170 protein-coding genes, 4 tRNA genes and 4 pseudogenes (1 of these 178 cut by a window edge) are annotated in these 230,686 nt (G+C 73.0%); 92 read left to right on the plus strand and 86 right to left on the minus strand.

Features of this window, described 5'->3' with window-relative positions; translation table 11 throughout:
* A partial coding sequence (locus ACF061_RS03585) for an FG-GAP-like repeat-containing protein (protein WP_392265119.1) occupies positions 1–401 on the plus strand: 401 nt, incomplete at its 5' end.
* Between the two features lie 282 nt (positions 402–683).
* Here ACF061_RS03585 and galE read toward each other — a convergent pair.
* Positions 684–1,655 carry a UDP-glucose 4-epimerase GalE gene (galE, locus tag ACF061_RS03590; protein WP_392265120.1) on the minus strand — a complete coding sequence of 324 codons (972 nt, stop codon included), beginning with the start codon at positions 1,653–1,655 and terminating at the stop codon, positions 684–686.
* Positions 1,656–1,996: 341 nt separating this feature from the next.
* On the opposite strand from galE, the gene ACF061_RS03595 reads away from it, so the two are divergent.
* Together ACF061_RS03595 and ACF061_RS03600 are read left to right on the plus strand one after the other, a co-directional pair.
* Positions 1,997–4,228: a CDP-glycerol glycerophosphotransferase family protein gene (locus ACF061_RS03595; RefSeq protein ID WP_392265121.1), complete on the plus strand. Its 2,232-nt coding sequence runs from the start codon at positions 1,997–1,999 to the stop codon at positions 4,226–4,228.
* Positions 4,229–4,255: 27 nt separating this feature from the next.
* Positions 4,256–7,819 (plus strand): CDP-glycerol glycerophosphotransferase family protein, encoded by a 3,564-nt coding sequence (locus ACF061_RS03600; protein WP_392265122.1) that lies wholly within the window; start codon positions 4,256–4,258, stop codon positions 7,817–7,819.
* Positions 7,820–7,901: 82 nt separating this feature from the next.
* On the opposite strand, the gene ACF061_RS03605 is transcribed toward ACF061_RS03600, so the two are convergent.
* The 16 genes from ACF061_RS03605 to ACF061_RS03680 all read right to left on the minus strand — a co-directional run bounded on the left by ACF061_RS03605 (position 7,902) and on the right by ACF061_RS03680 (position 32,871).
* Entirely contained in the window at positions 7,902–9,956 is a 2,055-nt protein-coding gene (locus tag ACF061_RS03605; RefSeq protein ID WP_392265123.1) for a glycosyltransferase, read from the minus strand.
* A gap of 264 nt (positions 9,957–10,220) precedes the next feature.
* Positions 10,221–11,657: a GTPase ObgE gene (gene obgE, locus ACF061_RS03610; protein ID WP_392265124.1), complete on the minus strand. Its 1,437-nt coding sequence runs from the start codon at positions 11,655–11,657 to the stop codon at positions 10,221–10,223.
* 147 nt (positions 11,658–11,804) lie between these two features.
* The gene (gene rpmA / locus ACF061_RS03615; protein ID WP_061922958.1) at positions 11,805–12,059 is read right to left on the minus strand and encodes a 50S ribosomal protein L27; all 255 of its coding nucleotides are present in this window, start codon (positions 12,057–12,059) and stop codon (positions 11,805–11,807) included.
* A 14-nt stretch (positions 12,060–12,073) separates the two neighbouring features.
* Positions 12,074–12,394, minus strand: a complete 321-nt coding sequence (gene rplU, locus ACF061_RS03620; protein ID WP_009188585.1) for a 50S ribosomal protein L21 — start codon at positions 12,392–12,394, stop codon at positions 12,074–12,076.
* A 279-nt stretch (positions 12,395–12,673) separates the two neighbouring features.
* Entirely contained in the window at positions 12,674–16,954 is a 4,281-nt protein-coding gene (locus ACF061_RS03625; protein ID WP_392265125.1) for a ribonuclease E/G, read from the minus strand.
* A 276-nt stretch (positions 16,955–17,230) separates the two neighbouring features.
* Entirely contained in the window at positions 17,231–18,016 is a 786-nt protein-coding gene (locus ACF061_RS03630) for a TIGR03936 family radical SAM-associated protein (protein ID WP_392265126.1), read from the minus strand.
* 581 nt (positions 18,017–18,597) lie between these two features.
* Entirely contained in the window at positions 18,598–20,565 is a 1,968-nt protein-coding gene (locus tag ACF061_RS03635) for a TIGR03960 family B12-binding radical SAM protein (RefSeq protein WP_392265127.1), read from the minus strand.
* Between the two features lie 247 nt (positions 20,566–20,812).
* Positions 20,813–22,012, minus strand: coding sequence for a rod shape-determining protein RodA (gene rodA, locus ACF061_RS03640; RefSeq protein WP_392265128.1), 1,200 nt, complete (start codon positions 22,010–22,012; stop codon positions 20,813–20,815).
* The gene (mrdA, locus tag ACF061_RS03645; protein WP_392265129.1) at positions 22,009–24,276 is read right to left on the minus strand and encodes a penicillin-binding protein 2; all 2,268 of its coding nucleotides are present in this window, start codon (positions 24,274–24,276) and stop codon (positions 22,009–22,011) included. The genes rodA and mrdA overlap by 4 nt, the downstream gene beginning before the upstream one ends.
* Before the next feature lie 187 nt (positions 24,277–24,463).
* Positions 24,464–25,144 (minus strand): rod shape-determining protein MreD, encoded by a 681-nt coding sequence (gene mreD, locus ACF061_RS03650; protein WP_392265130.1) that lies wholly within the window; start codon positions 25,142–25,144, stop codon positions 24,464–24,466.
* A gap of 14 nt (positions 25,145–25,158) precedes the next feature.
* Positions 25,159–26,112 (minus strand): rod shape-determining protein MreC, encoded by a 954-nt coding sequence (gene mreC / locus ACF061_RS03655; protein ID WP_392265131.1) that lies wholly within the window; start codon positions 26,110–26,112, stop codon positions 25,159–25,161.
* A gap of 163 nt (positions 26,113–26,275) precedes the next feature.
* The gene (locus ACF061_RS03660) at positions 26,276–27,295 is read right to left on the minus strand and encodes a rod shape-determining protein (protein WP_392265132.1); all 1,020 of its coding nucleotides are present in this window, start codon (positions 27,293–27,295) and stop codon (positions 26,276–26,278) included.
* A 377-nt stretch (positions 27,296–27,672) separates the two neighbouring features.
* Positions 27,673–28,086: a nucleoside-diphosphate kinase gene (gene ndk / locus ACF061_RS03665; protein WP_392265133.1), complete on the minus strand. Its 414-nt coding sequence runs from the start codon at positions 28,084–28,086 to the stop codon at positions 27,673–27,675.
* A gap of 55 nt (positions 28,087–28,141) precedes the next feature.
* Entirely contained in the window at positions 28,142–28,507 is a 366-nt protein-coding gene (locus tag ACF061_RS03670; RefSeq protein ID WP_392265134.1) for a DUF4233 domain-containing protein, read from the minus strand.
* A gap of 6 nt (positions 28,508–28,513) precedes the next feature.
* On the minus strand, positions 28,514–30,073 hold the full coding sequence (locus tag ACF061_RS03675) for a bifunctional folylpolyglutamate synthase/dihydrofolate synthase (protein WP_392265135.1): 1,560 nt from the start codon (positions 30,071–30,073) through the stop codon (positions 28,514–28,516).
* 173 nt (positions 30,074–30,246) lie between these two features.
* Positions 30,247–32,871: a valine--tRNA ligase gene (locus tag ACF061_RS03680; protein WP_392265136.1), complete on the minus strand. Its 2,625-nt coding sequence runs from the start codon at positions 32,869–32,871 to the stop codon at positions 30,247–30,249.
* 136 nt (positions 32,872–33,007) lie between these two features.
* Between ACF061_RS03680 and ACF061_RS03685 the strand changes: the two genes are divergently transcribed.
* Positions 33,008–34,021: a hypothetical protein gene (locus ACF061_RS03685; RefSeq protein WP_392265137.1), complete on the plus strand. Its 1,014-nt coding sequence runs from the start codon at positions 33,008–33,010 to the stop codon at positions 34,019–34,021.
* A gap of 79 nt (positions 34,022–34,100) precedes the next feature.
* On the opposite strand, the gene clpX is transcribed toward ACF061_RS03685, so the two are convergent.
* From clpX to ACF061_RS03710, 5 genes are all read right to left on the minus strand, one after another.
* Positions 34,101–35,387: an ATP-dependent Clp protease ATP-binding subunit ClpX gene (clpX, locus tag ACF061_RS03690; RefSeq protein WP_392265138.1), complete on the minus strand. Its 1,287-nt coding sequence runs from the start codon at positions 35,385–35,387 to the stop codon at positions 34,101–34,103.
* Between the two features lie 168 nt (positions 35,388–35,555).
* On the minus strand, positions 35,556–36,236 hold the full coding sequence (locus ACF061_RS03695) for an ATP-dependent Clp protease proteolytic subunit (RefSeq protein WP_392265139.1): 681 nt from the start codon (positions 36,234–36,236) through the stop codon (positions 35,556–35,558).
* 151 nt (positions 36,237–36,387) lie between these two features.
* On the minus strand, positions 36,388–37,005 hold the full coding sequence (locus ACF061_RS03700) for an ATP-dependent Clp protease proteolytic subunit (protein ID WP_392265140.1): 618 nt from the start codon (positions 37,003–37,005) through the stop codon (positions 36,388–36,390).
* A 269-nt stretch (positions 37,006–37,274) separates the two neighbouring features.
* Entirely contained in the window at positions 37,275–38,660 is a 1,386-nt protein-coding gene (gene tig, locus ACF061_RS03705; RefSeq protein ID WP_392265141.1) for a trigger factor, read from the minus strand.
* Between the two features lie 190 nt (positions 38,661–38,850).
* Positions 38,851–38,927: transfer RNA gene (locus tag ACF061_RS03710), tRNA-Pro, on the minus strand.
* A gap of 811 nt (positions 38,928–39,738) precedes the next feature.
* Here ACF061_RS03710 and ACF061_RS03715 point away from each other — a divergent pair.
* Positions 39,739–39,809, plus strand: a tRNA-Gly gene (locus tag ACF061_RS03715).
* Positions 39,810–40,536: 727 nt separating this feature from the next.
* On the opposite strand, the gene ACF061_RS03720 is transcribed toward ACF061_RS03715, so the two are convergent.
* Positions 40,537–40,731: a hypothetical protein gene (locus ACF061_RS03720; protein ID WP_392265142.1), complete on the minus strand. Its 195-nt coding sequence runs from the start codon at positions 40,729–40,731 to the stop codon at positions 40,537–40,539.
* 485 nt (positions 40,732–41,216) lie between these two features.
* On the opposite strand from ACF061_RS03720, the gene ACF061_RS03725 reads away from it, so the two are divergent.
* Entirely contained in the window at positions 41,217–42,416 is a 1,200-nt protein-coding gene (locus tag ACF061_RS03725) for an acyltransferase family protein (RefSeq protein ID WP_392265143.1), read from the plus strand.
* Positions 42,417–42,713: 297 nt separating this feature from the next.
* Here ACF061_RS03725 and ACF061_RS03730 read toward each other — a convergent pair whose 3' ends face one another.
* Positions 42,714–43,889, minus strand: a complete 1,176-nt coding sequence (locus ACF061_RS03730) for a PP2C family protein-serine/threonine phosphatase (RefSeq protein ID WP_392265144.1) — start codon at positions 43,887–43,889, stop codon at positions 42,714–42,716.
* A gap of 160 nt (positions 43,890–44,049) precedes the next feature.
* On the opposite strand from ACF061_RS03730, the gene ACF061_RS03735 reads away from it, so the two are divergent.
* Positions 44,050–45,288 (plus strand): GNAT family N-acetyltransferase, encoded by a 1,239-nt coding sequence (locus ACF061_RS03735; RefSeq protein ID WP_392265145.1) that lies wholly within the window; start codon positions 44,050–44,052, stop codon positions 45,286–45,288.
* Between the two features lie 229 nt (positions 45,289–45,517).
* Here ACF061_RS03735 and ACF061_RS03740 read toward each other — a convergent pair whose 3' ends face one another.
* Positions 45,518–46,327 carry an Fpg/Nei family DNA glycosylase gene (locus tag ACF061_RS03740; RefSeq protein WP_392265146.1) on the minus strand — a complete coding sequence of 270 codons (810 nt, stop codon included), beginning with the start codon at positions 46,325–46,327 and terminating at the stop codon, positions 45,518–45,520.
* 118 nt (positions 46,328–46,445) lie between these two features.
* Positions 46,446–46,931, minus strand: a complete 486-nt coding sequence (locus tag ACF061_RS03745) for a ribose-5-phosphate isomerase (protein WP_392265147.1) — start codon at positions 46,929–46,931, stop codon at positions 46,446–46,448.
* Between the two features lie 216 nt (positions 46,932–47,147).
* Between ACF061_RS03745 and ACF061_RS03750 the strand changes: the two genes are divergently transcribed.
* Positions 47,148–48,623, plus strand: coding sequence for an amino acid permease (locus ACF061_RS03750; RefSeq protein ID WP_392265148.1), 1,476 nt, complete (start codon positions 47,148–47,150; stop codon positions 48,621–48,623).
* 92 nt (positions 48,624–48,715) lie between these two features.
* On the opposite strand, the gene ACF061_RS03755 is transcribed toward ACF061_RS03750, so the two are convergent.
* Positions 48,716–49,297 (minus strand): biotin transporter BioY, encoded by a 582-nt coding sequence (locus tag ACF061_RS03755; RefSeq protein WP_392265149.1) that lies wholly within the window; start codon positions 49,295–49,297, stop codon positions 48,716–48,718.
* Between the two features lie 662 nt (positions 49,298–49,959).
* On the opposite strand from ACF061_RS03755, the gene ACF061_RS03760 reads away from it, so the two are divergent.
* The 7 genes from ACF061_RS03760 to ACF061_RS03790 all read left to right on the plus strand — a co-directional run bounded on the left by ACF061_RS03760 (position 49,960) and on the right by ACF061_RS03790 (position 58,179).
* Positions 49,960–51,168 (plus strand): ROK family protein, encoded by a 1,209-nt coding sequence (locus tag ACF061_RS03760; RefSeq protein ID WP_392265150.1) that lies wholly within the window; start codon positions 49,960–49,962, stop codon positions 51,166–51,168.
* 487 nt (positions 51,169–51,655) lie between these two features.
* Entirely contained in the window at positions 51,656–52,723 is a 1,068-nt protein-coding gene (locus ACF061_RS03765) for an ABC transporter substrate-binding protein (RefSeq protein WP_392265151.1), read from the plus strand.
* Positions 52,724–52,728: 5 nt separating this feature from the next.
* Complete coding sequence (locus ACF061_RS03770) at positions 52,729–53,676, plus strand: ABC transporter permease (RefSeq protein ID WP_392265152.1); 948 nt, start codon at positions 52,729–52,731, stop codon at positions 53,674–53,676.
* Complete coding sequence (locus tag ACF061_RS03775; RefSeq protein ID WP_392265153.1) at positions 53,652–54,386, plus strand: ABC transporter ATP-binding protein; 735 nt, start codon at positions 53,652–53,654, stop codon at positions 54,384–54,386. Before ACF061_RS03770 ends, ACF061_RS03775 begins: the two co-directional genes overlap by 25 nt.
* Entirely contained in the window at positions 54,383–55,726 is a 1,344-nt protein-coding gene (locus ACF061_RS03780) for an LLM class flavin-dependent oxidoreductase (protein ID WP_392265154.1), read from the plus strand. The genes ACF061_RS03775 and ACF061_RS03780 overlap by 4 nt, the downstream gene beginning before the upstream one ends.
* A gap of 21 nt (positions 55,727–55,747) precedes the next feature.
* Entirely contained in the window at positions 55,748–56,650 is a 903-nt protein-coding gene (locus ACF061_RS03785) for a TauD/TfdA dioxygenase family protein (RefSeq protein WP_392265155.1), read from the plus strand.
* A 119-nt stretch (positions 56,651–56,769) separates the two neighbouring features.
* On the plus strand, positions 56,770–58,179 hold the full coding sequence (locus ACF061_RS03790; protein WP_392265156.1) for an amino acid permease: 1,410 nt from the start codon (positions 56,770–56,772) through the stop codon (positions 58,177–58,179).
* Positions 58,180–58,464: 285 nt separating this feature from the next.
* Here the strand turns inward: ACF061_RS03790 and ACF061_RS03795 are convergent, their stop codons facing one another.
* Entirely contained in the window at positions 58,465–59,136 is a 672-nt protein-coding gene (locus ACF061_RS03795) for a DsbA family protein (RefSeq protein ID WP_392265157.1), read from the minus strand.
* Positions 59,137–59,276: 140 nt separating this feature from the next.
* Here ACF061_RS03795 and pepN (ACF061_RS03800) point away from each other — a divergent pair, with 140 nt between their 5' ends.
* On the plus strand, positions 59,277–61,850 hold the full coding sequence (pepN, locus tag ACF061_RS03800; RefSeq protein ID WP_392265158.1) for an aminopeptidase N: 2,574 nt from the start codon (positions 59,277–59,279) through the stop codon (positions 61,848–61,850).
* Positions 61,851–62,121: 271 nt separating this feature from the next.
* A complete protein-coding gene (locus ACF061_RS03805; RefSeq protein WP_392265159.1) occupies positions 62,122–63,171 on the plus strand; it encodes a hypothetical protein in 1,050 nt (349 codons plus the stop codon).
* 88 nt (positions 63,172–63,259) lie between these two features.
* Here ACF061_RS03805 and ACF061_RS03810 read toward each other — a convergent pair whose 3' ends face one another.
* Positions 63,260–63,715: an NUDIX hydrolase gene (locus tag ACF061_RS03810; protein ID WP_392265160.1), complete on the minus strand. Its 456-nt coding sequence runs from the start codon at positions 63,713–63,715 to the stop codon at positions 63,260–63,262.
* 630 nt (positions 63,716–64,345) lie between these two features.
* Here ACF061_RS03810 and ACF061_RS03815 point away from each other — a divergent pair.
* Positions 64,346–67,648 (plus strand): S8 family serine peptidase, encoded by a 3,303-nt coding sequence (locus ACF061_RS03815; RefSeq protein WP_392265161.1) that lies wholly within the window; start codon positions 64,346–64,348, stop codon positions 67,646–67,648.
* 94 nt (positions 67,649–67,742) lie between these two features.
* Here the strand turns inward: ACF061_RS03815 and ACF061_RS03820 are convergent, their stop codons facing one another.
* Both ACF061_RS03820 and ACF061_RS03825 read right to left on the minus strand, forming a co-directional pair.
* On the minus strand, positions 67,743–68,480 hold the full coding sequence (locus tag ACF061_RS03820; protein WP_392265162.1) for a hypothetical protein: 738 nt from the start codon (positions 68,478–68,480) through the stop codon (positions 67,743–67,745).
* Position 68,481: 1 nt separating this feature from the next.
* Positions 68,482–69,018, minus strand: a complete 537-nt coding sequence (locus ACF061_RS03825) for an RNA polymerase sigma factor (RefSeq protein ID WP_392265163.1) — start codon at positions 69,016–69,018, stop codon at positions 68,482–68,484.
* Between the two features lie 356 nt (positions 69,019–69,374).
* Here ACF061_RS03825 and ACF061_RS03830 point away from each other — a divergent pair, with 356 nt between their 5' ends.
* Positions 69,375–70,391 carry an aspartate-semialdehyde dehydrogenase gene (locus ACF061_RS03830; RefSeq protein ID WP_392265164.1) on the plus strand — a complete coding sequence of 339 codons (1,017 nt, stop codon included), beginning with the start codon at positions 69,375–69,377 and terminating at the stop codon, positions 70,389–70,391.
* Positions 70,392–70,562: 171 nt separating this feature from the next.
* Positions 70,563–73,148 carry an aminopeptidase N gene (pepN, locus tag ACF061_RS03835; protein WP_392265165.1) on the plus strand — a complete coding sequence of 862 codons (2,586 nt, stop codon included), beginning with the start codon at positions 70,563–70,565 and terminating at the stop codon, positions 73,146–73,148.
* 317 nt (positions 73,149–73,465) lie between these two features.
* Here pepN (ACF061_RS03835) and ACF061_RS03840 read toward each other — a convergent pair whose 3' ends face one another.
* The 5 genes from ACF061_RS03840 to ACF061_RS03860 all read right to left on the minus strand — a co-directional run bounded on the left by ACF061_RS03840 (position 73,466) and on the right by ACF061_RS03860 (position 78,598).
* Complete coding sequence (locus ACF061_RS03840; RefSeq protein WP_392265166.1) at positions 73,466–74,452, minus strand: LysR family transcriptional regulator; 987 nt, start codon at positions 74,450–74,452, stop codon at positions 73,466–73,468.
* A 134-nt stretch (positions 74,453–74,586) separates the two neighbouring features.
* Positions 74,587–75,507, minus strand: coding sequence for a DMT family transporter (locus ACF061_RS03845; RefSeq protein WP_392265167.1), 921 nt, complete (start codon positions 75,505–75,507; stop codon positions 74,587–74,589).
* 323 nt (positions 75,508–75,830) lie between these two features.
* The gene (locus tag ACF061_RS03850; protein ID WP_392265168.1) at positions 75,831–76,109 is read right to left on the minus strand and encodes a hypothetical protein; all 279 of its coding nucleotides are present in this window, start codon (positions 76,107–76,109) and stop codon (positions 75,831–75,833) included.
* A 113-nt stretch (positions 76,110–76,222) separates the two neighbouring features.
* Positions 76,223–78,370: a 4-alpha-glucanotransferase gene (malQ, locus tag ACF061_RS03855; RefSeq protein WP_392265169.1), complete on the minus strand. Its 2,148-nt coding sequence runs from the start codon at positions 78,368–78,370 to the stop codon at positions 76,223–76,225.
* The gene (locus ACF061_RS03860) at positions 78,371–78,598 is read right to left on the minus strand and encodes a hypothetical protein (RefSeq protein ID WP_392265389.1); all 228 of its coding nucleotides are present in this window, start codon (positions 78,596–78,598) and stop codon (positions 78,371–78,373) included. It lies immediately after the preceding gene.
* Between the two features lie 369 nt (positions 78,599–78,967).
* Here ACF061_RS03860 and ACF061_RS03865 point away from each other — a divergent pair, with 369 nt between their 5' ends.
* The 4 genes from ACF061_RS03865 (at position 78,968) to ACF061_RS03880 (ending at position 82,955) form a co-directional block, all read left to right on the plus strand.
* Positions 78,968–79,510: a PadR family transcriptional regulator gene (locus tag ACF061_RS03865; RefSeq protein WP_392265170.1), complete on the plus strand. Its 543-nt coding sequence runs from the start codon at positions 78,968–78,970 to the stop codon at positions 79,508–79,510.
* Complete coding sequence (locus tag ACF061_RS03870; RefSeq protein WP_392265171.1) at positions 79,507–80,196, plus strand: ABC transporter ATP-binding protein; 690 nt, start codon at positions 79,507–79,509, stop codon at positions 80,194–80,196. Before ACF061_RS03865 ends, ACF061_RS03870 begins: the two co-directional genes overlap by 4 nt.
* Entirely contained in the window at positions 80,193–81,563 is a 1,371-nt protein-coding gene (locus ACF061_RS03875) for an FtsX-like permease family protein (RefSeq protein ID WP_392265172.1), read from the plus strand. The genes ACF061_RS03870 and ACF061_RS03875 overlap by 4 nt, the downstream gene beginning before the upstream one ends.
* A gap of 120 nt (positions 81,564–81,683) precedes the next feature.
* On the plus strand, positions 81,684–82,955 hold the full coding sequence (locus ACF061_RS03880; protein ID WP_392265173.1) for a hypothetical protein: 1,272 nt from the start codon (positions 81,684–81,686) through the stop codon (positions 82,953–82,955).
* Between the two features lie 190 nt (positions 82,956–83,145).
* Here the strand turns inward: ACF061_RS03880 and ACF061_RS03885 are convergent, their stop codons facing one another.
* The gene (locus ACF061_RS03885) at positions 83,146–83,682 is read right to left on the minus strand and encodes an HNH endonuclease (RefSeq protein WP_392265174.1); all 537 of its coding nucleotides are present in this window, start codon (positions 83,680–83,682) and stop codon (positions 83,146–83,148) included.
* Positions 83,683–84,041: 359 nt separating this feature from the next.
* Between ACF061_RS03885 and ACF061_RS03890 the strand changes: the two genes are divergently transcribed.
* The 14 genes from ACF061_RS03890 (at position 84,042) to ACF061_RS03955 (ending at position 103,484) form a co-directional block, all read left to right on the plus strand.
* The gene (locus ACF061_RS03890; protein ID WP_392265175.1) at positions 84,042–85,145 is read left to right on the plus strand and encodes a mechanosensitive ion channel family protein; all 1,104 of its coding nucleotides are present in this window, start codon (positions 84,042–84,044) and stop codon (positions 85,143–85,145) included.
* A 188-nt stretch (positions 85,146–85,333) separates the two neighbouring features.
* On the plus strand, positions 85,334–86,545 hold the full coding sequence (locus ACF061_RS03895) for an ROK family protein (protein WP_392265176.1): 1,212 nt from the start codon (positions 85,334–85,336) through the stop codon (positions 86,543–86,545).
* Positions 86,546–86,602: 57 nt separating this feature from the next.
* The gene (locus ACF061_RS03900) at positions 86,603–87,949 is read left to right on the plus strand and encodes an ABC transporter substrate-binding protein (protein ID WP_392265177.1); all 1,347 of its coding nucleotides are present in this window, start codon (positions 86,603–86,605) and stop codon (positions 87,947–87,949) included.
* A 7-nt stretch (positions 87,950–87,956) separates the two neighbouring features.
* Positions 87,957–88,898 carry a carbohydrate ABC transporter permease gene (locus tag ACF061_RS03905; protein ID WP_392265178.1) on the plus strand — a complete coding sequence of 314 codons (942 nt, stop codon included), beginning with the start codon at positions 87,957–87,959 and terminating at the stop codon, positions 88,896–88,898.
* A gap of 2 nt (positions 88,899–88,900) precedes the next feature.
* The gene (locus tag ACF061_RS03910; protein WP_392265179.1) at positions 88,901–89,794 is read left to right on the plus strand and encodes a carbohydrate ABC transporter permease; all 894 of its coding nucleotides are present in this window, start codon (positions 88,901–88,903) and stop codon (positions 89,792–89,794) included.
* 2 nt (positions 89,795–89,796) lie between these two features.
* A complete protein-coding gene (locus ACF061_RS03915) occupies positions 89,797–91,113 on the plus strand; it encodes a 6-phospho-beta-glucosidase (RefSeq protein WP_392265180.1) in 1,317 nt (438 codons plus the stop codon).
* Positions 91,104–92,075 (plus strand): N-acetylglucosamine kinase, encoded by a 972-nt coding sequence (locus ACF061_RS03920; protein ID WP_392265181.1) that lies wholly within the window; start codon positions 91,104–91,106, stop codon positions 92,073–92,075. The genes ACF061_RS03915 and ACF061_RS03920 overlap by 10 nt, the downstream gene beginning before the upstream one ends.
* A 421-nt stretch (positions 92,076–92,496) precedes the next feature.
* Entirely contained in the window at positions 92,497–93,948 is a 1,452-nt protein-coding gene (locus ACF061_RS03925; RefSeq protein ID WP_392265182.1) for a hypothetical protein, read from the plus strand.
* Positions 93,949–93,983: 35 nt separating this feature from the next.
* Positions 93,984–95,009 (plus strand): glutamate ABC transporter substrate-binding protein, encoded by a 1,026-nt coding sequence (locus ACF061_RS03930; RefSeq protein WP_392265183.1) that lies wholly within the window; start codon positions 93,984–93,986, stop codon positions 95,007–95,009.
* Between the two features lie 75 nt (positions 95,010–95,084).
* Positions 95,085–96,383, plus strand: a complete 1,299-nt coding sequence (locus ACF061_RS03935) for a hypothetical protein (RefSeq protein ID WP_392265184.1) — start codon at positions 95,085–95,087, stop codon at positions 96,381–96,383.
* Positions 96,380–98,935: a tetratricopeptide repeat protein gene (locus tag ACF061_RS03940; RefSeq protein ID WP_392265185.1), complete on the plus strand. Its 2,556-nt coding sequence runs from the start codon at positions 96,380–96,382 to the stop codon at positions 98,933–98,935. The genes ACF061_RS03935 and ACF061_RS03940 overlap by 4 nt, the downstream gene beginning before the upstream one ends.
* A gap of 3 nt (positions 98,936–98,938) precedes the next feature.
* Complete coding sequence (locus ACF061_RS03945; RefSeq protein WP_392265186.1) at positions 98,939–100,222, plus strand: PP2C family serine/threonine-protein phosphatase; 1,284 nt, start codon at positions 98,939–98,941, stop codon at positions 100,220–100,222.
* A 199-nt stretch (positions 100,223–100,421) separates the two neighbouring features.
* Positions 100,422–101,768: a VWA domain-containing protein gene (locus ACF061_RS03950; RefSeq protein ID WP_392265187.1), complete on the plus strand. Its 1,347-nt coding sequence runs from the start codon at positions 100,422–100,424 to the stop codon at positions 101,766–101,768.
* Positions 101,769–101,861: 93 nt separating this feature from the next.
* On the plus strand, positions 101,862–103,484 hold the full coding sequence (locus ACF061_RS03955) for an FHA domain-containing protein (protein WP_392265188.1): 1,623 nt from the start codon (positions 101,862–101,864) through the stop codon (positions 103,482–103,484).
* Between the two features lie 13 nt (positions 103,485–103,497).
* Here the strand turns inward: ACF061_RS03955 and ACF061_RS03960 are convergent, their stop codons facing one another.
* Positions 103,498–104,493 (minus strand): methyltransferase domain-containing protein, encoded by a 996-nt coding sequence (locus ACF061_RS03960; protein WP_392265189.1) that lies wholly within the window; start codon positions 104,491–104,493, stop codon positions 103,498–103,500.
* A 192-nt stretch (positions 104,494–104,685) separates the two neighbouring features.
* Here ACF061_RS03960 and ACF061_RS03965 point away from each other — a divergent pair, with 192 nt between their 5' ends.
* From ACF061_RS03965 to ACF061_RS03980, 4 genes are all read left to right on the plus strand, one after another.
* A complete protein-coding gene (locus ACF061_RS03965) occupies positions 104,686–105,090 on the plus strand; it encodes a globin (RefSeq protein ID WP_392265190.1) in 405 nt (134 codons plus the stop codon).
* Between the two features lie 186 nt (positions 105,091–105,276).
* On the plus strand, positions 105,277–108,579 hold the full coding sequence (locus ACF061_RS03970; protein ID WP_392265191.1) for an FtsX-like permease family protein: 3,303 nt from the start codon (positions 105,277–105,279) through the stop codon (positions 108,577–108,579).
* Position 108,580: 1 nt separating this feature from the next.
* On the plus strand, positions 108,581–111,370 hold the full coding sequence (locus tag ACF061_RS03975; protein ID WP_392265192.1) for an FtsX-like permease family protein: 2,790 nt from the start codon (positions 108,581–108,583) through the stop codon (positions 111,368–111,370).
* A gap of 394 nt (positions 111,371–111,764) precedes the next feature.
* On the plus strand, positions 111,765–112,739 hold the full coding sequence (locus tag ACF061_RS03980) for an ABC transporter ATP-binding protein (protein WP_392265193.1): 975 nt from the start codon (positions 111,765–111,767) through the stop codon (positions 112,737–112,739).
* Between the two features lie 394 nt (positions 112,740–113,133).
* Here ACF061_RS03980 and ACF061_RS03985 read toward each other — a convergent pair whose 3' ends face one another.
* From ACF061_RS03985 to ettA, 3 genes are read right to left on the minus strand one after another with little or no spacing between them, the layout of a single operon-like run.
* Positions 113,134–113,892: a hypothetical protein gene (locus ACF061_RS03985; RefSeq protein ID WP_392265194.1), complete on the minus strand. Its 759-nt coding sequence runs from the start codon at positions 113,890–113,892 to the stop codon at positions 113,134–113,136.
* Entirely contained in the window at positions 113,889–114,302 is a 414-nt protein-coding gene (locus ACF061_RS03990) for an acyl-CoA thioesterase (RefSeq protein ID WP_392265195.1), read from the minus strand. The genes ACF061_RS03985 and ACF061_RS03990 overlap by 4 nt, the downstream gene beginning before the upstream one ends.
* A gap of 6 nt (positions 114,303–114,308) precedes the next feature.
* A complete protein-coding gene (gene ettA, locus ACF061_RS03995) occupies positions 114,309–115,973 on the minus strand; it encodes an energy-dependent translational throttle protein EttA (RefSeq protein WP_392265196.1) in 1,665 nt (554 codons plus the stop codon).
* Positions 115,974–116,297: 324 nt separating this feature from the next.
* On the opposite strand from ettA, the gene ACF061_RS04000 reads away from it, so the two are divergent.
* The gene (locus tag ACF061_RS04000) at positions 116,298–117,065 is read left to right on the plus strand and encodes a hypothetical protein (RefSeq protein ID WP_392265197.1); all 768 of its coding nucleotides are present in this window, start codon (positions 116,298–116,300) and stop codon (positions 117,063–117,065) included.
* Positions 117,066–117,142: 77 nt separating this feature from the next.
* Here ACF061_RS04000 and ACF061_RS04005 read toward each other — a convergent pair whose 3' ends face one another.
* From ACF061_RS04005 to ACF061_RS04020, 4 genes are all read right to left on the minus strand, one after another.
* A complete protein-coding gene (locus ACF061_RS04005) occupies positions 117,143–118,573 on the minus strand; it encodes a Cys-Gln thioester bond-forming surface protein (protein WP_392265390.1) in 1,431 nt (476 codons plus the stop codon).
* Between the two features lie 268 nt (positions 118,574–118,841).
* Positions 118,842–119,378: a single-stranded DNA-binding protein gene (locus ACF061_RS04010; protein ID WP_392265198.1), complete on the minus strand. Its 537-nt coding sequence runs from the start codon at positions 119,376–119,378 to the stop codon at positions 118,842–118,844.
* Between the two features lie 396 nt (positions 119,379–119,774).
* The gene (locus ACF061_RS04015) at positions 119,775–121,937 is read right to left on the minus strand and encodes a GTPase (RefSeq protein ID WP_392265199.1); all 2,163 of its coding nucleotides are present in this window, start codon (positions 121,935–121,937) and stop codon (positions 119,775–119,777) included.
* A gap of 3 nt (positions 121,938–121,940) precedes the next feature.
* A complete protein-coding gene (locus tag ACF061_RS04020; RefSeq protein WP_392265200.1) occupies positions 121,941–123,545 on the minus strand; it encodes a dynamin family protein in 1,605 nt (534 codons plus the stop codon).
* 318 nt (positions 123,546–123,863) lie between these two features.
* Here ACF061_RS04020 and ACF061_RS04025 point away from each other — a divergent pair.
* A tRNA-Arg gene (locus ACF061_RS04025) sits at positions 123,864–123,939 on the plus strand.
* A 257-nt stretch (positions 123,940–124,196) separates the two neighbouring features.
* Here ACF061_RS04025 and ACF061_RS04030 read toward each other — a convergent pair.
* The 3 genes and pseudogenes from ACF061_RS04030 to ACF061_RS04040 all read right to left on the minus strand — a co-directional run.
* Positions 124,197–124,305, minus strand: a pseudogene (locus tag ACF061_RS04030) (phosphotyrosine protein phosphatase); the annotation flags it as partial.
* On the minus strand, positions 124,298–125,395 hold the full coding sequence (arsB, locus tag ACF061_RS04035) for an ACR3 family arsenite efflux transporter (protein WP_392265201.1): 1,098 nt from the start codon (positions 125,393–125,395) through the stop codon (positions 124,298–124,300). The gene arsB and the pseudogene ACF061_RS04030, both read right to left, overlap by 8 nt.
* Positions 125,392–125,799: an ArsR/SmtB family transcription factor gene (locus tag ACF061_RS04040; protein WP_392265202.1), complete on the minus strand. Its 408-nt coding sequence runs from the start codon at positions 125,797–125,799 to the stop codon at positions 125,392–125,394. The genes arsB and ACF061_RS04040 overlap by 4 nt, the downstream gene beginning before the upstream one ends.
* Positions 125,800–125,877: 78 nt before the next feature.
* Here ACF061_RS04040 and ACF061_RS04045 point away from each other — a divergent pair, with 78 nt between their 5' ends.
* Positions 125,878–126,351: an ArsI/CadI family heavy metal resistance metalloenzyme gene (locus ACF061_RS04045; protein ID WP_392265203.1), complete on the plus strand. Its 474-nt coding sequence runs from the start codon at positions 125,878–125,880 to the stop codon at positions 126,349–126,351.
* Between the two features lie 224 nt (positions 126,352–126,575).
* On the opposite strand, the gene ACF061_RS04050 is transcribed toward ACF061_RS04045, so the two are convergent.
* The 3 genes from ACF061_RS04050 to ACF061_RS04060 all read right to left on the minus strand — a co-directional run bounded on the left by ACF061_RS04050 (position 126,576) and on the right by ACF061_RS04060 (position 127,967).
* A complete protein-coding gene (locus ACF061_RS04050; protein WP_392265391.1) occupies positions 126,576–126,650 on the minus strand; it encodes a 50S ribosomal protein bL37 in 75 nt (24 codons plus the stop codon).
* Between the two features lie 629 nt (positions 126,651–127,279).
* On the minus strand, positions 127,280–127,555 hold the full coding sequence (locus ACF061_RS04055; RefSeq protein WP_392265204.1) for a hypothetical protein: 276 nt from the start codon (positions 127,553–127,555) through the stop codon (positions 127,280–127,282).
* 145 nt (positions 127,556–127,700) lie between these two features.
* Positions 127,701–127,967 (minus strand): hypothetical protein, encoded by a 267-nt coding sequence (locus tag ACF061_RS04060; RefSeq protein WP_392265205.1) that lies wholly within the window; start codon positions 127,965–127,967, stop codon positions 127,701–127,703.
* Between the two features lie 536 nt (positions 127,968–128,503).
* On the opposite strand from ACF061_RS04060, the gene ACF061_RS04065 reads away from it, so the two are divergent.
* Positions 128,504–128,773, plus strand: coding sequence for a chaplin family protein (locus ACF061_RS04065; RefSeq protein WP_392265206.1), 270 nt, complete (start codon positions 128,504–128,506; stop codon positions 128,771–128,773).
* A gap of 70 nt (positions 128,774–128,843) precedes the next feature.
* On the opposite strand, the gene ACF061_RS04070 is transcribed toward ACF061_RS04065, so the two are convergent.
* The 3 genes from ACF061_RS04070 to ACF061_RS04080 all read right to left on the minus strand — a co-directional run bounded on the left by ACF061_RS04070 (position 128,844) and on the right by ACF061_RS04080 (position 130,656).
* Positions 128,844–129,710: a tyrosinase family protein gene (locus tag ACF061_RS04070; RefSeq protein ID WP_392265207.1), complete on the minus strand. Its 867-nt coding sequence runs from the start codon at positions 129,708–129,710 to the stop codon at positions 128,844–128,846.
* Positions 129,694–130,194, minus strand: coding sequence for a tyrosinase family oxidase copper chaperone (locus tag ACF061_RS04075; protein WP_392265208.1), 501 nt, complete (start codon positions 130,192–130,194; stop codon positions 129,694–129,696). Before ACF061_RS04075 ends, ACF061_RS04070 begins: the two co-directional genes overlap by 17 nt.
* 150 nt (positions 130,195–130,344) lie before the next feature.
* On the minus strand, positions 130,345–130,656 hold the full coding sequence (locus ACF061_RS04080) for a hypothetical protein (RefSeq protein WP_392265209.1): 312 nt from the start codon (positions 130,654–130,656) through the stop codon (positions 130,345–130,347).
* A 682-nt stretch (positions 130,657–131,338) separates the two neighbouring features.
* Between ACF061_RS04080 and ACF061_RS04085 the strand changes: the two genes are divergently transcribed.
* From ACF061_RS04085 to ACF061_RS04120, 8 genes are read left to right on the plus strand one after another with little or no spacing between them, the layout of a single operon-like run.
* Positions 131,339–132,445 carry a DUF3344 domain-containing protein gene (locus tag ACF061_RS04085; protein WP_392265210.1) on the plus strand — a complete coding sequence of 369 codons (1,107 nt, stop codon included), beginning with the start codon at positions 131,339–131,341 and terminating at the stop codon, positions 132,443–132,445.
* A gap of 50 nt (positions 132,446–132,495) precedes the next feature.
* Positions 132,496–133,776, plus strand: a complete 1,281-nt coding sequence (locus ACF061_RS04090; RefSeq protein ID WP_392265211.1) for a glycosyltransferase — start codon at positions 132,496–132,498, stop codon at positions 133,774–133,776.
* Positions 133,773–135,209, plus strand: a complete 1,437-nt coding sequence (locus tag ACF061_RS04095) for an exopolysaccharide biosynthesis polyprenyl glycosylphosphotransferase (RefSeq protein ID WP_392265212.1) — start codon at positions 133,773–133,775, stop codon at positions 135,207–135,209. The genes ACF061_RS04090 and ACF061_RS04095 overlap by 4 nt, the downstream gene beginning before the upstream one ends.
* Positions 135,210–135,214: 5 nt before the next feature.
* A complete protein-coding gene (locus tag ACF061_RS04100) occupies positions 135,215–136,558 on the plus strand; it encodes an O-antigen ligase family protein (RefSeq protein WP_392265213.1) in 1,344 nt (447 codons plus the stop codon).
* On the plus strand, positions 136,555–138,240 hold the full coding sequence (gene murJ / locus ACF061_RS04105; RefSeq protein WP_392265214.1) for a murein biosynthesis integral membrane protein MurJ: 1,686 nt from the start codon (positions 136,555–136,557) through the stop codon (positions 138,238–138,240). Before ACF061_RS04100 ends, murJ begins: the two co-directional genes overlap by 4 nt.
* Positions 138,224–138,988, plus strand: coding sequence for a polysaccharide deacetylase family protein (locus ACF061_RS04110; protein ID WP_392265215.1), 765 nt, complete (start codon positions 138,224–138,226; stop codon positions 138,986–138,988). The genes murJ and ACF061_RS04110 overlap by 17 nt, the downstream gene beginning before the upstream one ends.
* 55 nt (positions 138,989–139,043) lie before the next feature.
* Positions 139,044–140,195 carry a glycosyltransferase gene (locus tag ACF061_RS04115; protein WP_392265392.1) on the plus strand — a complete coding sequence of 384 codons (1,152 nt, stop codon included), beginning with the start codon at positions 139,044–139,046 and terminating at the stop codon, positions 140,193–140,195.
* Positions 140,192–140,851, plus strand: coding sequence for a lipopolysaccharide biosynthesis protein (locus ACF061_RS04120; RefSeq protein WP_392265216.1), 660 nt, complete (start codon positions 140,192–140,194; stop codon positions 140,849–140,851). The genes ACF061_RS04115 and ACF061_RS04120 overlap by 4 nt, the downstream gene beginning before the upstream one ends.
* A gap of 56 nt (positions 140,852–140,907) precedes the next feature.
* On the opposite strand, the gene ACF061_RS04125 is transcribed toward ACF061_RS04120, so the two are convergent.
* The gene (locus ACF061_RS04125; protein ID WP_392265217.1) at positions 140,908–142,266 is read right to left on the minus strand and encodes a glycosyl hydrolase; all 1,359 of its coding nucleotides are present in this window, start codon (positions 142,264–142,266) and stop codon (positions 140,908–140,910) included.
* A gap of 177 nt (positions 142,267–142,443) precedes the next feature.
* On the opposite strand from ACF061_RS04125, the gene ACF061_RS04130 reads away from it, so the two are divergent.
* Together ACF061_RS04130 and ACF061_RS04135 are read left to right on the plus strand one after the other, a co-directional pair.
* Complete coding sequence (locus ACF061_RS04130; protein ID WP_392265218.1) at positions 142,444–143,730, plus strand: ATP-grasp domain-containing protein; 1,287 nt, start codon at positions 142,444–142,446, stop codon at positions 143,728–143,730.
* Positions 143,727–144,998 carry an NAD(P)-binding domain-containing protein gene (locus tag ACF061_RS04135; RefSeq protein WP_392265219.1) on the plus strand — a complete coding sequence of 424 codons (1,272 nt, stop codon included), beginning with the start codon at positions 143,727–143,729 and terminating at the stop codon, positions 144,996–144,998. The genes ACF061_RS04130 and ACF061_RS04135 overlap by 4 nt, the downstream gene beginning before the upstream one ends.
* Positions 144,999–146,383: 1,385 nt before the next feature.
* On the opposite strand, the gene ACF061_RS04140 is transcribed toward ACF061_RS04135, so the two are convergent.
* From ACF061_RS04140 to ACF061_RS04160, 5 genes are all read right to left on the minus strand, one after another.
* Positions 146,384–146,938 carry a chaplin gene (locus ACF061_RS04140; RefSeq protein ID WP_392265220.1) on the minus strand — a complete coding sequence of 185 codons (555 nt, stop codon included), beginning with the start codon at positions 146,936–146,938 and terminating at the stop codon, positions 146,384–146,386.
* Positions 146,939–147,415: 477 nt separating this feature from the next.
* On the minus strand, positions 147,416–148,288 hold the full coding sequence (locus ACF061_RS04145) for an ABC transporter permease (RefSeq protein ID WP_392265221.1): 873 nt from the start codon (positions 148,286–148,288) through the stop codon (positions 147,416–147,418).
* Positions 148,285–150,924 (minus strand): CocE/NonD family hydrolase, encoded by a 2,640-nt coding sequence (locus ACF061_RS04150; protein WP_392265222.1) that lies wholly within the window; start codon positions 150,922–150,924, stop codon positions 148,285–148,287. Before ACF061_RS04150 ends, ACF061_RS04145 begins: the two co-directional genes overlap by 4 nt.
* 203 nt (positions 150,925–151,127) lie before the next feature.
* Positions 151,128–152,546, minus strand: coding sequence for an APC family permease (locus tag ACF061_RS04155; RefSeq protein WP_392265223.1), 1,419 nt, complete (start codon positions 152,544–152,546; stop codon positions 151,128–151,130).
* Positions 152,547–153,203: 657 nt separating this feature from the next.
* A complete protein-coding gene (locus tag ACF061_RS04160; RefSeq protein WP_392265224.1) occupies positions 153,204–154,091 on the minus strand; it encodes an NAD(P)-dependent oxidoreductase in 888 nt (295 codons plus the stop codon).
* A 49-nt stretch (positions 154,092–154,140) separates the two neighbouring features.
* On the opposite strand from ACF061_RS04160, the gene ACF061_RS04165 reads away from it, so the two are divergent.
* The gene (locus tag ACF061_RS04165) at positions 154,141–154,491 is read left to right on the plus strand and encodes a winged helix-turn-helix transcriptional regulator (protein ID WP_392265225.1); all 351 of its coding nucleotides are present in this window, start codon (positions 154,141–154,143) and stop codon (positions 154,489–154,491) included.
* Positions 154,492–154,810: 319 nt separating this feature from the next.
* Here the strand turns inward: ACF061_RS04165 and mmsA are convergent, their stop codons facing one another.
* Positions 154,811–156,313 (minus strand): CoA-acylating methylmalonate-semialdehyde dehydrogenase, encoded by a 1,503-nt coding sequence (gene mmsA / locus ACF061_RS04170; protein WP_392265226.1) that lies wholly within the window; start codon positions 156,311–156,313, stop codon positions 154,811–154,813.
* Positions 156,314–156,327: 14 nt separating this feature from the next.
* Positions 156,328–156,507, minus strand: a pseudogene (locus ACF061_RS04175) (hypothetical protein); the annotation flags it as partial.
* Positions 156,508–157,139: 632 nt separating this feature from the next.
* Between ACF061_RS04175 and ACF061_RS04180 the strand changes: the two are divergent.
* Entirely contained in the window at positions 157,140–157,373 is a 234-nt protein-coding gene (locus tag ACF061_RS04180; protein WP_392265227.1) for a helix-turn-helix transcriptional regulator, read from the plus strand.
* A gap of 76 nt (positions 157,374–157,449) precedes the next feature.
* On the opposite strand, the pseudogene ACF061_RS04185 reads toward ACF061_RS04180, so the two are convergent.
* Positions 157,450–158,510, minus strand: a pseudogene (locus tag ACF061_RS04185) (zinc-dependent alcohol dehydrogenase family protein).
* Between the two features lie 801 nt (positions 158,511–159,311).
* Between ACF061_RS04185 and ACF061_RS04190 the strand changes: the two are divergent.
* Both ACF061_RS04190 and ACF061_RS04195 read left to right on the plus strand, forming a co-directional pair.
* A complete protein-coding gene (locus ACF061_RS04190) occupies positions 159,312–159,551 on the plus strand; it encodes a heavy-metal-associated domain-containing protein (protein WP_392265228.1) in 240 nt (79 codons plus the stop codon).
* A gap of 120 nt (positions 159,552–159,671) precedes the next feature.
* Positions 159,672–161,930 (plus strand): heavy metal translocating P-type ATPase, encoded by a 2,259-nt coding sequence (locus ACF061_RS04195; RefSeq protein WP_392265229.1) that lies wholly within the window; start codon positions 159,672–159,674, stop codon positions 161,928–161,930.
* A gap of 653 nt (positions 161,931–162,583) precedes the next feature.
* Here the strand turns inward: ACF061_RS04195 and ACF061_RS04200 are convergent.
* The 5 genes from ACF061_RS04200 to ACF061_RS04220 all read right to left on the minus strand — a co-directional run bounded on the left by ACF061_RS04200 (position 162,584) and on the right by ACF061_RS04220 (position 167,721).
* A complete protein-coding gene (locus ACF061_RS04200) occupies positions 162,584–163,873 on the minus strand; it encodes a citrate synthase (protein WP_392265230.1) in 1,290 nt (429 codons plus the stop codon).
* A 271-nt stretch (positions 163,874–164,144) separates the two neighbouring features.
* Positions 164,145–166,406, minus strand: coding sequence for an ATP-dependent RecD-like DNA helicase (locus ACF061_RS04205; RefSeq protein ID WP_392265231.1), 2,262 nt, complete (start codon positions 166,404–166,406; stop codon positions 164,145–164,147).
* A gap of 39 nt (positions 166,407–166,445) precedes the next feature.
* Positions 166,446–166,646, minus strand: a complete 201-nt coding sequence (locus ACF061_RS04210) for a DUF397 domain-containing protein (RefSeq protein WP_392265232.1) — start codon at positions 166,644–166,646, stop codon at positions 166,446–166,448.
* Positions 166,643–166,861 (minus strand): DUF397 domain-containing protein, encoded by a 219-nt coding sequence (locus ACF061_RS04215; protein ID WP_392265233.1) that lies wholly within the window; start codon positions 166,859–166,861, stop codon positions 166,643–166,645. The genes ACF061_RS04210 and ACF061_RS04215 overlap by 4 nt, the downstream gene beginning before the upstream one ends.
* An 8-nt stretch (positions 166,862–166,869) precedes the next feature.
* Positions 166,870–167,721 (minus strand): helix-turn-helix domain-containing protein, encoded by an 852-nt coding sequence (locus ACF061_RS04220; protein ID WP_392265234.1) that lies wholly within the window; start codon positions 167,719–167,721, stop codon positions 166,870–166,872.
* A 205-nt stretch (positions 167,722–167,926) separates the two neighbouring features.
* On the opposite strand from ACF061_RS04220, the gene ACF061_RS04225 reads away from it, so the two are divergent.
* The 7 genes from ACF061_RS04225 (at position 167,927) to rbsD (ending at position 175,587) form a co-directional block, all read left to right on the plus strand.
* Complete coding sequence (locus ACF061_RS04225; protein WP_392265235.1) at positions 167,927–168,385, plus strand: ATP-binding protein; 459 nt, start codon at positions 167,927–167,929, stop codon at positions 168,383–168,385.
* 80 nt (positions 168,386–168,465) lie between these two features.
* The gene (locus ACF061_RS04230; protein WP_392265236.1) at positions 168,466–169,413 is read left to right on the plus strand and encodes a hypothetical protein; all 948 of its coding nucleotides are present in this window, start codon (positions 168,466–168,468) and stop codon (positions 169,411–169,413) included.
* Between the two features lie 287 nt (positions 169,414–169,700).
* Positions 169,701–170,789, plus strand: coding sequence for a LacI family DNA-binding transcriptional regulator (locus ACF061_RS04235; RefSeq protein ID WP_392265237.1), 1,089 nt, complete (start codon positions 169,701–169,703; stop codon positions 170,787–170,789).
* The gene (locus ACF061_RS04240; RefSeq protein WP_392265238.1) at positions 170,786–172,324 is read left to right on the plus strand and encodes a sugar ABC transporter ATP-binding protein; all 1,539 of its coding nucleotides are present in this window, start codon (positions 170,786–170,788) and stop codon (positions 172,322–172,324) included. Before ACF061_RS04235 ends, ACF061_RS04240 begins: the two co-directional genes overlap by 4 nt.
* Positions 172,314–174,266 carry a substrate-binding domain-containing protein gene (locus ACF061_RS04245; RefSeq protein ID WP_392265239.1) on the plus strand — a complete coding sequence of 651 codons (1,953 nt, stop codon included), beginning with the start codon at positions 172,314–172,316 and terminating at the stop codon, positions 174,264–174,266. The genes ACF061_RS04240 and ACF061_RS04245 overlap by 11 nt, the downstream gene beginning before the upstream one ends.
* Before the next feature lie 32 nt (positions 174,267–174,298).
* On the plus strand, positions 174,299–175,201 hold the full coding sequence (locus tag ACF061_RS04250; RefSeq protein WP_392265240.1) for a ribokinase: 903 nt from the start codon (positions 174,299–174,301) through the stop codon (positions 175,199–175,201).
* Positions 175,198–175,587, plus strand: a complete 390-nt coding sequence (gene rbsD / locus ACF061_RS04255; protein ID WP_392265241.1) for a D-ribose pyranase — start codon at positions 175,198–175,200, stop codon at positions 175,585–175,587. Before ACF061_RS04250 ends, rbsD begins: the two co-directional genes overlap by 4 nt.
* A gap of 380 nt (positions 175,588–175,967) precedes the next feature.
* On the opposite strand, the gene ACF061_RS04260 is transcribed toward rbsD, so the two are convergent.
* From ACF061_RS04260 to ACF061_RS04270, 3 genes are read right to left on the minus strand one after another with little or no spacing between them, the layout of a single operon-like run.
* Positions 175,968–176,768, minus strand: coding sequence for a sugar phosphate isomerase/epimerase family protein (locus tag ACF061_RS04260; RefSeq protein WP_392265393.1), 801 nt, complete (start codon positions 176,766–176,768; stop codon positions 175,968–175,970).
* Between the two features lie 29 nt (positions 176,769–176,797).
* The gene (locus tag ACF061_RS04265; protein ID WP_392265242.1) at positions 176,798–177,949 is read right to left on the minus strand and encodes a dihydrodipicolinate synthase family protein; all 1,152 of its coding nucleotides are present in this window, start codon (positions 177,947–177,949) and stop codon (positions 176,798–176,800) included.
* Positions 177,946–179,097: a Gfo/Idh/MocA family protein gene (locus ACF061_RS04270; protein ID WP_392265243.1), complete on the minus strand. Its 1,152-nt coding sequence runs from the start codon at positions 179,095–179,097 to the stop codon at positions 177,946–177,948. Before ACF061_RS04270 ends, ACF061_RS04265 begins: the two co-directional genes overlap by 4 nt.
* A 343-nt stretch (positions 179,098–179,440) precedes the next feature.
* On the opposite strand from ACF061_RS04270, the gene ACF061_RS04275 reads away from it, so the two are divergent.
* The 4 genes from ACF061_RS04275 (at position 179,441) to ACF061_RS04290 (ending at position 184,759) form a co-directional block, all read left to right on the plus strand.
* A complete protein-coding gene (locus ACF061_RS04275; protein ID WP_392265244.1) occupies positions 179,441–180,487 on the plus strand; it encodes a LacI family DNA-binding transcriptional regulator in 1,047 nt (348 codons plus the stop codon).
* Positions 180,488–181,015: 528 nt separating this feature from the next.
* A complete protein-coding gene (locus tag ACF061_RS04280; RefSeq protein ID WP_392265245.1) occupies positions 181,016–181,609 on the plus strand; it encodes a dihydrofolate reductase family protein in 594 nt (197 codons plus the stop codon).
* Positions 181,610–181,786: 177 nt separating this feature from the next.
* On the plus strand, positions 181,787–182,587 hold the full coding sequence (locus tag ACF061_RS04285) for a sugar phosphate isomerase/epimerase family protein (protein WP_392265246.1): 801 nt from the start codon (positions 181,787–181,789) through the stop codon (positions 182,585–182,587).
* A 321-nt stretch (positions 182,588–182,908) separates the two neighbouring features.
* A complete protein-coding gene (locus tag ACF061_RS04290; protein ID WP_392265247.1) occupies positions 182,909–184,759 on the plus strand; it encodes a glycoside hydrolase family 3 protein in 1,851 nt (616 codons plus the stop codon).
* A 73-nt stretch (positions 184,760–184,832) separates the two neighbouring features.
* On the opposite strand, the gene ACF061_RS04295 is transcribed toward ACF061_RS04290, so the two are convergent.
* The 4 genes from ACF061_RS04295 to ACF061_RS04310 all read right to left on the minus strand — a co-directional run bounded on the left by ACF061_RS04295 (position 184,833) and on the right by ACF061_RS04310 (position 191,762).
* Positions 184,833–185,222 carry a hypothetical protein gene (locus tag ACF061_RS04295; protein WP_392265394.1) on the minus strand — a complete coding sequence of 130 codons (390 nt, stop codon included), beginning with the start codon at positions 185,220–185,222 and terminating at the stop codon, positions 184,833–184,835.
* A 75-nt stretch (positions 185,223–185,297) separates the two neighbouring features.
* Positions 185,298–189,038: an ABC transporter ATP-binding protein gene (locus ACF061_RS04300; RefSeq protein ID WP_392265248.1), complete on the minus strand. Its 3,741-nt coding sequence runs from the start codon at positions 189,036–189,038 to the stop codon at positions 185,298–185,300.
* Between the two features lie 754 nt (positions 189,039–189,792).
* Positions 189,793–190,842 (minus strand): esterase-like activity of phytase family protein, encoded by a 1,050-nt coding sequence (locus ACF061_RS04305; RefSeq protein ID WP_392265249.1) that lies wholly within the window; start codon positions 190,840–190,842, stop codon positions 189,793–189,795.
* Positions 190,843–190,895: 53 nt separating this feature from the next.
* Positions 190,896–191,762, minus strand: coding sequence for a serine hydrolase (locus ACF061_RS04310; RefSeq protein WP_392265395.1), 867 nt, complete (start codon positions 191,760–191,762; stop codon positions 190,896–190,898).
* A 289-nt stretch (positions 191,763–192,051) separates the two neighbouring features.
* On the opposite strand from ACF061_RS04310, the gene ACF061_RS04315 reads away from it, so the two are divergent.
* Positions 192,052–192,660, plus strand: a complete 609-nt coding sequence (locus tag ACF061_RS04315) for a hypothetical protein (RefSeq protein WP_392265250.1) — start codon at positions 192,052–192,054, stop codon at positions 192,658–192,660.
* 107 nt (positions 192,661–192,767) lie between these two features.
* A pseudogene (locus ACF061_RS04320) lies at positions 192,768–195,337 on the plus strand (ArnT family glycosyltransferase).
* A 639-nt stretch (positions 195,338–195,976) separates the two neighbouring features.
* On the opposite strand, the gene ACF061_RS04325 reads toward ACF061_RS04320, so the two are convergent.
* From ACF061_RS04325 to ACF061_RS04335, 3 genes are read right to left on the minus strand one after another with little or no spacing between them, the layout of a single operon-like run.
* Positions 195,977–197,662 carry a thiamine pyrophosphate-binding protein gene (locus tag ACF061_RS04325; protein ID WP_392265251.1) on the minus strand — a complete coding sequence of 562 codons (1,686 nt, stop codon included), beginning with the start codon at positions 197,660–197,662 and terminating at the stop codon, positions 195,977–195,979.
* Entirely contained in the window at positions 197,659–198,633 is a 975-nt protein-coding gene (gene speB, locus ACF061_RS04330) for an agmatinase (RefSeq protein ID WP_392265252.1), read from the minus strand. Before speB ends, ACF061_RS04325 begins: the two co-directional genes overlap by 4 nt.
* A 56-nt stretch (positions 198,634–198,689) precedes the next feature.
* Positions 198,690–200,150, minus strand: coding sequence for a sodium:solute symporter (locus tag ACF061_RS04335; RefSeq protein WP_392265253.1), 1,461 nt, complete (start codon positions 200,148–200,150; stop codon positions 198,690–198,692).
* A gap of 208 nt (positions 200,151–200,358) precedes the next feature.
* Here ACF061_RS04335 and ACF061_RS04340 point away from each other — a divergent pair, with 208 nt between their 5' ends.
* Both ACF061_RS04340 and ACF061_RS04345 read left to right on the plus strand, forming a co-directional pair.
* Positions 200,359–201,846 (plus strand): helix-turn-helix domain-containing protein, encoded by a 1,488-nt coding sequence (locus ACF061_RS04340; RefSeq protein WP_392265254.1) that lies wholly within the window; start codon positions 200,359–200,361, stop codon positions 201,844–201,846.
* A gap of 78 nt (positions 201,847–201,924) precedes the next feature.
* Entirely contained in the window at positions 201,925–202,716 is a 792-nt protein-coding gene (locus ACF061_RS04345; protein WP_392265255.1) for a phosphatase, read from the plus strand.
* A gap of 393 nt (positions 202,717–203,109) precedes the next feature.
* On the opposite strand, the gene ACF061_RS04350 is transcribed toward ACF061_RS04345, so the two are convergent.
* The 3 genes from ACF061_RS04350 to ACF061_RS04360 form a co-directional block, all read right to left on the minus strand.
* Positions 203,110–203,976, minus strand: coding sequence for an acyl-CoA thioesterase (locus ACF061_RS04350; RefSeq protein ID WP_392265256.1), 867 nt, complete (start codon positions 203,974–203,976; stop codon positions 203,110–203,112).
* 6 nt (positions 203,977–203,982) lie between these two features.
* The gene (locus ACF061_RS04355; RefSeq protein ID WP_392265257.1) at positions 203,983–205,140 is read right to left on the minus strand and encodes an acyl-CoA dehydrogenase family protein; all 1,158 of its coding nucleotides are present in this window, start codon (positions 205,138–205,140) and stop codon (positions 203,983–203,985) included.
* Between the two features lie 226 nt (positions 205,141–205,366).
* The gene (locus tag ACF061_RS04360) at positions 205,367–205,969 is read right to left on the minus strand and encodes a TetR/AcrR family transcriptional regulator (protein WP_392265258.1); all 603 of its coding nucleotides are present in this window, start codon (positions 205,967–205,969) and stop codon (positions 205,367–205,369) included.
* Between the two features lie 106 nt (positions 205,970–206,075).
* On the opposite strand from ACF061_RS04360, the gene ACF061_RS04365 reads away from it, so the two are divergent.
* From ACF061_RS04365 to ACF061_RS04405, 9 genes are all read left to right on the plus strand, one after another.
* Positions 206,076–207,692 (plus strand): carboxyl transferase domain-containing protein, encoded by a 1,617-nt coding sequence (locus tag ACF061_RS04365; protein WP_392265259.1) that lies wholly within the window; start codon positions 206,076–206,078, stop codon positions 207,690–207,692.
* Between the two features lie 16 nt (positions 207,693–207,708).
* Entirely contained in the window at positions 207,709–209,676 is a 1,968-nt protein-coding gene (locus ACF061_RS04370; protein WP_392265260.1) for a biotin carboxylase N-terminal domain-containing protein, read from the plus strand.
* Positions 209,673–210,614 carry a hydroxymethylglutaryl-CoA lyase gene (locus tag ACF061_RS04375; protein ID WP_392265261.1) on the plus strand — a complete coding sequence of 314 codons (942 nt, stop codon included), beginning with the start codon at positions 209,673–209,675 and terminating at the stop codon, positions 210,612–210,614. Before ACF061_RS04370 ends, ACF061_RS04375 begins: the two co-directional genes overlap by 4 nt.
* Positions 210,614–211,774 carry an acyl-CoA dehydrogenase family protein gene (locus tag ACF061_RS04380; protein ID WP_392265262.1) on the plus strand — a complete coding sequence of 387 codons (1,161 nt, stop codon included), beginning with the start codon at positions 210,614–210,616 and terminating at the stop codon, positions 211,772–211,774. The genes ACF061_RS04375 and ACF061_RS04380 overlap by 1 nt, the downstream gene beginning before the upstream one ends.
* A 159-nt stretch (positions 211,775–211,933) precedes the next feature.
* Positions 211,934–212,983, plus strand: a complete 1,050-nt coding sequence (locus ACF061_RS04385; protein ID WP_392265263.1) for an ABC transporter substrate-binding protein — start codon at positions 211,934–211,936, stop codon at positions 212,981–212,983.
* A 290-nt stretch (positions 212,984–213,273) separates the two neighbouring features.
* A complete protein-coding gene (gene desA / locus ACF061_RS04390) occupies positions 213,274–214,716 on the plus strand; it encodes a lysine decarboxylase DesA (RefSeq protein WP_392265264.1) in 1,443 nt (480 codons plus the stop codon).
* Positions 214,700–215,989: a lysine N(6)-hydroxylase/L-ornithine N(5)-oxygenase family protein gene (locus ACF061_RS04395; RefSeq protein WP_392265265.1), complete on the plus strand. Its 1,290-nt coding sequence runs from the start codon at positions 214,700–214,702 to the stop codon at positions 215,987–215,989. The genes desA and ACF061_RS04395 overlap by 17 nt, the downstream gene beginning before the upstream one ends.
* Positions 215,986–216,546: a GNAT family N-acetyltransferase gene (locus ACF061_RS04400; RefSeq protein ID WP_392265266.1), complete on the plus strand. Its 561-nt coding sequence runs from the start codon at positions 215,986–215,988 to the stop codon at positions 216,544–216,546. The genes ACF061_RS04395 and ACF061_RS04400 overlap by 4 nt, the downstream gene beginning before the upstream one ends.
* Positions 216,543–218,315 (plus strand): IucA/IucC family protein, encoded by a 1,773-nt coding sequence (locus ACF061_RS04405; RefSeq protein WP_392265267.1) that lies wholly within the window; start codon positions 216,543–216,545, stop codon positions 218,313–218,315. The genes ACF061_RS04400 and ACF061_RS04405 overlap by 4 nt, the downstream gene beginning before the upstream one ends.
* 182 nt (positions 218,316–218,497) lie before the next feature.
* Here ACF061_RS04405 and ACF061_RS04410 read toward each other — a convergent pair whose 3' ends face one another.
* Both ACF061_RS04410 and ACF061_RS04415 read right to left on the minus strand, forming a co-directional pair.
* Positions 218,498–220,180, minus strand: a complete 1,683-nt coding sequence (locus ACF061_RS04410; protein WP_392265268.1) for a beta-N-acetylhexosaminidase — start codon at positions 220,178–220,180, stop codon at positions 218,498–218,500.
* 245 nt (positions 220,181–220,425) lie between these two features.
* On the minus strand, positions 220,426–222,003 hold the full coding sequence (locus ACF061_RS04415) for a purple acid phosphatase family protein (protein ID WP_392265269.1): 1,578 nt from the start codon (positions 222,001–222,003) through the stop codon (positions 220,426–220,428).
* 165 nt (positions 222,004–222,168) lie between these two features.
* Between ACF061_RS04415 and ACF061_RS04420 the strand changes: the two genes are divergently transcribed.
* Both ACF061_RS04420 and glmS read left to right on the plus strand, forming a co-directional pair.
* A complete protein-coding gene (locus ACF061_RS04420) occupies positions 222,169–222,426 on the plus strand; it encodes a hypothetical protein (protein WP_189705630.1) in 258 nt (85 codons plus the stop codon).
* A gap of 24 nt (positions 222,427–222,450) precedes the next feature.
* Positions 222,451–224,268 (plus strand): glutamine--fructose-6-phosphate transaminase (isomerizing), encoded by a 1,818-nt coding sequence (gene glmS, locus ACF061_RS04425; RefSeq protein WP_392265270.1) that lies wholly within the window; start codon positions 222,451–222,453, stop codon positions 224,266–224,268.
* 110 nt (positions 224,269–224,378) lie between these two features.
* On the opposite strand, the gene ACF061_RS04430 is transcribed toward glmS, so the two are convergent.
* Complete coding sequence (locus ACF061_RS04430) at positions 224,379–224,564, minus strand: hypothetical protein (protein ID WP_392265271.1); 186 nt, start codon at positions 224,562–224,564, stop codon at positions 224,379–224,381.
* 360 nt (positions 224,565–224,924) lie between these two features.
* Positions 224,925–225,452 carry a universal stress protein gene (locus ACF061_RS04435; RefSeq protein ID WP_392265272.1) on the minus strand — a complete coding sequence of 176 codons (528 nt, stop codon included), beginning with the start codon at positions 225,450–225,452 and terminating at the stop codon, positions 224,925–224,927.
* A gap of 433 nt (positions 225,453–225,885) precedes the next feature.
* On the opposite strand from ACF061_RS04435, the gene ACF061_RS04440 reads away from it, so the two are divergent.
* From ACF061_RS04440 to ACF061_RS04465, 6 genes are all read left to right on the plus strand, one after another.
* Positions 225,886–226,290 carry a hypothetical protein gene (locus ACF061_RS04440; RefSeq protein WP_392265273.1) on the plus strand — a complete coding sequence of 135 codons (405 nt, stop codon included), beginning with the start codon at positions 225,886–225,888 and terminating at the stop codon, positions 226,288–226,290.
* 379 nt (positions 226,291–226,669) lie between these two features.
* Entirely contained in the window at positions 226,670–227,914 is a 1,245-nt protein-coding gene (locus ACF061_RS04445) for a helix-turn-helix domain-containing protein (RefSeq protein ID WP_392265274.1), read from the plus strand.
* Positions 227,915–228,076: 162 nt separating this feature from the next.
* Positions 228,077–228,685 (plus strand): oligoribonuclease, encoded by a 609-nt coding sequence (gene orn, locus ACF061_RS04450; RefSeq protein WP_392265275.1) that lies wholly within the window; start codon positions 228,077–228,079, stop codon positions 228,683–228,685.
* A gap of 112 nt (positions 228,686–228,797) precedes the next feature.
* Positions 228,798–228,870 (plus strand) — tRNA-His (locus ACF061_RS04455).
* 150 nt (positions 228,871–229,020) lie between these two features.
* Positions 229,021–229,698 carry a GNAT family N-acetyltransferase gene (locus ACF061_RS04460; protein WP_392265276.1) on the plus strand — a complete coding sequence of 226 codons (678 nt, stop codon included), beginning with the start codon at positions 229,021–229,023 and terminating at the stop codon, positions 229,696–229,698.
* Complete coding sequence (locus tag ACF061_RS04465) at positions 229,695–230,315, plus strand: GNAT family N-acetyltransferase (RefSeq protein ID WP_392265277.1); 621 nt, start codon at positions 229,695–229,697, stop codon at positions 230,313–230,315. The genes ACF061_RS04460 and ACF061_RS04465 overlap by 4 nt, the downstream gene beginning before the upstream one ends.
* Positions 230,316–230,553: 238 nt before the next feature.
* Here ACF061_RS04465 and ACF061_RS04470 read toward each other — a convergent pair whose 3' ends face one another.
* Positions 230,554–230,686 carry the 3' portion of a LacI family DNA-binding transcriptional regulator gene (locus tag ACF061_RS04470; protein WP_392265278.1) on the minus strand. 920 nt of this gene lie beyond the right edge of the window, so the window shows 133 of its 1,053 coding nt (coding positions 921–1,053); its start codon lies off the right edge, out of view; the stop codon is at positions 230,554–230,556.

Genomic DNA, 230,686 nt, shown 5'->3' on the forward strand with positions numbered 1-230,686 from the left:
ACAGCACCGACGGCAAGATCGCCGTACGCACCAACATGGGCACCTACTGGAACGGCGGCACCGACTGGAGCTCCGGCTGGAGCAACTTCCTCGGCCAGGAGGGCAAGGGACGCCTCTACTTCGCCGACGTCACCGGCGACGGCAAGGCCGACCTGATCGTGCACAGCACCGACGGCAAGATCGCCGTACGCACCAACATGGGCACCTACTGGAACGGCGGCACCGACTGGAGCTCCGGCTGGAGCAACTTCCTCGGCCGCCCCAAGGGCGAGCTTCTCTTCGCCGACCTGGACAACGACGCCAAGGCCGACCTGTGGGTGCACAGCACCGACGGGAAGATGGCCGTGCGCACCAACATGGGCACCTACTGGCAGATCGAGGGCGGAGACGACTGGGTCTAGTGCCGCGACGGGCGACGTTCGCCCGTCGCCGCGCCCGGCACGCCGCCCCCGGGCTCTTCGAGCAGGGGGCGCGCCCGGGGACCACGCACCGGTCGCCGTTCTCTCACGGGCCGACGGTGCCCGCCGCGGAACTGGCCGCCCGAGCCGTGCCGCGCGGCTCTGCCGGCAGCGCGGCCACTGAGGAGGGCCCGCCCCCTCGCCCGCGCCCTCTCATGGCCTTGGCCATGGGAGGGCCGACGCGCGCGCCGCGCTGCCGCGGTTCGGCGAGCACCCGGCACGGGCTCAGCCGTGCCGGTGGCGCCAGCCCTGCCAGGCGGAGTCGATCATGTCGTCCAGGCCGTGGCGGGCGCTCCAGCCCAGTTCCGCGCGGATGCGGTCGGCGGAGGCCACGACGCGCGCCGGGTCGCCGGGGCGGCGTTCGGTCACCTCGGGGGTGACGCCCTCGTTGCCGGTCGTCTTGAGGATGCGGTCCACCATCTCGCGGACCGAGCTCCCCTCGCCCCTGCCGATGTTGAGGACGAGCGAGGTGCCCTCGGAGGCGTCGGTGAGGCGGCGGGCCGCCGCCAGGTGGGCGGAGGCGATGTCCTGGACGTGGATGTAGTCGCGTACGCAGGTGCCGTCCGGTGTGGCGTAGTCGTCACCGAAGACGCGGGGCGGCTCCCCGGCCTCCAGGCGCTCGAACACCATGGGGATGAGGTTGAAGACGCCCGCGTCGGACAGTTCGGGCGCGGCGGCCCCGGCGACGTTGAAGTAGCGCAGGGCGGCGGCCCGCAGCCCGTGGGCCTTCGCGGCGGCGGCGATCAGCCACTCCCCGATCAGCTTGGTCTCGCCGTAGGGGCTCATGGGCGCGCACGGGGTGTCCTCGGTGACGAGGGCCACGTCGGGCATGCCGTAGACGGCGGCGGAGGAGGAGAAGACGAGCCGGCCGACGCCGGTCGCGGCCATCGCCTCCAGGAGCGTCTGGAGTCCGGTGACGTTCTCCCGGTAGTAGTGGAGGGGCCGCTCGACCGACTCCCCCACCTGCTTCTTGGCCGCGATGTGCACCACGCCGGTCACGGCGTGCTCGCGCAGCGTCCGCTCCAGCAGGTCGGCGTCCAGGACGGTGCCCTCGACCAGGGGCACACCGGCGGGCACCCGGTCGGCGCTGCCGGTCGACAGGTCGTCGTAGACGACGACGTCCTCGCCGCCCTCGGTCATGGCGCGCACCACATGCGCGCCGATGTACCCGGCGCCGCCCGTGACCAGCCAGCTCATCCTCGTGCCTCCTCGGTCCGTGTCACATCCGTGTCACACCTGGAACCAGCCTTGTTGATGCCCGGCGGAAAATCGAGTCCGACATATGGGTGCAACCGCCGACAAGACGGGCGGGGATGAGCGTGAGGAAGTCCCCCACTCGCCGGGAAAGACGCGATTGCGGCCGCCCTGCGGAGATTCCGGGCACAGGTTGACCTCTCACTATCCCGCAACGCGGCCCACACCAACTTCAGGTGAATCCTTTACGCTGATGCGGCCAGCGCACTTCGGGTCCATCGGCGGGCGAAGCGCACCGGCCCAGCCCACACTCGCGTGATCGGTCCTCGGAACAGGTTGTAAGGATGCCCAGACTCTCTCTCGTCGTCCCCGTGTACAAGGTTCAGGGCTATCTCGCCGAGTGCCTGGACTCGGTCCTGGGGCAGGATTGCACGGACTTCGAGGTCATCGCGGTCGACGACTGCTCGCCGGATGGTTCGGGCGCCATTCTCGATCAGTACGCCGAACGCGACGCCCGCGTTCATGTGATTCACCTCACGGAAAACGTCGGGCTGGGGCGCGCGCGCAACGCCGGTATGGAAAAGGCCCAGGGCGATTACATTCTGTTCCTGGACAGTGACGACACGTTGTCCGCCGGGGCGCTCGGGGCGATATGCGACCGCCTGGAGGAAACCGGCGATCCCGAGATACTCGTCTACGACTACGCCCGCACCTATTGGGACGGCCGGGTCCGCCCCAACCAGCGGGCGGACCTCCTGCGTCCGAGCGGCCCGGACGTGTTCCCCCTGGCCGACCGGCCGCAGTTGCTGGACCTGCTGCAGATCGTCTGGAACAAGGTCTACCGCCGGGACTTCGTCGCCCGCCACGGCCTCACCTTCCCGCCGGGGTACTACGAGGACGCCCCCTGGACGTTCTGCTCCATGATCAGCGCCGAGCGCATCGCCGTGCTCGACCGGATCTGCGTGCTCTACCGGCAGCGCCGCGAGGGCGGCAACATCCTCAAGACCCGCAGCCGCAAGCACTTCGACGTCTTCGACCAGTACCGCCGCGTCTTCGACTTCCTCGACGCCCGGCCCGAACTCGCCCGCTGGCGTGCGCCGCTGTTCCGCAAGATGGTCGACCACTACCTGACCGTCCTGGAGCGCCCCGACCGCCTGCCGCACGACGCGCGGGCGGAGTTCTTCCACCGCGCCGCCGCCGACTACCGCGCCCGGGTGCCCGAGGGCTTCCAGCGCCCGGTCGGGGGGCGCGGCCACAAGTACGGGATGATGGAGCGCGACGCGTACACCGCGCTGGCCGGCGCCACCGCCGCCGTGAAGCTCCGTCAGACCGTCAGGACCCGCACCCGCACGGCGATCAACCGGTCCAAGCGCGGCGCCATGGGGGTCTTCTACCAGTCGCAGCTGCGACTGCCGCTCGACGAGAACCTGGCGCTGTTCTCCGCCTACTGGAGCCGCAGCGTCTCCTGCAATCCGGCGGCCATCGACGCCGAACTGGCCCGACTCGCCCCGCACATGCGCCGGGTCTGGGCGATGCGGCCGGAGGCGGCCGAGCGGGCGCCCAGGGGCGTGGAGGTCGTCCGGGTGGGCTCCAAGGAGTACTGGTCGGCGCTGGCCCGCGCCAAGTACCTGGTCAACAACGTGAACTTCGCCGACAACGTGGTCAAGCGCGAGGGCCAGGTCCACCTGCAGACCCACCACGGCACGCCGCTGAAGACCATGGGCCTGGACCAGCGCAAGTACCCCGCTTCCACGGACATGAACTTCGACAAGCTCCTGGAGCGCTGCGACCGCTGGGACTTCAGCATCAGCTCCAACCGGTTCTCCACCGCCGTGTGGGAGCGGGTGTACCCCTGCTCGTACGTCTCCCTGGAGTCCGGCTACCCGCGCAACGACGTCCTCGTGAACGCCACCTTCGACGACGTGCGCCGGGCCCGCGCCGCACTCGGCCTGACCGACGGCGCCAAGGCGTTCCTGTACATGCCGACCCACCGCGAGTACCAGCCCGGGTTCACTCCCAGCCTGGACCTCGCCCGCCTGGCCGAGGAACTGGGCCCGGACGTCACCCTGATGGTGCGCGGCCACTACTTCTACGGCAGCTCGCCGCACGTGGCCGAGCTGCGCCGCAGCGGCCGGATCGTCGACGTGTCCGGCCACGCCCGGGTGGAGGAGCTGTACCTCGCCGCGGACGCGCTGATCACCGACTACTCCTCCGCGATGTTCGACTACGCCGTCCTGGACCGGCCGATCATCATCTTCGCCCCGGACTGGGACATCTACTCCGCCGTCCGCGGCACCTACTTCAACCTGCTCCAGGAGTCGCCGGGGGCGGTGGCCACCTCGCAGGCCGAGCTGATCAGGCTGCTCACGGCGGACGAGTACGACGACGCGGACGCCGCCGAGCGCCGCGCGGCCTTCCGGCGCCGGTTCTGCGAGTTCGACGACGGGCGTGCGGCCGAACGGGTGGTGCGGCGCGTCTTCCTCGGCGAGACGACCCCGCTGCCCGTCGTGCCGTTCGCCGAGCGCACCCACGCACCGACCCCCGCCCAGGCGCTCGAACTGGTCGAGCGGGCCTGACCCTTCGTTAAGGAGATCCATCAAGCCATGGCCCCTCGCCTCACTGTCGTCGTCCCGATCTACAACGTCGAGCGTTACCTGCCCGCCTGCCTGGATTCGCTGGCGGCGCAGAGCTTCCGCGACCTGGAAGTGCTGATGGTGGACGACGGTTCACCGGACGACTCCGCCGCCATAGCCGCCGAGTACGCGGCCCGCGACGACCGGTTCAAGCTGATCCGCAAGGAGAACGCCGGACTCGGCGCCGCCCGCAACACCGGCATCGCGCACATGTCCCCCGACGCGGAGTTCCTCACCTTCGTCGACAGCGACGACGTGATCCCGCCGGACGCCTACCGGATGATGGTCAGCAGTCTGGACGAGTCCGGTTCGGACTTCGCCACCGGCAACGTCTTCCACCTCAGGGGCGAGAAGTCCTGGCAGGTGCCGCTGCTGAAGATGCTGGCCGGCGAGGCCCGCAAGCGCACCCACATATCCCAGTACCCGCGCCTGGTCGCCGACCGCATCGCCTGCAACAAGGTGTTCCGGCGGACCTTCTGGGAGCATCACGGTTTCGCGTTCCCCGAGGGGATCCTGCACGAGGACATCCCCGTCGTGCTGCCCGCGCACTACCGTGCCGAGGCGATCGACATCATCGGCGAGCCGACGTACTTCTGGCGCCTTCGCGAGGGCGAGTCGGCGCCGTCGATCACCCAGCGCCGCAAGGAGCCGCAGGCGATCCGTGACCGGGTCACCGCGGTCAGCATGGTCAGCGACTACCTCGCCCAGCAGACGGCGCCGGAGTTCGCCGAGTACAAGCGCCAGTACGACGACCGGGTGCTCCGCGACGATCTGCGGCTGTTCCTCCGCGTGCTGCCGGACGCGACGGCCGAGTTCCACGAGGCCTTCCTCGAGGCGACCAACCGCTATCTCGACACCATCGACCCCAAGATCGTCATGGCCCTGCCCACGGACCTGCGCGTCCAGTGGCTGCTGGTGCGCAAGCACGCCATGCCCGAGCTCATCGCCCTGCTGGCCTCGCAGCGCCGCAAGGACCCCGTGGAGGTGTCCGGCGCCTTCCGCAAGTACGCCAGCTACCGGACGCTGGAGGAGAGCGGCCTCGACCTGCCCAAGGCGGCGCTGCGCATCGACTCCGACCTCGGCCTGCGCGCTCCGCTGCGCTCGGTGACCTGGCGGGACGGCAAGCTGCTGCTGTCCGGCGACGCCTGGATCGACAAGATCGACCTGTCCTCCAAGCGCAGCAGCCTCAAGATCGTCCAGCTCAAGCGGGACGGTTCGCGTCGGCGCATGTTCCTGCCCGCCCGCAACATCCACCGCCCCGAGTGCACCACCAACTCCGGCCAGAAGCGCTACAACTACGACTGGGCCGGCTGGGAGCTGGAGCTCGACCCCGCGAAGCTGCGCAAGGGCGGAGCCTGGCTGGAGGGCCTGTGGCACGTCGGCATCAACGTGTACGCCTCCGGTCTGGTCCGGCGCAGCGGTGTCTGGGCGCGTGGTGGTTCCGCCGCCAACTTCCCCCCCTACCAGTGGCTCGACGACAACTTCCGGCTGCTGCCGAGCGTGGAGCGCGGGGCGCTGAAACTGCGTGTGGAGAAGGTACGGGCGCTCATCACCGAACGCCGGCTCACCGACGACGCGGTGGAGATCGGCGGCGAGATACGCACCGCCCTCAAGCCGGGTGAGACGCTGGCGCTGCGGCTGACCAACGCCAAGAGCGGCGAGGTCCGCAAATACCCCGTGGAGCTGAGCCTCCAGGGTGGCCGCACCGTCTTCGACACCCGTGTTCCGCTGGCCGACGTGGCCCTGCTGGGCAGCGAGGAGCACGACGACCGGGCCCAGCCCGAACGCCGTCTGTGGAGCACCGCGCTGCTGGCGACCACCGAGGACGGAACCACACGCCAGTTCGGCAGTGTGGTGCGCGACGGTCTCGAGGACGTGAGCGCGGACCTGCCCGCGTCCTTCGGTGAGCGAGGGGCCCACCGCGAGGTCGCCCTCGTCTCCGGCACCAACGGCTATCTGAAGATCATCGGCCGGACCCGTCGCGCCGTGATCGATGGCGTCGCGCTGCGCGACGGGAAGATCGTCGTCAACGGCCACGCCAGTTCGCGACTCGTCGGCTCGGAGCTGATCATCAAGGCCAGCAACCGCTTCGACGAGCGCAAGGTCTCGGTGAACTGGACCGAGGAGGGTGCGCTCACCGCGGCCTTCGACCCGTCCGTGATGGGCGGCGCCGGACAGGTCCCGCTGAAGGCGGGCCGGTGGAACCTGCGGCTGCGCTCCGCCGACCCCGCCGTGCCGGACGCCGAGTTCGTCATCGACCGGCTCGCCCTGCCGCAGTTCCCGTTGCACACCGTGCTCAACGGACGCCGCTACTGGTTCGAGAACCGCTGGGGCGACTTCCCGCAGCTCAACTGCCGCTCCGAGCTGAGTGACATGGAGCGGGGCCCGTACCGGCAGCTCCAGTTGCGCCGCGAGGTGTACGAGCCGCTGCGCGAGCAGCCGCTGAAGGACCAGGTGTTCTTCCTCAGCTACAACGGCAAGCAGTACTCCGACAGCCCGCGCGCGATGCACGAGGAGTTGCTGCGCCGCGGCAGCGACCTGAAGTTCCTGTGGGCGGTGCGCGACAGCCAGGTGGTCCTGCCGCCCACGGCCGAGAAGGTCCGCATGTGGGGTCGCGAGTGGTTCGAGGCGCTCGCCACCTCCCGCTACATAGTCACCAACGGGCACCTGCCCGAGTGGGTCACCCGACGTCCGGGCCAGGTGATCGTGCAGACCTGGCACGGCACCATGCTCAAGAAGATCGGTCACGACATCGAGACCCTGTACTTCGACCGCGAGTACCAGAACCGTCTGGCGCTGGAGGCGAACAACTGGAGCCTCCTCGTCTCCTCCAACCGCTTCTCCACCCCGATCCTCAAGCGGGCCTTCTCCTACGACGGGGAGATCCAGGAGGCGGGCTACCCCCGCAACGACTACCTGTACTCACCGGACCGGGACCGGATCGCGGAGAAGGTGCGGCAGGCGCTGGGGCTGCCGGCCGGCAAGAAGATCGTGCTGTACGCGCCGACCTGGCGGGACGACCAGTCGCACAGCGCCGGCCAGTACCGGTTCGACCTGCGGATCGACCTGGACGACGCACGAGCCCGCCTCGGCGACGACCACGTCCTTCTGATCCGCCGCCACTCCAACGTCGTCGACGCCGTGCCGGGAGCGGGCAACGGGTTCGTGTGGGACGTCTCGGAGTACCCGGACATCGCCGAGCTGTACCTGGCCGCGGACATCATGATCACCGACTACTCGTCCGTGATGTTCGACTACGCCCACCTGAAGCGGCCGATGCTGTTCTTCACGTACGACCTGGAGCACTACCGGGACAAGCTGCGCGGCTTCTACTTCGACTTCGAGAAGGACTCGCCCGGTCCGCTGGTCTTCACCTCCGAGGAACTGGTCACCTCGATCCGCGACATCGACGAGGTCTCCAAGCGGTACCAGGACCGGTTCGAGCGGTTCCACCACCTCTTCTGCGACCTGGACGACGGCCACGCCTCCGCGCGGGTCGTGGACAGGATGCTGGAGCAGGCGAAGGAACTCTGAGTGAGTGAAAGGGGCGGGGCCCGGAGGACGTTTCCTCCGGGCCCCGCCCCTTGCCCCGCCCGGGCCGCGGACGGTCGCACGCTCAGAGCCGCACGGTCTTCACCGCGAACTGGCTCAGCATGGTGAAGTACGGCCGCAGTTCCGTCTTCCGGCGGGCCGTGGCCGGCGCGGAGGGCGCCGCGCCCAGTGTGCGCCGGGCCTTGCGCACGGCCCGGCGCACCACCGACGGTGAGGGCGCCGCGGACGGCGGGGGCGCGTCGGTGTCCGTGATCACGGGCCGCGGGAAGGTGAAGACGTCGATCGGCGCGAGCACGTCGGTGGCCAGCTTGGCCAGCGCCACCCGGGGCGCCCCGTCCGCCGGGCGGAGCCAGAAGTCCCAGACGACCTCCTTGTCCTCCTCGTCGGTGTGCTGGTCCACCAGGGTCCGGCAGTCGATCACCGCGGAGACCCGGCCGTCGCCGGTCCGCTTCAGCGGGAAGGTGAGCACGCGCTCCTTGTCCTTGCGGTGCACGGCCTCCACCACCGCGCCCCCGCCCGCCGTGGCCCCCCACAGGTCCGCCTGGACACGGATGGCCTCCTTGTCCACCTGGACGGGCCCGACCTCGGCGTGCGCCTCGCGCAGCGCGCTGCGCACCCGCAGCCGGCCGTCGTCGTGCCGGTGGGGCAGCAGCAGCGCCAGCGAGTGGTCTCCGGTCCGGGGCAGTTCCACCGCGAGCAGGTCGCGGGTGTCGCACCCGTAGCCGTCGGTGCTCAGCGGCACCTCGGCGCCGGAGGCGGTGGCCAGGACCGTGTCCCAGGTGCCGTGCGGGACGCCGGCGTCCCAGGGGACGACCGCGTCCCCGGCCGGGGAGAACGCGAAGCGGTGCTCCTCGATCTCCTTGGCCTTGCGGCGCAGCACCAGGTCGGCGCCGTGCGCCTGGGCGGGCAGCGGGCCCACGCCGACATGCACGTTGCCGCGCGCGTCGACCCGGGCGGTGGCGTGCCGGGGCAGCGCCTTGCGGGCGAAGGCCCGCTCGAGTATCGCCTCGAAGCGCTCACGGCTGGCCGTCTCGTGGAACCGCTCGGCGTTGCGCACGGCGCTCTCGGACATCTTCGCGCGCAGGCCGTCGTCCCGGACCAGGCTCAGGATCGCCTTCGCCATCTCGTCGACGTCGCCGCGCGGCACGATCAGGCCGTCCTCGCCGTGGGTGAGGATGTTGCGCGGGCCGTGGTCGGCGTCCGTGCTGACGACCGGCAGACCGGCCGCCATCGCCTCCACGAGGACGTTGCCGAACGCCTCCCGCTTGGAGGGCAGCACGAAGATCGAGCCCTTGCCGAACTCCGGGGTGACCGGGGCGACCTGGCCCATCAGCAGGATGCTGTTGGCCAGCCCCAGTTCGTTGATACGGGCGCGCAGCTTGTTCTTCTCCGCGCCGGCGCCGTAGATGCGCAGCGTCCACTCGGGCGCCTCGGCGAGCACCTTGGCGAACGCCTCGACGAGGAGCGCGTGGTTCTTGTTGTCGGTGAGGTGGCCGGCGGAGATGACGACCTTGTTGGTGCCCTTGGAACGGACCGGGGCGGCGGGCACGCAGTTGGGCATCACCGCGAGCCGGTCGCGGACCGCCGGGACCTGGCGGCCGATGCTGGCGACCTCCTCCGGCGTGAGCGCCGTCAGGGCGTCCAGGGCCAGGTACGCCGGGAAGAGCCGCTGCTTGATGTCGGTCGCGTAGATGGACGGCATCGAGTGCTCCTGGGTGACCTTGAGGTAGTCACCCGGAGCCTGGGCCAGCATGATGGTGTTGCGCGGGCTGGAGCTGACCACCACGTCGGCGTCGGTGGTGGCGAGGTACTCCAGCAGCCGCAGCTCCGCGAGTCTGCTCACCACCGGGGTCTTCGCACCCGCGTTCGGCGGGTAGACCAGCGGGAACTTGTCCGAGAGGGGATCGTCCACGTCGGAGACCGGCGAGTGCGGACGCATGTCGCTCAGCACGCGCACCGACACCCGCGGGTCCAGGGGGAAGTACGACTCGTCGCGGACCTTGCGCAGCGCCACGATCTCGACCTCGTGCTTCTGGGCGAGGGCGCCGGCGAGGTTCTGCGTCGCGCTGACCACGCCTCCCATGTGGCAGAGGTCGCGGACCAGGAATGCGATCTTCACTGTGAATTCCCCATCCAGGGCGCCGCGGTCCGACGCCGTTCCCTGTGCGCGCACTCCGGACACGGTTCGGGAGTGCTCCTGGACGTGAGACACGAACACGCGCCGAAAGGTTGTTCACCGCATGGTCACAATAAAGACACGCGCGGGCCGGGCGGCGGCCCGGGACGGCGCGCGCCGCCCACGGCCCCTGGGCCCGGCCCGGTCCCAGGGGCAGGCCGGGACCGGCCGGGTCCAGGGTCGGGCCGGGACCGAATCCGGAACCGCCTAGAACGGCTCGAAGTCGTCGTACTCCTGCTGTGCCTCGTCCCGCTCGGCCTGGCGGTCGCGGCGGCGCTGCGCCGCCGGGCGTACGCCCTCGAAGCGGTGGTCCTCACCACGCCGGCCCAGCATCTCCGCGCCCGCCATCGCCGAGGGCTCCCAGTCGAAGACGACCGCGTTGTCCTCGGGGCCGATGGCGACGCCGTCGCCGGAGCGGGCGCCCGCCTTCATCAGCTCCTCCTCGACACCGAGGCGGTTCAGCCGGTCGGCGAGGTAACCGACGGCCTCGTCGTTGTTGAAGTCGGTCTGCCGCACCCAGCGCTCGGGCTTCTCGCCCCGGACGCGGTAGAGGCCGTCCTCCTCCAGGGTGACCGTGAAGCCGGCGTCGTCGACCGCCTTCGGCCGGATGACGATGCGGGTCGCCTCCTCCTTGGGCCGGGCGGCGCGGGCCTTGGCGACCAGCTCGGCGAGCGCGTACGACAGCTCCTTCAGCCCGGTGTGCGCCACCGCCGACACCTCGAAGACACGGTAGCCGCGGGCCTCAAGGTCCGGCCGGACCATCTCCGCGAGGTCCTTGCCGTCGGGGACGTCGATCTTGTTCAGGACGACGACGCGCGGACGGTTGCCGAGGCCGCCGTACTGCCGCAGCTCCTCCTCGATGACGTCGAGGTCGGAGGCCGGGTCGCGGTCGGACTCCAGGGTCGCCGTGTCCAGGACGTGCACCAGGACACTGCACCGCTCCACGTGCCGCAGGAACTCCAGACCCAGGCCCCGGCCCTGGCTGGCGCCCGGGATCAGGCCGGGCACGTCGGCGACGGTGTAGACGGTCGAACCCGCGGTCACCACGCCCAGGTTCGGCACCAGGGTGGTGAACGGGTAGTCCGCGATCTTCGGCTTGGCCGCGCTGAGCACCGAGATCAGCGAGGACTTCCCCGCGCTCGGATAGCCGACCAGCGCCACGTCGGCGACGGTCTTCAGCTCCAGGACGATGTCCCCGAGGTCGCCCGGCTCGCCCAGCAGCGCGAAGCCGGGCGCCTTGCGGCGGGCCGAGGCCAGCGCCGCGTTGCCGAGGCCGCCCCGGCCGCCCTGCGCGGCGACGTACGAGGTGCCGTGGCCGACCATGTCGGCCAGTACGTTGCCCGCCCGGTCCAGCACGACGGTGCCGTCCGGCACCGTCAGGACCAGGTCCTCGCCGTCCTTGCCGGAGCGGTTGCCGCCCTCGCCGGGCTTGCCGTTGGTGGCCTTGCGGTGCGGCGAGTGGTGGTAGTCGAGCAGCGTGGTCACGGACTGGTCGACGGTGAGGATCACGTCGCCGCCGCGCCCGCCGTTGCCGCCGTCCGGGCCGCCCAGCGGCTTGAACTTCTCGCGGTGTACGGAGGCACAGCCGTGGCCTCCGTTACCCGCGGCGACGTGCAGCTCGACGCGGTCCACGAAGGTGGTCATGGTGAATGCCTCCTGGAGGTCCCCCCGGCCCGGGGGCGGGGGTGTTGCCGATGTGTCTTGCTTCTCAACACGCGAAAGGCGGACCCGCCTTCCCGCCCGGGAAGTGAGGTCCGCCTCGCGGAACGAAACGTTCGGTCGAGCCTGAGGTCAGGCGACCGGAACGATGTTCACGACCTTGCGGCCACGGTGGGAGCCGAACTCCACCGCACCGGCCTGCAGCGCGAACAGCGTGTCGTCGCCGCCACGGCCGACGCCCGCACCCGGGTGGAAGTGGGTGCCGCGCTGACGGACCAGGATCTCACCCGCGTTGACGACCTGACCGCCGAAGCGCTTCACGCCGAGCCGCTGGGCATTGGAGTCGCGACCGTTCCGGGTGGACGATGCGCCCTTCTTGTGTGCCATGTCTCTTCAGTCCCTTACTTCGCAGCCGTGGGGATCGACGTGACCTTGATCGCCGTGTACTGCTGGCGGTGGCCCTGCCGACGGCGGTAGCCGGTCTTGTTCTTGTAGCGCAGAATGTCGATCTTCTGGCCCTTGTGGTGGTCCACGACCTCGGCCTGGACCTTGATGCCGGCCAGCACCCACGGGTCGCTGGTCACAGCGTCGCCGTCGACAACGAGCAGGGTCGAGAGCTCGACCGTGTCGCCAACCTTGGCAGTGGAAATCTTGTCAACCTCAACGATGTCGCCGACAGCAACCTTGTGCTGGCGACCACCGCTGCGCACGATGGCGTACACGCGGATCTCACTCTCTCGCTCGGGGAACGGCACCCCCGCAGGCCAGCCGCCCGCACCGCGGACGACCTCTCCCGGCCAGCCCTGTGCCCGGGAGGAAGAGGTTTACGGGGATGTGGCGTGCTCAAGCGGCACGCCGACGGTCAAGGTTACGGGTCCTGCCCGGCAGGGGTCAAACCGGGCGGGGCCCCGCGGGTGTGCGGCCGGTCACGCGGACCGGCCGCACACCCGCGGGCCGTACGGGACGGTCCCGGACCCGCACGGGCCCGGGACCGGCGCGTGTCAGCCCTCGTCGGTCGAGGCCGAGACGGACGGCGCCGACTGCTGCGCCGCCGCGGTCTTCTTCGACGCCGACTTCTTGGCGGCGGTGGCCGTCTTGGCGGTCTTCGCCGCCTTCTTGGCCGTCGCCTTCTTGGCGACGGTCTTCTTGGCCGCCGTCTTCTTCGTGGCGGCCTTCTTCGCCGTGGCCTTCTTGGCGGCCTTGCGGGCCGTCTTCTTGGCCGGGGCCGCCTCCTCCGCCTCCTCGGCGGCCTCGGTGACCTCGGCGGTCCCGGCGGCCTCCTCGGCGGGCTCCGGACGGGCCTGCGATGCCGGGGCCGCCTCCTCCGCCGGGGCCGAGGGAACGACCACGACGGCCGTCTCCTCGGACGCGGTCGGCGCGGTGGCCTTGCGCACGGCGCGGCGGCGCGGACGGGCCGGAGCGGCGGCCTCGGCGGGCGCCTCCGGGGCGGGGGCGGCCTCGGCCGGAGCCTCGGGCTCGGCCGCCGGGGCCGCGGCCTCCGGGGCGGGGGCGGTCTCCGCCACCGTCACCACCGCAGCCTCTGCCCCCGCGGGCGAGCCGGCCGGCGCCGACACCTTGCGGGTGGCGCGGCGGCGGGCACGGCCCTTGGGCGCGGCCTCCTCGGCGGCCGGCGCCTCGGCCGCCGGAGCGGCCGGGACGACCGGGTCCTCGACGGCCACCGGCTCGGCCTGCGCCTCGTCGGCCGGCTCCGGACGCACCGGACGCCCGGCCTCCTGCGCGGCGGTGACGTCCTGCGCGGTCGGCGCCGCACCGGCGCCGTCGGCCATGGCCTTCGGCGCGCCCGCGGGAGCGGACGCCCGCCGGCTCGCCCGGCGCCTGCCACGGCCCCGGGAGGCCGCGGCCTCCGCCTCGGCGATGCTGCTGTAGAGCTCCTCGTCCGGCGCCATCACGGGCGCGGGCAGCGCGGTCGGCGCGGCCACCTCGGCGGCGACCTCCGCCTCCGTCTCGGCCTCCTCCTCGGCGGTCACCGCGGCGGCCTCCACGGCCTCGTGCTCGTGCGGCTGCTCGGCGCCGGCCCGGGCGCGCTTGCGGCGCTTGCCACCGCCCCCGGCGGCCGACGGCTGCTCCATGTGCACGATGACACCGCGGCCGTTGCAGTGGACGCAGGTCTCGGAGAAGGACTCCAGCAGGCCCTGGCCCACCCGCTTGCGGGTCATCTGCACCAGGCCCAGCGAGGTCACCTCGGCCACCTGGTGCTTGGTGCGGTCCCGGCCCAGGCACTCCAGGAGGCGGCGCAGCACCAGGTCCCGGTTGGACTCCAGCACCATGTCGATGAAGTCGATCACGATGATGCCGCCGAGGTCGCGCAGCCTGAGCTGGCGCACGATCTCCTCGGCCGCCTCCAGGTTGTTCCTGGTGACCGTCTCCTCCAGGTTGCCGCCCTGGCCGGTGAACTTGCCGGTGTTGACGTCGACGACGACCATCGCCTCGGTCCGGTCGATCACCAGCGAACCGCCGCTGGGCAGCCAGACCTTGCGGTCCAGCGCCTTGGCGAGCTGCTCGTCGATCCGGTACGTCGCGAAGGCGTCGACCTCGCTCGTCCAGCGCTGCAGCCGCGGCGCGAGGTCCGGGGCGACGTGCGAGACGTACCCGTGGATGGTCTCCCACGCCTCGTCACCGCTGACGATGACCTTGGAGAAGTCCTCGTTGAAGATGTCCCGCACGACCCGGACGGTCATGTCCGGCTCGCCGTACAGCAGGGTCGGGGCGCTGGAGCCGTTCTTGGCCTTCTTGCGGATCTCGTCCCACTGGGACTGCAGCCGCTCGACGTCCCGGCGCAGCTCCTCCTCGCTCGCGCCCTCGGCGGCGGTGCGCACGATGACGCCCGCGTCCTCGGGGACGATCTTCTTGAGGATGGTCTTCAGCCGGGCCCGCTCGGTGTCGGGCAGCTTGCGGCTGATCCCGGTCATCGAGCCCTCGGGGACGTACACGAGGTAGCGGCCCGGGAGGGAGACCTGGCTGGTGAGACGGGCGCCCTTGTGGCCGATCGGGTCCTTGGTGACCTGCACCAGGACGGACTGGCCGGACTTCAGGGCGGACTCGATGCGGCGCGGGCCGTTGGCCATGCCCAGCGCCTCGAAGTTGACCTCGCCCGCGTACAGCACGGCGTTGCGGCCCTTGCCGATGTCGATGAAGGCGGCCTCCATCGACGGCAGGACGTTCTGCACCTTGCCGAGGTAGACGTTGCCGACGTACGAGGTCGACTGCTCCTTGTTGACGTAGTGCTCGACGAGCACGCCGTCCTCCAGGACGCCGATCTGGGTGCGGTCGCCGTGCTGCCGGACGACCATCACGCGCTCGACGGCCTCGCGGCGGGCCAGGAACTCGGCCTCGGTGATGATCGGGACGCGGCGGCGGCCCTGCTCGCGTCCCTCGCGGCGACGCTGCTTCTTGGCCTCCAGGCGGGTCGAGCCCTTGATGGACTGGACCTCGTCGGAGGGGCGCTCGTCCTTCTTGCGCGGCTCGCGGACCTTGACGACGGTGCGCTCGGGGTCGTCGGAGGACAGCTCGGCGTCCGTGCCGCCGTCCCCGGCCCGGCGACGGCGACGCCGGCGACGGCGGCTGCTGCTGCCCCCGTGGTCCTCGGACTCCTCGCCCTCGGCGGCCTCCTCGGACTCCTCCTCGTCTTCCGCGATCTGCTCGGCGGTGTCCTCGGCGTCCTGGTCGGCCTGGGCGGCGGCGACCTCGCCGGTCTCCTCCGTCTCCTCGTCGCCAAGCTCCGCGGTCTCGCCCCGGCGGCGGCGACGGCCGCCCCGGCGACGGCGACGCCGGGAACCGGTCTCCTCGCCCTCGTCGCCCTCGGCGCCGTCCTCCGGCTCCTCGCCCTCGGTCTCGTCCTCGGCCTCGGCCGCGGGGGCCGGGGTGGGCTCGGTCTCCTCGACGCCCCGGCGCCGGCGGCGCCGCCGGGCGCCGACCGGCTCGGTCTGCTCCACCCGCTCCTGCGTGGCCTCCTCGGTCTCCTCGACCTCCTCGACGTCCGCCGCCTCGGCGGCCGCTTCGGCGGCGGCCCGCTGCGGGGTCTGGAACTGGGGCTCGGTGAAGACCGGGGGCTGGAACACGGCCACGGACGGGCGGGCGGGCCGGCGCGGCGTCTCGGCCTCCGCGTCCTCGGCCTGCGTCCCGGCGGGCTCGGAGAAACCGGCCGCGGCACGCCGCACGACCCGGCGCCGGCCACGCCTCGGCCCGGCCTCCTCGGCGGCCTCGGCGACGGGGGCGGCCTGCGCCGCCTCGGCGGGCCGGGTCGCGGGGGCCTCGGCGGCGGGCGCGGTCCGCGACTCACCGGCGGCTTCGGCAGCGGCGGCGGGCGCCTCGCCCGTACCGCCCTCCGGCGCACCGGCGGGAGCGGACACGCGACGCGTGGCACGACGGCGGGTCCGCGCCGGGGCAGCCTCCTCGGCCGCCTCGGCGGCGGCAGCGGGCTCCTGGCCGGCGGTCTCGGCGGCGGGGGCCTGCGGGGCAGCCTGCGGGGCCTCCACCACGGCCTCGCCGGCGTCACCCGCCGGCGCACCGGCGGGAGCGGCGACGCGACGCGTGGCACGACGGCGGGTCTTGCGCGGGGCGGCCTCCTCGCCGGCCTCGGCGGCGGGCGCCTCGGCGGCGGTCACGGACGGCGCCTCGGCGGGCGCGGCGGAGGCGGCGGCCTCGGCCTCGACGGGCTGCGGCGCGCCGGCGGGCGCGGACGCGCGGCGGCGGGTACGGCGGGCGGGCGCGGGGGCCTCGGCGGTCTCCGTCGCCTCCACGGCGGCCGACTGTGCCGGGGTGGTGCTCTCCGCGGTCACGGCGGGGACCACCGTCTCGGCGGGCTCCGGGGACCCCGTGGGCGCGGTCACGCTGCGCGTGGCCCGGCGGCGGGTGCGGCGCGGAGCGGCGGCCTCGCCGGACTCGACCGACCCGGCGGCCGGTTCGGCGGCGGCGGGCGGCTCGGTGGCGGCGACGACCGGCACCACGGTCTCCGCCTCGGCATCGGCCTTCGGCGTCCCGGCGGGCGCGGAGGCCCGGCGGCGTGTACGACGCGCGGGCGCCGGCTGCTCGGGCTCGGCGCTCACGGCACCGCCCGCCGCCGGCTCGGTCCGCTCCGCGAGGCCGGCGGCCTCGGCGGGTGCCACGGCCGGTGCGGTGATCTCGGCCGTCCCCTCGGCGGCCGCGGCGCCGGGCGGGCCCGCCGGGCGGGACGCGGCACGGCGCCGACGACGCGGCGGCAGGGTGTCGCTGGGGGTGTTCAGTTCTTCGGAACCCTTGGTGGGCTCGGTCGGTTCGAGCATGCGGGCGAATCTCCCGTCAGGCTCCCGGGCGCCGCGCCTGGTCCGGCGTGCGACCTTGTCGGTCGATCGCCGTTGACGTCCGCGGCCGCGCGATGCGCGACGACCGCCGTCCGGGGCGCGGGCGCCGCACGGGAGCTGTCTGTGTCCTGTCTCGCCGGTTCCGTACACCTTGTCGCGTACGGCCTGGCGAAAGTCTTCTGGTCGGTGCGCTGCCCGACCCAGGTGGCTCCCGAGTACGAGGGCGGCGCTTCGACGTCCGTCCCTACGGAACCTTCCCTAAGCAGGCGCCTTCGCGGCGGCAGTGCCGGCGGCCCCTGTTGAAGCGGCCGGGGCGGCCGGGTCTGCCTCGCGGTCGGGCGCGAGCGGGTCGGTCACCGTGCCGGTCTCTTCATCGAGCAGCCCCTGCGCCAGCCTGGTCACCGCTGCGGGGACCGGCGGCGCCAGGTCGGCCACGGCGCGGAGACCGGACAGGACGTCGTCGGGTCGTACGGCAGGCGTCACGTGCCGAACAACCAGCCGCAGTATCGCACAGGGCTGGTCGGTCGGCCTATCAGCCGCCGCATCACGCGTTTCCACGCTCTCCAGGCTCACGACCGCCGGACGGGCGTCGAAGGTGCGCATGCCGTTCTTGGTCAGGCGCTGTACTTCGACGGTCCCGGCGCCGTTGAAGGCCTCGACCGCGCGTTCGGCCGCGGCCGGGTCCACGCCGTCCAGCCGCAGCTCCCACACGGAAGCGGTCAGCCGGTCGGCCAGTCCCGACGTACGGGCCTCGACCGCCTCGACGATGTCGAGCCCGCCGGGCAGCGACTCGTCGAGGAGGCCGCGCAGGCGCTCCGGGTCTCGGGGCGCGGTGAGCGCGATCTCCAGGTACTCCGCCTCACTGCCCGTGCCGGTGGGTGCGGCATTGGCGTAGGACACCTTCGGGTGCGGAGTGAACCCCGCCGAGTACGCCATGGGTACCCCGGCGCGGCGCAGCGCACGCTCGAAGGCGCGCTGGAAGTCACGGTGGCTGGTGAACCGGAGGCGGCCGCGCTTGGTGTAACGCAGTCGGATGCGCTGCACCGCGGGTGCGGGCGGCGGGCCTTCGGGCTGTCGCTTGCCCAGTGTCGTTCAGTCCTTCGTGAGAGCGGTCCTGCTTCCATCAAGAGTACGTGTCCCGCGGCGCGGGGGTTCCCGCCGGGCCGCCGGAGCGGGCCGCCGGGGCTCTCCGGACAGCGCGCGACGCAGGCCGGCCCGGGTCTGCCGGACCGTCTCCCGCGCCGCGGCCGGCGCCTGCGGGGCATCCTGCCCGCCGGTGCGACGGCGTAGCCACAGCGGCTCCCACGGCCACACGAACACCGCCCGCCCCAGCGGCCGCTGCACCGTGCCCCGCGGGAACCGCCTGCCCGCGACGACCGCGTCCCACACCACCCGGACCGGCACGACGAGGGCCGGCGCCACGATGCGCACGGGCGTCCGGACCGCCACCAGACGCCCCTCGGGCGCCCGCTCCCCCGCGCCGGCTCCTCCCTCTCCATACCGGCGAGGACGCGGCCTCCCTACCGGCGAGGACGCGACGGACCGCCGTGCGGGTCCGGCGCCGGACGACGGAGCGGGCCGCCCGTCACCCCGTGACAGTGCGGCCCGCTCCGGTTCGGGACCACTCAGTGCGCGTGCGCGCTCCCGGCCGGCTGCTTCACGGTCAGCGGCAGCAGCTTCTTGCCCGTGGGGCCGATCTGAATTGATGTGTCCATGGCGGGACACACGCCACAGTCGAAGCAGGGCGTCCAGCGGCAGTCCTCGACCTCGGTCTCGTCGAGGGCGTCCTGCCAGTCCTCCCAGAGCCAGTCCTTGTCCAGGCCCGAGTCCAGGTGGTCCCAGGGCAGGACCTCCTCGTAGGAGCGCTCGCGGGTGGTGTACCAGTCGACGTCCACGCCGAAGGGGGCGAGCGCCTTGTCCGCGCAGGCCATCCAGCGGTCGTAGGAGAAGTGCTCGCGCCAGCCGTCGAAGCGGCCGCCGTCCTCGTAGACGGCACGGATCACCGCGCCGACGCGGCGGTCGCCGCGGGAGAGCAGGCCCTCGACGATGCCGGGCTTGCCGTCGTGGTAGCGGAATCCGATCGAGCGGCCGTACTTCTTGTCGCCGCGGATCTTGTCCCGGAGCCTCTGCAGGCGCGCGTCGGTCTCCTCGGCGGAGAGCTGGGGCGCCCACTGGAAGGGGGTGTGCGGCTTGGGTACGAAGCCGCCGATGGAGACCGTGCAGCGGATGTCGTTGGAGCCGGAGACCTCGCGGCCCTTGGCGATGACGCGGGTCGCCATGTCGGCGATCTGGAGGACGTCCTCGTCCGTCTCCGTCGGCAGGCCGCACATGAAGTACAGCTTCACCTGGCGCCAGCCGTTGCCGTAGGCCGTCGCGACGGTGCGGATCAGGTCCTCCTCCGAGACCATCTTGTTGATGACCTTGCGCATGCGCTCGGAGCCGCCCTCGGGCGCGAAGGTCAGGCCGGAGCGGCGACCGTTGCGGGTCAGCTCGTTGGCCAGGTCCACGTTGAAGGCGTCCACGCGGGTGGACGGGAGCGAGAGGCCGATCTTGTCGTCCTCGTAGCGGTCGGCCAGGCCCTTGGCGATGTCGCCGATCTCGCTGTGGTCCGCGGAGGACAGCGAGAGCAGGCCGACCTCCTCGAAGCCGGTCGCCTTCAGGCCGGCCTCGACCATCTCGCCGATGCCGGTGATGGAGCGCTCGCGCACCGGGCGGGTGATCATGCCGGCCTGGCAGAAGCGGCAGCCGCGCGTGCAGCCGCGGAAGATCTCCACCGACATGCGCTCGTGGACCGTCTCGGCCAGCGGGACCAGCGGCTGCTTGGGGTACGGCCACTCGTCCAGGTCCATCACCGTGTGCTTCGACACGCGCCACGGGACGCCGGACTTGTTGGGCACGACGCGGCCGATGCGGCCGTCGGGGAGGTACTCGACGTCGTAGAAGCCGGGGACGTAGACGCCGCCCGTCCGCGCCAGGCGGAAGAGGAGCTCCTCGCGTCCGCCCGGGCGGCCCTCGGCCTTCCAGGCGCGGATGATCTCCGTGACCTCGAGCACCGCCTGCTCGCCGTCGCCGACGACCGCGCAGTCGATGAAGTCGGCGATCGGCTCGGGGTTGAAGGCCGCGTGGCCGCCGGCCATCACGATCGGGTCGTCGACCGTGCGGTTCCTGGCCTCCAGGGGGATGCCGGCCAGGTCCAGCGCGGTGAGCATGTTCGTGTAGCCCAGCTCCGTGGAGAAGGACAGGCCGAACACGTCGAAGGCCTTCACCGGGCGGTGGCTGTCGACCGTGAACTGCGGGAGGCCGTGCTCCCGCATCAGCGCCTCCAGGTCGGGCCACACGCTGTAGGTCCGCTCGGCGAGGACGCCCTCCCGTTCGTTGAGTACCTCGTAGAGGATCATGACGCCCTGGTTGGGCAGACCGACCTCGTAGGCGTCGGGGTACATGAGCGCCCAGCGGACGTCGCAGGAATTCCACTCCTTGACCGTGGAGTTGAGCTCTCCGCCGACGTACTGGATCGGCTTCTGCACATGCGGCAGCAGTGCTTCGAGCTGCGGAAACACAGACTCAACAGTCTCGGCGGCTTCGGCAGGCATCTCGCGGACCTTCGTGAGCTGACAGGGGTGACCATCAAGCGTAACCCGGTTGGAGGGCTGTCCCGAACGGCCGCCGGGCCGCCCCGCGCTCCGGCGCCGGGGCCCCGCCCCTCGGGGCCGCGGGGCGGGCGCCACGCCGCGGCGCGGCCGGGCCCGTCCCGTACGGCCGGCCCGCCCCGTGCCGCCGGGCCGGTCGCGTACGGCGGCCGGCGGCCTGTGCCGGGCGCCGTACGCGGCCGTACGGGGCCTATGCCGACATGGGGCGCTGGACCCGGATGGACTGGAGCAGGCCGACCGCCACCCAGACCACGAACATCGACGAGCCGCCGTAGGAGACGAACGGCAGGGGCAGGCCGGTGACCGGCATGATGCCCAGGGTCATGCCGATGTTCTCGAACGCCTGGAAGGCGAACCAGGCGACGATCCCGGCGGCGACGACGGTGCCGTACAGCTCGGTGGTCTCGCGGGCGATGCGGCAGGCGCGCCACAGGACGACACCGAGCAGGAGGATGATCAGACCGGCGCCGACGAAGCCCAGTTCCTCGCCCGCGACCGTGAAGACGAAGTCGGTCTGCTGTTCGGGGACGAACTGGCCGGTGGTCTGGGAGCCGTGGAAGAGGCCCGCGCCGGTCAGCCCGCCGGAGCCGATGGCGATGCGGGCCTGGTTGGTGTTGTAGCCGACGCCGGACGGGTCGAGGCTGGGGTTGGCGAAGGCCGCGAACCGGTTGATCTGGTACTCGTCCAGGATGTGCAGCTGCCAGATGGCGACGCAGCCCAGCGCGCCCGCCCCGAGCAGGCCGAAGACCCAGCGGTTGGAGGCGCCGGAGGCGAGCAGCACCCCCAGGATGATGGCCACCAGGACCAGGACCGTGCCGAGGTCGGGCATGAGCAGCACGATCAGGATCGGTACGGCGGACAGGCCCAGGGACTGGAGCACCGTGCGGTGGTCGGGGTGCGGCTTGTCGCCGGCGTCGACCCGGGCGGCGAGCATCATCGCCATCCCCAGGATGATCGTGATCTTCACGAACTCCGAGGGCTGGACGGAGAAGCCGCCGCCGAGCACGATCCAGTTGCGGCTGCCGTTGATGGTGGCGCCGAGCGGGGTGAGCACCAGCAGGATGCCGAAGACCGAGGCGCCGTAGAGGATCGGCACGGCGTTGCGCAGGGCGCGGTGGCCGAGCCAGATGGTGGCGATCATCAGGGCGAGCCCGATGCCGGTGTTCATCAGGTGCCGCACCAGGAAGTAGTACGGGTCGCCCTGGTTGAGCTCGGTGCGGTTGCGGGTGGCCGAGAAGACCAGGGCGGAGCCGATCCCCGACAGGGCGAGGGCGGACAGCAGTATCGGCCAGTCCAGCCGGCGGGTCGTCGAGTCGCGGGCGAGGAGGCGGGTCCAGCCGGCCCGCCGGGGTCCGTATCCGGAGACGGAGAAGCTGTTCGCGCCGGTCATGCGGTCGTCCTCCGGCTTCCTCGGCGGCGTGGGCGCCTGCGGGTGTCACGGCCCCCGGTTCCCGGTGAGGTGGTGGCCGCGGGCGCCTGCTGGTCGTCCGGGGCGGTGGTGCCGCCCTGCTCGGCGACCTGCTTGGCGACGGCCTCCTGGTCCTTGGCCGGGTCGCCGGAGATCTTGGGGGCGGCGATCGTGCCGTCGGCCTGGATCTTCGGCAGGCTCTTCTGCGGGGTGGGCAGCAGGGCCCTCTTGCCGTCGACGGAGCCGTCGGCCTGGACGCCGTACAGGGCGCTGTAGATGTTGCGCACGGCCTCACCCGAGGCGCCCGAGCCGGTACCGGCCTGGGAGATGGTCATGATGACCGAGTAGTCCTTGCTGTAGGTGGCCAGCCAGGAGGTGGTCTGCTTGCCGTAGACCTCGGCGGTGCCGGTCTTGGCGTGCAGCGCGATCTTGTCCTGCGGCCAGCCGGCGAACTTCCAGGCGGCCGTACCGCGGGTGGCGACGCCGGCGAGGGCCTCGTCCATCATGTCGCGGGTGGCCTGGGTGACGGGCAGCCTGCCGTGCGACTGGGGCTTGATCTCGGTGACGTGCTTGCCGTCGGCGCTGACGATCGCCTTGCCGATGGTCGGGGTGTACATGGTGCCGCCGTTGGAGATGGCGCCGTAGATCACCGCCTCCTGGATCGGCGTGACGAGCGTGTCGCCCTGGCCGATGGAGTAGTTGATCGCGTCACCCTCGCGCATCTTGTTGCCCTCGAGGCAGTTCTCGTAGGCGATCTTCTCGACGTAACTGCCGTTCTTCTTGCCGGTCCTGCACCAGGCGTCCTTGTTGGCCTCCCAGTAGTCCTGCTTCCAGCGGCGGTCGGGGACGCGGCCGGTGACCTCGTTGGGCAGGTCGATGCCGGTCTCCTTGCCCAGGCCGAACTGGTGGGCGGTCTTGAAGAAGTAGTCCTTGGGCTTGCCCTTCTTCGGGTTGATGCCGCCGTCCTTCTTCCACTCGTTGTCCGCGAGGCCGTAGAACACGGTGTCGCAGGAGACCTCCAGGGCCCGGCCGAGGGAGATGGGGCCGAAGTTCTCGCCCTCGAAGTTCTTGAAGGTCTGGCCGCCGACGGAGTAGGAGCTGGTGCAGGGGTAGTTGCCGTTGAAGTCGTAGCCGGCCTGGACCGCGGCGGCCGTGGAGACCACCTTGAAGGTCGAACCGGGCGCGGACTGACCCTGTATGGCGCGGTTGAGCAGCGGATAGTCGGAGTTCTTGCCGGTGAGGGCCTTGTAGTCCTTGGCGGAGATGCCGCCGACCCAGACGTTCGGGTCGTACGTCGGCGCGGACGCCATGGCGACGATCCGGCCGGTCCTGGCCTCCATCACCACGACGGCGCCTGAGTCGGCCTTGTAGTTGGTGCCGGTGATCTTGTCGTACTGCTGGCGAGCGGCCTTCATCGCCTTGTCCAGCTCGTACTCGGCGACCCGCTGGACCCGGGCGTCGATGCTGGTGACCAGGTTCGAACCGGGCTGTGCGGCATCGGACTTGGCCTTGCCGATGACGCGGCCGAGGTTGTCGACCTCGTAGCGGGTGACGCCGGCCTTGCCGCGCAGCTCCTTGTCGTACTGGCGTTCAAGACCGGACCGGCCGACCATGTCGGAGCGCAGGTAGGGCGAGGAGCTGTCCTTGGCCTTCTGGATCTCCTCGTCGGTGACCGGCGAGAGGTAGCCGAGGACCTGCGCGGTGTTGGACTTGCCGGGGCCCGCGTAGCGGCGCACGGCCTCGGGTTCGGCGGTGATGCCGGGGAAGTCCTCGGCGCGCTCCCGGATCTGCAGGGCCTGCTTGGGGGTGGCCTCGTCGGTGATGGGGATGGGCTGGTAGGGCGAACCGTTCCAGCAGGGCTGCGGGGTCTTGGCGTCGCACAGCCGGACCTTCTGCAGGACCTCCTGGGGGTCCATGCCGAGGACGCCGGCGAGCTTGGTGAGGACCGCCTTGCCGTCGTCCTTCTGCTTGAGCAGTTCGGTACGCGAGGCGGAGACCACCAGCCGGGTCTCGTTGTCGGCGAGCGGCACTCCGCGCGCGTCCAGGACGGAGCCGCGCACCGCGGGCTGCACGACCTGCTGGACGTGGTTGCCGGACGCCTCCTTCTGGTACTGGGCACCCTCGCGGATCTGCAGGTACCACAGCCGGCCGCCGAGGGTGCCGAGCAGCGACAGGACGAGGATCTGGATGACGACCAGCCGGATCTGGACCCGTGGGGTCCGGCCGGTCTCGGGGATGTTGGTCATGGGCGCGGTCCGTCCCCCCGACGGGTGATGGCGGGCGGCAGATGGTCGGTCATGGGCACGGCCCATGCCTTGGAAGGGTGGTGGCGGGAGACGGACGGGCGGTCACCAGGGCCGCCTCCCCCTCTCGGTGTGTGTACGGGTCGTGTCCGGCGGGGCCGTGGGGCCGCGGGGTCCGGTCGCCGTGCCGTCACAGGCGCTTGACCCCCTTGATGCGGCCGACCCGGGTGGTGCGGGAACGGGCCTTGTTCTTCAGACCGCCGAGCGCGCCGCGCTGGCCGCCGATGCGCAGCCCGGTGCCGGAGGAGAGCCAGCCGGAGGAGATGTCGGTCGCCTGCTTGGACGCGGACGCGGCCTCGGCGAGCGGGTCGTTGTCCGAGCGCCGGGCCAGCGCCATGATGCCGGGGACGACGAACGGGGCGAGCAGCAGGTCGTAGACGGCGGCGCTGATGAGCAGTCCGGGCAGGCCGACATGGCGGGCGGCGGTGTCGCCGACGAGCGCGCCGACACCGGCGTACAGCAGCGTGGAGCCGATGGCGGCGGCGACCACCACGGCCATCGGGCCGATGGCCGACTTCACCTGACCGGTCTCGGGCTTGATGAGCCCGGCGAGGTAGCCGATGACGCAGAGCACGAGGGCGTAGCGGCCGGCGGCGTGGTCGGCGGGCGGTGCCAGGTCGGCGAGCAGTCCGGCGCCGAAGCCGACGAAGGCGCCGCCGACGTGGCCGTAGACCATGGCGAGGCCGAGGACGGTGAGCAGCAGCAGGTCGGGGACCGCGCCCGGCAGGTGCAGCCGGGACAGGACGCTCACCTGGACGACCAGGGCGACGACGACCAGCGTGATGGAGAGCAGGATCCGGTTGAGGCGCATGGGACTTCGAGCTCCTACTGCTGCTGGCCGTCGGTGGACTGCGCGTTGGCGTCGGTGTCGGCCGACGGGGTGACCGTCACGGTCACCGTGGGCGTCGGGGTCGGCTTGGGCTTGGGCGGCAGGACTTCGTCGCGCGGGTCCTTCTTCGGCGCCCGGACGACGACGCCGACGACGTCGAGCTTGGTGAAGCCGACGTACGGCGTGACGTAGACGGTGCGGGTCAGGTCGCCGCCGGAGGGGTCGACTCGGGAGACGACGCCGACCGGGACGCCGGGCACGAAGGGCTTGTCGGACTGCGAGCCGAAGGTGACGAGGCGGTCGCCCTTCTTCACCTGCGCCTTGCCGTTGAGGAGCTGCACCCGCAGCGGGCGGTCGCCCTGGCCGGCGGCGAAGCCGAGTTCGTCGGTGCCCTCCATGCGGGTGCCGACGGTGAAGTCGGGGTCGTTGGCGAGCAGCACGGTGGCGGAGTCGGGGCCGACGGTGGTGACGCGGCCGACCAGGCCGTCGGCGTTGAGGACGGTCATGTCGCGCTGGATGCCGTCGTTGGCGCCGACGTCGATGGTGACGGTCCATGAGAAGCCCTGCGCGGCTCCTATGGCGATGACCTCGGCGCCCTTGATGCCGTACTGGCCCTCGCCGGCCAGCTTCAGCATCCGGTCGAGCTGGGTCAGGCGGCTGTGGTTGCGGGCGTCGCTGCCGAGCTTGGCCTTGAGCGCCGCGTTCTCCTTCTCCAGCGCGGCGAGCCGGTCGTGGCGTTCGCCGGAGTCGCGGACCGCGGAGACGGCGTTGCCGACCGGGTTCACCGCGCTCGACACGCCGTTCTCGATCGGGCCGAAGACGGTGGCGGCCGCCCGCCGGGCACCGTCCACCGGGGAGTTCTCCCCGCCGCGGATGTCGACTGTGATCAGCGCGAACGCGACGGCGATCAGCAGCACCAGGAGCAGCCGGCTCTCTTTCGTGTCCCTCACGTGCGGCGGCCGTGCCCTTCCTCGTAGGAATCGGGTGGCCCCCTGCAAGCGCGGAGTCCGAAGCGCGTACCCAAGGGGCCCGTTTGTGGGAGCTAATGCCTCTATATCAACGATCCGCCGTACGAGAGAAGATCATCTCGTACGGCGGAATCGAAAAGTCGTGTCATCGACGCGGCTGGGCGTCCAGGACCTGCTGGAGCGCCTCGAACTCCTCGACGCACTTGCCGGAGCCGAGCGCCACGCTGTCGAGCGGGTCCTCAGCGATGTGGATCGGCATGCCGGTCTCCCGGCGCAGCCGCTCGTCCAGCCCGCGCAGCAGCGCCCCGCCGCCGGTCAGGACGATGCCCCGGTCCATGATGTCGCCGGACAGCTCCGGCGGGCACTTGTCGAGGGTGGTCTTGACCGCGTCGACGATCGCGTTGACCGGCTCCTCGATCGCCTTGCGGACCTCGGCGGCCGAGATGACGACCGTCTTCGGCAGTCCGGAGACCAGGTCCCGGCCGCGGATCTCGGTGTGCTCGTCGTTCTCGAGTTCGTACGCCGAACCGATCGTGATCTTGATCTGTTCGGCCGTGCGCTCGCCCAGCAGGAGGCTGTACTCCTTCTTCACGTGCTGGATGATCGCGTTGTCCAGCTCGTCGCCCGCGACCCGGATGGACTGGGCGGTGACGATGCCGCCGAGCGAGATGACCGCGACCTCCGTGGTGCCGCCGCCGATGTCCACCACCATGTTGCCCGTGGCCTCGTGGACCGGCAGGCCGGAGCCGATGGCCGCGGCCATGGGTTCCTCGATGATGTGCACCTGGCGGGCGCCGGCCTGGGAGGACGCCTCGATGACGGCGCGGCGCTCGACGCCGGTGATGCCGGAGGGCACGCAGACCACGACCCGCGGCCGGGCCAGGTACCGCCGCTTGTGGATCTTCAGGATGAAGTAGCGGAGCATCCGCTCGGTGATCTCGAAGTCCGCGATGACACCGTCCTTGAGCGGACGGACGGCCACGATGTTGCCGGGCGTGCGCCCGATCATCTTCTTCGCCTCGGCGCCTACCGCGAGGATGCCACCGGTGTTCGTGTTGATCGCGACGACGGACGGTTCGTTGAGCACGATCCCGCGACCCCTGACGTACACCAGCGTGTTGGCGGTCCCGAGGTCGACAGCCATGTCACGGCCGATGAACGACATTGAGTTCCCCATCAGGATTCGTCTGGCCTTCCCTGGGTGCTTTTGAGGGCATTTCAGGTACGGCGAGGTGGGTGCTGTGACGTGAAGGCTTCCATCGTAGACGCGCCTGCACGAACACCGCGCGAGGGTCTTCGCCATTGTCAGCAGATGGCGTACCGCCTCGCTTGTGGAGACGGTCCATCGGGGGCACGCGTTCCCCCGATCGGCATCGGCCATGCCGATGGGCGGCCGGATTTCCCCGACCGCCCAGGTCAGGCAGGCTGATGAGCTGACGGTACGTCAGCGAACGGGTCGAGCGGAGCCGGCGCAACCCACTCGTCCCGGGGCCGGAACGGCGCCCGTTCGCCCCCGGGGCCGGACCGGCCGGTGGCCCGGTGTCAGACCCGGCCGGGGAAGAAGATCTTCACCTCGCGCTCGGCGGACTCCTCGGAGTCGGAGGCGTGGATCAGGTTCTCCCGGACGATCACACCGAAGTCGCCGCGGATGGAGCCGGGCGCGGCGGCGATCGGGTCGGTCGGGCCGGCCAGCGCCCGGATCCCCTCGACGACCCGCTCGCCCTCGACGATCATGGCCACCACCGGACCGGAGGACATGAACGCCACCAGCGGCTCGTAGAACGGCTTGCCCTTGTGCTCGCCGTAGTGCTGCTCCAGCGTCTCGGTGTCCAGGGCGCGCAGCTCCAGCGCGGTGATCTGCCAGCCGGCCTTGCGCTCGATACGGCTGATGATCTCGCCGGTCAGGCCACGACGAACGGCGTCGGGCTTGAGGAGGACGAGGGTGCGCTGGGTCACTGGGGACTCCTTACTGCTGTACAGATGTGCGGTGGGACGAGATTACAGGCCTTCGTCACGCAGCGTCAGGCGAGGCGGGGCCCGCCGCCGCGGCCTGCGCCGCGAATCTCGCCTTGGCCTCGTCGATCTTCCGACCGAAGTGCACCGACGCCCACCACAGCGCCGCGAACACCGCGCCCAGGAAGTACATCACCGGCACGACGAAGCCGGAGGCGACGAGGGCGATCTGCAGCGCCCAGCCGAGGACCACGCCGCCGGGCCGGGTCACCGCGCCGCACAGCAGCACGCACAGCACCATCGCGATGCCGCTGACCGTCCACACCGTCGACATGGACAGGTCCGGGTCCTTCATCGCGACCAGCGCGGCGAAGCCGATGACGAAGAACTCGCCGATCAGGGTCGAGGAACAGAGCGTACGCACGAGAAGTCAGCCCCTCCCGAGGAGCAGTCGGGCCTCACCGACGGTGATGACGGAGCCGGTGACCAGCACACCGCCGCCGGCGAACTCGCCCTCCTCCTCGGCGAGCGTGATCGCGGCCTCCAGCGCGTCCGGCAGCCGCGGCTCGACCTGGACCCGCTCCTCGCCGAACACCTCGACGGCGATGGCGGCCAGCTCGTCGGCGTCCATGGCGCGGTGGCTGGAGTTCTGCGTGATCACGACCTCCGCGAAGATCGGCTCGAACGCCTCCAGCAGACCGCGCACGTTCTTGTCGCCGCTGGCCCCGACCACGCCGATCAGCCGGCTGAAGTCGAACGCCTCTCCGACGGCCTCGGCGGTGACCTGCGCCCCCGCCGGGTTGTGCGCGGCGTCGAGCACCACGGTCGGGGAGCGCCGCACCACCTCCAGCCGGCCCGGCGAGGTGACCGCGGCGAACGCCTTGCGGACGGTCTCGGCGTCCAGGGACTCGGCGCGCTGGGCGCCGACTCCGAAGAACGCCTCCACGGCGGCGAGCGCCACGGCGGCGTTGTGCGCCTGGTGGGCGCCGTGCAGCGGCAGGTACACCTCGGGGTACTCCCCGCCCAGTCCGCGCAGGGTCAGCAGCTGGCCGCCGACGGCCACCTGCCGCGCCACCACCCCGAACTCCAGCCCTTCGCGGGCCACGGTGGCGTTGACCTCCACGGACCGCTTCAGCAGCACCTGGGCCGCGTCCACCGGCTGCTGGGCCATGATCACGGTGGCGTCCTGCTTGATGATGCCGGCCTTCTCCCCGGCGATCTCACCCGTGGTGGAGCCGAGCCGGTCGGTGTGGTCGAGCCCGATCGGGGTGACCACGGCGACGTCGCCGTCGATCACGTTGGTGGCGTCCCAGCTTCCGCCCATGCCGACCTCGACGACGGCCACGTCCACCGGCGCGTCGGCGAAGGCGGCGTACGCCATGCCGGTCAGCACCTCGAAGAAGGAGAGCCGGTACTCCTGCGCGGCGTCGACCATCTCCACGTACGGCTTGATGTCCTGGTACGTCTCGACGAACCGCTCCGCGGAGACGGGCGCGCCGTCCAGGCTGATCCGCTCCGTGACCGACTGCACGTGCGGCGAGGTGTACCGGCCGGTGCGCAGCTCGAAGGCGCCCAGCAGCGCCTCGATCATGCGTGCGGTGGAGGTCTTGCCGTTCGTCCCGGTGATGTGGATGGACGGGTACGACCGCTGCGGCTCCCCCAGGACGTCCATCAGCGCGGCGATCCTGCTGACCGAGGGCTCCAGCTTGGTCTCGCCCCAGCGGGTCGCCAGCTCCGCCTCGACCTCGCGCAGCGCCTTGTCGACCTCGGGGTCCTCCGGGCGTCCCGGCACGTCCGCCCGCGGCGGTCCGCCCTGCGTCCGCAGGGTACGGCTGCCGGCCTCGATCACCGCGAGATCGGGGATTGGGGTCTCCCCTGCTGGAGCGGAGCCGAGAGCTTGGGGAAGGTCGGTCTCGGCCGCGATGATCTCGTCGAAGGAGTCGACGGGGTCGGGCTGCTCGCTGTCGTCGTACGGGGGGAGGTCGCTCACGGGGCAAGTGTACGTACCCGCCCATAGCATCCGGGCAACGCGTGCCGGGCCCGCCCGGCCCGCGCGCGCCCCCGCCGGCCCGCGGGCGGCCGAAGACGCCGGCCCGCGGGCGGCCGAAGACCCCCCGGGCCCTGCGGCTCGGGGGGTCTTCGGCGACGTACGGGCCCGCGCGCCTACGCCTGCGGCAACCGCTCCAGCTGCGCCGCGATCCGCGCGATGTCCTCCTCGGCCTTGGTCAGCCGCGTACGGATCTTCTCCACCACCGGGTCGGGCGCCTTCGCCAGGAACGCCTCGTTCCCGAGCTTGGCGTTCGCCTGCGCCTTCTCCTTCTCGGCGGCGGCCAGGTCCTTCGCCAGCCGCTTGCGCTCCGCGGCGACGTCGATCGCCCCGGACAGGTCCAGCGCGACCTCGACGCCCGCGACCGGCAGCGTCGCCGTCGCCGTGAAGGCCTCGCCCTCGGGCTGGAGCCTCAGCAGCTGGCGGATGGCCGCCTCGTGCGGGGCCAGCGCCGAGCCTTCCAGGGCGAGTCGGGCCGGCACCCGCTGGCCCGGCTGGAGCCCCTGGTCGGCACGGAACCGCCGCACCTCGGTGACCAGCGACTGCAGCGTCTCGATCTCCCGCTCGGCCGCCGCGTCCCGGAAGCCGCTGTCGGCCGGCCACTCGGCGATGACGACCGACTCGCCGCCCGTGAGGGTGGTCCACAGCGTCTCCGTCACGAACGGGACGACGGGGTGCAGCAGCTTCAGGGTGACGTCCAGGACCTCGCCGAGGACCCGCTTGGCGACCTCCGCGGCCTCGCCGCCCGCCTGGAAGGTGGTCTTGGACAGCTCGACGTACCAGTCGAAGACCTCGTCCCAGGCGAAGTGGAACAGGGCGTCCGACAGCTTGGCGAACTGGAAGTCGTCGTAGTAGGCGTCGACCTCGGCGACGACCGAGTTCAGCCGGGACAGGATCCACCGGTCGGTGGCGGACATCGCCGACGGCTCGGGCAGCGGGCCGTCCACCGTCGCGCCGTTCATCAGCGCGAAACGGGTGGCGTTCCAGATCTTGTTGGCGAAGTTGCGCGAGCCCTGGACCCAGTCCTCGCCGATCGGCACGTCCACGCCCGGGTTGGCGCCGCGGGCGAGGGTGAAGCGCAGGGCGTCGGAGCCGTACTTGTCCATCCAGTCCAGCGGGTTGACCGCGTTGCCGAAGGACTTCGACATCTTCTTGCCGAACTGGTCGCGGACCATGCCGTGCAGGGCGATGGTGTGGAACGGCGGGGTGCCGTCCATCGCGTACAGGCCGAACATCATCATCCGGGCGACCCAGAAGAAGAGGATGTCGTAGCCGGTGACCAGGACGGAGTTCGGGTAGAACTTCGCGAGCGACTCGGTCTGCTCGGGCCAGCCGAGGGTGGAGAACGGCCACAGGCCGGAGGAGAACCAGGTGTCGAGGACGTCCGTGTCCTGGTGCCAGCCCTCGCCGGTCGGCGGCTCCTCGTCCGGTCCGACGCAGACGACCTCGCCGTCCGGGCCGTACCACACCGGGATCCGGTGGCCCCACCAGAGCTGGCGCGAGATGCACCAGTCGAGCAGGTTGTCGACCCAGTCGAAGTACCGCTTCTCCATCTCCTGCGGATGGATCTTGACCTTGCCCTCACGCACCGCGTCACCGGCGGCCTTGGCCAGCGGGCCGACCTTGACCCACCACTGCATGGACAGGCGCGGCTCGATGGTGGTCTTGCAGCGCGAGCAGTGGCCGACGGAGTGGACGTAGGGGCGCTTCTCGGCGACGATCCGGCCCTCGGCGCGCAGCGCGGCGACGATCGCGGAGCGGGCCTCGAAACGGTCCAGGCCCTGGAAGGGGCCGTGCACGGTGATGACGGCGTGCTCGTCCATCACGGTGATGGCGGGCAGGTCGTGGCGCCGGCCGATCTCGAAGTCGTTCGGGTCGTGGGCGGGGGTGACCTTGACGGCGCCGGTGCCGAACTCCGGGTCGACGTGCTCGTCGGCGACGACGGGGATGGAGCGGTCCGTCAGCGGCAGCTTGACCAGCTTGCCGATCAGGTGCCGGTAGCGCTCGTCCTCGGGGTGGACGGCGACCGCGGTGTCACCGAGCATGGTCTCGGCACGGGTGGTGGCGACCACGATGGTCTCGTCGCCCTCGCCGTACTTCATCGAGACGAGCTCGCCGTCGTCGTCCTGGTACTCGACCTCGATGTCGGAGATCGCGGTGAGGCAGCGCGGGCACCAGTTGATGATGCGCTCGGCGCGGTAGATCAGCCCGTCGTCGTAGAGCCGCTTGAAGATGGTCTGGACGGCCTGCGAGAGGCCCTCGTCCATGGTGAAGCGCTCACGGGACCAGGCGACGCCGTCGCCGAGGCGGCGCATCTGGCCGCTGATCTGCCCGCCGGACTCGGCCTTCCACTGCCAGACGCGGTCGACGAAGGCCTCGCGGCCCAGGTCGTGCCGGGACTTGCCCTCCTTGCCCAGTTCGCGCTCGACCACGTTCTGGGTGGCGATGCCGGCGTGGTCCATGCCGGGCTGCCACAGCGTCTCGTGGCCCTGCATGCGCTTGCGGCGGGTGAGGGCGTCGATGAGCGTGTGCTCGAAGGCGTGCCCCAGGTGGAGCGAGCCGGTGACGTTCGGCGGCGGGATGACGACGGTGAACGGCGGCTTGTCGCTCTTCGCGTCCGCCTCGAAGTAGCCCCGCTCCACCCAGCGCTCGTACAGCGGCCCCTCTACGTCGGCCGGCGCGTACTGGGTCGGCAGTTCGGTGTCGGGCGCTGGTGGCTGCTGCTGAGCGTTCTCGGTCACGCGCTCAGTTTAGAGGCGTCACGGCGCTGTCCCGAACCGCATTTGTTGTGTAACGGTGCGCACCCCGATGCGGTGGGCCGCCCCCCGCTGCGCCAGGATGTCAGGAACACATAAGCATCTGAGGGGGAACCCAGTAATGAGCTACAACCAGCCGGGCCCGTACGGCGGGCAGCCACAGCAGCCCGGACCGTACGGCCAGCCGGGTCCCTACGGCCAGCAGCCGCCGCAGGCGCCGCCCGCGCAGCCCGGCTACGGCTACCCCCAGCAGACGCCGCCCGCGCAGCCCGGCTACGGCTACCCCCAGCAGACGCCGCCCGCGCAGCCCGGCTACGGCTACCCCCAGCAGCCCCCGCAGGGTGTGCCGCCCCAGCCCAACCCCTACGGCCAGCAGCAGCCGTACGGCCAGCAGCCCGAGTACGGCCAGCAGCCGCCCTACGGCACCGTCCCGCAGCCCCCGGCCCCGTCCGGCGGCAAGAAGAAGACGGCCCTGATCATCGGCGTGGTGGCGGTCGTGGCGGCGATAGGCGTGGCCGCGTACTTCGTGATCGGCGGGGGCGGCGGCAGCGGTTCGGTCGCCGACGACGGCCCGCACAAGCTGATCACGCCCGCGACGGTGCTCGGCGGGGAGTACAAGAAGTCCCAGGACGACGCCTCGGACGGCATGACCGACGACGACCTCAAGGACGCCGAGAAGTGGGGCGTGAAGAGCCCCAAGGAGGTCAGCGCCGGTTACACCTCCGGTACCGGGCTGACGCAGAAGATGCTGACCTTCAGCGGTGTCTACGGCACGATCGACGACCCGGAGAAGGTCGTCGACGCGATGTTCGCCAAGCTGAAGAGCGAGTCGCAGAAGGACAAGGGCAGCGACGGCGCCAAGGGCGAGCTGGAGGGCAGCCCGCAGAAGATGACGCCGGCCGGCTTCGACAACGGCATCATGAAGTGCCAGAACGCCAAGATCACCAACGACAAGGCCACGGCGGGCACGCCGAAGACCATGAGCATGCCCATGTGCATCTGGGCGGACCACAGCACGGTCGCCTACGTGCTGTCGATGAACCTGGCCCAGATGGCGACGGGGGGCGGCCTCTCCCTCGACGACGCCGCCGGCGTCGCGGCGAAGCTGCGCACGGACGTCCGCGTCAAGATGTGACACGACGTACGTCGGACCACACGGCGAAGGGGCCCCGGTCGGTCGACCGGGGCCCCTTCCCCATCCGTGCGACGGGCAGCTACGCCGTCTTCTGCTCCCCCGGTCCCCGGCCGCGCGCGTCGCGCGGGATCAGGGTCGGGTTGACGTTGGAGTGGACGACGTCGGCGGAGATGACGACCCTGGCGACGTCCTTGCGGGACGGCACCTCGTACATCACCGACATCAGGACCTCCTCCATGATGGCGCGCAGTCCGCGTGCGCCGGTCTGGCGGAGGATGGCCTGGTCGGCGATGGCCTCCAGCGCCCCGCGCTCGAAGTCCAGCTCCACGCCGTCGAGTTCGAACAGGCGCTGGTACTGCTTCACCAGGGCGTTGCGCGGCTCGACCAGGATCTTGAGCAGGGCCTCGCGGTCGAGGTTGTGGACGCTGGTGATCACCGGGAGGCGGCCGATGAACTCGGGGATCATGCCGAACTTGACCAGGTCCTCGGGCATGACGTCCTCGAACTGGTCCTTGGCCTCCAGCTCCCGCTTGGAGCGGATCGTCGCGCCGAAGCCGATGCCCTTGGCGCCCGCCCGGCCCTCGATGATCTTCTCCAGACCGGAGAAGGCGCCGCCCACGATGAACAGGACGTTCGTCGTGTCGATCTGGATGAACTCCTGGTGCGGGTGCTTGCGGCCGCCCTGCGGCGGAACCGAGGCCGTGGTCCCCTCGAGGATCTTCAGCAGGGCCTGCTGCACACCCTCGCCCGACACGTCGCGGGTGATCGACGGGTTTTCGCTCTTCCGGGCGACCTTGTCGATCTCGTCGATGTAGATGATCCCGGTCTCGGCCTTCTTGACGTCGTAGTCGGCCGCCTGGATCAGCTTCAGGAGGATGTTCTCGACGTCCTCGCCCACGTAGCCGGCCTCGGTCAGCGCCGTGGCGTCGGCGATGGCGAACGGGACGTTCAGCATGCGGGCCAGGGTCTGGGCCAGCAGGGTCTTGCCGGAGCCGGTGGGCCCGAGGAGCAGGATGTTGGACTTGGCCAGCTCGATGGCGTCCTCGCGGCCCTGGCCGCCGCCGTTCTCCCCGGCCTGGACCCGCTTGTAGTGGTTGTACACCGCGACGGAGAGCGCCTTCTTGGCCGGCTCCTGGCCGACGACGTAGCCGTCCAGGAACTCGTAGATCTCACGGGGCTTGGGCAGTTCCTCCCAGCGCACCTCGCTGGTCTCCGCGAGCTCTTCCTCGATGATCTCGTTGCAGAGATCGATGCACTCGTCGCAGATGTACACACCGGGCCCTGCGATGAGCTTCTTGACCTGCTTCTGGCTCTTGCCGCAGAACGAGCACTTGAGCAGATCGCCGCCGTCACCGATGCGTGCCACGGTGTGCTTCCCCTTCGCCTGGGAGACGCCTGGACGCGTTGGTCCAGCGGCTCCTGGTGCTGCCTTATGTCGACGGTACCTTGCCGGGCCCCCCGTCCGGGCCCCCCTTGGCGCGGTTCACTTCGACGTGACCGTGCCAAAGGGCGGCGGGCGGGTCCGGTGTCCGCGTCAGCGGACGGCGGCGTTGTTCATCTTCCGGGTGGAGACGATCTGGTCGATCAGCCCGTACGACAGGGCCTCCTCGGCCGTGAGGATCTTGTCGCGCTCGATGTCCTCACGGATCTTCTCGACCGGCGTGGTGGAGTGCTTGGCCAGCATCTCCTCCAGCTGCGAGCGCATCCGCAGGATCTCGTTGGCGGCGATCTCCAGGTCGGAGACCTGGCCGCGGCCGGTCTCGCTGTACGGCTGGTGGATCAGCACGCGCGCGTTCGGCAGCGCCATGCGCTTGCCCGGCGTGCCGGCGGCGAGCAGGACCGCGGCGGCGGAGGCCGCCTGTCCCATGCACACCGTCTGGATGTCGGGCTTGACGAACTGCATCGTGTCGTAGATGGCCGTCAGCGCCGTGAAGGAACCGCCGGGGCTGTTGATGTAGACCGAGATGTCCCGGTCGGGGTCCATCGACTCCAGGCACAGAAGCTGGGCCATGACGTCGTTGGCCGAGGCGTCGTCGATCTGGACGCCGAGGAAGATCACCCGCTCCTCGAAGAGCTTCGCGTACGGGTCGTACTCGCGGATGCCCTGGGAGGTGCGCTCGACGAAGCGCGGGATGACGTAGCGGGACTCGGCCACGGGGCCGGTGTACTCGGCGCGCGCACGGTCGTAGAGGCCGCTGCCGGGGAAGTCGTTCACGATGTCTCCTGGAAAGGGGCTGGGCGGTCGGCTGAGGGGCTGGCTGGGCTTCACGGGGCTCCGGGGCGGCCGGCGGGGCCCGCCCGGTCCGTCGGTGGCCGGGCGGCTCCGCGAGCGCGGCTCAGGGGGCCCTGGGGCCCGTGGGAGCGGCTCAGGCCCCGGTGCCACCGCCACCCGGCATGCCGGCGGCCGAGGTGATGACGTCGTCGATGAGGCCGTAGTCCTTGGCCTCGTACGCGTCGAACCAACGGTCGCGGTCCGAGTCGTGGGTGATCTGCTCGAACGACTGGCCGGTGTGCTGCGCGGTGAGCTCGGCCATCCGCCTCTTGGTGTGCAGCAGCCGCTCGGCGTGGATCTTGATGTCCGAGGCCGAGCCCGCGAGGCCGGCGGACGGCTGGTGGATCAGGATCTCGGCGTTCGGCAGGGCGAAGCGCTTGCCGGGGGTGCCCGCGCTGAGCAGGAACTGGCCCATCGAGGCGGCGAGGCCCATGGCGATCGTCACCACGTCGTTCTTGATGTACTGCATGGTGTCGTAGATCGCCATGCCGGCCGTGATCGAGCCGCCGGGGCTGTTGATGTACAGGTAGATGTCCTTGTCCGGGTCGGCGGCAAGGAGCAGCAGCTGTGCGGTGATCTTGTTGGCGATGTCGTCGTCGACCGGCTGACCGAGGAAGATGATCCGCTCGTTGAGCAGCCGGTTGTAGACCTGGTCGCCGAGGCCGCCACCGATGGAAGGCTCGCCGGCGGCGGAAGGCTTCAGATTCGTCACGTATCCACCTGCTCGTCTTACGACGGCGCCGGGCCGTCTTACGTGTTCTGCCGGGGCGTGGGGCCGTCCCGGGGTTTTCGGGGACTCCCCTGCCCTCGTATTCATGGACCCTAACGCGCAGGTCCCTTCGGGCAATCCCGCTGAGGGGAGTGTTCGCCGGGGGCGTAGCGCCGGGCCTTCGGCGGACGGTGGCCGGGTACGGCGACGGGCCCTGGGGAGCAGTGCCCCAGGGCCCATCGTACGTACGTCCCGGGCGACGCGCGGGAGGATCAGGCCTCGGCCTTCTCCTCGCCCTCGCCCTCGGCGGCGTCCGCGGTCGCGGCCTCGGTGGCCTCGTCCTCGTCCTCGTCGTCCAGGTCGACGATCTCGCCGTTGGTGTCCTTCACGGTCGCGGCCTCGACCACGACGGCCAGCGCCTTGCCGCGGGCGACTTCGCCGACCAGCAGCGGAACCTGGTTCTGCTGCACGACGGCCTGGGCGAACTGGTCGGGGGACATGCCGGAGGAGGCGGCGCGGCGCATGAGGTGCTCGGTGAGCTCCTCCTGGTCGACGCCCAGCTTCTCCTTGTTGACCAGCTCGTCGAGGACGAACTGGGTCTTGATGCCCTTGACCGCGGCCTCGCGGGTCTCGGTGTCGAACTCCTCGGCGGTCTTGCCCTGGATCTCCAGGTACTTGTCGAGGGTGAGGCCCATCTGCCCGAGCTGGTGGTGCTCCAGGTTGTGCTTGCGGGTGTTGATCTCGTCCTCGAGCAGCTTCTCGGGGACCGGGACCTCGACCAGCTCGAGCAGCTTGTCCAGGACGCGCTCCTGGGCCTGCGTGGCCTGGTCGTACTGCTTCATGTTCGCCAGGCGCTTGCGGCTGTCCGCCCGCAGCTCCTCGAGGGTGTCGAACTCGGAGGCGAGCTGCGCGAAGTCGTCGTCCAGCTCGGGCAGTTCGCGGGCGGCGACCTGGCTGACCTTGACGGTGACCTCGGCCTCCTTGCCGGCCGCCGAGCCGCCCTTGAGCTCGGAGGTGAAGGTGGCCTCGCCACCGGCCTCCAGGCCCTTCACGGCGTCGTCGATGCCGTCCAGCAGCTCACCGGAGCCGATGGTGTAGGAGACGCCGTTGGCGATGCCGTCCTCCAGGACCTCGCCCTCGACCTTGGCCTCCAGGTCGATGGTGACGACGTCGCCGTCCTCGGCGGCACGCTCGACCGGGGAGGTGGAGGCGAAGCGCTCGCGCAGCTGCTCGACCGCCTTCTCGACGTCCTCGTCGGTCACCTCGACGGCGTCGACCTCGACCTCGATGCCGGAGTAGTCCGGGATCTCGATGGTCGGGCGGACGTCCACCTCGGCGGTGAAGTTCAGCGTCTCGCCGTCCTTCAGCTCGGTGATGTCGACGTCGGGCTGGCCCAGCGGGTTCAGCTCCGCCTCGTTGACCGCGTCGGTGTAGAACTTCGGGAGGGCGTCGTTGACGGCCTCCTCCAGAACCGCACCGCGGCCGAACCGCTGGTCGATGACCCGGGCCGGGATCTTGCCCTTGCGGAAGCCCTTCACCGTGACCTGCTGGTTGATCTTCTTGTACGCCGCGTCGAGGCTGTCCTTGAGCTCCTCGAAGGGCACCTCGACAGTGAGCCGAACCCGAGTCGGGTTCAGGGTCTCCACGGCGCTCTTCACGGTTCGGTCTCCTTGTGGCTGACTTCTTGGTTTCTGCCGGAGCCAGACAGGTCCGGCGGATTTAGCCGCCCGGAGGAGTTCGTAGGTCCAGCAGGACCGGACACACGGGCGCGCAGCTTGCATAGTAACCGGAGCCGGTCAGCGCCCCAAAAGGCGATCACGCGAGAAGCGCCGACCGGCGGCCGGCTGGTGGTCGGGGTGGCGGGATTTGAACCCACGGCCTTCCGCTCCCAAAGCGGACGCGCTACCAAGCTGCGCCACACCCCGTCTGGTGCGACACGTAGGGTACATGCCCACAGCCAGTGCGACCGCCCCATTTTCCGAGCGTCACCGGCGCACGGCCCTCGCGCCCCCGCCCGACCCGGCACGCACGCGGGTCGCGCCCGGCCCGCCGCGCGGGTGACCCGCGAGCGGCACCCGCGTGGCGCGAACCCACCGCCGCGCCCGTCCGCCGTCCGCCGATGCCGTCCGCGCATGCCGTCCACCGCACTGCGATGCCGTACGTCGGACTCCGAGGCCGTCGCCGGAGCCGTACGACCGCCGCACCAGCGAACCGCACGGACGACGCGCCGAACGATCAGCGGACACCCGCCTTTGGACGCCCGTACGGGCTGCCGACGCCTGCCACCGGGTTCCCGCACGGCATACCGGTCACGCGTCGGCGGTCGCGGCGGCCACGGGGCGTCCGGAGCGAGCGCGGCACGCACGAGCGGCGCGGGCCCCCGCGGCCACCGCGGCGCGGGGCGCCGGCCTGGCTCGCCGCGTCACCGGGGCCGTGGGGCAGTGGGGGCTCCCGAGGGGCGGGCGCGGGCGGCACGGAGGTCACGGGGGCTCCCGAGCGGCTGGCGGCGGAGGGGTCCCAGGGACTTCCGCGAGGCGGGACGGGGCGACGCGGATGCCGGAGGGGGCGCCCGGGAGGTGGGCGAGGGTGCCGCGGAGCCGTGCGAGGCGGGTGCGCGCGAGCGATCCGCGCACCGGGTTCGGGGCGGCGTGTCCGAAGGGGGTGTGCGGCCACGGCGTACGACCCGCTACGATGCCTTGTGTGCCGCGGTCACCCGACCAGCGGCGCGCGTTGTGTGCGGGCGTAGCTCAATGGTAGAGCCCCAGTCTTCCAAACTGGCTACGCGGGTTCGATTCCCGTCGCCCGCTCCGAATCACTCGGGGCCAGGTCGGAGGTTGCTTCCTCCGCCTGGCCCCGAGTGTTTCCAGAAGCCGCGATCAGCCCGTCGCGCCCTCCGCGTGCCCCTGGAACGGAAAAGGCGACCATGCCCGTGCGCTGCACCGTCGCTAGCCTGTCTTCGTGAATCCCCGGGACGAAGCCACGGGTCCGAACGCGGGTGAGCGGGTCGAGTATGTGGTGACCGGGCTGCGTGGGGCCATCGCCCACTACGAACCGGTTGGGGATCCCTCCCGATCGTTCAAGGCTCACGCGGCCGGCCTGGCGGGCCGGCCGGGGATCGGGGGACGGACCTGATCGGCTGCCGTTACAGGTGCCGGGTCGAGCCCGCGGTGCACGGCGTGATCAGAAGTGACTTCCGCTTGGTCGCACCAGGCTGATCTTGCTGAACCCCGACGTTCCAGGGAGAAGTCGGGCGCCTGACGTGCCCGACGGGGCGGCTGCTGACGGGGAACGGCAGGGAACACCACGCAACGCGTAGGTCGGCGTCCTGCCGACTCGGGCCACATCCACGTACGCGATCTTCCGAACCGGCTGCGCGGGTTCGATCCCCGTCGCCCGCCCCGTACGGCTCAGGGCCGGGCGGAGGGCGCTTCCTCCGCCCGGCCCCGGTCGTTCGCCGTCGAGGGCCGGCGCATGGCCGCACGGCCGGGGTCGGGGGTGCTCCGGTGTGCCCGGTGCGGGCCGGGGCCCGGCCCGTCAGAAGTGGATCGAGTTGATCGTCTCCGCTATCGAGTTCAGGAAGCGGTTGAGCGACGGGGCCATGCCGGTGGAGGCGAGGAAGAAACCGAAGAGCACGGCGACCACGGCCGGTCCGGCCTTGATGGACCCTCCTCGGAGCAACACCACCAGGATGATCGCCAACAGCAGCACCACTGACAGTGAAATGGCCACAACTGATCACACCCTCGGTCGGTCCGCTCTCCCGGCCCGGGAACCAGCCCCGCGACCCCGCTGGAACCATCGTGCCACCAACACGGCCCACCTATGCGGTCGCTGACGCATCATCGACCAGGCAGGTGGGCACGGACATCACCCTCCCCAGGGTCCGGATCCCGCTCCAGGCCTGTGCCGCAGGGGAATTCGAGGCTCGTCCGGCTCGAACTCGTCAGCCGATTCGGCGATTTCGTTTCCAGGTCCACACACCATGTTCGCAGATTTTCCGAATCGCCTCGGCGGACGGGGTGTCACGGGACAACTCGTCGTGACGTGTCCGGACATCGAGGGCGCGGATGATGTGCGCGCGCGGTACCGGCGATGTGTCGACCGTCACCCGACGGTCACATATCGATCGTCAAATTCGGGGTAGCCACCGCGGATGAGCGGAACCGTCGTCCGGAGTTCCGCGCGATTCCGCCGACAACGCTAGGGTGCCTCGAATGTTCCACGCTGCCTCGTCCCCCGGCCAGAACAGGACACCGCTTCCCCCGGCGCAGTCACCGTCCCCCGAAGTGCCCGGTCCGCGCAGATCTCCGGAGAGCTCCGGACGCCCCGGCAAACAACGCGACGCGTTCTTCGACAATGCCAAGTACCTGGCGATCGTGCTGGTGGCCCTGGGGCATTCCTGGTCGGCGATCAAGGACGGAAACCGGACGCTCGAAGCGGCGTACGACGTCGTGTACACCTTCCACATGCCGGCATTCATCATCGTCTCCGGCTTCTTCTCCCGGAATTTCGACAGCCGCCCCGACCGGCTGAAGCGGCTGATCACCGGTGTCGCCGTCCCGTACGTCATCTTCGAGACGGCCTATTCGCTCTTCCGCATCCACGTCGGCCACTCCGACGACCACGACATCAGTCTTCTCTCCCCCTGGTACCTGACCTGGTTCCTGTGCGCCCTGTTCGTCTGGCGTCTGACCGCGCCCTTGTGGAAGCTGGTGCGCCGGCCGCTGCCCGTCGCCCTCGGCGTCGCCATGCTCGCGTCCGTCACCCCCGGGATGGGCGACCAGCTGGAACTCCAGCGCGTCCTGCAGTTCCTGCCCTGCTTCGTGCTGGGCCTGTGCCTGGAGCCGGCCCACTTCCGGCTGGTGCGGCGCCGCTCGGTGCGGATCGCGGCGGTGCCGGTGTTCGCGGGGGCGCTGGCCCTCGCCTGGTGGGCCGTGCCGCGTGCGGACTCCGCGTGGGTCTACCGGCAGAGCGCCGCGCAGGACCTGGGCGCTCCCTGGTGGGCCGGGCCGGTCATGGTGCTGGTGATGTTCGCCGGCGCGCTGCTGCTGAGCGCCTGCTTCTTCGCCTGGGTGCCGGGCCGGCGGACCTGGTTCACGGGGCTCGGCACGGGCACCCTCTGCGGTTATCTGCTGCACGGCTTCGTGGTGAAGGGCGCCGTGTACGCGGGCTGGTTCGACGCGGCCTGGCTGCACCGCCCGCTCGGCGCGCTCCTCGTCACCGTCCTCGCGGCGGCCGGCGTCACCCTGCTGTGCACCGGGCCGGTGCGGCGCGCCTTCCGGTTCGCCATGGAGCCGAGGATGGAGTGGGCCTTCAGCCGGGACGCCGTCCCGGCGGCCGGTGAACGCGGCAAGCCCGCGCCGGGCCGCGGCGCGGTGCACGAGACGGCGCGGGCGGCGGCTCCGGTCGGCTGAGAGCCGCCCGCCGAACCGCCCGGTCCCGTCCGCCGTCCGGCCCGAGTACGGCTCATGTCCGTCCGGGGCCGGACGGCCCCGCTCGGTGGGCAGCACACCGGCCGGGTCGGGCGGCCCTCACTTCAGCGGGCCCCGAGCCGGCCGGGTCGGGCGGCGTCGGCTTCGGCGGGCCGCACGCCGGCCGGGTCGGACTTCAGCGGGCCCGAGCCGGTCAGGGTGCGGCGGGCGGGCCGGCGGGACCGGTCGGGCCGGCTCAGTGGGGCGTGTGCCGGGTCGTGGCCGGGCCGGTTGGGGGGCTCAGCGGACGGCGGCGGTCGGGCCCTCGCGGCAGATCAGCAGCAGCGCGCGGTCGTCGTTGACGTCCTTGGCCACGGCCTCGATCAGGTGCCAGGCGGCGCCGTGGAAGCCTCCGGCGACATAGCGGTCGGCCTCGCCGGTGAGCCGGTCGATGCCTTCGGCGATGTCCCGGTCGGAGGTCTCCACCAGGCCGTCGGTGAACAGCATCAGGACGTCGCCCGGGCGCAGGGAGCCCTTGACGGGGTCGAACTGCGCGCCGTCGTACACCCCGAGGAGCGGGCCCTCGGCCGCCTTCTCCTCCCACCGGCCGGTGCCCGCGCTGAGCTGGAGGCCGGGCGGATGCCCGGCGGAGTACAACTCGTAGTCGCCGGAGTCCAGGTCGAGGACCAGGTGGATGGAGGTGGCGAAGCCCTCCTCCCAGTCCTGGCGCAGCAGATAGCCGTTGGCGGCCGGCAGGAAGGCGTGCGGGGGCAGGCTGCCCAGCAGTCCGCCGAACGCGCCGGACAGCAGCAGCGCCCGGGAGCCGGCGTCCATCCCCTTGCCGGACACGTCGGTGAGGACGACCTCCAGGGTGCGGTCCCCGTTGGTGCGGGCCGCGACCACGAAGTCGCCGGAGAAGGACTGGCCGCCGGCCGGACGCAGCGCCATCTCGCGGTGCCAGCCGCCGGGCAGCTGCGGCAGCTTGCTCTGCACCCGGATGCGTTCGCGCAGGTCGAACAGCATGGTGCCGCCGCGCCGCCAGGGCACGCCGACCCGGCTGCGGAACTGGGCGATCAGCAGCCCGAAGAAACCGCACGCCGCGACCACCAGCACCACGCCGGGAGTCACCCGCGAGGGGCCCTCGGTGTACGGGCCGAGGCGCACCGACTCCACGATCAGGGCCGTGGCCGCCGCCGCGTACAGACCGAGCAGGCTCGCCGGGCGCAGCAGCAGGCCGCCGGCGACGATGGGCAGTACGAGCGCGACCGGCGAGAACCACACGGAGTCGACGAGAGTCAGGGCCGCGATCAGCGGGATGGTCAGCAGCAGACCACCGAGCGCGATCCAGTCCGAGCCGTCGCCGCGGAAGTAGTCGACGGCGGCTCTGCGCACGCCGACTCGGGCCCGGTGCCACTGCTTCCTCAACCGGGCCGTGAACGTCTCGGCTTCCGCGCGCCGCTCTCGTCCTGCTGCCATTAGTTCGGGACCCTATCCATCGGACCCGCCGCTTGGCACGGGAGGTCCGACTTATCCCCCGTCCGGGCCGGACTTCGCAGGGGACTCCGACGGTCCCGGCCGCCCCGGGCCGGGGGGAAATTCGTTCGCCCGCCCTCTGCCGCCCTGGTAGGCATGGCGGATGGCGACTGATCTTTCGACCGGTACGCGGGTGCTGCGGCGGGACGAGTGGGACACCTGGTTCGACTGTCTGGTCCGTGCCTTCGGCGGCACGGTCGCACCGGAGGAGCGGGAGCTGGACCGCTCCCTGACCGAGTTCGACCGTTCGCTGGGGGCCTGGGACGGGGACGAGTGCGTGGGGACGGCGGGGGCCTTCGGCTTCCGGATGACCGTGCCCGGCGGCGCCCTGGTGCCCGCGGCGGGCGTGACGATGGTCAGCGTGGCCGCCACGCACCGGCGGCGCGGGGTGCTGACGTCGATGATGCGGCGGCAGTTGGACGACGTGCGCTCCTGGGGCGAGCCGCTGGCGCTGCTGACCGCCTCCGAGCCCGCGATCTACGGCCGGTTCGGGTACGGCGCGGCGACCTTCCAGCTCTCCGCCGAGATCGACACGGGCCGGGCGGGGCTGTCGGTCCCGGCCGGCGCCGACGACGTGGGGCTGCGGTACGCGGCGCCCGGCGAGGTGCTGACGGCCTGCGAGGCGGTGTACGCGCGGCTGGTGCCCGAGCGGCCGGGGATGCTGGCCCGGCAGCCGGGCTGGGAGCGTCAGGGGCTGGTCGACCCGGAGGGCGAACGGGACGGCGCGTCGGCGCTGCAGTGCGTGGTCGCCGAGCGGGACGGCGAGGTCGTCGGGTACGCGCGGTTCCGGACCAGGCTCGGCTGGGGCGAGGGCGGGCACGACGGCACGGTGGTGCTGGAGGATCTGGCCGCGCTCGATCCCGCGGCGCAGGCGGCGCTGTGGCGGTTCCTGTTCGGCATCGACCTGATGACGACGCTGACCGTGCGGAACCGGCCGGTCGACGACGCCTGGCAGTACCTGGTGTCGGACATCCGGCGGTGCCGGCCCCGGCTGCGGGACGGCATGTACGTGCGGCTGGTCGACGTCGGGGCGGCGCTGGCCGCGCGGACGTACCAGGGGCCGGTGGACGTGGCCCTGGAGGTGGAGGACGCGTTCTGTCCGTGGAACGCCGGGCGGTGGCGGCTGACCGGGGACGCGAAGGGGGCGTCCTGCGAGCGGACGCGGGACCCGGCCGATCTGGCGCTGTCCGTGCGGGAGCTGGCGGCCGCGTACCTCGGCGGTGTGCCGTTGACGGCGCTGGCGGCGGCCGGGCGGGTGCGGGAGCTACGGCCCGGGGCGCTGGCGGAGGCGTCGGTGGGATTCGGGTCGGCGGTGGCGCCCTGGCTGCCGCACGGCTTCTAGCGCCGCGGCAGGCGACTTCCGCCCGGTGGGGAGCGGCGCCCGGTGCGTGCTTCGGGGGGCCTGCTCGAAGAGCTCAGGGGGAGGCGTGCCGGGCGTCGCGACGGGGTGGACGTCGCCTGCCTCGGCGCTCGTCGCGGCCCTGGTGACCGGGTCGCCGGCATGGGTGCCGGGCGGCTTGCGTGCCGCCGACCGGGCCGCCCGGCCGGGTCGGCCCGGTCGGCGCGCGGCGTCAGGTCCGCTGGCAGGCGGGGCACCAGAAGAGGTTGCGGGCGGCCAGGCCGGCGGTCCGGATCCCGGTGCCGCAGACGTGGCAGGGCATGGCCGTCCGGCGGTAGACGTAGACCTCGCCGCCGTGGTCGTCGACGCGGGGCGGGCGGCCCATCGCCTCGGGGGTGTGCTCGGGGCGGACGGTGTCGATGCGGCCCGCCAGGACGCCGTCGCGCATGAGCGCCACGAGGTCGGTCCAGACGGCGTCCCACTCGGCCGGGGTGACGTCCTTGCCGGGGCGGTACGGGTCGATGCCGTGCCGGAAGAGGACCTCGGCCCGGTAGACGTTGCCGACGCCCGCGATGACCTTCTGGTCCATCAGGAGTGCGGCGATCGTCGTGCGGCTGCGGCGTACGCGGGCGTAGGCGGCGGCCGGGTCGGCGTCGGGACGCAGGGGGTCGGGGCCGAGGCGGTCGTGCACGGCCTGCTTCTCGGCGTCGGTGATCAGGGCGCAGGTGGTGGGGCCCCGGAGGTCGACGTACGAGGTGGCGTTGGCGAGGCGGAGGCGGACGGTGTCCGTGGGCGGGGGCGCGGGGGCGTCGCCGAAGGTGACCTTGCCGAAGAGGCCCAGGTGGATGTGGACCCAGTCGTCGGCACGGAAGCGGAGGAAGAGGTGCTTGCCGTGGGCCTCGGTGCGGGTGAGCTCCGCTCCGGTGAGGAGGTCGGCGGCGTCGGAGAACTTGCCCTGGGGGCTGGTCACCCGGGTGGCCGTGCCGGTGAAGCGGGCGGCGTAGTCGTGCGCCAGCCGGTGGATGGTGTGCCCTTCCGGCACGGTGCGGTGTCCTTTCCTGCGGCCCGGGGCCCCGGCGGGGGCCGGCCCTCCGGTGTCGCCGCCGGACCGGCGCCCCCGCGGACCGCGGGTCCGGCGGGGGCGCTGGGACGGGGGCGTCCTACTGCTGCGGGTGGTGCGCCGGAATGGGCGGGAGGTCGCCCGTCGTCTCGTAGGCGGACAGCATGTCGATGCGGCGGATGTGGCGCTCGTCACCGGAGAAGGGGGTGTTGAGGAAGGTCTCGACGAACTTCGTCGCCTCCTCCGTCGTGTGCATGCGCGCCCCCACCGCGACGACGTTCGCGTTGTTGTGCTGGCGGCCGAGGGAGGCGGTCTCCTCGCTCCAGGCGAGGGCCGCCCGGACGCCCTTGACCTTGTTCGCCGCGATCTGCTCGCCGTTGCCGGAGCCGCCGATCACGACGCCGAGGGAGTCCGGGTCGCCGGCCGCGCGCTCCGCGGCGCGCAGGCAGAAGGGCGGGTAGTCGTCCTGGGCGTCGTAGATGTGGGGCCCGCAGTCGACGGGCTCGTGTCCCGCCGTCTTGAGCCACTCGACGAGGTGGTTCTTGAGTTCGAAGCCCGCATGGTCGGAGCCGAGATACACGCGCATGCTCCGAGTGTGTCACGGCGGATCGGGGGCAGACGCGGCGGGTGGTGACTTAGCACACTCCCTCAATGAATGTGAGGCAAGCTACAGACCGCAAGGGAACCTCAAGTAACAATCGCATTTCAGAGGTTCACGAATTCCTTTGCCTCGGATTCACTGGACCGACTCGTACACCGCTCGTGCGGGAACTCGCTCACCCGGCGTAAAGGAAAACCGTCCATGACCTCGCAGTCGACCCTGCCGAAGGCTGGAAGCGGCCACACAAGCCCCGACGGACACGGTTCAGGGCTCAAGGCCGGTCTCAAGAACCGCCATTTGACGATGATCGCCATTGGCGGCGTCATCGGCGCCGGCCTTTTCGTCGGCTCCAGTGCCGGTATAGCCACCGCCGGCCCCGGCATCCTGCTGTCCTACGCCCTCGTCGGCACGCTCGTCGTCCTCGTGATGCGCATGCTCGGCGAGATGTCCGCCGCCAACCCGACCTCCGGCTCCTTCTCCGCGCACGCCGACCGCGCGCTCGGCAGCTGGGCCGGGTTCTCCATCGGCTGGCTCTACTGGTTCTTCTGGGTCGTCGTGCTGGCCGTGGAGTCCACCGCCGGCGCCGCGATCCTCTCCGACTGGGTGCCTGCCGTCCCGCAGTGGGGCTGGGCCCTCATCGTCATGCTGGTGCTGACCGCCACCAACCTGGTCTCGGTCGGCTCCTACGGCGAGTTCGAGTTCTGGTTCGCCGGGATCAAGGTCGTCGCGATCGCCGCGTTCATCGTCGTCGGCCTGCTGGCGGTCTTCGGCGTGCTGCCCGGCGTCCACGCCGACCAGGCGTCCTTCGGCAACCTCACCGGCCACGGCGGATTCCTGCCGCACGGTCCCGGGTCCATCCTCACCGGTGTGCTGCTCGTCGTCTTCTCCTTCATGGGCAGCGAGATCGCCACCCTCGCCGCGGGCGAGTCCGAGGACCCGCAGCGCGCGGTCACCAAGGCGACCAACAGCATCATCTGGCGCATCGGAGTCTTCTACCTGGGCTCGATCCTCATCGTCGTCTCCCTGATCCCCTGGGACGACAAGTCGATCACCGACAAGGGCTCCTACGTCGCGGCCCTCGACTCCCTCGGCATCGCGCACACCGGTCAGATCATGAACTTCATCGTGCTGACCTCGGTGCTGTCCTGCCTCAACTCCGGCCTCTACACCGCCTCCCGGATGGCCTTCTCGCTCGGCGACCGCGGTGACGCGCCCAAGGCGTTCGCCCGGACCACCGGCCGCGGAGTGCCGCTGACCGCGATCCTCGTCTCCGTGGCCTTCGGGTTCGTGGCGGTGTTCTTCAACTACAAGTTCCCGGACACCGTCTTCCTCTTCCTCGTCAACTCCTCCGGCGCGGTCGCCCTGTTCGTGTGGCTGGTGATCTGCTTCTCGCAGCTGCGCATGCGCCGGATCATCCAGCGCGAGGCGCCGGAGAAGCTGGTCGTGAAGATGTGGCTGTACCCGTACCTGACCTGGGCGGCGGCCGCGCTGATCGTCTTCGTCCTCGGCTACATGCTGACCGACACCGAGGGCGAGAGCAGCGGGCGCACCACGGTGCTGCTGTCGCTGCTGGTGGCGGCGGTCGTCCTGGTGATCGCCTTCGTCAAGCAGCGGATCGGCGGCCACCGCGCGGCGGCCGGTGAGCCCGCCGGGGCCGAGGAGGTCACCGCCGGCTGATGCCCGCCGGTCCGCCGGACCCGCCGAAACGCGGGGGAGGGAGCCCTTGAAGGGCTCCCTCCCCCGCGTCGTGCCGCGCGGCGGCGCGGTGCTCAGCGCTTGCCTGCCAGCTTCCAGGCGGTCGGCAGCGCGCCCATCGCCAGGACGGCCTTCAGGGCGTCGCCGATCAGGAACGGGGTGAGGCCGGCCGCGACGGCGGCGGACATGGACATCCCGGTGGACAGGGCCAGGTAGGGCACGCCGACAGCGTAGATGACCGCCTCGCCCAGGACCATGGTGGCCGCCGTGCGCCAGGCGCCGCGGTCGGCGCCGCGGCGGGCGAGCGCGCCCACGACGGTGGCGGCCAGCAGCATGCCGAGGACGTAGCCGAAGGAGGGGGCGCCCGCGCCGGAGCCGCCGTCCGCGAACCACGGCACCCCCGCGACGCCCGCGACCGCGTACAGCGCGAGGGCGATCAGGCCGCGGCCGGCGCCGAGCGAGGTGCCGACGAGCAGCGCGGCGAAGGTCTGTCCGGTCACCGGCACCGGGGAGCCCGGCACGGGGACGGCGATCTGGGCGGCGAGCCCGGTGAGCGCGGCGCCGCCGAGCACGAGAGCGGCGTCCCGCACACGGGAGGCGGGCAGCAGGTCGGCGAGGACCTGACCGGTCCGGGCGGCGGGGGCGGCGGTGCTCATGGGGACTCCGCGGGGTGAGGGCAGTGGGGAACACCGTGACGCTATCCCAGCGCGCTCGGGCCGATCACCGTCCGCGCCCGACAAAGGCCCCGACGGCGACTTGGTGGGCTCCTGACAAAGGAAGCGGGTTACACACGGCACGGCGTGATGCCGGTCACTGAGGTGGGGTGGTTTCGCCGACCCGTCGGTCCGGTCGACCTCTGTAGGGTCCTGCCAATCGACCGGCGGCCGCCCTTCACCGGTGTCGTCCCGCCCGCGTGTTCACCGTCCTACCCGCGTGTCGCCGCCCGCATGTTCGACGCCCCGGCGGCCCGGCCGTGGTCTTCCGCCGCCCGGCCCTCGGCGGCCTCCCTGTCCATCACCGCCCCCGCTGTCCATCACCGCCCCCGCTGTCCGTCACCGCACCGACTGCCCGTCACCGCCCCGCCCCGGCCCCCGTCCGCCACCGTCTCGCCCGTCGGTCGCCGTCTGGGCAGCGGTGGGCCCATTTGCTAGCTTCGAACGCATGGTTGCCCAGGCCCGGTACTTCTCGTCGCGTCGCTATGTCGACCTGCGACGCCAGGGCGCGGCCACCTGTCGCCGCTCGGGATGAGGGCGGGCTCCGGCGCGTCCTCCACGCACGAGCAGGCGCAGTGCCGGACCCGTTCCTCCTGGGAGAGCCCATGCCCCGTACCGCGGCACCGATCCCGACGTCCCCCGTCCCCCGGGTCGCCGACCCCGATCGCCGCCGGACCAGCGCCAGCGTCGTGCTGCGCTCGGTGCTGGCGCACGGGCCGGTGGCGCGCAGCACCATCGCCCGGCTGACCGGGCTGTCCCCGGCCTCCGTGACGGACCACTGCGCCCGGCTCGCCCGGCTCGGGCTGATCCGCGAAGCCGCCCCGCCCCGCCGGGCGAAGGGGGTGGGGCGGCCGCACGTGCCCGTCGACCTGGACGACTCGCGGTTCCTGGTCGGCGGGGTGCACGTGGCGGTGCCGTACACCACGGTCGCGTTGCTCGATCTGCGCGGCCGGGTGGTGGCCGAACGGCGGCTCGAGCACGCCGGCACCGAGCCGGCGCGGGTGCTCGCCCGCGCCGCCGAGGGGCTCGACGCGCTGCTGGCCCGGACGCCGGGCGGCACGCCCCTCGGTGTCGGCTTCGCCGCCGGCGGCTGGGTGGACCGGGACCGCGGGACCGTCGTCGAACATCCGCTGCTGGGCTGGCGGGACGTGCCGGTGCGCGAGGTGATCGGCGCCCGCACCGGGCTGCCGGTGCACGTCGACGGGCACGCGCGGGCGCTGGTCAACGCGGAGCGGCTGTTCGGGCGGGCGCGGGGCAGCCGCAGCGTGCTGCACCTGTTCGTCGGCAACGTGGTCGACGCGGCCTTCGCCACGAACGACGAGGTCCACCACGGGCCGCGCTCCCAGGCCGGCTCGATCGCCCATCTGCCGGTGCCCGGCGGCACGGAGCCCTGCGAGTGCGGGCGGCTGGGCTGTCTCCAGGCCGAGTTGAGCGAGCGGACGCTGTGCAGGCGGGCCCGCGCGGCCGGAGTGATCGACGGGGTGAACCCGATGCACGTGGTCGCCGCTGCGGCGGCCGGTGACCCGGTGGCCGTACGGCTGCTGGTGGGACGGTCGCGTATGACCGGGCGGGCGGCGGGGCTGCTGCTGGACGTGCTCAACCCGGAGACGGTGGTCGTCACCGAGGTCGGCGTCATGCACCGGGAGGACTGTCTGACGGCGTTGCGGGACGCGGCCGGCGCCCACCGGGTGGCCGACGTGGTGCCGAGCGGCTTCCAGGATTCCGTACTGGCGGTGGCCGGCGGCTCGGTGGCGCTGGACGTGCTCTACCGGGACCCGCTGACCCTGCCGTCCCCCGGCCGCGCCCTGCCGTGACGGCGTCCTGCCGCGACCGCCGCCCCAAGCCCCGACCGCCCCGCGCCCCGAGGACGTCGGGCCCTGACGACCACATCGCACGCCCCGAGGACGCCGCGCCCCGACCGCCCCACGCCCCGAGGACGCCGCGCCCCGACCGCCCCGCGCCCCGAGGACGCCGCGTCTTGTCGGCGCCGTGTCACGGCCGCCCCGTCCCGCGGCGGCGGTGTCACGTGAAGTTAATTAATTCGGAAACTCCGAATGTTGACAGGGGTTGCGCGGGACCGGGAGCATTCATCGCATGAACCCGCTCACGAGCTGTCGCACTCTTTGTTGCTGACCCGTTGAAGCGTCCCGGAGCGCCTTTCCCTCCGGTTCTCCCCCGTGTGCTCGCGCACCGGTCTCCTCCAGCGTGAATTCCCCTGCCACTTCACGGACTTCGCCGTCCGTATTCGGCCGCCCGGAATTCCGCACGCGTCCCTCCGCCAGTGAACCCCGGAGTTCTCCCATGCCTTCCGCACCCGTGTCCGGCCTGGACCGGCGTCTGTTCCTCTCCTCGATGCTGGGCGTCGCCGCCGCGACGGCCGGACTGAGCGGCTGCGCCGGTTCGGGCGCCGCCGCCACGTCCTCCGCCGACCTGTCCGCACCGCTCGCGGCGAAGGTGCCACCGGGTACCAGCCTGAGGATCGCCTCGTACCAGAACGCCCAGCAACTCCAGTTCCGGCTGGGGAAACTGCCCGAGCTGCCGTTCACCGTGTCGCACTGGCTGAACATCGGCGCCGGCCCGGACGTCATCAACGCCTTCCGCGCCCATTCCCTGGACGTCGCCACCAACGCGGGGATACCGCCGATCCAGGCCCACTACCAGGGGTACGACGCGAGGATCGTCGCGATCGGCCTCACCCGCAGACCCAACTACCTGTTCGCCACCAGGCCGGGCAGCGGCATCCGCACCGTGCGGGACTTCAAGGGCGGCCGGCTCGCCTTCTCTCAGGGGCAGGCGCAGGGCGTCGTCCTGCTGCGCGCGCTGAAGGAGGCCGGGCTGGGGTACGACGACGTGAAGCTGGTCCCGCTGACCAGCAACCAGTTCCTCACCGCCCTGCAGTCCGGCCAGGTGGACGTGGCCCCGCTCGCCAACAGCCAGGCGCCGGCGTATCTGAGGCAGTACGGGGCGAAGGGCGCGCACACCATCCCCACCGACGTCGTCGACCTGCTCAACCTGCTGTGGGCGCCGGCGTCCGTGCTCGCCGACCGGGCGAAGGCCGCGGCCGTCGCCGCGTACATCCCGCAGTGGGCCAGGGGCCAGGTGTGGCAGTGGGAGCACCCGGACGTCTGGAACCGGGAGTTCTACGTCAAGACGCAGAACCTGACCCTGGCCCAGGCCGAGGCCGTGACCGGGCTCGCCAACAAGCCGCTGTTCCCGCCGAGCTGGGACGAGGCGATCCGGTGGGAGCAGGAGACCGCCGACCTGCTCGCCGAGGGTGGATTCGTCAAGAAGTTCGAGGTCGGCTCCCTCTTCGACCGCCGCTTCGAGTCCATCGCGGCGAAGGCCGTGCCCGCCGAGTACCGGAGGTGAACCCCATGACGGCCTCGACCACCCCGGCCACCCCGACGACCCCCGCGCCCCCTGCGGCCACCGCCGCGTCCGCGCAGGCCCCGTCCGCCGCTTCCCCCGCGGCCACCGCCGCCGCGTCCCCCGCCGGCGTCGCCGCGTCCCCCGCCGCCGGCGCGGCGCGCCGCACCCGCCGGTCCCGCCGCGGCCTCTCCCCCGGCAGGCGCCTGCCCGCCGCCCGGCTGGCCGGCCCCCTGCTCGTCCTCGCCCTGTGGGCCGGCGCCTCCGCCGCCGGGCAGCTCGACCCCGGCGCGATCCCGGCGCCCTGGACCGTGCTGCGCACCGCCTGGCGCCTGTGGACCGACGGCACGCTGCCCACCGACGTGGCGACCTCGCTGCGGCGGGCCGCGTACGGTTTCGCCATCGGCCTGAGCGGCGGGGTGCTGCTGGCGCTCGCCTCGGGGCTCAGCCGGACGGGCGAGGCGCTGATCGACGGGACCGTGAACCTCAACCGGGCGATCCCCACCCTCGGTCTGATCCCGCTGTTCATCCTCTGGCTGGGCATCGGCGAGACCTTCAAGGTCGCCATCATCGCGATCGTCGTCTACGTCCCGATCTACCTGAACACCCACGCCGCGCTGTCCGGCATCGACACCCGGTTCGTGGAGCTGGCCGAGGTCCAGGGGCTGTCGCGGTGGGAGTTCGTCCGCCGGATCGTCGTCCCCGGCGCGCTGCCCGGCTTCTTCGTCGGCCTCCGGCTGGGCGTGACCGGGTCCTGGCTGGGCCTGGTGGTGCTGGAGCAGATCAACGCCACCAGCGGCCTGGGCTACCTGATGTTCCAGGCGCAGAACTACGGCCAGACGGACGTGATCCTCGTCGGCCTGCTGGTCTACGGGGTCTTCGGCCTGGTCTCCGACACCGTGGTCCGTCTCGTCGAACGGAGGGTGCTGTCATGGCGCCGCACACTGAGCAGCTGACCCGGCCGGCCGTACGGCTGCGCGGCCTGACCCGGTCGTTCGAGGGCCGCACCGTCCTCGACGGCATCGACCTCGACCTCCCGGCCGGCGAGTTCACCGCCCTGCTCGGGCACAGCGGGTCCGGCAAGAGCACCCTGCTGCGGGCCATCGCGGGACTGGACCACCGGGTCGACGGCGGCGGTGAACTCGACGCACCGGAGCGGGTCTCCGTGGTCTTCCAGGACTCCCGGCTGCTGCCCTGGCGCCGGGTGCTGGACAACGTCCTGCTCGGCACGTCCGGCAAGGACGCCGCCGAACGCGGCCGGGCCGCCCTCGCCGAGGTGGGACTGGGCGGCCGGGAACGGGCCTGGCCCAGCGAGCTGTCCGGCGGCGAGGCGCAGCGCGCCGCGCTCGCCCGCTCCCTGGTGCGCGAGCCCGAGCTGCTGCTGGCCGACGAGCCGTTCGGCGCGCTGGACGCGCTCACCCGGCTGCGCATGCACGGCCTGCTGCGCGAGCTGTGGAAGCGGCACCGGCCGTCGGTGCTGCTCGTCACGCACGACGTGGACGAGGCGATCGTGCTCGCCGACCGGGTCCTCGTCCTCGAACACGGCCGTATCGGCCTCGACCTGACCATCGACCGCCCGCACCCGCGCTCCTACCGCGACCCGCTGCTCGGCGAATACCGGGAGCGGCTGCTCGCCGCGCTGGGCGTCACGGAGGACCCCGCATGACCGACCGCCAGTTGCACCTCAACGCGTTCCTGATGAACACCGGCCACCACGAGGCGTCGTGGCGGCTGCCGGAGAGCGACCCGCACGCCCACGTCGACCTGGCCCACTACGTCCGGCTCGCCCGGATCGCCGAGCGGGGCGCCTTCGACTCGCTGTTCCTGGCCGACGGCCCGCTGCTGTGGAACACCGTCGCCCAGCGTCCGGCCGGCGCCCTGGAGCCGCTGACGCTGCTCACCGCCCTGGCGACCGCGACCGAGCACATCGGCCTGATCGCGACCGCCTCCACCTCCTACAACTCCCCCTACAACCTGGCCCGCAAGTTCGCCTCGCTGGACATCATCAGCGGCGGCCGGGCCGGCTGGAACATCGTCACCACCGCCGGCGCGGAGGCCGCCCGCAACTTCGGGCTGGCCGCCGAGCCCGCGCACGCCGAGCGGTACGCGCGGGCCGCCGAGTTCGTGGAGGTCGCCCGGAAGCTGTGGGACAGCTGGGAGGACGACACCGTCGTCGCCGACAAGGCGGCCGGTGTGTGGGGCGACGACGCCAAGATCCATCCGGCGCGGCACGAGGGGACGTACTTCAGCGTGGCGGGCGCGCTCAACGTGCCGCGCACGCCCCAGGGCCACCCGCTGCTGGTGCAGGCCGGCTCCTCGGCGGACGGGAAGGCGTTCGCGGCCCGGTACGCGGAGGCGGTGTTCACCGCGCAGCAGACGCTCGCCGACGCCCAGTTCTTCTACGCGGACCTGAAGTCCCGTACCGAGCGGGCGGGCAGGAATCCCGAGCACGTCAAGGTGCTGCCCGGGATCGTCCCGGTCATCGGCTCGACCGAGGCCGAGGCGCGCGAGCGGGAGCGGGTCCTGGAGGACCACATCGTGCCCGAGCACGGGCGGGCCCGGCTGGAGAGCCTGCTGCGCCTGGCGCCCGGCACCCTCGATCTGGAGCGCGAGCTGCCCGCCGACCTGCCGCCCGAGTCGGCCATCGAGGGCGCCAAGAGCCGCTACACGCTCGTCGTGGAGCTGGCCCGGCGCGAACGGCTCACCGTGCGGCGGCTGATCGGCCGGCTCGGCGGCGGGCGCGGGCACCTCACCTTCGCCGGGACGCCCGAGCAGGTCGCGGACGCCGTCGAGACGTGGTTCACGCAGGGCGCGGCCGACGGTTTCAACATCATGCCCGCGGTGCTGCCCTCCGGTCTGGAGGCCTTCGTCGAGCACGTCGTCCCGATCCTGCGCGCCCGCGGCCTGCTCCGCACCGGTTACGGCCCCCGGCAGACCCTGCGGCAGCGCTACGGCCTGCCCCGCCCCGCCAACCAGTACGTCACCCCGGCGCTCGCCACCGTCTGAAACCCACGGAGGGAACCCCGCATGTCCATCGAGATCCGCAAGGTCACCGCGAACATCGGCGCCCAGGTGTCCGGCGTCGACCCGTCCCGGCCGCTGTCCGCCGAGACGGTCGCCGCCGTCCGGGAGGCCCTGAACGTCCACAAGGCGCTCGTCTTCGACGACGTGCGCCTCGACGACGCCGGCCAGGAGGCCTTCGCCCGCCACTTCGGCGACCTCACCACCGCCCACCCGACCGTGCCGGCCGTCGAGGGCGCCCCGAACGTGCTGCCCGTGGACAGCGAGCGGGGCCGGGCCAACCACTGGCACACCGACGTCACCTTCGTGCTGAACCCGCCGCAGGCCAGCACCCTGCGCAGCATCACGGTCCCGCCGTACGGCGGGGAGACCCTGATCGCCGACGCCGCCGCCGCCTACCGCGACCTGCCCGAGCCGCTGCGGCGCCTGGCCGACACGCTGTGGGCGGAGCACACCAACGACTACGACTACGCGGTGCCGGACGAGTCGATCGACGAGGAGCGGGCGGCCCAGCGCGCCCAGTTCACCTCGATCAAGTACCGCACCGCCCACCCGGTCGTCCGCGTCCACCCGCTGACCGGCGAGCGCGGGCTGTTCATCGGCGGGTTCGCGCAGCGCGTCGTGGGCCTGTCGGCGCCGGAGTCCCGCAAGATCCTGGACCTGCTGCAGGCGTACGTCACCCGCCCGGAGAACGTGCTGCGCTGGCGGTGGTCGGAGAACCAGCTCGTCCTGTTCGACAACCGCATCACCCAGCACTACGCCATCGACAACTACGACGGCCGGCCCCGCCGCCTGAACCGGGTGACCGTCGCCGGTGACGTCCCGGTCGGCGTGGAGGGCAAGGAGAGCTACTCCATCGAGGGGGACGCCTCGCACTACACCACGGTCGCCACGGCGCTCGCCGCGTAGCCGCCGGCTCACCCTGCGCACCGGGCGCGTCCGGATAATGGGCAGCCTGTCCCCCTGAGCGGACAGGCTGCCCACACTGTGGGCACTTTCCCCCCACCCCCCACCGGACGAGCGCGCCCATGCCAAGCAGCACCAGCACCAGCTCCAGCAGCACCGGCTCCGCCGACGCGGCGCCGCCGGGGACGGACGGCGTCCCCCTCTCCCACGGCCTCAAGCAGCGGCACCTGTCGATGATCGCCCTGGGCGGGGTGATCGGCGCCGGGCTCTTCGTCGGGTCCGGCGCGGGCATCGCCGCCGCCGGCCCCTCGATCGTCGTCGCCTACGCCCTGTCCGGCGTCCTCGTGATGCTGGTGATGCGGATGCTGGGCGAGATGTCGGCCGCGTACCCGTCCTCGGGGTCGTTCTCCGCGCACGCCGAGCGGGCGTTCGGCCCGTGGGCCGGTTTCACGGCGGGCTGGTCGTTCTGGGTGCTGCTGTGCACGGCGGTCGGCATGGAGGGCATCGGCGCGGCGGACATCGTCACCGGCTGGCTGCCGGGCACGCCCCAGTGGGCGTGGGTGGCGCTGTTCATGGTGGTGTTCTGCGGCGCGAACCTGGCCGCGGTGAAGAACTTCGGCGAGTTCGAGTTCTGGTTCGCGGCCCTGAAGGTCGGCGCGATCACGCTGTTCCTGGTGCTGGGCGTGCTGGCGGTCGCCGGGGTCCTGCCCGGCACCGACTCCCCCGGCGCCTCGAACCTCACCGACTTCCTCCCGCACGGCGGGCAGGGCCTGATCGTCGGCCTGCTCGCCTCGGTCTTCGCCTACGGCGGCCTGGAGACGGTCACCATCGCGGCGGCGGAGTCGGAGGACCCGGTGCGGGGCGTCGCGAGCGCGGTGCGCACCGCGATGTGGCGCATCGCGCTGTTCTACGTCGGCTCGATGGCGATCGTGGTGACCCTGATCCCCTGGAACTCCCCGGAGGTCGTGGCGAAGGGCCCGTACGTGGCCGCCCTGGACCACCTCGGCATCCCGGCCGCCGCGCAGCTGATGAAGGTGGTGGTGCTGGTCGCGCTGCTGAGCGCGATGAACGCCAACATCTACGGCTCCTCGCGGATCGCCTACTCGCTGGTCGAGCGCGGTCAGGGGCCGCGGGCGCTGGCGAAGGTCTCCGGCGGCGTGCCCCGGGTCGCCGTCCTGGTGTCGAGCCTCTTCGGGTTCGGCTGCGTGCTGCTCAGCTACTGGCGGCCCGACGACGTCTTCCCGTGGCTGCTGAACATGATCGGCGCGGTGATCCTGGTCGTCTGGGTCTTCATCGCCGTCTCGCAGCTGCGGCTGCGGCGCAGGCTGGAGCGGGAGGCGCCGGGCAAGCTGGTGGTCCGGATGTGGGCGTTCCCGTGGCTCACCTGGGTCGCCCTGGCCGGCATGGCGGCGGTCTTCGTGCTGATGGCCCGGGAGCCCGGCACACGGGTCCAGCTGTACTCGACGGGCGGGATGACGCTGTTCCTGGCGGCGGCCGGCTACGCCTGGCAGCGGACGCGGGCCGCGCGCTGACGTACGGCGCCCGGCTCCCCCAGGGCGCCCGCGGCCCGTGGGGGCCTTCCTCGCGCCCGGCGCGGCCGGGCGCGGCGGCGGGGTCCCGCGCGGACGTCCCGCCGCTCGCGCCCCGACGGCGCGTCCCGGGGCGTCCTGGCCCGTGATCGTCCTCCCGCCCTTCACGCGGGCGGGCGAACGGGAACGGGCCCGCGCGAGGACGTGCCTCGCGGGGGCCCGTCGGCGGACCGGGTTCCGGGCGGCGGCGACCCGGCGGGTCCTGTCAGGCCGCCGCCGCGGCGGGGCTCACAGGTTGCTGAAGTCCGGGCCCGCCGTGCGGGTGCGCTTGATCTCGTAGAAGCCGGGGACCGAGGCGACCGCGACCGTGCCGTCCCACAGGCGGGCCGCCTGCTCGCCCTTGGGGGCGGGGGTGACGACCGGGCCGAAGAAGGCGATCTGCTCGCCGTCGGGGCCGGGGAGCGCGATGACCGGGGTGCCGACGTCCTGGCCGACCTTCTCGATGCCCTCCTTGTGGGAGGCGCGCAGTTCGGCGTCGAACTCGAAGTCCTCCTGGTCGGCGTAGTCGATGAGGTCGGCGGGCAGCCCCACCTCGTCGAGCGCGGCGACAACAGCCTCCCGGGTGGGGCCCTCGCCCTGGTTGTGGAAGCGGGTGCCGAGCGCGGTGTAGAGCGGGCCGAGGACGTCCGCGCCGTGCTTCTGCCAGGCCGCGGTCACCACCCGGATAGGCCCCCACGCCTTGGTGGTGAGCATCTCCCGGTACTCCTCGGGCAGCTCGTCCAGCTTGGGCTCGTTGAGCACCGCCAGGCTCATCACGTGCCAGTGGACCTCGATGTCCCGCACCTTCTCCACCTCCAGCACCCACCGGGAGGTCATCCAGGCCCACGGGCACAGCGGGTCGAACCAGAAGTCGACGGGGGTCCTGCCGGCGGCGGGGACGGCGGAGGCGTTCTCGGACATGGCTCTCCTCGGTGTCGGGTCGTCGAACATCCAACGCCGACCGTCCCCCGCGGCATTCCCGGCTGCCGCCCGTCAGGGGCGCATGGCAGGATCGGTGCTGTCCGCATTCTGAACAGACACGACACGAGGGAGTGCCGTCCGTGCCCGGTGAGAATCTGTCCCGCGACGAGGCCCGGGAGCGGGCCGCCCTGCTGTCCGTCGACGGATACGAGGTGTCCCTCGACGTGCGCTCGGCGGTCGGCGGGGAAGCGGGGGACGAGCCGCGCACCTTCCGCTCCGTCACCACCATCCGCTTCCGGTGCAGCGAACCCGGCGCGGCGAGCTTCGCCGACCTGGTCGCGCCCGCCGTCACGGCCGTCTCGCTCAACGGCAAGGACCTCGACCCCGGCGAGGTGTTCGACGGCTCCCGGATCCTCCTGGAGGACCTGGCCGCCGACAACGAACTGGTCGTCGACGCCCGGTGCGCCTACTCGCGCACCGGTGAGGGCCTGCACCGCTTCGTCGACCCCGAGGACGGCGAGGTCTACCTCTACACGCAGTACGAGCCGGCCGACTCCCGCCGGGTCTTCGCCACCTTCGAGCAGCCCGACCTCAAGGCCCCGTTCCGCTTCGAGGTGCGGGCGCCGCAGGACTGGACGGTGTGGAGCAACGGCGCGGGCGAGCTGCACGACGGGGTGTGGCGGTTCGCGGAGACGAAGCCGATCTCGACGTACATCACCTGTGTCGTGGCGGGGCCGTACCACTGGGTGACGGACACCTACGAGCGGGTGTTCGAGGACGGGACGCGGCTGGAGATCCCGCTGGGCGCGCTGTGCCGCAAGGGACTGGCGAAGCACTTCGACGCCGACGACGTCTTCCTGGTCACCAAGCAGGGCCTGGACTTCTTCCACGACCACTTCGACTATCCGTACCCGTTCGGCAAGTACGACCAGGCGTTCGTGCCGGAGTACAACCTGGGCGCGATGGAGAACCCGGGCCTGGTGACCCTGCGGGAGGAGTACATCTACCGCGGGAAGGTCACCCGGGCCTCGTACGAGAGGCGCGCCAACACCATCCTGCACGAGATGGCGCACATGTGGTTCGGCGACCTGGTCACCATGGAGTGGTGGGACGACCTGTGGCTTAAGGAGTCCTTCGCCGACTTCATGGGCGCCTCGGCGCTGGTCGGCGCGACCCGCTTCACCGACGGCTGGGTCACCTTCGCCAACCGCCGCAAGGCGTGGGCGTACCGTGCGGACCAGCTCCCCTCGACCCATCCGATCACCGCGGACATCCGCGACCTCCAGGACGCCAAGCTGAACTTCGACGGCATCACCTACACCAAGGGCGCCTCGGTGCTCAAGCAGTTGGTGGCGTACGTCGGCCAGGAGGCGTTCATGGAGGGCGCGCGCCGCTACTTCAAGCGGCACGCGTACGGCAACACCCGCCTGGGCGATCTGCTGACGGTGCTGGAGGAGACCAGCGGCCGGGACATGAGCGCGTGGTCCCGGGCCTGGCTGCAGACGGCCGGCGTCAACTCGCTGACCCCGCAGGTGCTGCTGGACGCCGAGGGCCGGATCGAGGAGCTCGCGGTGGTGCAGGAGGCCGCGGAGTCGCATCCCGAGCTGCGCCCGCACCGGGTGGCGGTGGGCCTGTACCGGCGCTCGCAGGTGGGTGCGCTCGAACGCTACGCGCGCGCCGAGGTGGACGTGGACGGCGCCCGCACGGTGGTGTCCGGGCTGGCCGGCCAGGACGCCCCGGAGCTGGTGCTGGTCAACGACGACGACCTCACCTTCTGCAAGATCCGCTTCGACGCGACCTCGCTGGCCACGCTGCGCGAGCACCTGGGCGCGCTGACCGACCCGCTGGCCCGCGCCCTGTGCTGGTCGGCGCTGTGGAACCTGACCCGGGACGCGCTGCTGCCGGCGCGCGAGTTCGTGGACCTGGTGCTGCGGTTCGCGGGCCGTGAGTCCGACATCGGCGTGCTGCAGATGCTGCACGCGTGGGCGGCCTCGGCGCTGGTGCACTACGCGGCGCCCGAGTGGCGCCGGACGGGCGAGCGGGCACTGGCCGAGGGCGCGCTGGCCGAGCTGCGGCAGGCCGGGCCGGGCAGCGAGCACCAGCTCGCATGGGCGCGGTTCTTCGCCACCGTGGCCTCGGCACCGGCCGATCTGGAGCTGCTGCGCGGCCTGCTGGACGGCACGGAGGAGCTCACCGGACTGGACGTCGACCAGGAGCTGCGCTGGGCGTTCCTGGAGCCGCTGGCGACGCACGGGGTGGCGGACGAGAAGGTGCTCGCCGACGAACTCGCCCGGGACGCCACCGCCTCCGGCGAGCGCCACCAGGTGCGCTGTCTGGCCGCGCGTCCGTCGGCCGCGGTGAAGGCGCGGGCCTGGGAGCAGGTGGTGGAGTCGGACACGCTGTCCAACGCGCTGGTGGGAGCGGTGATCGCGGGCTTCGGCCGGCCCTCGCAGCGGGAGCTGCTCGCGCCGTTCGCGCAGAAGTACTTCGCGGCGATCGAGCGGGTGTGGGACGAGCGGTCGATCCAGATCGGGATGGACGTGGTCGAGGGGCTGTTCCCCTCGTTGCAGGACTCGCCCAAGACGCTGGCGGCGACCGACGCCTGGCTCGCCGCGCACGAGCAGGCAGCGCCCGCGCTGCGCCGACTGGTGCTGGAGGCGCGGGACGACCTGGCGCGGGCGCTGCGCGGCCAGGAGTGCGACGCGCGCGCCTGAGCCGGCTCCGGCCGCCGTGCCCCACGGGGAACGGCGGCCTCCGCGGCGACGGCCGGCCCGGTACGGCCGGCCGGCCGGCGAGCCTCGGCTTTGGCCAAGGCTCAAGCGTGCTGTGACTGTTACAAGATGCCGCGTAACCCCTGGTCCGACCGGCACGGACCAGGGGTTTTCGGCATCCGAACACTCGTCCTTTAGTGCTGCCTTGTCCTGCTTTGTCGACGGACGTGTAACAGCGGTTAGCACGTGGCCCGAGTGCGGGAAATTTCCCGGCATGAACCACAACACTCCGCTCTCCCCCCGCCCCCTGAGCCACCTGGCCGAGCCGCACCGCCGGGTCCTGACCACCGCTCAGCTCCGCGCCCACGGCGTGTCGGCGGCCGAGACGAACGAGCAGTGCCGTGCCGGCGGGCCCTGGCAGCAGTTCCTGCCGGGCGTGTTCCTCCTCCACCCGGGCCCGCCGACCAGCGAGGAGCGGCTGCGCGCGGTGCTCATGTACGCCGCGCGCGGACCGGTGCCCCGGACGGCGCAGGCGGTGCCGGCGCAGCCGACCGCCCAGCAGCCGCACCGGCCGGTGCCCGCGGAGGTGATGATCACCGGGCTGGCCGCACTCACCCTGCACGGCTTCGCCGCCGCGCCCGCGCTGCCGGCGCTGGAGAAGATCGACGTCCTGGTGCCCCGGCTGCGCCGGCTGCGTTCGGCGGGCTGCGCCCGGATCAGGCGGACGGCCGAGCTGCCGGTGCCCGAGGCGGTCACGGGCCTGCCGGTGGCGCCGGTGCCGCGCGCCCTGGCGGACGCGGTCGCCGACCTGACCGATCCGGTCGAGGTGCAGCGGCTGCTGACCGAGGCGGTGCGCGGCGGCCACTGCGAACCGGCCGCGGTGGTCCGGGAACTGTCCGCGGCGCGGCTGCTGAACCGGCCGCACGTGGTGGACGCGGTGGACTCGCTGCTGGCCGAGGGCCGGGCGATCGCCGAGGGCCGGCTGTACCGGATGGTCGAGGAACACGGCCTGCCCGACCCGGTGTGGAACGTGGACCTGCGGCTGCCGGGCGGCCCTCACCTGGGCGGCCTGGACGCGTACTGGCCCCAGGAGGCGGTCGCGCTGGAGCTGGACACCCGCGCGCCCCGCCAGAACGACGACGCGCTGTGGTCGGAGTACGCCCGCAAGCGCGAACTCCTGGAGCGGCTGGGCATCACGGTCGTCCACGTCACCCCCAGGAAGCTCCGCGACGCGCCGGCGCAGCAGGCGACGGTGGTGCGCACCGCGCTGATGGCGGCCGCCGACCGCGATCCGGCCGTGTACGTCGTGGTGCTGCCCCGGTAGTGGGGCGCCGCGGAGGAGCCCAGGGCGCCGGGAGGGGTGTCGCGAGGACGTCCGCCGAGGCCGCTCGCCCACGGGCCGGCCCCGGCCGCTACGCCTCCCCCACCACCCGGCCGGCCTCCGGGCGCTCGCGCCACAGCCGCAGCCCCACGTCGACCAGCCCGACCCGCTGGAGCTCCGGCACCGCCTCCAGCGGGTGCCAGGCCGCCATGTCGGTCGAGCCGTTCGTCTCGTTGCGCAGCTCGCCGCCGGTGACCCGGCCCTCGTAGACGATGCGCAGGCCGTGGAAGTCGGCGTGCGAGCCGAGGGGACGCGGATAGCTGCGCCGGATGGAGTCGAGGCCGAGCAGGGCCACCGGCTCGACGGTGTAGCCGGTCTCCTCCTCCGCCTCGCGGACGACGGTGTCGTAGGGGTCCTCGCCGTGCTCCATGCCGCCGCCGGGCAACGTCCACCGGCGCGCGCCGTCCCGCGCGACCCAGCGCGCCAGCAGCATCCGTCCGTCCCGCACACACACGGCGTAGGCCGCCACCCGCAACTCCTCACGCATGAGGAGACGTTACGGCAGCACGCGGCCGGCCGCCGAATGTTCGGGCGGAGCCCGGCGCAGCGGCGCCGCGTCCGGCGTCCGGGCCGCCTACCGGCCGTGGAGCGCGCCCGGCGCTCCCCCGCCCCCCGGGGCGCGGGGCCCTGGCGCCCCTTCGGCCGCGCCCGGCTCCCCCTGGCTCGCCCGGACTTCCCTGACTCCCCTGGCTTCCCCGGCTCGTCCGGCTCCCCGTACTCCTCCGACTCCTCCGGCTCGCCGCCCGGGACCGCCCCGGACCGGTCGCCGCCGTCCCCGGCCGGATCCGCTCCCGCGTCCACGAGCCGTGCTTCCGCCGCCTCCACGGCGCCTCGCGTGGCGGTAGGCGCCGGGCCACCTGCGGCAACCGTGCGAAGGCGGCCCGCCACCGCGCGCGGTCACGCTCCCGGGACATGGGGCCCTACAGGATGGTTCAGACGGGTATGTGCCCGGTGGCGTATGGCGGAAGTACGCCATGGGTCCATCCCGCCAGAGTCAACTCTCCACAAACATCTTCCCCTTGGGTAAAGCTGAGCGATCGTCCGGCTCCGAAATCCGGACGGCTGCGATCGGACCCGATCGCAACTCGCCTGGTTCCTTTACCTGCAAGGGATGCCGATGACCTCCGACTCCCAGCGCGCCCCGGGCGCGAGACGCCTGGCCCGCACGGCCGTGGCCGCCGGCGTGGTGGCCGCGCTCTGCGCGGCCGGGCCGATACCCCTGGCCGTCGCCGCGCAGGGCGACGGCCCCGCGCCGTCCGACCCGGCCGTCAAGTCGGCGAGCGCCAAGCTCGGTCCGGACGACGCCGACCTGCTGGCCACCGCCAAGGCCGACGGCGCCAAGAACGTCACGATGATGATCGCCACCGCGCCGGGGCAGACCGAGCAGGTCGCCGAGCAGCTGAACGCGGTCGAGGGCGGCTCGGTGGGCCGCGCCTACGACCGGCTCGGCTACGTCCGCGCCACCGTGCCGACCGCGAAGGCGGACTCGGCGATCGCCGCCGCCGAGAAGCTGTCCTCCGTGCACGCCATCGACCTGCGGCAGGAGATCCGGCTCGACGACCCGACGCCGGCCGGGGACACGGCGAAGGGCGCGGCCGGCAAGGGCACCGCCTCCTACCCCGCCCCGGGGCGCACCACCCCCGCCGAGAACCCGTACAACCCGTCCTTCGAGACGGGCGCCGTCGACTTCGTGAAGAAGGACCCGAAGGCGGACGGCCGGGGCGTCACCATCGGCATCCTCGACTCCGGCGTGGACCTCGGCCACCCGGCGCTGCAGAAGACCACCACCGGCGAGCGCAAGATCGTCGACTGGGTGACCGCCACCGACCCGATCGTCGACGGCGACGCCACCTGGCGCCCGATGGTCTCCGCGGTCTCCGGGCCGCGCTTCGGCTACGACGGCCAGTCCTGGACCGCCCCGGCGGGCTCGTACCAGATCAGCACCTTCAAGGAGTCCTCGACCGCCGGCGGCGACGCCAAGGGCGACGCCAACCGCGACGGCGACACCACCGACTCCTGGGGCCTCCTCTACGACCCGGCGGCCGGCACCGTCCGCGTCGACCTGAACAACAACCACGACTTCACCGACGACGAGCCGATGAAGCCGTACAAGGACGGCTTCCAGGTCGGGTACTTCGGCACCGACGACCCGAAGACCGACGTCGCCGAACGGCAGCCGTTCGTCGTGCAGATCCGCAAGGACGTGCCGATGGACCCCTACGGCGGGTCCTGGGTCGGCAAGAAGGCCGACTTCGTCAACATCGGCGTCATCGAGTCCGAGCACGGCACCCACGTCGCCGGCATCACCGCCGCCAACGGCCTGTTCGGCGGGCGGATGAACGGCGCGGCCCCCGGCGCGAAGATCGTCTCCTCGCGCGCCTGCACCTGGACCGGCGGCTGCACCAACGTCGCGCTCACCGAGGGCATGATCGACCTGGTCGTGAACCGGGGCGTCGACATCGTCAACATGTCCATCGGCGGTCTGCCCGCGCTCAACGACGGCAACAACGCGCGCGCCGAGCTCTACACGCGTCTCATCGACACCTACGGCGTCCAGCTGGTGATCTCCGCGGGCAACTCCGGCCCCGGCGTCAACACCATCGGCGACCCCGGCCTGGCCGACAAGGTGATCTCGGTCGGCGCCTCCATCTCCAAGGAGACCTGGGCCGCGAACTACGGCTCCGGCGTGAAGACCGCGTACGCGATGATGCCGTTCTCCTCGCGCGGCCCGCGTGAGGACGGCGGCTTCACGCCGACGCTGACCGCGCCCGGCGCCGCGATCAACACCACCCAGACCTGGCTGCCCGGCTCCCCGGTCCCCGAGGCGGGCTACTCCCTGCCGGCCGGCTACTCGATGCTCCAGGGCACCTCGATGGCCTCCCCGCAGGCGGCCGGCGCCTCGGCGCTGCTGCTGAGCGCCGCCAAGCAGAAGGGCATCGACCTCACCCCGGCGGTCCTGCGCACGGCGCTCACCTCCACCGCCGACCACATCAAGGGCGCGCAGGCCTACGAGGAGGGCGCGGGCCTGATCAACGTCGTGGACGCCTGGAAGGCGATCCGCAAGGGCGCCCACGCCGAGGACTACACCGTCAAGGCGCCGGTCGACACCGCGATCGACGACGCCCTGAAGACCCCCGGCTTCGGCACCGGCCTGTACGACCGCGAGGGCGGCCTGAAGGCGGGCGGAAGCAGGACGTACGACATCACCCTCACCCGCACCTCCGGCCCGGACCGGGCGGTCCGGCACGAGCTGCACTTCGAGAACGACGCGGACGGCACCTTCCAGGTCGTCGGCTCCGACGAGGTGAAACTGCCGCTGAACCGGCCGGTGACCGTCAAGGTGCGGGCCAAGGCGAAGTCCGCCGGCATCAAGAGCGCGATCCTCGAGCTCGACGACCCGGCGACCGAGGGCGTCGACAAGCAGATCCTCACCACGGTCGTTGTCTCCGCCCCGGTGAAGTACACGTACGCGGCCTCCGGCAGCGTGCAGCGCAACAGCACCCGGTCGTACTTCCTCACCGTGCCCGAGGGCGCCAAGTCCCTCGAGGTGGCGATCGGCGGGCTCGGGAACGGCAGCCAGACCCGGTTCATCGCCATCCACCCGTACGGCGTCCCGGTCGACAACACCTCGACCCCGTACTGCTACAACAACTACCTCGACGGCAACGGCTGCCGGCCCGACGTGCGGTCCTACGCCGACCCGCAGCCGGGCGTGTGGGAGGTCGAGGTCGAGGCGCGCCGCACCTCGCCGCTCCTGGACAACCCCTACGCGCTGGACGTCACCGTGCTCGGCGCGGCCTTCGACCCGGCGACCGTGACCGTGCCCGAGGCCAGGGCCGGCGTCCCGGCCACCGCCTCCTGGAAGGTGACCGACAACTACGCGGCCCTGGACGGCAGGCTCGTCGGCGGCCCGCTCGGCTCCGCCAAGTCGGCCCGGCCCACCATCGCGGCCGGTGCGAAGCAGACCACGACGGTGACCGTGCCCGAGGGCGCCAAGTCGCTGGACGTGGCCATCGGAGGCGTCTCGGACAAGTCCGCCGACCTGGACCTGAAGGTGTACGACGCCGCCGGCAAGCAGGTCGCGCAGTCCGCCGACGGCGACTCGGAGGAGGCGGTCTCCATCGCCGCTCCGGCCGCCGGCACCTACACCGTCGAGGTCGCCGCCTACTCGGTGCCGTCCGGATCGACGGCGTACGACTACCGGGACGTGTTCTTCTCCGCCGCGCTCGGCACCGTCACGGTCGACGCCGCGACGCCGGTGAAGCTGGGCACGGGCGACTCCGCCACGGTGACCGGGACGGTCACCGCGGCCGCCGCCGCGCCCGAGGGACGCGAGTTCTTCGGGCAGGTGCAGCTGGTGAACGCGCGCGGCACGGTCGCGGGCCTCGGCAGCGTGCGGATCGAGAAGGTGGTGCCGTAGCGCCCGGCGCGTCACCGGCCGGCTGATCCGCCGGCCGGGTGACCGGGTCGCACGGCGACGGGGGCGGGCGTCCGGACGGGCGCCCGCCCCTCGGTCATTCCCCGCAGGTCACGGAGCGGGACAGGGGCAGGGCGCGGGTGATCCGGTCCCGTTCCGGTGCGATCCGCCGCTCCCCGACGAGCCAGGCGTCGGCCTCGTCGGCGTGGCGCGGGAGCCCGACGAGCACATGGGCGCCCGGGGCGAGGTCCAGCGGCTCGGCCAGGGTGAAGGCGACCTCCCCCCGCCGCGTCCCGGGTCCGTAGGACCGGGTCACGCGCAGGGTGACCCGCTGACGTCCGGCCTCCGGCTCCGGCGTCACCCGCGTCACATCGCCCTCGACGACGAGCCGGGCGCAGGCGAGGTACCGGGGGTCGCCGAACGGGGAGCCCGCCGCCGCCTTCCCGGAGCTCGCCCGGTCCGCGGCGCCGGCCCCGCCGTCGCCCATGCCGCCCTGGGCCGTGAGCCGGCCCAGCCCCAGCACGGCGGAGGCGACGCAGGCGGCGGCCAGCCCGCCGAGCGCGACGGCCCGCACCCGACGCCCCCGCCCCCGTGGGCGGCCGGCGCCCGGCGGCGTCGCCGGGGAGGCGGCCGGGGCCGCCGCCCCCGGCTCCGGCTCCGGCCGCGCGAGCGCGTCGGCGACCAGCGTGAGCTGCCGCCGCAGCGTGGCGAGGTCGGCGCGGGCCGCGCGGTACTCGGCCAGGTCCTCGGCGCCCGCGGAACGCGGCAGCGGCTCGTCCAGGATCGCCGCCAGCAGCGGGTCGACGCCGTCGTGGGACTCGCGTTCGGCCGCCACCTCACACCACCTCGTTCTCGTGCAGCCGGGCCCGCAGGGCGCGGACGGCGGTGTGCAGCCGGCTCTTGACCGTGCCCTCCGGGACGCCGAGCTGCTCGGCGATCTCCCGGACGGGCAGGTCGGCGTAGAAGCGCAGGACGAGGACCTGGCGCTGGGCGCCGGGCAGTTCGTCCAGGCCCTGGGCGACGGCGAGGGACAGCAGCCGGGTGTCCTCGCCCGCCGCGGCGTGCTCGGGCGAGCGCAGGGCGGCGAGGCGCTCCCCGAGCCGGTCCCGGCGGCGCTGGGCGCGGTGCCAGTCCATGGCGAGGTTGGAGGCGACCACCGCGGCCCACGCGGAGACGTCCCGCGGCGCCTCCCGGCCGCTCGCCGCCCGCTCCAGCAGCCGCAGCCGGACCTGCTGCACCCCGTCCGGCAGGTCCGCCTGCGGCACGCCGCCGAGCGCGAGCACCGCCCGCACCCGGCGTTCCTGGGCCGCGTCCAGCGGATCGTCGCCACCCCGGCCCGTCTCCCGGCCCCGGCGCGCCCTTCTGCGCAGCACAAGCCCTCCCCTCCCCGCGTCAGTCCTACGACGCCGCCGCCGGGCGAAACGTTCGGCACGGCTCGCCGGAATTTCCCGGCGCCGGTCAGAGGCGTACGTCACACCGCCGTATGGGCCGGGAACACCGCGGGCAGGCACCCAGCAGCACAGCTTGCGGCACGGGGGCCTCACCGGGCGGATTTTTGCAGCTCGACCCGGGTGCGCGCGGCGGTTCCGCAGCCGCCGCCCGGCCGGGTCCGTCCCACTCCCCGGGCGCCGCGCGCAAAGAATTGGACAGGTGGACCGGGGTCGGCCGCATGATGGAAAGGCCTCGGCCGAGTACATACGTACGCACAGCACACCTAGAGGGAGACACCGTGAGGGTCGGAATCGTCGGAGCCACCGGTCAGGTCGGCACGGTCATGCGCAGGATCCTCACGGAGCGCGACTTCCCGGTCACCGAGCTGCGCCTGTTCGCCTCGGCGCGTTCCGCGGGGACGGTCCTGGACGGCGTGACGGTGGAGGACGCGTCGACGGCCGACTACACCGGCCTGGACATCGTGCTGTTCTCGGCGGGCGGCGCGACCTCGAAGGCGCTGGCCGAGAAGGTCGCCTCGCAGGGCGCCGTGGTGATCGACAACTCCTCGGCCTGGCGACGGGACCCGGACGTGCCGCTGGTGGTGTCCGAGGTGAACCCGCACGCGATCGCCGACCGGCCCAAGGGCATCATCGCCAACCCGAACTGCACCACGATGGCCGCCATGCCGGTGCTCAAGCCGCTGCACGAGGAGGCCGGGCTCCAGGCCCTGGTCGTCGCGACCTACCAGGCGGTGTCGGGCTCGGGTCTGGCGGGCGTGGCGGAGCTGCACGGCCAGACGCAGAAGACGGTCGCGGAGGCCGACCGGCTGACCCACGACGGCGCGGCGGTGGACTTCCCCGAGCCGGCCGTCTACAAGCGCCCGATCGCGTTCAACGTGGTGCCGCTGGCGGGCAACCTCGTCGACGACGGCCTGAACGAGACCGACGAGGAGCAGAAGCTCCGCAACGAGTCGCGCAAGATCCTCGAGATCCCGGAGCTGAAGGTCTCCGGCACCTGTGTGCGCGTCCCGGTCTTCTCCGGCCACTCCCTCCAGATCAACGCCCGTTTCGCGCGTCCGATCAGCGTCGAGCGCGCCACCGAGCTGCTGGCCGGCGCCCCCGGCGTCGCCCTCTCCGACATCCCGACGCCCCTCCAGGCGGCCGGCCAGGACCCGTCCTACGTGGGCCGCATCCGTCCCGACGAGACGGTGGACAACGGTCTGGCCCTGTTCGTCTCCAACGACAACCTGCGCAAGGGCGCGGCCCTGAACGCGGTGCAGATCGCGGAGCTGGTCGCGGCCGAGCTGAGCGCGTAGGCACGCCGCCGGGCCCCGCCGTCCACCGCGGGGCGGGCCCCGCGGCACCGGGTGGGACCCGTACGGGTCATCGCGGCGGGCGGGCGGTCACCGACAGTCGGTGACCGCCCGCCCGCATGCGGTGCGACGTGGAAGGATGACCGCACCCACACATCACGAGGAGATGACCGCGTGCCTGGCACAAACCTGACTCGCGAAGAGGCGCAGCAGCGGGCGAAGCTGCTCACCGTTGACTCGTACGAGATCGATCTCGACCTCTCCGGCGCGCAGGAGGGCGGCACCTACCGGTCCGTGACCACGGTGCGCTTCGACGTCGCGGAGGACGGCGCCGCCTCCTTCGTCGACCTGATCGCCCCGGCCGTGCACGAGGTGACGCTCAACGGCGACACGCTCGATCCGGCCGAGGTCTTCGAGGACTCCCGGATCGCCCTGCCGGGCCTGCTCCAGGGGCGCAACATCCTGCGCGTCGTCGCCGACTGCGCGTACACCAACACCGGCGAGGGCCTGCACCGCTTCGTCGACCCGGTCGACGACCAGGCGTACCTCTACACGCAGTTCGAGGTCCCGGACGCCCGCCGGGTCTTCGCCTCCTTCGAGCAGCCGGACCTGAAGGCCACCTTCCAGTTCACCGTGAAGGCGCCCGAGGGCTGGACCGTCGTGTCCAACTCGCCGACCCCCGAACCCCAGGACAACGTCTGGGTGTTCGAGCCGACGCCGCGCATCTCGTCGTACATCACGGCGCTGATCGTCGGGCCGTACCACAGCGTGCACAGCGTGTACGAGAAGGACGGGCAGTCCGTCCCGCTCGGCATCTACTGCCGGCCCTCGCTCGCCGAGTTCCTCGACGCGGAGGCGATCTTCGAGGTCACCCGGCAGGGCTTCGACTGGTTCCAGGAGAAGTTCGACTACGCCTACCCGTTCGCCAAGTACGACCAGCTCTTCGTGCCCGAGTTCAACGCGGGCGCGATGGAGAACGCGGGCGCCGTCACCATCCGCGACCAGTACGTCTTCCGGTCCAAGGTGACCGACGCGGCGTACGAGGTGCGGGCCGAGACCATCCTGCACGAGCTGGCCCACATGTGGTTCGGCGACCTGGTCACCATGGAGTGGTGGAACGACCTGTGGCTGAACGAGTCGTTCGCCACCTACACCTCCATCGCCTGCCAGGCGCACGCCCCCGGCTCGCGCTGGCCGCACTCATGGACCACGTTCGCCAACTCCATGAAGACGTGGGCGTACCGGCAGGACCAGCTCCCGTCGACCCACCCGATCATGGCGGAGATCAACGACCTGGACGACGTGCTCGTCAACTTCGACGGCATCACCTACGCCAAGGGCGCCAGCGTGCTCAAGCAGCTGGTGGCGTACGTCGGCATGGACGAGTTCTTCCGGGGCGTGCAGGCGTACTTCAAGCGGCACGCCTTCGGCAACACCCGCCTGAGCGACCTGCTGGGCGCGCTGGAGGAGACCTCCGGCCGCGACCTGAAGACCTGGTCGAAGAAGTGGCTGGAGACGGCGGGCATCAACGTCCTGCGCCCGCGGATCGAGACCGACGCCGAGGGCGTCATCACCTCCTTCGCCGTCCGCCAGGAGGCCCCTGCGCTCCCGGCCGGCGCCAAGGGCGAGCCGGTGCTGCGCCCGCACCGCATCGCGATCGGCCTGTACGACCTCGACGAGGCGAGCGGCAAGCTGGTGCGCGCCGCGGACGGCCGGATCGAACTGGACGTGGACGGCGAGCTGACCGCCGTGCCGCAGCTGACCGGCCGGCGCCGCCCGGCGGTCGTCCTGCTCAACGACGACGACCTGTCGTACGCCAAGGTCCGCCTGGACGAGCAGTCGCTGGCCTTCGTCACCGAGCACCTGGGCGACTTCGAGTCGTCGCTGCCGCGCGCCCTGTGCTGGGCGTCGGCCTGGGACATGACCCGGGACGGGGAGCTGGCGACCCGCGACTACCTGTCGCTGGTGCTGTCGGGGATCGGCAAGGAGTCCGACATCGGCGTGGTGCAGTCGCTGCACCGCCAGGTGAAGCTGGCCCTCGACCTGTACGCCGACCCGGCCGCCCGCGACGCCCTCCTCACCCGCTGGACCGACGCCACCCTGGCGCACCTGCGCTCCGCCGAGGCGGGCAGCGACCACCAGCTGGCGTGGGCCCGCGCCTTCGCCGCCACGGCGCGCACACCGGAGCAGCTCGACCTGCTGAACGCGCTCCTGGAGGGCTCCGAGACCATCGAGGGCCTGGCCGTCGACACGGAGCTGCGCTGGGCGTTCGTGCAGCGGCTCGCGGCGGTCGGCCGGTTCGACGAGGCGGAGATCGAGGCCGAGTACGAGCGGGACAGGACCGCGGCCGGCGAGCGGCACGCGGCCACCGCCCGCGCCGCCCGTCCGACCGAGGAGGCCAAGGCGGAGGCCTGGGCGTCGGTCGTCGACTCCGACAAGCTGCCGAACGCCGTCCAGGAGGCGGTCATCGGCGGCTTCGTCCAGACCGACCAGCGCGAGCTGCTGGCGCAGTACACCGACCGGTACTTCGAGGTGGTCAAGGGCGTCTGGGACGCCCGCTCGCACGAGATCGCCCAGCAGATCGCGGTCGGCCTGTACCCGGCGGTGCAGGTCTCGCAGGACACCCTGCGCAAGACCGACGAGTGGCTGGCCTCCGCGCAGCCGAACGCGGCCCTGCGCCGACTGGTCTCGGAGGCCCGCGCGGGCGTGGAGCGCTCGCTGAAGGCCCAGGCGGCGGACGCCGCGGCCCAGTCCCTGTAGGCGGCGGCACGGCGAGGGGCGCCCGGCGCGATACGGCCGGGCGCCCCTCGCCGCACCCGCGCTCCGGTACTTGGCGCCCGTGCCCGGCCCCGGGGTCCGTATCCGGCCCCGGAGCCCGTGCTCGTTCCCGGCGTTCGCGCACTCCCCGGCGCCCGTGCTCGTCCCGCCCCCGTACTCGCCCCCGGCGCCCGTGCTCGTCCCGCCCCCGGCGCCCGTGCTCGTCCCGCCGCCGTACTCGCCCCCGGCGCCCGGACCCGTACTCGATCCCGCGCGCCCGCCCCGCGCTCGCTCCGGCGCTCGTCCGTGCCCGCGCGCTCTCAGGCCGTGGGCTGGTGCGGCTTCCGGGGCCTGTGGGGACCTTGGGGCCGGCGGGACTCCTCCTGTTCAGCCTGACCGTCATGGCAGGAGAGGCCGGCGGCCACGGTCCGCAGGGCCGTCAGCACCCTCTCCAGCGCGGGCGCGCCCGCCGCGCCCCTGCGTACGGCCGCGATCACGTGCCGGTGCGGCCGGTCCTCGGTCAGGGCGCGCATCACCACGCCGTCCCTGCGCTCGGCCGCCATGCGCGGGACCAGCGCCACGCCCATTCCCGCCTCCACCATCGCCAGGATCGCCGTCCACCCGGCCGCCGAATGCCCCTGGCGCGGGCTGAAGCCGGCCGCCTCGCAGGCCGCACGCGTGATGTCCGACCAGGGCCCGCTCCCGCCGAAGATCCACTCCTCCTCCGCGAGATCGGCGAGCCGCACCCGGGGCGCCGAGGCCAGCGCGTGGTCCGGCGGCAGGGCGACGTCGAGCGGGTCGGCGAGCAGCGGCGCCCGTGTGAAGCCGGGGTCCACCGCGCCGGGCGCGTGCGCGGCCAGCGACAGCGCGAGGTCCACCTCTCCGGCGGCCAGCAGTCGGTACGCCTCGCCCGCCTCCGCCTCCCGGACCCGCACGGAGACTCCCGGATGGGTGCCGCGCAGCGCGCGGACGGCCGGGACGACCAGCGCGGGCACCGCGGTCGAGAAGGCCGCGACCCGTACCTCGCCCGCCTCGCCGTGCACATAGGCGGCCAGCTCGGCGTCCGCTCGCTCCAACTGCTCGTGCACCGCCTCGGCGTGCCGGAGCACGAGCCGGGCCGCGCCGGTGAGCCGCACGCGGCGGCCCTGCGGCTCCAGGAGGGCGACGCCCAGTTGCCGGGCGAGGTTGGCGAGCTGCTGGGAGACCGCGGAGGGCGTCATGCACAGGGCCTCGGCGGTGGCGGTGACGGTCCCCCGCTCGTCCAGGACGCGCAGGATCCTCAGCTTCCTCAGGTCCCACTCGGCCATGCGGTCACGCTACCGGAACCGGTGCGGCCTCCACCGCCGGTGACGGCCGGGCCGGCCGTGCCCCGCTCCGGGCGCCCTCCCCCCGCCCCGCGGTCCTCGCGCGCCGGCCCGGCCCGGGGCAGCCCGTCCGGCCGTCACCGGCGGGAGGCGGTGCTCAGCACGACTCCGCCCAGGATCAGGGCCATGGACAGCAGGCCGAGCCGGCCGACCGCCTCGCCGAGCAGCAGCCAGGAGAGCAGGGCCACGCAGACCGGCTGGAGGTAGTAGACGGCTCCGGCGCGGGTGGGGCCGACGAGGGCGATCGCCCGGTTCCAGGCGAAGAAGGCGACGGCGGAGGAGAGCACGCCGACGTAGAGCAGGGGCAGCACCGTGCCGGGGGTCGGCTCGAAACCTCCCTGGACGGCGAGGCTCACGCCCTGCGCGGGCAGGAGCAGCACGGCGCCGACCAGGAAGGTGGTGAACAGGAAGCCGGCGCCGCCGAGTTCGGCGGGGCGGCGGCGCAGCAGAGCGCTGTAGGAGCCGAAGCAGCAGGCCGCGACGATCATCCACAGGTCCCCGGCCGTGAACGAGGCGCTCCCGCCGCCGCCCACCAGCAGCAGCACGCCCGCGCAGGCGATCAGCAGTCCCACGACCCGGCGCGCGCCGAGCCGTACGCCGCCCGCCCGTTCGAGGACCGCCATCAGCACCGGCGAGGCGGCCATGATCATGCCCATGTTGGCGGCCGGGGTGGTCAGCCCGGCCTGGTTGACCAGGGTGTTGTAGACGGTGACGCCGAGGAGGGAGACCAGCAGTACGTAGCCGAGGTGACGGCGGACCGCCTTCCGCTGCCGCCAGGCCGCGCGGGCGCCGAACGGCGCGAGGGCGGCCAGCGCCACCACCCAGCGCCAGAACGCGTGCTGTACGGGCGGCACGCTGTCGTGCAGCGCGCGGGAGGTGACGAAGCTGCCGGCCCAGACGACCGTGGCGAGGGCGGCGAGCGCGAGCCCCAGGGCGGTCGCCCTCGGGGCGGCGGTGGTGGGCGCGGGCTCGGTGGTCCGGTTCAGGACGGCGGCCACGTAGCTCCTTTCGCCGCGCGACGGGCGTGCGTCGGCGGGTGACGTCGAGGGGGACGACATCACCGTCGCAGCGACCGACCCGTCAGGTCCATCGAAACTTTCCGATGATTCCTTTCAGGCCAGCTGAACGGTCGGCCGGGCACGCACACGCCCCCGGTACGCACACGTCCCCGGAACGCGCCGAGGGCGCCCACCTCACCGCTCGCGTACGGCGTGCGTACGCGGACGGGGTGGGCGCCCTCGGTGTGGGCGTGCTGTGGTGGGCCGCCGCGGAACTCAGCTCGGGTGCGGAGCCACGGCAGAAGAACTGCGTCCGGCCGGGGTCAGGCCTTGGCCTCGGCCTTGGGCTTGACGCTCACGTTCCGGCTGGTGTCCTGCGGCTTGCGGGACTTGTCCAGGACCATGACCAGGCCCGCGATGACCAGGAACAGCACGATCGGGATACCGACGAAGTAACCCAGCGTCTGGATGACGCTCAGGCCCGGACCGGGGTCGTCACCGTCGTCGCGGGTCACCGCGAGCGCGGGGGACGACATGAGCAGCATCATCAGCGTCGTACCGGCCGCCAGGGTGCCGGCGCGCAGGGCGTTCTTCTTGTCCACGATGCAAAACTAGCGAACGTGCGAACGGACCGCGCGTCCGGGGTGCCGTAAGGGACCCGTCCCGCACGTCACTCCCCCGCCGTCGCTCACCCCCCGTTCGGCGGTCCCCGCCGTCACTCCCCGCCCGGCGCCGCGTCGCCGTCGCCCTCCTCGCGCCGTTCCCGTTCCGGCACCCCGGTCCGCAGGACGTCCGTCAGCGCCCGCAGCCGCCGGGAGGCGGCGAGGTCCTCCAGGGTCAGCGGGCGGCCCTGGGCGTCGGAGAGGGGCAGGCGCCAGTTCGGGTACTCGTACCAGGTGCCGGGGAGGTTCTGCGGGCGGCGGTCGCCGACCGTGTCCGGCAGCCAGAGGCCGACCATGCGGGCGGGGGTGCGCAGCAGGAAGCGGTGGACGGCCTGGATCCCGTCCTCCTCCGTGGCGGCGTTCCCGCCGTCGCCCGCGCCCCGCAGCAGGCCCAGTTCCGTCAGCAGCGCCAGCCACTCGCGGGTGTCCTCGGCGGCCTCGGCGCGTTCCTCCTCCAGCGGGCGGGTGAGCAGCCCCAGGCGGTGGCGCAGCTCGACGTGTTCGCCGCTCAGCCGGGCCGCGGTGGGCGGCAGGTCGTGGGTGGTGGCGGTGGCCAGGCAGTCGGCGCGCCAGCGTTCCGGGGGCAGGGGGCGGCCGTCGCCGTCCCAGTCGCGTTCGAACCACAGCACCGAGGTGCCGAACACCCCGCGCCGGTCCAGGGTCTCGCGCACCCCGGACTCGACGGTGCCGAGGTCCTCGCCGATCACCACCGAGCCGGCCCGTGAGGCCTCCAGCACCAGGGTGGCGAGCATGGCCTCGGCGTCGTAGCGGACGTACGTGCCCTGCGTGGGCGGGCGGTCCCGCGGCACCCACCACAGCCGGAACAGGCCCATGACGTGGTCGATGCGCAGGGCGCCCGCGTGGCTCAGCAGCGCCCGCAGCAGGTGGCGGAAGGGGGCGTAGCCGGAGGCGGCCAGGCGGTCGGGGCGCCACGGGGGCAGGCCCCAGTCCTGGCCGCGCGCGTTGAAGGCGTCGGGCGGGGCGCCGACCGACATCCCGGCCGCGAAGTGGTCCTGCTGCGCCCAGGCGTCGGCGCCGCCGGGATGGACGCCGACGGCGAGGTCGTGCACGATCCCGACCGGCATGCCGGCCTCGCGGGCGGTGCGCTGGGCGGCGGTGAGCTGCTCGTCGGTGAGCCAGGCCAGGCGGGAGTGGAAGGCGACGCGGTCCCTCAGTTCGTCCCGGGCGCGGGCGGTCTCGGCGGAGCGCGGGTCCCGCAGCCCCGCGGGCCACCGGTTCCAGTCCGGACCGTGCACCTCGGCCAGGGCGTACCAGGTGGCGTGGTCCACCAGGGGCTGTCCCCCGCGGGCGAGGAAGTCGGCGTGGGCGGCGGCGCGGCCGGGGCCGAGCGGGACGCGGCACACCAGCTCCAGCGCCTCCCGCTTCAGTTCCCACACCGCGTCCCGGTCGATCAGCGCGCCCTCCTCGAGCACGGCGGCGCGCAGCCGCGCGGCCCGTTCCAGCAGGACCTGGACCCGCTCGCGGTCCTCGGGCCGGTCGATGTACGCGAACTCGTGGACGTCCTCGACGCGCAGGTGCACGGGGTCGGGGAAGCGGCGGGAGGAGGGCCGGTAGGGAGAGGGGTCGGTGGGCGCCCCGGGCACCGCCGCGTGCAACGGGTTGACCTGCACGAACCCGGCGCCCAGCACCCGCCCGGCCCAGGCGCTCAGGTCGGCGAGGTCGCCGAGGTCCCCCATGCCCCAGGAGCGGTGCGTGAGGAGGGAGTAGAGCTGGACGAGCAGCCCGTAGGAGCGCCGCGGCGGTGCGGGGAGCCGGGGCGGGGCGACGATCAGGTGCGCCCGGTCGGTGCGGCCGTCGGGGGCGGTGGCGGTCAGCCGGTGGACGCCGGGCGGGAGGCGGTCGGCGTCGGAGAGGGTCCCGCCCTGCTCGGTCTCGATCCGCAGCCGGGTGCCGGGCGGCAGAGCGGCGAGCGCGGCGGGGGGCCCGGCGTCGCTCCAGCCGGCCACCGTGGGCGGCAGCAGCCGCCGCGCCAGTTCCCGTTCGCGGGCCTCGAGTGCGGCGCGGGTGGCCTCAGGGGTGCTCGCGTCGACGTCCAGGGCCGCCAGGACGGCGACGATGGCGTCGGCGGAGGCGGCCACCGTACGGCCCGGCGCGGGGTCGTAGGAGGTGGCGACGCCGTGCAGCCCGGCGAGCCGGGACAGTTCCTCGCCCGGGGGCTCGGCCGGCCGTGGCGCTGTCATCTACAGTCCCGGGCCGCAGGGGTCCGCATCGGGGGTGGACTCGCTGGTGAGGGGCGCGGCCTCGGCGAGCGGCGGTTCGCTGGTGAGCGGTTCGGCGTCGGGCAGCGGCGGCTCACTGGTCAGCGGGGTCTCGGCGTAGGCGCCCTCCGCGCCGAAGACGTCCAGGTGAGGGTGGGGTTCGGCGGGCGGCCAGTGCTCCGCGGCCGGCTCCGCCGCGGGTTTGGGCAGGGCCGTGTCCGACGGGCCGGCGCCGCAGGTACCGGCACCGCGTGCGTCGGTGGGGGTGGCGCCCGCGTCGGACAGCGGCGTGTCGGCGAGGGCCGTGTCGGTCAGGGCCGAGAGGAGGAGGTGTGCGGGTGCGGCCACGGGGGCCTCCTTGTCGAGTACGGCGTCCAGTGGGGTCACCGCAGCCCTACCCAGTGCGCGCGACGGCAGACGCACCAATGCGAACTACGTGCTCCTGGTCACATTCCCCACCGCACCCACCGGGACAAACCCGACACGGCGGCCGCTTTCGCCGCCGCCCGCCGCGAGGCCGAACGGACACCGGCCACGCGGCTATTCACTCAGTACATATACGCGGTACATACTGAGTCCATGAGCACCCGCCACATCCTGCTGGGCCTGCTCGCCGGAGGGCCCAGCCACGGGTACGACCTCAAGCGACGCCACGACGACCACTTCCCGCAGGCCCGCCCGCTGGCCTACGGGCAGGTCTACACGACCCTGCAACGGCTGGTCCGGGACGGTCTCGCCGAAGTCGCCGGCACCGACGCCGACGGCGGCCCGGAGCGGACGCTGTACCGGCTCACGGCCGACGGCTCCCGGGACGTGACCGACTGGGCCGGGCAGGTCACGCCGCCCGCGCCGTTCGTGACGAACGAGATCTTCGCCAAGGTGGTCGTCGCGATCCTGACCGGCGGCGACCCCGCCGCCCACCTGCTCGCGCAGCGGGCCGCCCACATGGAGCGGATGCGGGAGCTGACGGCGCTCAAGACCGCGCCGGAGGCCGGCCTGGGCTCCGTGCTCGCGGCGGACTACGCCCTCCACCACCTCGACGCCGACCTGCGCTGGATGACCACCACGCAGGCCCGGCTCACCACTCTGACCGCTCTGACCGCGGAGGTCGACCGAGCATGAGCAACCATCCGGCGCCCCTTGTAGTGGCACGGGACCTCGTCAAGACCCATGGCAGGACCCCGGCGCTGCGCGGGGCGAGCCTGGAGCTGGGCGCGGGCGAGATCGTCGCCGTGACCGGCCCGAGCGGCAGCGGGAAGTCCACGCTGCTGCACTGCCTGGCGGGCATCGTCCGGCCGGACGGGGGCTCGGTGACGTACGGCGGGGAGCGCCTGGACACGCTGCCGGAGCACCGGCTGAGCGAGCTGCGCCGCACCGAGTTCGGGGTGGTGTTCCAGTTCGGCCAGCTCATCCCCGAACTGACGGCCCTGGACAACGTGGCGCTGCCGCTGATGCTGGCCGGGACCGCGCGCCGGGCGGCCCAGGAGCGGGCGGCCGACTGGCTGGAGCGGTTCGGCGTGCCGGAGCTGGGCGGGCTGCGGCCCGGGGAGCTGAGCGGCGGCCAGGCGCAGCGGGTGGCGCTGGCCCGGGCACTGGTGACCGGCCCGAGGGCGGTCTTCGCGGACGAGCCGACGGGGGCGCTGGACTCGCTGGCGGGCGAGCAGGTGATGACGGCGCTGGTGCGCACCGCCCGCGAGACGGGCGCCGCGGCGCTGGTGGTCACGCACGACGCCCAGGTGGCGGCGTACGCCGACCGCGAGGTGCGGCTGCGCGACGGCGTCCCGGCCGGACTGGGGGTGGCCGCGTGAGGACCGATCTGCGGCTGGCGTGGCTGCTGGTGCGGGGCTCCGACCGGCAGGAGTGGTGGCGGATCGCGCTCACGGCGGCCGGGGCGGCGGGCGCGGCGGCGCTCGGCCTCGCGGCGGCCGTGCTGGCCTCGGTGCGCGGGCACTACTCCTTCTCATTCGGCAGCGGGCTGTTCGACAACCCCGGTGAGCGCTCCGGGGCGATCCTCACGCTGCTGCTCCTACTGGTCCCGGTGCTCGGCTTCCTCGGCCAGTGCACGCGCATCGGCGCGGTGCACCGCGACCGGCGGGCGGCTGCGCTGCGGCTGGCGGGCGCGGAACCGGCGCGGGTGCGGCGGATCACCGCGCTGGAGACCGGCCTGGCCTGTCTGCTGGGCTCGCTGCTCGCCACCGCCGTGTCGGTGCCGCTCCTGCTGACCCTCTGGTCGGCGCCGACCGCCCTGACCTGGGCCGGGTTGGCACTGGTCGCGGTGGGCGTGCCGGTGCTGGGCACGGCGGCCGCGGTGCTGGCGCTGCGCCGGGTGGTGGCCTCGCCGCTCGGCCGGCTGCGCCGCGGCGTGCCCCGGTCGGGGCGGGGGCCGGGACTGCTGTTCCTGGCCGGGCTGCTGCTCGTGGTCGTCGCCGGGCCGCTGGCGGTGGCCAGTACGTTCTCGGGCACGCCCGGCCCGCACGACGTCAGCCCGGCGCTCACCGTGTTCGGGGCGGTGTCGGCGGTCGGCGCCGGCGCGGTCTGGCTCACGGGCGCCCTGGCGGGGCTGACCGGCCGGCTGCTCGCGGCCCGGACCGACTCCCCCGCGGTGCTGATCGCGGCCGAGCGGCTGCGGGACGACCCGTGGGCGGCGGCCCGCACCCATGCCGCGGTGCTGCTGGTCACGGTCGTCGGCACCGGTTTCGTCGGCGTACGTCAGGTGCTGCTCGCCGACCTCGCCGAGTCGCGCCGGACGGGCGGCCTGGCCGCGGACCTCTCCTTCTACACCACCGGCCTGGACCTGACGGCCGCGGCCATCGGTCTCGGCCTCGTGATCGTCCTGGTGGCGCTCGGCGTCGGCGCTGCCGAGTCCCTCGCCACCCGGCGCCGGGCACTGGTCGCGCAGACCGCCGCCGGGGTGCCGCGTCGGGTGCTGGGCCGGGCACTGCTGCTGGAGACGGCCCTGCCGCTGGCCCCGGCCGTCCTCGTCGCGGGCCTCGGAGGCATGGCGATCGGTGTCGGGTACGCGTCGATCGCGGCCGGCGGATCCGTCGTCCGGGCGGCGTCTTACGCGGCCCTGCTGGTGCCGGCCGGTGTGTACGCCGCCTGTCTGCTGGCCGCGGCGGCCGGTCTGCCGCTGCTGCGCCGCTCGGTGCGCCCCGGAGAGCTGCGGTACGCGTAGCCGAACGAGGCGAAAGACCCACCGCCCGTGGGCACGCGGGTACGCGGGGGCAACGGCGGTTGCCCCCGGCACGCCCTTTCGTCCCTGGAACCCGTGCCCCGGCGCGCCTAGCGTTGCCCCATGCGCACCCATGAGAACTCCGGGCGGACCCCCGGCACGCCGCCCGTGTCCTCCGTACGGAGCAACCGCGGCCCGCACGCCCTGGCGGCACTGCAGAGCACGGCGGGCAACGCGGCCGTGTCCCGGATGATCACGGTCTCCCGGATGATGAACGAGGACGAGTTCAAGCAGAGCACCTCGACGACCCTGGGAAAGCGCGACCGGTCCGAGATCGTCAAGGTGGACAGGGCGCTCGCCGCGTTCTACGCCCTGCCGGACGGTGCCGGACCCGCCGCCCGGCACCTGGCCCTCAAGCACATCATCAGGGCGTGCCGCGACTACACGGCCCGCAAGGGCGAGGGTGCCCGTGTCGCCGGCACCCGGGAGCTCGACCGACAGGCCGGGGAGGCGCGCGAACAGCTGGATTCCGAGCAGGTCTTCCGGGGCCTGCTGGACGAGATCGACGGCGTCATGAGGGAGGGGGGGAACCCGGACCTCGACAACCGCGCGCTGGGCGGCGAGGCCCAGGACGCCTCCCGCGCCATCCCCGCGGACCGGTTCCACACGATGATGGGCGAGTTCGTGCGGAAACTGGGCGCCCTTCGCGACGACCCGGCGCTTCCGCAGGAGACCAACGACGTCATCGGCGAGCTGATGGCCGTGGTGCCCCTGGTGACGGTCATGCAGTACCCGCGGGGCGGCATGCCGGGCATGAAGCTCGGCCAGGACGCCGGGACGTACACGTTCAACGTCGACACGCAGGCCAGGGGCGGCACCTCCTTCCTGCTGGGGCACGTCGCCCACGAGCTGACCCACGTGGCGGCCCACCAGGCTTTCGGCAGCAGCCCGGTGATGGAGCTGGTGCGGTCCGGGGCGAGCGACGAGGAGGTCGCGGCGCTGGCGACGGAGCGCAGGCAGACGCTCGACGGGCTGAGGGCGGCGATGGACGGCACGGCCGCGTTCGACGATTTCCAGCGCGGGCTGCTGGCGGAGAAGCTGGTCTACGGCGCCCAGCCGAAGAAGCTGGAGAAATACGCGCTGGGCTTCGCCGCGGCCGGCAAGATCACCGAGGAGCAGAAGGTGCGCCTGCTCGCCTGGGACGCGGCGGCCGGAAACGCCTCCGGCACCCTGGTCGAGTACGACACCGTGCTCAACCAGATGCTGATCTACATGCACATGTGGGGGATACCGCAGAACGAGCCCTTCTACGTGCAGCTGCGGGCGGCGGCCGCGGCGGCCTTCGACCGCCGCAGCCAGGCCCGCGCCTCCGTGGCCGCCGAGGCCGCGGCGTAGCGGCCGGTACGGCCGCGCCGTAGCGGCCGGGGATGAACCGCGTGCCTCGGCCGCCGCGCGGGCGAGCGCCGGCCGAACCGGCCGGCGGGGCCCGCGCCGCTCCTCGGGCGGGCGGGCGGCCGGGCCGGCCGCCCCTGTCGCACACACGTGCGGGAGAGGCGTCCGGACGGAAACGCGAAGGCCCGGATCGTCAGGCTGATATGCCGTCGATCCGGGCCAGGGCGTCGTCCGCGCCGTAGGGCTGCAGGTAGGGCAGCCAGCGCGGGTCCCTATGGCCGGTGCCGATGATGCGCCAGGCCAGGCCGGTGGGCGGGGCCGGTTTGTGGCGCAGCCGCCAGCCCAGTTCCACGAGGTGGCGGTCGGCCTTCACATGGTTGCAGCGGCGGCAGGAGGCCACCACGTTGTCCCAGACGTGCTGGCCGCCGCGGGAGCGCGGGATGACGTGGTCGACGCTGGTGGCGATGGAGCCGCAGTACATGCACCGGCCGCCGTCGCGGGCGAACAGCGCCCTGCGGGTGAGGGGAACGGGCCCCCGGTAGGGGACCCGCACGAAACGCTTGAGCCGGACCACGCTGGGGGCGGGCACGGTGACGGTCGCGCTGTGCAGATGGGCGCCGGACTCCTCGAGGCAGACTGCCTTGTTCTCGAGCACGAGGACGAGCGCGCGGCGGAGCGGTACGACGCCGAGGGGCTCGTACGACGCGTTGAGGACCAGGACATGCGGCACGGGGGCCTCCTTGTACGCCGGCGGCGCGTGGCTCGCGCCGGGACGATCTGCAGTCAGTCTCCCCTCATGCCTGGTGAACGCGCCACCATGTCCCGGTAACGGGCTGGGAGTGTTTTCGACCACACCTGATTCATCCCCCGGACCACCGCCTCTTCACACGGCCTGTTCAGAGGCGGGTGCGCGCGCCGCCGGCCCCGTCTCCCGCGGACTTCACCGCAATCCCCACACCGTGCCCCGTTAGTGTGGTGGTTCTGCCCGACCGGTGACCTGTCCGTGACCCGGACGACATCGACCACCCCGTACTGACCGCCGCGTATGACCGCTGCGCCGGAGGGCGGACGCACCTGGAGGTACCTGCCGTGTCCCTGCCCGCCGTCCTGTCGGCCGCCGGAGCGTCGCCGTCGCCGTCCCCCTCGCAGTCTCCGGGCGTGTCCGTCCCCACGTTCCAGGACGCCCAGCAGAGCGCGAACCAGGCGGCGAGCTGGGTCGAGGAGAACTGGTCGACCTGGCTGGCGATCGGCCTGCGGGTCGTGCTGATCCTGGTGATAGCGGCCGTGCTGAGAGTGGTGGTCCGGCGGGCGATCACCAAGCTCATCGACCGGATGAACCGCACCGCCCACGGCGGCAACAGCAGTTCGGCGCTGGGCGGCCTGCTGGTCAACGCCGAGCGGCGCCGGCAGCGCTCCGCGGCGATCGGGTCGGTGCTGCGCTCGGTGGCGAGCTTCCTGATCCTGGGCACGGCCGCGCTGATGGTGCTGTCCACCTTCCAGATCAACCTGGCCCCGCTGCTGGCCTCGGCGGGTGTGGCGGGTGTGGCGGTCGGCTTCGGCGCCCGCAACCTGGTGACGGACTTCCTCTCCGGCGTCTTCATGATCCTGGAGGACCAGTACGGCGTCGGCGACGTGATCGACGCGGGCGTGGCCTCCGGCGAGGTGATCGAGGTCGGCCTGCGGGTGACCAAGCTGCGCGGTGACAACGGCGAGATCTGGTACGTCCGCAACGGCGAGGTCAAGCGGATCGGCAACCTCTCCCAGGGCTGGGCGACGGCCGGTGTCGACGTGACCGTCCGGGCGAGCGAGGACCTGGACAAGCTCAAGGCCACCCTCACCGAGGTCGCCGAGAAGATGAGCAAGGAAGAGCCCTGGAACGAGTTCCTGTGGAGCCCGATCGAGGTGCTGGGCCTGGACAGCGTGCTGATCGACTCGATGGTGGCCCGGGTCTCGGCCAAGACCATGCCGGGCAAGGCGACGGCGGTCGAGCGGGAGCTGCGCTGGCGCATCAAGCGCGCCTTCGACGCGGCCGACATCCGCATCGTGGGCGGCGCCACCGCCCCGCTGGAGGAGGATTCGGCCCCGGACCCGATGGCGGCGGTCGCGGCCCCGTCCGTCTACTCCAACCCGGCCTCCCCCCAGGCGGAGGCCGCCACCCCGATCGCCCCGCCGCAGCGGGCGGCGGGCAAATAGGGGCACGGCCGGCCCACCGGTCCGGCGCCCCCCGGCCATCCCCGCGGCTCCGCCGCCATCCCCGCGGGCGACGACTGCGTCGCCCGCGGGGTTTCGCGTCTTGACGCCTCCTCGCTCCCCGGTCTAGGTTCCTGCCACTCGAACAGGAAACTTTCCTAACAATGACGTTCAGGGCAGGTGCGAGACGCATGGCAGGAACCGCCGGCACGCCGGGTACTCCCCGGGTGCTGCGTGCCATGAACGACCGGGCCGCCCTCGATCTGCTGCTGGAGCACGGGCCGCTGTCGCGGACCCGGATCGGCAAGCTCACCGGGCTGTCCAAGCCGACCGCCTCCCAGCTCCTGGCCCGTCTGGAGGATGCCGGGCTGGTCCTCGCCACCGGGACCAGCGAGGGCCGGCCGGGCCCGAACGCGCAGCTGTACGCGGTCAACCCGGCCGCCGCGTACGCCGCCGGGCTGGACGTCACCCCGCAGCGCATCCGCGCCGCCGTGGCCGACGTCACCGGCCGCACGGTCGGCGAGTACGAGCTGCCCACCCCGCTCCGCCGCCCCGCGCGGCCCGTCGCGCGGCAGGTCGCCGACGCGCTCGACGGCGCGGTGGAGGCGGCCGGGCTGACCCGGGCCGACGTGCACCGCCTGGTCATCGGCACCCCCGGCGCCTTCGACCCCAACACCGGCCGGCTGCGCTACGCCTCCCACCTGCCCGGCTGGCACTCCCCCGCGCTCCTCGACGAGCTGGCCGCCGCGCTGCCGATGCCGGTGGAGTACGAGAACGACGTCAACCTCGCCGCCGTGGCCGAGCAGCGTCTCGGCGCGGCCCGCGGTCACCGGGACTTCGTGCTGCTGTGGAACCAGGAGGGCCTCGGCGCCGCCCTGGTGCTCGGCGGCCGGCTGCACCGCGGCTGGACCGGCGGCGCCGGCGAGGTCGGCTTCCTGCCGGTGCCCGGCGCCCCGCTGGTCCGCCAGGTGACCCGGGCCAACAGCGGCGGCTACCAGGAGCTGGCCGGCTCCCAGGCGATCCCGCGGCTCGCCCGCGAGCTGGGTATCGGGGACGTGCCCACGGGCCCGTACGCCGAGGTGGCCGCCGAGCTCGTGGCGGGCGCCGCCGACCACGCCACCGGCCCGCACCACGAGCTGCTGACGACGTACGCGACCCGGCTCGCCACCGGTCTCGCCTCCCTGGTGTCCGTCCTCGACCCCGAACTCGTCGTCCTCAGCGGCGCATCGCTGACCGCCGGCGGCGAGGTGCTGCGCGCCCTCGTCCAGGCCGAGCTGGAGGAACTGGCAGCCTCCCGCCCGCGTCTGGTGGTCGGTGAGGTCCGGCGCCACCCCGTACTGCGCGGCGCGCTGGAGAGCGCGCTCGCGGCCACCCGCGACGAGGTCTTCGACACCTCCCGCTGACTTTTTCCGCATCCCCGTCCACCCAGCCCGCCCCGCCCGCCCCAGGGAGATCCAGCCATGCCCGAAGTGTCCCGGAAGTCACGCAGAGCGGCCCTCGCTCTCGCCGCCTCCGCCTCCATGGCGCTGCTCGCCACCGCCTGCACCGGCCAGTCGAACTCCGGCGCGACCGACGACGCCTCCAAGGAGACGACGATCAACTTCTGGCACGCCTGGAGCGCGCCGAACGAGGTGAACGCCGTCAAGGCGCTGATCGCCGGCTTCCAGAAGGCGCACCCCAACATCCACGTCAACGACGTCGGCAACATGACCGACGACAAGATGAACCAGGCGCTGCGCACCGGCGGCGACAAGGCGCCGGACGTGATCTCCTCCTTCACCACCAACAACGTGGGCAAGTTCTGCTCCTCGGGCGCGCTGGTCGATCTGAACCCGTTCTTCGAGAAGGCGCACGTCGATCCGGAGCGGACGTTCCCGAAGGCGATGAACGAGTACACCCAGTTCGACGGCAAGCGCTGCACGGCGCCGCTGCTGGGCGACGCGTACGGGCTGTACTACAACAAGACCGCGTTCGCGAAGGCCGGCATCAAGAACCCGCCCAAGACCTGGTCCGAACTGGAGGCCGACGCCAAGAAGCTGACGATCCCCGACGGGAACGGCTTCAAGCAGCTCGGTTTCATGCCGAACTACCACGGCTGGGAGACCACCGCCGAGCACTACCTCGCGCAGTTCTCACCGAAGTACTTCGACGCGAGCGGCAAGTCGAACCTCGCCAAGGACCCCGCCTTCCAGAAGGGCTTCACCCTCCAGAAGAAGCTGGTCGACGACCTCGGCGGCTTCCAGAAGCTGGAGAGGTTCCGCGCCACCCTCGGCGACGAGTGGGGCCCCAAGCACCCCTTCCACACCGGCCAGGTCGCCATGCAGCTCGACGGCGAGTGGCGCCTGGGCATGGCGGCGGACGCCAAGCCCGGCTTCGAGATCGGCGTCGCCCCGCTGCCCGTCCCGGACGACCAGGCGGACCAGTACGGCAAGGGCTACATCACCGGCACCATCACCGGCATCGCCGCCACCAGCCGCAAGCAGAACGCCGCCTGGGAGTTCGTCAAGTACATCACCACGGACACCGACGCCGTGGTCGGCTTCGCCAACGACATCCACAACGTGCCGTCCACCCTGGCCGCGCTGAAGTCCCCGAAGCTGAAGTACGACCCGCGCTTCAAGACGTTCCTGGACATCGCGGCCGACCCCGAGTCGACCACCACGCCCGCCTCGGTCAACGGCGGCCAGTACCTGGTGTCGATGCAGCAGTTCGGCTACGACTACGAGAGCGGCAAGGAGAAGGATCTCGGGGCCGGTCTGCGGAAGACCGCCGCGCAGATCGACACGGACATCGCGCAGGCGAAGTAGGCGCACGATGAGCACCGTCACCCTGGCGTCCAAACGCCGCCGTTCGGCGTTGAGGACACTCGCCTTCATGTCGCCCTGGCTGATCGGCTTCGCGGTCTTCTTCGCGTATCCGCTGATCTCCACCGTCTACTTCTCGTTCATGCACTACGACGGCTTCAACGCGCCGACGTGGAGCGGCGCGAAGAACTGGACGTACGTCTTCGAGAACTACCCGCTGTTCTGGCCGGCGCTGCGCAACACCCTGTGGCTGGTGCTGGTCATGGTCACCCTGCGGGTGGTCTTCGGGCTGGGCGTGGGCCTGCTGATCACCAAGGTCAAGACCGGCACCGGCGTCTTCCGCACCCTGTTCTACCTGCCCTACCTCGCCCCGCCCGTCGCGGCGACGATGGCGTTCGCCTTCCTCCTCAACCCGGGCACCGGGCCGGTCAACTCCATGCTGGAGAAGACCGGGATCCCGGCGCCCGGCTGGTTCAACGACCCCACCTGGTCCAAGCCCGCCCTGACCCTGCTCGCCCTGTGGGGCGTCGGCGACCTGATGGTCATCTTCATGGCCGCGCTGCTGGACGTGCCCACCGAGCAGTACGAGGCGGCGGAGCTGGACGGCGCCTCGGCCTGGCAGCGCTTCCGGTACGTCACGCTGCCGAACATCTCGCCGATCGTGATGTTCGCGGTGGTCACCGGGGTGATCCAGACGATGCAGTACTACACGCAGCCGCTGATCGCCGGGAAGGTCGCCTCGGGCGTGATCCAGGGCGCCGGCACCCAGTTCGAGCCCGGCTACCCCGACAAGTCCACCCTCACCCTCCCCCAGCTCGTGTACAACCTCGGCTTCCAGCGCTTCGACTACGGCTCGGCCTGCGTGGTGGCGCTGGTGCTGTTCGCCCTGTCGATGGTGTTCACCGCGTTCCTGATGCGGCGCCGCGGCGGTCTCATCCAGGCAGGTGACTGACGATGACCCAAGTGCTCGACAAACCGGTCGGGCTGGCGGCGCCCCTCCCGCCGGCCGGGCGCACGGCCCGCCGACGGGCCGTCCTGGAGTGGATCGCGGTCCACGCGCTCGCCGTGGCGGCCGCCCTCTTCTTCGTCCTGCCCTTCGTGTTCCTCCTGCTGACCTCGCTGATGAGCGACAGCCAGGCGCTCAGCCGCGACCTGATCCCGCACACCTGGGAGTGGGGCAACTACAAGCGGGTCTTCGACACCCCGGGCTTCCTCACCTGGTGGCGGAACACCCTGGTCTACGCCGGCCTCGGCACCGTGCTGACGGTGGCGTCCTCCGTCCCGGTGGCGTACGCGCTGGCCAAGTTCCGCTTCCGGGGCCGCAACCTGTCGCTCATGCTGGTGATCTCGATGATGATGCTGCCCCCGCAGGTGGTCGTCATCCCGATGTACCTGTTCTGGGCCAAGCAGCTGGACCTGTCCGGCACGCTGTGGCCGCTGATCGTCCCGATGGCGTTCGGCGACGCGTTCTCCATCTTCCTGCTGCGGCAGTTCCTGACGACGATCCCGAACGAGTACCTGGACGCGGCCCGGGTGGACGGCTGCGGCGAACTGCGCACGCTGGTGCGGGTCGTGCTGCCGATGGCGAAGCCGGGCATCGCGGCCGTCGCCCTGTTCCAGTTCTTCTACGCCTGGAACGACTACTTCGGCCCGCAGATCTACGCCTCGGAGAATCCGGGCGCCTGGACCCTGTCCTACGGACTGGAGTCGTTCAAGGGAGCCCACCACACCGACTGGAACCTCACCATGGCCGCCACCGTGCTGGTCATGGCCCCCGTGATCCTCGTGTTCTTCTTCGCCCAGAAGGCGTTCGTCGAGGGCGTCACGCTCACCGGAGTAAAGGGATAAGCATGAAAATCACCGTGGTCGGCGGCGGCTCGACCTACACCCCCGAACTCGTCGACGGCTTCGCACGTCTGAGGGACACCCTCCCCGTGACCGAACTGGTGCTGGTCGACCCGGCGGCGGACCGGCTGGAGCTGGTGGGCGGCCTCGCCCGGCGCATCTTCGCCAAGCAGGGCCACCCCGGCCGGATCGTCACCACCTCCGACCTGGACGCGGGCGTGGAGGGCGCCGACGCGGTGCTGCTCCAGCTGCGCGTCGGCGGCCAGGCGGCCCGGCAGCAGGACGAGACCTGGCCGCTGGAGTGCGGTTGCGTCGGCCAGGAGACGACCGGCGCGGGCGGCCTGGCCAAGGCGCTGCGCACGGTCCCGGTGGTCCTGGACATCGCCGAACGGGTGCGCCGCACCAACCCGGACGCCTGGATCATCGACTTCACCAACCCCGTCGGCATCGTCACCCGCGCCCTGCTGCAGGCCGGCCACCGCGCCGTCGGCCTGTGCAACGTGGCGATCGGCTTCCAGCGCAAGTTCGCCGGGATGCTGGGCGTCGCGCCGCACGACGTCCACCTGGACCACGTGGGCCTGAACCACCTCACCTGGGAGACCGGGGTGCGCCTGGGCGGCCCGGAGGGCGAGGACGTCCTGCCCCGGCTGCTGGCGGAGCACGGCGCCACGATCGCCGGGGACCTGCACCTGCCCCGCCCGCTGCTGGACCGCCTCGGCGTGGTCCCCTCGTACTACCTGCGCTACTACTACGCGCACGACGAGGTCGTCGGGGAACTGCGCACCAGGCCGTCCCGGGCCGCCGAGGTCGCCGCCATGGAGCGCGAGCTGCTGGAGATGTACGGGGACCCCGCGCTGGAGGAGAAGCCGGCCCTGCTGGCCAAGCGCGGCGGCGCCTACTACTCCGAGGCCGCGGTCGACCTGGCGGCGGCACTGCTCGGGGACCGCGACGGCGGCCCCGCGGGGCCCTCGGCGGGCGGTGGCGGACGAGGGGCGGGCGGCAGCCCGTACCAGGTGGTGAACACCTACAACCGGGGCACGCTGCCCTTCCTGCCGGACGACGCGGTGATCGAGGTCCAGGCCGCGGTGGGCCGCAAGGGCGCGACGCCGCTGCCCGTGGCTCCCCTGGACCCGCTGTACGCGGGCCTGGTGGCCAACGTGACGGCGTACGAGGACCTGGCCCTCCAGGCGGCGCTGCACGGCGGCCGGGAGCGGGTCTTCCGCGCGCTGCTCGCCCATCCCCTGATCGGCCAGTACGCGTACGCCGAGACCCTCACCGACCAGCTGATCGCACACAACCGGGAGCACCTCGCGTGGGCCTGACCGCAGACGTCCTCGCCATCGACGCGGGCAACAGCAAGACCGACGTCGCGGTCGTGGCGGCGGACGGAACCGTCCTGGCCACCGCCCGCGGCGGGGGCTTCCAGCCGCCGGTCGTGGGCGTCGGGGCGGCGGTGGACGTGCTGGCGGAGGCGGTCGGCCGGGCCTACTCGGCGGCCGGGGTCACCTCCGTCGCCCATGTGTCGGCCTGCCTGGCCAACGCCGACCTCCCGGTGGAGGAGGAGCAGTTGGCGGCGGCCCTGCACGCGCGCGCGTGGGGCACGACGGCCGAGGTCCGCAACGACACGTTCGCGATCCTGCGGGCCGGGGTGGCCGAACCGCGCGGGGTGGCGGTGGTCTGCGGGGCCGGCATCAACTGCGTGGGCATGCGCCCGGACGGCCGCACCGCCCGGTTCCCGGCGATAGGCCGGATCTCCGGCGACTGGGGCGGCGGCTGGGGCCTGGCGTCGGAGGCCCTGTGGTACGCGGCCCGCGCCGAGGACGGCCGCGGCGAGGCCACCGCGCTCGCCCGCACCCTGCCCGCCCACTTCGGCCTGGGTTCCATGTACGCGCTCATCGAGGCGCTGCACCTGGAGCACGTCGAGCCCGACCGCCGCCACGAGCTGACGCCGGTGCTGTTCCGCACGGCGGCCGACGGCGACCCGATCGCCCGTTCGCTCGTGGACCGGCTGGCCGAGGAGGTGGTGGCCATGGCGTCGGTCGCCCTGGGCCGGCTGGACCTGCTGGGCGACCCGGTCCCGGTCGTCCTGGGCGGCAGCGTCCTGGCGGCCCGCCACCCCCTGCTGGACGACGGCATCCGCCGGCTGCTGTCCGAGCGGGCCCCGAAGGCGGTGCCCCGGGTGGTGACGGCCCGTCCGGTGCTCGGCGCGGTCCTGCTGGGCCTGGACCACACGGGGGCCCCGGCAGAGGTCCAGGAGCGGGTGCGGGCGTACTTCGAGGGATGAGCGCACCGGCCCCGGTCGTCCGACCGGGGCCGGTCCCACCCGGAGGACCGGAACGGACCGGCCGAGGAACCGGAACGGACCGGCCGGACCATCGGGGCCGGGGCCGACGCTCCCGGAGGGGCCGGTACGGACCGCCCGGGGGCCGGCCGGTCCGTACCGGTCGTCCGGAACCGCGCCCGGGAACAGCTGTGCGCACGTTCGTCCGCCGGGGTCGGCGGCGGATCCGTGCGCGGGTGGAACCGAACCGATTCCCAGGGCGTGTTCATGGGCAGGGGGTGGTGCGGCACACGGCATCGCGCACACCACCGGGCGGCGCACGGCGGCCTCGCCGCGATCCGGATCAAGATCGCGTGAAGCCGGTGCGGACGCCGGTGCCGGCAGGGATACTTGCGGCGACGGATGACCACGGGGGAGGTCAGCAGTGACACACTCGCCGAACGGCAGCGCGGCGCCACCGAGCGGCGCCCCGCCCATGAGGCCGGCCGTGCCGCCGCAGCCCGGTCCCCCGGCCGCCGCGCCCCCGGCCGTCCCGGCGCCGGCGCCCCCGCGCCGCACCGCGTTCGCCGAGGGCGTCGACCGGCTGCGCGCCGCCGCCGTCACCGAACCCGGCCGGCTCCGTGCCATCGGCGCCGTGCTCGCCCTGCTGGTCATCGCGTTCGGCGCCGTCACCGCCTGGCAGACCACCGGCCGGGCGGGCGCCGCCGACGACGTCCTGCACCGCAGCCAGCCCCTCAGCTCCGACGCCGCCGACATCTACCGCTCCCTGGCCGACGCCAACACCATGGCGACCAGCGGCTACCTGGCCGGGCTCCAGGAGACGAGGGCCACCCGCGAGCGCTACGAGTCCGACGTGCGCACCGCCGCCGCCAAACTCGTCACCGCCGCCGCCAACTCCGCCCCGAACTCGCCCTCCGCGGCCACCATCACCAAGCTCAACGAACTGCTGCCGCGCTACAAGGGCCTGGTCGAGTCCGCCCGTGCCAACAACCGCCAGGGCTTCCCCGTCGGCGGCGCCTATCTGCGGACCGCCAACACCACCATGCAGAACCAGATGCTCCCGGCGGCCGAGGACCTGTACCAGAAGGAGAACCAGCGGCTGCGCTCCGACTACGCGGACGCGACCCCCTACCCCTGGGCGGCCATCGCCCTCGGCGTCCTCGCCCTGGCCGCCCTGCTCCTGGCCCAGCACCGCGACTACCGGCACACGAACCGGGTGCTGAACCACGGCCTGGTCGCCGCCGCCGCCGCGACCACCGTCGTCCTGCTGTGGCTGGTGGTCGGCCACAGCCTCGCCCGCTCGGGCCTCGACGGCTCCTACGACCACGGCGTGCGCTCGCTGAACGTGCTGCACGACGCCCGGATCGCCTCCCTGAAGGCCCGCAGCGACGAGAACCTGACCCTGGTCAGCCGCGGCGCGGAGACGAAAACGCTGCCGGACGGCACGGTCATGGACGCCTACGACTGGGCGTACGACCAGGAGATCGGCGCGCTGGGCAAGAAGCTCGCCGCGGCCGACGCGCTCGCCGACGACTCGGCGGGGCGGGGTCCGGTGCGGGTCGCGGACCAGTCGATGAAGGTCTGGCGGACCCGGCACGCGCTGGCCCGGCAGGCCAACGACTCCGGCGACTACCAGAAGGCCCGCGACCAGGTCATCGGCACCACCGCCAAGGGCGAGTCGACCGGTGAGTGCTTCGACAGCGTCGACGCCTCGCTGGCCACGGCGCTCACCCATGAAACCGGCGAGTTCAGGCGGGCCGCCCAGGACGGACGCAGCGCCATGGCCGGCCTGCCCGCCGGTTCCGCGGCACTCGCCGCCCTCGGCGCGGCGGGCGCCCTGCTGGGCGTCGGACGCAGGCTGTCGGAGTACCGGTGAGAGAGGGCGGGACAGGGGTGGAAGGAGGCGTGCGGATGCGGGTACGACGACTGCGGGCCGGTCTGCGGGGCTGGGGCGGCGTGGGCGCGATGGCGGCCGTCTGCGCCCTGGCGCTGGCGTTCGTCCTGCTGCTGCCGCGCACCCAGTCGCACGGCGGCGGCGCCGCCGGCCCGGGCGGTCCGGGCGGCCCGCGCACGACGCAGGGCCTTCAGGCCCGGGCCGGCGACTGCACGGACGGCGACGCCCAGAACCGCAGCCTGTCCCCGTCCGCCGCCGAGGGCCCCGCCGTCAACGCCATCAGGCAGCGCGGCTACCTCTCGGTCGGCGTCGACCAGAACAGCTACCGCTGGGGCTACCGCAACCCGAACAACTCCTCCGGCGCGCTGGAGGGCTTCGACATCGACCTCGCGCACCGCATCGCCAAGGACATCCTCGGCGACGGCGACAAGGTCCAGTTCCGGGCCATCCCCACCAACGAGCGCGTCCCCGCGATCAGGAGCGGCCGGGTCGACATGGTGGTGCGCACCATGACCATCACCTGCGACCGGCTGAAGCAGGTGGCGTTCTCCGCCCCGTACTTCCTGACCGGCCAGCAGGTCCTCGCCCCGCGCACGTCGACGATCACCGGCTACGACAAGTCGCTGGCGGACAAGAAGGTCTGCTCGGCGACCGGTTCCACGGCCTACGACCACCTGTCCGCCGACAGCAGGAGCGGCACGCTGCCCGCCTCCACCGACATCACCACCACCGTCCCCAACCAGCTCGACTGCCTGGTGCGGCTGCAACTGGGCGACGTGGACGCGGTGGTGACCGACGGCGCCCTCGCCGCCAGCCAGGCCGCGCAGGACCCCGCGGTGCAGCTGAAGGGCGGCACCTTCACCACGGAGTACTACGGCGTGGCGATGAAGCTGGGCGCCGACGACCTGGTGCGTCAGGTCAACCGAATACTGGAGAACTACCGCGGGGACGGGGGCTGGAAGGCGTCGTACGACAGGTGGCTGTCCCCCACGCTGGGTAAGGACTCCCAGTCGGCGACCCCGCCGGCACCGGCCTACCGTTGACCCGGCCCCACCGCGGGAGACGGACCCCGGCCGGCGTACGACCGACGGAACACGAAGAGCAGCGAGAGGTGATCGATGGGCGGCACGGACCCCGCCGGGCCGGTGCTCGACCGGGACGAGGTGGACCGTGCGCTGGCGCGGCTCGGAGCGGAGCACGAGGCGATCGAGACCTCGCTCCTCGCCCTTCAGGACCACGCGGGCCGCAGACTCCTCGAAGGCGCCGAGCTGACCGGCGTCACCCGGGAGCGCTGGGCGTCGACGGAGGCGTCGATAACGCTGCTGTGGACGTACTTCGACGCGTACACGGGCGCGCTGCGCGCCGCCCGTGAGATCCGCGCCCGCCGCCGCTGGTCCAGCCGCGAGGACCTGGCGGAACTGACCGAGCTGCTGCGCGGCGAGTCCGTCACCGTCTCCGGCGCGGGCGCGGGCCGGCTCAGCGAGCGCTTCTCGCTGGCCGCGCTGGTGGACCGGATGAACGAACTGTACGCGGCCGGCCTGGACATGGTGGTCGCCGCCGACGCGGTGTGGTCGGCGCTGCCCGCCCGGATCGACCTGCTCGCCGCCGAGCTCCAGCGCACCCGCCGGCTCGCGCACTCGGTCGGTGTCCGACCCGGCGAGCACCCGGCCGGCGACGACCTGGAGCGCATCACGCGCACGCTGTCCCGGCTGCGCGAGGAGGTGGTCTCCGACCCGCTCGCCCACTGGGTGCCGGCGCAGGGCAGTTCGGCGCCCGGCGGCGGCCGGCCGGACACCACCGTGTACGACCGTGCGGCGCGGGCGCTGGAGGAGGTGCGCCGGGAGATCGACGCGGTGCTCGGGGTGCGGCAGGACGCCGAGCAGCGGCTGATCAAGCTGCGCGACCTGCTCTCCCGCGCGGACCGCACGCTCGCCGAGGCGCGCACCGCGCGCGGCGAGGTGCTGGCGAAGATCGCCGCCACGGAGGTCCCGGTGGTCAGCGGACCGCCGACCGCGTTGCAGGAGCAGCTCGCGGCCGCCGCCGAGTACCGCAGGCAGGCCCAGTGGCACCGCCTGTCGCCGCTGCTGGAGTCCCTGGAGCAGAAGGCGGAGGACGAACTGCTGCGGGCGCGGGAGTCGTTGACGGCGGTCACCGCGCCGCTGGCGGTCCGTGCCGAACTGCGCGGCCGGCTGGACGCGTACAAGGCGAAGATCGCCCGGCACGGCCTCGCGGAGGACCCTCTGCTGGTCGAACGGTACGACGCGGCGCGCCGCATGCTGTGGAGCGCGCCCTGCGACCTGCGGGTGGCCGAGCAGGCCGTGCTGCGCTACCAGCAGGCGGCGGCCGAGCTGCTCGGCGGCGCGCGGGTGCCGCGGCAGGGCGGCCCCCAGGACGGCGACGGCGGGGGGATGTCATGAGTCAGGCGGGGCAGAACTGCCAGCGGCCGGACTGCGAGGGGAGGTACGAGGACGTCGGCGGCGGTGAGCTGTACTGCGACACCTGCGGTCTCGCCCCGGTCGTGTCGTCGACCGGCATGGTCGCCTCGCCGCCCACCGGGATCACCGGCGGCGGCAGCCGTTCGCGGGGGTCGGCGGGCAGCGCCGGTTCGGCCGCCGGCGGGCGCGGCGGCCGCGGTTCGGGTACGTCGTCGCAGTCGTCGAAGTCGCGCCGCTCGGTGTCGGGGCGGCTCTCGCGCTCCCTGTCGGGCAGGCCGACCAGCCGTTCGGTGTCGGTGCGCAGCTCCGGCTCCTCGGCCGGCTCCTCGGCGCGCGGCCGGCTGGGCGCCGGGCTGGTGCGGGTGCCGCAGGTGCCGCGGCCCGACCCGCACTCGATGGTGCTGGACAACCCGGAGGTGCCCGAGCGCAAGCGGTTCTGCTCGCGCTCGGACTGCGGGGCGCCGGTCGGCCGGGCCCGCGGCGAGCGGCCGGGGCGCACCGAGGGCTTCTGCACCAAGTGCGGCCACCCGTACTCGTTCGTGCCCAAGCTGCGGTCCGGGGACATCGTGCACGGGCAGTACGAGGTCGTGGGCTGCCTCGCGCACGGCGGGCTGGGCTGGGTCTACCTGGCCGTGGACCGGGCGGTCTCCGACCGGTGGGTGGTGCTCAAGGGCCTGCTGGACACCGGCGACCAGGACGCGATGGCGGCGGCGATCTCCGAACGGCGGTTCCTCGCGGAGATCGAGCACGCCAACATCGTGCGGATCTACAACTTCGTGGAGCACCTCGACCAGCGCACCGGCTCCCTCGACGGCTACATCGTGATGGAGTACGTCGGCGGCAAGTCGCTGAAGGAGATCGCCAACTCCCGCCGCACGCCGGACGGCCGACGCGATCCGCTGCCGGTGGAGCAGGCGTGCGCGTACGGCATCGAGGCGCTGGAGGCGCTCGGCCACCTGCACAGCCGCAACCTGCTGTACTGCGACTTCAAGGTCGACAACGCGATCCAGACCGAGGACCAGCTCAAGCTGATCGACATGGGCGCGGTGCGCCGGATGGACGACGAGGAGTCGGCCATCTACGGCACCGTCGGCTACCAGGCGCCGGAGGTCGCGGAGGTCGGCCCGTCGGTCGCCAGCGACCTGTACACGGTGGGCCGTACGCTCGCCGTCCTCACCTTCGACTTCCAGGGCTACACGACCGCCTTCGCGGACTCCCTGCCCGACCCGGACACCGTCGAGGTCTTCCGGCGGTACGAGTCCTTCTACCGCCTGCTGGTGCGTGCCACCGACCCGGACCCGGCCCGCCGGTTCGCCTCCGCGCAGGAGATGGCCGAGCAGTTGACCGGGGTGCTCCGGGAGGTCGTCTCCCTCCAGACGGGGCAGGCCCGGCCCGCCCTGTCGACCCTGTTCGGCCCCGAGACGAGGGTCACGGACACGGAGTTGTTCCCGGCGCCGACGGGGGAGGTGTCCCGGCTCGGGGCCCGTGCGGGGCGCACCCGTAGCGCCCGGGCGGCGTCCGGGCCGCCGCCGCTCCCGCCGGGCCACGCGCCCGCGGGCGCGCCGGGCGCCGGCGCGCCCGTGCCCGTGCCCGTGCCCGTCGAGCCGGTGGACGTGCCGGCGGCGGCCCTCGCCCTGCCCGTCCCGCACGTCGATCCCGCCGATCCCGACGCGGGCTTCCTCGCCGGGCTGCTGGCGTCGGCGCCGGGCGAGCTGATCAACGCCCTGGCCGCCGCGCCCGCCCAGTCGATCGAGACCCGGTTGCGCCAGGTCCGCGCCCGGCTGGAGACCGGCGAGCCGGGCACCGCCCTGAAGACGCTGCGAGCGCTGGAGGAGCGGCATCCCGACGACTGGCGGGTCGTCTGGTACCGGGGCGTGGTCTCCCTGGTCACCGCCGAGCACGAGGAGGCGGCGCTCGCCTTCGACGCGCTCTACGACGCCTTCCCCGGCGAGATCGCGCCCAAGCTGGCGCTGGGGCTGTGCGCGGAGGTCCTCGGCCAGCTCGACAACGCCGCCGAGTACTACCGCCTGGTGTGGAAGACCGACCCGAGCTACGTCAGCGCCGCGTTCGGCCTGGCCAGGGTCCGGCTGGCCACCGGGGACCGGCGGGGGGCCGTACGGAGTCTGGAGTCGGTTCCGGAGTCCTCCATCCACTACACGGCGGCGCGGGTGGCCGCCGTGCGGGCACGGCTGCGGCACCGTACGGCGCTCGCCTCCGACACGCCGTTCCTGGAGGACCTGACGGCCGCCGCCGGACAGGTGGAGGCGCTGCGTGCGTACGGTCTGGACCCGGCGCGGCGCGAGCTGTTGTCGGCGGAAGTCCTCGGCTGCGCGCTGGACTGGATACTCTCCGGGGGACGGGCCGCGCAGGCGGCCCCCCGGCGGGCGCTGCTCGGCAGCGACCTGGACGAGCGGGGACTCCGCTTCGGACTGGAGCGTTCGTACCGCACGCTGGCCCGGCTGGCGCCCGGCGGCAAGGAGAGGATCGACCTGGTGGAACGTGCCAATCGTTACCGCCCCCGGACGTGGGTGTAGTTGATGTCCCAGATGCACCAGCAGGCCGCCCTGTCGAACTGCCCGAGCTGCGCGGAGCCGCTCGAGTCGGGCGACCGTTTCTGCGGCGCCTGCGGTTACGACCTGTCCACGGTCGCCGCGCAGTCGCCCGACACGCCGACGCTGAGGATGGGTCACGGCGCGGTGCCGCGCCCGTCCGCGCCTGCCGACGGGGGCGCGGAGGGCGCCGGGTGGCCGCAGCCGCCGCAGCCGCCGCCCGCGCACCAGGCGGCGCGGCCGCAGGCGTCGCCGGGCCCGGGGGTGCGCTTCGACCACCCCGCGGAGCCCGAGGAGTACCCGTTGCAGGCGCCGGACCCGCGGCAGGCCGCGGAGGCCGTCGCCCCGGACGCCGGCGCCGCGGTCTGCGTGGCGTGCCGCGCGGGCCGGGTCGACGGCGACGGCTACTGCGAGAACTGCGGGCACGCGCAGCCGCGCGAACGCGACCACATGGAGCGGGAGGCGGGCCCGTTGGCCGCGGTCAGCGACCGGGGTCTGCGCCACCACCGCAACGAGGACGCCTTCGCCATCGGCTGTGCCGCGCTGCCCGACGGCTCGCCCGCCACCGTGGCGATCGTCTGCGACGGGGTGTCCTCCGCGACCCGCCCCGACGAGGCCTCACTCGCCGCCTCCCGGACGGCGAGCGAGTTCCTGCTGGCCGCCCTGCCCCGGGGCACGCACCCGCAGCAGGCCATGCACGAGGCGATCGTCGCCGCGGCGCGGGCGGTCGACGCGCTGGCCGAGGAGCCCGCGGGGGCCCGTGAGCACTCCCCGCACCAGAACGCGCCGGCCTGCACGCTCGTCGGCGCCGTGGTCACCGGCGGGCTGCTGGTCGTCGGCTGGGTCGGCGACAGCCGCGCCTACTGGGTGCCGGTGGACCGCGCCGCGCCGGCGGCCCGGCTCACCGAGGACGACTCCTGGGCCGCGCAGATGGTCGCCGCGGGCCTGATGAGCGAGGCGGAGGCGTACGCGGACGAGCGCGCCCACGCGATCACCGGCTGGCTCGGCGCGGACGCCTACGAACTGGAGCCGCACACCGCGTCCTTCGAGCCGGACCGGCCCGGTGTGGTGGTGGTGTGCACGGACGGGCTGTGGAACTACGCCGAGACGGCCGGGGAGATGGCCGAGGCCCTGCCCCCGGACGCGGCCGTGCGTCCGCTGCACAGCGCCCGGGTGCTGGTCGGCCACGCCCTGGACGGCGGGGGCCACGACAACGTAACAGTGGCCCTCGTGCCGTTCCCGGTCCCGCCGCAGGGGGCAGGATCGGCCTGAGGGAAAGCGACGCCCGGGCACGTGATGGGAGCCGGGGCGGGGGTCTCTCGTCCGGACCGGGCCGGATCGGCGGGCCCTGAGTGATCCGGCGACAGACCCCGGGCCTCACCACGGGGAAGCTCCAGGGACCGGAGGGGACCGGTCCGTTCGCAGTCGTCAGCCCCGCTCGGCGGGGTTCCGGAGGGGGATCTGGTAGGCAATGGCCAATTTCTCGAAGTCCAGCGCGCCGCGGTTCTCGATGGACGTGTACCAGAACGAGTACCTGCCGGAGGGCGGCCGGGAGGTCAACGCCATCGTCACGGTGAAGGCGACCGGCGGAGGCACGATCGGGAGCGCGGTCTTGGCGCCGCGCCTGTACACGTCCGATCAGGGGCCGTCCGCCGCGGTGGCGGTGATGGTGGACTGCTCGGGTTCGATGGACTACCCGCCGACCAAGATGCGCAACGCCCGTCAGGCCACGGCCGCCGCGATCGACACCCTGCGCGACGGCGTGCACTTCGCGGTGATCGGCGGCACGCACGTGGCCACGGAGGTCTACCCGGGCGGCGGCCGGCTGGCGGTCGCCGACGCCACCACCCGCGAGCAGGCCAAGCAGGCGCTGCGCAGGCTCGGCTCGGGCGGCGGCACGGCCATCGGCACCTGGCTGCGGCTGGCCGACCGGCTGCTGTCCTCGGCCGACGTCACCATCCGGCACGGCATCCTGCTCACCGACGGGCGCAACGAGCACGAGTCGCCCGAGGACCTCAGGGCGACGCTCGACGCGTGCGCCGGGCGCTTCACCTGTGACGCGCGGGGCGTGGGCACCGACTGGGAAGTGAAAGAAGTCACAGGGATCGCCTCCGCGCTGCTCGGCACCGCCGACATCGTGGCCGACCCCGCCGCGCTGGCCGCCGACTTCACCCGGATGATGGAGACGGCGATGGGCAAGGAGGTCGCCGACGTCGCCCTGCGGGTATGGACCCCGGTCGGCTCGACGATCAGGTTCGTCAAGCAAGTCGCCCCGACCGTGGCCGACTTGACCGGGCGTCGTACCGAGGCCGGCCCGCGCGCCGGGGACTATCCCACCGGCTCCTGGGGCGACGAGGGCCGCGACTACCACCTGTGCGTCGAGGTGCCGGCCGCCGACGTCGGCCAGGAGATGCTGGCCGCCCGGGTCTCCCTGGTGGTCCCGCAACCGGACGGAACGGCGCAGAACCTGGGCGCCCAGGGCCTGGTACGGGCCGTGTGGACCGACGACATGACCGCCTCCACCTCCATCAACCCGCACGTCGCCCACTACACCGGTCAGGCCGAACTGGCACAAGTCATCCAACAGGGCCTCGACCTTCGCAAAGCGGGCGATGTGGAGGGAGCCACGGCCAAACTGGGACGGGCGGTCCAGCTCGCCGACGTCTCGGGGAACGCGGATACTGCGAAACTGCTTGCGAAGGTGGTGGACGTGGTCGACGTCGCGGCAGGTACTGTGCGACTGAAGGCGAAGGTCGCGGAGGCCGACGAGATGACTCTCGAGACACGGTCCACAAAGACTGTTCGTGTAAAGAAGTGACGCAGGACCACAGCCACAGACAGCGAGCCCGGCCCCTCGGGGTGGGAGAAATCCGGTCGCCACGACCGGAAAAGGAGAGGGGGAAGCGCCGACATGCCGACCTGCCCGAACGGACACCAGTCGGGTTCCGACGACTGGTGCGAGGTCTGCGGTCACCGCATGGCCGGTGCCGTGCCGCCTCCTCCTCCCCCGCCGCCCCCGGCCGGCGGCTACGGCTTCCCGCCCGCACCGGGCCCCGGCGCGCCCGGTGGTCCGGGGGGTCCTGGCGCGCCCGGTGGTCCGGGGGCGCCCGGTGGGTTCGGTGGTCCCGGGGCGCCCGGCGGTCCCGGCGGTCCCGGCGGGTTCGGTGGTCCGGGGGCGCCCGGTGGCCGTCCGCACCCGTCCGCGGCTCCCGGTTCCGGGCCGGAGCTCTGCCCGCAGTGCCGCACGCCCCGTGAGGGCGGTGCGCCGTTCTGCGAGGAGTGCCGGTGGAACTTCCTGACGAACACGGCCACCTCCTACACCCCGGCCGCTCCGCGCCCGCAGGCGCCCGGTCCGGGCGGTCCCGGTGCGCCGGGTGGTCCGGGCGGTCCCGGTGGTCCGGGGGGCGGCGGCCCGGGTGGTCCCGGCGCTCCCGGACCTGGGCCCCGTTTCCCGCAGCCGCCCAGTCCGCCCTACGGCGGCGGTGACCCCTACGACTACCAGGGCTCCCGGCCGTCCCAGGTCAACCGGCCGGCGGAGCCGATCCCGCCGGCCCCGCCGTTCGGCGCCGAGCCGCACGGCCGCCCCGGCGGTCCCGGCGGCCCCGGTCCCTTCGGCGGTCCTCCCGGCCCGCCTCCCGGGCCCTCCGGCTTCGGCCCCGACCCGTCGCGGCCGGTCCCGCCGCCGCCCGGCCCGACGCCGCCGCACGGCGGCCCGGGCGGTCCCGGCGGTCCGGGCGGCCCCGGTACGCAGGGTGGCCCCGGTGCGCCGGGCGGTCCCGGTCGTCCCGGCGGTCCCGGTGGCCCGGGCGGTCCCGGCGCCGGGCCGGGGGGCGGCTACGGCTACCCCCAGGCCGGTGCCACGCAGGCCCCGGCCCCGTTCCCGCAGGAGACGAACCGGCCGCACCCCGGCGGCCCGTCCTTCGGCGGTGACGACGACTGGGTGATCTCCCCGCCGTCGTCCACGGGCCCCGGCGGCACCGGCGGTCCGGGCGGTCCCGCAGGCCCCGGGCCGGGTGGCGGCTACGGCTACCCGCAGCCCGGTGCCGGGCAGGGCGGCTACGGCTACCCGCAGCCCGGTGCCACGCAGGCCCCGCCCGGACCTCCGTTCCCGCAGCAGCCGCAGCAGCCGGCCACGTGGACGGCGACGATCGGCCCGGACCGCGAGTACTTCATGGCGATGATGCACCGCTCGGGTCCGGAGGCCGCGGGTCTGAACCTGCCCGCGTACTCGCCCGAGCAGCAGCGCGCGCTCACCGGCAACCAGGTCACCATCGGCCGCCGCCGGCACTCCACCGGCGACACCCCCGACATCGACCTGTCGGTGCCGCCGGAGGACCCGGGTGTCTCGCACCAGCACGCGGTGCTGGTCCAGCAGCCCGACGGCAGCTGGTCGGTGGTCGACCAGAACTCGACCAACGGCACGACGGTCAACGGCTCCGAGGAGCCCATCCAGCCGTTCGTGCCGGTGCCGCTGCGGGACGGCGACCGGGTGCACGTCGGCGCGTGGACGACGATCACCGTCCGGCGCGGCTGAGTCGTGGCGCCGGTCAGTCCGGGAGGGGCCAGGCGTACGGCCCCTCCGGGTCGTCCAGCCACGCCCAGGCGTGCTCGCCGCTCACGGTGATACCGAAGCGCTCGCGCTCCGGGCGGCCCTCGCGCCGCCACAGCTCGTACGCGTCCCGCGCGTCCACGCGGCTGCGGGTCAGGGCGAGCAGGAAGCGGAACAGCTCGTCCTCGCGGGCCCGCGCGGGAAGCCCGTCCAGCCGCGGCGCCGGCGCCTCCGGCCCGCCCGCGCCGCGCAGCGGCACGAAATAGGCGGGAGTGTCCAGGAAGGGGCCCTCGGCGTGCGCGGCGTCCCGTACGGTCAGCGCGGCCAGGCCGGTGGCGATGGGCGTCAGGATCCGCGCGCCCGGTGAGCACTGGGCGATCCAGGCCCGCGGCACCGAGGGCAGCGCGCAGGTGGCGACGATCCGGTCGAAGGGGGCGCGTTCGGGAACCCCGCGGGCGCCGTCGCCCGTGACGACGACCGGGCGGTACCCGGCGGCCGCCAGGTGCCGGCGCGCCGACTCGGTGATCTCCGGTTCCAGGTCGACGCTGGTGACGAGGTCGTCGTCGCCGAGCCGGTGGGCGAGCAGGGCCGCGTTGTATCCGGTGCCGGCGCCGATCTCCAGGACCCGGTCGCCGTCGGCCACCCGCAGCTCGGCCAGCATCCGGGCCATGAGGGAGGGCTGGCTGCTGGAGGAGACCAGTTCCCCGTCGCGCAGCCGCGTGGCCAGCGGGGTGTCGGCGTAGGCGCCGCGCAGCCAGCGCTCGCGCGCCGTCCGGTCCGGGCTCTCGCCCCACCGCCGCTCGTAGCCGCCGGGGCCGGCGACGTAGTAGTACGGCACGAACAGGTGCCTCGGCACCGCCGCGAACACCTCCCGCCACACCGGGTCGGCAGCCCAGGCCCCGCTCGCGTCGATCTCCCGTACCAGCGCCGCCCGCGCCGCGGCGGCCAGCCCGGCCCAGCCCTCGTCGTCCCTGCCGTCGCCGTGCGTGCCCATGACTCCACTGTGCTGCGCGATCCGCCGCGTGGCGAGCACCGCCGTCCGGCTCCGCCCGGTGGACCTAAGTCCGGAGTCCTCCGCCCGGCCGTCTGAGACCATGGACGGGTACCGCGAATCCCGGGGACGGCCCCCGGGCCCCGGCCGAACAGCCTCGGGGCGGACCGGAACGACATTGTGAGGCAATCCAACGTGACCGAGATCCGGCGCGGCACGCTTCCGGAGCAGACGTTCTACGAGCAGGTCGGCGGGGAGGAGACGTTCCGCCGGCTCGTCCACCGCTTCTACGAGGGGGTCGCCGGCGATCCCGAGCTGCGGGCCATGTATCCGGAGGAGGACCTCGGTCCGGCCGAGGAACGGCTCCGGCTGTTCCTCATGCAGTACTGGGGCGGTCCGACGACGTACAGCCAGCGGCGCGGCCATCCGCGGCTGCGCATGCGCCACGTGCCCTTCACGGTCGACCGGGCCGCGCACGACGCCTGGCTCCGGCACATGCGGGTCGCGGTCGACGAGCTCGGCCTGTCCGAGGAGCACGAGCGGACGCTGTGGAACTACCTGACGTACGCGGCCGCGTCGATGATCAACACCGCCGGCTGACCGACTGACCCGTCACGCCCGTCACGCCCGTCACGCCCGTCACGCCGGCTGAGTCCCGCATTCCGGTCGCGCGACGCCGGATTTCGGTCACGATCCGATCAAGTTCGGTAAAGAGACGCTTACTCGTGGCCCCTCCGCTCTGACAGCATCACCCGGAGGTCCGGACGACCACGGGGGGGGAGCCGGGTGGGGGGATTCACGGGGTTCGTGCTGTCGCGGGCGCGAGCGCACCGGCTGCTGCTGGCCGCCGCGCTGGTCACGGTCCTGCTCACCACGGCGGTGCTGGCGACCCTCACCGCGTACTCGGGCGCGATCGGCGACGCCGCGCTGCGCCACTCCCTGCGGGATCCGCGCAACGCGGCCGACGCGACCCTGGTCGTCCAGAGCGAGGCGGCGCCCGACTCACGCCCCGCCCTGGACGCCGCCGTGCGCGAACAGTCCCGCGCGGCCTTCGGCGGACTGCCCGTGACCGTGCGCACGCTGGTCAGGTCCGGTCCGTACGCCCTCCCCCGCTCGCTGCGGCCCGCCGCCGAACTCCCCCGCACCCGAAGTGCGGGCGCCCCCGGCGAACCGGACCTGACGTACTTCGCGGCCCTGGACCCCGGACAGGTACGGCTCGTCACCGGGCGGCTGCCCCGGTCGACGGCGACGGGCGACCTGGAGGCAGCCCTGCCCCAGACCGCCGCGCGGCGCCTCGGCCTGGAGCCGGGCGCCCGGTTCACCCTCACCGACCGGCTCGGCGGCCCGGCGGTCGGCGTCCGGATCACCGGGCTGTACCGGCCCGCCCACGCCGACGCGCCGTACTGGCGGCTGGACGACCTGGGCGGCCGCGGCATCCGCAAGGTCGGCTTCACGATGTACGGGCCGCTGCTGGCCGACCCCGGTGTCCTCACCGGGACGAGGGTGAGCGCGGGACCGGCCGCGTGGCAGGCGTCGGCGGACTTCTCCACGCTGACGACCGGGCGGATCGGTTCTCTGCGGGACACGGTCCGCGAGGCCGCCGGGGCCCTGCGCAGGACGACCGCGACGGACAGCGCGCCCGAGGTGACGACCTCCCTGCCCGCCGGCCTCGACCGGACCGACCGCTCGCTGCTCGTGGCCCGCTCGACCCTGCTGGTGGCCGCGCTCCAGCTGACGTTGCTCGCGGCGTACGCCCTGCTGCTGGTGGCCCGGCTGCTGAGCAGCGAACGCGCCGCTGAGACCCGGCTGCTGCGGGCGCGCGGCGGCTCCCGGGCCCGGATCGCGGGCCTCGCCGCGACGGAGGCGCTGCTGCTCGCCGTGCCCGCCGTCGTCTGCGCCCCGCTGCTGGCCGGACCGCTGACGCGGCTGCTGGCCGGGCAGGGCGCCCTGGCCCGGATCGGCCTGCACCCGGACGTCCCGGCGACCGGACGGCCCGGGGTGTGGCTGGTGGCGGCCGGCGTGGCGCTGGGCTGCGCGCTGGCGGTGACCCTGCCCGTGCTGACCTCTTCGTTCGCGGTCGCCCGGCGGGCCCGGACGCTGCCCGCGCCGCTGCGGGCCGGCGCGGACCTGGGGCTGCTGGCGGTGGCCGCCCTCGCGTACTGGCAGCTCGACCGGCAGCCCTCCGGCGCGGTCGGCGGCGACCGGACGGGGACGCTCGGCATCGACCCGCTGCTCGTCACCGCGCCCGCGCTCACCCTGCTGGCCGGAACCGTGCTGACCCTGCGGCTGCTGCCGCCGGCCGCCCGGCTCGCCGAGCGCCGGGCGGCCGGCGGACGCGGACTGCCGGCGGCGCTGGCGGGCTGGCAGTTCAGCCGCCGCCCCACGCGCGGCGCGGGCGCGGTGCTGCTGCTGGTGCTCGCCGTCGCCCTGGGCATGCTGGCGATCGGCCAGGGCGCCTCCCGGGACCGTTCGCAGGGCGACCAGGCCGACTTCACCGCGGGCGCGCCGGTGCGGGTGCTCGCCGCCGGCGAGGGAGAACTGGGCCGCACCGGCCAGTACGCGGCCATGGCCCACGTACGCGCTGTCGCGCCCGCCGCCCGGAGCACGCTCGCGCTCTCCGGCGACCGCACCGCGACCGTGCTCGCGCTGGACACGGCGCACGCCGTCGGTTCGGTGCTGATGCGCGGCGACCTGGCGGACGAGCCGGTGCGGCCGCTGCTGGCGGGGCTCACGCCGAAGGGCGCGGCCGTGGGGGCGAAGGTACCCGCGGGCACGGCCCGGCTGCGGCTGACGGCGGCGCTGCGCGGTTCGGCGGCGGCGGTCGGCGTGGCCGTCACCCTGGAGGACCGGGACGGCGTCCCGTACCGCACGCCGGCCGGCCCGCTGTCCGCCGACGGCCGACCCCACCCGCTGGACCTGGACCTGCCCGCCGGAACGGGACCGCTCACCCTGACCGGCCTCGACCTGGAGGTGGCACAGCCCGTCGACCGGGCCGAACGGCACCGTCTCACGGTGTTCGGCGTCGAGGCCACGGGAGCCGACGGGACGGCGCGGCGGCTTCCGCTGCCGACCGCCTGGACGGCGGTCTCGACCGGCGGCGACACGGCCGCCTCGGCCGGCGCCGGCACCGTGCCGACCCGGCCGGAGGTCGCCTCGTCCCGTCCGCTGACCGTCGCCTACGGCACCGGCTACCTGCCGCACCAGCGGGCTCGGGGCGCGTCCTCGGCGAGCGTGAGCGTGCGGTTGCGGGCCGTCCAGCCCGCGCAGCCGGAGGTCCGGGCGGTGGCGACCGACGGCTTCCTGGCCGCGGCGGGCGCCCGGCCGGGACAGCGCATGGACGTGATGGTCGCCGGCCAGAACGTCCCAGTGCGGATCGTGCGTGCGGTGCGGGCGCTGCCGACCACGGCCCGCGGCGTGATTCCGGGCGACTCCGTGGACGCGGCGCACGACGGCGGCGGCCTGCTGATGGACCTGCGGTCGGTGAACCGGCTGCTGCAGTCCCGCTACGGCGTGAGCGCGGCGCCCACCGAGTGGTGGCTGCGCACCGACGCCCACCGCGCGGCGGACGTCGCCGCGGCGCTGCGGTCACTGCCCGACGTCGATCCGGCGCAGGTGGTCGTCCGGGACGAGATCGCCGCCCAGCTGCGCGACGACCCGTTCGGCGCCGGGCCCGCGGCCGCGTTCACCGCCGCGGCCGTGGTCGCGGCCGCGCTGGCCGCACTCGGTTTCGCGGTGAACGCCGCCGGGGCGCGGCGCGAGCGGGACGCCGAGTTCGCCGTGCTGCGGGCGCTGGGCGCCCCGCGCCGCCAGCTGGCCCGGATGCTCGCCGCCGAGCAGGGCGTGCTGGTGGCCGTGGCGTTGGTGGCCGGCGCGGCCCTGGGCACCGTGCTGACCCGGGCCCTGATCCCGCTGATCGTGCTGACCGGACAGGCCGCGAAACCGGTGCCGGCGGTGCTGGTCGAACTGCCGCCGGGCCGGGTGGCCCTGTTGCTGGCGGCCATCGCCGCCGCGCCGCTCCTCGTCACGGCGGCGCTGACCCTGCGCCGTTCCGAACCGGCGGTGTCCCTTCGAGACCGCGGAGGTGAGTGAGGTGAACTCCGTCGTCGCCGGCTGGGTCCGCGTCCGGCTGCGGACCGCGCCGGGCGCCGCTGCCGCCCTCGCCCTGCTGGTCGCGGTGACCGCGTGCCTGGCCGCCGCCTTCCCGCTCGCGCTCGACCGGTACGAGGACGCCGGCCTGGCGCGCGCCGTCGGCCGCGCGACGCCGGCCCGCACCACCCTGTCGGTGGTCGCCGACGCGCCCGACGCCCGGCTCACGCCGCGGCAACGGGAGCAGTCGCTGCTCCCGCCCGCGCTGGGCCGCCAGTTCACCGGCGTCCTCGGCGCCGTACCGCGGCCGCTGGCCACCGACCTCGACCAGTCCTCGTACGGCGTGCTGAACAGCAACGACCTCGCGGTCTTCGACCGCTGGATCCCGCAGCCCAGCGGACTGCCCGCGAAGGTGCGGCTCGTCGCCCAGCACGGTCTCGGCGAGCACTCCTCGGTGCGCGCGGGCCGGCTGCCGCGGGCCAGCGGCGTCACGGCGCGGACCACCGTCGTGGAGGCCGCCGTGTCGGTGGCGACGGCCAGGAGCCTGCGCATCGAGGTGGGCTCGGTCATCCACGTGCCCACCGCCGCGTCGGGCCCGGCGCTGTCCGTCCGGGTCACCGGCATCGTCGCCCCGCGCGGGCCCGGCGGCGCCTACTGGGCGGCCAAGCCGCTGATGAGCACCCCGGCCCTGATGGAGGTCCCCGCGCCCGAACTCAACCCGCCGAAGTACTGGCTGGGCGCCCTGCTCCTGCCGCCCGAGGCGGCCCCGGCCCTGCTGGGCACCGACGGGCGGCCGGTGCGCTACTGGCAGCCGGCCTTCGGCGCCGGCGCCCTGCACGCCCGTGACCTGGGGCGGCTGAAGTCGGCCATCGCCTCCCTGGAGTCGGGGCCGGGCCTGGCCCAGGTGCGCTCGGTCACCGATCAGACCGCGCGGGCGGGCACCGACCTCGACGACATCCTCGGCGAGTACGACCGCCTGCGTTCGGGAGTCGGCCCGCTGGTCTCGGTCGCCGTCGTCGGTGGCGCGGCCGTCGCCGTCGTCGTCCTGCTGATGGCCGGCGGTCTCGCCGTCGACCGCCGCCGCGCCGAACTCACCCTGCTGCGCGCCCGCGGCGCCTCGCTGCGCGGCCTGGCCGGCCGGCTGCTGGCGGAGACCGCGGTCGTCGCCGTGCCCGCGGGGGCGCTCGGATGCGGCGCGGCCCTGCTGGTCGTGCCCGGGGGCCGCCCCACCTCCGCGATCGCCGCCGCGATGGCGGTCACGGCCGTCGCCTGCGCCGCGCTGCCCCTGCGCGCGGCGGCCGCACACCGCGCGGTCCGCCTGCACGGACCCCGCGAGGACACCGTGTCGCACCGTCCGTCCCGGCGCCGTACGGTCGCCGAGCTCACGCTGCTGGTGATCGCCGCGGGGGCGGTGGAGGCACTGCGGCGGCGCGGTGTCTCGGGCGGCCCGGCGTCGACGGGGGCGACGGACCCGACGGACCCGACGGGGGCGACCGCGGCGGCGGGACCGTCCGGGGACCAGCTGGTGTCACTGGCGCCGGTGCTGGTGGGCGTGATCGCGGCCCTGGTGCTGGTCCGCCTGTACCCGCTGCCGCTGCGCCGGCTGATGGGCCCGGCCGGCCGGTTGCGCGGGCCGGTGGGCCATCTCGCGCTGGCCCGCGCGGGCCGTACGTCCGTCTCCGCGACGCTGCCCCTGCTGGCGCTGCTGACCGCGCTGACCACCGCCGCCTTCGGCGGCTCCGTCCTGGCGGGAGTGGCCGACGCCCGGGACCGCACGGCCCTGCTCGGCGTGGGCGCCGACGCCCGCGTCGAGGTGGCCGACGCGCTGTCCGCCGAGTCGGTCGGCCGGGTCCGCCGTACGCCGGGCGTGCGCGGGCTCACCGAGGTGGGCGTCGACTATCAGGCCAAGGCCGGCGCCCACCTCACCCAGACGCCGCTGGCGGGTGTCGTCCCCGCCGACTACGCGGCGCTCGCCGCCCGCACCGGGGTCGGCGCGTTCCCGGCGCAGCGGCTGCGGCAACCGGCCGCCGGCCGCGGCACCCCGCTGCCGGCGCTGGCGTCCCCGTCGGTCGCCGGCACGTACGGCACCCGGCCCTTCCCCGTACGACTGGGCGACGGCACCACGGTCACCGTCCGGATCGCGGTCGTCCGGGACCGGACGCCGGCCGTCCCCGGCGCCGACTTCCTGGTCGTGGACCGGGCCGGGCTGAGCGGCGGGGCCGCCCGGCCGAGCACCCTGCTGCTGACCGGCGACCACCTGGACGCGGACGCCCTGCGCCGGGCGGCGGGCAGCTCCGCCACCGTGCACCTGCGGTCCGTCGAGCGGGCCCGCTACGTCGACTCGCCCCTGCAGTCCGGCGCCGAGCGCATCTACACCACGGCGGTCGCGGCGGGCGCGGGCTACGCGGTGCTGGCCCTGCTCCTCGCCCTGCTGCGGGCCGCCCCCGAGCGGACCGCGCTCCTGGCCCGGCTGCGCACCATGGGACTCACCCGGGCCCAGGGCCGGCGCCTGCTCGTGCTGGAGTCCCTCCCCCAGGCGCTTCTCGCCGCGGCGGGCGGCGCGCTGACGGGCTGGGCGACCATCCGGCTCCTCTCCCCCGGCATCGACCTGACGGCCATCGCCCTGCCCCCGGCCACGGCCTCCGGCGGGAACGCGCTGCGCACCGATCCGCTGTCCCTCGCCCTGCCCTCGGCGGCGGTCCTGCTGCTGACGGTGGGCATCGCCGTCGGACAGGCGTGGTGGACGAGCCGGAGGGGCTCGGTGCGGGAACTGCGGGCGGGGGACGGCGGATGAACCGGGAGGCGCGGCCGATCCGCCCCAGGCCCCGAACCCGCCCGGTCCGCCCCGGCCCCGACGATCACCGCACGGCCCACCCCGTCCGGAGCGAGCACCCGGGACGCCCCTGCCAGGGCCACCCTGACCACTTGGGTCACTGGGACCACCGTAATCACCCGAGCCGCCAGAGCAACCCGCGTGGCCCAGGTGACCCGGTCGGCTCCCCCGGCCTCGCCGGTCACCGTACCCGCCGCGACCGCCGCGTCCCCCGCGACCGCCGCGTCCCCCGCGACCGCGGTGTCCCCCGCGACCGTCACGCCCCTTGCGCACGCCGTGGCCGCCACGACCTTCGCGTGCGCCCTGGCCGCCACCACCCTCGTATGCGCCGTAGCCGCCGTGCAGGAGCCCCCCGATGACGCAGAAGACGAAGACGACGAACGCCACCCTCGCCGACCTGGCCCGGCGCGCCACCGCGGACCGCACCCGGCCGGCCTACGGACACGACGCCCTGATCAGCTGCGACCGTCTGGTCCGCATCTTCACCGCCGACGGAGTGGAGGTGCAGGCTCTCCAGGGCCTGGACCTCCTGGTCCGCGAGGGTGAGCTGCTGGCGCTCGTCGGCGCCTCCGGCAGCGGCAAGTCCACCCTGATGAACATCCTCGCCGGTCTGGACACGCCCACGGCCGGCGCGGCCCGGGTCGGCGACCACGACCTGCTCGCCATGACCGCGAAGGACCGGCTCCGCTACCGCCGCGAAGTCGTCGGCTTCGTCTGGCAGCAGACCTCCCGCAACCTCCTGCCGTACCTGACCGCCGCGCAGAACGTCGCCCTGCCCATGCAACTGTCCGGCGACCGGGGACGCACCCGCCGCGCCCAGGCCGACCGCGCGCTCGAGCTGCTGCGGCTGCTGGAGGTCGACGACTGCCGCGAACGGCGCCCGCACCAGATGTCCGGCGGCCAGCAGCAGCGGGTGGCGATCGCGGTGGCCCTCGCCAACAACCCTGCCCTGCTGCTCGCCGACGAGCCCACCGGCGAGCTCGACTCCCACACCGGTGAGCAGATCTTCGCCGCCTTCCGCACGGCCAACGAACATCTGGGCACCACCATCGTCATCGTCACCCACGACCAGGCGGTGGCCGACGAGGTCCGCCGCACGGTCGCCATCCGCGACGGCCGCACCTCCACGGAGGTGCTGCGCCGCAGCGAGGTGGACGCGGCGACCGGTGACGAGCGGGTGGTGAGCCGTGAGTACGCCATGCTGGACCGGGCCGGACGCCTGCAACTGCCCGCCGAGTACACCCAGGCCCTCGGCATGCGCGACCGGGTGGCGCTGGAGCTGGAGCCGGACCACATCGCGGTGCGCCCGGACGACAGCGAACAGCACTGAACGGCCCCGGCCGACGGATCCGGCCCGGGGCGCCGGCGAACCCGGCGGAAGGGCACGGGCACCACGCGTCGGAGGAACGCGGGCGGACCGGCATGGAAACGCGCCGGCCCGACCGAGGACACGGACACCACGCGCCGCGGGAGCCGGCCGGGGAGCACGCCGACCCGACCGAGGACCGGTGCGAACGAGCCGGACAGCGAAAGCGGATCCGGCGGACGCTTCAGGGATTCCGGCGGGGCGACCGGAGGACCTCGGCGCGAAGCCGAGGACGACGGCGGAAAGCCGAGAACGACGGCGGAAAACCGAGAACGACGGCGGAAAACCGAGGACGACGGCGGAGGACTCTAACGGCCCCGGCCCCCGGCCCGCGTTTCGACGTCTGACGAAGCGCGGTTCAGCGGACGCTGACGCCCAGCGTCCCGAGCCCCGCCTGCCGCACGGCGATCGACCCGTACGGCGTACGCAGCCGCAGCCAGGCCCCGGAGGAGAAGAGCACGGGCCCGCCTCCGGCCCCGGCCTCTTCCGGCGACCCGGACCCGGGTACGGCCGACGAGGAGCCCCCGGGTACGGCCGCGGTCGTCGCGGGCCCGGCCGACGGGGCGCGCAGGAACCCCAGCGACTGCGCCGCGTGCACGGCACGCACCGGCAGCCGGGTCTCCCCGACCGTCCGGGACCAGATCTCCCGGCCGATGCGGTCGAGTTCCGCACGGGTGCGCCGCTCGTCCGGCAGCCCCCGCGTACGCGAGCGGAACTCGGCGACGGCGGCGGAGAGCACCGCGCGCAGGGCGTCCGCCGCGGGCAGGCCGGGCTCCGGGCGCCAGCCGCCGCGCGGCGGCAGCACGCCCGCCCAGGGCGGACCGGTCACCGCGGCCGGAACGGCGGCCGTGGCCGCCGTGTCGTCGACCGACTCCAGGAGATCGCCCGCGGAGACGGTCACGTCGAGGGTGACGTCCAGCCCGTCCTCGTAGGGCTTGGCCAGGCGCACCGTGCGCACCGCCAGCACCTCGAAGGACGTCGGCCGTCCGAACACCGCGAGCGCCGTGCCCGCCGCCTGCAACCGCACCGCGGCGGCCCGGTCGTAGTGGAGCAGCCGGGAGAGGAAGGCGGCGAGGTCCGCCGCCTCCGTGTCGTCGGCGAGGTGGAGGACCGTCATGCGGCGACGGCCTCCTCCTCGCTGTCGTCCATGTACTCCTGGAGGAACTTCCGCTCCTCCTCGGTGATCCGGCGCGGCCGCTGCGTCTCGAAGTCGAACGGCACGATCACCGTCGAGGCCCTGACGTAGATCGTGTCGCCGTCCTTGACCTCGTAGCCGAGGGTGAAGGAGGCCGCTCGGACCTGCGTCACCCACAGCTCGATGTCCACCGGCGCGTGCCGGTGGACGAGCTGCCGCTTGTAGTCGATCTCGTGGCGTGCCACCACCGACCCCTGCCGGAAATCCTTGTCCGGGCGGAACAGGAAGTCGATGCGCGCCTCCTCCAGGTAGCGGAGGAACACCACGTTGTTGACGTGGCCGTACGCGTCCATGTCCGCCCAGCGCAGCGGGCAGCGGTAGGTGTGCCGCAAGATCGATCAGCCCCGGGTCAGCTTCTTGTAGGTGGCGCGGTGCGGACGCGCGGCGTCCGGGCCGAGCCGCTCGATCTTGTTCTTCTCGTACGACTCGAAGTTGCCCTCGAACCAGAACCACTTCGAGTCGCCCTCGTAGGCGAGGATGTGCGTCGCCACTCGGTCGAGGAACCACCGGTCGTGGGAGACGACCACGGCGCAGCCCGGGAACTCCAGCAGGGCGTTCTCCAGGCTGGACAGGGTCTCGACGTCGAGGTCGTTGGTGGGCTCGTCGAGGAGCAGCAGGTTGCCGCCCTGCTTGAGGGTGAGCGCCAGATTGAGCCGGTTGCGCTCGCCGCCGGAGAGGATGCCGGCTGGCTTCTGCTGGTCCGGGCCCTTGAAGCCGAAGGCGGAGACATAGGCCCGGGACGGCATCTCGACCTGGCCGACGTTGATGTAGTCGAGCCCGTCGGAGACGACCTCCCACAGCGTCTTCTTGGGGTCGATGTTGGAGCGGCCCTGGTCGACGTAGGAGATCTTGACGGTCTCGCCGACCTTGATGTCGCCGGTGTCCGGCGTCTCCAGGCCCTGGATCATCTTGAACAGGGTGGTCTTGCCGGCGCCGTTGGGGCCGATGACACCGACGATGCCGTTGCGGGGCAGGGTGAAGGACAGGCCGTCGACGAGGATCTTCTCCCCGAAGCCCTTGTGCAGGTCGTTGACCTCGACGACGACGTTGCCCAGGCGCGGGCCCGGCGGGATCTGGATCTCCTCGAAGTCCAGCTTCCGCATCTTGTCGGCCTCGGCGGCCATCTCCTCGTAGCGGGCCAGACGCGCCTTGGACTTGGCCTGCCGCCCCTTGGCGTTGGAGCGCACCCACTCCAGCTCTTCCTTGAGCCGCTTCTGGCGCTTGGCGTCCTTCTGGCCCTCGACCTTCAGCCGGGCGGCCTTGGTCTCCAGGTACTTGGAGTAGTTGCCCTCGTAGCCGTGCAGGCGGCCGCGGTCGACCTCGCAGATCCACCCGGCGACGTTGTCCAGGAAGTACCGGTCGTGGGTGACCGCCACGACGGTGCCCTCGTACTTGGCCAGGTGCTGCTCCAGCCAGTTCACGGACTCGGCGTCGAGGTGGTTGGTGGGCTCGTCGAGGAGCAGCAGGTCGGGCTGCTCGAGCAGCAGCTTGCACAGCGCGACCCGGCGGCGCTCACCGCCGGAGAGGTTGGTGACGGGCCAGTCGCCGGGCGGGCAGCCCAGGGCGTCCATGGCCTGCTCCAGCTGGGCGTCGAGGTCCCAGGCGTTGGCGTGGTCGAGCTCCTCCTGGAGCTTGCCCATCTCGTCGAGCAGGGCGTCCGAGTAGTCGGTGGCCATGAGCTCGGCGATCTCGTTGAACCGGTCGAGCTTGCCCTTGACCTCGGCGACGCCTTCCTGGACGTTCTCCAGGACCGTCTTCTCCTCGTTCAGCGGGGGCTCCTGGAGCAGGATGCCGACGCTGTAACCGGGCGACAGGAACGCGTCACCGTTGGAGGGCTGCTCGAGCCCCGCCATGATCTTCAGCACGGTCGACTTACCGGCACCGTTCGGGCCGACGACGCCGATCTTGGCACCCGGGAGGAAATTCAGGGTGACGTCGTCGAGGATCACCTTGTCGCCGTGCGCCTTGCGCGCCTTGCGCATGGTGTAAATGAACTCAGCCAAGAGAAACCGTCCGGCAGCTTGAATCTGGCAGTGGGCAGATACACCCCATCTTGCCTGACCGCCACCCCTGGACGGAAACCCATGCGGTCCGGGGCCTGTGATCTAAGGTTTCTCCGGGCGGGGCTCGGCTCGCCCGGCACTGCCGGTCACCGTCGGTCGGCCTCGGACACCCTCGCACGGCCCAGGGGCGGCCCCAGCGGCTGTCGGCTCGGCGCGGTCCGCACCCGTTCCCGGGCGGCCGGATCAAGGCCCCGCCGCACCGGGTAGGGTGGCGATCTTCGGTCGGCGGAAGCCGTACGGAGTCCTTGAAGGCCCGGGTACATCATGCGTCCCGCCGACCATCCCGCCCGCCGCCGCCTCAGCGCCGCCCTGGACCGACTTTCCCTCACCTTCCGCGGCATGACCGCGGGTCCGGACGAGCACAACTGCGAATGCCACTGGGGCAGTGCGCAGGAGCTCTCCCTTCTGAAGACGCCGGACGTGGAACTGGAACCGGACCTCCTGCGGCGGACCTGGCAGGCCGTCGACTGGGACGATCACGCGGCCGTGCTGCGCCGTATCCTGCCGCAGTTCGCCAGGGCCCTGGTCACCGGTCGCGCGGAGACCGTGTTCGGACTGGAGGAGGCCGGACACTCCTTCGCCCGCGGCCGCTGGCAGCGGTGGCCCGACGATCACGCCGATCCGGTACGCGAGTTCCTGCATGCCTGGTGGGAGCAGAGCCTCACCGATCCGGACGCCGCCGTCCCGGCGCACCAGGTCTTCGTGATGTGTGCCGAGGCGTCCGGGACGCTCGGCCCCTGGCTCGCCGACTGGGAGAAGCAGACCGGGCACCTCAGTGACCGACGTCTCGCCGAGGCGGTCGCGGAATGGGAGTACGAGCTCCTGGGGGACGGTCTGCCGTGGCGCGTCGGCTGGTACGAGGACGACGAGGAGGGGACGCGCGCCGAACTGGTCGCCTGGCTCCTCCGGCATGCTGCGGTGCGGCTCCGTGAGTCGGGCGCATCGGCGGATCTGCGGCACCGGATACGACTGCTCGGACTCACCGGCGAGGACCGCTGGACGGATCCGCACTGGCCCAATCACCGCTACTGACGGCCGGCGGGTACGACGGCTCCCGTGGCCGCACGCCGCGGGGCGGCGAGCCCGGTGCCGCTGCCGGGCCGGCCGGCTCAGTCCTGCGTCGCCTTCTTCTTGCGGACGATGCTCAGGGCCGTGGCGCCCAGTACCAGGAGGCTCAGGCCGGTGGCGGCGATCAGCGGGGTGGTGTCGGTGCCGCCGGTCTCGGCCAGGTTGGTGCCCTCCGGGACGGCGCCCGCCATCGCCGGGGTGGGTTCGCCGAGCATCTGGGTCTTCGTGCCGATCCCGCTGCCCTGGACCTTGCAGTCGAGGACACCGGTGAACCGTTGCGCGTGGCCGCCGGGGCCGGTGATCGTGAAGTCGTATGCCTGGTCCTCCTGGAGCGGGACCGTGACCGTTCTGGCGGTGCGGGCCGGGACGCTGTGGTCGGTGCCCATCAGCGCGAAGGCGAATGCCTCGTCGCCCTTGTTGACCACTCTGATGTCCAGGCCGCCCTCGGCGCAGTCCTTGGCCGCGGACAGGGCCGGTATCGCACCCTCCGCGGCCCAGGTGGCACGGGCGGTCGCGGAGACCGTCGACTCGCTGGACCCGGCCAGGATCTGGGTCTGGCTGCGGCTGTCGGAGGTGAAGGCGCGGCCGACCGGCACGATGGTGGAGGCCTGGACGGTCAGCTGGGCCGAGCCGCTCGTGCTGCCCGACGCGCGGGCGGCGTCGCCGTCGGCGGCCTTGGGCACCTCGAAGTACAGCCGGCTGCCGTCCTTGGCGGACGTGACCGGCTTGCCGTTGCGGCCGACGATCCGGACTCCGTCGGCGGCGTCCGCCGGCGGTGTCACCGTGACGCCGCCCGCGTTGGTGTGCACGGTCACCGGGCCGAGCCGTTCGCCGGGGCGGCCGGAGACGGCGGGCGGGTCGAGGGTCAGCGAGGCCTTCGGCTCGGCCAGGTCGCCGGCGCTCTTCTGGAGGTAGTCCGCGAGCTTCTCGGCCCTGGGGTCGACGGCGTCGACGCGCGCGCCGTCGGAGTAGCGCCAGATGGCCACCTGGGTGCCGGCCGCGGCGTCCTGCTCGGTGAGGCTCCCGACTCCCGCCTTGGCGGCGAGTGCCGCCAGGTTGTTCACCTGCGGGTAGGAGTGCTGAAGGATCCAGCGGATCCTTCCGGCGTTCCTGTTGGCGGCGAGCGAGGTACCGCTCCAGGCCGTCTCGCGGTACTTGGCGTCCCGCTGCGTGGGATTGTGCAGGTCGACGCAGTACGTCTGAAGTGTGCCGCCGCCGTCCACGGACATCTCGAACAGGCCCGCGGACACCTGGCGGTCCCCGCCTGCGTCATGGATGACGGCGGCGCCGTACGTCTTCAGGCCGCCCATGGTGGCGGTGGCCCCGCCCTGGCTCTGCCCTCGCCCGTCGGCGGCGGCCGGGCCGGCGGCGGCCAGCACACCGGCGACGACCAGTCCGGAGGCCAGGGTCACGGCGGCCAGACGGCACGCCCCTCGCCCGTGCGTGGACGGCGCGGAGTACGAAGCACACACAGAATTCCCCTTCGAGCAGGACCGGTTGGCGTGGGGGTGCGGTCCCACCAGCAGAATCTCCAGGCTCATGGAGCCACGTCCGGCATCCTAGGGATCTTGCGCACCACGGTTCTCTGTCACATCGTCAGACGACTGATCCGAATCGGAATCGTTATCGCCAAGTACCGCCCACGAGGCGGGCGTGTCGACAAAACCACCGGTGTGGCCCGGGGTGGGTCCGTGGTCGATCCGTGGTCCGGCGGGCCGGTGGGCCGGCCGGCTCCTCGCCTCACGTCACCGCGGCCGGTTCCCGCTGCTGTCGGGGGACGGTGTCCGCGGCCGGTGTCTCCCAGGCCGGCTCGGGCCGGGCCGGCCCGACGGGCACTGCCGGTCCAGCGGACACCCCCGGTCCAGCGGACACCCCCGGTCCGGCGGCCGCCGCCGGTCCGGTGGCCGCCGTCGGCTCCTGCCGGCCGGAGCGACGGAAGGCGGCCGTCCCGCGCGACAGGTCGTGCCCGATGGCCACGGCGTCGATGTCCGCCCAGGTCCGGGTGTTGCCGTCACGGGTCTCCGTACGCACCTTCAGCCGGCCCTGCACGACGACGGGGTCCCCCACGTTCAGCGACGCCATGGTGTTCGCGGCCAGCTGACGGTTGGCCCACACGGTGAAGAAGTTGGTGTGCCCGTCCGCCCAGGCGTTCTTCTCGCGGTCCCAGTAGCGCGAGGTGACCGCCAGCCGGAACCTCGTCGACGCGCCCGACCCCGGATCCCGGAACATCGGCTGCGTCGCCACGTTCCCCACCGCGCAGATCATCGTCTCGTTCATCACAGAACCCCTCCCTCGTCCGGCCGTCCGGGCCGGGCGGGCATGCGCACGGGCCCGTCCCGTACGGCTTCGTCCGCCGCGTGCCGACCGCGTCCGTCGCGATCGCCGCGGAACCAGACTGCCGCCGCCGGGCCGGGCCCGCAGAGCCCTGTGGACCACCGTCCGCCTGTGGACAACTCCCTCACCCGCACGGGTGGCGTCGCCCTCCGTCCCCCTCGAACCGGCGCCTCGGCCGGCGAGACCGATGGGGCCGGCCGGAGCGGTGGGGCGAGCGGTACCGGCCGGCAACGGGTCCGCCGGACACCGGGAGGGCCGACGGAGCGCTCCTCCCCTCCGCCGGACACCGGGAGGGCCGGCGCAGGGCTCCTCCCCTCCGCCGGCCCTCCCGCTCCCCCGTCACCGCGTCCCCGCCCCTTTCACCCGTGCGTACTGCTCCCTCACCTCCCGGTAGCGCAGCAGCTCCGCCGCCACCGGGTCCAGGACCCGGGCGCGGCCGCAGCCCGCCGCCGCCTCCCGCAATCGGCGCTCCGCGTCCTGGCCGTACCGGCGTGCCGGTCCGCGCGCCGCGATCCGGCAGCTCCACTCGACGATCGGCCCGCCGACGATGCCGGCGATCATCAGCAGAACCGGCACCCAGAGGTTCGGCGCCAGCACCCCGGCGATCTGACCGACCAGCCAGAGGCCGCCGACGACCTGGAGGATCGTCATCGACGCCTGCGCCAGGACCGCCGCCGGCCACCAGCCCGGCCGCGGCGGCCGCCCGGGGGGCAGCCCGGCGCGTGCGGCCAGTTCGTCCAGTGCCTCGGGCAGGCCCTGGGCTCCGCGCACCGCGGCCTCGCGGACCGCCTGCGCCCACGGCGCCGGCAGGCCGGCCGAGGCCCGGTCGGCCACCGTGCGCACCGCCTGTTCGACGCGCTGCCGCGCGGTCGCCTCCTCGTCCGGCTGCGCGCGCACCGGCAGCCGGCCGGTGGGCGGTTCGCGCCGGTCCTGGTACCACCGCCACAGCCGCAGCCAGGGAGTTCCGCACGCCCGGCCCGCGTTGCGCAGCCAGGCGCGTTCGGCCGCCTCGCCCGCGGCGACGGCGCCCACCGCGTCCGCGAGCCGGGCCGCGAACTCCTCGCGCGCCTCCTCGCTCAGGCCGGGCCGCCGCCGCGCGGCGTACACGGGCCGCAGGCGGTCCGCCGCGGCGTCCACGTCGGCCGAGATCCGCCGGGCCGCCGCGCCGCGCTCGGCCACGAACTGCCCGAGCGCCTCGCGCAGCTCGCCGGTGCCCTCCCCGGTGAGCGCGGAGAGCGCGAGCACGGTCGCGCCCGGCTCGCCGTGCTCGCCGAGGGCGATCCCGTCCTCGTCGAGCAGTCGCCGCAGGTCGTCGAGGACCTGGTCGGCGGCCTCCCCCGGCAGCCGGTCGACCTGGTTGAGGACGACGAACATGACCTCCGCGTGGCCCGCCAGGGGGCGCAGGTAGCGCTCGTGGAGGACGGCGTCGGCGTACTTCTCCGGATCGACGACCCAGATGACCGCGTCGACGAGCCCGAGGATGCGGTCCACGTGCTCACGGTGCTGCACGGCGGCCGAGTCGTGGTCGGGCAGGTCCACCAGGACCAGGCCGCGCAGTTGCGGGTCGGCGTCCGGGCCCTGCACGGGACGCCTGCGCAGCCGTCCCGGAATGCCCAGCCGGTCGATCAGGCTCGCCGCGCCGTCGCTCCAACTGCACGCGATGGGCGCCGCGGTGGTCGGCCGGCGCACGCCGGTCTCCGAGATGGCCACTCCGGCCAGGGTGTTGAAGAGCTGCGACTTGCCGCTGCCGGTCGCGCCCGCGATGGCGACGACGGTGTGCTGCCCGGAGAGCCGGCGCCGGGCAGCCGCCTCGTCGAGGACCCGGCCCGCCTCGGCGAGGGTGCGGGGGTCCAGCCGGGTGCGGGACAGGCCGACCAGTTCGCGCAGCGCGTCCAGCCGTGAGCGCAGCGGGCCGTCGTACGCGAGGGGCGGCGCGGGCAGCGACCTGGTGACACGGGGCTCCACGGGGACGACGAGCTCGGCGGCGGCGGTCTCGGTGACCCGGCGCGCGATCAGCCCGTCGTCCCAGACCCCCTCGGGCTCCGTGTTCCCGCGGGCGTCCCCGTCGTGCCCACGCGCGTGGCGGTCACCGTCCGGCACACGCGCGTGGCCGCGCTCGGGCTTCACCAGCGCGCGGTCCGGTCCGGTCCGTGGACGGCCGTCGCCCGGCGCGGCGGCGCCCGGTCCGGCAGCGGCCCGGGGGGAGCGGTCCGGCCCGGGACGCCCGGCACCGCCGTGGGCCCTGGCGCCGGGGGCTCCGGCGCGGCGGGCACTTCCGGCGCCGCCGAGGCCACCGCCGCCGACGGGGCCGTCGGCGCTCTCGGCGGTCTTCGGCTCCCCGCTCCCCGCGGGACGCTCCGCGCCCGCTCCGCGCGGGCCGCCGTCGGCTCCCTCGGCGCTCGCGGTTCCCTCCGCGTCGAGTGCGCCCCGCCCGTCCGCGTCGGCCGTGCCCTTCGTCCGGGCGGTGTGTTCCGTTTGGTCCTGATCAGTGACGGCGGTCACCGGTCACCTCTCCTTCAGCAGTACGGACAGCGCGGCGATGAGTTCGGCCTGGGGCTCCGGCTGCACCTCGAGGGCGTCGAGCGGGGCCAGCCGGCGCTCCCGTTCGACGTGCATCACCCGGTCCAGGTAGTCGGCGAGCAGCCGCCCGGCACGGTCGCGCAGCCGGAGCGCTCCGTGGGCGCCGATCCGCTCGGCGAGCCCCTCGCCCGCGGAGCGCGCCCGTCGGCCCCCCAGCAGTCCGGTGGCGGCCAGCGCGGCGACGACCTCGGGGTCCGGCGCGACACTCCGGTCCAGCTCGCGGACCTCGTCCTCGGCGTACTCCTCCAGCTCCCGCCGCCACCGCCGCACGGCCAGCCCGATCCGGTGCTCGGCGCTCTCCACCGAGGGTTCGCGGTCACCGAGTCCGGGGGCGTTCGCGGCGGGTTCGCGCCGCCAGGCGTCGTCGACACGCTCGTCGGCGGCGGTGACGGCGCACAGCAGCAGCGCGCCCAGGCTCTCCACGAGCGCGTCGAGCAGTTCGCCGGCGGTGCAGTCCAGCGGGAAGGCCCGCCACCGCTTCAGGGCGTCGCCGGCGAGCACCGCCCCCGCCTGGAGCCGGCCCCGCACGCGCGCGTACTCGCCGTCGTAGGCGCCGTCCACGGCCGCGGTGAGCCGCAGGGCCGCCGAGTACTGCGCCGCGGCGGCGCTGGCCAGCTCGGGCATCCGGGACTTCAGCGAGTCCAGCAGGCCGTGGGCGGTGCGGGCCGTCACCGACTGCCGGGCCGCCGGGTCCTGCGCCTGCTGGGCGAGCCAGGCGCGCAGCGGCGCCACGGCGGTGGCGGGCAGCAGTCCGCCGCCCCAGGCCGACTCGGGCAGTTCGGGCACGGTGAAGCGCGGTACGTCGCCGAGCCCGGCCTTGGTGAGCAGCGCCCCGTACTGCCGGGAGACCTCGGAGACGACCTGGTGCGGCACCCGGTCCAGCACGGTCACCAGCGTCGCGTCGTAGTCCTTGGCGGTGCGCAGCAGGTGCCAGGGAACGGCGTCGGCGTACCGGGCGGCCGTGGTGACCATGACCCAGATGTCCGCGGCGCAGAGCAGCTCGGCGGCCAGGACACGGTTGTCGGCGACCAGCGAGTCGACGTCGGGGGCGTCGAGCAGGGCCAGGCCGGGGGGCAGCGTCTCGACCGTCTCCACGCGCAGCAGGCGCGGGTCGTCGTCGGGCGGCGGCGGGTCGTCGCCATTGCCCTGCTGGGGCTCCCAGACCCGCGTGAGGCCCGGCAGCACGCGCATGCCGCTGAACCAGTGGTGGTCCTCCGGGTGGCACACCAGCACCGGGGTGCGGGTCGTCGGGCGCAGCACTCCCGCCTCGCTGACCCGCCGTCCGACGAGCGAGTTGACGAGGGTGGACTTCCCGGCGCCGGTCGATCCACCGATGACGGCCAGCAGCGGCGCGTCGGGGTCGCGGAGCCGGGGCACCAGGTAGTCGTCGAGCTGGGCGAGCAGTTCGTCGCGGTTGGCACGCGCGCGTGGCGCTCCCACGACGGGGAGCGGAAAGCGCGCGGCGGCGACACGGTCGCGCAGGGCGGAGAGTGCGTCGAGCAGCTGAGGCCGTACGTCCAAGGTCACCACATGTGCAGAATGCCCAATTTTGAGGGAATTCTGAAGCATATGAGCATGTCTGCGTGCCGACTGACAGAAGGGACGGAAGGGATCAGTGGGGCGAGGGCACAGTCCAGGCATAACGAGTGCACAACACCCGGTGCGCGAGGCGCGAAAAGCGATGCACGATTCGTACCTGCCTGCGATTATCGGGATCGCTTCACTGAACCTCCACACTGAGCCACGGAGGCGAAGCGACAGGGACGAGGACCCGGGAGCCCTATCCTTGTCCCCGGCAACGTCACGGATCAGCCCGTACGGGCACCACGACAGAGGCCACCACACCAGGCCCCCGTAGCTCAGTGGATAGAGCAGGCGCCTTCTAAGCGCTTGGCCGCAGGTTCGAGTCCTGCCGGGGGCGCCACCTCCTATCAGTGAAAACGCCCTGGAGGGGATCTTCCCTCCAGGGCGTTTCGCGTCCATGACGGCAACGCTGACGGCAACGGCCCCGTCAATCGTCGGCCAGCAGACCGCCCAGCCTGTCGAGGGCAGCCCGCTTCTCCGTCATGTCGGCCTGGGCGTAAGTCAGGCACCGGAGTGCTCCGGGGCCTGACTTGTCGGCATGCGTTCGCGCTGTACAACGGGCACCTCGGCGGAGATGCCGATACCTGCCTCTGCCATGCGCGCGGTCGCCCGCGAGGCGGGTGAGGAAGGCGGCCGCCCTCTGGGAGCGTCCGGCGTTGTGGACGCAGACGAACAGCGCGGACGGCAGTGCGGCGGGGTCAGGCATGGGCGGGGTCTTGCTGCGGTGTGGAGACGGCGTCGGCGGTGAAGTAGCGGCGGGCGTACAGGGCGACGTAGACGAGGCCGATCAGTACCGGTACCTCGATGAGGGGGCCGACGACGCCGGCGAGGGCCTGGCCGGAAGAGGCACCGAAGGTGGCGACGGCGACCGCGATGGCCAGCTCGAAGTTGTTGCCCGCAGCCGTGAAGGCCAGCGTCGTCGCACGCGAGTAGTCCAAGCCGACCGCGCGGCCCAGGGCCATGGACCCGGCCCACATGACGGCGAAGTAGGCCAGCAGCGGCAGGGCGATGCGGGCGACGTCCAGCGGCTGTGAGGTGATCGCATCACCTTGCAGGGCGAAGAGGACGACGATCGTGAAGAGCAGCCCGTACAGGGCGAACGGGCCGATACGCGGGACGAGCCTGGTCTCGTACCAGGTGCGGCCCTTGGCCCTCTCGCCGATACGGCGGGTGAGGTAGCCGGCCACGAGCGGGATGCCGAGGAAGACGAGCACGCTGCGGGCGATCTCCCACACCGACACATCGAGGCCGGTCTGTTCCAGGCCGAGCCAGCCGGGCAGGACGGAGAGGTAGAACCAACCGAGCGCCGAGAACGCGATCACCTGGAAGACGGAGTTCAGGGCGACCAGGACGGCCGCGGCTTCGCGATGGCCGCAGGCCAGGTCGTTCCAGATGATGACCATGGCGATGCAGCGGGCCAGGCCGACGATGACCAGGCCGGTGCGGTAGGCGGGCAGGTCCGGCAGGAACAGCCAGGCCAGGGCGAACATGAGCGCCGGGCCGACGATCCAGTTGAGCAGCAAGGACGGCAGCAGCAGTCGGCGGTCGCGGGTGACGGTGTCGAGACGGTCGTAGCGGACCTTGGCCAGCACCGGGTACATCATCACCAGTAGACCCAGTGCGATCGGCAAGGACACCCCGGTCACGGTCACCTTCGACAGCGCATCGCCCAGGCCCGGGACCAGGCGGCCCAGGCCGAGCCCGACGGCCATCGCGGCGAGGATCCAGACGGCCAGGTAGCGGTCCACGAACGACAGGCGCCCGGCGACGTTCCCCTCAGCGGTGGCAGCGCTCACGAGGCGGCCCCGGCAGGCGCGGTACGGTCGGGCAACGGCTCACCCGCGGGACGGGTCAGGATGCCGGCGAGGCGGTCGGTCGTCTCCGGGACGAGCCGGTAGTAGACCCACGTGCCGCGCCGCTCGCAGTCGATCAGACCGGCCTGCCGCAGCAGCTTCAGGTGATGCGAGATCGTCGGCTGGGACAGGTCGAAAGCCGGGGTCAGGTCACAGACGCACACCTCACCGCCCGCCCGCGAGGCGATCATCGATAGCAGGCGCAGCCGTACCGGATCGCCCAGCGCCTTGAACACCTTCGCCAACTCGACGGCCTGGTCCTCGTCCAGGGGAGCAGTCAACAGCCCGGGGCAGCAGGCTGCGGTTTCGTCGCTCTGACCGGGCACCACCAGTTCTTGATTCGACATGCCTCTATGTTGACATCCTTCGACGCAGCGCGGAACCTTGCATCGACAGACGTCAAATCAACCGATGGGAGTCGTGCCATGTCCCGCGCTCAGCTCGCCCTGCGCGTCAGCGACCTGGAGGCGTCGATCACCTTCTACTCGAGGCTGTTCGGCACCGAACCGGCCAAGCGGCGCGACGGCTACGCCAACTTCGCCATCGCCGAGCCCCCGCTCAAGCTCGTCCTGATCGAGGGTGAGCCCGGACAGGAAACCCGCCTCGATCACCTCGGCGTCGAGGTCGAGTCCACCGAGCAGGTGAACGCCGCCACCACCCGGCTCAAGGACGCCGGCCTGGCCACCTTCGAGGAGAACGACACCTCCTGCTGCTACGCCCTCCAGGACAAGGTCTGGGTACACGGCCCCGGTCGAGAGCCTTGGGAGGTCTACGCCGTCAAGGCCGACGCCGACACCCTCGGCAAGAGCGCCGATCCCAACGCCTCCGGCGACGGCTGCTGCACCGGCCAGGCCGCCGAGGAGGCACCGACGGCAGCCGAGTGTGCTTGCAGCCAGTGAGACCCCAGGTTCTTCCGCCGCCTGTCCCTCGACGCACCGGACGCAGGCGGCGGACTCGGCCCACTCGACCACCCGCGTGGGCGGGATGCCGTCGTCGAGCCGTTCGGTGAGCCGACAGGTCCACAGACCGCCCGACGCGCCGGAAGCTCACGGGGCCGCGATCACTCGTCGATCCTGCCGGGGCGCTTCCAGCGTGATCGCCCCCGGCGGCGCGCTCGGTCGGCTCAGGCGTTGGGACGCTTGCCGTGGTTGGCCTTCCTCTTCTTACGCGCACGTCGTTTGTTGCCTCGCGTGGACATGACGCATATCTCCCTGATCGCGACGTTTCACACCTTCCTCAGTCTAGATTCGGCGCGGGGGTGCGCGCATCAGCGGTGCCGCAGCCACAGATGCCGGGCCCGTCATTCATTGCGCGTCCCCGGGCGGACGCGCGCCACGGTCGTGCCACAGGGCTTTTTGCTGGTCAGGGCGTGTTCACCAGACGCGACGAGGCCGCGGGCACTCCCCTGTCCAGCAAGGGAGGGTCCGGGGCCGTCCGGCTGTCACCGGGCTTTCGCGGGTGGCCGTGGCGAAGTTCGGCCGACGCTTTCCGCCGGGACCGTCAGCCGACGTCCGGCCCGGTCGACAGCCGCACCTGTGCCCGTGTCTTCCAAGCGCTCGGCCGCGGGTTCGGGTCCTGCCGGGGGCGCAGCGCCGCACCATCCTCCGGGAAGGTGACCCCCGCCGGCCGCGCCTTCCTGACGGGGAAGGCGCGGCCGGCCGGACAAGTGCACCCGGACGGAGCACGGCGCCGTCCGGCACCCGGGCCGGAACGCAGACACGTCGATGGCCGGGACCCGTACGGGTCCCGGCCGTCTCGCTGCGTGGGGCATGTCCGATCGACGGATGCCGACGTGGTCAGGGACGCGTCGGCCGCCCCGGTCGGGTGTCAGGACTTCCTGTCACCGACGACGAAGGTGCTGCCGCAGGGGCCGCCCGTGCAGCTCTGCGACTGGTCGGCGACGACGTGCACGTTGCCGCGCTCGTCGCGGTACACCATCTTCTGTTCACAGCGAACGTTGCCGCTGCCGTCCTGGACGCACGAGCCGGAGCCGCTGGAACCGCCGGAACCGTCATGGGCGAAGGCCTGGGCGGCGCCGCCGCCGATCAGGGCTACGCTCCACAGCACTCCCGCCGCGACTGCGATCTTCCGTGAATTCAGCATGTGCATACTCCTTTTGCGGTCTATCCCCCGTAACTGGACGACAGGGACAATCAAGCCTGAACCGGCGAGAGCCAGGGGCGGGCCCCGGGCCCCGGACACCGAGTCCGGGTCCCGGGGCCTGCCCGGATCACCTAGTCAGCGATCGTCAGCCGCCGAGGGCGAAGCCGTTCGAGCAGGCCGTCGAGACGCCCTGGTCGACAGGCTGGTTCGACAGGATGTCCAGAACCTGGACGTTCACGCGGCTGATGTTCAGAACGCCCTGAACAGTGTCGTTGCCGCACGAGTTGGACTGGTGGCTGTCGACCTTGAGGGCCGGCTCGTCCCCACCGTGGGCCTGCGCGGCACCGGCACCGATGAAGCCGACGCTGCCGAGCATGGCCACCACGACCGCGGCCTTCTGGAACTTGCGCATTACCTCTCCTTTTCGCGTCACTACAGCCCGTTATGGGCTGATCACTGACAGTCGTCAGACTAGACAGATTTCGCCGCTTTTGACAGGCGAAACGCCCATACGCGTAACTTTTCTCAAAAGTGCAGGTCGCGGCGGGTCTTGCGGGCCGCGGGCGGCGCGTCGCGCGCCCGTCGGATCCGGAACGGGATCCGGAACCGGCGCGCCTGAGCCGCCGACAGGGCGGGAACCGGGCCGACGGACCGGACCGACGGACCGGACCGACGGACCGGGCCGACGGGGCAGGAGCCGCGCCGACGGAGCCGGGACAGCGCCGTTCCGGCCGCAGCCGGGGCCGCGCCGTCCCAACCCGAGCCGCCGCGCCGCGTCCGAGGCTCACCGATGAGAACCGCCGTCGACCCGGCGAAGCAACCCCATCCCCTTCGAAAGGGGTGATCCGGGGAGTTTCGCCGTGACCGGTAGGGGATCTCCGCGTTGAAGGGGAGGTGCGGCCGCGCGTCCTGCTGCCGCACCTCCCCGAATCAACAAGGAGAACAGTGATGTCTCGCATCGCGAAGGCCGCCACCATCGCTCTCGGCACGGGCGCCGTGGTGCTCGGCGGGGCCGGTCTCGCCTCGGCGGGCGCCGGCGCCTCGGCCGTGGCGAAGAACTCGCCCGGCGTCCTGTCCGGGAACGTGGTTCAGGTCCCGGTCCACGTGCCCGTCAACGTGTGCGGGAACACCGTCAACGTGATTGGCGGTCTCAACCCGGCCATTGGCAACGTCTGCAAGAACGGCGGCCACCACAAGAAGCACGGCTACGGCAACTGACATGCTTTGACGGCACTTCTCACAAGCGCCCGGCCGGGTTTCCCCCGGCCGGGCGTTTTCGCGTGGTGTCTCAGGCGTACCGGTAGATCCGGCCGACGTCCTCCAGCTCGTCCGGTGTGACGTCCCACGGCGGCAGCCTCTGGTGCCGCGCCACGATCCGGTCGTGCTGTCCGTCACCGGCTCCCGGCGGTGCGGCGGGCAGGTAGCGGGCCCCGCGGTGCCTGCGCTGCCAGCGGTACCACTGGAGGTCGATGAAGGCGTGGTGCAGCCAGAAGACGGGGTCGTTGACGGAGGCGGCGCCGAGCATGGTCCCGCCCACCCAGCGGTGCACCCGGTTGTGGTTGCGCCAGGAGACGCTGCCCCGGCCGGTGCCCCACCCCTCCAGCTTGTTGCGGAAGCCCCGCCCCACCGTCGAGTCCCAGGGCGCCGCGTCGTAGACGGGGTCCTTCAGCGCCCACTCCAGTTCGCTCCTGGTGGGCAGTTCGATCGGGTCGTGGGAGCGGCCGAGGTCCCTGGTGAGGTACGCCTCGTCGGTGACGCCCACCTTGATGGTCCAGTTGCCCTCCCGGTGGGCGAACGGACCGGTCGTCACCCGCTGGTCCGGGCGGCGCCCGTCGCCGCCCAGGAGGTCCGCCGTCCAGGGTGCGGAGCCGGCCGTGCGGTCGCGCGTCCAGTCCCAGTACGGCACGGTCACCGAGGAGTCCACCCGGCGCAGCGCGCCTTCCAGATCGAGCAGGAAGCGGCGGTGCCAGGGCAGGAAGGAGGGCGCCATGTGCGCGGTGCGCAGTCCGCTCTCGCCGTCCGGGGAGAAGTGCTCGATGTGCGTGCGCACGAACTCCTCGTACTCGCCGCGCCGTTTGACCTCCAGCAGCGCGTTGACGAACCGGCGCCGTTCGGCGCGGGTGAGCGCGCCGACGTCCTTACGCACGTACGCCATGCCGGTCCTCCGAGTGCGTCCGTCCCGCGTCCGCCGGCCCCGGGGCCACGTCGCGCAGCCGCCGGCCCGGGCCGAGTTCGTCGACGGCGGCGCGGGCGGCCTCCAGCGGTGTCCGGTACGGCTGGTAGTGGTCGACCATGCTCAGCCAGGTGCCGTCGGCGCGGCGCATCAGGTGCAGGGGGCGGCCGTCCACGGTGACGTGCCACCGGGCGTCCGCGGCCGCCCCGCGGGCGGGGGTCCGCAGCCCGCGGATGCGGTGACCGCGATAGGTCTCGTCGAAAGCGGCGCCGTCCGGCGTGCCGCCGGGCGCGGGACCCGGGCTCGACCACCGGGAGGCGGTGGCCACCGGGACCAGGGCGGCGAGCGCGCAGAAGAACACGGAACGGGCCGCGTCCCGTCGTGTCCTGCCCGCCGGTCCGGCCCCCGCGGGATCCCGTGCTCCCTCCTCGGCGTCCGCCGGTGCTCCGCCGGTGCTGACGGCCATGGTTCACTCCTCGTGCGGTCGGGTTCTCCGTAAGCCGTGGCCGCCGAACACCCATGCGGTCACCACCGCGCGGGCGGGACGGTGGCCGTGCACATGGAGGGACGGCCCTCGGGCTCCGCCCGGGACCGTCCCTCCGCGCGACGTCGTGCCCTAAAGCGCCAGCCCGCCGTGGAACGGCTTGGCGTCCTGCAGCGCGGTCGTGGCGTCCTTGCTCGTGTGGTGCAGCGGCCGGGCGTCGTTCAGCGCGTTCGCCGCGCCCTGTGCCGTGCGGACCAGCGTTCCGTTGCTGCCGGTGCGGGGCAGGTCCGACTTCTCGATCAGCGGCGCCACTTCGAGCGGGAGGCGGGTGTTCACGTTGCCGCTGAGGCCGGTGGTCGCCACGTCGGCGGCGAACGCGGGCGTACCGACACTCGCGGCGATCAAGGACCCGGCAACGATGGCGGCAGCCTTCAGGGACTTCATCGTGTTCCTTTCTTCGGCAACGCAGGTCGCCGGAGGGAGAGTCTGTCGCCGTGCCTAACGAGCCCTGGCCGGGGCGGAAACCGGAGGGGCCGAAAGTCGCAAGTCCTCATATGAGATCTCCGCCCGCACCGCGGCTCGGCGCGCCGGGCGGCGAGAACCGGAAGCAAGCCGGGGAGAAGGTCCGAAGGCCGCCGGAAGGACCCGAACGGCGGCGGCCGTGGAGGGTTCCTTCCGCCGGGCGGGTGGTCTCCGGGCCGCCGTCGAAGCCCCCTGCCCGCCCGCGACCGGTCATGGGCCTTCCGGCCCTCCCGTGTCTCCCCCGTTGTCCGGTCGTTCCTGATGGAGCGGTGTGCTGCGCCGACCGGACCGGGCCCGTCCGGGGGAGCCGCGCCGGCCGCCCGCCCCGGCGGCGCGCCGCACGCGGCGGCTTCACCGGCCGGTTGCACGGCGGACCGGCGCGCCGCCCGGGGCGGAAGGCCGGTGCGCCGCGGCGGGCGAGACGCCGGTGCGCCGTCGGGAGTGCACGAGCTGGTTTCACCATTCCGACACACTTGTCCGGTTTCGACATATTCGCCCTTTTGGCAACTAGAGTTGCGTGCCTCCCCACGCACCTCCAGGCGGACACACCGCACTCATGCCGCTGCTGTCGCCGCCGCCTGCTTTCGAAAGGGCAACGACAGTCATGCGCCATTCCCTTGGTCCGCTGCTGCGCCGCGCCACGGTGGGCGTACTCGCCCTCGGCGCGCTGTGGGTGCCCGGCGGCTCCCCCGCCGCCGCGCCCGTCGCCTCGGCCGCTCCGGAGGCGGGACGCCTCGCGTTCGACGAGCGCTACCGCGCACTCCAGCACGGCGGCATCGTGCGCGCGGCCAACTCCTCCGTCACCTGCCGTTCCGCGTCCGGGCAGAGCGGGCCCTCGTGCTCCGCCGCGCAGACGGGCGAGCGGGGGGTGAACGGCGACTTCGACACGCTCTACATCGACGTCGACGGGGACCCCAACACGTACAACTCCTCCTCCGCGGAAGTCCGCATGCCCGCCGGCTCGCGGGTGTCGTACGCGCGCCTGTACTGGGGCGGCAACCTGCGGGTGGGCGAGCAGAAGCCGTCGGAGGAGAACGGGCGGGTGCTGATCGCCGAGCCGGGCGGGGCGTACAAGGAGGTCGTCGCGGACACCGCCATCGGACACCGGGTGGCGGACGGCGCGGACGCCTTCCAGGCCTCGGCGGACGTGACCCGGCTGGTACGGGAGAGCGGGTCGGGCCTGTACACCGTGGCGCAGGTCAACGTGGCCGGCGGGAAGTCGGCGGCCGGGGCCTGGGGCGGCTGGACGCTGGTCGTGGCGTACGAGAACCCGGCGGAGCCGCTGCGCGACCTCGCGATCTGGGACGGCTTCGCGCCGCTGCGGTCCGGCGGCGACCAGGAGATGCGGCTGACCGGTCTGGACTTCCCGTCGGGCGCGGGCGGCCGCGCCGGTCTGGTCGCGTACAACGGCGACCGGGGCACCACGGGTGACTACCTCACGCTGACCACCGGCCGCTCCGGGTCCGCCGTCGACCTCACCGACTCCGCCAACCCGGCCGACGACGTCCTGAACTCCACGATCAGCGAGCCCGGCGACGCCCCCGCGGCACGCGTGCCGGCGTACGCCAACACCCTCGGCTACGACTCCGACGTCTTCGGCCTCGGCGGACTGCTGCGCGACGCCGGCGACCGGATGACCCTCCGGCTCAGCTCCGAGCGGGACGCGGCGTGGGCCGGCGTGCTCTTCGCCGCCGTCGACACCGCGCGGTGAGCGCCCGGCGACCGCCCGCCGCACGCATCGCCGTGAGCGGGAACACCGGCGTGGCCACGCGCCGTGGACCGCGGATCCTGCACCTCACCCAGCCGGTGGACGGCGGGGTCGCGCGGGTCGTGACCGACCTGGTCCGAGCGCAGCTGGCCGACGGCCTGGACGTCACCGCCGCCTGCCCGGACAGCGAGCTCACCGCTCGGCTGCGGGCCCTCGACGCCGACGTCCGGCACTGGTCCGCGACCCGGTCGCCGGGCCCGTCGCTCGCCGGGGAGGTACGGCGCCTGGCACGGCTGATCGACGAGGTGCGCCCCGATCTGGTGCACGCGCACAGCGCCAAGGCCGGGCTCGCCGGACGGCTGGCGGTGCGCGGCCGGATCCCGACGGTCTTCCAGCCGCACGCCTGGTCGTTCGAGGCGGTCGGCGGCGTCACCGCGGCCCTCGCCCTGAAGTGGGAGCGCCGGGCGGCACGGTGGGCCGCGCGGGTGGTGTGCGTGAGCGAGGCCGAACGCGCCACCGGGGAGCGCGCCGGGATCGACGGCCGGTGGACCGTCGTCCCCAACGGCATCGACCTCGACCGCTTCCGCCCGGCCCCGGCCGGCGCCGTGCGGGCCGGGCTCGCACCGGCGGCCGGCCTCGACCCGGCGGCGCCGCTCGTCGTCTGCGTGGGGCGGCTGTGCCGGCAGAAGGGGCAGGACGTCCTGCTGCGGGCCTGGGAGGCCGTCGTGCGCGAGGTGCCCGACGCCCGGCTCGTGCTGGTCGGCGACGGACCGGACGGCGACCGGCTGCGCGCCGGGGCCCCCGGGTCCGTGCTGTTCACCGGCGCCGTCGCCGACTGCGTCCCCTGGTACCAGGCCGCGGATCTCGTGGTCCTGCCCTCCCGCTGGGAGGGCATGGCGCTGGCCCCGCTGGAGGCGATGGCGTGCGGGCGGCCCGTGGTGGTCACCGACGTCGACGGCGCCCGCGAGAGCCTGCCGCCGTCCTGCGCCGCCCGGTTCCTGGTCCCGCCGGAGGACCCGGCGGCGCTCGCCGGGACCGTCACGGAGCTGCTGCTCGCCCCGCAGCTGCGCGCGTCGCTGGGCGACCGGGCCCGGCGGCACGTGCTGTCCACCCACGACGTACGGCACACCGCCGAGCAGATCGCGGACGTCTACCGCGAGCTGCTCGGCATCCGGCCCGCCGGAGCAAGCGCGGCCCCGTCCCGAGTGGGCCGACGCGCCCGGGCCCGCGGCGGCGAGCACGGCCGGCCGCTCGACACCGGACGCGGCACCGAGGCGGACCGGACGACACAAGGTGTCCAGCCCACCGAGCACAGGGAGTCGAACCACTCGTGACCGCCGAACGCACCAACACCGTTCCCTCCCCCGGCGTACAGCCGCGGGACGACCAGATCAGCGCACCCGTCTCGATCCTGCCGCCACGCGGCTCCGCCCCCGGTTTCCGCCTGTCCCTCGCGCGGCGCCCGGCGCGGCCGGCCTCGCCGGTGCCGCTGCTCGTGGCGGACGGCGTCGCCGCGCTGCTGGGCACGGTGGCGCTCACCGAGGCCCAGCGGCACCCGCTGCTCGTCGCCCTGCTGATCGCCGTGTCGCTGCTGCCGCGCCCGCGCGGCGGCCGGCCGCCGGTGGCGGGGCTGCTGGAGGAACTGCCCGCCGTGTGGGGCCGGGTGGCGGTGGCCTGGCTGACGCTCGCGGCGCTCGCCGCGGCGTACGGGCCGGAGCACGCGCTGTCCCTGCGCACCGTGCTGACGGGCCTCGCGCTCCAGGCCGCGGTCTGCTGCACGCTGCGCGGCACCGTGCACGGACGGCGGCGCGCCGCGCTGCTGCGCCGCCCGCGGACCGCGCTCCTGGTCGGCCCGGTGGCGACCGCGCAGCGGGTGGCCGCCGCCGTGCTGCGGCACCCGCGGTGCGGTGTGCGGCCGGTGGGGATCGTCGCCCCGCAGCCGGACGGCGGCGAGGGCCTGCCCGTGCTGACCACCCCCGAGGAGGTCAAGCGCGCGGTCATCCAGAACGGGGTCAGAGCCGTGCTGGCCGTCGGCCCCTCCGCGCGCACCGAACAGGAGGGGCTGCTGCGGGCGCTGGCCGAGTCCGGCTGCGCGGTGTGGGAGCTCGACGCCGCCGCTCCCTCCTACACGGGGGGCGAGCGGCTGGCCGGGTTCTCCTGCCGGCGGCTGGACATGTCCCCGGAGCGCCGCGAGGGCCTGGGCAAGCGGGCGCTGGACGTCCTCGTGTCGGGGACGCTGCTGCTGCTGGTCAGCCCGTTGCTGCTGGCCTGCGCGGTGGTGCTGCGGGTCACCGACGGGCCCGGCGTGGTGTTCCGCCAGGAACGCATCGGCCGGAACGGCAAGCCGTTCACGCTGCTGAAGTTCCGCACCCACCGCCCGGTCGACGAGCACGAGTCGGCGACCCGGTGGAGCGTGGCGAACGAGAACGAGATGCGCCGGTTCTGCCGGATGCTGCGGCGCTCCTCGCTCGACGAGCTGCTCCAGTTGTGGAACGTGCTCCGGGGCGACATGAGCCTGGTCGGGCCGCGCCCCGAGCGTCCCTTCTTCGTCGCGCAGTTCAGCCAGACCTACCCCGGCTACGCCGCCCGCCACCGGATGCGGGTCGGCCTCACCGGCCTCGCCCAGGTCCACGGGCTGCGCGGCGACACCTCCATCGAGGACCGCAGCCGGTTCGACAACGCCTACATCGACGACTGGTCGCTGTGGCAGGACGTCTGCATCCTGCTGCGCACCGCGGCCGCGCTGGTCCGTCCCACGGGGAGCTGAACGACGTGAGTCTCGCCCTGACAGCGCTCCCGCGCCGGGCCCGCGCGCTGCCGCCCGTCACGGCCGCGGTGGCCGTGGTCGCGCTGCTGGCCCTGCCGGTGACGCCGGGCGGCGCGGAACCCGCCGACGTGGTCTCCGCCCTGATGGTGCTGTACTGCCTGGTGCTGCTGCTGCGCGAACGGCGGCGCCCGCTGTCGCGCGCCGCGGCGGTGGTGCTCGGCCTGCCGGTCGTGGGACTGGCGCTGGCCGCGATGGGCGCGTCATCGGCCGAGACCGGGATCGCCGGACTCGGCCGCTATCTGCAGGTCTTCGTGCTGGTCCCGGCGGCCGTACTGCTGCTGATCCGCGGCCGGTCCGCCTTCCGGCTGCTGGCCTGGTCGTTCGTGGGACTCGCCCTCGTCCAGGGGGCCATCGGCGTGTACCAGTACCTCACCCGGACCGGCGCCTCCTACCAGGGCGAGGACGTCCGGGCGGTCGGCACCTTCGGGGCGCAGGACGTGATGGGCATGGCGACGGCGGTGGCCCTCGGCCTGGTGTGCGCGGTCGGGATCGCGCTGGGCCGGTCCTCGGTGCGGCAGCGGGCGACGGCCGCCGGGTGCGCCCTGGCGCTGCTGGCGCCGCTGGCGTTCTCCTTCAGCCGGGGCGCCTGGATCGCGACCGCCCTGGCGTGCGCCGTGCAGCTGGTGCTGGCGGGGCCGCGCCGTGCGCTGGGAGCGGCCGCGGGCATCGCCGCCGCGGCCGTGGTCCTGGTCGGCGGGTTCGGCGTCGGCACGGCGCAGTTGCAGGAGCGGATCGACAGCATCGCCCAGGTCGCCGACGCTCCCGACCAGTCGGTGATCGACCGGTACACCCTGTGGGCGTCCGCCGTCGGCATGTGGCGTCAGCACCCGCTGACGGGCGTCGGGCTGAAGGGCTTCCCCGAGTACCGCGACGGGCACGCCACGCTGGCGCTGTCCTCGGGCGCCGAGGTCGCGGGCGCGCGAACGACGTACCGGAGGCAGCCGCTGCTGTCGCCGCACAACATGTACCTGCTGCTGCTGAGCGAGCAGGGCGTGCTCGGGCTGGCCGGGCTCGCCGGGAGCTGGCTGGTGCTGCTGGTGTGCGGGCTGCGGCGGCTGCCGGGCGTACGGCGGCACGGCCCCGGGCTGGACTGCGCGCTCGTCGCCTGCGGGCTGCTGGTCTGGCTGCTGACCGACTTCGTGTACGGGGACATCGGGGGCCCCTCGACCGTGCTGACCGGCCTGGCCCTGGGCCTCGCGGCGTGGTGGGCGCTGGCCGGCGGGCGGCGGGCGGCCGTGGCGGCGCGCGCCGGGACGCCGCAGCGCGCCGGGAAGGCCGTGGCGCGATGACAGTGCAGCCCTCGCCCCCCGGGCCGCCGGCCGACGCCACGGCGGCCGTCCCCGCGGCGCGCGCCGCCGCCGAGTCCGCGGGCGGCGCCGAAGCGCCCTCGGCCTCCCGGGGCTTCCTCGCCCGGGCGACGATCGTCACTGCGTCGCTGTCCATCGTCGGCTCCCTGCTCGGCCTGGTCCGCGACCAGGCGCTGGCCCGGCTGTTCGGCGCGGGCAGCGACACGGACGCCTTCCTGGTCGCGTGGACCGTGCCGGAGTTCGCCTCCACCCTGCTCATCGAGGACGGTCTGGCGCTGGTGCTGATCCCGGCGTTCAGCATGGCGTTGGCCCGCCGTGCCCGGGGCGCCTCGGGCGATCCGGTCCGCGCGCTGGTGGGCTCCACCCTGCCCCGGCTCTGCCTCGCCCTCGCCGCGGTGTCCGCGCTGGTGGCCGGCGGGGCGCCCTGGCTGGTCCGGGCGCTGGCCCCCGGCCTGCCCGACCCCGGGCTCGCCGCCGACTGCACCCGGCTCACGGCGACCTGTGTGCTGGCCTTCGGACTCGCCGGGTACTGCAGCGCCGCCCTGCGCGCGCACCGCCGCTTCTTCGCGCCCGCGGCGATCTACGTCGCCTACAACACCGGCATCGTCGCCGCGATGTTCCTGTTCGGCGAGCGCTGGGGGGTGCGCTCGGCCGCGGTCGGGGTCGCGGCGGGCGGCTGCCTGATGGTGGCGGTGCAGGTGCCGTCCCTGTGGCGGCAGCTCACCTCCCGCGCGCCGGCGGAGCGCGGGAGGGGGGAGGGCGCCGAGCAGCGGCCCATGCAGCTCGTCCTGGTCGCCGCCGTGCTGCTGTTCGCCCTGTGCCGCCAGTCGCAGGTCCTCGTCGAACGCTTCCTCGCCTCCACCCTGCCCGCCGGGGCCATCTCGCACCTGAACTACGCGCAGAAGGTCGCCCAGATCCCGATGACGCTGTCGCTGATGCTGTGCACCGTCACCTTCCCGGTGGTGGCGCGGGCGCTGGCGGACGGCGACACCGAACGGGCCCGCAACCGGGTGCAGCGGGACCTGGCGCTGGCCTCCGGCCTGGTGCTGCTGGGCACCTCGGTGGTGATCGCCTGTGCCCCGCAGATGACGGAACTGCTCTTCCAGCGGGGTGCCTTCACCGCCGGCGACACCACCGCCACGGCCGACGTCATGCGCGTGTACGCGCTCGGCCTGCTGGGCCAGACCCTGGTGGGCGCCCTGGTGCGCACCTACTTCTCGGCGGGCCGGGCCACCTGGTACCCCGTCGGCGCGATGGCCGCGGGCATCGCCGTGACCTCCTGGACCGGCGCCGCCACCGTGGGCGCCTTCGGCGTGGCGGGCATCGCCGCCGCCAACGCCCTCGGCATCACCGTCACCGCCGCCCTGCTCCTCGCGGGCCTGCGCACGGGCCGGCGCACCGACGCGCACAGCGTCTCGGTGCGTGTCCGGCAGGTGCTGGCCGAGTTGAGCAGGCCGGTGCGCGCCGCGGTCGTCGCCACGGTCGCGGGCGCGTTCGTGGCGAGCCGGCCCGGCTCGCCGGCGGCGGGCCTGGTGGCCGGCTGCCTGACCGTCGCCGTCGTCTTCGTCCCGCTCACCCTGGCCCTGGGACCCCAGGGCCGCACCTCCGCACTGCGCTCCGTACGCACCGTCACACGAAGGCTCACACATGGCCGCATCCGTTGATTCCGCCGTCACAGGCCGCCCCCCGGTCCCCCGCTCCGGCCCGTTCCCGTGGGTGGCGATGTACCACTCGGTGGGCGACTGCTCGGACGACCCGTACCGCGTGACGGTCACCCCCGAGCGGCTCGAGCGGCAGTTGTCGTGGCTGCGCCGGCGCGGCCTGCGAGGCGTGTCCATGACCGAGCTGCTCGCCGCCCGCGCCCGGGGCGAGGACCGGGGCCTGATCGGGCTCACCTTCGACGACGGGTACGCCGACTTCGTCACCAGCGCCCTGCCGCTGCTGCGCCGCTGGGGCTGCCGCGCCACCCTCTTCGTCCTGCCCGGCCGGCTCGGCGGCGACAACGCCTGGGACCCGCTCGGCCCGCGCAGACCGCTGCTCGCCGCGGACGGCATCCGGCACGCCGCCGCCGAGGGCGTGGAGATCGGCTCGCACGGGCTGACCCACGTCGACCTCACCCGCGCCGACGACAGCACGCTGCGGGCCGAGGTCGCCGAGAGCCGGGCCCAACTCACGGAGCTGACCGGCGTCCGCACGGACGGCTTCTGCTACCCCTACGGCACGATCGACGCCCGCGTCGTCGAGGCGGTGCGCGAGGCGGGCTACGCATACGCCTGCGCCATCGACCCCGGCCCGCTGACCGGCCCGCACGCCCTGCCGCGCGCGCACGTCGGGCAGAACGACACCGCCCTGCGCCTGCACCTCAAGCTCCGGCTGCACCGGCTGCGCCGGCGCCCGGTGGAGGGCCTGTGAGATGAGCGCGACCACCACGACGGGCGCGGCCGCGGCCGCGAGGCCGTCCTCGACGATGCGGGCCCTGCACGTCATCACCGGCCTCGGCGTCGGCGGGGCCGAGCAGCAGCTGCGACTGCTGCTGCGTCACCTGCCCGTCGACTGCGACGTGGTGACGCTCACCCACCCCGGCGCGGTCGCCGAGGGGCTGACCGCCGACGGCGTCCGCGTCGTGCACCTCGGCATGGGCGGCAACCGCGACCTGGCCGCGCTGCCGCGCCTGGTCCGGCTGATCCGCGCGGGCCGCTACGACCTCGTGCACACCCATCTGTACCGGGCCTGCGTGTACGGCCGGCTCGCCGCGCGCGTCGCCGGGGTCCGCGCTGTCGTGGCCACCGAACACTCCCTGGGCGACTCGCAGATGGAGGGCCGCCCGCTGACCGCGGGAGTGCGCGCGCTCTACCTCGCCAGCGAGCGGCTCGGCTCGGCGACGGTCGCCGTCTCCCCGACGGTGGCCGACCGGCTCAAGCACTGGGGGGTGCCCGCGCCCCGCATCGAGGTCATCCCCAACGGCATCGACCTGGACCGCTTCCGCTTCGACCAGGAGCGGCGCGAGCGCACCCGCCGGCGCCTCGGCCTGCCGGAGGGCGCGTACGTCGTCGGCGGCGTCGGCCGGCTCGCCCCGGGCAAGCGGTTCGACGTCCTCGTCCGCGCGCTCGCCCTCCTCCCGGAGGACTGCTGGCTGCTGCTGGTGGGCGGCGGCCCGGAGGAGCACGTCCTGCGCCGCACGGCCCGCGAGGCCGGTGTGGCCGGGCGCGTGCTGTTCACCGGGGAACGCCCGTACGTGCCCGACGGCTCCCCGGGCCCCGACCTGCCCTCGCTCACCTGCGCGATGGACCTGCTCGCGGCCCCGTCCACGGAGGAGGCGTTCGGCCTGGCGGTCGTGGAGGCACTGGCCTGCGGCCTGCCCGTCCGCTACGCCTCCTGCCCGGCCGTCGAGGACCTGCCGCCGTCGGCGGCCGGCGACGCCCGGCGGGTGCGCGGCGGCCCCGAGGCGTACGCCCGTGCGATCGCCGAGGCCCGCGCCTCGGGTTCCGCGCCGCGTATCGCGCCCCAGGCCGCGCACCGCTACAGCATCACCCGCAGCGCCGCCCGGCTCATGGACGTGTACGCCGCCGCGGTCTCCAGTTCGTCGTCCCCCTCACCTTTGGGAGCAAGCCCGTCATGACCGACACCCCGACCCGCCGGCGCCACCTGTCCCTGGACCGGGTCAGGAAGCTGCCGTCCTGGTCCGTGCTCGCGGCCGGCGCTCTCGTCGGCGGCCTGCTCGGCGGCGCCTACGGCATGCTGACACCCGCGACGTACACGGCCACCAGCTATGTCGTCGCCGTGCCGACCAAGAAGTCGGACCCCGGCTCGGCCCTCGGTTTCGCGCAGGCGTACGGCCGTGTCGCCACCCAGCCGGCGGTGCTGGCGGACGCGCGGAAGCAGGCGGGCGTGCCGGTGCGCACGCTCCAGCGGAACGTGCAGGCGGCGACCTCGCCGGACGCTCCGATGGTGGCCGTGTCCGCCACCTCCTCGCGCCCGGCTCTCGCCGCGGACATGGCCAACGCCGTCTCCCGCGCGCTGACCCTTCAGGCGAACGCCGCCAAGGGCAGCACCCAGGTGCAGCTGGTGCAGTTCTCGCGGGCGATGACACCCACCGAGCCGACGTCCGCCTCGTCGGGGGTGACCGCCCTGGTGGGCGCGAGCGCCGGCGGGCTGCTGTGCGGCCTGGCCCTGCTGGCCCGGCCCCGGCGGGCCGGCCGGGACGAGGGCGACCCGGCGCCCGCCGCCGCGGTGCCCGCGCCGGCCGTCGCCGCCGACGCGAAGGGCCGGAAGTGACGACGGTGCTCCCGGCCGGGCCCGTACGGGCGGACGGATCCGAACCCGCCGCGGCACTAGGACCACCCGTCGAAGCGGACGCAGAGCCTGCCGCCGAGCCAGTGCTCCACCCAGCTGCCCAGGTTCAGCGTCGTGCAGTTCGCCGGGGGCGGTGGGGTGCCGGGCGTGTCCGGCCGCGGCGCCGGGGTCGGGGTCGTGGTCGGGACGGGGGCCGGCCTGTCGGCGCGTCCGAAGAGGAAGGACCGGTAGACGTGGGACGCCCTGGGATTGGCCGGGCACTGCCACACGCCGTGCGGGCAGTAGTCGGACAGCGTGTTGTAGAGCGGCCTGTGCTCGTCCATCCACGCCAGCATGTGCCGCATGTACTCGGCGTTGTCGCCGTTGCGGAAGAGCCCCCATTCCGGGTAGGAGAACGGCTTTCCGTGGGCCTTCGCGAATTCCACGTGGGCCCGCAGTCCGAACGGCTCGTTCACCTGCTGCTCGAAGGAGATACCGGCCGGCTGGTCGTAGGAATCCATTCCGACGATGTCGACCGTGTCGTCGCCCGGATAGCACTGGGTCCAGGGAACGGCGTCCAGTCCGCGGCTCGGCGTGAAGTCGAAGCGGAATCTCTGCCCCGGCACCGAGCGCATCGCGGTGACGATCCGGTTCCAGTACTTCTTCCACGCCTCCGGGTCCGGCCCGCAGCGGTGGGTGTAGGTGGCGCCGTTCATCTCCCAGCCGAGCACGAGAACCGTGTCCGGCACCCCGAGCCGGACCAGCCGCTCGGCGAGGACGCGGAAGTGGTGGTCGAACGCCCCCGCCGCGCCCTGCCGCAGCAGCCGTGCGACCTCGGCGTCGGGGACGCCCGCCTCGTTGTGCTCCTGCAGGGGCACGTTGAGGACGAGCATCCGGTCCGGTCTCTCGCCGCGCCAGCGGGCCCACGCCTGGAGGAAACCGGGCGCGCCCTCGATGTCGGCCCAGCTGTCGCCGGGCAGATAGGTGTGGCCGACGCGGAGGTCCGCGCCGCCCAGCCAGTGGCTGAGCTGCGGCAGCCGGGCCACGCCACCGGCGTCGGAGCTGAGGAAGGCGCCGAAGGCCGGGAGCTGGGCGACCGGCGCGGGCATGGCCATCGGCGGCCGGACGACGGCCGGCGGCGTCGGGACCGAGGGCGTGATCACGGGCACCGGAGGGACGGCCGGGACGGTCACCGCGGGTGCCTGGGGCACGGGCGGGACGGTCGCCCCGGGCACCTCGGGGACGGCCGGAACGGTCACCTCGGGCACCACGGGGCTGGGCGCCGGAGGGCGTGGATCGGTGGCTCGCACCACCTCCACGCCCACCGCGGGACCGCACGCCAGGGTGGCCGACACGACGGCGACCGCCGCCCCCAGTGCCAGCCGCCGGACCCGCGTCCGCCTCTGCTCCGGTGCCATACGTGTTCCTTTCGTCGCCCCGGTCCGGAATCCCGCCCATGTTCCCCATATTGACGGCCAGTCATATGAAGTCAGGCACAGGAAAGCCGGTGGCGCCACCGCCGTCGCGGCTTTCGAGTGCCGTTCTCGCCCGTATGGGTGAGCCGATCCGAAGAAACCGCCAGGAAAAGAGAGCCAGTGCCGCTGCTCGACATCCGCGTCCCCGCCGTAGTGCTGCGGATCGACCGGAATCCCTTTCACCACGGAACGCTCGGAGCCGTGCGTTCGCTCGGCCGGGCGGGAGTGGAGGTCCATGTCGTCGCCGATGAGACGCGGAGCCCCGTCCGCAGGTCGCGTTATGCGCACGCCATGCATTCCCCGCCGCCTCCGGGGGCGTCCCTGGACGACATCCGCGCCGTACTGCGCCGCGTGGCCGACCGGATCGGCCGCCCCGCCGTGCTGGTCCCGATGGACGACGCCAGCGCCGTGGCGGCGGGCCGGATGCGGGACGACCTCGCGCCCGCCTACCTCCTCCCGGCGGTGCCGAGCACGCTGGCCGAGCGCGTCGCCGACAAGGCGGAACTGGCCGCCGTGTGCGCCTCGGCGGGCGTCCCGCACCCGGTGACGCTGGTCCCGGACAGCGCGGCGCGGGCCGCCGAGGACGCGCGCCGGCTCGGGCTGCCGGTGGTGGCGAAGTGGAGCCGGCCCTGGCTGCTGCCCGCCGGCGGCGACCTGCGCAGCACGGTGCTGGTGCGCTCGGAGCGGGAGGCCCGGGAGTTGTACCTGCGCACCGAGGAGGCGGGCAGCCCGCTGCTGCTCCAGGCGTACCTGCCGCCGGGCGAGGACCTGGACTGGTTCTTCCACGGCTACGCCGACCGTTCGGGCGCCGTCCACGCGGGCGGGCCGGGCCGCAAACAACTGTCCTGGCCGCGGGGCGCGGGGCTGACCGCGGTGGGCCGCTGGACGCCCAATCCGCAGCTCCAGGCCCTGGCCGAGCGGCTCGTCGGCGAGCTCGGCTACCGCGGCGTCCTCGACCTCGACTTCCGGCGCTGCGCCGTGACGGGCCGTTACCACCTGCTCGACTTCAACCCGCGCCCCGGCGCGCAGTTCCGGCTCTTCGCCGACGGCACCGGGCTGGACGTCGTACGCGCCCTGCACCTGGACCTGACGGGGCGGCCGCTGCCGGCGCCCGCCCCGCTGGCCGGGCGGGCGTTCGTGGTGGAGAACTACGCGCCGCTGGCCGCGCTGCGCACGGCGTCCGGCGGGCGCGAGCTCGCCTGGTACGCCCGGGACGACCGCGTCCCCGGCTGGACGATGTGGGCCCTCTGGTGCGGCCACGTCTCCCGCCGGCTGCGGCAGCGGCTGAGCGCTACCGCGGTGGCGCCCGCGTCCCGTCCGATCCCCCGCCCGGCCCCCGGTGCGGCCTCCTCTTCCTCACCCTCCCTGCCCTCCCTGACCGACAACGAGAAAGCGAGCAGTCGATGAAGTACGACCTTGTGGTGGTGGGCGCGGGCCCGTACGGCCTGTCGATCGCATCCCACGCCGCGAGCGCCGGGCTGAACCTTCGCGTGTTCGGCCGGCCGATGGCCTCCTGGCGGGACCACATGCCCCGCGGCATGCTGCTGAAGTCCGAGCCGTGGGCGTCGAACCTGTCCGACCCGAACGGCCGCTGGCGCCTGGACGCCTACTGCGCCGAGCAGGGCCTGACGGCGCGTCACGCCGAGCCGATCCCGGTGGAGACGTTCGCGGCGTACGGCCTGTGGTTCGCCCGCAACGCCGTGCCGGAGGTGGACGAGCGCATGGTGAGCCAGGTCTCCTCCGGCACCGGCGGCTTCACGGTGGTCACCGAGGACGGGCAGGCCGTGCAGGCGCGGACGGTGGCGATGGCGGTCGGCGTGATGCCGTTCATCGAGGTGCCGCGGGCCCTGCGCGGGCTGCACCCCTCCCTGGTGACGCACAGCAGCGACCACAGCGACCTCGCCCGGTTCCGCGGCATGGACCTCACGGTGATCGGCGGCGGCCAGGCGGCCCTGGAGACCGCGGCCCTGCTCGCCGAGCAGGGCTCGCGGGTGAGGGTGCTGGCGCGGGCGGACCGGCTGCGGTGGAACGACCTGCCGCCGGTTCTGGAACGCTCCTGGTGGCAGTCGGTCCGTTCCCCGCACAGCGGCCTCGGACCCGGCTGGCGCAACTGGTTCTACTCCGAGCGCCCCAACCTCTTCCGGCGCCTGCCGGAGCCGACCCGGGCGCGCATCGCGGCCACCGCGCTGGGACCGGCGGGCGCGTGGTGGGTCCGGGACCGGGTGGAGGGGGCGGTGGAGCTGCTGCCCGGCCACGAGGTCGCCTCGGCCGCCGCGATCCCCGGCGGCCTGCGGCTGGAGACGGTGAGCCTCGACGGCACGGTGCGGTCCGTGGAGACCGAACACGTCATCGCCGCCACCGGGTTCCGGACGAGCTGCGAACGGTTCGGCATGATCTCCCCCGACCTGCGCGCGACGCTGGCGGCGCTGCCCGACGGTTCTCCCGAGGTCGGGCGCGACTTCGAGTCCTCCCACCCCGGCCTGTTCCTCGCCGGCCTGGTGACCGCCTCCGGCTTCGGCCCGGCCATGCGGTTCGTCCAGGGCGCGACGTTCACGGCGGGGGCTCTGGTCCGAGGGGTGCGCCGCCGGCTGCGAACGACTCCGGCGGGCGTCACGGTCCCGGTGCCGGGACGGCGCGGCACCCGCAACACCTCGCCCTCCCCGGTACGCCACTGACGGCTGCCGGATCCGGACGACGCCGCCCGGCCCGGCGCGGACCACCTCACGGGGAGGTCCGCGCCGGGCCGGCGCCGTATCCGGAGGTCGTGCGTACGGGCGGCCGGTCCGGGCGGTGACGCGTACCGGCCGGCCGGCTCGGGCGGTGGCGCGTACCGGGCCGGCCGTCCCGGGGGGCGATCCGCGCATCGGGCCGGGGCCGGTCCCGCCGGGTGACCGATGCCGGGGCGGGCCGCGTCGCGCGATGACTCGCGCCGCTGCGGGGGCCGCCTCCCACCGTGGCCCGCACCGGTCGGCGGCGGGTCGTGCCCCGGTGGTTCCCGTGCCGGTCCGATCCCGTGCCGGTCCGATCCCGTGCCGGTCCGATCCCGTGCCGGTCCGCGGAGGCCCGTCCGGGTAGGGCCGTCCGCGCGGGTGGGCCGTGCGCCCGCCCGGGGACGACACCTCGCGTATCCGGTGCGCTCCGGTCCGGAGCGCACCGGGCGCCGGGTGCGGGCATGGGGCAGGCGCGGGGCACGGGGCAGGCGCGGGGCACGGGGCAGGCGGGGAACACGGGACGGGGACGCCGGCGAACCGTTCGGGAGGGGCTTCCCCCCGGTCACGGGATGCGCTGCCGGCCCGGGCTGCCGCCCCGGACGCCCAGTCCGGCTGGGAGACGCGCCCGCGTGCGCGGTCCGGAGTGCGGTCCCAGGCGCGGAGCGCGTCGGTGTCGTCGCTCGCCGCCCCCGTTCGAGGACCGCACCTGGCGGGCCGGCGCAGTCACGTCACCTTCGTCGCCGCCGCCCAGGTACTCCGCTCTCCGAGAGCGCGGTGGTCCCGGGCATTCCAAGGGGCCGCCAGGGGTTCCGGGGGGAGGTGACTCCGGTGCGCGGGCCGATGTGCCGTCTCCGGCAGGGCTCGGCGACAGGGGCGGGGCGGCGGAGGTGCTCACCGGGTCGTCGAGGCCACGGTGCCGGGTGTTCCCGCGCCCCTGGCGGCCCGGGCCGGATGCGCCGGTCCCGGCGTACTCCTCGGCGGCCGGGCGGCGGACCGTCGTCCGGCCGCCGAGGAGTTTCCCGGGCCCCCGGAGAGGGCTCCGGTCCGGATGGCCCGTGGGGCCGGTCGGGTCGCTCTGGAGCCGGGCGATCGGCCGGAGACGACGGAACGCCGTCCGCGACGAGTCGCCCCGGGCTCGGCGAAGGAGGTCCCGCCGGCCCGGGAACCGGGAACGCGGGTCCGGCCGGACCGCTCGCGCGGCCGTGTCCGGGCTCAGCCCATGCCGACGCTGTTGCCCATGGGGGGCGCGCCGGGACGGGGAGGGGGTGCCACTCGGGTGGGGTGCGTTCGGTCGTCCGAGTGGGGGGTGGGTGCCGGACGGGTCGGGCCGGCACCCGGGTGCGGTGCCGCTACCGGTGGATGGCGGCGCGGCCGCGCCGGTAGAGCATCGCCCCGCCCGCGATCAGCACGGCACCGGCGGCTCCGGCCACCGCCGTGGCCTTGCCGCCGGTCTGGGCGAGCTGCGGCGGCTCGTGGGGCTTCTCCACGGCCGCGGGCGGAGTGTGGCGCGCGCGGGTGGGCGGCGGTGTGGGACGGGGCTTGTGGGAGCGCGTGGGCGGCGGTGTCGGCGCGGAGGAGGTGGGCGGAGTGGTCTCGCACTCCTCCTCCTTGCCGTAGCCGGAGTCGCCGTACGAGGAATCCGACCGGTCCTCGGCCTCGCACGGTCCGTTCTCGCAGGAGTTGCCGAACGCGCCGTTGAGCGCCGCGACGCCGTCGACGGTGTTGCCGCACGCGTTCACCTGCACCTCGACCGGTGCCTGCACGTTGTTCCCGGAGAGCACTCCGGGGGAGTCCTCGGCGGTTCCTGACGCGAACGTGTCGGCGAAGGCGGAGGTGCCGGACAGGGACAGAATGCCCGTGGCGGCGGCCGCCGCGAACACTCCCCTGCTCAGGGTCTGTCGCAATGTGGTGTCTTCCTGTGTGAAGAATGGGGAAGGCCGGCCCTGGAACCGGGAGACCGAGTTCTCGTGGCGCCGCATGCCCTACTGCTTCATCAACCCGACACATGACGATTGGTGGCGCAAGTTCACCCGGTTGGACCGGGTCCGCGCCGACGGGCCGCGGGCCCGGCCGACGAACTCACGCCTGCCCCGCGCCCCCGTGCTTCCGGACAGCGGGCCCCCGGAGCACGCACCCGGCGCCGCGAGGCCCCGCCGGGGCGGACGGCGGGAGTGCGCCGGGCGGGCCCGGGGTCTTTCGTTCGGAACATGCCGGATCAGGGAGCGGGGTCTGGTGATGGGGGTGCCTCCCACGCCGTTCAGGCGGTGGGGGAGCATCGCAAGGCGGAGGAGGGCGTCATGGCGGAGCCATGGCAACCGACGACAACGCGGCGAGGTGCGGCACCAGACCCCGCGAGCCCAACATGATCCAAACGAGAGGCCTTAGGAGACCACGTCCTTCCTGGCGAAGCCGCGGAAGGCCAGGGCGAAGAGCACCAGCGCGTAGCTGACGGAGACGGCCGTGCCCTGGATCATCCCGGCCCACTCCGGCTGCGGCTGCACGGCGTCGGCCCAGGCGAACTGCCAGTGCGCGGGCAGGAAGTGCCGCCAGTCGCCCAGGGCGGTGACGGCGTCCAGGACGTTGCCCACGATGGTCAGGCCGACCGCGCCGCCCACCGCGCCCAGCGGCGCGTCGGTCTTGGTGGACAGCCAGAACGCCAGCCCGGCGGTGACGAGCTGGGACACGAAGACGTACGCCACGACGACCACCAGCCGCTGGGCCGCGGTGCCCGCGTCGAGCACGCCGCCGGTGGGTGTGCGCAGCGGGCCCCAGCCGTAGGCGGCCGTGCCCACGGCCAGCGCCACCACGGGCAGCAGCACCATAGCGGCCAGGCTCAGCCCCAGCCCGACGACCAGCTTGGACCACAGCAGCCGGGCCCTGGGCACGGGCGCGGCGAGCAGGTAGCGCAGGGAGGACCAGCTCGCCTCCGAGGCGACCGTGTCCCCGCAGAACAGGGCCACCGGGATCACCAGCAGGAAGCCCGCCGAGACGAACAGGTTCACCGCGGCGAAGTTGGCGCCGGAGGCGGTGGCCGTGTCCATCAGGGTCACCCGGTTGTTGCGGCCGCCCGGGTCGCCACCGATCGCGAAGGCGGCCACCAGCACGAAGGGCAGCGCGGCCAGGATCCCGCCCATGATCAGTGTGCGGCGGCGCTTGAGCTGGCGCGCCAGTTCGACGCGGAGCGGCAGGGTGCGGCCCGCGCGGTAGCCGGAGGCCGCCTCGACGGGCTCGGTGTCCTGGGTGGGCGTGCTCATGCGGTACCTCCGATCAGGGTGAGGAAGGCGTCCTCCAGGCGGCGGTGCGGGCCGACCGAGGCGACGGGCACGTCCAGCCGCACCAACTCCGCGACGAGCGCCTGCGGCGTGCCGCCGGGCTCCAGCCGGACGAGGATGCCGTCCTCGGTGAGTACCGCCGAGGCCACGCCGGGCAGGGCGGCCACCTTCTCCGCGACGGGCCCGTCCATCGGCGTGGCCGTGCCGATCAGCAGGGTGTCCCCGGAGCCGACGATCTCGCCCACCGGGCCGGCCTGCACCAGCCGCCCGCGGTCCATGACGACCAGGTGGGTGCAGGACTGCTCCACCTCGGCCAGGAGATGGCTGGAGACGATCACCGTGCGCCCGCCGGCCGCGTAGCGGATCATCACCTCGCGCATCTCGCGGATCTGGGGCGGGTCCAGGCCGTTGGTGGGCTCGTCGAGGATCAGCAGGTCGGGCAGGCCCAGCATGGCCTGGGCGATGGCCAGGCGCTGGCGCATGCCCTGGGAGTAGGTGCGTACGGCGCGGGCCAGCGCGTCGCCGAGGCCGGCGATCTCCAGTGCCTCGTCCAGGTGGGCGTCCTCGGCCGGCCGGCCGGTGGCCCGCCAGTACAGCCGGAGGTTCTCCCGGCCGGACAGGTGCGGCAGGAAGCCGGCGCCCTCGACGAAGGCGCCGACCCGGGAGAGGACGGGCGCGCCGGGCCGGATCGCGTGGCCGAAGACACGGATCTCACCGTCGTCCGGCCGGATCAGGCCCATCAGCATGCGCAGGGTGGTGGTCTTGCCGGCGCCGTTGGGCCCGAGCAGGCCCAGCACCTGGCCCCGCTCGACGCGGAAGGACAGGTCCCGTACGGCGTACCGGTCGGCCGATCCGGCGTACCGCTTGCTCAGGCCGGTGATCAGCAGCGGGACGTGGGCCAGCCCGGGGTCGGGGGCGGGCGTGGCGGTGCGGCGGCGGGCGGTCAGCAGCAGGGCGAGCGCGGCGGCCAGGCCCGCGACCGGCAGCCACCACACCCACGCGGGCAGCGGCGCCGCCGCGGTGGTGACCGCGGGTGCGGTCGGCACCTTCAGGTCGCCGCGCAGGGCGACGGTGTACGTCGCCGGGTTCGCCGGGGAGGCGTAGGCGAGGTCGGTGGAGGCGAGCACGAGACGCAGCCGGTGCCCCTTCAGCACCTGGTGGTCGACGGCCGGGAGGGTGAGGGTGACGTCCTTGCCCGCCTTGGCGCCCTCGATCCGCACCGGGTCCACGAGCTGGGCGGGCAGCACCGGCCGGGCCTTGCCCGGCCCGACGTCGTACAGCTTCGCGAAGAGCACGGCGTCGTCGCCGGTCGAGGAGACGCGCACGGTCACGGTGGGCGATCCGGTGATGCGCAGGTCGCCGCCGACCGGAGCCGACTCGAAGGCGGCGTACTGGCCGGGGAAGTCCAGCGACACGCCGACGCCGAGCGCGGACAGCTGGGCGAGCGAGCCGTCGGCGCCGCCGATGCCGGGCAGGGAGGAGACGGCGGGCGGGTTGGCTCCGGCCGGGTTCTGGAACCGCTGCCGGCGCCCGGTCAGGGCGATGGACCGCTCTCCGCTCGCCAGTCCCGGGTACGTGTCCGCGCTCGCGCCCCGCAGCCGGGTCGTGCCGTCGGTGGAGTCGACGCCTCCGGTGCGGCTGATCCGGAAGGCCGGGCCGGTGCCCGCGCCCCGGTCGCCCTTGAGGTAGCGGTCGAACCAGTCGCGCACGCGGCTTCCGACCCGGCTGCCCTCCAGGTCGCCGCCGTCGTGCCCGCCCGCGATCCAGTCCACGGCCACGGGGGCGCCGTTGGCCTTGATCGCCTCGGCGGCCGCGTCGGCCTGCCCGAGCGGGAAGAGCGAGTCGGTCTGCCCCTGGACCAGCAGCGTCGGCACCTTGATGCGGCCGGCCACGGCGGACGGCGAGCGCTCCTGGAGCAGTCGGCGCGCCTGGGTGTCCGGCCGCCCGGACTCGGCGACCCGCTGGTACATCCGGCACAGCTCGGCCTCGAACCTGTCGCAGCCGCCGCCGGAGTTGATGAAGACGCCCGCCCAGAGTTTCTTGAAGACGCCGTTCGGGAACAGCGCGTCGGCGAGGTTCCAGTAGGTGATCGCCGGGGCGATGGCGTCGACCCGGTGGTCGTACCCGGCGGCGAGCAGGGAGACCGCGCCTCCGTAGGAGGCCCCGGCCACGCCCACCCGGGGGTCGCCGGGCCGGTCCAGCCGGACCTGGGGCTGCCGGGCCAGCCAGTCGATCAGCCGGGAGACGTCGGCGACCTCGGCCTCGGGGTCGTTCAGCCCGATCCGCCCGGTGGACCTGCCGAAGCCGCGCGCCGACCAGGTGAGCACCGCGTACCCGTCCCGGGCGAGGTCCTCGGCCTGCCGGCGTACGTCGTCCTTGCTGCCGCCGAAGCCGTGTCCGAGCAGGACGGCGGGGTGGCGGCCGGCGCCGGCGGGGGTGAAGTACGAGGTGTCGACGCGCACCCCGCCGCCCATGCTCATGACCCGGTCGGCGCGGTGCACTGCGGGCGGGTCGTCGGAGGCGACCGCCGTCCAGGTGCCGGCCCCGGCGAGCAGGACGACGGCGGCCCCGGCGGCCGCCCACCGCCGGGGCCGTCGGAGCAGCCCTCGAAGATCCATGGCTCCACGGTACGGGTCGCCGCCGACAACCGGTGCCACCGCTGGGCCGAACCCGGCCCCCTCCTCGGGGAGTACGGCCGCGGGACGGCGTACCGCGGCCGTGGTAGCGGGCACGGCCGTGCGGGTACGGCGAAGGCCCTCCACACCGTGGAGGGCCTTCGCCGGCGCAGGACGTCCGCCGGCTGTCGGGGGAGTTCGCCGGGTTACTCCTGCTCGTCGGCGGGGATGGAGACCAGCCAGCGCGTGTCGCGGCGCGGGCGGAGGTAGAAGGCCCAGTACAGGGTGGCGACGGCGGTGATGCCGCCGGTCCACAGCAGGTAGCCGACCTCCTGCTGGGTGAGGATGTACACCAGCACCACGATCAGCAGGATCGGCATGGCGGGCCACAGCGGCATGCGCCAGGCGGAGGTGTGCTTGTGGGCGCCGCGGCGGCACAGCAGGGCGGCGACCGCGACCAGGATGTACATGCCGGTCACCGAGACGCCGGTGACGCCGTAGAGCGTGTCCAGGTTGACGAAGCAGAGGGCGGCGCCGGGAACGCCGACCGCGAGGGTGGCCACCCAGGGGGAGCCGAAGCGGCCCAGCCGGGAGAAGACGTTGTTGACGGGCGCGGGCCATGCCTTGTCGCGGGCGGAGGCGAACAGCACGCGGGAGTTCTGGATGACCATGACGATGCCGGCGTTGATGATCGCCAGGGCCACGCAGAGGCTGACGAAGGTGCCGACCGCGGAGTTGGACCAGGCGGTCACCATCGAGCTGAGGTCGCCGCTGGTCAGCTCCTTGAGGTCGGAGGCGCCCATGGTGATGGCGACGACCGGCACGAGGATGATCACCGAGGAGATGGCGAGGGTGGCGAGCACCGTGCGGGCCACGTTGCGGCGCGGGTTCTCCAGTTCCTCGGAGAGGTAGACGGCGGTCGAGAAGCCCTGGGTGGCGAAGAGGGCGATGGCGAGCCCGGAGATGACCAGCATGGCCGTCACCGGGTCGGTGTGGCCGGCCGAGTCGGCCACCTGCATGGAGACCAGGCTGCCGACCCCGCGCTGGCTGTGGGCGAAGCCCAGCATGGCGACCACGCCGGCCGCGATGACCTCCAGGACCAGGAAGATGCCGGTGATCCAGGCGTTGGCGCGCAGGTCCAGCAGACCGGCGAGAGTGGCCAGCAGCATCACGCCGGCACCGGTCATCGCCGGGTCGAGGTGCACGATCGGCGTCAGGTAGTCCGCCGTGCCCATGGCGATCACCGGCGGGACGATCACGACGACCAGCAGGGACAGCACGAAGACCAGCCAGCCCGCCAGCCGCCCGGCCATCGTGGAGACCATGGCGTACTCGCCGCCCGCGCTGGGGATGAGGGTGCCCAGCTCCGAGTAGCAGAACGCCACGGCGATACAGAGCAGCGAGCCGATGGCGATCGTCATCGCGGTCGCGGTGCCGAGCGAGCCGAACAGGTCGGGCACGACCACGAAGAGCGTGGACGCGGGCGTCACGCACGAGAGGGTGAGGAGGGTGCCGCCGACGACCCCGATGGAGCGCTTGAGCTGCTGGGGACTGTCCGTCTTCCCTGCGGGGCTTCCGTTCGCCTGAGCGACGGCGTTGTCGACAGGGCGGAGCGTGTCGGTCATGCGGCGGTTCCGATCGACTCGTGCAACAGATGATGGGGGCTCGGGAGCGCTATCGCCTCCGGCGGCTTCGCTCATGGGTTCTTCGTCTCTTCGTCCGCTCCCGGCGCCAGCATGGAACCCCGACGAAAACCATCACGTCAATGGCTGTTTACCTTCGGAATCCGCAGTTGCAATCAGCGGAGCATCGGATCGTTTTCGCAGGTACCGAGGCTTCGCCAGGGCATTCATCAAGCCCCGGCGAACTGTGACCTTGTTTTCGAAGGCGAACGCATCCACTTGCCTCAGGCACCCGTTTCATCCCGTCCGCACGGGAATCGCAGGCGTGGCGTAAAAAAAGTTGCGGCCGTCCGGTATCCGGACGGCCGCGACAGCGCCTCGTGCCACACTCGGTGACGACGGGGAAACCCGCAGCCACCGACCGGGCCCTTGCTCGCCGCCGGCTTCCGGACGGACTCCGGAGGGCTCACCGAGGGCTTCCGGTCGGGATCCGAGGGACCCGCCGACGGCTTCCGGTCGGGATCCGAGGGACCCGCCGACGGCTTCCGGTCGGGCTCCGCAGGCTCGCCGCCGGCTTCCGGTCGGGCTCCGCAGGCTCGCCGCCGGCTTCCGGTCGGGCTCCGCAGGCTCGCCGCCGGCCTCCCGGCCTCCCTACGGCCCTCAGCGGCGGCTCAGGACCTCGGCGATCCGGCTGAACCCGTCCGCGCCGTGCCCCCGCGCGATGGCGCGGCGGACCACGCCCTCGGCCGCGCGCATCACCCCCGCGTCGATGCCGTGCGCCTCGGAGGCGTGCACGATGTGCGCCATGGACGACACCGCCGAGGTGATCGGGTTGCCCTCGCCGGAGAAGCCGCCGCTCTCCACGTCCTCGGCGATCTCGCCGAACAGCGGCGGCAGGATCTCGCCGATGCCCTGGGCGAACGGCGCCAGTTCCCGCGCGGTGACGCCCTCGGCCCGCGCCACCGCCAGGGCGTGCGCGTAGCCGGTCATCGCGGTCCAGAAGACGTCGAGCAGCGCGATGTCGTACGCCGCCGCCCGGCCGATCTCCTCGCCGAGGTGGGTGTGGGTCCCGCCCAGCGCCTCCAGCACGGGCCGGTGCTCCCGGTAGAACTCCGCCGGGCCGCTGTGGATGAACACCGCGGCGGGCGTTCCGATGGTCGTGGTCGGCGTCATGATCGCACCGTCCAGGTAACGGATGCCGTGCGCGGCGGCCCAGTCCGCCAGTTCCCGGGCCCGGCCCGGAGTGTCCGCGGTCAGGTTGACGACCGTGCGGCCCTTCAGCGCGGCGGCGACCTCCTCGCGCCGCAGGACGGCGTCCACCGCGTCGTAGTTCACCAGGCAGACGACGGTCAGTTCGCTCGCGGCGACCGCCTCCCGCGCCGTCCGGGCGCCGGCCGCTCCCCGCTCGACCAGTTCGGCGTCCCGGCCCGGTGTCCGGTTCCAGACCGTGGTCCGCAGTCCCGCGCCCAGGAACGCACCGGCCAGGGCCCGGCCCATCGGCCCCAGGCCGAGCACGGTGACGGCAGACTGTTCGGAGTGCTTGGACATGATCCACCCTTCATATGAATGCAATTAAACATGGATGAATGGGGCGAAGATGACGCGCAGTCGTGCTCAGGACACGAATGTCTGCGGAGTGACCGCCGCGATCGCCGTGATCGACGGCAAGTGGAAGACCGCTCTTCTCTGGCTGCTGGAGTCCGGCCCCCAGCGCCCCGGTGAGCTGCGCCGACGGCTGCCGGGCCTCAGCGAGAAGGTCCTGACTCAGGCCCTGCGCGAGATGGAGTCGGACGGGCTGGTGCACCGGGAGGTGCACGACGTGCTGCCGCTGAAGACCGTGTACTCGCTGACCGCGTTCGGCCGCGAGCTCTCCGAGGCGCTGGCGCCCCTGTCCGACTGGGGCCACCGCCGCTTGGCGAGGCTCACCGGGCCCCAGCCGGTCTCCTGACTCAACGCCCCCTCCGTCCCCTCGTGATCCGGCGGCCGCCGGCCGCCCGCAACCAGGTTCGCCGCACCGTCGGCCGCTGCCAAGTACGCACAAAAAAGTGGGTGGAGGCGGGAAGCGGGTGGGCACGGGGGTGCGGCGGGAAGCGGGTCGGCGCGGTCACGGCCGACGCGGTCACGGCCGGGTCGGCGCGGCTCGGGGCCGTCCCCGTCCGCCTCCTCTTCGGGTCCGGCCCGCCCGGGCCCGTACGCGCGAGCCCGCGGACACGAAGGTGCCCCGCCCCGGCGTTCGCCGGGGCGGGGCACGGATCGGCCGGTGGGCGTCAGTGGTTGCGCGGGAACCCGAGGTCGACGCCGGCCGGGGCCTCGGACGGGTCGGGCCAGCGGGTGGTGACCACCTTGCCGCGCGTGTAGAAGTGGGTGCCGTCGTTGCCGTAGATGTGGTGGTCGCCGAAGAGCGAGTCCTTCCAGCCGCCGAAGGAGTGGTAGCCCACCGGCACCGGGATCGGCACGTTCACACCGACCATGCCGGCCTCGACCTCCAGCTGGAAGCGGCGGGCCGCGCCGCCGTCCCGGGTGAAGACGGCGGTGCCGTTGCCGAACGGCGAGGCGTTGATGAGGGCCACGCCCTCCTCGTAGGTGTCCACGCGCAGCACGCACAGCACCGGGCCGAAGATCTCGTCCTGGTACGCCTTCGCGGTGGTCGGCACCCGGTCCAGCAGCGACAGGCCGATCCAGTGGCCGTCCTCGAAGCCCTCCACGGTGTGGCCGGTGCCGTCCAGGACCACCTCGCAGCCCTCGTCGGCGGCGCCCTTCACATAGGAGGCCACCTTGTCGCGGTGGGCGGCGGTGATCAGCGGACCCATCTCGGAGGCCGGGTCGTCGCCCGGACCGATCTTGATCTTCTCGGCGCGCTCGCGGATCTTCGTCACCAGCTCGTCGCCGACCGAGCCGACCGCGACCACGGCGGAGATGGCCATGCAGCGCTCGCCGGCCGAGCCGTAGGCCGCCGAGACCGCGGCGTCCGCCGCCGCGTCCAGGTCGGCGTCCGGCAGGACCAGCATGTGGTTCTTGGCGCCGCCCAGCGCCTGCACGCGCTTGCCGTTGGTGGCGGCGGTGGTGTGGATGTAGCGGGCGATCGGGGTCGAGCCGACGAAGGAGACCGCCTTGACGTCGGGGTGCTCCAGGAGGCGGTCGACGGCCACCTTGTCGCCGTGCACGACGTTGAACACGCCGTCGGGCAGGCCCGCCTCGGACAGCAGCTCGGCGATGCGCACCGACGCCGACGGGTCCTTCTCGCTCGGCTTCAGCACGAAGGTGTTGCCGCAGGCGATGGCGATGGGGAACATCCACATCGGGACCATCGCCGGGAAGTTGAACGGCGTGATGCCGGCGACCACGCCCAGCGGCTGCCGGATCGAGGCCACGTCCACCCGGGTCGCCACCTGCGTCGACAGCTCGCCCTTGAGCTGCACGCTGATCCCGCAGGCCAGGTCGACGATCTCCAGGCCGCGCGCGACCTCGCCGAGCGCGTCGGAGTGCACCTTGCCGTGCTCGGCGGTGATCAGATCGGCGATCTCGTCCCGGTGGGCGTCCAGCAGCGCGCGGAACCTGAACAGGATCGAGGTGCGCTGCGCCAGCGAGGACTGGCCCCAGGTCAGGTACGCGTCCTGGGCGGCCGCCACCGCCGCGTCCACCTCGTCGACCGAGGCGAACGCCACCTTGGTGGTGACCGCGCCGGTCGCCGGGTCCGTGACCGGCCCGTACGTCCCCGAGGCGCCTTCGACGGTCTTCCCGCCGATCCAGTGGTTGACGATCTTCGTCATGCCCGGTTACTCCTTCACAGATGGCGGCGTCGGGTCGAGACGTGCCGTTCGTGCAGCTCATGTGCCCCGAGCGCCGGCGGTCGGGCCGCGGTCTCGGTCACGTACCCATCCCACCAGGGCCGCGGCCGGGGCGCGCCCGACACTGTGTCTGCGGTTTCGGTGTCCGTGTAGACACATGTGGGAGTGTCCAATGCCGTGCCCCGGCGTGGCCGTGAGCGGGTGGGCCGTGCGCGTGTCGCCGGACCCTCCGCACCGGAGCCGTGGACGTCCAGTGGACCCTCCGGGCCGGGGCCTTCGCGCGTCCGGAACGCCGCGGACCGGGCCGTGTGCGTGTCGGAGACCTCCGGCGCGGGGCCGTAGCGGGCGGGGAGTCGACGCTCGCACTTCGCTCCTGCCAGGGCGAAGCGGCCTCCCGCGCCGGAGGCGATCGGTGACCGGGCGGCGCCGAGCGCCCACGTGCCTTGACCCAACGTGCGCTCACCACCCGGTTCTTGGAACTCCGCGTGCTCCGTCCGTCATGTACCTGCACCGTACAACCGCCCGCTCGCCGGCAGTGTGCTCCACTCGCCGGGGCGGGCGCCGAACGTGTGTGTGCGACTCCCCCGGTTGTAGTGCCGGACGCGGCGGACTGTCAATGCTTTGTCCGGACATTCGGACGAGCGGCACCGAAGAGGCCGGAAGACGCCCCGTTCGCATCGGCCACGTCACCAACGCCACTCTCCTGTCACAGATGTCTCAGGAACGCTGTCCCTCTGTCACAGGCGGGCCACAGCCCCATGCCGCCGCCCGGCCCCCGTCGTTCGCCGGGCACTGGGGAGGTACGTACATGACCGACCGAAGCCTCTGGTCGTACAAGGAGATCGCGGCGCACATCCGGGTGCGGCCGGACACCGTGCGGTCCTATCGCAAGCACGGTCTGCTTCCGCCACCGGACCACGTGGAGGCCGGCAGGCCCTACTGGTACGCCGACACCGTCCGGGCCTGGGTAGCGGCCCGGCCCGGAAACCGCGGCCGGCGCGGAGGCGGCGGGAGCGGAGGCGGCGGGGACGGCGGAGACTGAGCCCCGCCCGGGCCCCGGGGCCGCTCTCTCCTCGGTCCCGGGGCCGCTCTCTCCTCGGTCCCGGCACCGGCCGGTGTCACGGCCCCGTCTCCGTTCGGCGCCACGGCTCGACGACCGTGACCCCGGCCCCCGGTGCCGTGCCCAGCGCGGCGAGCGCGTCCGGGACCGCCTCCAGTCCGATGGCCGAGGTCACCAGGAGGTCGGGGCGCAGGGTGCCCGCCGCCACCAGACGCAGCAGCTCCGGATAGGCGTGCGCGGCCATGCCGTGGCTGCCGAGCAGTTGGAGTTCCAGTGCGATCGCGCGGGCCATGGGGACCGGGGTGGTGCCGGTCGCGGACGGCAGCAGGCCGACCTGGACGTGCCGGCCCCGGCGGCGCAGGCCGTTCACGGAGGCGGCGCAGGTGGCGGGCGAGCCGAGCGCGTCGAGGGAGAGGTGGGCGCCGCCGCCGGTCGCCTCGCGCACCGCTCGGCCGTGTCCCGCGCCTCAGCGGCGTCGACGCACAGCGCCGCGCCGAACGTCCGGGCCAGTTCCAGCGCCCGCGGCGACACGTCCACCGCCACCACCCGCGCCCCGGCCGCCGCCGCGATCATCACCGCCGACAGGCCCACACCGCCGCAGCCGTGCACGGCGACCCACTCGCCCGCGGCCACCCGCCCCTGCTGGACCACCGCGCGGTAGGCCGTGGCGAACCGGCAGCCCAGCGAGGCGGCGGTCGCGAAGGAGAGACCCGCGGGCACGGCGACCAGGTTGACGTCGGCGTGGTCGAGCGCCACGTACTGGGCGAAGGAGCCCCAGTGGGTGAAGCCGGGCTGGGTCTGCCGCTCGCACACCTGCTGGTCGCCCGCCGCGCACGCGGCACAGGCGCCGCAGGCGCAGACGAAGGGGACCGTCACCCGGTCGCCGGGATGCCACCGGCTCACCCGGGAGCCGACCGTCTCGACCACACCGGCGAGTTCGTGACCGGGCACGTGCGGGAGGGTCACGTCCGGGTCGTGGCCCTGCCACGCGTGCCAGTCGCTGCGGCACAGCCCGGTCGCCTCCACCCGCACCACGACCCCGTGCTCCGCGGGCTCCGGCCGCGCCACCTCCCGCACCTCGGCCGGTTCCCCGAACCGCTCGAACACCACCGCCCGCATCCGCCGCCTCGCCTTCCCGCCGGGCCCTGGACCACGGATGGAGAGGTGTCCGGGACCGGCCGGTGGCCGTCCATCACCGCCCGGGGCCGTCATGACCGCGCATGACCGCCCATGACCGTGCCCGGCCGTCCGCTCCGGCGCCCGGGAGACCGTCTCCCTCCGCGGATCGCCTTCCGCACCGAACGCTAACGCCTGTCCGGTACGGCCGGTCACCGCGCCGCCCGAACCCCCGCCGCGCCACGCCGGCCGCTCCGCCTCACGCCCACCCCACGGCTCCATGCCGGGCCCACCGCGTCAGGCCTGCCCCCACACGCGCCACGCCGGCCCCGCCCCGCCGCGTCAGGCCTGCCCTACACGCGCCACGCCGGCCCCGCCCCGCCGCGCCATGTCACACGCAGCGCGCCACGCCGGCCCCACCGCGTCAGGCGACCGCACCCGTCTTTCGCCGACTCGCCGGCCTCCCCGCGCCCCCATGGCCGCCGCCCCGCTGTTCCTCGCACTGATGCGCGGGTCCGACATGCCGGGCCGGATCGCCGGGGGGCGCGAGGTCCCGCATGCGACCCTGCTCCTGCGGATCGGGACCGCCGGGGCCCCGCCCCCTCTCGTCCGTGGCCCGTGGCCGCCACCGGAGGTCCCGCCACCGAGACGGCCGCCCGGCCCCTCCCCGCGCCTTCCCCGCACCGTCCGCATCTCCGGCGAAAGCGCGCCCCGGCCTCCGTAATACCCCATAGGGGTATAATGGGATGGTATGAGTCCTCCGTGGGCCACACGGGTCCCACACGCCACGACGAGGAGAGCGCCATGACCGCCCAGACCGACACCCCGGACACCGTCACCGCCGTCTACAAGGTGAGCGGGATGAGCTGCGGACACTGCGAGGGCGCCGTCTCCGCCGAGATCTCCGAGCTGCCCGGTGTCGGCTCGGTGAAGGCCGTCGCCTCGACCGGCGAGGTCACCGTGGTCTCCGCCGCCCCGCTCGACGAGGCGGCGGTGCGCGCCGCCGTGGACGAGGCGGGCTTCGAGCTCGTCGGCCGCGTCTGAGGCGACGCGCCCCGGCACGCATCCACGGGAGACGCCCCGGGAGGGGTCTCCCGACGCCGGGCCGTACCGGTCGGCCGATACTGGTCCCGTACGGCCCGGTCCGCCCCCTGGAGTACGGACATGACCAGCACCACCACCGGCGCAGCCGCGCCCACGGCCCCGGAAGCGTCCGAGGTCGAGCTGCTCATCGGCGGGATGACCTGCGCCTCCTGCGCGGCCCGCGTGGAGCGCAAGCTCAACCGGATGGACGGCGTCACCGCCACGGTGAACTTCGCGACGGAGAAGGCGAAGGTCTCCTACCCGCCGGGGGTGGCGGTGTCCGACCTGATCGCCACGGTGGTGAGGACCGGCTACACGGCCGAGGAGCCGCCGCCGCCTGAACCCGAGCCCGTCGCCGGGGGCGAGGCGGCGAGGGCCGCGGACCCCGAGCTCGCCGCCCTGCGGCAGCGCCTGACCGTCTCCGCGCTCCTCGCCGTCCCGGTCGTCCTGCTGTCCATGGTCCCGGCCCTGCAGTTCGACGACTGGCAGTGGCTCGCGCTGACGCTGGCCGCGCCGGTCGTCGTCTGGGGCGGCCTGCCCTTCCACCGGGCGGCCCTGACCGGCGCCCGGCACGGGGCCGCCACCATGGACACCCTCGTCTCGGTCGGCACCCTCGCCGCGTTCGGCTGGTCGCTGTGGGCCCTGTTCCTCGGCGACGCGGGCATGCCCGGCATGCACGACGAGTTCCGCCTCACCGTCTCCCGGACGGACGCGGCCTCCACGATCTACCTGGAGGTCGCCGCCGGAGTGGTGGCCTTCATCCTCCTCGGCCGCTTCCTGGAGGCCCGCTCCAAGCGGCGGGCGGGCGCGGCGCTGCGCACACTGCTGGAGCTCGGCGCGAAGGACGTGTCGGTGCTGCGGGAGGGCCGCGAGGTCCGGATCCCGGTGGCGGCGCTGGCCGTCGGCGACCGGTTCGTCGTACGCCCCGGCGAGAAGATCGCCACCGACGGCACCGTCGTCGAGGGCGCCTCGGCGGTGGACGCCTCGATGCTGACCGGCGAGTCCGTGCCGGTGGACGTCGTCGTCGGCGGCACGGTCACGGGCGCCACGGTCAACGCGGGCGGCCGGCTGGTGGTCGAGGCCACCCGGGTCGGCGCGGACACCCGGCTCGCCCGGATGGCGAAGCTGGTGGAGGACGCGCAGAACGGCAAGGCCCGGGTGCAGCGGCTGGCCGACCGGATCTCGGCGGTGTTCGTGCCCGTCGTGCTGCTCATCGCCCTGGGAACGCTGCTCGCCTGGCTGTTCGCGACCGGTGAGGTGACCGCCTCGTTCACCGCGGCCGTCGCGGTGCTGATCATCGCCTGCCCGTGCGCGCTGGGCCTGGCCACGCCGACCGCGCTGATGGTCGGCACCGGGCGGGGCGCGCAGCTCGGCATCCTCATCAAGGGCCCCGAGGTGCTGGAGTCCACCCGGCGCGTCGACACCGTCGTCCTGGACAAGACCGGCACGGTCACCACCGGCCGGATGACCCTCCAGGAGGTGTACGCCGCCGAGGGCGTCGACGAGAAGCACCTGCTGCGGCTGGCGGGCGCCCTGGAGCACGCCTCCGAGCACCCGGTCGCCCGCGCGGTCGCGGCCGGCGCCGAGGAGCGCGTCGGCCCGCTGCCCGGCGTCGAGCGCTTCGAGAACGTCCCCGGGCGCGGCGTGCGCGGACGGGTGGAGGGTCACGAGGTCGTCGTCGGGCGCCTGTTCGAAGAGCTGCCCAAGGAGGTGGCCCGGGCCCGCGACGAGGCCGAGGCGGGCGGGCGCACGGCCGTCGTGGTCGGCTGGGACGGCGCGGCCCGGGGTGTGGTCGCCGTGGCGGACACGGTCAAGGAGACCAGCCCGGAGGCCGTGCGGCGGCTGCGGGCGCTGGGACTGCGGCCGGTGCTGCTGACCGGTGACAACCGCGCGGTCGCCGGGGCGGTGGCGCGGGCGGTCGGGATCGACCCGGCCGACGTGCTCGCCGAAGTGCTGCCCGAGGACAAGGTCAGGGCCGTCGAGCGGCTGCGGGCCGAGGGTCGCACCGTGGCCATGGTCGGCGACGGCGTCAACGACGCCGCCGCGCTCGCCACCGCCGACCTCGGCCTGGCGATGGGCACGGGCACGGACGCCGCCATCGAGGCCGGCGACCTGACGCTGGTGCGCGGGGACCTGCGGGTGGCCGCGGACGCCATCCGGCTGTCCCGGCGGACGCTGGCCACGATCAAGGGCAACCTCGTGTGGGCCTTCGGCTACAACGTGGCCGCGCTGCCGCTGGCCGCCGCGGGACTGCTCAACCCGATGATCGCGGGGGCGGCGATGGCGTTCTCCTCGGTGTTCGTGGTGACGAACAGCCTCCGGCTGCGCACATTTCACTGAGTCCGGACCAGGAGACCCCTTGGAGTCCGGCGCGCGCCTCACATAAGCTCTTCACAAGGCTCGCGCATCATTTTTACGCTTGGGCCTCGATCGCCATATCAGGTCTCTTGCGTACCTAAGGGACATATGCAAGAGACACAGATCACAGTGATGTGAACGTAACCCTCGAAGGGCTTCGAAGGTCTAAGTTGGCGATGTCAGGAAGCGTCTTGGGGGGCGCGGACTGACGTCTGGGGATGTCTTGGGGGACGTCCTCGGAGATGCGTCGCCGGGGCACGTACACCGGGAAGCTTTGAGCGGCCCTCCCGGACGTGCGCTGTCCCGGCAGATCGCACAGCAGTACAGCAGTACGGCAGTACAGAGCACGACCAGGAGTACGACGAGTGCTGCTCGTCGTCGCTCACAGCGGTTCAGGCGCTGGTTCTCACAGACGCCCGGCAAGGATCCCGTGGGGGGAATCCGCACCGGGACATGGGAAGGCGCCCTGGCCGCCGGCCCGTGGGGGGACCGGCGCACCGGGGCGCCTTCCACTCTTCTCACCGCGTGAGCGGGTTCTCCTCCGCCCGTCCGGGCACGGGCCGGCGCGGGCACAGAAGTCCCGTGTCCGCCGGGCGGCGGACACGGGACCCGGCGCGGCTACGCGGCCGCGGTGCTCAGCGCTCCTCGACCGGGACGAAGTCGCGCTCGACGATGCCGGTGTAGATCTGGCGCGGGCGGCCGATGCGGGAACCCGGCTCCTTGATCATCTCGTGCCACTGGGCGATCCAGCCCGGCAGCCGGCCCAGGGCGAACAGGACCGTGAACATCTCGGTCGGGAAGCCCATGGCCCGGTAGATCAGGCCGGTGTAGAAGTCGACGTTCGGGTAGAGCTTGCGCTCGACGAAGTAGTCGTCGGAGAGGGCGTGCTCCTCCAGCTTCAGGGCGATGTCGAGGAGTTCGTCGTCCTTGCCGAGGGCGGAGAGCACGTCGTGCGCGGCGGCCTTGATGATCCTGGCGCGCGGGTCGAAGTTCTTGTAGACCCGGTGGCCGAAGCCCATCAGGCGGACGCCGTCCTCCTTGTTCTTCACCTTGCGGATGAAGGTGTCGACGTCGTTGCCCGAGTCGCGGATGCCCTCCAGCATCTCCAGCACCGACTGGTTGGCGCCGCCGTGCAGCGGGCCCCACAGGGCGTTGATGCCGGCCGAGATCGACGCGAACATGTTGGCCTGCGAGGAGCCGACCAGGCGGACCGTGGAGGTCGAGCAGTTCTGCTCGTGGTCGGCGTGCAGGATGAGCAGCTTGTCCAGCGCGGAGACGACGACGGGGTCGAGCTCGAACTCCTGGGCGGGGACCGAGAAGGTCATGCGCAGGAAGTTCTCGACGTAGCCGAGGTCGTTGCGCGGGTAGACGAACGGGTGACCGATCGACTTCTTGTACGCGTAGGCCGCGATCGTCGGGAGCTTGGCGAGCAGGCGGATGGTGGAGAGGTTGCGCTGCTTCTCGTCGAACGGGTTGTGGCTGTCCTGGTAGAAGGTGGACAGCGCCGAGACCACCGAGGACAGCATCGCCATCGGGTGGGCGTCGCGAGGGAACCCCTTGTAGAAGTTCTTGACGTCCTCGTGCAGCAGGGTGTGCTGCGTGATCTCGTTCTTGAAGGTGGTGAGCTCGTCGACGGTCGGCAGCTCACCGTTGATCAGCAGGTAGGCCACCTCCAGGAAGGTGGAGCGCTCGGCCAGCTGCTCGATGGGGTAGCCGCGGTACCGGAGGATGCCCTGCTCGCCGTCGAGATAGGTGATGGCGGATTTGTAGGCGGCGGTGTTGCCGTAGCCGCTGTCGAGAGTCACCAGACCGGTCTGGGCGCGCAGCTTCCCGATGTCGAAGCCCTTGTCGCCGACGGTGCTGTCGACCACCGGGTAGGTGTACTCGCCGCCGTCGTACCGCAGTACTACAGAGTTGTCGCTCACGTCTTCCCTCACCGACGTAGTGCCTCATCTTCGAGGTGCCCTGACTGTCTCTACCATCCCCCATTTGGCTCAGGAGAGTGCACTCGGGGTCGACCATTGGGCCCATTGGCGGCACTCAGTGCCGCCAACCTGCTCATCCTGCCCCCTCGATCGGGTCACGGGAAGTGCTGTGTGACCTTTGCGACTCATTTGATCGATCATTTTTCGCGGCACCCGGCCGAGACCGGGCATCCGGGGGTCTTCTCGGGCATATGACAGCTTTTGCGTGCCTTCAGAGCGTTCTGCCGCCCTTGAGGCGGAAGTCCAGTGCCGTGCAGCGCCGTCCCGCCGAGACCGTCCGCACCGCCTGGCCGATCGCCTTGCGCGAGCCGACGAGCACGACCAGCTTCTTGGCCCGGGTCACCGCCGTGTAGAGCAGGTTCCGCTGGAGCATCATCCAGGCGCCGGTGGTGACCGGGATCACCACGGCGGGATATTCACTGCCCTGCGAGCGGTGAATGGTCACCGCGTACGCGTGCGCCAGCTCGTCCAGCTCGTCGAAGTCGTACGGGACCTCCTCGTCCTCGTCGGTCAGCACCGTCAGGCGCTGCTCGACCGGGTCCAGCGAGGTGACCACGCCCACGGTGCCGTTGAAGACGCCGTTCTCCCCTTTCTCGTAGTTGTTACGGATCTGAGTGACCTTGTCCCCGACCCGGAAAACGCGCCCGCCGAACCGCTTTTCCGGCAGATCGGGCCGGGCGGGGGTGACGGCCTGCTGGAGCAGTCCGTTGAGGGTGCCGGCACCCGCCGGGCCGCGGTGCATGGGCGCGAGGACCTGCACGTCCCGGCGGGGGTCGAGGCCGAACCTGGCCGGGATCCGCCGCGCCGCCACGTCCACGGTGAGCCGCCCCGCCTCCTCGGTGTCGTCCTCGACGAAGAGGAAGAAGTCCTTCATGCCGTCGGTGACGGGGTGCTGCCCGGCGTTGATCCGGTGCGCGTTGGTCACCACGCCCGACTGCTGGGCCTGCCGGAAGACCCGGGTGAGCCGGACGGCGGGGATCGGGCTGCCCTCGGCCAGCAGGTCGCGCAGCACCTCGCCGGCGCCCACGCTGGGCAACTGGTCCACGTCCCCGACGAACAGCAGATGGGCGCCCGGAGGCACCGCCTTCACCAGCTTGTTGGCGAGCAGCAGGTCCAGCATGGACGCCTCGTCGACGACCACGAGGTCGGCGTCGAGCGGGCGGTCCCGGTCGTAGGCCGCGTCGCCGCCGGGCTTGAGCTCCAGCAGCCGGTGGACGGTGGAGGCCTCGGCCCCGGTCAGCTCGGCGAGGCGCTTGGCGGCCCGCCCGGTGGGCGCGGCCAGCACCACCTTGGCCTTCTTGGCGCGGGCCAGCTCCACGATCGAGCGCACCGTGAAGGACTTGCCGCAGCCGGGCCCGCCGGTCAGCACGGCCACCTTCTCGGTCAGCGCCAGCTTCACGGCCGCCTCCTGCTCGGGGGCGAGTTCGACCCCCGTCCGGCCCCCGAGCCAGCCGAGCGCCTTGTCCCACACCACGTCCCGGAAACCGGGCATCCGGTCCTCCTCCGTCCGCAGCAGGCGCAACAGCTGGGCGGAGAGGGAGAGTTCGGCGCGGTGGAAGGGGACGAGGTAGACGGCGGTGACGGGGTCGCCGCCCTCCGGGTCGGGGATCTTCTCCCGCACGACGCCGGGGTCCTCCCCCGCCTCGGGCTCGGCGGCCAGTTCCGCCAGGCACTCGATGACGAGCCCGGTGTCCACCTGGAGCAGCTTGACGGCGTCCGCGATCAGCCGCTCCTCGGGCAGGTAGCAGTTCCCCTGGTCGGCGGACTGCGACAGCGCGTACTGGAGGCCCGCCTTGACCCGCTCCGGGCTGTCGTGCGGGATGCCGACGGACTGGGCGATCTTGTCGGCGGTCAGGAAGCCGATGCCCCAGACGTCGGCGGCCAGCCGGTAGGGCTGGTTCTTCACCACGGAGATCGAGGCGTCGCCGTACTTCTTGTAGATGCGCACGGCGATGGAGGTGGACACCTCGACGGTCTGGAGGAAGAGCATGACCTCCTTGATCGCCTTCTGCTCCTCCCACGCCTCGGCGATCTTCTTGGTCCGCTTGGGCCCGAGGCCCGGGACCTCGATGAGCCGCTTGGGCTCCTCCTCGATGACCGTGAGGGTGTCGACGCCGAAGTGCTGGGTGATCCGGTCGGCGAAGACCGGCCCGATCCCCTTCACCAGCCCGGAGCCGAGGTAGCGGCGGATGCCCTGGACGGTGGCCGGCAGCACGGTCGTGTAGTTCTCGACGTGGAACTGCTTGCCGTACTGCGGGTGCGACCCCCAGCGCCCCTCCATCCGCAGCGACTCCCCCACCTGCGCGCCGAGCAGCGCGCCGACGACCGTGAGGAGATCGCCGGCGCCTCTGCCGGTGTCGACCCGGGCGACGGTGTAGCCGTTCTCCTCATTGGAGTACGTGATCCGCTCGAGCACGCCTTCGAGCGTGGCGAGCCGCCGCTCGTCGGGGGCCGCGGGGGGCTGGTTGGGCATGATCCGACGGTACCGGTGAGGTGTGACAGCCGGTGCGGGCTAGGGGTACGTCTTGAGGGCTTCGAGGAAGGGAGCGAAGGTCTCGGCGGGGAAGATGAGGGTGGCTTCCGCGGGGGCCTTTGAGTCGCGGACGGCTGTATGGGTGGGGGAGGTCGCGATCTCCACGCACTCGTTGCCGTCGCCGGGGCCCGAGTAGGACGACTTGCGCCAGGTGTCGGGGGTGGTCACGGTGCGCCTCACAGTCCTGTGGACGACTCGACGGTGGCTGTGGGCGAGGCCTTGAGGCTGTCCACGAAGGTGGTGAAGGCTTCGGCCGGGAAGGCGAGGGTGGCTCTGGCCGGGGTTTTCGAGTCGCGGATGGCTATGCAAGTGGGCCCATCGGCGATTTCCACGCAGTCGTTGCCCTCACCGCCGCCGGAGTAGGACGACTTCCGCCAGGTGATGGGGGTGGTCATGCTGGTCCTCACAGTTCCTTGATCAACTGGTGGATGAAGTCACGCGACCGTGTCGAGGAAAGCGACTCCGCCCTCACTTTACGGAAGAGCTTTCGAAAGTGCTCCAACTGGGCTTCGGAGTCGATGAAAGCTGTCCCGTGGGGAGCATCACGCACCACAGTGTCCAGGCGGGAGACAGCTCCGCCCAGGTGCACCATGGCGCTCCCCGCCCCGGCAAAGTCGTCCAGCGCAAAGGGGATGACCTGCACCGTCACGTGGTCCGCGTCGGACATCTCCAGAATGCGCTCCAACTGTGCCCGAGTGGTGGATCGTCCAGCGACCTTGATTCTCAGTGCTGCCTCATGGATCACGGTCTCGTACGGCATCGGGTCAGGGCCCTCGATGACGACCTTGCGCCTCATCCTGTGCCCCACCCTCAGCTCCACTTCGTCCTCGGGGAACTCCGGGTTCATGTAAGTGAAGAGCGCCCGAGCGTACTCCGCCGTCTGAAACAACCCCGGCACGTGGATAACGGCGACATCATGGCGGGACCGCGCATGGTGATCGAGCTCGGCGAGATCCTGGTAGGCCGCAGGAAGCACTCCTCGGTACTCCTCCCACCAACCGCGAGTCCGGTCAGTAGCCATGCCTGCCAAGGCATCGACCAGTTCAGTGTCGGCACACGCGTAGTTCGCGGCCATCCTGCGTACTCGCTCTTCACTCACGCCTGAGACGCCCGACTCGATCTGGCTCATCTGGGCGGAGTTAACGCCGAGTCGGCTCGCCGCCTCCGTGGCCTTGAGGCCTGCCGCTTCACGCAACCTGCGCAGCTCCGCACCCAGCCGGACTTGACGCGCTGTGGGGTGCCGTCGAACCGGCACGGCGCCCTCCTTTCCTCAACAGCAATGGCACAGCAACTCGTTCGGGGGCAGGTTACGCGACCAGCTTGCCGCGACTTAAATTTATGACTTACCTTCAGTGACGCGAAGACCACGCAACGGAAGCGCACCGCCCCGTCCTGCCACGACGGCTGCGGCAATGCCACCGCGCGCGAAAACCCCACTCACCGACCGGAGTCGATGACGCATGCCCGAAACCCCCCAACCCACCCCCATCCCCTGGGAGTACTCCCTCCACATCCCCAACGATCCCCGCGCCGTCACCGTCACTCGCCGCACCCTGCGCCTGATCCTCACCCTGCACGGCCTGATCGGACTCGTGGACACCGCCGAGCTCCTGGCCACCGAGTTGATCTCCAACGCCGTGCTGCACACCGAGGGTCCCGCGGCCCTCCGCGTCCGCTTCTCCGCCGGCGTGCTGCGGATCGGGGCGTGGGACGCCGACCCCGCACCCCCGGAGCCGCCCGTCCCCCTGGAGCCGGCCGTCGACCGGGAGGAAGGACGCGGGCTCGCCCTGGTCAAGGCCTGTTCCGACCTGTGGGGCTGGCAGCCGCTGTCCCGCAACGGCAACCGCGGCAAGGTCGTCTGGTGCGAACTCGCGACCTCCGGCGGTCAATTCGCCACGTCCACCTCCGCCATCAGCTGAACGTTTACTCGCCCCTCGAATGGGTGAACGTCAGCCGATCACACGGACATACGACCTCTTGATCACCCTAGGTTGCGCACATGGTCACAGCAGTTCATGAGGGCATGCACCGGATCTTCCAGGAGCGGCCCGAAATCCTGACCCCGGTGTTCGGGGTACTGGGTGTTCCACTGCCGAGAAAGGCGACCGTGGACGCCATCGCGACCGATGTGACGGAGACCCGTCCGCTCGAACGCCGAGTGGACACCGTCCTGCGCGTCGGTCCGTCCGACGGCGAGGACTTTCTCCTCGCCATCGAGTCACAGTCGAGAAGGGACGCGAACAAGCAGTCGAGTTGGGCCTACTACGTGGCCTACCTCCAGGCCAAGTATGACCTGCCGGTCCTGCTCCTCGTGGTCTGCCAGGACGCGAAGACGGCCAAGTGGGCGGTCGGCCCCTTCGACTGCGGAACGCGGGGCTGGACGGCTCAGCGGACGTTTCCGCTGGTCGCGGGGCCTCACAACATGCCGGTCATCACGGACGCCCGAACGGCGGGAAAGAACCTCGCTCTGGCGGCCCTCTCCGCCATGGCACACGCCCGCAGCCCGGAGTGTGACGCCATACTGGAAGCGATCGACCGCGCCCTCCAGGAACTCTGGGAAACGGACCCCGAGACCGCCGGCTACTTCTACGAATGCCTGGACGTCAATCTGGGTGACAGTCCAGCCGGAAAGAAATGGAAGGAAATCATGTCTTTCGTCACTTACTTCCCCGGTCGTGGAACGGTCCGCGAGACGGCGTACCTGGAGGGCAAGGCCGAAGGCAAAGCCGAGGGCAAAGCCGAGGGCAAAGTCGAGGGCAAGGCTGAAGGCAAGGCCGAAAGCATCCTCTCCGTGCTGAAGGTGCGGGGCATCCCCGTACCGGACGGCGTCCGTAAGCGCATCACCACCTGCACCGACCTCGACCGCCTGGACGCCTGGATGGAGCGTTCCCCCCTGGTCGCCTGGGCGGGAGAGCTCTTCACCGAGGACTCTGACGCAACCGAGTAGTCCGCCGTCCAGGTGAGCCATGCCTTGGACTCCCGCGCCGTCGGGAGTCCGGGCCCCAACGACAGCCGCCACTCCCCGTCGCTCAGGCCGGGAAGGCACTGAACCGGCCACGACGCCGACGCCCCGCAGCCGCCTCACGGTTCGGTTCCGCGCCGCTGACCTCGGAGGGGAAGACCGCCCACCTCCGGTCACGATTAGGTTTCAGCCACCGCCACCCCCTTGCCCCGATCTCGTGTAATCGATTCCAATCCTTCGTGTAATCGATTCCACGAGGAGGTGGAACGACGATGGCGAGCATCAAGGACGTCGCCGCCGTGGCGGGCGTGTCGGTCGCCACGGTCTCGCGCGTCCTGAACGACCACCCGTCGGTCAGCGCCGACGCACGCAAGCGCGTGCTGACCGCCGTCGAGGCGCTGGGCTACCGTCCGAACGCCGTCGCCCGGTCGCTGCGCACCGACCAGACCCGCACCCTCGGCCTGGTCATCAGCGACGTGCTGAACCCGTACTTCACCGAACTGGCCCGCTCCGTCGAGGAGGAGGCTCGCGCGCTCGGCTACAGCGTGATCATCGGCAACGCCGACGAGCGGCCCGACCTCCAGGACCACCACGTGCGGACCCTTCTGGACCGGCGGATCGACGGGCTCCTGGTCTCCCCCACCGACGGCGGCTCGCCGCTGATGCTGGACGCCGCGCGCGCGGGGACGCCGATGGTGTTCGTGGACCGGTGGATCAAGGGCGTGGACGTGCCGGTGGTCCGGGCGGACGGGCAGGAGGCGGTGCGGGATCTCGTCGCGCACCTGTACGGGCTCGGGCACCGGCGGCTCGCGATCATCGCGGGCCCGGCGGCCACCACCACCGGCAGCGAGCGCGTCCAGGCGTTCCGCCGGGCGATGGCCGAGTACGACCTCCCGCTCCCCGACGCCTACACCGGGCAGGGCGACTTCCAGGCCGAGAGCGGCCGGCGGGTCACCGAGGGGTTCCTCGACCTGCCCGAGCCGCCCGAAGTGGTCTTCGCCGCCGACAACCTGATGGCGCTCGGCGCGCTGGACGCGATCCGGGCGCGCGGGCTGCGGGTGCCCGAGGACATCGCGCTGGCCGCGTTCGACGACATCCCGTGGTTCGTGCACACCGATCCGCCGGTCACCGCCATCGCCCAGCCCACGGGCGAGCTGGGGCGGGCCGCCGTACGGGCCCTGGTCGACCGCATCGAGGGACGGCCGCCCGAGTCGGTCGCCCTGCCCGCCCGTCTCGTCGTGCGCCGCTCGTGCGGCGAGCCGCCCGCAGCGGGCCGGCCTCCGGCACCAGACCGGCCTCCGGCACCAGACCAGTCCCCCGCAACGAACGAGCCTCTCGCAACGAACAGGAGCAAGCCGTGAGCAACCCGGACGAGTTGCTGCGCATCGAAGGGATCCGGAAGACCTTCCCGGGCGTGGTGGCGCTGGACAGCGTCGACTTCGACCTGCGCCGCGGCGAGGTGCACGTGCTGCTCGGCGAGAACGGCGCGGGCAAGAGCACCCTGATCAAGATGCTGTCCGGCGCCTACACCCCCGACGCCGGGCGGATCCTGGCCGGCGGCGAGGAGGTGCGCATCCACGGCGCCCAGGACGCCGAGCGCCTCGGGATCGCCACCATCTACCAGGAGTTCAACCTCGTCCCCGATCTGACGGTCGCCGAGAACATCTTCCTGGGCCGCCAGCCGCGCCGCTTCGGGATGATCGACCGGAAGAAGATGGAGGCGGACGCCGCAGCTCTCCTGGAGCGGGTCGGCGTGCACGTCTCCCCCCGCGCACGGGTGCGGGAACTGGGCATCGCCCGCCTTCAGATGGTGGAGATCGCCAAGGCGCTCAGCCTGGACGCGCGCGTGCTCATCATGGACGAGCCGACCGCGGTGCTCACCTCCGAGGAGGTCGAGAAGCTGTTCACGATCGTGCGCGCGCTGCGCGCCGACGGCGTCGGCATCGTGTTCATCACGCACCACCTGGAGGAGATCGCCGCCCTGGGCGACCGGGTCACGGTCATCCGGGACGGCAGGAGCGTCGGCCAGGTGCCCGCCTCCACTCCCGAGGACGAGCTGGTGCGGCTCATGGTCGGCCGTTCGATCGACCAGCAGTACCCGCGCGAGCGTCCCGAGCAGGGCGAGCCGCTGCTCACCGTCGAGGGGCTCACCCGGGACGGCGTCTTCCACGACATCAGCTTCCAGGTGCGCGCCGGCGAGGTCGTCGGCATCGCGGGGCTGGTCGGGGCCGGCCGTACCGAGGTCGTCCGGGCGGTGTTCGGCGCGGACCCCTATGACAAGGGCGCCGTGAAGGTCGCGGGCGCCGAGCTCCGGCGGCACGACGTGAACGCGGCCATGGCGGCCGGCATCGGGCTCGTGCCCGAGGACCGCAAGGGCCAGGGACTGGTCCTGGACGCCTCGGTCGAGGAGAACCTCGGCCTGGTGACCCTGCGGTCGGCCTCGCGCGGCGGGTTCGTCGACCTCAAGGGCCAGCACGTGGCCGCCGAGCGGATCGCCGGGCAGCTCGGCGTGCGGATGGCCGGCCTCGGCCAGCACGTGCGCACCCTCTCCGGCGGCAACCAGCAGAAGGTCGTCATCGGCAAGTGGCTGCTGGCGGACACCAAGGTGCTCATCCTCGACGAACCGACGCGCGGCATCGACGTCGGCGCCAAGGTCGAGATCTACCAGCTCATCAACGAGCTGACGGCGGCCGGCGCCGCGGTGCTGATGATCTCCAGCGACCTGCCCGAGGTGCTCGGCATGAGCGACCGGGTGCTGGTGATGGCCCAGGGCCGGATCGCGGGCGAACTCCCCGCCGACCGGGCCACCCAGGACGCCGTGATGGCGCTCGCCGTCAGCACTCCCACGACCCCCACCACTTCCACCACCGGAACGGAGGCCTCCCGTGGCCACTGACACGCTCAAGAGCAAGGCGGGCGCGGGGGGCGCCTCCGGCGGCCTGCGCCGCCTGCTGCTCGACAACGGCGCGCTCACCGCGCTCATCGTCCTGGTCATCGCCCTGTCGGCGCTGTCCGGCGACTTCCTGACCACCGACAACCTGCTCAACATCGGCGTCCAGGCGGCCGTGACCGCCATCCTCGCCTTCGGTGTCACCTTCGTCATCGTCTCGGCGGGCATCGACCTGTCGGTCGGCTCGGTGGCGGCCCTGTCGGCCACCGTGCTGGCCTGGAGCGCGACCTCGCACGGCGTGCCGGTCTTCCTCGCGGTGATCCTCGCCGTCGCCACCGGCATCGCGGCCGGCCTGGTCAACGGCTTCCTGATCTCCTACGGCAAACTGCCGCCGTTCATCGCCACGCTGGCCATGCTGTCGGTGGGCCGCGGTCTGTCCCTGGTCATCTCCCAGGGCTCCCCGATCGCCCTGCCGGACTCCGTCTCGCACCTGGGCGACACGCTCGGCGGCTGGCTGCCGGTGCCCGTGCTGGTCATGATCGTCGTGGGCCTGATCACGGCGCTGGTTCTGGGCCGGACCTACATCGGCCGTTCCATGTACGCGATCGGCGGCAACGAGGAGGCGGCCCGCCTGTCCGGGCTGCGGGTGAAGCGGCAGAAGCTCGCCATCTACGCCCTGTCCGGACTGTTCGCCGCCGCCGCGGGCATCGTGCTCGCCGCCCGGCTGTCCTCCGCGCAGCCGCAGGCCGCCAACGGCTACGAGCTGGACGCCATCGCCGCGGTCGTCATCGGCGGCGCCTCGCTGGCGGGCGGCACCGGCAAGGCCTCGGGCACGCTGATCGGCGCGCTGATCCTGGCGGTGCTGCGCAACGGCCTCAACCTCCTGTCCGTCTCCGCCTTCTGGCAGCAGGTCGTCATCGGTGTCGTGATCGCGCTGGCGGTGCTGCTGGACACCGTGCGCCGCAAGGCCGGGGCGACCCCGCAGGCCGCGGGCACGGGCAGCGGCGGCGGCAAGGGCAAGCAGGCGGCGACGTACGGCCTGGCGGCCGTGGTGACGGTGGCCCTGGTGGCCGCGACCTCGCTGCTGCACACCGGGTCCTCCTCCACCAACCCGAAGATGGGCCTGTCGCTGTCCACGCTCAACAACCCGTTCTTCGTGCAGATCAAGTCGGGCGCGCAGGCGGAGGCGAAGCGGCTGGGCATCGACCTGACCGTCACCGACGCCCAGAACGACGCCTCCCAGCAGGCCAACCAGCTTCAGAACTTCACCAGTTCCAGCCTGGGCGCGATCATCGTCAACCCGGTGGACTCCGACGCGGCGAGCAACTCCGTGAAGGCCGCCGGCAAGTCGGACATCCCCGTTATCGCCGTCGACCGCGGTGTCAACAACGCCAAGACGGCCGCGCTGGTCGCCTCCGACAACGTCGCGGGCGGCGAGCTGGCCGCCAAGAGCATCGCCGAGAAGCTGGGCGGCCACGGCAAGATCGTGATCCTCCAGGGCCAGGCGGGCACCTCCGCGGCCCGCGAGCGCGCCGCAGGCTTCGCCAAGGGCCTCAAGGCCTACCCGGGCATCCGGGTCCTGGCCCAGCAGCCCGCCGACTTCGACCGCACCAAGGGCCTCGACGTGATGTCGAACCTGCTCCAGGCCCACCCCGACGTCCAGGGTGTGATCGCCGCCAACGACGAGATGGCGCTCGGCGCGGTCAAGGCGCTCGGCTCCAAGGCCGGCAAGTCCGTCCAGGTCGTGGGCTTCGACGGCACCCCGGACGGCCTCACCGCCGTCGAGAAGGGCACGCTGTACGCCTCCGTGGCGCAGCAGCCGAGCCAGCTCGGCCGGATCGCGGTGGACAACGCGCTGAAGGCGACTCAGGGCAAGCCGGTCGCCGCGACGGTGAAGGTGCCCGTCAAGGTGGTAACCAAGGAGAACGTGGCCGGGTTCAGCGGCTGACCGGCAACACGTCGCGTGAGGAGACACTGCCCATGTACGACTACGACCTCCTGGTCGTCGGATCGGCCAACGCCGACCTGGTGATCGGCGTCGAGCGGCGGCCCGGCGCCGGGGAGACGGTGCTCGGCTCCGACCTGGCCGTCCACCCCGGCGGCAAGGGCGCCAACCAGGCGGTGGCCGCCGCCCGCCTCGGGGCCCGTACGGCCCTGCTGGCCCGGGTCGGCGACGACGCGCACGGCCGGCTGCTGCTGGACTCGCAGCGGAGCGCCGGGGTGGACCCGGCGGGCGTGCTGGTCGGCGGCGCCCCGACCGGGGTCGCCCTGATCACGGTGGACCCCTCCGGGGACAACAGCATCGTGGTCTCGCCGGGCGCCAACTGGCGCCTCACCGCCGAGGACGTCCGTGGGGCGGCCGGCCTGGTCCGGTCCTCCCGGGTGGTCTCCGCGCAATTGGAGATCCCGCTGGAGACGGTGGTGGAGGCCGCGCGCGCCCTGGCGCCCGGCAGCCGGTTCGTGCTGAACCCGTCGCCCCCGCGGGAGCTGCCGCAGGAGCTGCTGGACGCCTGCGACCCGCTGATCGTCAACGAGCACGAGGCGAAGGTGATCCTGGGCGGGGACGGGGCCGGGGACGACCCGGAGGACTGGGCGCGGGCGCTGCTCGCGCGCGGTCCGCGCTCGGTGGTCGTCACCCTGGGCGCCGAGGGCGCGCTGGTGGCGTCCGCCGACGGGTCCGTGCGGGTGCCGTCCGTGAAGGTGGACGCCGTGGACACGACCGGGGCGGGCGACGCCTTCACCGCCGCCCTGGCCTGGCGGCTCGGCGCGGGCGAGTCCCTCGCCGAGGCGGCGGCGTACGCGGCCCGGGTCGGCGCGGTGGCCGTGACGCGGCGCGGCGCGCAGGAGTCGTACCCGACGGCGGCGGAGGTCGACGCCGTATGAAGAAGGCGGGCATTCTCAACCGCGAGCTCTGTGGCGCGCTGGCCGAGCTGGGGCACACCGACGAGGTGCTGGTGTGCGACGCGGGCATGCCGATACCGCACGGGCCGAGGGTGGTCGACCTGGCGTTCCGGGCCGGGGTGCCGTCCTTCGCCGAGGTGCTGGACGGGCTGCTGGCCGAGCTGGTGGTCGAGGGCGCCACGGCGGCGGCCGAGGTGCGCGAGGCCAACGCGGCGGCCGCCGAACTCCTGGACGGACACTTCCCCGGGCTGGTCCTGGTGCCCCACGAGCGGCTGAAGGAACTGTCGGCGCGCGCGCGTCTGGTCGTCCGCACCGGGGAGGCCCGCCCGTACGCCAATGTGCTGCTGCGGTGCGGGGTGTTCTTCTGACCGACCGCCGTGAGGCGCGGCAGGACGCGGAGACAATACGAGGGGGCCCGGTCCGTCGACCGGGCCCCCTCGGCTTTCCCCTCCTGTTTCCCCTCCCGTACCGGAACCCCCGCGATCCCCCCGGATCCCCCCAGGTGTCCCGATGCCAGGTACGACACCCGGAGTACCGGGAGGGTTGTACGGCGGGTGGGGACTTTTTTCCGGGGTCCTCAGGAGCCGCCGGGTCCCGCCGCCTCCACGGCCTGAGCCACCACCCGTCGCAGCGCGCCGAACTCCGACCGGTAGCGGCCCGGGCGCACGGGTCCCCGACACCCCGGCGGCCCCCGGTCCGTTCCAGCGGGCCCAGAGACGTGGTCATGGTGGTCAGGTCCGTCATACGGTCACCGGATCACGTGTTCCAGGAACCGCCGTGCCGTCTCCGCCAGCACCTCCCGTCCGTCACGTGACCACAACTCCGCGTTGAACAGCTCCACTTCGATGGCGCCGGTGTAGCCGGCCGCCTCCACGTACCCCTTCCACTCCCGCATGTCGATCGCGCCGTCGCCGATCTGGCCGCGGCCGTCGAGGACGCCCCGCGGGAGCGGGGTGGTCCAGTCGGCGAGCTGGAAGGCGTGGATGCGGCCGGCCGCCCCCGCGCGGGCGATCTGCTCGGGCGCCCGGTCGTCCCACCAGACGTGGTAGGTGTCCACGGCCACCCCGACCTGGTGGGCGGGGAAGCGTTCGGCGAGGTCGAGGGCCTGGGCGAGGGTGGAGACCACGCAGCGGTCGGCGGCGTACATGGGATGGAGCGGCTCGATGGCCAGTCGCACGCCGTGCTCCTCGGCGTGCGGGCCCAGTTCGGCCAGCGCGTCCGCGACGCGCTCGCGCGCGCCGTGCAGGTCCTTGCCGCCGGCGGGGAGTCCGCCGCAGACCAGGACCAGGGTGCCGGTGCCGAGCGTGGCCGCCTCCTCGACCGCCCGGCGGTTGTCGGCCAGGGCCGCCGCCCGGGCCTCCGGCTCGGTCGCCGTGAGGAAGCCGCCCCGGCACAGGGTGGTGACGGTCAGCCCCGCCTCGTGGACCAGGTCGGCCGCCGCCCGGACTCCGTACGCCTGTACCGGCTCGCGCCACAGGCCGACGTTCTCCACCCCCGACTGGACGCAGGCGTCGACCAGTTCGGGCAGCGACAGCTGTCTCACCGTCATCTGGTTGACGCTGAACCGCTCCAGGCCGCTCACCGGCCCGCTCCGTACACGCCCAGCAGGTTCCTCATCCGTTCCTCCGCCAGCTCGGGATCCGGGAACAGGCCGAGACGGTCGGCGAGTTCGTAGGCGTGCGCCAGGTGGGGCAGGGAGCGGGCCGACTGAAGGCCGCCGACCATGGTGAAGTGCGACTGGTGGCCGGCGAGCCAGGCCAGCAGGACCACGCCGGTCTTGTAGAAGCGGGTGGGCGCCCGGAAGAGGTGGCGGGAGAGTTCGACGGTGGGGTCGAGCAGCTCGCGGAACCCGGTCGCGTCCCCCGCGTCCAGGACCCGTACCGCCCGCGCCGCCAGCGGGCCCAGCGGGTCGAAGACGCCGAGCAGCGCGTGGCTGAAGCCCTGCTCGTCGCCGGCGATCAGCTCCGGGTAGTTGAAGTCGTCGCCCGTGTAGCAGCGCACCCCCTCCGGCAGACGGCGGCGCAGCTCTGTCTCGCGCCCGGCGTCCAGCAGGGAGATCTTCACTCCGTCGACCTTGTCGGGGTGGGCGGCGACGAGGTCCAGGAAGGTGTCGGTGGCCGCGTCCAGGTCTGCCGAACCCCAGTAGTCCTGGAGCGCCGGGTCGAACATGGGGCCGAGCCAGTGCAGGATCACCGGGTCGGCGGCCTGGCGCAGCAGGTGGCCGTAGACCTCCAGGTAGTCGTCCGGTCCCTGGGCCGTGGCGGCGAGGGCGCGCGAGGCCATCAGGATCGCCTGGGCGCCGGACTCCTCGACCAGGGTGAGCTGTTCCTCGTATGCGGCACGGATGTCGGCGAGCGTGCCGCCGGCGATCTGGTCGGTGCCGACGCCGCAGGCGATGCGCCCGCCCACCGTCCTCGCCTCCGCCGCGGACCGGCGGATCAGTTCGGCCGCGCCGGCCCAGTCCAGGCCCATGCCCCGCTGCGCGGTGTCCATCGCCTCGGCGACGCCCAGCCCGTGGGACCACAGGTGGCGGCGGAAGGCGAGGGTGGCGTCCCAGTCGACGGCGGCCGGCGAGTCGGGCGAGACGTCGGCGAACGGGTCGGCGACGACGTGCGCCGCCGAGAAGACCGTGCGGGAGGTGAAGGGGGCGCCGGGTGCGGCGGTGACGGGCTCGGCGCGCGGCTCGTAGGCCTTGAGGCCGCCGTCCGGGTCCGGCAGGTGGATGGTCACAGCCGGATCTCCGGCACCTCGACGCGGCGGCCCTCGGCCGAGGACCTCAGGCCCAGTTCGGCGAGCTGCACGCCACGGGCGCCGGCGAGCAGGTCCCAGTGGTAGGGGGCGTCGGCGTGGACGTGGCGCAGGAACAGCTCCCACTGGGCCTTGAAGCCGTTGCCGAAGACGGTGTTGTCGGGCACCTCCTGCCACTGGTCCCGGAAGGACTCGGTGGCGGGGACGTCGGGGTCCCACACCGGCTTGGGGGTGGCGGAGCGGTGCTGGACGCGGCAGTCGCGCAGGCCCGCGACGGCAGAGCCCTCCGTGCCGTCCACCTGGAACTCGACCAGTTCGTCGCGGTGGACGCGCACGGCCCAGGAGGAGTTGATCTGGGCGATCACGCCTCCTTCGAGTTCGAAGACGCCGTAGGCGGCGTCGTCGGCGGTGGCGTCGTAGGGCTTGCCGTTCTCGTCCCAGCGCTGGGGGATGTGGGTGGCGGTGAGCGCCTGCACGGAGGTGACCCGGCCGAACAGCTCGTGCAGGACGTACTCCCAGTGCGGGAACATGTCGACGACGATGCCGCCGCCGTCCTCGGCGCGGTAGTTCCAGGAGGGGCGCTGGGCCCGCTGCCAGTCGCCCTCGAAGACCCAGTAGCCGAACTCGCCGCGCACGGACAGGATCCGGCCGAAGAAGCCGCCGTCGATCAGCCGCTTCAGCTTCAGCAGCCCGGGCAGGAAGACCTTGTCCTGGACGACGCCGTGCTTGATGCCCTTGGCGTGCGCGAGCCGGGCCAGCTCCAGGGCGCCGTCCAGGCCGGTGGCGGTGGGCTTCTCGGTGTAGACGTGCTTGCCGGCGGCGATCGCCTTCCTGATCGCCTCCTCCCGGGCCGAGGTGACCTGCGCGTCGAAGTAGACGTCGACGTCCGGGTCGGCGAGGACGGCGTCCAGGTCCGTCGAGTGGTGTTCGAGGCCGTGCCGGTCGGCAAGCGCCTTCAGCGCGTGCTCGCGCCGGCCGACCAGGACCGGTTCCGGCCACAGCACGGTGCCGTCGCCGAGGTCGAGTCCGCCCTGCTCGCGCAGGGCGAGGATCGAGCGGACCAGGTGCTGGCGGTAGCCCATGCGCCCGGTCACGCCGTTCATGGCGATCCGCACCGTCTTGCGTGTCACGTCAGTCCCTCCGTACGCGCTACCGCGCCGCCCGGGCTCCAGCGATCTCACCGGCCGCCTCGCAGCAAGCGCTTTCTATGCGGTGAGAAGCTAGCCTCTGGGCCGCGGGGGGACAAGAGCGCGGGCGGATCGTGTTGTTCGAGGGGGCGAACAAGGGGGCTGGGGGCCGTAAGGTCTGCACGACACTTCCGCCGTGGCCCCCTCGGGCGGCGGCGGACCCACGGCGTCCTCGGGCGGCGGCGGACCCGTGGCCCTCCTCGGGCGGTGGTGGTCCCACGGCCCTCCCTGGGCGGTGGTGGGCGGGGACGTACGACGACGAGACGCGCGACCGGAGGACGACGAGATGACGGTGACCCTGGCGGACGTGGCGGCCCGCGCACAGGTCTCGCCCGCGACGGTGTCGCGCGTGCTGAACGGCAACTACCCGGTGGCCGCCGCCACCCGGGAGCGGGTGCTCAAGGCCGTCGACGACCTGGACTACGTGCTGAACGGTCCCGCCAGCTCGCTCGCCGCCGCCACCTCCGACCTGGTCGGCATCCTGGTGAACGACATCGCCGACCCCTTCTTCGGGATCATGGCGAGCGCGATCCAGTCGGAGATCGGCGGGCCGGGCGGCCGGGCGGGCGGGGAACGGCTGGCCGTGGTCTGCAACACCGGCGGCTCACCGGACCGCGAGCTGACGTATCTGACCCTGCTCCAGCGGCAGCGGGCCGCGGCGGTGGTGCTGACCGGCGGGGCCGTGGAGGACGCGCCGCACGCGGCGGCGGTCGCGGCGAAGCTGCGCAAGCTGACGGAGGCCGGGACCCGGGTGGTGCTGTGCGGGCGACCGCCGGCGCCGGACACCCGGGCGGTCGCGCTGGCCTTCGACAACCGCGGGGGCGCGCGGCGGCTGACCGAGCACCTGATCGGGCTGGGCCACCGGCGGCTGGGCTACATCGCCGGTCCCCAGGAGCGCACGACCACCCGTCACCGTCTGGAGGGGCACCGCGAGGCGCTGGCGGCGGCCGGTGTCGAGGAGGATCCCCGCTGGACCGTGTACGGGCGCTACGACCGCACCTCCGGGTACGAGGCCACGCTGGAACTGCTGCGCCGCGATCCGGGGCTGACGGCGGTCGTCGCCGCGAACGACTCCGTCGCGCTGGGGGCGTGCGCGGCGCTGCGCGAGTCCGGGCTGCGGATACCGCGGGACGTGTCGGTGGCGGGCTTCGACGACCTCCCGTTCAGTACCGACGCGGTGCCGTCCCTGACGACGGTGCGGCTGCCGCTGGCCGAGGCGGGGGCGCGGGCGGGCCGGATCGCCATGGGCCGGGAGGAGCCGCCGCCCGGCGGGGTCGCGACGGTGCGCGGGGAGCTGATGGTGCGGGGGTCCTCCGGGGTGCCGCGCGCTTGAGGGTGCCGCGCGGGTCGGTGGGCGCAGCGCGGGTCGGCGGGCGGTGTGGCCGGGGCGGGCGGTATGGATGGGCGGTCTGGCCGGGGCGTCGCCGGGGCGGGCCGTCTGGCTGGGGCGTCGCCGGGGCGGGCCGTCCTGGTGGGCGGCGCTGGGACGCCGCACCGTCCGGCTGGACGTTGCACGGTCCGGCTGGGACGCCGCACGCTCCGGTGGCACACCGCACGGTCCGATGCACACCGCACGGTCCGATGCACACCGCACGGTCCGATGCACACCGCACGGTCCGGAGGGCGTCCACGATCGGGCTCGGGAAGCCGGACGGCTCACTGCCCGGTTCGTCGCGCGCCGGGGTCATCGGGGCGCCGCCGGGCGGGTTTCCGACAGGTTCGATGAGTTCGCGCGACCCGGTCGGTCCTCATCGCCGTGACCGACGGTCACGGGCACGTCGGATCTGATCTGATCCTGTCCGAACGGCAGCGGCGCCCGCACGGCGGCGACCGGAGACAACGGAAAGCAGGAGTGAGTCCCATGCGCATCGTGGTCAGCGAGTTCATCAGCCTGGACGGAGTGGTGCAGGCACCCGGCGGTCCGGAGGAGGACACCGAGGGCGGGTTCGCGCACGGCGGCTGGTCGCACCCGTTCTTCGACCCGGAGGTCGTGGGCGGCGCCTTCGACGACACGCTGGGCCGGGCCGGGGCCCTGCTGTTCGGGCGCCGCACCTGGCGGACGATGGCCGGGGCGTGGCCCGGGCGGGCCGGCGACCCCTTCGCCGACCGGATGAACTCCATCCGGAAGTACGTCGTCTCCGACAGCCTCGACGACTCCGACCTGACCTGGGCGAACACCACACGTCTGCGCCGCGCCGAGGCGTTCGGGCGGATCCGCGAGTCGCGCGCGGAGGGCGACGGCGACCTGCTGGTCATGGGGAGCCCGACGCTCGTCCGTGCCCTGCTGCACGAAGGACTGGTCGACGAGCTGGTGCTCGTGCGGATGCCCGTCCTCCTCGGGGGCGGCAAGACCATCTTCCCGGCGGACGGGGTGAAGCGGCCGCTGGAGCTGGTGTCCGAGACGACGGCCGGGTCGGGCGCCCAGGTGTGCGTGTACCGGGCCGTCGGGGAGTAAGCGGAGGGCACGCGGGACGGGCCCGTGGCCAGGTTGCCGGCGCCCGGCCGCCGCTCCTGACCGGACACGAACCGCTCCGCCGCCTGCCCCTGCCCGCGCCCCCGCCTCTCCCCCTGCCCCTTCCCTGCCCTGGTCGGCCGAGGGTTCCTCCCGGGCGGCGGGGGTACACCCACCGCCATGAAACTGGCGTTCTCCACCCTCGGTGTTCCCGCAATGGCCGTGCCGGACGTCGTCCGGCTCGCGGTCGCGCACGGCTACCACGGCGTCGAACTGCGCGCTCACCACGAGGAGCCGGTGCATCCCGGGCTCGGACCCGGACAGCGGGCCGCGGTGGCCGGCGCGTTCGAGGAGAGCGGCGTCGAGATCCTCGGGCTCGCGGGGTACGCGCGGGTCGCCGCGCCCGGCGACGACGCGCCCGTACTGGCCGAGATCCGGGCACTCCTCGAACTGGCGCGCGATCTGGGCGCCCCCTTCGTCCGGGTCTTCCCCGGCGGCGATCCCGACCGGGCGCAGGAGGAGGGCGACGCGGTCGCCGCCCGCCGCCTGGCGACAGCCGCCGAGTACGCCGCCGACCTGGGGGTCCGCGTCCTGCTGGAGACCCACGACTCGCACCGCACCGGCGCCGACGCCATCCGCGTCCTCGGACCGGTCGGCCACGGCCGGGTCGGCGCCCTGTGGGACGTGATGCACACCTGGCTGGGCGGTGAGCAGCCCTCCGACACCTACGCGGCGCTCTCCCCGCACCTCGGGTACGTGCAGGTCAAGGACATCGCCTCCGCCGACGACCGGACCCCGCTCCCGCTCGGCGCCGGGACCCTGCCGCTGGCCGAGTGCGTCGAGGTCCTCTCCCGGCACGGCTGGGACGGCTGGCTGTGCTGGGAGTACGAGAAGCGGTGGTACGAGGCGGCGGCACCGCTCCCGGACCTCCTGACCCCCGGCCGGGAACACCTGGCCCGGCTGCTGAACGAGGCGGCTTGAAAGCGGATGACCTGACGGAGCGCCGGCGCGGTCGAACGGGGCGCGTCGGCGGATCGTCCCGCCCGGCCCTCGCCCGCCTGGTGCACGGGCGGGCGGTCGTCGTGTTCGCGGTCCGCGAGTACCCGCCCGGCGAGGCCGGCGCCCGGCGCCGGACGGCGGGGCGCTGACGGCATCGGCGCGCCCGCCCCCGAGGGCTCCGTCGGCGCCCCCTCCACTCACGTTGCGCACTCCCTTGACTGGCAGAAACTTTCCGGATATTGGTGGCCCCTCGGAAGTTTCCTTCAGCGATATTCCAGCGGATCTCCTCCGGAAGGAGCGCACGTGCACGACACCGGCACGGGAAGCACAGGAAGACCGGGAAACACCGCACGCCCCGCCAGACGTACCGTCCTCGCCGCGACGGCGGCCCTGACCGCCGCCCTCGCCACCCAGGGCGCCGGCACCGCCCAGGCCGCCACGCGCCACGACGACAAGCGGCTCCGCTCGCTCATCTCCCGGATGACGCTGGAGGAGAAGGTCGGCCAGCTCTTCGTGATGCGGGTCTACGGCCACTCGGCCACCGCCCCCGACCAGGCCGACATCGACGCCAACCTGAAGGAGATCGGCGTCCGCACCGCCGCCGAACTGGTCGCCAAGTACCGCGTCGGCGGCATCATCTACTTCGCCTGGGCCCACAACACCCGCGACCCGCAGCAGATCGCCGACCTGTCCAACGGCATCCAGCGGGCCTCCCTCCAGCAGCCCCGCGGCCTGCCGGTGCTCGTCGCCACCGACCAGGAGCACGGCATCGTCTGCCGGATCGGCAAGCCCGCGACCCTCTTCCCGGGCGCCATGGCGATCGGCGCCGGCGGCTCGGCCTCCGACGCCCGTACGCTAGGCCGCGTCTCGGGCGCCGAACTGCGGGCGATGGGCGTGAACCAGAACTACTCCACCGACGCCGACGTGAACGTCAACCCGGCCAACCCGGTCATCGGCGTACGCTCCTTCGGCGCCGACCCGGACGCCGTGGCGAGGCTGGTGGCGGCCGAGGTACGCGGCTACCAGGGCTCCCGGGTGGCGGCCACCGCCAAGCACTTCCCCGGGCACGGCGACACCGCCGTCGACAGCCACTACGGCTTCCCGGTGATCACACACAGCCGCGAACTGTGGGAACAACTGGACGCCGTGCCGTTCAGGGCCGCGATCAGGGCGGGCATCGACTCGATCATGACCGCCCACATCCAGTTCCCGGCACTCGACGACTCCGGCGACCCGGCCACCCTCTCGCACCCCATCGTCACCGGCATCCTGCGCGGCGAGCTCGGCTACGACGGGGTGGTGATCACCGACTCGCTCGGCATGGAGGGCGTCCGCACCAAGTACGGCGACGACCGGGTGGCCGTGCTGGCGCTGAAGGCAGGGGTGGACCAGCTGCTCAACCCGCCGTCCCTGGACGTGGCGTGGAACGCTGTCCTGACGGCCGTGCGCGAGGGTGAACTCACCGAGGCCCGGCTGGACGAATCGATCCTGCGCGTCCTGCGGCTGAAGGCGAGGCTGGGACTCCTCGACGAGCCGTACGCCAACCCGTCGGGCGTCGCCCGCGAGGTCGGCACCCCGGCGCACCTGGCGGCGGCCGACCGCATCGCCGACCGGACCACCACCCTGCTGGTCAACGAGGGCCGGCTGCTGCCGCTGTCCCGCCGCAGCCACCGCAGGCTCCTCGTCGTCGGCGCCGACCCCGCCTCACCGTCGGGCACCACGGGGCTGCCCACCGGGGTGCTCGCCGCCGCCCTCACCGAACTGGGCTTCACGGCCACGGCACTGTCGACCGGCACCGCCCCGTCCGCCGCTACCGTCGACAAGGCGGTGGCGGCGGCCCAGGACGCGGACGCGGTGGTCGTCGCGACGTACAACGTGACGGCGGGCAGCGCCCAGCAGACGCTGGTGCGGCGGCTGACGGCGACCGGGAAACCGGTGATCGCGGTCGCCGTCCGCAACCCCTACGACGTCGCCCAGCTCCCGACCGTCCCCGCCTTCCTGGCGTCGTACTCCTGGACCGACGTGGAACTGTGCGCCGCCGCGCGGGTGATCGCCGGCCGGGTGCGGCCGCGCGGGAAGCTGCCGGTGCCGGTGCGGCGGGCGGACGATCCGGCCACGACCCTGTACCCCGTCGGACACGGCCTGTCCTACTAGCCGCCGCCCACCGCACGTACGAGACAGGACCACCGCCGGACCGGCCGCGCCGCAGAGGCGGCCCGGCGGTGGCTCAGCACAGGATCCAGCCGCTGTGCGCCGTACCGGGACCCACCGCTCCGCCGACCCGTACGCAGCGGTGGCCGGCGTGCACGGTCACCGGACCGGCCTGGTACGAGAAGCGTCCCCCGTCGGTGATCGGGCGGTTCCCGCGAGCCTGCACGGTCACCGACATCCACTGCTTGACGCCGGCCCTCCGGGGCAGCGTGCGGGCACAGACGTAGCCGCCCTGCTTGTAGACGCGCACGATGCCGGTGGAGAACCGCAGCGCCTTGACCTCGCGGCCGGAGCAGGTGGCGGCCGCGGCCTGCGCCGTGCCGGGCAGGGCGAGCGCCAGAAGCCCGGACCCGGTCAGCACGGCCAGGCCGACCGCCAGCCGCCGACGGATCGCACCACTGTCCACAGTCACCCCTCCCCTGTCACTCCTCCGTACAGATGTACGGACGCATGACAGGTATCACACGGTTGCCGCCCGGGCTCAGCGGCGCGCGCCGACCGGTTCCTCCGGCTCGGTCGCACCGACGAAGGTCCGCCACAGTTCGGCGTACCGGCCGCCGCGGGCCAGCAGTTCGTCGTGCGTGCCGTCCTCGGCCACCCGGCCGCGGTCCATGACCACCACCCGGTCCGCGCGGGCCGCCGTCGTCAGGCGATGGGCGACCACCAGCGTCGTACGGCGGCCCGCGAGCCGGTCCGTGGCCTGGTTGACCTGTGCCTCGGTGGCCAGGTCGAGCGCGGCCGTCGCCTCGTCGAGGAGCAGCACGTCGGGATCGACCAGTTCGGCCCGGGCCAGGGCGATGAGCTGACGCTGGCCGGCCGACAGGTTGCGGCCGCGCTCGGCGACCTCGTGCAGATAGCCGCCCTCCAGCGTGGCGATCATCTCGTGCGCGCCGACCGCCCGCGCCGCGGCCTCCACCTCGGCGTCGGTGGCGTCCGGACGGCCGTAGGCGATGGCGTCGCGGACGGTGCCGGGGAAGAGGTACGCCTCCTGCGGCACGACCCCGAGGCGGTGGCGGTACGCGGTGAGGTCCAGCGTCCTCAGGTCGGTGCCGTCCACGGTCACCCGGCCACTCGTCGGGTCGTAGAACCGGGCCACCAGCTTGACCAGGGTCGACTTGCCCGCGCCGGTCTCGCCGACGAAGGCGACGGTCTGCCCGGCGGGGACGCGCAGGTCGATGCCGGTCAGTGCCTGCTCGGCGCCGTCGCCGGTGCCGTACGCGAAGTGCACGTCCTCGAACGCGATCTCGCCGCGCAGGGCGGGCACCTCGCGGGGCTCGGCGGCGGACTTCGTGGACGTCGGTTCCCGCAGCAGTTCCTGGATGCGGCCCAGCGAGACGGTGGCCTGCTGGTAGCCGTCGAACACCTGCGAGAGCTGTTGGACCGGCGCGAAGAACAGGTCGATGTAGAGCAGGTACGCCACCAGGGCGCCCGTGGTCAGCGTGGCGGCCTCCACCCGGCCCGCACCGGCGATCAGCACCGATGCCGCGGCGACCGACGACAGGAACTGCACGAACGGGAAGTAGACCGATATCAGCAGCTGGCCCCGGATGCGGGCCTGGCGGTAGTCGTCGCTGCGCTCGGCGAACCGCCGCCCGCCGTCCCGCTCGCGCCGGAATGCCTGCACGATCCGCAGCCCGGCCACCGACTCCTGCAGGTCGGCGTTGACCACGGACACCCGCTCCCGGGCGAGCTGGTACGCCTTCACACTGGCCCGGCGGAAGAAGAAGGTGGCCACGATCAGCGGCGGCAGTGTCGCGAAGACCACCAGCGCCAGCTCCACGTCGATCACCAGCAGGACGACCATGATGCCGAGGAAGGTGACCACGGAGACGAACGCCGTGACCAGCCCGGTCTGCAGGAACGTCGACAACGCGTCCACGTCGGTCGTCATGCGCGTCATGATCCGGCCGGTCAGCTCGCGCTCGTAGTAGTCGAGGCCGAGCCGCTGGAGCTGGGCGAAGATCTTCAGCCGGAGCGAGTACAGGACACGCTCACCGGTGCGGCCGGTCATCCGGGTCTCGCCGGTCTGCGCCGCCCACTGCACCAGGACGGCGAGCAGGCCGAGCAGGGCGGCCGTCCAGACGGCACCGAGGGCCAGCTTCGTGACGCCCTGGTCGATGCCGTGCCGGATCAGGACGGGCAGCAGCAGCCCCATGCCGGCGTCCACGGCGACCAGGCCGAGACTGACGAGGAGGGGCGGCCCGAAGCCGCGCAGCAGGCGGCGCAGCCCGTAGGACTCCTCGGGGCGCACGGCCCGGTCCTCGTCGATGTCCGGGGTGTCGGTCGCCGGCGGCAGGGCCTCCACCTGGGCGAGGAGCCCGGGGGTGGCGGGCATGCCCGCCAGGGCCGTGTCCCGGGGCTCGCGCTCCCCCGCCCACAGTGTGGGGGTGACCCCGCGCTCGGCGTCGAACTCGGCGTCCAGCTCGTCCCGTACGGAGGTGTCCTCCCGGGGTGCGGCGGGCCGGGCGTGCCCCGGGGAGACGCCGCCGAGCTCGTCGGGGTCGGTGAGCAGACGTCGGTAGAGCGCGGAACGCTCCTGGAGCTCGTCGTGGGTGCCGATGTCGGCGAGCCGCCCGCCGTCGAGCACGGCGATGCGGTCGGCGAGGTTGAGGGTGGACCGCCGGTGTGCGATGAGGAGGGTGGTGCGGCCCCGCATGACCTGCGCCAGCGCCTCGTGGATCTCGTGCTCGACCCGGGCGTCCACGGCGGAGGTGGCGTCGTCCAGGACGAGCAGCCGGGGGTCGGTGAGGATCGCGCGGGCGAGTGCCACGCGCTGGCGCTGGCCGCCGGAGAGGGTCAGCCCCTGCTCGCCGACCTTGGTGTCGTAGCCCTCGGGCAGCTCGGCGATGAAACGGTCCGCCTGGGCGGCGCGGGCGGCGGCCTCGATCTGCTCGGAGGTGGCGTCGGGGCGGCCGTAGGCGATGTTGGCGCGGACGGTGTCGGAGAAGAGGAAGGAGTCCTCAGGGACCAGGCCGATCGCGGCCCTGAGCGAGTCCAGGGTCAGCTCGCGCACGTCGTGCCCGCCGATGAGGACGGCGCCGTGGGTGACGTCGTAGAAGCGTGGCAGGAGCAGGGAGACGGTGGACTTGCCCGAGCCGGAGGAGCCGACGACGGCCAGGGTCTCGCCGGGGCGGATCTCGAAGGACAGACCTTGGAGGACGGGCCGGTCGTCCGTGTAGCCGAAGGAGACGTCGTCGAACTCAACGGTGGCGGGCGCGTCGGCCGGCAGCCGTACGGTGCCCTCGGTCAGCGTGGGCTCGGTGTCGATCAGCTCCAGGACGCGCTCGGTGCCCGCCCGGGCCTGCTGGCCGACCGTGAGCACCATGGCGAGCATGCGGACCGGGCCGACGAGCTGGGCGAGGTAGGTGGAGAAGGCGACGAACGTGCCGAGCGTGATGTGTCCCTCGACCGCCAGCCAGCCGCCGAGCGCCAGCATGGCGACCTGGCCGAGGGCGGGCACGGCCTGGAGCGCCGGGGTGAAACGGGCGTTCAGCCGGATCGTGCGCAGCCGCCCGGCGAACAGCCTGCGGCCCACCGTGCGGAGCTTGGCCGTCTCCTGTTCCTCCTGGCCGAAGCCCTTCACCACGCGGACGCCGCTGACCGCACCGTCCACCACGCCCGCGACCGCGGCTGCCTGCGCCTGGGCGTACCAGGTGGCGGGATGCAGCTTGGTCCGGCTGCGCCGGGCGATCCAGCCGAGCGCCGGGGCGACGGCGAGGGCCACCAGGGTGAGCGGCAGCGACAGCCAGGCCATGATCACGAGGGACATCAGGAAGAGCAGCACGTTGCCGATGGTCATCGGCAGCATGAAGAGCAGGCCCTGGATCAGCTGGAGGTCACTGGTGGCGCGGCCGATCACCTGACCGGTGGACAGCTCGTCCTGACGGCGGCCGTCGAGCCGGGTGATCGTCCCGTACATCTCCGTGCGCAGGTCGTGCTGTACGTCGAGGGCGAGGCGGCCGCCGTAGTAGCGGCGGATGTAGGTGAGGACGTAGACGAGGAGGGCCGCGCCGATCAGGGCGCCGGCCCAGGGGGCCATGGGGCGGCTGTGGTCGCCGATCACGTCGTCGATGACGACCTTGGTGATGAGCGGCACGACGGCCATGACGGCCATGCCGCCGAGGGACGCGCCGAGGGCGAGGACGACGTCCTTCGGATAGCGCCATGCGTACGCGGCGAGCCTTCGCGCCCAACCCCGTGTCTCCCCCGGCTGCGCTGTCACGTCGGTGCCTCCCTGACGGCCTGATGTACCGGAAGGAACCAACAAGGACCGATCCGGATTTCATCCCTCCGCAACAATGCGCTCCGCGCGTTCGACCTCTCCCGCACGCGGGACGTCCGGAACCCGGCCTCCACGCAGACCGCCGGGACCGGCGCGCGACGAACGGACAGTCGCGCCCCACACGGACCCGCCGGTGCCCACGCAGCCGCTTAGCCATCCCTGCGGCCATGGGCGCTCGCCGGCGAACCCGGCCGCCCCCTCCCCACGGCCCGCCGGGTTCTGGGGTCCCGTCGCAGGACCCCGGAGCCGCGGCACACCGGCGCATCGGGCCGCCGGCGCATCGGGCCGCCGACGGCGACCCACCCCGGACCCTGTCCCTTGCCCGCCGACCGCGACGGGCAGGGAGGCCGCCGCATCCGGCCTCCAGCCGCGACCCACCCCGAACCCGACCGCCCCCTGCCCGCCGACCACGACGAGCGGGGCCTGGCCGAAAGGCGGTTCCGCCTTTCGCGCGATCTGGTGCTCAGTCGCCTCTCGGCACAGGATGCCCGCGGATCCGGCCGCTCCCTCCGCTCCGGCGGTCGGGCCCTGGGCGCGGCCGGGCCCTGGGCGCGGCCGGCCAGTGTCGCTCAGCCCAGACAGCCCGCGAGCTCGTCCCCCTGCGCTCCTCGCGGCGATCCGCTTGTGGATGCGGCCGCGGGCTCGGGGGTTCGGGGCGTGCCTTCGCGTGGGCTGTCGGAGGTGGGGGCGGGCGTTACGGCGCTGTGGGCTGCCGGCCGTCCGTGCGGGCGCGCAAGTAGTAGAAGCGGGTCGTCTGCGCGGCGTTCTGGTTGTCGTCGCTGACCAGGAGGATCCTCAGTCGGCCCCGCGCGTCCCGGCCGGTGATCGTCATGCCCTCGATGTTGTCGAGGAGGGGGTTCGGCTGGGGCTGCTTGGCGGTGGCGCCGAGGGACGGGCAGGTGGCGATGTCGGTCAGCAGGGTCTTCCTGATCAGGTGAACGCCGGGCTGCCCGGTCAGTTTCTCGACGTCGCTGGTGTCGGTGGCGTGCCGCGGGTCCGCGAGGTAGAGGCGGACGGTGTTGCCCACGCCGGAGGTGAAGCCGCGCTCCAGGACGAGCAGGCGGCCGTCGGGGGTGGCCTGCACCTCGGGGACGCCCAGGCCGTCGTCCGTGCGGTAGGCGTACTGGGCGGCGAGCCGGAAGTGGCCGCTCCCGGTCCGCCGCCAGGTCTGGAAGCGGACGATGCCCTCGGCGTCGCCGGAGAGCGCGTACTCCATGGACGCGAGCAGGGTGTCGCCGCCGGGCAGCAGGGTCAGGCCCTCGAAGGTCTGGTTGCCGGTGGCGCGACCGGCGGGGGCGACCAGGAGCGAGGGCGGCACCGGGAGGCGGTCGAGGATGCGGCCGTCGCGCGAGTAGCGGCGTACTGACGGTTCGGTCTCGGAGGTGATCAGACGGGTGCCGTCGCGGTCGACGACCAGTCCCTCCGAGTCCAGCGCGGTGCCGTTCTCGTCGGCGAGCCGCACCACGCCGGTCGGTCGCAGGGTCCGTCGGTCCAGGGTGAACACCGACGAGCGGTCGGAGAGAGCGGCGAGATCGCCGTGTCGGTCGACCGCGAGTGCGGAGAGGTTGCCGACGAAGGCTCCCCGGTACATCGTTCCGTCCAGCGCGTCGGAGAAGCGGTCCAGGGTGACGGAGGGCGAGCAGGCGTGGTTCTCGGTGGTGTCGGCGGCGGCCGGCCCGGCGGTGAGACAGGTGGCCGCCGCCAGGCCGGCGGTGACGGTCGCGAGTACGGTCCTCAAGCGCATGACCGTCACCGTAGGGCGCTCGCGTGACCGGCGGGAGACCGCCTCGTGAAGGGTCAGCCGCTCGGCGGCACCGGCACGATCGCCTCCATGGGCCGGGAAGGCGGAATGTAGCGCGCGGTCCTCGTCGCCGTGGGGGCGAGGTCCTTGTGGATGGCCCTGGCGATGTTCTGGATGGTGCCGACGCCGTAGTCCATCGTGCTGTTGTCCTGCGTCAGGACCGTGATCATGTAGTCGTGGCCGCCGCCGTTGAAGGTGCCCACGCTGTGCACCCGCCAGCCGTGTGTGGCGCGCTGCAGCCAGCCGTTCTTGACGTGCACGGCGACGGAGGAGGGCGCTCCGGCCGTCGTCCCCCACCGCTGGGCGGAGACGACCTGGCCCATCAGCTTGAGGATGTAGGCGCGGGAGTTGTCGCTCAGCACGCTGTTCTTGGCCGTGACGAGCCCGAGGAGCTTCTGCTCGTCGCGCACGGTGATCTGGGTCAGGCCCCAGTAGCCGTCCGCACCCGGCTTGGTCTGGGTCATGCCGGCCGCGGTGAGGAAACCCTTGACCTTCGTCACGCCCAGTTGCTTCCACAGACTGGTGGTCGCGTTGTTGTCGGATTGGGTGATCATGGCCTTGGCGAGGGCGGTCTCACGATCGGTGAGGTGGCGGTTCGTCTTCTTGGCGTCCCACAGCAGGGTGGCCAGGACGGTCACCTTGACCACGCTGGCGGAGTCGTAGGCGGTCGACTCCCGCAGCGTGCAGGTCGTATTGGTGGTGCGGTCGCGCAGGCCGACCGCGATGGTGCCCTTGCGGCCGGCCATGGCCGCGGTGATGTCCTTCTGCAACTTCTCGGCCAGGCCGGCCCTGCCGGACGTGCAGCTGACCTTCGGTGCCGCGGCCGCGGCGGGTGTCGCGGCGGCCACGCAGGGAACGAGCATCCCGGCGCCCGCCCCGATCGCCGCGAGCGCTCTGACGCGTCGGGATATCCAGTGAGTCATACCCGGTTGACGCACATAGACGACCGGATGGTTGTACGAAACTCGGCCAGTCTTTGACGCGCCGTCACGGGCTGAGGGGGGCGGTGGGTGTTTTCCCTTCCGCCCGCCTCCGGGTACCTGCGCCAAAAAAGCGTGAGCACCCAGGCTCCCTCTGCTCATCTGTCGCTCATTTGAGTGCCTGAGTGGCATTCACCTTCCGGTTGCTCACAGTTTTCGTTGGATAGGTCCCATGAGCCCGGAATTCGCGTACGGCCACAACCCGCACAGCACAGGACATGTGCTCACCACGGTGCGGACCCTCATGCGCACCGACGGCCTGGACGTCTCGCTGACCGCCATCGCCCGCAGTTGCGGCACGACACGCAACTTCCTCTACGCCAACTGGAAGTCCGCCTCCGGACTGCATCTGCTCGCGCTGGGGGCCGAACTCGCGCAGGCCTTCGAAACCGCGGGACGCACCCGCCCCAGCGACGGCACCGTCCGGGGAATCACCGAGCACCTGACACAGGTCGTGCGGGTCGTCCGCCGCCACCCGACGACGGCCGCCGTCGCCAGGACCGCCCGCAGGGGATTAGCGGCGGCGCACACGGCGACCGACGGAGCGCTGGTGCAGATCGCGATTGACCGCATCGGCGATCTGCTGCACCCCCTCTACCCTCTCGGCGGCATCTGGGGCGACCCGAAACTGGCGTCCAAACCATGGCAGATCCTGTGGATCGCCCGTCCCGCCGCCCTGTGCCCCGAAGCCGTCGGAGACCAGGACCGGGAGGACACCCTGGACGCCGCCTTCACCGAGTTGCTGGGCGACCTGCTGGCCCCCTGGGACGCCAGTCGGTAGTGGCAGCCCCATCGCGTCGGAGCCGTTCGGCACGCCCTTCGCAACTTCACAGCTGAGGACCAGGTACGCCACAGCCCGCACCCACCCGCGATATGCACGATGCGCGGGTGACCTCAGCCACCGATCCCCTTCCCCGTCCGACCGCGCCCCCGACCGCGCCCCCGACCGGCCCCTCTCCGGACCGGCGCGCGGAACGGTCCACGGCACGGCCCGCAGCGCGGTCCACGGCACGGCCCGCAGCGCGGTCCACGGCACGGCCCGCTGCGGCGCCCCGCTGGTCGCTGCCCGCGCTGCTCGCGATCCTCGCCCTGGCCGCCACGCTGTACTCCTGGAACCTGTCGGGCTCCGGCCTGAACAGCTTCTACAGCGCCGCCGTACTCAGCGGCACGGAGAGCTGGAAGGCCTGGTTCTTCGGCTCGTTGGACGCGGGCAACTTCCTCACCGTCGACAAGCCGCCGCTCGCCCTGATGGTGATGGGCCTGTCCTGCCGGATCCTCGGTTTCGGCACCTGGCAGATGATGGCTCCGATGATCGTGGCCGCACTCGCCACCATCTGGATCCTGCACTCCTCGGTGAAGCGGGTGTGGGGCCACGGCGCGGCGGCCGTCGCCGCGCTGGTGCTCGCGCTCACCCCGATCACCGTGGCCATCAACCGGGACAACAACCCCGACACGCTGCTGGTGCTGTTGATGGTCGGCGGGTCGGCCCTCGCCCTGCGCGCGGTCACGGGCGGCCGACTGCTGCCACTCGTGGGCTCGGCGGTCTGCTTCGGACTCGCCTTCAACACGAAGATGCTCCAGGGGTACATCGCCCTGCCGGCCGTCTTCGTGGTGTACCTGTACGCGGCCCGGCCGCCGTTGGTACGCCGGATCGTGAACCTCCTCGTCGCCGCGGTGGCGCTGGCCGTCTCCAGCTTCTGGTGGGCGGCGGCCGTCTCCCTGGTGCCCGCCTCCGAGCGGCCCTACATCGGCGGCTCCACCGACGGCACCGCCTGGAACCTGATCACGGGCTACAACGGCCTGGGCCGCATCTTCGGCGGCGAGGGGAACGGCGGAGGCGGTGGAGGCGGCGGAGGCGGTGGAGGCGGTGGAGGCGGCTTCTCGGGCACGGCAGGTCTCGGCCGTATGTTCAACGACATCCTGGGCGGCCAGATCTCCTGGTTGATCCCCTTCGCGGCGCTCGCCTGCGTCGGCGGGCTGGTGCTGTGCGGCCGGGCCCCGCGCACCGACCCGACCCGGGCGGCCTTGGTCCTCTGGGGCGGCTGGACGGCCCTGCACTACCTGACCTTCGCGATGGCCGAGGGCACGATGCACCCCTATTACACGACCGCGCTCGCGCCCGGGATCGCCGCTCTGTGCGGGGGCGGTGGTGTGCTGCTGCTGCGGGCGTTCCGTGCGGACCGACGCTGGGCGTGGGTGCTGCCGACGGGGCTGGCGGTGACGGCGCTCTGGGCGATCGTGCTGCTGCGCCGGGCTTCGGGCTGGCACACCTGGCTGTGGCCGGCGGTCGGGGTGCTCATGGCCCTGGCGATAGCGGGGCTGCTCGTCTTCCGTTCCGGCCACCGGGCACGGCTGCTGGCCGCTTCCGTGGCGGCGGCGGTGATCGCGGCGGTGGCGGGCCCGGCCGCGTACGCGTACTCGGTGCCCTCGGGCGCGGGCTCCGGCGGTGGCATGGGCGGTACGAACCCCACGGCGGGCCCCACCACCGGCAACGGCTTCGGTGGCCCGGGCGGAGACGGCGCCCGAGGGGGCTTCCCGGGCGGTGGCCCCGGCGGGGAGATGCCCGGCGGCGGAGAGGGGCCCGGCGGCGGAGAGGTGCCCGGCGGCGGTACGCAACAGGCCGGTGGCCAGGCCGGAGTCTTTCCGGATGGCGGCGCGCCCGGCGGCCCCCCGAACGGCGAGTTGCCCGGCGGGACCGGCAGCCAGGCGTCCGGCGGGACCAACAGCCAGACGGCCGGCGGGACCAACAGCCAGACGGCCGGCGGGACCAACAGCCAGATGCCCGGCGGGGCCGACAGCCAGACGGCCGGCGGGGCCGACGGTGAAGCGTCCGGTGGGACCGCGTCGCAGGGTGGCGGCGAGCTGCCCGGGACCACTCAGCAGGGTGACGGGAGCGGCGGGGCAGGCAGTGCCACGCGACCGAACGGTGCCGACGGCGCGGGAGGCGCCCCCGGAGGGGGCGGGGAGCGCGGTTCCACGAATGGCATGGGCGGCATGGGCGGCGGCCCCGGCGGCGGTGTGGGCGACGCGAGCAGCGAACTGGTCACGTACCTGAAGAAGCACCAGGACGGCGCCAAGTGGCTGCTGGCCGTGTCCAGTTCGCAGAGCGCCGCGCAGCTCATCCTCAGCAGCGGGCAGCCGGTCATCTCCATGTGGGGCTGGTCCGGCACCGACAAGGCGATGACCCTGGCCAAGCTCAAGGAACTGGTGAAGAAGGGCGAGCTGCACTACATCCAGCTCGGCGGCGGCATGGGCGGCGTGACTCGGTCACCTCGCAGGTCACGGCCTGGGTGCAGAAGCACGGCACGGCGGTGAAGGAAAGCTCCTACAGCAAGAGCACGACGTCGGTCCCGCAGTCCGGGCCGAAGTCGGGGTCGGAGTCGGGCGCCTCGTCCGGCTCGTCGGCCGGGACCAGCCAGTCCTCGCTCTACCGGCTCGACCCGTCGGACGTCGGCTGACGCGACGCCCGGCGACGGCCATGGCTCCCGACCCCCGAGGACCGGGAGCCACGGGTCATGCCCCGACCGGCGTCCGGGGTCATGGCCGCCGGGGCGGGTGCCGTCTCGCGTACCCCCCCCCGCCGCGTGCCACCAGCCAGGCGGCGAGACACCGGTGACTACCGCCGTCGGCTGTTCGGGGTGCAGTCCCAGTCGCCGCAGGGCGTGCGCCCGTACCCACAGGTGGACCCGCCCCCGCCACCGGCCGCTGCCGGGATCCGGCCCGCAGGTCAGGTCACAGCGGAGGTCGCGTCCGTCGAAAGGCATCCAGTCGATCCCCCGGTCGCGCAGTCAACCCAGGAGCAGTTGCCCGGCCCTTGGCGCCCCGGGCAGGTTCTCGACGCTGAACACGTGCACCCACTCGTCCTCGTTCGCCGTCACAGCACCGCTCTCCCTTCCTGGCCGACCCGGTCGAGCCTACGACCGCCGCTGGACGGTGAGCCCAGGTGCGCGCGCGAACATCCGCAGCACCCCGGAAGGACGACCACAGAGGGTCCCGGCCGGACCAGGGCCTTCGCCAGGTCGGAATCCAGCATCACAGGAATCAACCGGACACCGGGGACGCCGAAGAACTGAGCGAGAACGACGAAGTCGGGACGGTCAGCCCAGGTGTGTGGGCGCGAACATCCGCAGCACCGCGGGAAGAACGACCACAGAGGGACCCGGCCGGTCCAGGGCCTTCGCCAGGTCGGTCTCCAGGGTCGCCGGGGACGTGCGGACGCCCGGGACGCCGAAGGACTCGGCCAGGGCGACGTAGTCGGGGCGGGTGAGTTCGGTGGCCGTGGGCTCGCCGAAGGCGTCGGTCATGTACTCGCGGAGAATGCCGTAGCCGCCGTCGTCGACGATCAGCCAGGTGACGTTCAGGCCGTACTGCCGGGCGGTGGCCAGTTCGGCGATCGAGTACAGGGCCCCGCCGTCGCCCGACACGGCCAGGACCGGGCGGGTCGGGTCGGCCGCCGCCGCTCCCAGGGCCGCCGGGAAGCCGTAGCCGAGTCCGCCGGCGCCCTGGGCCGAGTGCATGGTGTTCGCGCCCCGGGGGTCGAAGGCCGACCAGGCCCAGTACGCCAGGATCGTCATGTCCCAGAAGGACGGGGAGTCGGCGGGCAGGGCGCGGCGCACCGCTGCCAGCACGTCCTGCTCCAGGGTGAGTTCCTGGCCGGCGATCCGTTCGCCGACCTTGTCCAGCAGCTGCCGTACCCGATCGGCGGCGCTCTCGTCGGTGCGCTCCGGCACCGTTTCCAGCAGTGCCTGCAACGCCAGGCGGGCGTCCGCGTGGATACCGAGGGCCGGGTGGTTGGACTCCAGCTTGCCGAGGTCGGCCTCGATCTGGATCACTCGGCCGCGGGGCTCGAACGTGTGGTAGTTCGAGGACAGTTCGCCGAGGCCGGAGCCGACGACCAGCAGGACGTCGGCGTCCTCCAGGAAGTCCGTCGTGTGCCGGTCCTCCAGCCACGACTGGAGCGACAGCGGGTGCGTCCAGGGGAAGGCGCCCTTGCCGCCGAAGGTGGTCACGACCGGTGCCTGGAGACGTTCCGCCAGCGCCCGCAGCTTTCCGGACGCGTCCGCCCGGACCACTCCCCCGCCGGCGATGATCACCGGGCGGGCGGCCTTGGACAGCAACTCGGCCGCGACCGCGGTCAGTTCCGGGCGGGGCGGCAGCTCCTCCGGGGTCGCGTCCAGCGCCGTGACCACCGGCAGGGTGGTCGGCGCCAGCAGCACGTCCTGCGGGATCTCCACCCACACGGGGCCGTGCGGGGCGGTCAGCGCCGACTTCCAGGCCGCCGCGATCGCGGACGGGATCTGGGACTGGGTGCGGACGGTGTGCACCGACTTCACCACGCCCCGGAAGGAGGCGGCCTGGTCGGGCAGTTCGTGCAGGTAGCCGTGGCGTCCGCCGCCGAGGCCGGCGGTGGGGATCTGGCTGCCGATCGCCAGGACGGGGGCGGAGGCCGCCGCCGCTTCCTGGAGCGCGGCCAGGGAGGTCAGGGCGCCCGGGCCGGTGGACAGCAGCAGCGGCGCCGCCTCGCCGGTGATCCGGCCGTAGGCGTCGGCCGCGAAGCCGGCGTTGTTCTCAACCCGCAGGCCCACGTAGCCGAGGTCCGAGCGGCGCAGCGCGTCGAACATGCCCAGGGCGTGCTGGCCGGGCAGGCCGAAGACGGTGGTGGCGCCGAGCCCGGCCAGACTCTCCACGACCAGGTCTCCGCCGTTGCGGCCGGGGGGTGGATTCAGCGCGGCCGCCGTCTGCGCGGGCGTCGGGCGGAGCACCAGGTCGTGGTCGTGGGTCACTTGTCTGCCTTCTCCTGGGCGATCCGGCGGGTCATGAGCGTGGTCAGTTCGTAGGCGGTGTGGGAGGCCGCCACGGAGGTGATCTCGGCGTGGTCGTAGGCCGGCGCCACCTCGACGACGTCCGCGGAGACGAGGTTGCAGGAGGCCAGGCCGCGCAGGATCTCCAGCAGTTCGCGGGAGGTCATGCCGCCGGCCTCGGGCGTGCCGGTACCCGGCGCGTGCGCGGGGTCGAGGCAGTCGATGTCGATGGAGATGTACAGCGGGCGGTCCCCGATGCGCTGCCGCAGCTGGTCGGCGATCTCGTCGGCGCCCCGACGGTAGACGTCCGCGGAGGTGACGATGCCGAAGCCCATCTTCTCGTCGTCGGTCAGGTCCTGCTTGCCGTAGAGCGGTCCGCGGGTGCCGACGTGGGAGAGGGCGGAGGTGTCGAGGATGCCCTCCTCCACCGCCCGCCGGAACGGGGTGCCGTGGGTGTACTCGGCGCCGAAGTAGGTGTCCCAGGTGTCGAGGTGGGCGTCGAAGTGGAGCAGGGCGACCGGGCCGTGCTTCTTCGCCACGGACCGCAGCAGCGGCAGGGCGATGGTGTGGTCGCCGCCCAGGGTCATCAGCCGGGCGCCGGTGGACAGCAGCTCGTCCGCCGCCGCCTCGACGGTCTCCACGGCCTCGTTGATGTTGAACGGGTTCACGGCGATGTCGCCGCCGTCGGCGACCTGCGCCAGGGCGAACGGGGAGGCGTCCTGGGCGGGGTTGTAGGGGCGCAGCAGCCGGGACGCCTCGCGGATGGCGTTGCCGCCGAAGCGGGCGCCGGGCCGGTAGGAGACACCGGAGTCGAACGGGACGCCCACGACCGCCACGTCGGCGCGTCCGCCGACCTCGTCGAGGCGGGGCAGCCGGGCGAAGGTGGCGGGGCCGGCGTAGCGCGGGATGCGGGAGGAGTCGACGGGGCCGCGGGGCGTCTCGTTGCCGCTCATGGTGAAATGCCTTCTTTCCTGCGCTTCATCGCGCATGTACTGCTTCCCGTCCGACTCTACTGGTGTGCCGGGACGGGTTCGGGGGCGAGTTCGGGGCTGCGCCCGGCGAGGCGTTCCCGCCAGACGGCGAGGACGGACTCGTCGGTGGGCCGGGTCGCCAGGGAGACGGCGAGGTAGGCCGCGAGGGAGGCCAGCAGGCCGTAGTAGACGGGCTCGTTGGCGAGGATGCCGTAGCCCGCCATGAGGCCGATGACGGCGAGGCCGCCGACGATCACGGAGGCGAGGGCGCCCTGCGCGGTACCGCGCTTCCACAGCAGTCCGCCGAGGATCGGCACGAGCAGTCCGCCGACGAGCAGGTTGTAGGCCACGGTCAGCGCCTCGACGACGTTGTTCAGGGCGATCGCGGTGCCGATGACGGCGATGCCCATGATCAGGATGAAGGCGCGGTTGCCCCTGACCTCGTCGTGCGCCCCGCCGTCGCGGCGGACGGCGCCGCGCAGCCGCGACCAGATGTCGTTGTTGGCGACGGTCGCGCAGGCGATCAGCGCGCCGGAGGAGGTCGACATCACCGCGGCCAGGGCGGCAGCGAGGACCAGTCCCCGGACGCCGATGGGCAGTTCGTCCTTGACGATGGTCGCGAAGGCGTCGTCGGCGCTGCCCAGGTCGGGGTACAGGACCTTGGCCGCGGTGCCGATGACGGCGCCGGCGAGGGCGTACACCAGGCAGTAGGTGCCGGCGACGGTGCCGCCGAGGCGGGCCGTGCGGTCGCTGCGGGCGGTGAACACGCGCTGCCAGATGTCCTGGCCGATGAGCATGCCGAAGGTGTAGATGAGCACGTAGGTGAAGATCGTCTCGCCGCCGATGCCCAGCGGGTCGAAGTAGGAGGTGGGCAGCTCGGCCCGCATGCCGCTGAAGCCGCCGGCCTTGACGACGGCGATGGGCAGCAGCAGGAGCAGCACGCCGATCGTCTTGACCACGAACTGCACCATGTCGGTCAGTGTGATGGACCACATGCCGCCGAGGGTGGAGTACGCGACGACGATCGCGCCGCCGAGGACGATCGCGACGGTGCGGTTCAGGTCGAACAGGACGTCGAAGATGGTGGCGTAGGCGATGGTGGAGGTGACCGCGAGCATGAGGGTGTAGGCCCACATGACGATGCCGGAGATGACGCCCGCCCTGCCGCCGTAGCGCAGGTCGAGCATCTCGGAGACGGTGTAGACCTTCAGCCGGGCGATGCGGGCGGAGAAGAACACCGACAGGGCCAGCAGGCCGAGGCCGATGGTGAACACCATCCAGGCTCCGGAGAGCCCGTACTTGTAGCCGAGGCCCACGCCGCCGATGGTGGACGCGCCGCCGAGGACGATCGCCGCCATGGTGCCGGAGTACATCGTGGGCCCGAGGCGGCGGCCCGCCACCAGGAACTCGCTCTTGGACTTGGCGCGGCGCATGCCCCACCAGCCCATGCCGAGCATGCCGGCCAGGTAGACGACGATCACTGTGTAGTCGACGGCCATGCTGGGCCCTCCTTCGCGCACATTCCGGTGGCGTGTCGTGCAGATCCGTGGGTGGGTTCCTGAGAACAGGGACCTCGGCGGCCGATCGCGGGGACATCCGCCCGTACCCGCGGCCACCGGTCTGGACTTGACACTAGGTGGCCGGAAAGCGACTGCGAAGTGTACTTTTCATCCATTCGAGCGAGACGGAGTGGAGGGAACGCACACCATGCCGGATCCACACGCGCCGTCCGCCCCGGCGGTGCCGCCCACCCCGCCGATCCCGCTGTCGGCCCTGCTGGCCCGTGAGGACCTGGCGCTGCGCCGGATCGCCGGGCCGTCGGATCCGGGCGTGGTGATCCACTGGGCGCACACCTCGGAGATGGCCGATCCCTACCCCTACCTGCTGGGCGGCGAGCTGCTGCTGACGGCCGGGGTGCACGTCCCCGGCTCGGGCGGCCCGTCCGGACCGGGCGGTTACTTCGACGACTACGTCTCCCGGATCGTCGCCGCGGGCGGCGCGGCCCTCGGCTTCGGTGTGGCGCCGGTGCACGACACGGTGCCGCCGGCGCTGGTGGCGGCCTGCGACGCGCACGGTCTGCCGCTGCTGGAGGTTCCGCCCGGGACCACCTTCGCCGCGGTCGCGCGCGCCGTGTGGCAGCTGATGGCCCAGGCCCGGCTGGCCGAACTGCGCCGGGTCACCGAGGCGCAGCAGAGCCTGGCCGCCGCCGCCTCCCGGCCGGATCCCGTCCCCTCGGTGCTGCGCCAGCTGGCGCAGCGGGTCGGCGGCCGGGCGGTGCTGTACGGCCCGGAGGGCGCCCGGGTCGCCGAGGCGGGGCGGGAGGAGTTCCCGCCGGGGGTGCGGGAGGCGCTGGACGGGCTGGCGCGGCTGGTCGCCAGCCGTGCGCACTCCTCCGCCACCGACACCGTCGCCGGCGCCCACCTCGCCGCCTACGCCCTCGGCGCCGGACAGGGCTTCGTCCTCGCCGTCGCCGCCCCGCACCGCGATCCCGGCGACCACACCATCGCGTCGGTGGCGGCCGTGCTGCTGTCGCTGCTCACCGGCGAGCACCACAGCGGCTCGGGGGCGGCCCGTTCCTCGGCGCTGGTACGGCTGCTGCTGGGCGCACCGCCCGAGGAGGTGGCGCCGCTGCTCGGCGACGGGCGGTGGGTCGTCGTGCACGCCAGGGCGGACGGTCGGGCCGCCGACGCGGTGGCCGCCTCCGCGCTCGGCGCCGCCCTCGGGTCGGCGCTGGTGGACCTGGCGGACGGGGTGGTCCGGGTGCTCGTCCCCGCCGGGCGCGAACCGGCCGCGCAGCCCGGCTGGACCCTCGGGGTCAGCGCCGCGGCCGCCCCGGCCGACTGGCCGGCCGCCGACCGTCAGGCGGCCCGCGCGCTGGCCCGGGCCCGGGCCACCCGCACCGCCGTGGCGCGGACCGGTGCGGCCGGGTCCGGCCTCGCCGACCTGCTCCCGCACGGCGAGGCCGAGGCGCACGCCCGCGCGCTGCTCGCCCCCGTGGCCGCGGTCCCCGCGCTGACCGAGACACTGCGCACCTGGCTGTCCCTGCACGGCAGCTGGGACCGCACCGCGGTCGCCCTGGCCGTGCACCGCAACACCGTGCGCCAGCGCGTCGCCCGCTGCGCCGCGCTCCTCGGCGCCGACCTGGACGACCCGGACGTGCGCATGGAACTGTGGTTCGCGCTGCGCCGGAGCTGACCGGGCCGCCGCGTGACCCGCGTCCCAGCGCTCGGAACCCCGGCGACGCCGGGGGATCACTGCATCACAATGGGTGCCATGCCGATACCCGGGACACCCAGCCGCGCCGAACTCGTCGACCACCTCGTCAGGACCCGTATCGCCGGGGACGTCGCCACGCCCCGCGAGAACAACCTCTCCCACTACCGCAAGCTGGCGAACGGCGACCGCAACTTCTGGCTGGGCCTGGAACTCGGCGACCGCTGGAGCGACGAGCAGGACGTGCTCGCGGTGATGGCGGAGCGGGTCGGCGTCAACGACGATCCGGAGTACCGCAGCGGCCAGGACACCATCGATCCCGAGCTGACCGTGGACGGTCTGGAGCGGATGGCCGGCCGGCTGCGCAAGGCGGCCGACGGCGGTCAGCGGGTGCTGTTCGCGACCGGCCATCCCGGCGGCCTGCTCGACGTGCACCGGGCCACGGCCGCCGCGCTGCGCGCCGCCGGGTGCGAGATCGTGGTGATCCCGGACGGGCTGCGGACGGACGAGGGGTACGTCATGCAGTTCGCGGACGTGGCGGTGCTGGAGCACGGCGCCACGCTGTGGCACACCCACTCGGGGGAGCCGATGCGCGCCATCCTCACCGGTCTGGAGCACGAGGGCCGGCCGCTGCCCGACCTGGTGGTCGCCGACCACGGCTGGGCGGGCTGTGCGGGACAGCTCGGCGTGGACTCCGTCGGTTACGCCGACTCCAACGACCCGGCCCTCTTCCTCGCCGAGGCCGAGGGGACCGTCCAGGTGACGGTGCCGCTCGACGACCATGTGGTCAGCCCCCGGTACTACGACCCGATGACGGCGTATCTGCTGGACCGGGCGGGGCTGGCGGCTTAGGGCGGCGCCCCGGCGGTCACGGCCGGGGGCTGGGTCCTTTCGAGCGGCGCCCGCGCGCGGCCCCGGGGCCGTGGGGGTGTTCCTCGTCGGCGGGTTCCCGCCGCGTTCGAGCGCGGCCGGCGGCGGTGCTTCGGTGACCGTGCCGGCGTGGGAGGGCGAGGGGGCGCGCGGCCTCGGGCAGCGTGACGCCGGAGCCGCGCGGATCAGCCCGGCGGCGGCCTCGGTGATGGTGGTCGCGGGGGCGGCGAGGGCGATCTCGACCTGATGGTGGTCGCGACCTCGGTGATGGTGGTCGCGGCCTCGGTGAGGGCGGCGGCGGTCGGCGCGCAGGCGCTCCCGCCGCCGGTGTCCCCCGGGCCCCTTCGCGTGCGGCCCGTGTCGTGTCCCCGGGTGTCAGCGGGGGACGCGAACCACGCCTTCCTGGATCACCGAGATGGCAAGCCGGCCGTCCTGCGTGTGGATGCGGGCCTGGCCGAGGCCGCGGCCGCCGTGCGCGGAGGGGGACTCCTGGTCGTACAGCAGCCACTCGTCGGCCCTGAACGGCCGGTGGAACCACATGGCGTGGTCCAGCGAGGCCCCGACGACGTCGCCGACGGCCCAGCCGCCGCGCCCGTGGGCGAGCAGCACCGAGTCGAGCAGCGTCATGTCGGAGACGTAGGTGGCGAGGACGACGTGCAGGAGGGGGTCGTCGTCGAGTTTGCCGTTGGTGCGGAACCAGACCTGGGAGTGCGGTTCGCGGGGCTCGCCGAACCTGCCGAACGGCGGCTCGTCGACATAGCGAAGGTCGACGGCCTCGCGGGCCTCCAGGAACCGTTCCACGACCTCGGACGGGAGGTGGTCGTAGCCGCGCATCCGTTCGACAGAGGTGGGCAGGGTCTCCGGGTCCGGGGCCGGCGGCATGGGGGTCTGGTGGTCCAGGCCCTCCTCGTACGTCTGGAAGGACGCCGAGAGGTGGAAGATCGGCTGCCCGTGCTGGACGGCGACCACCCGGCGGGTGGTGAAGGAACGGCCGTCGCGGATGCGGTCCACGGTGTAGACGATGGGCACGCCCGGGTCGCCGGGGCGCAGGAAGTAGGCGTGCAGCGAGTGCGCGTGCCGGTCGGCGGGGACCGTGCGCCCGGCGGCGACCAGTGCCTGGGCCGCGACCTGCCCGCCGAAGACGCGGGGTACGACGGCGGAGCGGGACCGGCCGCGGAAGATGTCCTGCTCGATCCGCTCGAGGTCGAGCAGGTCGAGCAGGGACTCCAGTGCCTGGTTCACGGGCTCTTACAGGCCCATGCTCTTGGCGATAATCGTCTTCATGATCTCGCTGGTGCCGCCGTAGATGCGGTTCACACGGTTGTCGGCGTACAGGCGGGCGATGGGGTACTCGTTCATGTAGCCGTAGCCGCCGTGCAGCTGGAGGCAGCGGTCGATGACACGGTGCGCGACCTCGGTGCAGAACAGCTTGGCGGAGGCGGCCTCGGCGGGGGTGAGTTCACCGGCGTCCAGGGCCTCCGTGGCCCGGTCGGCGACCGCCTCGGCGGCGTCCACCTCGGCCTGGCAGGCGGCGAGCTCGAACTTGGTGTTCTGGAAGTGGGCGACGGGCTTGCCGAAGACGGTGCGCTCCTGCACGTACTGCTTGGCGAACCGGACGGCGGCCTTGGCCTGCGCGTAGGCGCCGAAGGCGATGCCCCAGCGCTCGGAGGCGAGGTTGTGGCCGAGGTAGTGGAAGCCCTTGTTCTCCTCGCCGAGCAGGTCCTCGACCGGCACCTTGACGTCGACGAAGGCCAGTTCGGCGGTGTCGGAGGTGCGCAGCCCCAGCTTGTCCAGCTTGCGGCCGACGGAGTAGCCCTCGGACTTGGTGTCGACGGCGAAGAGGGAGATGCCGAAGCGGCGGTCCTCGGCGGTCGGGGCCGAGGTACGGGCGCAGACGATCACCTTGTCGGCGTGCACACCGCCGGTGATGAAGGTCTTGGCGCCGTTGAGGACGTAGTGCGTGCCGTCCTCGGAGAGCTTGGCGGTGGTCTTCATGCCCGCGAGGTCGGAGCCGGTGCCCGGCTCGGTCATCGCGATCGCCCACATCTCCTCGCCGGTGACGAACTTCGGCAGGTAGCGCTTCTTCTGCTCGTCGGTGGCGAGCATCTTGATGTAGGGGAGCGCGAGCAGCACGTGCACACCGGAACCGCCGAACTGGACGCCGGCGCGGGCGGTCTCCTCGTAGAGGACGGCCTCGAACTTGTGGCTGTCCATGCCGGCGCCGCCGAACTCCTCCGGCACGTTGATGCCGAAGATGCCCAGCTCGCCCAGCTTGTAGTAGAACTCGCGCGGGGCCTGGCCGGCGGCGAACCACTCGTCGTACACGGGCACGACCTCGGCCTCGATGAAGGCGCGGAGGGTCTCCCGGAACGCCTCGTGATCCTCGTTGAACACCGTACGGCGCACGCCGCCACCTCCACGAACCTCGGCCTGTCTAAGCGCTTGCTCATACAAACGTACCGGCGAGTACGGAGGCAGTAAAGGGGAGCGGTCGTAACGCTCGTCACGCGCGGCCCACCCGCCGGGCCGGCCGGCACGCGGAGCCGGAGCCCCGCCCCGCTCGGCCCGCTCCGCCCGGCCGGCCGAACTCGGCCCGCCCCGCTCGACCCGCCCCGCTCGGCCCCTCGGCGGCTCAGCCCGCCGCGGGCGGAGCCGCCGAGAACGCCCCGCGCGCCATCCGGTGCAGCAGCTCGGCCGTGGCGGAGCGTCCCGGCAGGCCGCGCCGCCCCAGGTGCGGCGTGGAGTTCAGCAGGCCGAAGACCGAGTGCACGGCCGACCGCGCGGCCGCCTCGGTGAGATCCGGGTGGACTTGGCGGACCACCTCCACCCACAGTTCGACGTACTGCCGCTGCAGCTGCCGCACCAGCTTGCGGTCGCTGTCCCGGAGGCGGTCCAGCTCACGGTCGTGCAAGGTGATGAGGGGACGGTCGTCCAGCGCGAAGTCGATGTGGCCCTCGATGAGCGAGTCGAGGACCGCCTCGGGGCCGGCCACCCCGTCGGCCTCCGCCAGGCGCCGCTTCGCGCCGGTCAGCAGCTGCCCGCTGATGCCGACCAGCAGCTCCGCGAGCATGGCGTCCTTGCCCGCGAAGTGCCGGTACAGGCCCGGGCCGCTGATCCCCACGGCGGCGCCTATCTCGTCCACGCCGACGCCGTGGAAGCCGCGTTCGGCGAAGAGCCGCGCGGCTTCCCTGAGGATCTGCTCGCGGCGGGTCGGGGCGTCGGTTCGCGTGGCCATGAGAACAATTCTAGACAGCGACGTTAGCGGTCGTTAACCTGAGGGGAGATGGGTTAACGCTCATTAACACCGGCCAGGTCGACCACCGGGTGAGGGGACCACAGGAATGCACGAGGCACCGGAGCTGACGAGCGCGGCCGATCCCGCGTCGGACGCCTGGCGGGCCAACGAACAGGCGCACCGGGCGCTCGCCGAGGAGCTGCGCGGCAGGCTCGCCGCCGCCCGGCTCGGCGGCGGCGAGCGGGCGCGGGCGCGGCACACCGCACGCGGCAAGCTGCTGCCGCGCGACCGGGTGGACGCGCTGCTCGATCCGGGCTCGCCCTTCCTGGAGCTGGCGCCGCTGGCCGCCGACGGGATGTACGACGGGCAGGCCCCGGCCGCCGGGGTGATCGCCGGGATCGGACGGGTGTCCGGCCGGGAGTGCGTGATCCTCGCCAACGACGCCACCGTCAAGGGCGGCACGTACTACCCGATGACGGTGAAGAAGCACCTGCGCGCCCAGGAGGTGGCCCTGGAGAACCGCCTCCCGTGCCTCTACCTGGTCGACTCCGGCGGCGCCTTCCTGCCGATGCAGGACGAGGTGTTCCCCGACCGCGAGCACTTCGGGCGGATCTTCTACAACCAGGCACGGATGTCCGGCGCGGGGATCCCGCAGATCGCCGCCGTGCTCGGTTCGTGCACGGCCGGCGGGGCGTACGTCCCGGCGATGAGCGACGAGGCCGTGATCGTCCGCAACCAGGGGACGATCTTCCTGGGCGGTCCGCCGCTGGTGAAGGCGGCCACCGGTGAGGTGGTCACGGCGGAGGAGCTGGGCGGCGGCGAGGTGCACTCGCGGATCTCCGGCGTCACCGACCACCTCGCCGAGGACGACGCCCACGCCCTGCGGATCGTGCGGAACATCGTGGCCACCCTCCCCGCGCGCGGCGCCCTGCCCTGGGAGGTCACCGAGCCGGTGGAACCCAAGGTCGACCCCTACGGCCTCTACGGCGCCGTGCCGGTCGACTCCCGCACCCCCTACGACGTCCGCGAGGTCATCGCCCGCGTGGTCGACGGCTCGCGCTTCGCGGAGTTCAAGGCCGAGTTCGGGCAGACCCTGGTGACCGGGTTCGCCCGGATCCACGGCCACCCGGTCGGCATCGTCGGCAACAACGGCATCCTGTTCTCCGAGTCCGCCCAGAAGGGCGCCCACTTCATCGAGCTGTGCGACCAGCGCGGCATCCCGCTGCTGTTCCTGCAGAACATCTCCGGGTTCATGGTGGGCCGGGACTACGAGGCGGGCGGCATCGCCAAGCACGGCGCCAAGATGGTGACGGCGGTGGCGTGCACCAGGGTGCCCAAGCTGACCGTCGTCGTCGGCGGGTCCTACGGCGCGGGCAACTACTCCATGTGCGGCAGGGCCTACTCGCCCCGCTTCCTGTGGATGTGGCCGAACGCCAAGATCTCCGTGATGGGCGGCGAGCAGGCCGCCTCGGTGCTCGCCACCGTCAAGCGGGACCAGTTCGAGGCACGGGGCGAGGAGTGGTCCGCGCTGGACGAGGAGTCCTTCAAGGCGCCCGTGCGCGCCCAGTACGACCGGCAGGGCAACGCCTACTACGCCACCGCCCGTCTGTGGGACGACGGCGTGATCGACCCGCTGGAGACCCGCCAGGTGCTGGGCCTGGCCCTGACCGCGTGCGCCAACGCTCCGCTGGGCGACCCCCAGTTCGGCGTCTTCCGGATGTGAGGGGGACCTCGTGACGATGTTCGAGACAGTTCTGGTGGCCAACCGCGGCGAGATCGCCGTCCGGGTCATCCGCACCCTGCGCGCCCTGGGCGTGCGCTCGGTGGCGGTCTTCTCCGACGCCGACGCCGACGCCCGGCACGTACGGGAGGCCGACACCGCCGTGCGGATCGGTCCGGCGCCCGCGGCCGAGAGCTACCTGTGCGTGGAGCGGCTGCTGGAGGCCGCCGCCCGGACCGGCGCCCAGGCCGTCCACCCGGGGTACGGCTTCCTCGCGGAGAACGCCGGCTTCGCCCGTGCCTGCGAGGAGGCCGGGCTGGTCTTCATCGGTCCGCCGGCGGACGCCATCGCGCTGATGGGCGACAAGATCCGCGCGAAGGAGACGGTGCGGGCGGCCGGAGTGCCGGTCGTGCCCGGCTCCAGCGGCTCGGGCCTGAGCGACGACGAGCTCGCCGCCGCCGCCCGCGGGATCGGCATGCCGGTGCTGCTGAAGCCCTCGGCCGGCGGCGGCGGCAAGGGCATGCGGCTGGTCCGCGACGCCGCCCTGCTCGCCGAGGAGATCGCCGCCGCCCGCCGCGAGGCCCGCGGCTCCTTCGGCGACGACACCCTCCTCGTCGAGCGCTGGGTCGACACCCCGCGGCACATCGAGATCCAGGTGCTGGCCGACGGCCATGGGAACGTCGTCCACCTCGGCGAGCGCGAGTGCTCGCTCCAGCGCCGCCACCAGAAGATCGTCGAGGAGGCGCCCAGTGTGCTCCTCGACGAGGCGACCCGGGCGGCGATGGGCGAGGCCGCGGTCCAGGCGGCCCGCTCCTGCGGGTACCGGGGCGCGGGCACGGTGGAGTTCATCGTCCCCGGCGGGGACCCCTCGTCGTACTACTTCATGGAGATGAACACCCGGTTGCAGGTGGAACACCCGGTCACCGAGCTGGTCACCGGCCTGGACCTGGTGGAGTGGCAGCTGCGGGTGGCGGCGGGCGAACGCCTGCCGTACGCGCAGGAGGACATCGAGCTGACCGGTCACGCGGTCGAGGCCCGGCTGTGCGCGGAGATCCCCGAGCGCGGGTTCCTGCCCTCGGGCGGCACCGTCCTCATGCTGCGCGAGCCGCAGGACCCGGAGGCCTCCCCGCGCACGGGGGTGCGCACCGACTCCGGGCTCAGCGAGGGCACCGAGGTCGGCAGCCTGTACGACCCGATGCTGTCCAAGGTGATCGCCTACGGCCCGGACCGCGCCACCGCGCTCAGGAAGCTCCGCGCGGCCCTCGCCGGGACGGTCACCCTCGGCGTGCGGACCAACGCCGGGTTCCTGCGCCGGCTGCTGGCCCACCCTGCGGTCGTGGCCGGCGAGCTGGACACCGGTCTGGTGGAGCGGGTGGCCGACGAGCTGGTCGGCACGGACGTGCCGGAGGAGGTCTACGAGGCCGCCGCCGCCGTGCGGCTCCACGCGCTGCGGCCCGAGGTCGCGGACGGCGGCTGGACCGACCCGTTCTCCGTGCCGAGCGGCTGGCGGCTGGGCGGGGAGCCGAAGCCGGTGTCCTTCTGGCTGAAGGTGACCGACCCGGTGGAGTACGTCCCGCGCGGCGCCCACACGGTCACCGACGACACGGTCTCGGTCACCCTGGACGGCGTCCGCCACACCTTCCACCGGGCGGCCGACTGGCTCGGCCGCGACGGCGACGCCTGGCGGGTGCGCGACCACGACCCGGTGGCCGCCTCCCTGACCCGCGCCGCCCACTCGGGCGCCGACTCGCTCACCGCCCCCATGCCCGGCACGGTCACGGTGGTGAAGGTCGCCGTCGGCGACGAGGTGAGCGCCGGCCAGAGCCTGCTGGTGGTCGAGGCGATGAAGATGGAGCACGTCGTCTCCGCCCCGCACTCCGGCACGGTCGCCGAACTGGACGTCTCGCCGGGCACGACGGTCGTCATGGACCAGGTGCTCGCCGTGATCGCACCGCACGACGACGAGGAGGAGGCGGTGGAGGGATGAGCGCCGACGCCATGCCGATGACCGTCCCGGCCCCCGGGCTGCCCGCGCGGGTCAGGATCCACGAGGTCGGCCCGCGCGACGGGCTGCAGAACGAGACGGTGACCGTGCCGACCGAGGTCAAGGCGGAGTTCATCCGCCGCCTCGCCGACGCGGGTCTGGCCACGATCGAGTCGACGAGCTTCGTCCACCCCAAGTGGGTGCCCCAACTGGCCGACGCCGAGGCGCTGTTCCCGCTGGTGAGCGATCTGCCGGTGGCGCTGCCGGTGCTCGTCCCCAACGAACGCGGCCTGGAGCGGGCCCTGTCGCTGAGCGCCTCCCGGGTCGCCGTCTTCGCCAGCGCCACCGAGTCCTTCGCCAAGGCCAACCTCAACCGGACGGTCGACGAGGCGCTGGCGATGTTCGAGCCGGTGGTCCGGCGCGCCAAGGCGGCCGGCGCGCATGTGCGCGGGTACCTGTCCATGTGTTTCGGCGACCCGTGGGAGGGGCCGGTCCCCGTCCACCAGGTCGTCCGGGTCTGCCGGGCCCTGCTGGACATGGGCTGCGACGAGCTGAGCCTCGGCGACACGATCGGCGTGGCGACGCCGGGCCACGTGACGGAACTGCTCTCCGCGCTGAACGAGCAGGGGGTGCCGACCGCCGCGCTCGCCGTGCACTTCCACGACACCTACGGTCAGGCCCTCGCCAACACCCTGGCCGCGCTCCAGCACGGCGTCACCACCGTCGACGCCTCCGCGGGCGGCCTCGGCGGCTGCCCGTACGCCAAGTCCGCCACCGGCAACCTCGCCACCGAAGACCTCGTGTGGATGCTGCGGGGCCTGGGCATCGACACCGGAGTCGACCTCGGCCGCCTCGTCGCCACGAGCACGTGGATGGCCGGGCGGCTGGGCCGGCCCAGCCCCTCCCGCACCCTTCGTGCCCTCTCCCACAAGGAGCCGTGATGAACCACCGCCTCACCCCCGAACTGGAGGAACTCCGCCGCACCGTGGAGGAGTTCGCGCACGACGTCGTGGCGCCGAAGATAGGCGACTTCTACGAGCGGCACGAGTTCCCGTACGAGATCGTCCGCGAGATGGGCCGGATGGGCCTGTTCGGACTGCCGTTCCCGGAGGAGTACGGCGGCATGGGCGGCGACTACCTGGCGCTCGGCGTCGCCCTGGAGGAGCTGGCCCGGGTGGACTCCTCGGTCGCCATCACCCTCGAAGCGGGGGTGTCGCTCGGCGCCATGCCGGTCCATCTGTTCGGCACCGAGGAGCAGAAGCGCCAGTGGCTGCCGCGGCTGTGCTCCGGGGAGATGCTGGGCGCCTTCGGACTGACCGAGCCGGACGGCGGCTCGGACGCGGGGGCGACCCGGACCACGGCCCGGCTGGACCCGGACACCGGCGAATGGGTGATCAACGGCTCCAAGTGCTTCATCACCAACTCGGGCACGGACATCACCGGACTGGTCACGGTCACGGCGGTCACCGGCCGCAAGCCCGACGGCAGACCGCTGATCTCCGCGATCATCGTCCCGGCGGGCACGCCCGGGTTCACGGTGGCGCCCGCCTACTCCAAGGTCGGCTGGAACGCCTCGGACACCCGTGAGCTGTCCTTCGCCGACGTGCGGGTGCCGGCGGCGAACCTGCTGGGCGAAGAGGGGCGCGGCTACGCGCAGTTCCTGCGGATCCTCGACGAGGGCCGGATCGCCATCGCGGCACTGGCCACCGGGCTGGCCCAGGGCTGTGTGGACGAGTCGGTGAAGTACGCCAAGGAGCGGCACGCCTTCGGCCGGCCGATCGGCGCCAACCAGGCGATCCAGTTCAAGATCGCCGACATGGAGATGAAGGCCCACACCTCCCGCCTGGCCTGGCGCGACGCGGCCTACCGGCTGGTGGCGGGTGAGCCGTTCAAGAAGGAGGCGGCGCTGGCGAAGCTGTACTCGTCGACGATCGCCGTGGACAACGCCCGGGACGCCACGCAGATCCACGGCGGGTACGGCTTCATGAACGAGTATCCGGTCGCCCGGATGTGGCGGGACTCCAAGATCCTCGAGATCGGCGAGGGCACGAGCGAGGTGCAGCGGATGCTGATCGCCCGGGAGCTGGGCCTGACGGGCTGACGGGCTGACGGGCTGACGGCGCGCGGTACGGCCGGCGCGCGGGCAGCGGGACGCGGCGGCGCGGAGCGCCCCGCCCTCTGGACATGAACTGAGGTTAGGCTAACCTACCTTCGAACCTGTCCGGCGGGCGCTCCGCCCCGTTCGAAAGCAGTCATACCCATGCCCAAGTCCAGTGCCACCCACCTCACCCGTCGCGGCATCCTCGCCGCGGGCGGCGCCCTCGGACTCGGCGCCGCACTCGCGGCCTGCGGCGACGGGGACGAGAAAGACGGCGGGTCGGGCAGCGGGACGACGGCCGCCGCCTCCGGTCCCTGGTCCTTCGAGGACGACCGCGGGCAGACCGCGAAGGCCGACAAGGTCCCCTCGCACATCGTCGCCTTCGTCGGCGTGGCCGCCGCGCTGTACGACTACGGCGTCCAGGCCAAGGGCGTCTTCGGCCCGACCACGACCAAGGACGGCAAGGCCGACGTCCAGGCCGGCGACATGGACGTCAGCAAGGTGACGAACCTCGGCAACGAGTGGGGCCAGTTCAACATCGAGAAGTACGCGGCCCTCGCGCCCGACGTCCTCGTCTCGACGATGTTCGACGACGCCGGCACCCTGTGGTACGTCCCGGAGGAGTCGAAGAAGAAGATCCTCGCCGTGGGCGCCCCCGGTGTCGGCATCTCCGTCTACGACCGTCAGCTGACCGGACCCCTCCAGCGCATGCTCGCGCTCGCCCGGTCGCTCGGCGGCGACGTGACCACCGACAAGGTCAAGCAGGCCAAGAAGCGCTTCGAGGACGCCGCCGCCCGGCTGCGCGCCGCCGCCAAGGCCAAGCCGGACATCAAGGTGATGGCGGGTTCCGCCAGCCAGGACCTGTTCTACGTCTCCGGCACCAACCTCTCCATCGACCTGGAGTACTTCAAGGCCCTCGGCGTGAACTTCGTCGAGCCGCCGGAGAGCGCCAAGAAGCAGGGCGGCGGCTGGTACGAGTCGCTGAGCTGGGAGAACGTCGACAAGTACCGGGCCGACATCATCATGATGGACAACCGCACCTCGGCCATCCAGCCCGCCGCCATCACCCAGGGCACCTGGAAGAAGCTCGCCGCCGTCAAGGCCGGCCAGGTCATCTCCCGCAACCCCGAGCCGATCCTGTCCTACGACAAGTGCGCCCCGCTGCTCGAGGACCTGGCGAAGGCCATCGAGACGGCGAAGAAGGTCTCCTGACACCCGCCGCCGGCCCGGACCACCGCCCGGCGGCGCACCACAACGCCTCCTGACAGCCCGTCGGGAGCCCACACGACGACGGCCGCAGCCGCCCCGCTCCGCCCCCTCACCCGGGTCGCACGAACGAGGCGGCTGCGCCCGCATCCGGCCGGGACCGCCTGGTGTACGGCACGAGGGGCGGAGTGCGCCCGACACAAAGTTAGGTTAGGCTAACCTAAGTTGATGTCGCGCGACTCCGCCCCTCGTCCGTCCCTGCACAGGACCGTCCCCACCCACCGGAGGACCCCCACATGCGCTCGCACCTGCTCAATGACCTGACCGCGGAGCACTACCGCCGCTCCGTGACCGAAGGAGTAGAGCGGGTGGCCGCCAAACTCGCCGCCACCGACCGTCCCTTCACCGGCGTCACGGCGGACGCCCTCGCCCCCCGCATCGAGTCGATCGACCTCGACCGGCCGCTGCACGACACCACGGCGGTCCTGGACGAGCTGGAGGAGGTCTACCTGCGGGACGCGGTCTACTTCCACCACCCCCGCTACATCGCCCACCTCAACTGCCCGGTCGTGATCCCGGCGGTGCTCGGCGAGGCGATCCTGTCCGCCGTCAACTCCTCCCTGGACACCTGGGACCAGTCGGCCGGCGGCACCCTCATCGAGCGCAGGCTCGTCGACTGGACGACCGCCCGCATCGGCCTCGGCCCCGCCGCGGACGGCGTGTTCACCTCAGGCGGCACCCAGTCCAACCTCCAGGCGCTGCTGCTGGCCCGCGAGGAGGCCAAGACGGACTCCCTCGCACGACTGCGGATCCTCGCCTCCGAGGCGAGCCACTTCAGCGTGCGCAAGTCGGCGAAACTGCTGGGCCTGGGGCCGGAGTCCGTGGTGTCCGTCCCGGTCGACCAGGACAGGCGGATGCGGGCGGTCGCGCTCGCCCACGAGCTGGAGCGCTGCCGCCGAAGCGGTCTGGTCCCGATGGCGGTGGTCGCCACCGCCGGCACCACCGACTTCGGCTCCATCGACCCGCTGCCCGAGATCGCCGAGCTGTGCGCGCAGTACGGGGCCTGGATGCACGTCGACGCCGCCTACGGGGGCGGCCTGCTGGTCTCCCCCACCCGCCGCTCGCTGCTCGCCGGCATCGAGCGCGCCGACTCGGTCACCGTCGACTACCACAAGTCCTTCTTCCAGCCGGTCAGTTCCTCGGCCCTGCTGGTCCGGGACGCCGACACCCTGCGGCACGCCACCTACCACGCGGACTACCTCAACCCCCGCCGCATGGTGGCCGAGCGCATCCCCAACCAGGTCGACAAGTCCCTGCAGACCACCCGGCGCTTCGACGCCCTCAAACTGTGGACGACGCTGCGCGTGATGGGCGCCGACGGCATCGGGCAGCTCTTCGACGAGGTGTGCGACCTGGCCGCCGAGGGCTGGCGGATGCTGGCCGCCGATCCCCGCTACGACGTCGTCGTCGAGCCGGCGCTGTCCACCCTGGTCTTCCGCTACGTACCGGCCGCCGTCACCGACCCGGCCGAGATCGACCGCGCCAACCTCCACGCCCGCAAGGCCCTGTTCTCCTCCGGAGAGGCGGTCGTCGCGGGCACCAGGGTCGGCGGCCGCCACTACCTGAAGTTCACCCTGCTCAACCCCGAAACCACGACGGACGACCTCGCCGCCGTCCTCGATCTGATCGCCGGCCACGCCGAGCAGTACCTGGGAGAGTCCCTTGAGCGCGCGTCCTGAAGCCGAAGCCCTGCACCCCGTCTACGACTTCGTGGGAATCGGGCTCGGCCCCTTCAACCTCGGCCTCGCCTGTCTCACCGAGCCCATCGCCGAACTGAGCGGCGTCTTCCTGGAGTCCAAGCCCGGCTTCGAGTGGCACGCGGGCATGTTCCTCGACGGCGCCCACCTGCAGACCCCGTTCATGTCGGACCTGGTCACCCTCGCCGACCCGACCTCCCCCTACTCCTTCCTCAACTACCTGAAGGAGCGGGGCCGGCTGTACTCGTTCTACATCCGCGAGAACTTCTACCCGCTGCGCGCCGAGTACGACGACTACTGCCGCTGGGCGGCGGACAAGCTGGGCAACGTCCGCTTCGGCACCACGGTCACCGAGGTGACGTACGACGAGGGCGAGGAGCTGTACGCCGTACGGACGCACACCGGTGCGACGTACCGCGCCCGCCGGCTGGTCCTCGGCACCGGGACGCCCCCGTACGTCCCCGAGGCGTGCCGCGAGCTGCCCGGGGACTACCTGCACAACTCCCGCTATCTCGAACACCGTGCGGATCTCCAGCGCAAGAAGTCGATCACGCTGGTCGGCAGCGGCCAGTCCGCCGCGGAGATCTACTACGACCTGCTGGGCGAGATCGACGTCCACGGCTACCAGCTGAACTGGGTGACCCGCTCCCCGCGGTTCTTCCCGCTGGAGTACACCAAGCTCACGCTGGAGATGACCTCCCCGGAGTACGTCGACTACTACCACGCGCTGCCCGAGCCCACCCGCTACCGCCTGGCCGAGCAGCACAAGGGCCTGTTCAAGGGCATCGACGGCGATCTGATCGACGCGATCTTCGACCTGCTCTACCAGAAGAACCTCGGCGGCCCGGTCCCCACCCGCCTGCTCACCAACTCCTCGCTGAACAGCGCCTCCTACGACGCCGGCGCCTACACGCTCGGCTTCCGGCAGGAGGAGCAGGGCAAGGACTTCGAGCTGTGCAGCGAGGGTCTGGTGCTGGCCACCGGCTACAAGTACACCGAACCGGAGTTCCTGAAGCCGGTCCGGGACCGGCTGCGCTACGACTCCCACGGCAACCACGACATCGCCCGCAACTACGCCATCGACGTCACCGGCCGGGGCGTCTTCCTGCAGAACGCCGGCGTCCACACCCACAGCATCACCAGCCCCGACCTGGGCATGGGCCCGTACCGCAACAGCTGCATCATCCGTGAGCTGCTCGGCGCCGAGTACTACCCGGTCGAGAAGACGATCGCATTCCAGGAGTTCGCCGTATGAGCAGCACGAGCAGCGCCGGCAGCACGGCCGGCGCGGCCTTCACCTTCCGCCCGCTCGACCCGCTGGAGGACGCCGGGCTGCTGCACGGCTGGGTGACCCACCCCAAGTCGGCGTTCTGGATGATGCAGGACGCGGAAGTCCCAGACGTCGAGCGCGCCTACCTGGAGATAGCCGCCGACGAGCACCACCACGCCCTCCTGGGGCTGCTCGACTCGGTCCCCGTCTTCCTGATGGAGAAGTACGACCCGGCGCTGCGCGAACTGGTCGGCCTGTACGAGCCGGAGCCGGGCGACATCGGCATGCACTTCCTGGTCGCCCCCACCGACACGCCGGTGCACGGCTTCACCAGGGCGGTGATCACCGCCGTGCTGCGGCATCTGTTCGAGGACCCGGCGGTCCGGCGGGTCGTGGTCGAGCCGGACGTGCGCAACAAGGCCGTGCACGCCCTGAACGAGGCCGTCGGATTCGTGCCGGAGCGCGAGATCCAGAAGCCGGAGAAGAAGGCGCTGCTGAGCTTCTGCACCCGGGAGCGGTTCGAGAGGGCGGTGGCCGCGTGAGCCTCGCCGACGCCGTGTCCCACCTCTCCCCCGAGCGCTGGGAGACCGCCAACCGCCTCCTGCTGCGCAAGGCCCTCGCCGAGTTCGCGCACGAACGGCTGATCACGCCCGAGGCGGACGGGGACGGATACGTCGTCCGCAGCGACGACGGGCGCACCGGCTACCGCTTCACCGCCACCCGCCGCGCCCTGGACCACTGGCAGGTGGACCCCGCCTCCATCACCCGGCACCGCGACGGGGCTAGCGGACTGCCGCTCGCCGCCCTGGACTTCTTCATCGAGTTCAGGAAGTCGCTGGGTCTGAGCGACGAGATCCTGCCGGTCTACCTGGAGGAGATCTCCTCCACCCTGGCGAGCACCTGCTACAAGCTCACCAAAGCCCAGGTCACGTCGGCGGAGCTGGTCAGCGGCGGCTTCCAGGACATCGAGACCTCGATGACCGAGGGACACCCGTGCTTCGTCGCCAACAACGGGCGGCTCGGCTTCGGGATCGAGGAGTACCTGGCGTACGCCCCCGAGACCGCGAGCCCGGTCCGGCTGGTGTGGCTGGCCGCGCACCGCTCACGGGCGGCGTTCACGGCCGGGGCCGGCATCGAGTACGAGTCCTTCCTCCGCGCCGAGCTGGGCGGGGCCGCCGTCGAGCGGTTCCAGGACCGCCTGCGCGAGCAGGGCCTGGACCCCGCCGACTACCTCCTCATCCCCGTGCACCCCTGGCAGTGGCGGAACAAGCTCTCCGTCACCTTCGCCGCCGAGGTCGCCCGCCGGCTCCTCGTCTGCCTGGGCGAGGGCGACGACGAGTATCTGGCCCAGCAGTCCATCCGGACCTTCTTCAACACCTCCCACCCCGACCGGCACTATGTGAAGACCGCCCTGTCCGTCGTCAACATGGGCTTCATGCGCGGGCTGTCGGCCGCCTACATGGAGGCCACCCCGGCCATCAACGACTGGCTGGCGGGACTCGTCGACAGCGACCCGGTGCTGAGGGCGACGGGCCTGACGATCATCCGGGAGTGCGCGGCGGTGGGCTACCGCCACCTGGAGTACGAGGCGGCGACGGACCGCTACTCGCCGTACCGGAAGATGCTGGCCGCGCTGTGGCGGGAGAGCCCGGTGCCCCGGCTCCGGCAGGGCGAGTCCCTGGCGACCATGGCCTCGCTGCTCCATGTGGACCACGAGGGCGCGTCCTTCGCCGGTGCGCTGATCGAGCGGTCCGGGCTGGCGCCGGCCGAGTGGCTGCGCCGCTATCTGCGGGCCTACCTCACCCCGCTGCTGCACAGCTTCTACGCCTACGACCTGGCGTTCATGCCGCACGGCGAGAACGTGATCCTGGTCCTCGAGGACGGCGTGGTGCGGCGGGCGGTCTACAAGGACATCGCCGAGGAGATCGTGGTGATGGACCCGGACGCCGTGCTGCCGCCGGAGGTCGGCCGGATCCGCGCCGAGGTCCCGGAGGACCAGCGGCTGCTCTCCGTCTTCACCGACGTCTTCGACTGCTTCTTCCGCTTCCTCGCCGCGATCCTCGCCGAGGAGGGGGTGCTCGCCGAGGACGGCTTCTGGGCGACGGTCGCCGAGGTGGTGCGCGAGTACCAGGAGTCGGTGCCCGAACTGGAGGAGAAGTTCCGCCGGTACGACATGTTCGCCCCCGAGTTCGCGCTGTCCTGCCTGAACCGGCTCCAGCTGCGGAACAACCGGCAGATGGTGGACCTCGCCGACCCGTCCGGCGCCCTGCAACTGGTCGGGACGCTCCGCAACCCCATCGCGGGGCGGTAGCCTCCGCGGGCGGGTCCTCGCACGGGCCCCCGCGGACGGACGGGCGCCCCGGAGTACGGTCCTCCGGGGCGCCCGCCGGCGTTCCGTGCCCGACGTTCCACGCCCGCCGTCTCATGCTCGCCGTCTCATGCTCGCCGTCTCATGCCCGCCGGCGGGCTGCCGAGCGCGGGGCCGCCGCCCGCCTACTGGTCCGCGGGCCAGGGCACCTGCGGCGACCGGTAGTACCCGATCCCCAGCGCGTCCCAGCGCGGCGCCTGCGCCGCGAGCCGCACCTTGTAGGCGTCCCAGTCGTGGGTGGCCTGGGGCGACCAGCCGAGCTCGGCCGCGCCCGGCAGCCTGGGGAAGGCCATGGCGTCGATGTGGGCGGAGGTGGAGAGGGTCTCCGACCACAGCGGCGCCTCCACGCCCCGGACGGCGGAGGCGGGCGCTCCCGCCAGATAGGCCGCCGGATCCCAGTCGTAGGACCGCCGCACCTCGACATAGCCGGCCCAGGCCAGCCCCAGCGGGGTGTCCTTGGTGTACTTCATGTCGAGGTAGACCCGGTCGGCCGGGGACAGGATCAGCCCGGTGCCGTTCTGCGCCGCCCGTGCGACCTGGGCCTTCTCGGCTGCGCTGGTCGAGTCCAGGCCCCAGTACTGGGCGATGGTCCCCTTGGCCGGGGTGGCTCCGGTCAGCTGGTGCCAGCCGATCGCCGTCTTGCCGTACTTCGCCACGATCGGCTGCACCCGGTCCATGAACTTCACGTAGTCGTCGTGGCTGGTGGAGTGCGCCTCGTCGCCGCCGATGTGGAGGTAGCGGCCGGGGGTGATGGCGGCCAGTTCCCGGACGACGTCGTCCGCGAAGTCGTAGGTGATCTCCTTGGTCGCGCACAGGGAGCTGAAGCCGACGGCGGTGCCGGTGTAGAGCGGGGGCGCGACGCCGTCGCAGTTCAGGTCGGCGTAGGAGGCGAGGGCCGCGTTGGTGTGGCCCGGCATGTCGATCTCCGGGACGACCTCCTGGTAGCGGGAGGCGGCGTAGCGGACGATCTCCTTGTAGTCGGCCTTGGTGTAGTGGCCGCCGGTGCCGCCGCCGACCTGGGTGGAGCCGCCGTAGGCGGCCAGGCGCGGCCAGGAGTCGACGGCGATGCGCCAGCCCTGGTCGTCGCTGAGGTGCAGGTGCAGCTCGTTGATCTTGTAGAGGGCGAGTTCGTCGATGTAGCGCTTGACCTGGTCGACGGTGAAGAAGTGCCGGGAGACGTCGAGCATGGCGCCCCGGTAGCCGTAGCGCGGACTGTCCTGGACGGTGCCGCCGGCGACCAGCCAGGGACCGGGCTGGACGGACGTGCGCTCGACGGCGGCGGGCAGCAGCTGCCGCAGCGTCTGCACGCCGTGGAAGAGACCGGCGGGCTGCCCTGCGGTGATCGTCACCCCGCCCGCGCCGCTGTCGAGCCGGTAGCCTTCCGCGCCGTACGCGCCGTTGGCCAGGCGCAGCCGGATGCCCGCGTCGCCGCGCGTGGTCAGCGGCAGCCGGTAGCCGGTCGAGGGACGCAGGACGTCCGCGAGGTACTCGCCGATGCGGCGGGCCTCGCGGGAGCCGTCGACGCGGATGCGGGTGCCGGGGGTGATGCGGTACGGGGAGCCGCCGGCCCGGACGGAGGCGGGGGCGGGGACCACCTGGCCCAGCGGGGTCGCGGCCGCCCTCGCGTGCGCCGCCGAGGCCTGGCCGGCGGCCGCCTGCCCGGCGGGGGCGGCGCCGACGGCGCAGACCCCGGCGGCCGTCACGAGCAGCAGCGAACCGAGGAGCCGGGTCACCCGGGTGGCCCCGGCGGTTCGGGGTGTGCGCGGATCACGGGTGGCACGGGGAGTCGTTCTGTGGTGCCGTCTCACATGCGCTCCCTTCGCGTTCGGATGGGACCGGGGGCCTGGTGCGCGCCCCGACGGTATAGACCACTCTCTCGCAGGAGTGGTCGAACGGCCCCTTCCCCGGCGGAAATCATCCGGAAGGGCGGAAACGCGAAGGGCGCCGGCCGGCCGGCCCCCGTGCGGGCCGCCCCCGTGCGCCCGGTCCCCGTGCGGGCGGTCCTCGAACACGTGAGGACCGCCCGTGGCCGGGCGGCGGGGCGCCGGGGCCGTCACTTCGCCCGGCGGGCCACCGTGAAGTGGTCGACCTGCTCGCCGGTCTCGGCGATGCCGCGCACCGTCAGCGTGGCGTACCGGCCGCGCGAGGCGGGGGTGACGTCCACGCGCAGGAAGGAGTAGTCCAGGTAGCGCACGCGCGACCAGGCGACGGTCTCCTTCTGCCGGGCGCCGTCCGCCAGGCAGACGAAGGAGGAGACGGCGTCGTTGTCCTTCTCGTGGCCCTCGTAGGACTGGTCGGCGCTGAAGGCGTACAGGCTGCGGCCGGCCGCGCCGGCGGTGACGTAGACCACGCCGTCGGTCTCGGGGTAGGCGGTGCCGCCGATCGGGAGCTTCTTGGCGACCCGGTCGCCCTTGAGGACGTCGGTGCGCTCGTAGACGTGGTTGTGGCCGTTGATGACCAGGTCCACGGTGTACTTCTCGAACAGCGGCACCCACTCCTGGCGCACGCCCCCCTCCGAGGCGTGCGCAGTGGAGGTGCAGTAGGCGCAGTGGTGGAAGAAGACCACGACGAAGTCGACGTCCTTCGAGGCGCGGAACTCCTTGAGCTGCGCCTCCAGCCACTTGGTCTGGGTGCCGCCCGATATGCCGAGGTTCGCCGGGATCTCGAAGGAGATGTCGTTGGCGTCGAGCGAGATGACGGCGGTGTTGCCGTACACGAAGGAGTAGACGCCCGGCAGGTTCTTCCGGTCGGGACCGTTGTCCGGGAGGGTCCAGCGGGCCTCCTCGCCGCCGTAGCCGTTGGGCGAGTACCAGGCCTCCATGTCGTGGTTGCCGTACGACACCATCCACGGGACCTGCTTGGCGACGGACTCGGTCTGGTAGAGGAACTGGTCCCAGACGCGGGAGTCGAACCCGGAGTCGGTGGCCTTGCCCTGGCCGGCCGGGTCGCCGTAGGCGATGTCGCCGGCGTGCAGGTGGAAGGCCGGGTCCTGACCGAGGATCAGCGCGTCGTTGGCCAGGCCGTGGTAGCTGACGCCCTGGTCGCCGAAGGCGGTGAAGGTGAACGGCTCCTTGTGCGCGGGGGCGGTGGTGAAGGTGCCGAGGGTGCCGAGCAGATGACGCTCGGCCGGGTCGAAGCCCCGGTGGCCGACGCCGTAGTAGTACGTCTGGCCGGGGCGCAGGTTGGCGAGCTTGGCGTGCAGGTAGTACTGGGTGCGGTCGCCGCTCGCGCCGACGCCGGCCGGGGTGTACAGGGTGCGGACCTCGGCGGGGATCTTGCGGGACAGGTCCCAGGGGTGCGCGCCGATGCGGATGAACGGCTTCTCGACGGCGACCGGGACCTGCCAGGAGACGGTGATCTCGGTGCGCGGGTCGTTGCCGTAGGCGAGGTGGCGGCCGAACGGGGCGACGAGGGCGCCGTCGACGCTCTCGCCCGAGGAGGAGGGGGCGGTGGTGCGCGGGGCGGCGGTGGCGGCCTGGGCGGTGGTGCCCGTCACGAACGCGCCACCCGCCACGGCGCCGAGGGTGACCGCGCCGCCCCTCATCATCGTGCGCCGCGAGAACTTGGAGCGCAGGTACTCGTGCTGCTCGGCCATGCTCATGCGCTCGGCGAGCTTCTCGGGTACGCCCATGCGTGGAATGTCCATGGCGTCTGAAAATGATGCATCGCCGCGACGGCACGCCGGACGCCGGATGGACAGCATGCGAACAGGAGTGCACAAGAGTCCCAACAGAGGCTTGCCCGAAATCGGGCAAGATTCTTGCGAAAGCGTCGTCGGTACCCCAGGATCTACCGGGTGCACGACGAACTGGTTGATCATCTGACGCGGTCCACGCCCCTGAACCGGGGAGAGGCGCTGCGGGTGGTCCAGGACGTGCTCGCCTACTTCGACGAGACGACCGAGGAGTTCGTCCGTCGCCGCCACCGCGAACTGCAGGCCCAGGGCCTGGTGAACGCGGAGATCTTCGAACGGATCGGGGCGGACCTGAAGTACCGCGCGGTGGCGCCGCCGGAGCTCTCCCTCCGGCAGCTGCGCCGCATCGTCTACGGCTGAGTCGAGACCGAGGAATACCTGTATATGTGCGGAATCGTCGGATACATCGGGAAGCGTGACGTCGCCCCGCTGCTCCTGGAGGGCCTTCAGCGCCTGGAGTACCGCGGCTACGACTCCGCGGGCATCGTCGTCACCTCGCCGAAGACCTCGGGCCTGAAGATGGTCAAGGCCAAGGGCCGGGTCCGCGACCTGGAGGCCAAGGTCCCGGCGCGCTTCAAGGGCACCACCGGCATCGCCCACACCCGTTGGGCCACCCACGGCGCCCCGTCCGACGTGAACGCCCATCCGCACATGTCGGCCGACAACAAGGTCGCCGTCGTGCACAACGGCATCATCGACAACGCCGCCGACCTGCGCCGCAAGCTGGAGGCGGACGGCGTCGAGTTCCTCTCCGAGACCGACACCGAGGTGCTCACCCACCTCATCGCCCGTTCCGAGGCCGGGACGCTGGAGGAGAAGGTCCGCGCGGCCGTCCGCATGGTCGAGGGCACCTACGGCATCGCCGTGCTGCACGCCGACTTCCCCGACCGGATCGTCGTGGCGCGCAACGGCTCGCCGGTCGTGCTCGGCATCGGCGAGAAGGAGATGTTCGTCGCCTCCGACGTCGCCGCGCTCGTCACCCACACCCGGCAGATAGTCACCCTCGACGACGGCGAGATGGCCACCCTCACGGCCGACGACTTCCGCACGTACACCACCGAGGGCACCCGGACGACCGCCGAGCCGACCACCGTGGAGTGGGAGGCCGAGTCCTACGACATGGGCGGCCACGACACGTACATGCACAAGGAGATCCACGAGCAGGCCGAGGCCGTGGACCGGGTGCTGCGCGGCCGGATCGACGACCGGTTCGCCACCGTGCACCTCGGCGGCATCAACCTCGACGCCCGCGAGGCGCGCGCGGTGCGCCGGGTGAAGATCCTCGGCTGCGGCACCTCCTACCACGCGGGCATGATCGGCGCCCAGATGATCGAGGAGCTGGCCCGGATCCCCGCCGACGCCGAGCCGGCCTCCGAGTTCCGGTACCGCAACGCGGTCGTGGACCCCGACACCCTCTACATCGCGGTCTCCCAGTCCGGTGAGACCTACGACGTGCTGGCCGCCGTCCAGGAGCTGAAGCGCAAGGGCGCGCGGGTGCTCGGCGTGGTCAACGTCGTCGGTTCCGCCATCGCCCGCGAGGCGGACGGCGGCATCTACGTGCACGCCGGCCCCGAGGTGTGCGTGGTGTCCACCAAGTGCTTCACCAACACCTGCGTCGCCTTCGCGCTGCTCGCGCTGCACCTCGGCCGGATCCGCGACCTCTCGGTGCGCGACGGCAAGCGGATCATCGAGGGCCTGCGCAAGCTGCCGGAGCAGATCTCCGAGATCATGAAGCAGGAGGAGGAGATCAAGCAGCTGGCCGAGGGGTACGCCGACGCCCGCTCGATGCTCTTCATCGGCCGGGTGCGGGGCTACCCGGTGGCCCGCGAGGCCTCCCTGAAGCTCAAGGAGGTCTCCTACATCCACGCCGAGGCCTACCCGGCCTCCGAGCTCAAGCACGGTCCGCTGGCGCTGATCGAGCCCGCGCTGCCGACGGTGGCGATCGTGCCGGACGACGACCTGCTGGAGAAGAACCGCGCGGCGCTGGAGGAGATCAAGGCCCGCAGCGGCCGGATCCTGGCCGTCGCCCACCAGGAGCAGGAGAAGGCCGACCAGACGATCGTCGTGCCCAAGAACGAGGACGAGCTGGACCCGATCCTCATGGGCATCCCGCTCCAGCTCCTCTCCTACCACACGGCGCTGGCGCTGGGCCGGGACATCGACAAGCCGCGCAACCTCGCCAAGTCGGTGACGGTGGAGTAGCGACGCCCCCGCCGCGGACGCGACATGAGCGACCCCCTGTGCGCCACCCGGCACAGGGGGTCGCTCCTTTCCCGGACCGGGGCCCTGTCGCCTCCGTCCCGGCGGCTGCCTCAGCCGGTGGCCGTCACTCCCCGGCCGGCAGCGCGTCGCAGAAGCCCCGTGGGCCGGTGCGCGAGGGCCGCGGCCGCGCCGTCGACGACCCCGGTGCATTCGAGGCCGAAGGCCAACGGGGCGGTACCGAGGGCGAGTCGGCCGAGAATCGCGGTGGCGCTTCCCTCGGGGACGTCGTCGGCCACGGCGGGCTCCCTCCGGCCGTTCGGTCGCGCGGTGACCGGTATATGCCCCTCACAAGGGCACGGACACCTCCGCGCACGAGGATTTCCACCCGGCGATGTGCGGGGTGGCGCAAGGGAGTTGGGGTGGCTCGGGCCCGCCGCGGAACCCGGGGCGCGGGGGACGTGGGCGGCGCGGGGGACGTGGGCGGCGCGGGGAGAAGCCCGGGGCCGAAACCCCCGGAACTCCCGGAGAGGCCCGGGGCCGAAATCCCCGGAACGCTCGGAACTCCCGGAGAGGCCCGGGGCCGAGACCCCCGGGGCCGAGACCCCCGCAGCACCCGGAGGAGCCCGGAACCGGAGCGCCCGGAGCGGTCGGTACCGCTACGGGATGACGACGACCGGTCGGCGTGCCCGCTTGGCCAGCCGGCCGGCCACCGAGCCGAAGATGCGCCCCACGATGCCGTGCGTGGAGCCCACGACGATCGCGTCCGCCTCGTACTCCTTGCCGACCTCTTCGAGTTCATGGCAGATGTCGCCGCCGCGCTCGACCAGGATCCACGGCACCTCGGCGAGGTACTCGGCGCACGCGAGTTCCAGACCCAGGACCTCCGTGCGGTGGTCCGGCACGTCCACGAAGACCGGTGGCTCGCAGCCCGCCCAGACCGTGGTGGGCAGCCGGTTGGCCACGTGCACGATGATCAGACCGGAGCGGGTGCGGTGCGCCATCCCGATCGCGTAGGCGAGGGCGCGCTCGCTGGAGTTCGATCCGTCGAAGCCGACGACTACGCCGTGCTTGAACGCCGGATCGCAGGGGTGGCGTGCTTCTTGCGCCGCCAGGGGATCGGCCGCCGTGGGGTCGGCGACCGGCCGCTTGCGGTCCGCGGGTTCGAAGAATTCGTGACCGGCCATGGCTGTCTCGGCGATGTGATCCTTAGTCGGGGACGACAGTCTGCGGCGAAGCTGTGTCCGGGAATCGTCTTCCCGTCCCCATACCCCCAAGGGTACGGCGCCAAGCCTTCCTAGCCCAGATCCCGCGCACTCTCCGTGGCGGTTCGGCGCGGTTCCCCGGAGCATGCACGACGCGCGCCCGTAACGCAATGGTTGCTGCCCCGTACAGGCGGTTTGCACAGGATTCAGCGGCGGCGACCGGACGATCGGCCGATCCTGAGGGGGATCACCGGGGACGGCGGGGTGCGTGGGAGGCCGGTGCGGGGCGGCCCGGGGGCCGGCGCGAGACCGGTGGGGCGGCCGTACAGGTGCCCGTCGGCTCCGCACAGTGACCGGGCGATCGAACACGCGTTGAACCCGGTGGCCGCCACAGGAAGCATGTAGGGAGCACGCCGTGTCCGGACCCCGTACCGCCGCCGGGCACCGTCCGTCACCGGCTCCCCCGCCGCGGACCGGGAGCGGCGCGCCCGGCCGCGGGGCGGACCCGGGCGCCGGGCCCGGCGCGGGGCACGACAGGGGCGACACCGCGGGCGAGGTGGTGCGCTGGGCCGCTTTCAGCTGTGTCCTGGTGCCGGTGGTCCTGCTCTGGTACGGCGCCTCACTGGCCGGCGCCGTCGGCACGGCCCTGGGGCTGGCGGCGGTGACCGGGGTCTGCCGGGTACTGCTGCGCCAGTCGGAGCGCGGGGCGGCCCGGCTGCGCGCCGAGGAGCGCGTCGCCCACCGCGGCCGTCACCAGCGGACGGGTTCGGGAGCCCACCGCGGCAACCGCCACCCGGGCGGGACTACACCGGTCAACTGACCGGTTTCCGTGCACTCAGACGTCTCTTTTCAGCCAACTTCTAGGCGTCGTGCACTCCCTGGCCCGAGTACCCCCCAACCACCGTTCGACCTGCACGGAAAGGGTCCACGGGGCCCTGCGCACCCTACGCGGATTGGCCACCGCCACGAGGCGCACTTCCCTGCACGCCGCACGAGTGCGACGCTTCGTGATCGAATGCTTCACGCCAAGTTGCCATGTCGACAATGCGCCGGGTGGTGAACCGGCCACTGGGGCACGGCGGGACGCAGTAGATTCGATCTTGACTGTCTTTACGGCGGGGGACTCGTGCAGGACCGAGGGGAAACGTGCAGGAGCGACACAACCGAGGAGCCGCGACCACCGAGGGGGGCTTAGCAGGATGAGCCACGACTCCACTGCCGCGCCGGAAGCCGCGGCCCGGAAGCTGTCCGGGCGTCGCCGCAAGGAGATCGTCGCGGTGCTGCTGTTCAGCGGCGGCCCCATCTTCGAGAGTTCCATACCGCTTTCGGTGTTCGGGATCGACCGCCAGGACGCCGGAGTGCCGCGCTACCGACTGCTGGTGGCGGCCGGCGAGGACGGCCCCCTGCGGACCACAGGGGGCCTGGAACTCAGCGCGCCACACGGCCTGGAGGCGATCTCGCGGGCGGGCACGGTCGTCGTGCCGGCCTGGCGCTCGATCACCTCGCCACCACCACAGGAGGCGCTCGACGCGCTGCGGCGGGCGCACGAGGAAGGCGCCCGCATCGTGGGCCTGTGCACCGGGGCGTTCGTCCTGGCCGCCGCCGGCCTGCTGGACGGCCGCCCGGCGACGACCCACTGGATGTACGCGCCGACGCTCGCCAAGCGCTACCCGTCGGTGCACGTCGATCCGCGGGAGCTGTTCGTCGACGACGGTGACGTGCTGACGTCGGCGGGCACGGCGGCCGGGATCGACCTGTGCCTGCACATCGTGCGCACGGACCACGGCAACGAGGCGGCCGGCGCGCTGGCCCGCCGCCTGGTGGTCCCGCCGCGCCGGACCGGCGGCCAGGAGCGCTACCTCGACAGGTCTTTACCCGAGGAGATCGGCGCCGACCCGCTCGCCGAGGTCGTCGCCTGGGCGCTGGAGCACCTCCACGAGCAGTTCGACGTGGAGACGCTCGCCGCGCGCGCGTACATGAGCCGGCGTACGTTCGACCGCCGTTTCCGCTCGCTCACCGGGAGCGCGCCGTTGCAGTGGCTGATCACCCAGCGGGTGCTGCAGGCGCAGCGGCTGCTGGAGACGTCGGACTACTCGGTGGACGAGGTCGCGGGCCGCTGCGGCTTCCGCTCCCCGGTGGCGCTGCGCGGGCACTTCCGGCGGCAGCTGGGCTCGTCCCCGGCCGCCTACCGGGCGGCCTACCGCGCGCGCCGGCCGCAGAGCGAGCGGCCGGGCGACGGTGACGGTCCGATGGGACCGGCGGGCATGCCCATGTCGGCGGGCCCGGGCGTCACCGCCGCCCCGGCGGCCGGCCCGGTCGGCATCCCGCAGCCCTCGGGCCCGGTGCCGCAGTCGCTGCACCACGACGGCCCGATACCGCACCCGGCCCGCCGGGTCCCGGCGGCGCTGTCGACGAGCCTGCCCGGGCAGCGGGCGGGCGGCTGAGCGGCGGGGGCGGGCGGGCTTCCCGGCCCGCCCGCCCCCCTGTCCGCCACCACTTCCACGCGACCCGGGCCCCCCGTACGCGGCGACCGCGCGGGCACCGCCGCCGCCGAGGTCACCGCACGGCCGGTCCGGCACGCGACCACTCGCCGTAAGGTGAGACACATGAACGATCGCATGGTGTGGATCGACTGCGAGATGACCGGCCTCTCGCTGTCCGACGACGCTCTCATCGAGGTGGCCGTCCTCGTCACCGACTCCGAGCTGAACGTGCTCGGCGAGGGGGTCGACATCGTCATCCGGCCGCCGGACGCGGCGCTGGAGACGATGCCGGAGGTGGTGCGTCAGATGCACACCGCGTCCGGCCTGCTCGCCGAACTGGCCGGCGGCACGACCCTCAGGGACGCCGAGGAGCAGGTCCTGTCCTACGTCCGGGAGTACGTGAAGGAGCCCGGCAAGGCGCCCCTGTGCGGCAACTCGGTCGGCACCGACCGCGGCTTCCTGCTGCGCGACATGCCGGAGCTGGAGGGCTACCTCCACTACCGGATCGTCGACGTGTCCTCGGTCAAGGAACTGGCCCGGCGCTGGTACCCGCGGGCGTACTTCAACAGCCCGGAGAAGAACGGCAACCACCGGGCCCTCGCCGACATCCGCGAGTCCATCGCGGAGCTGCGCTACTACCGCGAGGCGATCTTCGTCCCGCAGCCCGGCCCGGACTCCGACACTGCCAAGGCAATCGCGGCGAAGCACGTCCTGCCTGGTCAGCACGTGTAAGAAGGGCGCGCGGAGGGGCGCCGCGGAAGTCGTGCGCGAGCACCCCTTCGGACCATGTATGCTTTTTCTCGGCCGGTCGGGGAAACGACCAAGTCAACCGCTTCCGGTCATGGTGGGTGTAGCTCAGCTGGTAGAGCACCTGGTTGTGGTCCAGGATGCCGCGGGTTCGAGTCCCGTCACTCACCCTCGTCGGAAGAGGCCGGTGACCTGCGCAGATCAGGTCATCGGCCTCTTCCGCGTCCGCCGTCGGCACTGATCCGGGGCGGCCTCGCGGAGCCGTCCGCCGGGGCGGAAAGCAGGGGACAGCGGGCCCGCCGGCCGGAGACACTGCGGGCATGACCGATCATGATCAAGACGTCACCGGCTCCGGATTCCGGCACAAGCCGACGCTGGACGGGGAACTGGTCCTGCTGCGGCCGGTCACGGCGGACGACGTGCCGGCGCTGCTGCCCCTGTTCCAGGACGCGCCGACGATGCGGTTCACCGGCAGCCACGACACGGACCGACCCGACGAGGCGCGGCTGCGGGCCTGGTACGGCTCACGTGCCGAGCAGGACGACCGGCTGGACCTCGCCGTGGTGGAGAAGGCGACGGGGCGGGTCGTCGGCGAGGTGGTGCTCAACGAGTGGGACCCGGGCAACGAGAGCTGCAACTTCCGGACCGTCTTCGTGCCCGGCGCCCAGGGACGCGGGCTCGGGACCGAGGCGACCCGGCTGATCCTCGCCCACGGCTTCGAGCGGCTGGGGCTGCACCGTGTCTCGCTGGAGGTGTACGCGTTCAATCCGCGGGCCCGCCGCGTCTACGAGAAGGTGGGCTTCGTCCCCGAGGGGGTCCTGCGGGACGCGCTGCTGTGGGAGGGCGAACGGGTGGACGCCGTCGTGATGTCGCTCCTCGCACCGGAGTGGTCCGAGCACCGCGGCCGGCCTCGGCTCCGGGCCGGCCGGGAGCCGTCGCGGAACGGCGCACCGGCGATCCACCTGCCCGCGCAGGCCCCGCCGCGCGGTGTCGGATGAGTGCCGAACCGCTCGGCGGCCGCCCGGCCCCGGGCCTCCCGGCCCCGGTCAGCCGTCGTGCCGGGTCGCGGTCGCACCGGCCGCCCGGCACTCCCCTGCGCGCCGAACCCGTCCGTACCGCCCGGCTCGATCTTCTGCCGCTGCGCGTCGAGCACGCCGACGAGATGGCCGGGGTGCTGTCCGATCCGGCGCTGCACGCCTTCATCGGAGGGGCGCCGCTCGGAGTCGCGGAGTTGAGGGCGCGCTACGCGCGTCTGGTGGCCGGCTCGCCCGACCCGGAGGTCCAGTGGTGCAACTGGGTGCTCCGGCTGCGCGCCGACGGCCGGCTGGTCGGGACGGTCCAGGCCACGGTCACCGACGACGGCGACAGCGGTGGCGCGGACGCCGTCGCGGAGGTCGCCTGGGTGGTCGGCACGGCCTGGCAGGGGCGCGGCTTCGCCGCGGAGGCGGCCCGCCGACTGGTCGGACTGCTCGGGCGGCGGGGCGTCGGCACGATCGTCGCGCACATCCACCCGGACCACCGGGCCTCCGCCGCCGTCGCCGGGGCCGCCGGGCTCGCGCCGACCGGTGCGGAGCACGACGGGGAGGCGGTGTGGCGGCTGGTCCTCGGGCGGTGACCGGCGGCGGGGCTAGTGCCGCGGCAGGCAACGTTTGCCCGTCAAGGAGCGGCGCCCGGTGCGTGCTCTCTGGGGGTGCCCCCTGCTCGAAGAGCTCGGGGGAGTGCCGGACGGAAGTCCTCGTACTGGACGTACTTGGGCTTTCGGCTGGTGCGGCGAGTGGGGGTCCCCCCTGCTCGAAGAGCTCGGGGGAGGCGTGCCGGGCGTCGCGACGGGGCGAACGTTGCCTGTTGCGGCACTAGGAGGAGGCGCGCACCACCAGCTCCGTCGGCAGCACCGCGTGCCGGGGTTCCCGGCTCCAGGAGCCCGCCGGGCGACGGTCGGCGATCTCGCTCAGCAGCAGGTCGATCATGGCCCGGCCCATCCCCTCG

It is taken from the genome of Streptomyces sp. NPDC015220, from assembly GCF_043079345.1.
Classification (GTDB): domain Bacteria; phylum Actinomycetota; class Actinomycetes; order Streptomycetales; family Streptomycetaceae; genus Streptomyces.

What these genes read in the sequence shown, in the direction of transcription:
- galE (WP_392265120.1), bottom strand. Translation starts at nt 1,655, where the DNA reads ATGAGCTGGCTGGTCACGGGCGGCGCCGGGTACATCGGCGCGCATGTG.
- ACF061_RS03595 (WP_392265121.1), top strand. Translation starts at nt 1,997, where the DNA reads ATGCCCAGACTCTCTCTCGTCGTCCCCGTGTACAAGGTTCAGGGCTAT.
- ACF061_RS03600 (WP_392265122.1), top strand. Translation starts at nt 4,256, where the DNA reads ATGGCCCCTCGCCTCACTGTCGTCGTCCCGATCTACAACGTCGAGCGT.
- obgE (WP_392265124.1), bottom strand. Translation starts at nt 11,657, where the DNA reads ATGACCACCTTCGTGGACCGCGTCGAGCTGCACGTCGCCGCGGGTAAC.
- rpmA (WP_061922958.1), bottom strand. Translation starts at nt 12,059, where the DNA reads ATGGCACACAAGAAGGGCGCATCGTCCACCCGGAACGGTCGCGACTCC.
- ACF061_RS03625 (WP_392265125.1), bottom strand. Translation starts at nt 16,954, where the DNA reads ATGCTCGAACCGACCGAGCCCACCAAGGGTTCCGAAGAACTGAACACC.
- ACF061_RS03635 (WP_392265127.1), bottom strand. Translation starts at nt 20,565, where the DNA reads ATGCCTGCCGAAGCCGCCGAGACTGTTGAGTCTGTGTTTCCGCAGCTC.
- rodA (WP_392265128.1), bottom strand. Translation starts at nt 22,012, where the DNA reads ATGACCGGCGCGAACAGCTTCTCCGTCTCCGGATACGGACCCCGGCGG.
- mrdA (WP_392265129.1), bottom strand. Translation starts at nt 24,276, where the DNA reads ATGACCAACATCCCCGAGACCGGCCGGACCCCACGGGTCCAGATCCGG.
- mreD (WP_392265130.1), bottom strand. Translation starts at nt 25,144, where the DNA reads ATGCGCCTCAACCGGATCCTGCTCTCCATCACGCTGGTCGTCGTCGCC.
- ACF061_RS03660 (WP_392265132.1), bottom strand. Translation starts at nt 27,295, where the DNA reads ATGTCGTTCATCGGCCGTGACATGGCTGTCGACCTCGGGACCGCCAAC.
- ACF061_RS03685 (WP_392265137.1), top strand. Translation starts at nt 33,008, where the DNA reads ATGAGCTACAACCAGCCGGGCCCGTACGGCGGGCAGCCACAGCAGCCC.
- ACF061_RS03725 (WP_392265143.1), top strand. Translation starts at nt 41,217, where the DNA reads ATGTTCCACGCTGCCTCGTCCCCCGGCCAGAACAGGACACCGCTTCCC.
- ACF061_RS03730 (WP_392265144.1), bottom strand. Translation starts at nt 43,889, where the DNA reads ATGGCAGCAGGACGAGAGCGGCGCGCGGAAGCCGAGACGTTCACGGCC.
- ACF061_RS03735 (WP_392265145.1), top strand. Translation starts at nt 44,050, where the DNA reads ATGGCGACTGATCTTTCGACCGGTACGCGGGTGCTGCGGCGGGACGAG.
- ACF061_RS03745 (WP_392265147.1), bottom strand. Translation starts at nt 46,931, where the DNA reads ATGCGCGTGTATCTCGGCTCCGACCATGCGGGCTTCGAACTCAAGAAC.
- ACF061_RS03750 (WP_392265148.1), top strand. Translation starts at nt 47,148, where the DNA reads ATGACCTCGCAGTCGACCCTGCCGAAGGCTGGAAGCGGCCACACAAGC.
- ACF061_RS03755 (WP_392265149.1), bottom strand. Translation starts at nt 49,297, where the DNA reads ATGAGCACCGCCGCCCCCGCCGCCCGGACCGGTCAGGTCCTCGCCGAC.
- ACF061_RS03760 (WP_392265150.1), top strand. Translation starts at nt 49,960, where the DNA reads ATGCCCCGTACCGCGGCACCGATCCCGACGTCCCCCGTCCCCCGGGTC.
- ACF061_RS03765 (WP_392265151.1), top strand. Translation starts at nt 51,656, where the DNA reads ATGCCTTCCGCACCCGTGTCCGGCCTGGACCGGCGTCTGTTCCTCTCC.
- ACF061_RS03770 (WP_392265152.1), top strand. Translation starts at nt 52,729, where the DNA reads ATGACGGCCTCGACCACCCCGGCCACCCCGACGACCCCCGCGCCCCCT.
- ACF061_RS03775 (WP_392265153.1), top strand. Translation starts at nt 53,652, where the DNA reads ATGGCGCCGCACACTGAGCAGCTGACCCGGCCGGCCGTACGGCTGCGC.
- ACF061_RS03780 (WP_392265154.1), top strand. Translation starts at nt 54,383, where the DNA reads ATGACCGACCGCCAGTTGCACCTCAACGCGTTCCTGATGAACACCGGC.
- ACF061_RS03785 (WP_392265155.1), top strand. Translation starts at nt 55,748, where the DNA reads ATGTCCATCGAGATCCGCAAGGTCACCGCGAACATCGGCGCCCAGGTG.
- ACF061_RS03790 (WP_392265156.1), top strand. Translation starts at nt 56,770, where the DNA reads ATGCCAAGCAGCACCAGCACCAGCTCCAGCAGCACCGGCTCCGCCGAC.
- ACF061_RS03795 (WP_392265157.1), bottom strand. Translation starts at nt 59,136, where the DNA reads ATGTCCGAGAACGCCTCCGCCGTCCCCGCCGCCGGCAGGACCCCCGTC.
- ACF061_RS03805 (WP_392265159.1), top strand. Translation starts at nt 62,122, where the DNA reads ATGAACCACAACACTCCGCTCTCCCCCCGCCCCCTGAGCCACCTGGCC.
- ACF061_RS03810 (WP_392265160.1), bottom strand. Translation starts at nt 63,715, where the DNA reads ATGCGTGAGGAGTTGCGGGTGGCGGCCTACGCCGTGTGTGTGCGGGAC.
- ACF061_RS03815 (WP_392265161.1), top strand. Translation starts at nt 64,346, where the DNA reads ATGACCTCCGACTCCCAGCGCGCCCCGGGCGCGAGACGCCTGGCCCGC.
- ACF061_RS03840 (WP_392265166.1), bottom strand. Translation starts at nt 74,452, where the DNA reads ATGGCCGAGTGGGACCTGAGGAAGCTGAGGATCCTGCGCGTCCTGGAC.
- malQ (WP_392265169.1), bottom strand. Translation starts at nt 78,370, where the DNA reads ATGACAGCGCCACGGCCGGCCGAGCCCCCGGGCGAGGAACTGTCCCGG.
- ACF061_RS03865 (WP_392265170.1), top strand. Translation starts at nt 78,968, where the DNA reads ATGAGCACCCGCCACATCCTGCTGGGCCTGCTCGCCGGAGGGCCCAGC.
- ACF061_RS03870 (WP_392265171.1), top strand. Translation starts at nt 79,507, where the DNA reads ATGAGCAACCATCCGGCGCCCCTTGTAGTGGCACGGGACCTCGTCAAG.
- ACF061_RS03880 (WP_392265173.1), top strand. Translation starts at nt 81,684, where the DNA reads ATGCGCACCCATGAGAACTCCGGGCGGACCCCCGGCACGCCGCCCGTG.
- ACF061_RS03895 (WP_392265176.1), top strand. Translation starts at nt 85,334, where the DNA reads ATGGCAGGAACCGCCGGCACGCCGGGTACTCCCCGGGTGCTGCGTGCC.
- ACF061_RS03900 (WP_392265177.1), top strand. Translation starts at nt 86,603, where the DNA reads ATGCCCGAAGTGTCCCGGAAGTCACGCAGAGCGGCCCTCGCTCTCGCC.
- ACF061_RS03905 (WP_392265178.1), top strand. Translation starts at nt 87,957, where the DNA reads ATGAGCACCGTCACCCTGGCGTCCAAACGCCGCCGTTCGGCGTTGAGG.
- ACF061_RS03910 (WP_392265179.1), top strand. Translation starts at nt 88,901, where the DNA reads ATGACCCAAGTGCTCGACAAACCGGTCGGGCTGGCGGCGCCCCTCCCG.
- ACF061_RS03915 (WP_392265180.1), top strand. Translation starts at nt 89,797, where the DNA reads ATGAAAATCACCGTGGTCGGCGGCGGCTCGACCTACACCCCCGAACTC.
- ACF061_RS03930 (WP_392265183.1), top strand. Translation starts at nt 93,984, where the DNA reads ATGCGGGTACGACGACTGCGGGCCGGTCTGCGGGGCTGGGGCGGCGTG.
- ACF061_RS03935 (WP_392265184.1), top strand. Translation starts at nt 95,085, where the DNA reads ATGGGCGGCACGGACCCCGCCGGGCCGGTGCTCGACCGGGACGAGGTG.
- ACF061_RS03940 (WP_392265185.1), top strand. Translation starts at nt 96,380, where the DNA reads ATGAGTCAGGCGGGGCAGAACTGCCAGCGGCCGGACTGCGAGGGGAGG.
- ACF061_RS03945 (WP_392265186.1), top strand. Translation starts at nt 98,939, where the DNA reads ATGTCCCAGATGCACCAGCAGGCCGCCCTGTCGAACTGCCCGAGCTGC.
- ACF061_RS03950 (WP_392265187.1), top strand. Translation starts at nt 100,422, where the DNA reads ATGGCCAATTTCTCGAAGTCCAGCGCGCCGCGGTTCTCGATGGACGTG.
- ACF061_RS03955 (WP_392265188.1), top strand. Translation starts at nt 101,862, where the DNA reads ATGCCGACCTGCCCGAACGGACACCAGTCGGGTTCCGACGACTGGTGC.
- ACF061_RS03960 (WP_392265189.1), bottom strand. Translation starts at nt 104,493, where the DNA reads ATGGGCACGCACGGCGACGGCAGGGACGACGAGGGCTGGGCCGGGCTG.
- ACF061_RS03980 (WP_392265193.1), top strand. Translation starts at nt 111,765, where the DNA reads ATGACGCAGAAGACGAAGACGACGAACGCCACCCTCGCCGACCTGGCC.
- ACF061_RS03985 (WP_392265194.1), bottom strand. Translation starts at nt 113,892, where the DNA reads ATGACGGTCCTCCACCTCGCCGACGACACGGAGGCGGCGGACCTCGCC.
- ACF061_RS04000 (WP_392265197.1), top strand. Translation starts at nt 116,298, where the DNA reads ATGCGTCCCGCCGACCATCCCGCCCGCCGCCGCCTCAGCGCCGCCCTG.
- ACF061_RS04010 (WP_392265198.1), bottom strand. Translation starts at nt 119,378, where the DNA reads ATGAACGAGACGATGATCTGCGCGGTGGGGAACGTGGCGACGCAGCCG.
- ACF061_RS04040 (WP_392265202.1), bottom strand. Translation starts at nt 125,799, where the DNA reads ATGTCGAATCAAGAACTGGTGGTGCCCGGTCAGAGCGACGAAACCGCA.
- ACF061_RS04045 (WP_392265203.1), top strand. Translation starts at nt 125,878, where the DNA reads ATGTCCCGCGCTCAGCTCGCCCTGCGCGTCAGCGACCTGGAGGCGTCG.
- ACF061_RS04055 (WP_392265204.1), bottom strand. Translation starts at nt 127,555, where the DNA reads ATGCTGAATTCACGGAAGATCGCAGTCGCGGCGGGAGTGCTGTGGAGC.
- ACF061_RS04060 (WP_392265205.1), bottom strand. Translation starts at nt 127,967, where the DNA reads ATGCGCAAGTTCCAGAAGGCCGCGGTCGTGGTGGCCATGCTCGGCAGC.
- ACF061_RS04065 (WP_392265206.1), top strand. Translation starts at nt 128,504, where the DNA reads ATGTCTCGCATCGCGAAGGCCGCCACCATCGCTCTCGGCACGGGCGCC.
- ACF061_RS04070 (WP_392265207.1), bottom strand. Translation starts at nt 129,710, where the DNA reads ATGGCGTACGTGCGTAAGGACGTCGGCGCGCTCACCCGCGCCGAACGG.
- ACF061_RS04075 (WP_392265208.1), bottom strand. Translation starts at nt 130,194, where the DNA reads ATGGCCGTCAGCACCGGCGGAGCACCGGCGGACGCCGAGGAGGGAGCA.
- ACF061_RS04080 (WP_392265209.1), bottom strand. Translation starts at nt 130,656, where the DNA reads ATGAAGTCCCTGAAGGCTGCCGCCATCGTTGCCGGGTCCTTGATCGCC.
- ACF061_RS04085 (WP_392265210.1), top strand. Translation starts at nt 131,339, where the DNA reads ATGCGCCATTCCCTTGGTCCGCTGCTGCGCCGCGCCACGGTGGGCGTA.
- murJ (WP_392265214.1), top strand. Translation starts at nt 136,555, where the DNA reads ATGACAGTGCAGCCCTCGCCCCCCGGGCCGCCGGCCGACGCCACGGCG.
- ACF061_RS04110 (WP_392265215.1), top strand. Translation starts at nt 138,224, where the DNA reads ATGGCCGCATCCGTTGATTCCGCCGTCACAGGCCGCCCCCCGGTCCCC.
- ACF061_RS04115 (WP_392265392.1), top strand. Translation starts at nt 139,044, where the DNA reads ATGCGGGCCCTGCACGTCATCACCGGCCTCGGCGTCGGCGGGGCCGAG.
- ACF061_RS04120 (WP_392265216.1), top strand. Translation starts at nt 140,192, where the DNA reads ATGACCGACACCCCGACCCGCCGGCGCCACCTGTCCCTGGACCGGGTC.
- ACF061_RS04125 (WP_392265217.1), bottom strand. Translation starts at nt 142,266, where the DNA reads ATGGCACCGGAGCAGAGGCGGACGCGGGTCCGGCGGCTGGCACTGGGG.
- ACF061_RS04135 (WP_392265219.1), top strand. Translation starts at nt 143,727, where the DNA reads ATGAAGTACGACCTTGTGGTGGTGGGCGCGGGCCCGTACGGCCTGTCG.
- ACF061_RS04145 (WP_392265221.1), bottom strand. Translation starts at nt 148,288, where the DNA reads ATGAGCACGCCCACCCAGGACACCGAGCCCGTCGAGGCGGCCTCCGGC.
- ACF061_RS04150 (WP_392265222.1), bottom strand. Translation starts at nt 150,924, where the DNA reads ATGGATCTTCGAGGGCTGCTCCGACGGCCCCGGCGGTGGGCGGCCGCC.
- ACF061_RS04155 (WP_392265223.1), bottom strand. Translation starts at nt 152,546, where the DNA reads ATGACCGACACGCTCCGCCCTGTCGACAACGCCGTCGCTCAGGCGAAC.
- ACF061_RS04160 (WP_392265224.1), bottom strand. Translation starts at nt 154,091, where the DNA reads ATGTCCAAGCACTCCGAACAGTCTGCCGTCACCGTGCTCGGCCTGGGG.
- ACF061_RS04165 (WP_392265225.1), top strand. Translation starts at nt 154,141, where the DNA reads ATGACGCGCAGTCGTGCTCAGGACACGAATGTCTGCGGAGTGACCGCC.
- mmsA (WP_392265226.1), bottom strand. Translation starts at nt 156,313, where the DNA reads ATGACGAAGATCGTCAACCACTGGATCGGCGGGAAGACCGTCGAAGGC.
- ACF061_RS04180 (WP_392265227.1), top strand. Translation starts at nt 157,140, where the DNA reads ATGACCGACCGAAGCCTCTGGTCGTACAAGGAGATCGCGGCGCACATC.
- ACF061_RS04190 (WP_392265228.1), top strand. Translation starts at nt 159,312, where the DNA reads ATGACCGCCCAGACCGACACCCCGGACACCGTCACCGCCGTCTACAAG.
- ACF061_RS04195 (WP_392265229.1), top strand. Translation starts at nt 159,672, where the DNA reads ATGACCAGCACCACCACCGGCGCAGCCGCGCCCACGGCCCCGGAAGCG.
- ACF061_RS04205 (WP_392265231.1), bottom strand. Translation starts at nt 166,406, where the DNA reads ATGCCCAACCAGCCCCCCGCGGCCCCCGACGAGCGGCGGCTCGCCACG.
- ACF061_RS04215 (WP_392265233.1), bottom strand. Translation starts at nt 166,861, where the DNA reads ATGACCACCCCCATCACCTGGCGGAAGTCGTCCTACTCCGGCGGCGGT.
- ACF061_RS04225 (WP_392265235.1), top strand. Translation starts at nt 167,927, where the DNA reads ATGCCCGAAACCCCCCAACCCACCCCCATCCCCTGGGAGTACTCCCTC.
- ACF061_RS04230 (WP_392265236.1), top strand. Translation starts at nt 168,466, where the DNA reads ATGGTCACAGCAGTTCATGAGGGCATGCACCGGATCTTCCAGGAGCGG.
- ACF061_RS04235 (WP_392265237.1), top strand. Translation starts at nt 169,701, where the DNA reads ATGGCGAGCATCAAGGACGTCGCCGCCGTGGCGGGCGTGTCGGTCGCC.
- ACF061_RS04250 (WP_392265240.1), top strand. Translation starts at nt 174,299, where the DNA reads ATGTACGACTACGACCTCCTGGTCGTCGGATCGGCCAACGCCGACCTG.
- rbsD (WP_392265241.1), top strand. Translation starts at nt 175,198, where the DNA reads ATGAAGAAGGCGGGCATTCTCAACCGCGAGCTCTGTGGCGCGCTGGCC.
- ACF061_RS04260 (WP_392265393.1), bottom strand. Translation starts at nt 176,768, where the DNA reads ATGACGGTGAGACAGCTGTCGCTGCCCGAACTGGTCGACGCCTGCGTC.
- ACF061_RS04275 (WP_392265244.1), top strand. Translation starts at nt 179,441, where the DNA reads ATGACGGTGACCCTGGCGGACGTGGCGGCCCGCGCACAGGTCTCGCCC.
- ACF061_RS04280 (WP_392265245.1), top strand. Translation starts at nt 181,016, where the DNA reads ATGCGCATCGTGGTCAGCGAGTTCATCAGCCTGGACGGAGTGGTGCAG.
- ACF061_RS04285 (WP_392265246.1), top strand. Translation starts at nt 181,787, where the DNA reads ATGAAACTGGCGTTCTCCACCCTCGGTGTTCCCGCAATGGCCGTGCCG.
- ACF061_RS04305 (WP_392265249.1), bottom strand. Translation starts at nt 190,842, where the DNA reads ATGCGCTTGAGGACCGTACTCGCGACCGTCACCGCCGGCCTGGCGGCG.
- ACF061_RS04310 (WP_392265395.1), bottom strand. Translation starts at nt 191,762, where the DNA reads ATGCTCGTTCCCTGCGTGGCCGCCGCGACACCCGCCGCGGCCGCGGCA.
- ACF061_RS04315 (WP_392265250.1), top strand. Translation starts at nt 192,052, where the DNA reads ATGAGCCCGGAATTCGCGTACGGCCACAACCCGCACAGCACAGGACAT.
- speB (WP_392265252.1), bottom strand. Translation starts at nt 198,633, where the DNA reads ATGAGCGGCAACGAGACGCCCCGCGGCCCCGTCGACTCCTCCCGCATC.
- ACF061_RS04335 (WP_392265253.1), bottom strand. Translation starts at nt 200,150, where the DNA reads ATGGCCGTCGACTACACAGTGATCGTCGTCTACCTGGCCGGCATGCTC.
- ACF061_RS04340 (WP_392265254.1), top strand. Translation starts at nt 200,359, where the DNA reads ATGCCGGATCCACACGCGCCGTCCGCCCCGGCGGTGCCGCCCACCCCG.
- ACF061_RS04345 (WP_392265255.1), top strand. Translation starts at nt 201,925, where the DNA reads ATGCCGATACCCGGGACACCCAGCCGCGCCGAACTCGTCGACCACCTC.
- ACF061_RS04360 (WP_392265258.1), bottom strand. Translation starts at nt 205,969, where the DNA reads ATGGCCACGCGAACCGACGCCCCGACCCGCCGCGAGCAGATCCTCAGG.
- ACF061_RS04365 (WP_392265259.1), top strand. Translation starts at nt 206,076, where the DNA reads ATGCACGAGGCACCGGAGCTGACGAGCGCGGCCGATCCCGCGTCGGAC.
- ACF061_RS04370 (WP_392265260.1), top strand. Translation starts at nt 207,709, where the DNA reads ATGTTCGAGACAGTTCTGGTGGCCAACCGCGGCGAGATCGCCGTCCGG.
- ACF061_RS04375 (WP_392265261.1), top strand. Translation starts at nt 209,673, where the DNA reads ATGAGCGCCGACGCCATGCCGATGACCGTCCCGGCCCCCGGGCTGCCC.
- ACF061_RS04380 (WP_392265262.1), top strand. Translation starts at nt 210,614, where the DNA reads ATGAACCACCGCCTCACCCCCGAACTGGAGGAACTCCGCCGCACCGTG.
- ACF061_RS04385 (WP_392265263.1), top strand. Translation starts at nt 211,934, where the DNA reads ATGCCCAAGTCCAGTGCCACCCACCTCACCCGTCGCGGCATCCTCGCC.
- desA (WP_392265264.1), top strand. Translation starts at nt 213,274, where the DNA reads ATGCGCTCGCACCTGCTCAATGACCTGACCGCGGAGCACTACCGCCGC.
- ACF061_RS04400 (WP_392265266.1), top strand. Translation starts at nt 215,986, where the DNA reads ATGAGCAGCACGAGCAGCGCCGGCAGCACGGCCGGCGCGGCCTTCACC.
- ACF061_RS04415 (WP_392265269.1), bottom strand. Translation starts at nt 222,003, where the DNA reads ATGGGCGTACCCGAGAAGCTCGCCGAGCGCATGAGCATGGCCGAGCAG.
- glmS (WP_392265270.1), top strand. Translation starts at nt 222,451, where the DNA reads ATGTGCGGAATCGTCGGATACATCGGGAAGCGTGACGTCGCCCCGCTG.
- ACF061_RS04435 (WP_392265272.1), bottom strand. Translation starts at nt 225,452, where the DNA reads ATGGCCGGTCACGAATTCTTCGAACCCGCGGACCGCAAGCGGCCGGTC.
- ACF061_RS04445 (WP_392265274.1), top strand. Translation starts at nt 226,670, where the DNA reads ATGAGCCACGACTCCACTGCCGCGCCGGAAGCCGCGGCCCGGAAGCTG.
- orn (WP_392265275.1), top strand. Translation starts at nt 228,077, where the DNA reads ATGAACGATCGCATGGTGTGGATCGACTGCGAGATGACCGGCCTCTCG.
- ACF061_RS04460 (WP_392265276.1), top strand. Translation starts at nt 229,021, where the DNA reads ATGACCGATCATGATCAAGACGTCACCGGCTCCGGATTCCGGCACAAG.
- ACF061_RS04465 (WP_392265277.1), top strand. Translation starts at nt 229,695, where the DNA reads ATGAGTGCCGAACCGCTCGGCGGCCGCCCGGCCCCGGGCCTCCCGGCC.